205 protein-coding genes, 7 tRNA genes, 5 pseudogenes and 2 riboswitches (2 of these 219 only partly in view) are annotated in these 222,474 nt (G+C 68.3%); of the genes and pseudogenes, 80 read left to right on the top strand and 137 right to left on the bottom strand.

Features of this window, described 5'->3' with window-relative positions; all coding sequences use genetic code 11:
• Positions 1–523 carry the 3' portion of an NAD(P)/FAD-dependent oxidoreductase gene (locus ACQY9S_RS03985; RefSeq protein ID WP_428423268.1) on the top strand. 1,232 nt of this gene lie to the left of the window's left edge, so 523 of the gene's 1,755 nt are visible here — the last part of the coding sequence; its start codon lies off the left edge, out of view; the stop codon is at positions 521–523.
• Positions 524–542: 19 nt separating this feature from the next.
• On the opposite strand, the gene ACQY9S_RS03980 is transcribed toward ACQY9S_RS03985, so the two are convergent.
• From ACQY9S_RS03980 to ACQY9S_RS03970, 3 genes are all read right to left on the bottom strand, one after another.
• Entirely contained in the window at positions 543–1,349 is an 807-nt protein-coding gene (locus tag ACQY9S_RS03980; protein WP_428423267.1) for an enoyl-CoA hydratase, read from the bottom strand.
• 16 nt (positions 1,350–1,365) lie between these two features.
• Entirely contained in the window at positions 1,366–3,015 is a 1,650-nt protein-coding gene (locus tag ACQY9S_RS03975; protein WP_428423266.1) for an acyl-CoA synthetase, read from the bottom strand.
• Positions 3,016–3,131: 116 nt separating this feature from the next.
• Positions 3,132–5,345 carry a putative bifunctional diguanylate cyclase/phosphodiesterase gene (locus ACQY9S_RS03970; protein WP_428423265.1) on the bottom strand — a complete coding sequence of 738 codons (2,214 nt, stop codon included), beginning with the start codon at positions 5,343–5,345 and terminating at the stop codon, positions 3,132–3,134.
• Positions 5,346–5,446: 101 nt separating this feature from the next.
• A riboswitch (glycine riboswitch) is annotated at positions 5,447–5,549 on the top strand.
• A 9-nt stretch (positions 5,550–5,558) separates the two neighbouring features.
• Positions 5,559–5,672, top strand: a riboswitch (glycine riboswitch).
• A gap of 45 nt (positions 5,673–5,717) precedes the next feature.
• Between ACQY9S_RS03970 and gcvT the strand changes: the two genes are divergently transcribed.
• From gcvT to ACQY9S_RS03935, 7 genes are all read left to right on the top strand, one after another.
• A complete protein-coding gene (gcvT, locus tag ACQY9S_RS03965; RefSeq protein WP_428423264.1) occupies positions 5,718–6,860 on the top strand; it encodes a glycine cleavage system aminomethyltransferase GcvT in 1,143 nt (380 codons plus the stop codon).
• Between the two features lie 76 nt (positions 6,861–6,936).
• Positions 6,937–7,311 (top strand): glycine cleavage system protein GcvH, encoded by a 375-nt coding sequence (gene gcvH, locus ACQY9S_RS03960; protein WP_428423263.1) that lies wholly within the window; start codon positions 6,937–6,939, stop codon positions 7,309–7,311.
• Between the two features lie 59 nt (positions 7,312–7,370).
• Complete coding sequence (gene gcvP / locus ACQY9S_RS03955; RefSeq protein WP_428423262.1) at positions 7,371–10,361, top strand: aminomethyl-transferring glycine dehydrogenase; 2,991 nt, start codon at positions 7,371–7,373, stop codon at positions 10,359–10,361.
• The gene (locus ACQY9S_RS03950; RefSeq protein WP_428423261.1) at positions 10,358–11,410 is read left to right on the top strand and encodes a threonine aldolase family protein; all 1,053 of its coding nucleotides are present in this window, start codon (positions 10,358–10,360) and stop codon (positions 11,408–11,410) included. Before gcvP ends, ACQY9S_RS03950 begins: the two co-directional genes overlap by 4 nt.
• A 17-nt stretch (positions 11,411–11,427) precedes the next feature.
• Positions 11,428–12,897, top strand: coding sequence for an L-serine ammonia-lyase (locus tag ACQY9S_RS03945; RefSeq protein WP_428423260.1), 1,470 nt, complete (start codon positions 11,428–11,430; stop codon positions 12,895–12,897).
• Between the two features lie 61 nt (positions 12,898–12,958).
• Positions 12,959–14,425 (top strand): TldD/PmbA family protein, encoded by a 1,467-nt coding sequence (locus ACQY9S_RS03940; RefSeq protein ID WP_428423259.1) that lies wholly within the window; start codon positions 12,959–12,961, stop codon positions 14,423–14,425.
• Positions 14,425–15,759, top strand: a complete 1,335-nt coding sequence (locus ACQY9S_RS03935; RefSeq protein ID WP_428423258.1) for a metallopeptidase TldD-related protein — start codon at positions 14,425–14,427, stop codon at positions 15,757–15,759. The genes ACQY9S_RS03940 and ACQY9S_RS03935 overlap by 1 nt, the downstream gene beginning before the upstream one ends.
• A gap of 7 nt (positions 15,760–15,766) precedes the next feature.
• Here the strand turns inward: ACQY9S_RS03935 and ACQY9S_RS03930 are convergent, their stop codons facing one another.
• The 5 genes from ACQY9S_RS03930 to ACQY9S_RS03910 all read right to left on the bottom strand — a co-directional run bounded on the left by ACQY9S_RS03930 (position 15,767) and on the right by ACQY9S_RS03910 (position 19,816).
• Positions 15,767–16,165 (bottom strand): cupin domain-containing protein, encoded by a 399-nt coding sequence (locus ACQY9S_RS03930; RefSeq protein ID WP_428423257.1) that lies wholly within the window; start codon positions 16,163–16,165, stop codon positions 15,767–15,769.
• A gap of 19 nt (positions 16,166–16,184) precedes the next feature.
• The gene (gene aroC / locus ACQY9S_RS03925) at positions 16,185–17,291 is read right to left on the bottom strand and encodes a chorismate synthase (protein WP_428423256.1); all 1,107 of its coding nucleotides are present in this window, start codon (positions 17,289–17,291) and stop codon (positions 16,185–16,187) included.
• Positions 17,292–17,393: 102 nt separating this feature from the next.
• A complete protein-coding gene (locus ACQY9S_RS03920; RefSeq protein WP_428423255.1) occupies positions 17,394–17,840 on the bottom strand; it encodes a hypothetical protein in 447 nt (148 codons plus the stop codon).
• Positions 17,841–17,992: 152 nt separating this feature from the next.
• Positions 17,993–18,472, bottom strand: coding sequence for a CBS domain-containing protein (locus ACQY9S_RS03915; RefSeq protein WP_428423254.1), 480 nt, complete (start codon positions 18,470–18,472; stop codon positions 17,993–17,995).
• 114 nt (positions 18,473–18,586) lie between these two features.
• The gene (locus tag ACQY9S_RS03910) at positions 18,587–19,816 is read right to left on the bottom strand and encodes a YihY family inner membrane protein (RefSeq protein WP_428423253.1); all 1,230 of its coding nucleotides are present in this window, start codon (positions 19,814–19,816) and stop codon (positions 18,587–18,589) included.
• A gap of 19 nt (positions 19,817–19,835) precedes the next feature.
• Between ACQY9S_RS03910 and ACQY9S_RS03905 the strand changes: the two genes are divergently transcribed.
• Positions 19,836–20,201, top strand: a complete 366-nt coding sequence (locus tag ACQY9S_RS03905) for a DUF2069 domain-containing protein (RefSeq protein ID WP_428423252.1) — start codon at positions 19,836–19,838, stop codon at positions 20,199–20,201.
• A gap of 147 nt (positions 20,202–20,348) precedes the next feature.
• Positions 20,349–21,752: an FAD-binding oxidoreductase gene (locus ACQY9S_RS03900; protein ID WP_428423251.1), complete on the top strand. Its 1,404-nt coding sequence runs from the start codon at positions 20,349–20,351 to the stop codon at positions 21,750–21,752.
• 42 nt (positions 21,753–21,794) lie between these two features.
• Here ACQY9S_RS03900 and ACQY9S_RS03895 read toward each other — a convergent pair whose 3' ends face one another.
• From ACQY9S_RS03895 to ACQY9S_RS03780, 24 genes are all read right to left on the bottom strand, one after another.
• Positions 21,795–22,235: a DUF1178 family protein gene (locus ACQY9S_RS03895; RefSeq protein WP_428423250.1), complete on the bottom strand. Its 441-nt coding sequence runs from the start codon at positions 22,233–22,235 to the stop codon at positions 21,795–21,797.
• A gap of 7 nt (positions 22,236–22,242) precedes the next feature.
• Complete coding sequence (locus ACQY9S_RS03890; RefSeq protein ID WP_428423249.1) at positions 22,243–22,863, bottom strand: NUDIX domain-containing protein; 621 nt, start codon at positions 22,861–22,863, stop codon at positions 22,243–22,245.
• A gap of 12 nt (positions 22,864–22,875) precedes the next feature.
• Positions 22,876–23,184, bottom strand: a complete 309-nt coding sequence (locus tag ACQY9S_RS03885; protein ID WP_428423248.1) for a DUF2818 family protein — start codon at positions 23,182–23,184, stop codon at positions 22,876–22,878.
• A 7-nt stretch (positions 23,185–23,191) separates the two neighbouring features.
• Complete coding sequence (nuoN, locus tag ACQY9S_RS03880; RefSeq protein ID WP_428423247.1) at positions 23,192–24,676, bottom strand: NADH-quinone oxidoreductase subunit NuoN; 1,485 nt, start codon at positions 24,674–24,676, stop codon at positions 23,192–23,194.
• A gap of 16 nt (positions 24,677–24,692) precedes the next feature.
• Positions 24,693–26,168, bottom strand: coding sequence for an NADH-quinone oxidoreductase subunit M (locus ACQY9S_RS03875; protein WP_428423246.1), 1,476 nt, complete (start codon positions 26,166–26,168; stop codon positions 24,693–24,695).
• Positions 26,169–26,183: 15 nt separating this feature from the next.
• The gene (gene nuoL / locus ACQY9S_RS03870) at positions 26,184–28,187 is read right to left on the bottom strand and encodes an NADH-quinone oxidoreductase subunit L (protein WP_428423245.1); all 2,004 of its coding nucleotides are present in this window, start codon (positions 28,185–28,187) and stop codon (positions 26,184–26,186) included.
• Between the two features lie 64 nt (positions 28,188–28,251).
• Positions 28,252–28,560: an NADH-quinone oxidoreductase subunit NuoK gene (gene nuoK / locus ACQY9S_RS03865; protein ID WP_428423244.1), complete on the bottom strand. Its 309-nt coding sequence runs from the start codon at positions 28,558–28,560 to the stop codon at positions 28,252–28,254.
• Entirely contained in the window at positions 28,560–29,204 is a 645-nt protein-coding gene (locus ACQY9S_RS03860) for an NADH-quinone oxidoreductase subunit J (RefSeq protein WP_428423243.1), read from the bottom strand. Before ACQY9S_RS03860 ends, nuoK begins: the two co-directional genes overlap by 1 nt.
• A gap of 40 nt (positions 29,205–29,244) precedes the next feature.
• The gene (gene nuoI, locus ACQY9S_RS03855; RefSeq protein WP_056321853.1) at positions 29,245–29,742 is read right to left on the bottom strand and encodes an NADH-quinone oxidoreductase subunit NuoI; all 498 of its coding nucleotides are present in this window, start codon (positions 29,740–29,742) and stop codon (positions 29,245–29,247) included.
• Positions 29,743–29,757: 15 nt separating this feature from the next.
• Positions 29,758–30,822 carry an NADH-quinone oxidoreductase subunit NuoH gene (nuoH, locus tag ACQY9S_RS03850; RefSeq protein ID WP_428423242.1) on the bottom strand — a complete coding sequence of 355 codons (1,065 nt, stop codon included), beginning with the start codon at positions 30,820–30,822 and terminating at the stop codon, positions 29,758–29,760.
• Between the two features lie 2 nt (positions 30,823–30,824).
• Positions 30,825–33,155 carry an NADH-quinone oxidoreductase subunit NuoG gene (gene nuoG / locus ACQY9S_RS03845; RefSeq protein WP_428423241.1) on the bottom strand — a complete coding sequence of 777 codons (2,331 nt, stop codon included), beginning with the start codon at positions 33,153–33,155 and terminating at the stop codon, positions 30,825–30,827.
• Between the two features lie 89 nt (positions 33,156–33,244).
• Positions 33,245–34,606: an NADH-quinone oxidoreductase subunit NuoF gene (gene nuoF / locus ACQY9S_RS03840; protein ID WP_428423240.1), complete on the bottom strand. Its 1,362-nt coding sequence runs from the start codon at positions 34,604–34,606 to the stop codon at positions 33,245–33,247.
• Between the two features lie 43 nt (positions 34,607–34,649).
• Positions 34,650–35,135 carry an NADH-quinone oxidoreductase subunit NuoE gene (nuoE, locus tag ACQY9S_RS03835; RefSeq protein WP_428423239.1) on the bottom strand — a complete coding sequence of 162 codons (486 nt, stop codon included), beginning with the start codon at positions 35,133–35,135 and terminating at the stop codon, positions 34,650–34,652.
• A complete protein-coding gene (locus ACQY9S_RS03830) occupies positions 35,132–36,385 on the bottom strand; it encodes an NADH-quinone oxidoreductase subunit D (RefSeq protein WP_428423238.1) in 1,254 nt (417 codons plus the stop codon). Before ACQY9S_RS03830 ends, nuoE begins: the two co-directional genes overlap by 4 nt.
• A 26-nt stretch (positions 36,386–36,411) precedes the next feature.
• The gene (locus tag ACQY9S_RS03825) at positions 36,412–37,023 is read right to left on the bottom strand and encodes an NADH-quinone oxidoreductase subunit C (protein WP_428423237.1); all 612 of its coding nucleotides are present in this window, start codon (positions 37,021–37,023) and stop codon (positions 36,412–36,414) included.
• Between the two features lie 18 nt (positions 37,024–37,041).
• A complete protein-coding gene (locus ACQY9S_RS03820; protein WP_011829003.1) occupies positions 37,042–37,518 on the bottom strand; it encodes a NuoB/complex I 20 kDa subunit family protein in 477 nt (158 codons plus the stop codon).
• Positions 37,519–37,542: 24 nt separating this feature from the next.
• Entirely contained in the window at positions 37,543–37,902 is a 360-nt protein-coding gene (locus ACQY9S_RS03815; RefSeq protein ID WP_428423236.1) for an NADH-quinone oxidoreductase subunit A, read from the bottom strand.
• Positions 37,903–38,093: 191 nt separating this feature from the next.
• Positions 38,094–38,178: transfer RNA gene (locus ACQY9S_RS03810), tRNA-Leu, on the bottom strand.
• 177 nt (positions 38,179–38,355) lie between these two features.
• Positions 38,356–38,763, bottom strand: a complete 408-nt coding sequence (gene secG, locus ACQY9S_RS03805; RefSeq protein WP_428423235.1) for a preprotein translocase subunit SecG — start codon at positions 38,761–38,763, stop codon at positions 38,356–38,358.
• 33 nt (positions 38,764–38,796) lie between these two features.
• Positions 38,797–39,552, bottom strand: coding sequence for a triose-phosphate isomerase (gene tpiA / locus ACQY9S_RS03800; protein WP_428423234.1), 756 nt, complete (start codon positions 39,550–39,552; stop codon positions 38,797–38,799).
• A 13-nt stretch (positions 39,553–39,565) separates the two neighbouring features.
• Positions 39,566–40,552 carry an NAD(P)H-quinone oxidoreductase gene (locus tag ACQY9S_RS03795; RefSeq protein WP_428423233.1) on the bottom strand — a complete coding sequence of 329 codons (987 nt, stop codon included), beginning with the start codon at positions 40,550–40,552 and terminating at the stop codon, positions 39,566–39,568.
• 50 nt (positions 40,553–40,602) lie between these two features.
• Positions 40,603–42,870 carry a polyribonucleotide nucleotidyltransferase gene (gene pnp, locus ACQY9S_RS03790; RefSeq protein WP_428423232.1) on the bottom strand — a complete coding sequence of 756 codons (2,268 nt, stop codon included), beginning with the start codon at positions 42,868–42,870 and terminating at the stop codon, positions 40,603–40,605.
• A gap of 223 nt (positions 42,871–43,093) precedes the next feature.
• A complete protein-coding gene (gene rpsO, locus ACQY9S_RS03785) occupies positions 43,094–43,363 on the bottom strand; it encodes a 30S ribosomal protein S15 (RefSeq protein WP_428423231.1) in 270 nt (89 codons plus the stop codon).
• Positions 43,364–43,505: 142 nt separating this feature from the next.
• Positions 43,506–44,678: a pyridoxal phosphate-dependent aminotransferase gene (locus tag ACQY9S_RS03780; RefSeq protein WP_428425577.1), complete on the bottom strand. Its 1,173-nt coding sequence runs from the start codon at positions 44,676–44,678 to the stop codon at positions 43,506–43,508.
• Between the two features lie 154 nt (positions 44,679–44,832).
• On the opposite strand from ACQY9S_RS03780, the gene ACQY9S_RS03775 reads away from it, so the two are divergent.
• The gene (locus ACQY9S_RS03775) at positions 44,833–45,288 is read left to right on the top strand and encodes an Hsp20/alpha crystallin family protein (protein ID WP_428423230.1); all 456 of its coding nucleotides are present in this window, start codon (positions 44,833–44,835) and stop codon (positions 45,286–45,288) included.
• Between the two features lie 85 nt (positions 45,289–45,373).
• Here the strand turns inward: ACQY9S_RS03775 and tsaD are convergent, their stop codons facing one another.
• On the bottom strand, positions 45,374–46,420 hold the full coding sequence (tsaD, locus tag ACQY9S_RS03770; protein ID WP_428425575.1) for a tRNA (adenosine(37)-N6)-threonylcarbamoyltransferase complex transferase subunit TsaD: 1,047 nt from the start codon (positions 46,418–46,420) through the stop codon (positions 45,374–45,376).
• Between the two features lie 193 nt (positions 46,421–46,613).
• Between tsaD and ACQY9S_RS03765 the strand changes: the two genes are divergently transcribed.
• The 5 genes from ACQY9S_RS03765 to ACQY9S_RS03745 all read left to right on the top strand — a co-directional run bounded on the left by ACQY9S_RS03765 (position 46,614) and on the right by ACQY9S_RS03745 (position 50,827).
• Positions 46,614–46,895, top strand: a complete 282-nt coding sequence (locus ACQY9S_RS03765) for a helix-turn-helix domain-containing protein (RefSeq protein WP_428423229.1) — start codon at positions 46,614–46,616, stop codon at positions 46,893–46,895.
• Between the two features lie 116 nt (positions 46,896–47,011).
• On the top strand, positions 47,012–47,644 hold the full coding sequence (locus tag ACQY9S_RS03760) for an ANTAR domain-containing response regulator (RefSeq protein ID WP_428423228.1): 633 nt from the start codon (positions 47,012–47,014) through the stop codon (positions 47,642–47,644).
• A gap of 191 nt (positions 47,645–47,835) precedes the next feature.
• Complete coding sequence (locus ACQY9S_RS03755; RefSeq protein ID WP_428423227.1) at positions 47,836–49,089, top strand: CmpA/NrtA family ABC transporter substrate-binding protein; 1,254 nt, start codon at positions 47,836–47,838, stop codon at positions 49,087–49,089.
• A 15-nt stretch (positions 49,090–49,104) separates the two neighbouring features.
• Positions 49,105–50,016: a nitrate ABC transporter permease gene (gene ntrB, locus ACQY9S_RS03750; RefSeq protein ID WP_428423226.1), complete on the top strand. Its 912-nt coding sequence runs from the start codon at positions 49,105–49,107 to the stop codon at positions 50,014–50,016.
• 10 nt (positions 50,017–50,026) lie between these two features.
• Positions 50,027–50,827 carry an ABC transporter ATP-binding protein gene (locus tag ACQY9S_RS03745; RefSeq protein ID WP_428423225.1) on the top strand — a complete coding sequence of 267 codons (801 nt, stop codon included), beginning with the start codon at positions 50,027–50,029 and terminating at the stop codon, positions 50,825–50,827.
• A 198-nt stretch (positions 50,828–51,025) separates the two neighbouring features.
• On the opposite strand, the gene lgt is transcribed toward ACQY9S_RS03745, so the two are convergent.
• Both lgt and ACQY9S_RS03735 read right to left on the bottom strand, forming a co-directional pair.
• Positions 51,026–51,820: a prolipoprotein diacylglyceryl transferase gene (lgt, locus tag ACQY9S_RS03740; RefSeq protein WP_428423224.1), complete on the bottom strand. Its 795-nt coding sequence runs from the start codon at positions 51,818–51,820 to the stop codon at positions 51,026–51,028.
• Between the two features lie 71 nt (positions 51,821–51,891).
• The gene (locus ACQY9S_RS03735; protein WP_428423223.1) at positions 51,892–52,848 is read right to left on the bottom strand and encodes a LysR family transcriptional regulator; all 957 of its coding nucleotides are present in this window, start codon (positions 52,846–52,848) and stop codon (positions 51,892–51,894) included.
• Between the two features lie 106 nt (positions 52,849–52,954).
• Here ACQY9S_RS03735 and ilvD point away from each other — a divergent pair, with 106 nt between their 5' ends.
• On the top strand, positions 52,955–54,637 hold the full coding sequence (gene ilvD, locus ACQY9S_RS03730) for a dihydroxy-acid dehydratase (RefSeq protein WP_428423222.1): 1,683 nt from the start codon (positions 52,955–52,957) through the stop codon (positions 54,635–54,637).
• Between the two features lie 223 nt (positions 54,638–54,860).
• Here the strand turns inward: ilvD and ACQY9S_RS03725 are convergent, their stop codons facing one another.
• The 4 genes and pseudogenes from ACQY9S_RS03725 to ACQY9S_RS03710 all read right to left on the bottom strand — a co-directional run.
• On the bottom strand, positions 54,861–55,436 hold the full coding sequence (locus ACQY9S_RS03725; RefSeq protein WP_428423221.1) for a hypothetical protein: 576 nt from the start codon (positions 55,434–55,436) through the stop codon (positions 54,861–54,863).
• A gap of 2 nt (positions 55,437–55,438) precedes the next feature.
• Positions 55,439–59,887: an AAA domain-containing protein gene (locus tag ACQY9S_RS03720; RefSeq protein ID WP_428423220.1), complete on the bottom strand. Its 4,449-nt coding sequence runs from the start codon at positions 59,885–59,887 to the stop codon at positions 55,439–55,441.
• A gap of 38 nt (positions 59,888–59,925) precedes the next feature.
• A complete protein-coding gene (locus tag ACQY9S_RS03715) occupies positions 59,926–60,285 on the bottom strand; it encodes an HAD domain-containing protein (RefSeq protein ID WP_428423219.1) in 360 nt (119 codons plus the stop codon).
• Positions 60,286–60,573: 288 nt separating this feature from the next.
• Positions 60,574–60,804 (bottom strand): annotated as a pseudogene (locus ACQY9S_RS03710) (TIGR04438 family Trp-rich protein); the annotation flags it as partial.
• A gap of 111 nt (positions 60,805–60,915) precedes the next feature.
• On the opposite strand from ACQY9S_RS03710, the gene ACQY9S_RS03705 reads away from it, so the two are divergent.
• Positions 60,916–61,224 carry a c-type cytochrome gene (locus tag ACQY9S_RS03705; protein WP_428423218.1) on the top strand — a complete coding sequence of 103 codons (309 nt, stop codon included), beginning with the start codon at positions 60,916–60,918 and terminating at the stop codon, positions 61,222–61,224.
• A gap of 205 nt (positions 61,225–61,429) precedes the next feature.
• Here the strand turns inward: ACQY9S_RS03705 and acs are convergent, their stop codons facing one another.
• Positions 61,430–63,400, bottom strand: a complete 1,971-nt coding sequence (acs, locus tag ACQY9S_RS03700; protein WP_428423217.1) for an acetate--CoA ligase — start codon at positions 63,398–63,400, stop codon at positions 61,430–61,432.
• A 211-nt stretch (positions 63,401–63,611) separates the two neighbouring features.
• Between acs and ACQY9S_RS03695 the strand changes: the two genes are divergently transcribed.
• Entirely contained in the window at positions 63,612–64,211 is a 600-nt protein-coding gene (locus tag ACQY9S_RS03695) for a YqhA family protein (RefSeq protein ID WP_428423216.1), read from the top strand.
• A 74-nt stretch (positions 64,212–64,285) separates the two neighbouring features.
• Here the strand turns inward: ACQY9S_RS03695 and nhaA are convergent, their stop codons facing one another.
• Positions 64,286–65,452, bottom strand: a complete 1,167-nt coding sequence (gene nhaA / locus ACQY9S_RS03690) for a Na+/H+ antiporter NhaA (RefSeq protein ID WP_428423215.1) — start codon at positions 65,450–65,452, stop codon at positions 64,286–64,288.
• A 118-nt stretch (positions 65,453–65,570) separates the two neighbouring features.
• Between nhaA and ACQY9S_RS03685 the strand changes: the two genes are divergently transcribed.
• The 3 genes from ACQY9S_RS03685 to ACQY9S_RS03675 are packed head-to-tail and all read left to right on the top strand — an operon-like array spanning position 65,571 to position 68,229.
• A complete protein-coding gene (locus ACQY9S_RS03685) occupies positions 65,571–67,094 on the top strand; it encodes a fumarate hydratase (protein ID WP_428423214.1) in 1,524 nt (507 codons plus the stop codon).
• Positions 67,052–67,324: a cysteine-rich CWC family protein gene (locus ACQY9S_RS03680; RefSeq protein WP_428423213.1), complete on the top strand. Its 273-nt coding sequence runs from the start codon at positions 67,052–67,054 to the stop codon at positions 67,322–67,324. The genes ACQY9S_RS03685 and ACQY9S_RS03680 overlap by 43 nt, the downstream gene beginning before the upstream one ends.
• Positions 67,321–68,229, top strand: coding sequence for a c-type cytochrome (locus ACQY9S_RS03675; RefSeq protein WP_428423212.1), 909 nt, complete (start codon positions 67,321–67,323; stop codon positions 68,227–68,229). Before ACQY9S_RS03680 ends, ACQY9S_RS03675 begins: the two co-directional genes overlap by 4 nt.
• A gap of 13 nt (positions 68,230–68,242) precedes the next feature.
• On the opposite strand, the gene ACQY9S_RS03670 is transcribed toward ACQY9S_RS03675, so the two are convergent.
• From ACQY9S_RS03670 to ACQY9S_RS03635, 8 genes are all read right to left on the bottom strand, one after another.
• On the bottom strand, positions 68,243–68,521 hold the full coding sequence (locus ACQY9S_RS03670) for a DUF427 domain-containing protein (protein ID WP_428423211.1): 279 nt from the start codon (positions 68,519–68,521) through the stop codon (positions 68,243–68,245).
• Between the two features lie 13 nt (positions 68,522–68,534).
• A complete protein-coding gene (gene egtD / locus ACQY9S_RS03665; RefSeq protein WP_428425573.1) occupies positions 68,535–69,500 on the bottom strand; it encodes an L-histidine N(alpha)-methyltransferase in 966 nt (321 codons plus the stop codon).
• Positions 69,501–69,535: 35 nt separating this feature from the next.
• Positions 69,536–70,816 carry an ergothioneine biosynthesis protein EgtB gene (gene egtB, locus ACQY9S_RS03660; RefSeq protein WP_428423210.1) on the bottom strand — a complete coding sequence of 427 codons (1,281 nt, stop codon included), beginning with the start codon at positions 70,814–70,816 and terminating at the stop codon, positions 69,536–69,538.
• A 76-nt stretch (positions 70,817–70,892) separates the two neighbouring features.
• Positions 70,893–70,969 (bottom strand) — tRNA-Arg (locus ACQY9S_RS03655).
• A 111-nt stretch (positions 70,970–71,080) separates the two neighbouring features.
• Entirely contained in the window at positions 71,081–72,682 is a 1,602-nt protein-coding gene (locus tag ACQY9S_RS03650) for a DHA2 family efflux MFS transporter permease subunit (RefSeq protein WP_428423209.1), read from the bottom strand.
• Between the two features lie 39 nt (positions 72,683–72,721).
• A complete protein-coding gene (locus ACQY9S_RS03645; protein WP_428423208.1) occupies positions 72,722–74,023 on the bottom strand; it encodes an HlyD family efflux transporter periplasmic adaptor subunit in 1,302 nt (433 codons plus the stop codon).
• A gap of 25 nt (positions 74,024–74,048) precedes the next feature.
• Positions 74,049–75,518, bottom strand: coding sequence for an efflux transporter outer membrane subunit (locus ACQY9S_RS03640; protein WP_428423207.1), 1,470 nt, complete (start codon positions 75,516–75,518; stop codon positions 74,049–74,051).
• 39 nt (positions 75,519–75,557) lie between these two features.
• Positions 75,558–76,046 (bottom strand): MarR family winged helix-turn-helix transcriptional regulator, encoded by a 489-nt coding sequence (locus ACQY9S_RS03635; RefSeq protein ID WP_428423206.1) that lies wholly within the window; start codon positions 76,044–76,046, stop codon positions 75,558–75,560.
• 383 nt (positions 76,047–76,429) lie between these two features.
• Here ACQY9S_RS03635 and ACQY9S_RS03630 point away from each other — a divergent pair, with 383 nt between their 5' ends.
• The 7 genes from ACQY9S_RS03630 to ACQY9S_RS03600 all read left to right on the top strand — a co-directional run bounded on the left by ACQY9S_RS03630 (position 76,430) and on the right by ACQY9S_RS03600 (position 81,642).
• Positions 76,430–77,620, top strand: coding sequence for a cytochrome-c peroxidase (locus ACQY9S_RS03630; protein ID WP_428423205.1), 1,191 nt, complete (start codon positions 76,430–76,432; stop codon positions 77,618–77,620).
• 44 nt (positions 77,621–77,664) lie between these two features.
• Entirely contained in the window at positions 77,665–78,987 is a 1,323-nt protein-coding gene (locus ACQY9S_RS03625) for a hypothetical protein (RefSeq protein WP_428423204.1), read from the top strand.
• A 1-nt stretch (position 78,988) separates the two neighbouring features.
• On the top strand, positions 78,989–79,531 hold the full coding sequence (locus ACQY9S_RS03620) for an FMN-binding protein (protein ID WP_428423203.1): 543 nt from the start codon (positions 78,989–78,991) through the stop codon (positions 79,529–79,531).
• A 2-nt stretch (positions 79,532–79,533) separates the two neighbouring features.
• Entirely contained in the window at positions 79,534–80,271 is a 738-nt protein-coding gene (locus ACQY9S_RS03615) for an FAD:protein FMN transferase (protein WP_428423202.1), read from the top strand.
• Complete coding sequence (locus ACQY9S_RS03610; RefSeq protein WP_428423201.1) at positions 80,259–80,726, top strand: DUF4405 domain-containing protein; 468 nt, start codon at positions 80,259–80,261, stop codon at positions 80,724–80,726. Before ACQY9S_RS03615 ends, ACQY9S_RS03610 begins: the two co-directional genes overlap by 13 nt.
• An 81-nt stretch (positions 80,727–80,807) precedes the next feature.
• The gene (locus tag ACQY9S_RS03605) at positions 80,808–81,188 is read left to right on the top strand and encodes a VOC family protein (protein WP_428423200.1); all 381 of its coding nucleotides are present in this window, start codon (positions 80,808–80,810) and stop codon (positions 81,186–81,188) included.
• 46 nt (positions 81,189–81,234) lie between these two features.
• A complete protein-coding gene (locus ACQY9S_RS03600; RefSeq protein WP_428423199.1) occupies positions 81,235–81,642 on the top strand; it encodes a hypothetical protein in 408 nt (135 codons plus the stop codon).
• Between the two features lie 48 nt (positions 81,643–81,690).
• Here ACQY9S_RS03600 and ACQY9S_RS03595 read toward each other — a convergent pair whose 3' ends face one another.
• From ACQY9S_RS03595 to ACQY9S_RS03580, 4 genes are all read right to left on the bottom strand, one after another.
• On the bottom strand, positions 81,691–81,963 hold the full coding sequence (locus tag ACQY9S_RS03595; protein WP_428423198.1) for a hypothetical protein: 273 nt from the start codon (positions 81,961–81,963) through the stop codon (positions 81,691–81,693).
• Positions 81,964–82,360: 397 nt separating this feature from the next.
• Positions 82,361–82,437 (bottom strand) — tRNA-Pro (locus ACQY9S_RS03590).
• A 46-nt stretch (positions 82,438–82,483) separates the two neighbouring features.
• On the bottom strand, positions 82,484–86,497 hold the full coding sequence (gene hrpA, locus ACQY9S_RS03585; RefSeq protein ID WP_428423197.1) for an ATP-dependent RNA helicase HrpA: 4,014 nt from the start codon (positions 86,495–86,497) through the stop codon (positions 82,484–82,486).
• A gap of 92 nt (positions 86,498–86,589) precedes the next feature.
• Entirely contained in the window at positions 86,590–86,979 is a 390-nt protein-coding gene (locus tag ACQY9S_RS03580; protein ID WP_428423196.1) for a VOC family protein, read from the bottom strand.
• A gap of 133 nt (positions 86,980–87,112) precedes the next feature.
• Between ACQY9S_RS03580 and argA the strand changes: the two genes are divergently transcribed.
• From argA to ACQY9S_RS03560, 4 genes are all read left to right on the top strand, one after another.
• Positions 87,113–88,453 carry an amino-acid N-acetyltransferase gene (argA, locus tag ACQY9S_RS03575; protein ID WP_428423195.1) on the top strand — a complete coding sequence of 447 codons (1,341 nt, stop codon included), beginning with the start codon at positions 87,113–87,115 and terminating at the stop codon, positions 88,451–88,453.
• Between the two features lie 31 nt (positions 88,454–88,484).
• Complete coding sequence (locus tag ACQY9S_RS03570) at positions 88,485–88,760, top strand: oxidative damage protection protein (RefSeq protein WP_428423194.1); 276 nt, start codon at positions 88,485–88,487, stop codon at positions 88,758–88,760.
• A 106-nt stretch (positions 88,761–88,866) separates the two neighbouring features.
• Complete coding sequence (locus ACQY9S_RS03565; protein WP_428423193.1) at positions 88,867–89,913, top strand: extracellular solute-binding protein; 1,047 nt, start codon at positions 88,867–88,869, stop codon at positions 89,911–89,913.
• 131 nt (positions 89,914–90,044) lie between these two features.
• Positions 90,045–90,410: an H-NS family nucleoid-associated regulatory protein gene (locus ACQY9S_RS03560; protein WP_428423192.1), complete on the top strand. Its 366-nt coding sequence runs from the start codon at positions 90,045–90,047 to the stop codon at positions 90,408–90,410.
• Positions 90,411–90,587: 177 nt separating this feature from the next.
• On the opposite strand, the gene ACQY9S_RS03555 is transcribed toward ACQY9S_RS03560, so the two are convergent.
• On the bottom strand, positions 90,588–91,559 hold the full coding sequence (locus ACQY9S_RS03555; RefSeq protein WP_428423191.1) for a DUF808 domain-containing protein: 972 nt from the start codon (positions 91,557–91,559) through the stop codon (positions 90,588–90,590).
• Between the two features lie 216 nt (positions 91,560–91,775).
• Here ACQY9S_RS03555 and ACQY9S_RS03550 point away from each other — a divergent pair, with 216 nt between their 5' ends.
• From ACQY9S_RS03550 to acnB, 6 genes are all read left to right on the top strand, one after another.
• A complete protein-coding gene (locus ACQY9S_RS03550; RefSeq protein WP_428423190.1) occupies positions 91,776–92,417 on the top strand; it encodes a DUF938 domain-containing protein in 642 nt (213 codons plus the stop codon).
• On the top strand, positions 92,414–92,737 hold the full coding sequence (locus tag ACQY9S_RS03545; protein WP_428423189.1) for a 2Fe-2S iron-sulfur cluster-binding protein: 324 nt from the start codon (positions 92,414–92,416) through the stop codon (positions 92,735–92,737). Before ACQY9S_RS03550 ends, ACQY9S_RS03545 begins: the two co-directional genes overlap by 4 nt.
• A 401-nt stretch (positions 92,738–93,138) precedes the next feature.
• The gene (locus ACQY9S_RS03540; protein ID WP_428423188.1) at positions 93,139–93,669 is read left to right on the top strand and encodes a hypothetical protein; all 531 of its coding nucleotides are present in this window, start codon (positions 93,139–93,141) and stop codon (positions 93,667–93,669) included.
• 169 nt (positions 93,670–93,838) lie between these two features.
• Entirely contained in the window at positions 93,839–94,084 is a 246-nt protein-coding gene (locus ACQY9S_RS03535; RefSeq protein ID WP_056321981.1) for an AbrB/MazE/SpoVT family DNA-binding domain-containing protein, read from the top strand.
• Positions 94,085–94,097: 13 nt separating this feature from the next.
• Entirely contained in the window at positions 94,098–94,502 is a 405-nt protein-coding gene (locus ACQY9S_RS03530; RefSeq protein WP_428423187.1) for a type II toxin-antitoxin system VapC family toxin, read from the top strand.
• 66 nt (positions 94,503–94,568) lie between these two features.
• A complete protein-coding gene (gene acnB / locus ACQY9S_RS03525) occupies positions 94,569–97,160 on the top strand; it encodes a bifunctional aconitate hydratase 2/2-methylisocitrate dehydratase (RefSeq protein ID WP_428423186.1) in 2,592 nt (863 codons plus the stop codon).
• Between the two features lie 111 nt (positions 97,161–97,271).
• Here acnB and ACQY9S_RS03520 read toward each other — a convergent pair whose 3' ends face one another.
• Genes ACQY9S_RS03520 through ACQY9S_RS03505 form a run of 4 tightly spaced genes read right to left on the bottom strand, consistent with a single transcriptional unit; the run spans position 97,272 to position 102,792 of the window.
• Positions 97,272–99,476: an FUSC family protein gene (locus tag ACQY9S_RS03520; protein WP_428423185.1), complete on the bottom strand. Its 2,205-nt coding sequence runs from the start codon at positions 99,474–99,476 to the stop codon at positions 97,272–97,274.
• A gap of 5 nt (positions 99,477–99,481) precedes the next feature.
• On the bottom strand, positions 99,482–100,405 hold the full coding sequence (locus ACQY9S_RS03515; protein ID WP_428423184.1) for a ketopantoate reductase family protein: 924 nt from the start codon (positions 100,403–100,405) through the stop codon (positions 99,482–99,484).
• Positions 100,406–100,424: 19 nt separating this feature from the next.
• Complete coding sequence (gene sbcB, locus ACQY9S_RS03510) at positions 100,425–101,864, bottom strand: exodeoxyribonuclease I (RefSeq protein ID WP_428423183.1); 1,440 nt, start codon at positions 101,862–101,864, stop codon at positions 100,425–100,427.
• A 46-nt stretch (positions 101,865–101,910) separates the two neighbouring features.
• A complete protein-coding gene (locus ACQY9S_RS03505) occupies positions 101,911–102,792 on the bottom strand; it encodes a DNA ligase (RefSeq protein WP_428423182.1) in 882 nt (293 codons plus the stop codon).
• Between the two features lie 201 nt (positions 102,793–102,993).
• On the opposite strand from ACQY9S_RS03505, the gene acnA reads away from it, so the two are divergent.
• On the top strand, positions 102,994–105,735 hold the full coding sequence (gene acnA, locus ACQY9S_RS03500; protein ID WP_428423181.1) for an aconitate hydratase AcnA: 2,742 nt from the start codon (positions 102,994–102,996) through the stop codon (positions 105,733–105,735).
• Between the two features lie 8 nt (positions 105,736–105,743).
• Here the strand turns inward: acnA and ACQY9S_RS03495 are convergent, their stop codons facing one another.
• From ACQY9S_RS03495 to ACQY9S_RS03450, 10 genes are all read right to left on the bottom strand, one after another.
• The gene (locus tag ACQY9S_RS03495; protein WP_428425571.1) at positions 105,744–106,094 is read right to left on the bottom strand and encodes an arsenate reductase; all 351 of its coding nucleotides are present in this window, start codon (positions 106,092–106,094) and stop codon (positions 105,744–105,746) included.
• A gap of 63 nt (positions 106,095–106,157) precedes the next feature.
• The gene (locus ACQY9S_RS03490; protein ID WP_428423180.1) at positions 106,158–106,676 is read right to left on the bottom strand and encodes a hypothetical protein; all 519 of its coding nucleotides are present in this window, start codon (positions 106,674–106,676) and stop codon (positions 106,158–106,160) included.
• Positions 106,677–106,795: 119 nt separating this feature from the next.
• Entirely contained in the window at positions 106,796–107,455 is a 660-nt protein-coding gene (locus ACQY9S_RS03485) for a hemerythrin domain-containing protein (RefSeq protein WP_428423179.1), read from the bottom strand.
• A 247-nt stretch (positions 107,456–107,702) separates the two neighbouring features.
• Positions 107,703–107,778: transfer RNA gene (locus tag ACQY9S_RS03480), tRNA-Lys, on the bottom strand.
• A 40-nt stretch (positions 107,779–107,818) separates the two neighbouring features.
• A tRNA-Lys gene (locus ACQY9S_RS03475) sits at positions 107,819–107,894 on the bottom strand.
• A 41-nt stretch (positions 107,895–107,935) separates the two neighbouring features.
• Positions 107,936–108,712, bottom strand: a complete 777-nt coding sequence (locus ACQY9S_RS03470; RefSeq protein ID WP_428423178.1) for a tRNA threonylcarbamoyladenosine dehydratase — start codon at positions 108,710–108,712, stop codon at positions 107,936–107,938.
• On the bottom strand, positions 108,709–109,497 hold the full coding sequence (gene ybgF / locus ACQY9S_RS03465; protein ID WP_428423177.1) for a tol-pal system protein YbgF: 789 nt from the start codon (positions 109,495–109,497) through the stop codon (positions 108,709–108,711). Before ybgF ends, ACQY9S_RS03470 begins: the two co-directional genes overlap by 4 nt.
• 1 nt (position 109,498) lies before the next feature.
• Positions 109,499–110,038, bottom strand: a complete 540-nt coding sequence (pal, locus tag ACQY9S_RS03460) for a peptidoglycan-associated lipoprotein Pal (protein ID WP_428423176.1) — start codon at positions 110,036–110,038, stop codon at positions 109,499–109,501.
• A gap of 59 nt (positions 110,039–110,097) precedes the next feature.
• Complete coding sequence (gene tolB, locus ACQY9S_RS03455; RefSeq protein WP_428425569.1) at positions 110,098–111,363, bottom strand: Tol-Pal system beta propeller repeat protein TolB; 1,266 nt, start codon at positions 111,361–111,363, stop codon at positions 110,098–110,100.
• Positions 111,364–111,392: 29 nt separating this feature from the next.
• Complete coding sequence (locus tag ACQY9S_RS03450) at positions 111,393–112,169, bottom strand: glycosyltransferase family 2 protein (RefSeq protein ID WP_428423175.1); 777 nt, start codon at positions 112,167–112,169, stop codon at positions 111,393–111,395.
• Between the two features lie 113 nt (positions 112,170–112,282).
• On the opposite strand from ACQY9S_RS03450, the gene msbA reads away from it, so the two are divergent.
• The 3 genes from msbA to ACQY9S_RS03435 are packed head-to-tail and all read left to right on the top strand — an operon-like array spanning position 112,283 to position 115,673.
• The gene (msbA, locus tag ACQY9S_RS03445; protein ID WP_428423174.1) at positions 112,283–114,031 is read left to right on the top strand and encodes a lipid A export permease/ATP-binding protein MsbA; all 1,749 of its coding nucleotides are present in this window, start codon (positions 112,283–112,285) and stop codon (positions 114,029–114,031) included.
• Positions 114,032–114,079: 48 nt separating this feature from the next.
• The gene (locus ACQY9S_RS03440; RefSeq protein WP_428423173.1) at positions 114,080–114,697 is read left to right on the top strand and encodes a hypothetical protein; all 618 of its coding nucleotides are present in this window, start codon (positions 114,080–114,082) and stop codon (positions 114,695–114,697) included.
• A 13-nt stretch (positions 114,698–114,710) separates the two neighbouring features.
• Positions 114,711–115,673, top strand: a complete 963-nt coding sequence (locus tag ACQY9S_RS03435; RefSeq protein WP_428423172.1) for a glycosyltransferase family 2 protein — start codon at positions 114,711–114,713, stop codon at positions 115,671–115,673.
• Here ACQY9S_RS03435 and ACQY9S_RS03430 read toward each other — a convergent pair.
• Positions 115,670–116,791 carry a glycosyltransferase family 9 protein gene (locus tag ACQY9S_RS03430; RefSeq protein WP_428423171.1) on the bottom strand — a complete coding sequence of 374 codons (1,122 nt, stop codon included), beginning with the start codon at positions 116,789–116,791 and terminating at the stop codon, positions 115,670–115,672. The two genes, ACQY9S_RS03435 and ACQY9S_RS03430, sit on opposite strands and share 4 nt — an antisense overlap.
• An 84-nt stretch (positions 116,792–116,875) precedes the next feature.
• Between ACQY9S_RS03430 and ACQY9S_RS03425 the strand changes: the two genes are divergently transcribed.
• Positions 116,876–117,763 (top strand): glycosyltransferase family 2 protein, encoded by an 888-nt coding sequence (locus ACQY9S_RS03425; RefSeq protein ID WP_428423170.1) that lies wholly within the window; start codon positions 116,876–116,878, stop codon positions 117,761–117,763.
• A gap of 541 nt (positions 117,764–118,304) precedes the next feature.
• On the opposite strand, the gene ACQY9S_RS03420 is transcribed toward ACQY9S_RS03425, so the two are convergent.
• The 9 genes from ACQY9S_RS03420 to ACQY9S_RS03380 are packed head-to-tail and all read right to left on the bottom strand — an operon-like array spanning position 118,305 to position 126,181.
• A complete protein-coding gene (locus ACQY9S_RS03420) occupies positions 118,305–119,237 on the bottom strand; it encodes a hypothetical protein (RefSeq protein WP_428423169.1) in 933 nt (310 codons plus the stop codon).
• A 40-nt stretch (positions 119,238–119,277) separates the two neighbouring features.
• Positions 119,278–120,747: a ribonuclease G gene (gene rng, locus ACQY9S_RS03415; protein ID WP_428423168.1), complete on the bottom strand. Its 1,470-nt coding sequence runs from the start codon at positions 120,745–120,747 to the stop codon at positions 119,278–119,280.
• 26 nt (positions 120,748–120,773) lie between these two features.
• The gene (locus tag ACQY9S_RS03410; RefSeq protein WP_428423167.1) at positions 120,774–121,388 is read right to left on the bottom strand and encodes a Maf family protein; all 615 of its coding nucleotides are present in this window, start codon (positions 121,386–121,388) and stop codon (positions 120,774–120,776) included.
• Between the two features lie 5 nt (positions 121,389–121,393).
• The gene (gene rlmH, locus ACQY9S_RS03405; protein ID WP_428423166.1) at positions 121,394–121,864 is read right to left on the bottom strand and encodes a 23S rRNA (pseudouridine(1915)-N(3))-methyltransferase RlmH; all 471 of its coding nucleotides are present in this window, start codon (positions 121,862–121,864) and stop codon (positions 121,394–121,396) included.
• Complete coding sequence (gene rsfS / locus ACQY9S_RS03400; RefSeq protein WP_428423165.1) at positions 121,861–122,574, bottom strand: ribosome silencing factor; 714 nt, start codon at positions 122,572–122,574, stop codon at positions 121,861–121,863. The genes rlmH and rsfS overlap by 4 nt, the downstream gene beginning before the upstream one ends.
• 24 nt (positions 122,575–122,598) lie before the next feature.
• A complete protein-coding gene (nadD, locus tag ACQY9S_RS03395) occupies positions 122,599–123,177 on the bottom strand; it encodes a nicotinate (nicotinamide) nucleotide adenylyltransferase (RefSeq protein WP_428423164.1) in 579 nt (192 codons plus the stop codon).
• Between the two features lie 56 nt (positions 123,178–123,233).
• Complete coding sequence (gene hemF, locus ACQY9S_RS03390) at positions 123,234–124,154, bottom strand: oxygen-dependent coproporphyrinogen oxidase (RefSeq protein ID WP_428423163.1); 921 nt, start codon at positions 124,152–124,154, stop codon at positions 123,234–123,236.
• 13 nt (positions 124,155–124,167) lie between these two features.
• Positions 124,168–125,448 carry a phosphoribosylamine--glycine ligase gene (gene purD / locus ACQY9S_RS03385; protein ID WP_428423162.1) on the bottom strand — a complete coding sequence of 427 codons (1,281 nt, stop codon included), beginning with the start codon at positions 125,446–125,448 and terminating at the stop codon, positions 124,168–124,170.
• A 7-nt stretch (positions 125,449–125,455) separates the two neighbouring features.
• Positions 125,456–126,181, bottom strand: a complete 726-nt coding sequence (locus tag ACQY9S_RS03380) for a YebC/PmpR family DNA-binding transcriptional regulator (RefSeq protein ID WP_428423161.1) — start codon at positions 126,179–126,181, stop codon at positions 125,456–125,458.
• 99 nt (positions 126,182–126,280) lie between these two features.
• Between ACQY9S_RS03380 and ACQY9S_RS03375 the strand changes: the two genes are divergently transcribed.
• Complete coding sequence (locus ACQY9S_RS03375) at positions 126,281–127,891, top strand: helicase HerA-like domain-containing protein (protein ID WP_428423160.1); 1,611 nt, start codon at positions 126,281–126,283, stop codon at positions 127,889–127,891.
• Positions 127,892–127,908: 17 nt separating this feature from the next.
• Here ACQY9S_RS03375 and ACQY9S_RS03370 read toward each other — a convergent pair whose 3' ends face one another.
• Positions 127,909–130,995: an efflux RND transporter permease subunit gene (locus ACQY9S_RS03370; protein WP_428423159.1), complete on the bottom strand. Its 3,087-nt coding sequence runs from the start codon at positions 130,993–130,995 to the stop codon at positions 127,909–127,911.
• Complete coding sequence (locus ACQY9S_RS03365) at positions 130,992–132,185, bottom strand: efflux RND transporter periplasmic adaptor subunit (protein ID WP_428423158.1); 1,194 nt, start codon at positions 132,183–132,185, stop codon at positions 130,992–130,994. Before ACQY9S_RS03365 ends, ACQY9S_RS03370 begins: the two co-directional genes overlap by 4 nt.
• 191 nt (positions 132,186–132,376) lie before the next feature.
• Between ACQY9S_RS03365 and ACQY9S_RS03360 the strand changes: the two genes are divergently transcribed.
• The 7 genes from ACQY9S_RS03360 to ACQY9S_RS03330 all read left to right on the top strand — a co-directional run bounded on the left by ACQY9S_RS03360 (position 132,377) and on the right by ACQY9S_RS03330 (position 138,895).
• Positions 132,377–133,147: a class I SAM-dependent methyltransferase gene (locus tag ACQY9S_RS03360; protein ID WP_428423157.1), complete on the top strand. Its 771-nt coding sequence runs from the start codon at positions 132,377–132,379 to the stop codon at positions 133,145–133,147.
• A 10-nt stretch (positions 133,148–133,157) separates the two neighbouring features.
• Positions 133,158–134,504, top strand: a complete 1,347-nt coding sequence (locus tag ACQY9S_RS03355; protein WP_428423156.1) for an NAD(P)/FAD-dependent oxidoreductase — start codon at positions 133,158–133,160, stop codon at positions 134,502–134,504.
• Entirely contained in the window at positions 134,501–135,529 is a 1,029-nt protein-coding gene (locus tag ACQY9S_RS03350; protein WP_428423155.1) for a hypothetical protein, read from the top strand. The genes ACQY9S_RS03355 and ACQY9S_RS03350 overlap by 4 nt, the downstream gene beginning before the upstream one ends.
• The gene (locus tag ACQY9S_RS03345; RefSeq protein WP_428423154.1) at positions 135,526–136,359 is read left to right on the top strand and encodes a MipA/OmpV family protein; all 834 of its coding nucleotides are present in this window, start codon (positions 135,526–135,528) and stop codon (positions 136,357–136,359) included. The genes ACQY9S_RS03350 and ACQY9S_RS03345 overlap by 4 nt, the downstream gene beginning before the upstream one ends.
• Positions 136,356–137,117 carry a lysophospholipid acyltransferase family protein gene (locus tag ACQY9S_RS03340; RefSeq protein WP_428423153.1) on the top strand — a complete coding sequence of 254 codons (762 nt, stop codon included), beginning with the start codon at positions 136,356–136,358 and terminating at the stop codon, positions 137,115–137,117. The genes ACQY9S_RS03345 and ACQY9S_RS03340 overlap by 4 nt, the downstream gene beginning before the upstream one ends.
• Positions 137,114–137,887, top strand: a complete 774-nt coding sequence (locus ACQY9S_RS03335) for a glycosyltransferase family 2 protein (RefSeq protein WP_428423152.1) — start codon at positions 137,114–137,116, stop codon at positions 137,885–137,887. The genes ACQY9S_RS03340 and ACQY9S_RS03335 overlap by 4 nt, the downstream gene beginning before the upstream one ends.
• A 111-nt stretch (positions 137,888–137,998) precedes the next feature.
• The gene (locus ACQY9S_RS03330; RefSeq protein ID WP_428423151.1) at positions 137,999–138,895 is read left to right on the top strand and encodes a hypothetical protein; all 897 of its coding nucleotides are present in this window, start codon (positions 137,999–138,001) and stop codon (positions 138,893–138,895) included.
• 506 nt (positions 138,896–139,401) lie between these two features.
• Here the strand turns inward: ACQY9S_RS03330 and ACQY9S_RS03325 are convergent.
• From ACQY9S_RS03325 to ACQY9S_RS03255, 15 genes and pseudogenes are all read right to left on the bottom strand, one after another.
• A complete protein-coding gene (locus ACQY9S_RS03325) occupies positions 139,402–140,343 on the bottom strand; it encodes a cation:proton antiporter (protein ID WP_428423150.1) in 942 nt (313 codons plus the stop codon).
• Between the two features lie 64 nt (positions 140,344–140,407).
• A pseudogene (locus ACQY9S_RS03320) lies at positions 140,408–140,581 on the bottom strand (cation:proton antiporter); the annotation flags it as partial.
• A 131-nt stretch (positions 140,582–140,712) separates the two neighbouring features.
• On the bottom strand, positions 140,713–141,444 hold the full coding sequence (gene fabG, locus ACQY9S_RS03315) for a 3-oxoacyl-ACP reductase FabG (RefSeq protein ID WP_428423149.1): 732 nt from the start codon (positions 141,442–141,444) through the stop codon (positions 140,713–140,715).
• A gap of 22 nt (positions 141,445–141,466) precedes the next feature.
• A complete protein-coding gene (locus ACQY9S_RS03310) occupies positions 141,467–141,946 on the bottom strand; it encodes a hydroxymyristoyl-ACP dehydratase (protein ID WP_428423148.1) in 480 nt (159 codons plus the stop codon).
• A gap of 8 nt (positions 141,947–141,954) precedes the next feature.
• Positions 141,955–142,752 carry a beta-ketoacyl synthase chain length factor gene (locus ACQY9S_RS03305; protein WP_428423147.1) on the bottom strand — a complete coding sequence of 266 codons (798 nt, stop codon included), beginning with the start codon at positions 142,750–142,752 and terminating at the stop codon, positions 141,955–141,957.
• Positions 142,753–142,822: 70 nt separating this feature from the next.
• On the bottom strand, positions 142,823–144,007 hold the full coding sequence (locus tag ACQY9S_RS03300) for a beta-ketoacyl-[acyl-carrier-protein] synthase family protein (protein WP_428423146.1): 1,185 nt from the start codon (positions 144,005–144,007) through the stop codon (positions 142,823–142,825).
• A complete protein-coding gene (locus ACQY9S_RS03295) occupies positions 144,004–144,852 on the bottom strand; it encodes a polysaccharide deacetylase family protein (protein WP_428423145.1) in 849 nt (282 codons plus the stop codon). Before ACQY9S_RS03295 ends, ACQY9S_RS03300 begins: the two co-directional genes overlap by 4 nt.
• 221 nt (positions 144,853–145,073) lie before the next feature.
• Positions 145,074–147,503, bottom strand: a complete 2,430-nt coding sequence (locus ACQY9S_RS03290; RefSeq protein ID WP_428423144.1) for an MMPL family transporter — start codon at positions 147,501–147,503, stop codon at positions 145,074–145,076.
• Positions 147,500–148,132, bottom strand: a complete 633-nt coding sequence (locus tag ACQY9S_RS03285) for a LolA-related protein (RefSeq protein WP_428423143.1) — start codon at positions 148,130–148,132, stop codon at positions 147,500–147,502. Before ACQY9S_RS03285 ends, ACQY9S_RS03290 begins: the two co-directional genes overlap by 4 nt.
• Complete coding sequence (locus ACQY9S_RS03280; RefSeq protein ID WP_428423142.1) at positions 148,104–149,057, bottom strand: acyl-CoA synthetase; 954 nt, start codon at positions 149,055–149,057, stop codon at positions 148,104–148,106. The genes ACQY9S_RS03285 and ACQY9S_RS03280 overlap by 29 nt, the downstream gene beginning before the upstream one ends.
• Positions 149,054–149,377 carry a 3-hydroxyacyl-ACP dehydratase FabZ family protein gene (locus ACQY9S_RS03275; RefSeq protein WP_428423141.1) on the bottom strand — a complete coding sequence of 108 codons (324 nt, stop codon included), beginning with the start codon at positions 149,375–149,377 and terminating at the stop codon, positions 149,054–149,056. The genes ACQY9S_RS03280 and ACQY9S_RS03275 overlap by 4 nt, the downstream gene beginning before the upstream one ends.
• On the bottom strand, positions 149,374–150,900 hold the full coding sequence (locus ACQY9S_RS03270; RefSeq protein WP_428423140.1) for an AMP-binding protein: 1,527 nt from the start codon (positions 150,898–150,900) through the stop codon (positions 149,374–149,376). Before ACQY9S_RS03270 ends, ACQY9S_RS03275 begins: the two co-directional genes overlap by 4 nt.
• Entirely contained in the window at positions 150,897–151,541 is a 645-nt protein-coding gene (locus ACQY9S_RS03265) for a hypothetical protein (protein WP_428423139.1), read from the bottom strand. Before ACQY9S_RS03265 ends, ACQY9S_RS03270 begins: the two co-directional genes overlap by 4 nt.
• Positions 151,542–151,549: 8 nt before the next feature.
• Positions 151,550–151,855 carry a phosphopantetheine-binding protein gene (locus ACQY9S_RS03260; protein WP_428423138.1) on the bottom strand — a complete coding sequence of 102 codons (306 nt, stop codon included), beginning with the start codon at positions 151,853–151,855 and terminating at the stop codon, positions 151,550–151,552.
• A gap of 266 nt (positions 151,856–152,121) precedes the next feature.
• The gene (locus ACQY9S_RS03255; protein WP_428423137.1) at positions 152,122–152,544 is read right to left on the bottom strand and encodes a hypothetical protein; all 423 of its coding nucleotides are present in this window, start codon (positions 152,542–152,544) and stop codon (positions 152,122–152,124) included.
• 196 nt (positions 152,545–152,740) lie between these two features.
• Here ACQY9S_RS03255 and ACQY9S_RS03250 point away from each other — a divergent pair, with 196 nt between their 5' ends.
• Entirely contained in the window at positions 152,741–154,588 is a 1,848-nt protein-coding gene (locus ACQY9S_RS03250) for a glutamine--tRNA ligase/YqeY domain fusion protein (RefSeq protein WP_428423136.1), read from the top strand.
• Positions 154,589–154,649: 61 nt separating this feature from the next.
• On the opposite strand, the gene ACQY9S_RS03245 is transcribed toward ACQY9S_RS03250, so the two are convergent.
• Positions 154,650–157,160, bottom strand: a complete 2,511-nt coding sequence (locus ACQY9S_RS03245; RefSeq protein WP_428423135.1) for a response regulator — start codon at positions 157,158–157,160, stop codon at positions 154,650–154,652.
• 198 nt (positions 157,161–157,358) lie between these two features.
• Complete coding sequence (locus ACQY9S_RS03240) at positions 157,359–158,012, bottom strand: glutathione S-transferase family protein (RefSeq protein ID WP_428423134.1); 654 nt, start codon at positions 158,010–158,012, stop codon at positions 157,359–157,361.
• 230 nt (positions 158,013–158,242) lie between these two features.
• Between ACQY9S_RS03240 and ACQY9S_RS03235 the strand changes: the two genes are divergently transcribed.
• Complete coding sequence (locus ACQY9S_RS03235; protein WP_428423133.1) at positions 158,243–158,551, top strand: hypothetical protein; 309 nt, start codon at positions 158,243–158,245, stop codon at positions 158,549–158,551.
• Positions 158,552–158,595: 44 nt separating this feature from the next.
• Here the strand turns inward: ACQY9S_RS03235 and ACQY9S_RS03230 are convergent, their stop codons facing one another.
• The 10 genes from ACQY9S_RS03230 to ACQY9S_RS03185 all read right to left on the bottom strand — a co-directional run bounded on the left by ACQY9S_RS03230 (position 158,596) and on the right by ACQY9S_RS03185 (position 167,627).
• Positions 158,596–158,928 (bottom strand): hypothetical protein, encoded by a 333-nt coding sequence (locus ACQY9S_RS03230; RefSeq protein WP_428423132.1) that lies wholly within the window; start codon positions 158,926–158,928, stop codon positions 158,596–158,598.
• Positions 158,929–159,001: 73 nt separating this feature from the next.
• Entirely contained in the window at positions 159,002–160,474 is a 1,473-nt protein-coding gene (locus ACQY9S_RS03225) for a M48 family metalloprotease (protein WP_428423131.1), read from the bottom strand.
• A 134-nt stretch (positions 160,475–160,608) separates the two neighbouring features.
• Complete coding sequence (locus ACQY9S_RS03220; protein WP_428423130.1) at positions 160,609–160,944, bottom strand: hypothetical protein; 336 nt, start codon at positions 160,942–160,944, stop codon at positions 160,609–160,611.
• Positions 160,945–160,988: 44 nt separating this feature from the next.
• Complete coding sequence (locus ACQY9S_RS03215; protein ID WP_428423129.1) at positions 160,989–161,195, bottom strand: dodecin; 207 nt, start codon at positions 161,193–161,195, stop codon at positions 160,989–160,991.
• A gap of 55 nt (positions 161,196–161,250) precedes the next feature.
• Positions 161,251–161,949, bottom strand: a complete 699-nt coding sequence (locus ACQY9S_RS03210) for a DUF6781 family protein (protein WP_428423128.1) — start codon at positions 161,947–161,949, stop codon at positions 161,251–161,253.
• Between the two features lie 98 nt (positions 161,950–162,047).
• Entirely contained in the window at positions 162,048–162,662 is a 615-nt protein-coding gene (locus tag ACQY9S_RS03205) for a LysE family transporter (RefSeq protein WP_428423127.1), read from the bottom strand.
• A 50-nt stretch (positions 162,663–162,712) separates the two neighbouring features.
• The gene (locus tag ACQY9S_RS03200; protein ID WP_428423126.1) at positions 162,713–163,810 is read right to left on the bottom strand and encodes a beta-propeller fold lactonase family protein; all 1,098 of its coding nucleotides are present in this window, start codon (positions 163,808–163,810) and stop codon (positions 162,713–162,715) included.
• A 649-nt stretch (positions 163,811–164,459) separates the two neighbouring features.
• Positions 164,460–164,678 (bottom strand): hypothetical protein, encoded by a 219-nt coding sequence (locus ACQY9S_RS03195; protein ID WP_428423125.1) that lies wholly within the window; start codon positions 164,676–164,678, stop codon positions 164,460–164,462.
• A gap of 192 nt (positions 164,679–164,870) precedes the next feature.
• Positions 164,871–165,233, bottom strand: coding sequence for a hypothetical protein (locus ACQY9S_RS03190; RefSeq protein WP_428423124.1), 363 nt, complete (start codon positions 165,231–165,233; stop codon positions 164,871–164,873).
• A gap of 9 nt (positions 165,234–165,242) precedes the next feature.
• On the bottom strand, positions 165,243–167,627 hold the full coding sequence (locus ACQY9S_RS03185; protein WP_428423123.1) for an alkaline phosphatase D family protein: 2,385 nt from the start codon (positions 167,625–167,627) through the stop codon (positions 165,243–165,245).
• A 187-nt stretch (positions 167,628–167,814) separates the two neighbouring features.
• Here ACQY9S_RS03185 and ACQY9S_RS03180 point away from each other — a divergent pair, with 187 nt between their 5' ends.
• Positions 167,815–168,273 (top strand): FKBP-type peptidyl-prolyl cis-trans isomerase, encoded by a 459-nt coding sequence (locus tag ACQY9S_RS03180; RefSeq protein WP_428423122.1) that lies wholly within the window; start codon positions 167,815–167,817, stop codon positions 168,271–168,273.
• Between the two features lie 98 nt (positions 168,274–168,371).
• Here the strand turns inward: ACQY9S_RS03180 and ACQY9S_RS03175 are convergent, their stop codons facing one another.
• The 3 genes and pseudogenes from ACQY9S_RS03175 to alaS form a co-directional block, all read right to left on the bottom strand.
• Positions 168,372–169,010 carry an NMCC_0638 family (lipo)protein gene (locus tag ACQY9S_RS03175; protein WP_428423121.1) on the bottom strand — a complete coding sequence of 213 codons (639 nt, stop codon included), beginning with the start codon at positions 169,008–169,010 and terminating at the stop codon, positions 168,372–168,374.
• Between the two features lie 35 nt (positions 169,011–169,045).
• A pseudogene (locus ACQY9S_RS03170) lies at positions 169,046–170,524 on the bottom strand (alanine--tRNA ligase-related protein); the annotation flags it as partial.
• Positions 170,525–170,820: 296 nt separating this feature from the next.
• Positions 170,821–171,958, bottom strand: a pseudogene (gene alaS / locus ACQY9S_RS03165) (alanine--tRNA ligase); the annotation flags it as partial.
• A 167-nt stretch (positions 171,959–172,125) separates the two neighbouring features.
• Here alaS and ACQY9S_RS03160 point away from each other — a divergent pair.
• Both ACQY9S_RS03160 and ACQY9S_RS03155 read left to right on the top strand, forming a co-directional pair.
• Positions 172,126–173,604 carry an NAD-dependent succinate-semialdehyde dehydrogenase gene (locus ACQY9S_RS03160; protein WP_428423120.1) on the top strand — a complete coding sequence of 493 codons (1,479 nt, stop codon included), beginning with the start codon at positions 172,126–172,128 and terminating at the stop codon, positions 173,602–173,604.
• Positions 173,601–174,515, top strand: coding sequence for an aspartyl/asparaginyl beta-hydroxylase domain-containing protein (locus ACQY9S_RS03155; protein WP_428423119.1), 915 nt, complete (start codon positions 173,601–173,603; stop codon positions 174,513–174,515). The genes ACQY9S_RS03160 and ACQY9S_RS03155 overlap by 4 nt, the downstream gene beginning before the upstream one ends.
• A gap of 23 nt (positions 174,516–174,538) precedes the next feature.
• On the opposite strand, the gene ACQY9S_RS03150 is transcribed toward ACQY9S_RS03155, so the two are convergent.
• From ACQY9S_RS03150 to ACQY9S_RS03130, 5 genes are all read right to left on the bottom strand, one after another.
• Positions 174,539–175,459: a diguanylate cyclase domain-containing protein gene (locus ACQY9S_RS03150; protein ID WP_428423118.1), complete on the bottom strand. Its 921-nt coding sequence runs from the start codon at positions 175,457–175,459 to the stop codon at positions 174,539–174,541.
• A 242-nt stretch (positions 175,460–175,701) separates the two neighbouring features.
• The gene (ltrA, locus tag ACQY9S_RS03145) at positions 175,702–177,330 is read right to left on the bottom strand and encodes a group II intron reverse transcriptase/maturase (protein ID WP_428423117.1); all 1,629 of its coding nucleotides are present in this window, start codon (positions 177,328–177,330) and stop codon (positions 175,702–175,704) included.
• 17 nt (positions 177,331–177,347) lie between these two features.
• A tRNA-Gly gene (locus tag ACQY9S_RS03140) sits at positions 177,348–177,421 on the bottom strand.
• Positions 177,422–178,798: 1,377 nt separating this feature from the next.
• Entirely contained in the window at positions 178,799–180,094 is a 1,296-nt protein-coding gene (locus ACQY9S_RS03135; RefSeq protein ID WP_428423116.1) for a hypothetical protein, read from the bottom strand.
• On the bottom strand, positions 180,091–180,582 hold the full coding sequence (locus ACQY9S_RS03130; RefSeq protein WP_428423115.1) for a hypothetical protein: 492 nt from the start codon (positions 180,580–180,582) through the stop codon (positions 180,091–180,093). Before ACQY9S_RS03130 ends, ACQY9S_RS03135 begins: the two co-directional genes overlap by 4 nt.
• A 432-nt stretch (positions 180,583–181,014) precedes the next feature.
• On the opposite strand from ACQY9S_RS03130, the gene ACQY9S_RS03125 reads away from it, so the two are divergent.
• The 4 genes from ACQY9S_RS03125 to ACQY9S_RS03110 all read left to right on the top strand — a co-directional run bounded on the left by ACQY9S_RS03125 (position 181,015) and on the right by ACQY9S_RS03110 (position 185,537).
• Positions 181,015–182,148, top strand: a complete 1,134-nt coding sequence (locus tag ACQY9S_RS03125) for a helix-turn-helix transcriptional regulator (RefSeq protein WP_428423114.1) — start codon at positions 181,015–181,017, stop codon at positions 182,146–182,148.
• Positions 182,149–182,816: 668 nt separating this feature from the next.
• Positions 182,817–183,902: a hypothetical protein gene (locus ACQY9S_RS03120; RefSeq protein ID WP_428423113.1), complete on the top strand. Its 1,086-nt coding sequence runs from the start codon at positions 182,817–182,819 to the stop codon at positions 183,900–183,902.
• A 101-nt stretch (positions 183,903–184,003) separates the two neighbouring features.
• Positions 184,004–184,960: a tetratricopeptide repeat protein gene (locus tag ACQY9S_RS03115; RefSeq protein ID WP_428423112.1), complete on the top strand. Its 957-nt coding sequence runs from the start codon at positions 184,004–184,006 to the stop codon at positions 184,958–184,960.
• A 403-nt stretch (positions 184,961–185,363) separates the two neighbouring features.
• Positions 185,364–185,537: a hypothetical protein gene (locus ACQY9S_RS03110; RefSeq protein ID WP_428425846.1), complete on the top strand. Its 174-nt coding sequence runs from the start codon at positions 185,364–185,366 to the stop codon at positions 185,535–185,537.
• A 187-nt stretch (positions 185,538–185,724) separates the two neighbouring features.
• Here the strand turns inward: ACQY9S_RS03110 and ACQY9S_RS03105 are convergent, their stop codons facing one another.
• Positions 185,725–186,705, bottom strand: coding sequence for a helix-turn-helix domain-containing protein (locus tag ACQY9S_RS03105; RefSeq protein ID WP_428423111.1), 981 nt, complete (start codon positions 186,703–186,705; stop codon positions 185,725–185,727).
• A 96-nt stretch (positions 186,706–186,801) separates the two neighbouring features.
• Between ACQY9S_RS03105 and eat the strand changes: the two genes are divergently transcribed.
• Genes eat through eutC form a run of 3 tightly spaced genes read left to right on the top strand, consistent with a single transcriptional unit; the run spans position 186,802 to position 190,388 of the window.
• On the top strand, positions 186,802–188,166 hold the full coding sequence (eat, locus tag ACQY9S_RS03100) for an ethanolamine permease (RefSeq protein ID WP_428423110.1): 1,365 nt from the start codon (positions 186,802–186,804) through the stop codon (positions 188,164–188,166).
• A gap of 7 nt (positions 188,167–188,173) precedes the next feature.
• On the top strand, positions 188,174–189,580 hold the full coding sequence (locus ACQY9S_RS03095; protein WP_428423109.1) for an ethanolamine ammonia-lyase subunit EutB: 1,407 nt from the start codon (positions 188,174–188,176) through the stop codon (positions 189,578–189,580).
• Between the two features lie 16 nt (positions 189,581–189,596).
• A complete protein-coding gene (gene eutC, locus ACQY9S_RS03090) occupies positions 189,597–190,388 on the top strand; it encodes an ethanolamine ammonia-lyase subunit EutC (protein ID WP_428423108.1) in 792 nt (263 codons plus the stop codon).
• A 70-nt stretch (positions 190,389–190,458) separates the two neighbouring features.
• On the opposite strand, the gene ACQY9S_RS03085 is transcribed toward eutC, so the two are convergent.
• Complete coding sequence (locus ACQY9S_RS03085) at positions 190,459–190,965, bottom strand: SRPBCC family protein (protein WP_428423107.1); 507 nt, start codon at positions 190,963–190,965, stop codon at positions 190,459–190,461.
• Between the two features lie 351 nt (positions 190,966–191,316).
• On the opposite strand from ACQY9S_RS03085, the gene ACQY9S_RS03080 reads away from it, so the two are divergent.
• The 3 genes from ACQY9S_RS03080 to ACQY9S_RS03070 all read left to right on the top strand — a co-directional run bounded on the left by ACQY9S_RS03080 (position 191,317) and on the right by ACQY9S_RS03070 (position 194,484).
• Positions 191,317–191,976, top strand: coding sequence for a peroxiredoxin (locus ACQY9S_RS03080; RefSeq protein WP_428423106.1), 660 nt, complete (start codon positions 191,317–191,319; stop codon positions 191,974–191,976).
• Positions 191,977–192,152: 176 nt separating this feature from the next.
• Positions 192,153–192,977 (top strand): MipA/OmpV family protein, encoded by an 825-nt coding sequence (locus ACQY9S_RS03075; RefSeq protein WP_428423105.1) that lies wholly within the window; start codon positions 192,153–192,155, stop codon positions 192,975–192,977.
• Between the two features lie 136 nt (positions 192,978–193,113).
• A complete protein-coding gene (locus tag ACQY9S_RS03070; protein ID WP_428423104.1) occupies positions 193,114–194,484 on the top strand; it encodes an aspartate aminotransferase family protein in 1,371 nt (456 codons plus the stop codon).
• 321 nt (positions 194,485–194,805) lie between these two features.
• Here ACQY9S_RS03070 and ACQY9S_RS03065 read toward each other — a convergent pair whose 3' ends face one another.
• The 4 genes from ACQY9S_RS03065 to ACQY9S_RS03050 all read right to left on the bottom strand — a co-directional run bounded on the left by ACQY9S_RS03065 (position 194,806) and on the right by ACQY9S_RS03050 (position 197,988).
• Entirely contained in the window at positions 194,806–195,690 is an 885-nt protein-coding gene (locus tag ACQY9S_RS03065; RefSeq protein WP_428423103.1) for an alpha/beta hydrolase, read from the bottom strand.
• Positions 195,687–196,427: an MtnX-like HAD-IB family phosphatase gene (locus ACQY9S_RS03060; protein ID WP_428423102.1), complete on the bottom strand. Its 741-nt coding sequence runs from the start codon at positions 196,425–196,427 to the stop codon at positions 195,687–195,689. Before ACQY9S_RS03060 ends, ACQY9S_RS03065 begins: the two co-directional genes overlap by 4 nt.
• Positions 196,428–196,508: 81 nt before the next feature.
• A complete protein-coding gene (locus ACQY9S_RS03055; protein ID WP_428423101.1) occupies positions 196,509–197,726 on the bottom strand; it encodes a beta-ketoacyl-[acyl-carrier-protein] synthase family protein in 1,218 nt (405 codons plus the stop codon).
• 1 nt (position 197,727) lies between these two features.
• Positions 197,728–197,988 carry an acyl carrier protein gene (locus tag ACQY9S_RS03050; protein WP_428423100.1) on the bottom strand — a complete coding sequence of 87 codons (261 nt, stop codon included), beginning with the start codon at positions 197,986–197,988 and terminating at the stop codon, positions 197,728–197,730.
• 351 nt (positions 197,989–198,339) lie between these two features.
• On the opposite strand from ACQY9S_RS03050, the gene ACQY9S_RS03045 reads away from it, so the two are divergent.
• Genes ACQY9S_RS03045 through ACQY9S_RS03035 form a run of 3 tightly spaced genes read left to right on the top strand, consistent with a single transcriptional unit; the run spans position 198,340 to position 200,304 of the window.
• A complete protein-coding gene (locus tag ACQY9S_RS03045; RefSeq protein WP_428423099.1) occupies positions 198,340–198,768 on the top strand; it encodes an EamA family transporter in 429 nt (142 codons plus the stop codon).
• A 37-nt stretch (positions 198,769–198,805) separates the two neighbouring features.
• Positions 198,806–199,138 (top strand): SMR family transporter, encoded by a 333-nt coding sequence (locus ACQY9S_RS03040; RefSeq protein WP_428423098.1) that lies wholly within the window; start codon positions 198,806–198,808, stop codon positions 199,136–199,138.
• Entirely contained in the window at positions 199,135–200,304 is a 1,170-nt protein-coding gene (locus tag ACQY9S_RS03035; protein ID WP_428423097.1) for a GNAT family N-acetyltransferase, read from the top strand. Before ACQY9S_RS03040 ends, ACQY9S_RS03035 begins: the two co-directional genes overlap by 4 nt.
• 64 nt (positions 200,305–200,368) lie before the next feature.
• On the opposite strand, the gene ACQY9S_RS03030 is transcribed toward ACQY9S_RS03035, so the two are convergent.
• From ACQY9S_RS03030 to cysS, 10 genes are all read right to left on the bottom strand, one after another.
• Complete coding sequence (locus ACQY9S_RS03030; protein ID WP_428423096.1) at positions 200,369–201,139, bottom strand: metal ABC transporter permease; 771 nt, start codon at positions 201,137–201,139, stop codon at positions 200,369–200,371.
• Complete coding sequence (locus ACQY9S_RS03025) at positions 201,136–202,053, bottom strand: metal ABC transporter substrate-binding protein (RefSeq protein ID WP_428423095.1); 918 nt, start codon at positions 202,051–202,053, stop codon at positions 201,136–201,138. The genes ACQY9S_RS03030 and ACQY9S_RS03025 overlap by 4 nt, the downstream gene beginning before the upstream one ends.
• A 30-nt stretch (positions 202,054–202,083) precedes the next feature.
• Positions 202,084–203,505, bottom strand: coding sequence for a hypothetical protein (locus tag ACQY9S_RS03020; RefSeq protein WP_428423094.1), 1,422 nt, complete (start codon positions 203,503–203,505; stop codon positions 202,084–202,086).
• Positions 203,506–203,581: 76 nt separating this feature from the next.
• Positions 203,582–203,929 carry a hypothetical protein gene (locus ACQY9S_RS03015; protein ID WP_428423093.1) on the bottom strand — a complete coding sequence of 116 codons (348 nt, stop codon included), beginning with the start codon at positions 203,927–203,929 and terminating at the stop codon, positions 203,582–203,584.
• A 403-nt stretch (positions 203,930–204,332) separates the two neighbouring features.
• A tRNA-Ser gene (locus ACQY9S_RS03010) sits at positions 204,333–204,426 on the bottom strand.
• A 13-nt stretch (positions 204,427–204,439) separates the two neighbouring features.
• Positions 204,440–205,720: an aspartate kinase gene (locus ACQY9S_RS03005; RefSeq protein ID WP_428423092.1), complete on the bottom strand. Its 1,281-nt coding sequence runs from the start codon at positions 205,718–205,720 to the stop codon at positions 204,440–204,442.
• 104 nt (positions 205,721–205,824) lie between these two features.
• Complete coding sequence (tilS, locus tag ACQY9S_RS03000) at positions 205,825–207,105, bottom strand: tRNA lysidine(34) synthetase TilS (RefSeq protein WP_428423091.1); 1,281 nt, start codon at positions 207,103–207,105, stop codon at positions 205,825–205,827.
• 43 nt (positions 207,106–207,148) lie between these two features.
• Entirely contained in the window at positions 207,149–208,120 is a 972-nt protein-coding gene (locus tag ACQY9S_RS02995; protein WP_428423090.1) for an acetyl-CoA carboxylase carboxyltransferase subunit alpha, read from the bottom strand.
• 73 nt (positions 208,121–208,193) lie between these two features.
• A complete protein-coding gene (locus tag ACQY9S_RS02990; protein ID WP_428423089.1) occupies positions 208,194–208,847 on the bottom strand; it encodes a DNA-3-methyladenine glycosylase family protein in 654 nt (217 codons plus the stop codon).
• Between the two features lie 28 nt (positions 208,848–208,875).
• Positions 208,876–210,261, bottom strand: coding sequence for a cysteine--tRNA ligase (cysS, locus tag ACQY9S_RS02985; protein WP_428423088.1), 1,386 nt, complete (start codon positions 210,259–210,261; stop codon positions 208,876–208,878).
• A gap of 161 nt (positions 210,262–210,422) precedes the next feature.
• Between cysS and ACQY9S_RS02980 the strand changes: the two genes are divergently transcribed.
• From ACQY9S_RS02980 to ACQY9S_RS02965, 4 genes are read left to right on the top strand one after another with little or no spacing between them, the layout of a single operon-like run.
• Entirely contained in the window at positions 210,423–210,989 is a 567-nt protein-coding gene (locus tag ACQY9S_RS02980; protein ID WP_428423087.1) for a peptidylprolyl isomerase, read from the top strand.
• A gap of 1 nt (position 210,990) precedes the next feature.
• Positions 210,991–211,494, top strand: a complete 504-nt coding sequence (locus ACQY9S_RS02975) for a peptidylprolyl isomerase (RefSeq protein ID WP_428423086.1) — start codon at positions 210,991–210,993, stop codon at positions 211,492–211,494.
• Positions 211,495–211,508: 14 nt separating this feature from the next.
• Positions 211,509–212,333: a UDP-2,3-diacylglucosamine diphosphatase gene (locus ACQY9S_RS02970; RefSeq protein ID WP_428423085.1), complete on the top strand. Its 825-nt coding sequence runs from the start codon at positions 211,509–211,511 to the stop codon at positions 212,331–212,333.
• Entirely contained in the window at positions 212,330–213,103 is a 774-nt protein-coding gene (locus ACQY9S_RS02965) for a zinc-dependent peptidase (RefSeq protein ID WP_428423084.1), read from the top strand. Before ACQY9S_RS02970 ends, ACQY9S_RS02965 begins: the two co-directional genes overlap by 4 nt.
• Positions 213,104–213,167: 64 nt before the next feature.
• On the opposite strand, the gene clpA is transcribed toward ACQY9S_RS02965, so the two are convergent.
• Entirely contained in the window at positions 213,168–215,474 is a 2,307-nt protein-coding gene (clpA, locus tag ACQY9S_RS02960; protein WP_428423083.1) for an ATP-dependent Clp protease ATP-binding subunit ClpA, read from the bottom strand.
• A complete protein-coding gene (gene clpS, locus ACQY9S_RS02955) occupies positions 215,471–215,827 on the bottom strand; it encodes an ATP-dependent Clp protease adapter ClpS (protein ID WP_428423082.1) in 357 nt (118 codons plus the stop codon). The genes clpA and clpS overlap by 4 nt, the downstream gene beginning before the upstream one ends.
• Positions 215,828–216,021: 194 nt before the next feature.
• On the opposite strand from clpS, the gene ACQY9S_RS02950 reads away from it, so the two are divergent.
• Complete coding sequence (locus ACQY9S_RS02950) at positions 216,022–216,276, top strand: cold-shock protein (protein WP_428423081.1); 255 nt, start codon at positions 216,022–216,024, stop codon at positions 216,274–216,276.
• A gap of 146 nt (positions 216,277–216,422) precedes the next feature.
• Here ACQY9S_RS02950 and ACQY9S_RS02945 read toward each other — a convergent pair whose 3' ends face one another.
• Complete coding sequence (locus tag ACQY9S_RS02945) at positions 216,423–216,674, bottom strand: hypothetical protein (protein ID WP_428423080.1); 252 nt, start codon at positions 216,672–216,674, stop codon at positions 216,423–216,425.
• Positions 216,675–216,999: 325 nt separating this feature from the next.
• Between ACQY9S_RS02945 and ACQY9S_RS02940 the strand changes: the two genes are divergently transcribed.
• Positions 217,000–217,245 (top strand): hypothetical protein, encoded by a 246-nt coding sequence (locus tag ACQY9S_RS02940; RefSeq protein WP_428423079.1) that lies wholly within the window; start codon positions 217,000–217,002, stop codon positions 217,243–217,245.
• 20 nt (positions 217,246–217,265) lie between these two features.
• Here ACQY9S_RS02940 and ACQY9S_RS02935 read toward each other — a convergent pair whose 3' ends face one another.
• Complete coding sequence (locus ACQY9S_RS02935) at positions 217,266–218,810, bottom strand: methyl-accepting chemotaxis protein (protein ID WP_428425567.1); 1,545 nt, start codon at positions 218,808–218,810, stop codon at positions 217,266–217,268.
• 243 nt (positions 218,811–219,053) lie between these two features.
• Here ACQY9S_RS02935 and ACQY9S_RS02930 point away from each other — a divergent pair, with 243 nt between their 5' ends.
• Positions 219,054–219,272 carry a DUF3606 domain-containing protein gene (locus ACQY9S_RS02930; protein ID WP_428423078.1) on the top strand — a complete coding sequence of 73 codons (219 nt, stop codon included), beginning with the start codon at positions 219,054–219,056 and terminating at the stop codon, positions 219,270–219,272.
• A 65-nt stretch (positions 219,273–219,337) separates the two neighbouring features.
• On the opposite strand, the gene ACQY9S_RS02925 is transcribed toward ACQY9S_RS02930, so the two are convergent.
• Entirely contained in the window at positions 219,338–220,297 is a 960-nt protein-coding gene (locus tag ACQY9S_RS02925; protein WP_428425565.1) for an MBL fold metallo-hydrolase, read from the bottom strand.
• A gap of 217 nt (positions 220,298–220,514) precedes the next feature.
• Here ACQY9S_RS02925 and ACQY9S_RS02920 point away from each other — a divergent pair, with 217 nt between their 5' ends.
• Positions 220,515–221,048 (top strand): hypothetical protein, encoded by a 534-nt coding sequence (locus ACQY9S_RS02920; protein WP_428423077.1) that lies wholly within the window; start codon positions 220,515–220,517, stop codon positions 221,046–221,048.
• A 48-nt stretch (positions 221,049–221,096) separates the two neighbouring features.
• Positions 221,097–221,561, top strand: a complete 465-nt coding sequence (locus tag ACQY9S_RS02915) for a DUF3761 domain-containing protein (protein WP_428423076.1) — start codon at positions 221,097–221,099, stop codon at positions 221,559–221,561.
• Positions 221,562–221,902: 341 nt separating this feature from the next.
• Here the strand turns inward: ACQY9S_RS02915 and ACQY9S_RS02910 are convergent.
• A pseudogene (locus ACQY9S_RS02910) lies at positions 221,903–222,250 on the bottom strand (transposase); the annotation flags it as partial.
• A gap of 90 nt (positions 222,251–222,340) precedes the next feature.
• On the opposite strand from ACQY9S_RS02910, the gene ACQY9S_RS02905 reads away from it, so the two are divergent.
• On the top strand, positions 222,341–222,474 hold the 5' portion of the coding sequence (locus ACQY9S_RS02905) for a glycosyltransferase family 2 protein (protein WP_428423075.1). 718 nt of this gene lie beyond the right edge of the window; 134 of the gene's 852 nt are visible here — the first part of the coding sequence; its start codon is at positions 222,341–222,343; its stop codon lies off the right edge, out of view.

Below are 222,474 nucleotides of genomic sequence, written 5' to 3'. Positions count from 1 at the left end.
GCCGCAGGACTACCGGCAGGACGGCGGGACCGAGGGTCCGGTGAACCCGCTCGACGGCATCGCCTTCCAGCGCTTCTGGGAATCACGCGCCTACGCGCTGGGCGGCGGCGACTACCAGGCGCCGGGCCAGCTGATCGGCGATTTCATCGCGGGGCGGCGCAGCAGCACGCTCGGCAGCGTGCTGCCCTCGTACCAGCCCGGCGTGCGCCTGACCGACCTGGCCGAACCCGGCAACGCCAGCCTGCCGGACTACGCGATCGCCGCGATCCGCGAGGCCCTGCCGGCCTTCGAGAAGCAGATCCGGGGCTTCTCGATGCCCGACGCGGTGCTCACCGGCGTGGAAACGCGCACCTCGTCGCCGCTGCGCATCACGCGCGGCAAGGACTTCCAGAGCCTGAACGTCGCCGGCCTCTACCCGGCCGGCGAGGGCGCAGGCTATGCGGGCGGCATCATGTCGGCCGGGGTCGACGGCATCGAGGTGGCCGAGGCGCTGGGCGCGCGGATGCTGGGGCTCGCCGCCTGACGAGCCGGGGGCGGCGGCGCTAGGCCTGCGGGCCCGGCTCGGCCGCCCACGCCGGGTTGCGCTTGTCGATGAAGGCCTGCACGCCTTCCAGCGCCGCCTCGTCCATCATGTTGCAGGCCATCGCCTGCCCGGCGATTTCGTAGGCGGACTCGACACCCGCCTCGACCTGCCGGTAGAACTGCGCCTTGCCGATCGCGATCGCGACACGCGGCTTGGCGACGATGCGCTGCACCAGCTGCTCCATCGCGGCGTCGAGCCCATCGGCCTCGGCCACGCGGTTGACGAGGCCGCGCGAGCGCGCTTCCTCGGCGTCGATGAAGTCTCCCGTGAGCAGCATTTCCATCGCCTGCTTGCGCGGCACGTTGCGCGACAGCGCCACGCTCGGCGTCGAGCAGAACAGCCCGAGATTGACGCCACTGACCGCGAAGCGCGCATCGCTGGCGGCCACCGCCAGGTCGCACATCGCCACCAGCTGGCAACCGGCTGCCGTGGCGATGCCCTGCACGCGCGCGATCACCGGCACCGGCAGGCGCTGCAGGCTCAGCATGACGCTGGTGCATTGCGCGAACAGCGCTTCGTAGTAGCCGAGCGAGGGCTCGGCGCGCATCTGCTTGAGGTCGTGGCCGGCGCAGAAGGCCTTGCCGGTGGCGGCCAGAACGACCACGCGCGCCGACCCGTCCTTCGCCACATCATCGAGCTCGACCTGCAGCGCGGCGAGCATGCCTTCGGACAACGCGTTGAAGGCCTGCGGGCGGTTCAGCGTCAGCGTGACGACGCCACGCGCGTCCTGCGCCTTCAGCACGAAGGGGGTATCGGTCTCTGCCATGAGGGCCCTCGCGCGCTCAGTCGATTGCGTCAGCGGACTTGGCCCGCTCGCGCAGCTGGAACTTCTGGATCTTGCCGGTCGACGTCTTGGGGATGGGCTCGAAGCGCACCGCCTTCGGCGCCTTGTAGCCGGCCAGCAACGACTTGCAGTGGGCGATCAGCTCCGCTGCGCTCACCTCGGCCCCGGGTTTGAGCTCCACGTAGGCGACCGGTGTCTCGCCCCACTTCGGGTCGGGCTTGGCGACCACCGCGCAGGCCATCACCGCCGGATGCCGGTAGAGCGCGTCCTCGACCTCGATCGAGCTGATGTTCTCGCCGCCGGAGATGATGATGTCCTTGCTGCGGTCCTTGATCTTCGCGTAGCGGTCCGGCTCCATCACCGCCAGGTCGCCGGTGTGGAACCAGCCGCCCGCGAAGGCGACCTCGCTGGCCTTGGGGTTCTTCAGGTAGCCCTTCATGACGATATTGCCGCGGAACATGATCTCGCCCATGGTCTCGCCGTCGGCCGGGGTTTCCCTCAGCGTCTCGGGGTCGAGCACCGTCATGCCCTCCTGCAGCGCATAGCGCGCGCCCTGGCGGCCGTTGAGCCGTGTCTGCTCGGACAGGGATTCGCCGGCCCAGCTGGCGCGCTTCACCGCGACCGACGCCGGGCCGTAGACCTCGGTCAGACCATAGACGTGGGTGATGTCGAAGCCGAGCTGGGCCATGCCCTCGATCATGGCCGCCGGCGGCGCCGCCCCGGCGACCATGCCGCGCACTTTCTGGGTGATGCCGGCGCGCAGCGCCTGCGGCGCAGCGATCAGCAGGTTGTGCACGATGGGTGCGGCGCAGTAGTGGTCGACGCCATGCTCGCGCATCGCGCCCAGGATGCTCGGTGCATCGACACGGCGCAGGCACACATGCGTGCCGCCCAGCATCGCCACGGTCCACGGGAAGCACCAGCCGTTGCAATGGAACATCGGCAGCGTCCAGAGGTAGGTCGGGAAGTGCGGCATGGTCCAGGTGACCGCATTGCTCACCGCGTTCAGGTAGGCGCCGCGGTGGTGGGTCACCACGCCCTTGGGGTCGCCGGTGGTGCCCGAGGTGTAGCTGACGGCGATCGCGTCCCATTCGTCCTGCGGGCCCGCCAGCCGCGCCAGTGGTGCGTGCGCGGCGAGCAGCGCCTCGTACTCGTGCGCACCGAGCCGCTCGCCCGGGCCGCTGTACTCGCTGTCGCAGACATCGATCACGACCGGCGCACGGCCGTGCTCGGTGCGCAGCAGCCGCAGCGCCTCGGCGAGGGTCGGCGCGAACTCGCGGTCGGTGATCAGCACCTGCGCTTCGCAGTGGTTCATCTGCCACGCCAGCAGCGGCGCGTCGAGTCGCGTGTTCAGCGTGTTCAGCACCGCATTGAGCGCCGGCACCGCGTAGTGCGCCTCCACCATCTCCGGGGTGTTGGGCAGCATCACGCTGACCGTGCTGCCGCGCGTCACCCCCAGCGAGCGCAGGGCCGCGGCGAGGCGGGCCGCACGCTCGCGGGTCTGTGCCCAGGTGTAGCGGCGCGCACCGTGCACCACCGCCGGCAGGTCGCCGAAGATCTCGGCGCTGCGTTCGACGAAGCTCACCGGCGAGAGGGCAACGAAGTTCGCCCCGTTCTTGTCCAGGTCCTGTTCGTAGATGCTGCTCATCGCTGTCTCCTCGTGCCGGCCGCCGGGCACCGTGGCAGCCCGGGATCCGCTCGTGTCGGCGGTCACTGCAGACTATCCCACAGCGCCGCCGGCATCGCAGCCGCGGCCCGGGCGGATCAGCCCGGCAGCGTGTCGGCCAGCGTCGAGTCCGAGAACGGCACGGTGCGCTCGGCATCGCGCCCCTGGGCCCAGTGCGTGATGTCCGCGGCCGGCATCGGCTTGGCGTACAGGAAGCCCTGCAGCTGGTCACAGCCCATGTCGACCAGCAGATCGCGTTGCGCGGTGTCCTCGACTCCTTCGGCCACCACGTTCATGCCCAGCGCGTGAGCCAGGCGGATCACCGCATCGACCACCGCGCGGGCATCGCTGCTCGTGGCGAGGTCGCGAATGAAACTGCGATCGATCTTCAGCTGGCGTGCCCGCAGCTGGCGCAGGTAGCTGAGGCTCGAGTAGCCGGTACCGAAGTCGTCGATCGACAGCTGCACCCCGATCGCCAGCAGGCCGTCGATCGCGCGCTGCGTGACGCGCGTGTCCTCCATCGCCACCGATTCGGTGATCTCGCAGATGAGCTGCACGGCCTCGATCTGGTACAGCGCCAGGGTGTCGGCGACCCGCTCGGCCAGATCGCTCTGCCTGAGCTGGTGCGATGACAGATTGATGGCCACCCGCATGTGCAGGCCCTCGTCGGCCCAGGCGCTCAGCTGGCGGCAGGACTCGTCGATCACCCAGGCGCCGAGGGTGTTGATCAGGCCGAAGCGCTCGGCCACCGGGATGAAGGCCACCGGGCTCACCATGCCGCGCGTCGGATGCCACCAGCGCGCCAGGGCTTCCACGCCGCGGATGCGGCCGGTGTGGGGATCGACCTTGGGCTGGTAGTGCAGTTGCAGCTCGCCGCGCTCCATCGCTCCGACCAGGTCGTTGTAGAGCGCCACCTGCTGGTCGGCCCCCTGGTTCATCGCCGACTCGTAGACCACGTAGGTGGAGCCGCCGCTGCGCTTGGCCTCGTACATCGCCGCGTCCGCATGGGCGATGAGCCGGTCGGCGGCGCCGGCGTCGGGGTAGATCGCCACGCCGATCGAGCACGACAGGTGGATCTGCTGGCCCGAGACGAGCAGCGGCTCGCCCATGCTCGCCAGCGCACGCTTCACCACCTGGATGCAATCGGCCGCGCCGGCGACGTCTTCGACCAGCACGATGAACTCGTCGCCGCCCAGCCGCGCGAGCGTGTCGGCGGCCCGCAGCGCGTCACGCAGGCGCACGGCGACCGCCTTCAGCACGAGATCGCCCTGCGCGTGGCCGTAGGAGTCGTTGATCGGCTTGAAGCCGTCGAGATCGATGAAGAGCACGGCCAGCGAGGCCGCCGGCTGGCCGCGCAGCCGCTCGATGCGCGCAACGGCCTGGTTCAGCCGCGTCTCGAAATAGCTGCGGTTGGGCAGGCCGGTCAACGCATCGCGGTAGGCAAGACGGCTCAGCTCGTCGTTGGCGGACTGCAGGCGTTCGTTCGCGCGCTGCAGCGACTGCGCCAGACCTGTGGTGGTGGCCTGCATGCGCGTGTCGAACACCGAGGTCACCAGCGTGATCGTCAGCATCAGCACCGTGGCGACACTGACGATCATCACCAGGTAGCCGCCGCTGACGCCGTCGACGCTGAGACAGACACTGCCGGCCGCAAAGCCCGCTGCAGCCATGCCGCTGTAGTGCATGCCGCTGATGGCCAGCCCCATGACCACCGCCGCGCCGAACTGGTAGGCCCGCGCGGACCATCCGGTGTGGCGCCGCGTCCAGAAGAAGAGCTGCAGCGCTGCAGCCGAGGCGCCGACGGCGATCACGCCGGAGGCAGCGACCCAGCGCCCGTCCCACTGGATGCCCGGCGCCATCTCCAGCGCCGCCATGCCGACGTAGTGCATCGCCATGATGCCGCCACCCATGACCACGGCGCCGCAGACGTGCAGACCGGGCGACAGGCGCTCGCGCCCGGCGATCCACAGCGCGAGCATCGACACGAGCAGCGCGACACACCACGACAGCAGCGTGGTCGAGACGCGATAGCCGAGCGGGATCGGCAGGCTGAAGGCCTGCATGCCGACGAAGTGCATCGACCAGATGCCGGTGCCCATGACCACGCCGCCACCGATGCACCAGCACATGGCCAGCAGGCGGTCGGTGCCGCGCACGCGCCGGGCCAGCTCGAGCGTGACGAACGAGGCCAGGACCGCGACGGTGATGGACAGCACGACCACGCGGGGGTCGTACACGGAATCGAGCAAGGGCACGCTGAGCTTTCTCTCGGGCCGTGTGCCGGCCCCCTGCAATGCACGATCGGTGTGCATCCGCAAGGCTATCGGCCGTGCAACGCAAAGCTTGAATGGGAGGCATCGTTCCTCCCGTCTCGGCGAGGACTCCGCCGCAATAGGAGATCGTGTGCATATAATTCCGATCGTCAGGAGAGAGCCGCCGTCAGACCATCGACGGCAGCCGCCGAAGGCGCAGAGGAAACCCCTCGAACGCTCAGGCAAAAGGACTGACGAGCGCCTCCCAGCGGAGGCGTCCTCACTGGAGAGAGGCTGCACCCGGTGCAGTCCACCGAAGGGGCAAGCAGGCCGAGGTAGACACCGACGCCCGCCAATCTCTCAGGTAAAGCGGACAGCGAGGGCAGGCCATCACCGGTGACGGTGGTTTCCTTCATGCCCTTGGAGTCGACGATGTCCGCACTTGCCAACAGTACCCCGCCCCTGCTCACCACCCCGCTGCACGCGCTGCACCGCGAACTCGGCGCCAAGATGGTGCCCTTCGCCGGCCATGACATGCCGGTGAACTACCGGCACGGCATCCTGGCCGAACACCGGCAGTGCCGCGACTCGGCCGCGCTGTTCGACGTGTCGCACATGGGCCAGGTGCGCCTCGTCGCCGACGACCTGCAGCAGGCGGCCCGGGCGCTCGAGACGCTGGTGCCGGTCGACGTGCTCGGCCTCGCCGTCGGCCAGCAGCGCTACGCCTTCTTCACCAATGCCAATGGCGGCCTGCTCGACGACCTGATGATCACGCGGCGCGAGACCGACCTGCTGCTGATCGTCAACGCCGCCTGCAAGGACGCCGACATCCGCCACCTGCAGACCCACATCGGCCACCGCTGCACGGTGCAGCCCTTGCCCGAGCGCGCGCTGCTGGCCCTGCAAGGGCCGAAGGCGGTCACGGCCCTGGCGCGATTGAACCCTGGCGTGAGCGCCCTCACCTTCATGACCGGCGGCGCCTTCGCCCTGGTCGGCGCCGACTGCTACCTCACCCGCTCCGGCTACACCGGCGAGGACGGCTTCGAGATCTCGGTGCCGGCCACCCACGCCGAAACGCTGGCACGCGAACTGCTCGCGCAGCCCGAGGTCGCGCCGGCCGGGCTGGGTGCGCGTGACACGCTGCGTCTCGAAGCCGGGCTGTGTCTCTACGGTCATGACATCCACACCACCACGACCCCGATCGAGGCCGGCCTGGCCTGGGCGATCCAGAAGGTCCGCCGCGCCGGCGGCGCACGGGCGGGCGGCTACCCTGGCGCGAACGTGGTCGATGCGCAGTTCGCCGGCGGCGCCAGCAACAAGCGCGTGGGCCTGGTCGGCTTGGAGCGCGTGCCGGTGCGCGAGGGCACCGAGCTCGTCGACGGCCACGGCCGCCGGCTCGGCCACGTGACCAGCGGCACGATCGGTCCCACCGTGAACAAGCCGATCGCGATGGCCTATGTGGCGAGCAACCACGCCAGCGCTTCGCACGAGGTGTTCGCACTGGTGCGCGGCAAGAAGCTGCCGATGCGTGTGACGACAATGCCGTTCGCGCCGCACCATTACGTGCGCGCCTGACGCTGCGCTTTCTTCCCCTTCTTTCTCAACCTGCCGGTCGGCCCCGGGGCAGACCATCCATCCTTCAGGAGTCTCCATGACGACCAAGTTCACGACCGAACACGAGTGGATCAACATCGAGGACCACGACGCCGCCGTCGTCGGCATCACGCTGCATGCGCAGGATGCGCTGGGCGACGTGGTGTTCGTCGACCTGCCGGCCGTCGGCACCAGTTACAAGAAGGGCGAGGTCGCCGGCGTCGTCGAGTCCGTCAAGGCCGCGGCCGACCTGTACATGCCGGTCAGCGGCGAGGTGGTCGAGGTCAACGAGGCGCTGCGAGGCGACCCGGCACTGGCCAACAGCGACCCGCTGGGCGAAGGCTGGTTCTTCAAGGTCAGGATCGCCGACATGACCGAGTTCGACCAGCTGATGGACGCGCCCGGCTACGACGCGCTGCTGAAGACGCTCTGATCCTCGTCCCCCACCCTCCCGCACTTCCGGTTCACCGACCCCTTTCGACGGAGCACACCATGCTCAGGCCCACCGCCCTGCCCCTCGCCGAGCTCGAGAACGCCACCGAGTTCACCGCCCGCCACCTCGGCATCGAGGCCGACGACGAACGCCACATGCTGTCGGTGATCGGTGCCGCCTCGCGGCGCGCGATGATCGAGGCCATCGTGCCGCGCAGCATCGCCCGCTCGCGCCCGATGGCGCTGCCGCCGGCGGCGAGCGAGGCGAGTGCGCTGGCGGAGCTGAAGGCGATCGCGGCGAAGAACCGGGTCTGCAAGAGCTTCCTCGGCCAGGGCTATCACGGCACGCACACGCCGGGCGTCATCCTGCGCAACATCCTCGAGAACCCGGCCTGGTACACCGCCTACACGCCCTACCAGGCCGAGATCTCCCAGGGCCGCCTGGAAGCGCTGGTGAACTTCCAGACCATGGTCTGCGACCTGACCGGCATGGCAATCGCCAACGCCTCGATGCTCGACGAAGCCACCGCCGCCGCCGAGGCCATGACGCTGGCCAGGCGCAGCGTCAAGAACAAGAGCCCCACCGTCATCGTCGCCGGCGACTGCCACCCGCAGACCATCGAGGTGGTCCGCACGCGCGCGCGGCCGCTGGGCATCGACGTGGTGGTCGGCTTCGTGCCGCAGCTGATGGAGCAGCACGAGTACTTCGCGGTGATCGCGCAGTACCCGTCGACCGGCGGCACGGTCCACGACATGAAGCCCTTTGTCGACGCGGCCCACGCTCGCGGCGCGGCCTTCGTCGTCGCCGCCGACCTGCTGGCGCTGACGCTGCTGTCGCCCCCCGGCGAATGGGGTGCCGACATCGCCATCGGCAGCACGCAGCGCTTCGGCATGCCGATGGGCGCCGGCGGCCCCCACGCCGCCTTCCTGGCCTGCCGCGACGAGTTCAAGCGCTCGATGCCGGGGCGCCTGGTCGGCGTCAGCGTCGACGCGCATGGCCGGCCGGCCTACCGGCTGGCGCTGCAGACGCGCGAGCAGCACATCCGCCGCGAGAAGGCCACGTCGAACATCTGCACGGCCCAGGTGCTGCCGGCGGTGGTGGCGAGCATGTACGCGGTCTACCACGGGCCGCAGGGGCTCAAGCGCATCGCGCAGCGCGTCGCCTCCTACACCGCCATCCTGGCGCACGGTCTGCGCGCGATGGGCTTCGAGCTCGCCGGCGAGAGCGCCTTCGACACGCTGTGCGTCGAGACCGGCGTCGAGACCGACGCCATCGCGCGCCGCGCTCGCGAGGCCGGTGCCAACCTGCGCCGCCTGTCGGCCACGCAGCTGGGCATCACGCTGGACGAGACCACCGCCCGCGAGGACCTGACCGCGCTGTGGTCGTGGTTCGCGCGCTCGCAGGCCATGGTGCCGAACGTCGATGCCTTCGCGCACGGCGCCGACCCGCTGATCCCCAGCGAGCTGCGCCGCACCAGTGCCTACCTGACGCACCCGGTCTTCAACAGCCACCACAGCGAGACCGAGATGCTGCGCTACCTGCGCGGCCTGGCCGACAAGGACCTGGCGCTCGACCGCACGATGATCCCGCTGGGCTCCTGCACGATGAAGCTCAACGCGACCAGCGAGATGATCCCGATCACCTGGCCCGAGTTCGCGAACATCCACCCGTTCGCACCCGCCGAGCAGTTGGCCGGCTATGCCGAGCTCGACGCGCAACTGCGCCGCTGGCTGTGCGAGGCCACCGGCTACGCCGGCATCAGCCTGCAGCCCAACGCCGGCTCGCAGGGCGAATACGCCGGTCTGCTGGCGATCCAGGCCTGGCATGCCTCGCGTGGCGAGGGCCAGCGCCACATCTGCCTGATCCCCGAATCGGCGCACGGCACCAACCCGGCGAGCGCGCAGATGGCCGGCATGAGCGTGGTGGTGACGAAGTGCGACGCCGAAGGCAATGTTGACCTCGACGATCTGCGCGCCAAGTGCGAGCAGCACAGCGCGCAGCTGGCCGCGGTGATGGTCACCTACCCGTCGACCTACGGCGTGTTCGATCCGCACATCAAGGAACTGTGCGCGCTCGTGCACCAGCACGGCGGGCGCGTCTACGTGGACGGCGCGAACATGAACGCGCTGGTCGGCGTGGCCGCGCCGGGCGAATTCGGCGGCGACGTGAGCCACCTCAACCTGCACAAGACCTTCTGCATCCCGCACGGCGGTGGCGGCCCGGGCGTCGGGCCGGTGTGCGTGGTGGAGGACCTCGTCCCCTTCCTGCCCGGCTATGCCACAGCGAACTCCGTGGGCGCCTACGTTGGCAGCGCGGTCGAGCCGACGCCGGGCCGCCCCAAGGCGGCGAGCGCCCCCTCGGGGGGCAGCGAAGTGCCCGCAGGGCCGAGCGTGGGGGCCGTCAGTGCTTCGCCGCTGGGCAATGCCGCGGTGTTGCCGATCAGCTGGATGTACGTGCGCATGATGGGCGCCGACGGCCTGACCGCCGCGACCGAGACCGCGATCCTCAGCGCCAACTACATCGCCGCCCGGCTGGCCGACCACTACGACATCCACTTCAGCGGCGAGATCGACGGCCTCAAGGGCGGCGGCGTGGCCCACGAGTGCATCCTCGACCTGCGCCCGCTGAAGGACAGCTCCGGCGTCAGCGCCGAGGACGTGGCCAAGCGCCTGATCGACTACGGCTTCCATGCGCCGACGCTGAGCTTCCCGGTGCCCGGCACGCTGATGGTCGAGCCGACCGAGAGCGAGTCGCTGCAGGAGCTCGATCGCTTCTGCGACGCGCTGATCGCGATCCGCGCCGAGATCGCCCGGGTCGAGCAAGGCCACTGGCCGCAGGACGACAACCCGCTCAAGCACGCGCCGCACACCGCCGAGGCGCTGCTGAAGGCCGACTGGCCGCACCCCTACACCCGCGAGGAGGCCGCCTATCCGGTGAGCAGCCTGCGGCGCCAGAAGTACTGGGCGCCGGTCGGCCGCGTCGACAACGTGCACGGCGACCGCAACCTGTTCTGCAGCTGCGTGCCGCTGAGCGCCTACGCCGACGCATGAAGCACCAGTTCGCCAGCGACAACTGGGCTGGCCTCGCGCCCGAGGCTCTGGCCGCCCTGCTGGAGGCGAACGGCCGCGGCCATGCGGCGGCCTATGGCGACGATGCCTGGACGCAGCGCGCCTGCGATGCGGTACGCCGGGTGTTCGACGCCGACTGCGAGGTCTATTTCGTCTTCAACGGCACCGCCGCCAACGCGCTGTCGCTGGCGGCGCTGTGCCGGCCCTACGAGGCGGTGGTGTGCACGCCGCTGGCCCACATCGCGGCCGACGAGTGCAACGCGGTGGGCTTCATGGGCCAGGGCGTCTCGCTGCTGCCCGGCGACGACGGCTCCGACGCCGCCCGGCGCGCCAAGCTCACGCCCGCGGCGCTGGACGCCGCCGCCCGCAAGCGCCGCGACCTGCACGCGCCGCGCGCCCGCGCGGTGAGCTTGACGCAGGCCACCGAGCTGGGCACGGTCTACGCGGTCGACGAGTTGCACGCACTGACAGCCGCCGCGCGCGAACTGAAGCTCAAGGTCCACATGGACGGCGCCCGCTTCGCCAATGCCGTCGCCTCGCTCGGCTGCGCCCCGGCCGACGCGAGCTGGCGCGCCGGCGTCGACGTGCTGTCCTTCGGCGCCACGAAGAACGGCGCGCCGGTCGGCGAGGCGGTGGTGTTCTTCGACCGCGCGCTGGCCGACGGCTTCGAGTGGCGCGCCAAGCAGGCCGGCCAGCTGGCCTCGAAGATGCGCGTGCTGACCGCACCCTGGGTCGGCCTGCTCGAGGGCGGCGCCTGGCTCGCACACGCGGGCCACGCCAACGCGATGGCCCGGCGGCTCGCGGCGGCCCTCGAGGCGCTGCCCGGCGCGCGTCTGCTGCACGCGCCGCAGGCCAACGGCGTGTTCGCCGAGCTGCCGCGGCCGGCGATCGAGGCCCTGCGGGCGCGCGGCTGGCGCTTCCATGAGATGCTGCCGAACGGCGGCTGCCGGCTGATGTGCGCCTGGGACACCCAGCCCGAGACCGTCGACGCCTTCGCGGCCGACCTGGCCGCGGCCTGCACGACCCCCTAGCCCACCAGGACACTGCGATGGCCGTTTCCGTCTTCGACCTGTTCAAGATCGGCATCGGCCCCTCGAGTTCGCACACCGTGGGGCCGATGCGCGCGGCCAAGCTGTTCGCGCAGCGGCTCGCGCACGAGGGCCTGCTCGAGCGCACCGCGCGGGTGATGTCGGAGCTCTACGGCTCGCTGGGCGCCACCGGCAAGGGGCACGGCTCGGACAAGGCCGTGCTGCTCGGCCTGGCCGGCGAGGAGCCGGACACGGTGGACGTCGATGCGATCCCCGGACGGTTGGCGACCCTGCGCGAACACCGGCGGCTCGCGCTGCTGGGCCGGCACGAGATCGCGTTCGACGAAGCCCGCGACCTGCTGTTCCGGCGCCGCCAGAGCTTGCCCTTCCACCCCAACGGCCTGCGCTTCACCGCTTTCGATGCCGACGGCAGCGAACTCGCCAACCGCTGCTACTACTCGGTCGGCGGCGGCTTCGTGCTCAGCGACGAGGTCGCGGCCGATGGCAGCCGCCAGCAGAAGATCGCACCGGACACCACCGTGCTGCCGCATCCCTTCCACAGCGGCGGCGACCTGCTGCAGCTGACACGCGAGCTCGACTGCTCGATCGCCGCACTGATGCGCCACAACGAGCACCACTGGCGCAGCGACGCCGAGATCGACGCCGGCCTGCTGCGCATCTGGCGCGTGATGCAGGACTGCGTGGAGCGCGGCGTGCGCACCGAGGGCGTGCTGCCCGGTGGCTACCAGGTCAAGCGGCGCGCCGCCAAGCTCTACCGCGACCTGACCGCCGACCCCAGCGCCGCGCAGGCCGACCCGCTGCAGGTGCTGGACTGGGTCAACCTCTATGCGCTGGCCGTCAACGAGGAGAACGCCGCGGGCGGCCGCGTCGTCACCGCGCCGACCAACGGTGCGGCCGGCATCGTGCCGGCGGTGCTGCACTACTACGTGCGCTTCGTCATGCGCAACGGCCTCGGGCCGCTGCGCGGCAGCTTCCCCGGGGGGCCCACGCCCGGCTTGGGGCGGCCCGGCGCCGGGCTCGGCGCGACCGAGATCGGGGTCATCGACTTCCTGCTGACCGCTGCCGCGATCGGCATGCTGTACAAGGAAAATGCCTCGATCTCCGGCGCCGAAGTCGGCTGCCAGGGCGAGGTCGGCGTGGCCTGCTCGATGGCGGCCGGCGCACTGTGCGCGGTGCTCGGCGGCACGCCGGCGCAGGTCGAGAACGCCGCCGAGATCGGCATGGAGCACCACCTGGGCCTCACCTGCGACCCGGTGGGCGGGCTGGTGCAGATTCCATGCATCGAGCGCAACGCGATCGCCTCGGTCAAGGCCATCAACGCCGCGCGCATGGCGCTGCGCGGCGACGGCACCCACCACGTGAGCCTCGACCAGGTCATCAAGACCATGCGCGAGACCGGCGCCGACATGCAGACCAAGTACAAGGAAACCGCACGCGGCGGCCTCGCGGTGAACATCGTCGAGTGCTGAACTGGGGGCGCGCGAGCGCGCCGGCCTTTGTAGACTGGACCCGGACTCTCCCGCTGCCCCGATGCTCGACACGCTCGAATCCACCCTTCGCCGCGCCGCGACCGCGCTGCCGAGTTCGGTCTCGTGCTGGACCGCCCGCGGCGTCAGCGAGCGCTCGGAGCAACTCAGCGTGCGCCACGGTGTCGCCGAAGCGCCGCGGCGCCTGCACGACGAGGGCGTGATGCTCACCGTCGTCGACGGCGGGCTCGGCCACGCGGCCACCGCCGATGGTTCCGAAGACGGGCTGCGTGCTGCCTTCCTTCAAGCCCACGCACTGGCCCGGGCCGGCGCCGGCAAGACCGTGTTCGACCCCGAGGCTGCGCCTCGGCCGCGCGACAGCGGCCACTACGCCAGCCGCGTCGAGCAGCCGGGCCGCGCGAGCTCGGTGGCCGACAAGCTCGACCTGCTGGTGCGTGTGAACGCCGCCAGTCGCATCGACGCGCGCATCGTCGATGCACTGACCAGCCTGTGGAGCGTCGAGACCGAGCAGCTCTTCCTGGGCAGCGAAGGCGCACGTGTCGAGCAGCGCTTCGCCTTCCTCACGCCGGCGATCCAGGTCACCGCGTGCGACGCCGGCGTGACGCAGGTGCGCTCCAGCGCCGGCCAGTACAACGGCTTTTGCCAGCAGGGCGGGCTGGAGGTGCTGGAGCGCGCGCACTTCGAGGCGGACGGCCCGCGCGTCGCCCGCGAGGCGCTGGAGCTGGTGCGGGCGCCGCGCTGCCCGAGCGGCCGCATGGACCTGGTGCTGATGCCGGACCAGATGATGCTGCAGATCCACGAGAGCATCGGCCACCCGCTGGAGCTCGACCGCATCCTCGGCGACGAGCGCAACTTCGCCGGCACGAGCTTCGTCACGCTCGACATGTTCGGCCGCTACCGCTACGGCAGCGAGCTGCTCGACGTGAGTTTCGACCCGGCGCGCGAGCACGAATTCGCCGGCTTCGCCTTCGACGACGAAGGCATGCCGGCGCGGCGCGAGATGCTGATCGAGCGCGGCATCCTGAAACGCCCGCTCGGCGGAGCCTTGTCGCAGGCCCGCGCACGCGCTGCGGGCCATGAGCTCGGCGCGGTGGCCACCACGCGCGCCTGCAGCTGGAACCGCGCACCGATCGACCGCATGAGCAACCTCAATGTCGAGGCGGGCGACGCACCGCTGGCGCAGATCATCGGCAGCATCGAGCACGGCGTCGTGATGCACACCAACTGCTCGTGGAGCATCGACGACTCGCGCAACAAGTTCCAGTTCGGCTGCGAGTACGGCCGCATGATCCGCCACGGCCGGCTCGCCGAGGTGGTGCGCAACCCGAACTATCGCGGCGTCAGCGCGACCTTCTGGCGCTCGCTGGCGATGGTCGGCGACGCCTCGACCTGCGAGGTGATGGGCACGCCGTTTTGCGGCAAGGGCGAACCCGCCCAGGTGATCCGCGTCGGGCACGCGTCGCCGGCCTGCAAGTTCACGGCGGTCGATGTGTTCGGCGGGACCGACTGATGGCCTCGGTGACCGAGCGTGCCCACTTCGAGGCACTGGCCGAGCAGGTGTGCCGCGCCGAGGGTGTGGACCGCGTCAGCCTCGCGCTCCATGCCGAAGCCAGCGACTTCCTGCGCTTCAACCGCTCGGCGCTGCGCCAGGCCACGCACGTGCTGCAGGCCCAGGCCACGCTGAGCGTGGTGCGCGGCGCGCGGCGCGCCGAAAGCAGCCTCACGCTGAGTGGCGACATCGGGCACGACGCACGGCGCCTGATGGCCGAGCGCCTTCAGCTCGCCCGCGACCTGGCGTTGATCCCCGACGACCCCTGGCTGCTGCTGCCCGACGCAGCGAGCAGCAGCCACCGCCAGGACCGCGGCGCCCTGCCCGCGCCGGCCACCGTGATCGACGCCGTGCGCGAGCACGCCGAAGGCCTGGACTTCGTCGGTTTCTACGCCGGCGGACCGGTGGTGCGTGCCTACGCCGACAGCCTGGGTTCGCGCCACTGGCATCGCGTGGAGAGCTTCGACTTCGAATGGTGCCTCTACCAGGCCGCCGACAAGGCGGTGAAGACGCGCTACGGCGGCACGGCCTGGGCGCCGACCGAGTTCGCCGCGCGCATGCGCGAGGCTGCGGCGCGGGCCGCGCTGCTGCGGCGTGCGTCGCGCGTGCTGCCGCCCGGCGCCTACCGCGCGGCCTTCAGCCCGGCGGCGATGAACGAGCTGCTCGGCACGCTGGGCTGGAGCGGTTTCGGCCTGAAGGCACGGCGCACCGGCGTGTCCTCGCTGATGAAGCTCGCGTGCGGCGACGCACGCCTGCACCCCGCCGTGCGGCTGACCGAGGCGCCCGGGCGCGGCATCACGCCGTGCTTCACGACCGACGGCTTCGTGCGACCGGCCGAGGTCGTGCTGGCGAGCGATGGCAATGCCGGCGACACGCTGAACGCCCCCCGATCCGCCCGCGAGTACGGCCTGCCGGCCAATGGTGCCAACGCCACCGAAACGCCGGAAGCCCTGTGCCTCGCGCCCGGCACGCTGCCGCACGACGGCCTGCTGGGCGCACTGGGTTCGGGCCTGTACGTGAGCAATCTCTGGTACCTGAACTACAGCGACCGGCAGGCCTGCCGCATGACCGGCATGACGCGCTTTGCCTGCTTTTGGGTCGAAGACGGTGAAGTCGTCGCCCCGCTCGATGTGATGCGCTTCGACGACAGCTTCCTGCGCATGTTCGGCGAAGGCCTGGTCGGCCTGGGCGACCGCTGCGAACTCATCCCCGACGGCAGCACCTACCAGCTGCGCCAGCTCGCGTCGGTCACGACGCCTGCAGCGGTGGTCGAAGGCTGGCGGCTGACGCTGTGAGTCCGCGCTACTTCACGTAGTCGTACAGCGGTTTGCCCTTGTCGACGACGTGCACCGTGAACAGCTTCAGCGACGTGTCGCCGACCACCTTGAAGCCGCCGTGGCGCACCTCGCGCAGGTTCAGGAGCGACGCGCCGGTCGGCAGCATCATGGGCTCCTTGCCGGTCGGCTGGATCATCGTGCCCTGCACGACGTAGACCGACTCGATGCCATGATGGAAATGCAGATCGAGGGACTCGCCGGGTTTGTATTCGGCGACCGAGCTGACCACCTCCATGCCGGGCGCGCCGCTCAGCTCGCTGCGCTTGAGCTCGACTCGCTGCGGCGAGTCCTGCGCGAACGCCATGGCCCCGAGCGCGACACCCAGGCCCACGCAGACCCGCGCTGCCAGTGAATGAAGTGACATGGCTCAACCTCCCCGGGACTCAGTGGTTCGGCGCGCGCGCGGCAATCGGCGGCACCGGCAGGCGGACATCGCCGCACTGCGCACGGTGGCGCAGTGCATGGTCCATCAGCACCAGCGCCAGCAGCGCTTCGGCGATCGGCGTCGCGCGGATGCCGACGCAGGGGTCGTGGCGGCCGAAGGTCTCGACCGTCACCGGCTTGCCTTCAAGGTCGATCGACTGACGGGGTGTGCGGATCGAACTGGTCGGCTTGATCGCAATCGACACCGTGACGTCCTGGCCGGTGCTGATGCCACCGAGCACGCCGCCGGCGTGGTTGCTGCGAAAGCCCTCGGGGGTCAGCTCATCGCCGTGCATCGAGCCGCGGTGCGCGACGCTGGCGAAGCCGGCACCGATCTCGACGCCTTTGACGGCATTGAGCCCCATCATCGCGTGAGCGATGTCGGCGTCGAGCTTGTCGAACAGCGGCTCGCCCCAGCCGACCGGCACGCTGGTGGCCTCGACGACGATGCGCGCACCGACCGAGTCGCCCTGCTTGCGCAGCGCGTCCATGAAGTCTTCCAGCTGCGCGATCTGGCTCGCATTGGGCGCGAAGAAGGGGTTGTTCGGTACATGCTCCCAGCCTTCGAACGCGATGTCGATCTCGCCCAGCGCGGCCATGCCGCCGCGAAAGCCGACGCCGTGCTGCTCGCGCAGCCATTTGCGCGCCACGGCCGCGGCGCCGACCATCGGTGCGGTCAGCCGCGCCGAGCTGCGCCCGCCGCCGCGCGGGTCGCGCAGGCCGTACTTGTGCCAGTAGGTGTAGTCGGCGTGGCCGGGGCGGAAGGTCTGAATGATGTCGCCGTAGTCCTTGCTGCGCTGGTCGGTGTTGCGGATCAGCAGACAGATCGGCGTGCCGGTGGTCTTGCCCTCGTACACGCCCGACAGGATCTCCACCGCGTCGGGCTCCTGGCGCTGCGTCACGTGGCGCGAGGTGCCGGGGCGGCGGCGGTCGAGATCGGGCTGGATGTCGGCTTCGCTCAGCGCCATGCCGGGTGGGCAGCCGTCGATCACGCAGCCGATCGCCGGGCCGTGAGATTCACCGAAATTGGTGACGCGAAACAAGTGGCCGAGGGTGCTGCCGGACATGGTGCGAGGAGTTCGAGACGCTGCCTGCATTGTGACAGCGGCCCGAGCGGCCTGCGCCGCAGACCCTGGACGCGGCCGAGGCCGCCAACCGCATCGGACGCGTCAAAAACGGCAGGCCAGACCGATCTGCGCTCGCACGTCGATGCTGGTGCCGTCGGTGTCCTGGCGCAGCTTGGTCGGCAGGCGAAAGCGCGTCGCGCAATCGCTGGCCTCGATGCCGATGGAGCGGAGCATGCGCTGCGGTGCTTCGGAGCGCACGCTCAGCGCATGATGTGCCCGCTGGGGCCCGGCGGTACCTGGCATCACCTCGCGCGGTAATTCGATGATGGTCACGTTCGAAGCGGTTTCGCGCGAGGCGCTTTGCACCTCGGCCGCCGCGCGCGAGGTCCAGGCCTGGGACAGCGGCGATGCGCCCAGCGCGAGCGGTGTCGGCGCGACGGCCGGCTCCCGGGACTCGGCCGGCTCGACCGCACCGGCACTGAAGCACAGCAGCGCCGTCAAACCCAGGCAACCCGCGCGATGGCCCACCGGCCCGAGGTGAATGCTCATGATGGCCCTCCTGCATCCCATGCAGTGAGCATCTGCCTTTCCGCTTAAGCGCGGATGATGCGGTAACACCCCGAGACCTCGAGTCCCGGGACACCGCCAACTGCGTCACACCGTGTGGCCGGCCTTGTAACGCCGCTGTTGCAGCTGCGGCCTCACTGGGGCTGGGTCTGGGGTGCCTGCGCCTGCGCAGGATCTTCCTCGACCGGCCAATCGCGGATGTAGGCCTTGAGCATGCGGTTCTCGAAATCCTGGCCATCGACCACGGCCTTGGCGACGTCGTAGAAGGAAATCACGCCCATCAGGGTGCGCTGCGTCAGCACCGGCATGTAGCGGGCGTGGCGGCCGAGCATCATGCGGCGCACCTCGTCGAGCTCGGTGTCGGGCGTGCAGGTCAGCGGATGGTCTTCCATCACCGTGCGCACGATGGTGTCGCCCACACTGCCGCCATTGCCGACGATGGCCCGGATCACCTCGCGGAAGGTCAGCAGGCCGCACACGTCGCCGTGATCCATCACGACCAGGGAGCCGATATCGCGCTCCGCCATGGTGCGCAGCACCTCGGCCAAGGGCTGATCGGGCGTGACGGTGTAGAGGGTGCCGCCCTTGACCCGCAGGATGTCACTGACTTTCATGATGGGCTCCTCGAAGATGCCGTTCGGGTCAATATACCCACAATCTCCGAGCGGGGCCACAGCAGGAACTAGCAGCGTGACAGCGGGTGCAGTTCGACCACCGTGCGGCCGTCCCTAAAGGAGCTCCTGCAGCGTCATTTCGCCGAACCGGGCGCACTGCCAGAAGTTGCGCAGCGTGGGCGTCGGATCGAGCAGCAGCGCCGCGAGCAGCGGCTGCGCCGGTGTGGTGCGCGGTTCGCACAGCAGCACGTAGCGCTTTTCGCCCGCTTCGTCGAGCCGACCGACCCAGTCGAGCTCGACCAGCATCTCCAGCGAGGGCTCGATCTGCAGCGGATCGGTGCGCAGCGTCGCCGCCAGCGGGGTGATGCCCAGGCCCCGGTCGCCGTGCGAGCGCGCTCTGGCAAGTTCACGCAACAGCAGCACCGCGGCCTGGAAGCGGTGCCCGGGCGTGTTGGGCTGGCGCACGATGTGCATCGACAGGCTCGGCGCGTAGGCCGCGATCACCGCGCCGAGCAGCACGATCACCCAGCCGAGGTAGAGCCAGACGAGGAAGATCGGCACCGTGGCGAAGGCACCGTAGATCGTCGAGTAGGTCGGCACCTGGGCCAGATACCAGGCCAGGCCCTTCTTCGCCAGCTCGAAGCCGGCCGACACGAACACGCCACCCGCCAGCGCGTGGCGCCAACGCACCTCGGTATTCGGCACGTAGTGGAACAGCCCGGCCATCGCCACGGCCAGCAAGGCGAACTCCAGCACGCTCAACAGCAGGCTGACGCTGCCGGGCATCGCCCCGACCAGCCCGCGCGAGGCCGAGATCGCGTAGGACGTCAGCGTCAGGCTGACGCCGAGCAGCAGCGGCCCCAGGGTGGCCGCTGCCCAGTACACAAGCACGCGCTGCGCGATCGGCCGCGGCTTGCGCACGCGCCAGATCGCGTTCAGCGTGCGATCGATGGTGAGCATCAGTGCCAGCGCCGTGAGCACCAGCAGCACCAGGCCGACCGTTCCGAGCCGGTTCGCTTTCGCGGCGAACTGCGTCAGGGCACCCAGCACCGGCTTGGCGATGCCGTCTGGCACGAGCGACTGGATGAAGTACTTCTCGAGCGCGCCCTGGAACTGGCTGAACATCGGGAAGGCGCTGAAGATCGCCAGCGTCACGGTGGCCAGCGGCACGAGCGCGATCGTCGTCGTGAAGGTCAGGCTGCTGGCGGTGAGCCCCAGGCGGTCCTCGCGGAAGCGCTGGCGCAGGGTCTTCAGGGTGTCGAGCCAAGGCCAGGTCTGCAGCGTCTCGGCCAGCAAGGCCAGACGTTCACGCCAGCCGGCCTTCAGGAGATCGGGAACGGTCATGCTCGATATGATGCCAGCCATGTTTCGATGCAATGCGGTGGACGGCACCCGGGCCGTTGCGGTGGCCAGCCTGCTGGGCCTGATCGTTCTGGGCCTGCTGTGGGAGCTGTGGCTCGCCCCCACCGGCCGCGGCATGCTGGCCTTCAAGGTGCTGCCGCTCGCGCTGCCGCTCGCCGGCCTGCTGAAGCGGCGCCTGTACACCTACCGGTGGGTGAGCCTGCTGGTGTGGCTCTATTTCATCGAGGGCGTCGTGCGGGCCAGCGGCGACCGTGGCCTGAGCGCCTGGCTCGCCGGCATCGAGATCGTGCTGTGCCTGTTGCTGTTCGCCGCCTGCGCGCTGCACGTGCGCTGGCGGTTCAAGCACGCCGCCGCCGCGGCGGCGTGATGAGCACGCAGGGCCGCCCCAAGTGCGAATGCTCCCGCTTGGCGGGACCGCACGAAGTGCGCAGGGTGCACCAATGAGCACGCAGGGCCGCCCCACGTGCGAAGGCTCCCGCCCGGCGGGACCGCACGAAGTGCGCAGGGTGTACCAATGAGCGCGCTGGTCGACGCGCTGCGCGCGGCCGTGGGGGCGCCTCACGTGTTGACCGACGGCGACCTGTCGGCCTGGGAAGTCGATTGGCGCCGGCGTTACCGCGGCAAAGCGCTGGCGGTCGTGCGCCCGGCCCGCGCCGGCGAGGTGGCGGCCGTGCTGCGCACCTGTGCGGCGCATGGCGCGAGCGTCGTGCCGCAAGGCGGCAACACCGGCCTCGTCGGCGGCGGCGTGCCCGATGCCAGCGGCAGACAGGTGCTGCTGAGCCTCACGCGCATGAACCGCGTGCGCGGCGTCGATGCCGCCAACCTGGCGATGACGGTCGAGGCAGGCTGCGTGCTGCAGGCGGTCCAGGAGGCTGCCGCCGCGCACGGCCTGCTGTTTGCGCTGAGCCTGGCCGCTGAAGGCAGTTGCACGATCGGCGGCAATCTGGCGACGAATGCCGGTGGCACCCAGGTGCTGCGCTACGGCAACGCGCGCGAGCTGTGCCTGGGGCTCGAGGTCGTCACCGCGGCCGGCGAAGTCTGGGACGGCCTGAGCGGCCTGCGCAAGGACAACACCGGCTACGACCTGCGCGACCTCTACATCGGCAGCGAAGGCACGCTGGGCGTGATCACCGCGGCGACGCTGAAGCTGCACCCGCAGCCGGCGGCGCGCTGCACGGCGCTCGCAAGCTGCGCCACGCCCGAGGCCTGCGTGGCCCTGCTGCAGCTCGCTCGCGCGCGGCTCGGCGCCGGGCTCACCGGCTTCGAGGTGATGGGGCGCTTCGCGCTGTCGCTGGTGGAGAAGCACTTCCCCGCCCTGCCGCGCCCGCTCGCCGCCAGCCCGTGGGCGGTGCTGCTCGAACAGTCCGACACCGAAAGCGAGGCCCATGCGCGTGCGCTGTTCCAAGGCCTGCTCGAGGCGGCCCTCGAGGCCGGCACGATCAGCGACGCCGCGGTGGCCGAGAGCGTGCAGCAGTCTCGGCAGCTCTGGCACCTGCGCGAAAGCATCCCGCTGGCGCAGGCCGAAGAGGGGCTGAACATCAAGCACGACATCGCCCTGCCGGTCTCGCGCATTCCCGAGTTCGTGGCGCGCACGGACGCGCAGCTGCTGGCCGCCTTCCCGGGCGTGCGCCTGGTCAATTTCGGCCACCTCGGCGACGGCAACCTGCACTACAACGTGCAGGCACCGCAGGGGGTGGCCGCCGCCGACTTCCTGCGCGAGCACGAGGCTGCGGTGAACACGATCGTCTACGAGGCGGTCCATGCGCACGGCGGCTCGATCTCGGCCGAGCACGGCATCGGCGCGCTCAAGCGCCAGGAGTTGGCGCGCTTCAAGTCGCCCGTGGCGCTCGGGCTGATGCGCTCGATCAAGCAGGCGCTGGACCCGCAGGCGGTGATGAATCCGGCGCGCCTGCTCTGACACTGCCCGTCGCAGCGCGGACGGCCATCCTGCCGTGCCAGGCTACTGCAACGGCCCCTTCATGGCCTTGGGCAGCGGCAGTGCGTGCACCTCGATGCCCTCCTCGCGCAAGGCCTGGGTCTGCTCGGCGCTCGCCTGGCCGCGGATGCCGCGCTCCGGCGTCTCGCCGTAGTGGATGCGGCGCGCCTCATCGCTGAACCGCTCGCCGACATCCTCGGTGTGGGCTATCACGTGGTGCACGGCGCGCAGCCACAGGGCCTCGACACTCTGCTGCTCCGGCGTCGGCCGGGGGGCGGCCACCTCGACCTCGCGCGACGGCGACAGGTTCAGGCGCGGCGCCGTCGGCAGACGGCTGACCTGGCCGCTGCCGCACAGCGGACATTCGACCAGGCCACGCTCGCACTGCGAGCGGTAGTCGTCCTCGGAACCGAACCAGCCCTCGAAGCCGTGCCCATGCTCGCAGCGAAGACTGAGTACTTTCATGCCGCCATCATGCGTCAACCATGCCGTCCGGGGCCGCCTGCCACGGCAAAACCCAACGCCCGGCACGCCAATGCGTGAGCCACAGCATGCCGATCAGCGTTTTCGCATCGGTCAGCTCGCCGCTCGCGGCCATCGACTCCAGTTCTTCGAGCGTGATCGTGAAGACGTCGAGGAACTCGCCCGCATCGAGATGGCGCTGCCCGGCCACGAGCCCGCGCGCGAACCAGACTTCGATGCCCTCGTCCGAATAGGCGATGGCGTTGTGCAGCACGCCGGCACGCGCCCATTCGCGGGCGCGGTAGCCGGTCTCCTCGGCCAGCTCGCGCACCGCACAGGCCAGCACCGACTCGCCCGCATCGAGCTTGCCGGCCGGGAATTCGACGAAGGCGCGCCGCAGCGGGTAGCGGAACTGGCGCTCGACCACCAGCCGGCCGTCGTCGAGCAGCGGCACGATCATCACCGCGCCGGGGTGGACGATGTATTCGCGGGCTGCCTCGCTGCCGTCGGGCAGGCGCACCGTGTCACGGCGCACGTCGAGGAAGTGCCCGCGGTAGACCTGGGTGCTGGTGACCCGGTCCTCGCGCAGGTGACGGTCGTCGATCGGGTCGCTGACGGGCTCGGAGCTCATCGCGGCTTCGGCTCAGCGGGGGTGGTGGCGCCGCAGGTAGCGCCACACGAAGCCCGGGAAGGCGAAGGTGAAGAACAGGCACACCATCACCGCGTAGAACTCCCAGCCTTGCGGGTGGCGCTGGCCGATGCGGGCCTCCAGCGTCATGCCGATCAGCACCACGAGCGCGCCCAGACTCAGCAGCTCGAGCAGACGCCAGCCCAAGGCCTTGGACGGCCGGCGCAGCGGCCCCACGACGAACAGACGCTCATTGACGAACGGCAGGTTCGCCGCGACCAGCGCGAGGGCCAGCACCAGCCAGACTGCCGCCGCCGCCGACATGCCCGACTCAGGTCGCCAGAGCGAGACGGATGGCGTCGGCGCACAGCGCCATCAGGCCGCCGGGCAACAGGCCGAACAGCAGCACCGCAGCCCCGTTGAGCGAGAGCAGCAAGCGCACTTCGGCAGGTGCTGCCACCAGGGCGGGACCGGCGACCGCGTCATCGAAGTACATGGTCTTGACGATCCGCAGGTAGTAGTAGGCACCGACCAGCGACAACATCACCGCCACGATGGCGAGCACGATGTAGCCCGTGACATTGGTCGACACCAGCGCCTGCAGCACGGCGAGCTTGGCGTAGAAGCCCACGGTGGGCGGGATGCCGGCCAGCGAGAACATGCACACGCCCATGATGGCCGCCAGCAGCGGGTTGCGCTGGTTGAGCCCGCGCAGGTCGCCGATCTCCTCGGCCTCGAAGCCCTGGCGCGACAGCACCATCACGACGCCGAAGGTGCACAGCGTGGTCAGCAGGTAGGTGACCAGGTAGAACATCGCCGAGCTGTAGCCGTTGGCTGCCGAGAAGGTGTTGCCCGAAATCACGGTCGGCGTGAGCCCCAGCAGCATGAAGCCGAGCTGGGCGATCGCCGAATAGGCCAGCATGCGCTTGAGGTTGGTCTGCACGATCGCGGCCAGATTGCCGAGCACCATCGACGCCACCGACAGCACGATGAGCATCTGCTGCCAATCGAGCGCCAGGCCGATCATGCCCTCGACCAGCAGGCGGATCGTGATCGCGAAAGCTGCCAGCTTCGGCGCACCGGCGATCATCAGGGTGACTGCCGTCGGGGCGCCCTGGTAGACGTCGGGCACCCACATGTGGAAGGGCACGACACCGAGCTTGAAGCCCAGGCCAGCCACGACGAAGACCACGCCGAACACCAGCACCTGCTTGTTGATCTGGCCGGTGCCGATGGCCTTGAACACCTCGCCCAGATCGAGCGAGCCGGTCGCGCCGTACATCATCGACAGGCCGTAGAGCAGGAAGCCGCTGGCGAGCGCGCCCAGCACGAAATACTTCATCGCGGCCTCGGTCGACACCGCATGATCGCGACGCAGGGCGACCAGGGCGTACAGGCTCAGCGACATCAACTCGAGGCCGAGGTAGACGACCAGGAAATTGTTCGCCGAGGTCATGATCGAGATGCCCAGCAGCGAGAACAGCGCCAGCGTGAACAGCTCGCCCTTCAGGAGCTCGCGGTCGGCCGCGTAGGGACGTGCATAGACCAGCGTGACGAAGGTCGCGACGGTGGCGAAGAAGGCCAGCAGGTGGCCCATCGGATCGGCCACCATCATGCCCTGCATCGCGTAGAGCGTGAAGCCGCCTCGGAAGTAGCTGAGGTGCATCATCGCCACGGCGACGAGTGTCGCCAGCGACAGCACGTAGGTCAGCGTGCGCTTGGGCGACTGCGAGAACAGATCGACCAGCGCGATCACGCAGGTCATCGAGAGCAGCACGATCTCGGGGTAGACGGCGAGCCAGTTCATGTCGTTCATAGGGGTGGCCTCGCGATCAGTTCAGCTTCGAGACGGCCACGTGCTTCAGGAGCTCGGTCACCGAAACCTGCATCACGTCGGTGAAAGGCTTCGGGTAGACGCCCATCCAGAGCACCGCGGCGGCCAACAGCGACAGCATGAAGAACTCGCGGCCGTTGATGTCGGTGAGTTCGTGCACGTGGTCGTTCGCCACGGCACCGAAGTACACCCGCTTGACCATCCACAGCGTGTACGCCGCGCCGAAGATGAGCGTGGTGGCGGCCAGCAGGCCGATCCAGAAGTTGAACTTCACGGCCCCCAGGATCACCATCCATTCGCCGACGAAGCCGGCCGTGCCGGGCAGGCCGCAGTTGGCCATCGCGAAGAACACCGCCAGCGCGGTGAACTTCGGCATGGTGTTCACCACGCCGCCGTAGGACGCGATCTCGCGCGAGTGCACGCGGTCGTAGAGCACGCCGATGCACAGGAACATCGCGCCCGAGACGAAGCCGTGGCTGATCATCTGCACGATGCCGCCCGACACACCCAGTTCGTTGAAGATGAAGAAGCCCAGCGTCACGAAGCCCATGTGGGCGATCGACGAATAGGCCACCAGCTTCTTCATGTCCTGCTGCACCAGCGCCACCAGGCCGATGTAGAGCACCGCGATCAGCGAGATCGTGATGATGAAGAAGGCCCACTCGTGGCTGGCGTCGGGAGCGACGGGCAGCGAGAAGCGCAGGAAGCCGTAGGCGCCGAGCTTCAGCATGATTGCGGCCAGCACCACCGAGCCACCGGTGGGCGCCTCGACGTGGGCGTCGGGCAGCCAGGTGTGCACCGGCCACATCGGCACCTTGACCGCGAAGGCGGCGAAGAAGGCGAAGAACAGCAGCGTCTGCGCCGCCATCGGCAGCGGCAGCTTGTGCCACTCCAGGATCTCGAAGCTGCCCCCCGACTTGTAGTACAGGTAGATCAGCGCGATCAGCATCAGCAGCGAACCGAGCAGCGTGTACAGGAAGAACTTGAACGCCGCGTAGACGCGCTTGGGGCCGCCCCAGATGCCGATGATGATGTACATCGGGATCAGCGTCGCCTCGAAGAACACGTAGAAGAGCAATCCGTCCAGCGCCGAGAACACGCCGACCATCAGCCCGGACAGGATCAGGAAGGCGCCCATGTACTGGTTGACGCGCTCGGTGACGACTTCCCAGGCGGAGATCACGACGATGATCGTGATGAAGGCCGTGAGCAGCACGAACCACACCGAGATGCCGTCGACACCCAGGTGGTAGCGCACGTTGAAGCGGTCGATCCAGGCGAGGTTCTCGCTGAACTGCATCGCGGCGGTGGCGGTGTCGAAGCCGGTGACGAGCGGCAGCGTGACGGCGAAACTGACCACCGCACCGAGCAGCGCGATCCAGCGCACCATGCCGGCGTGTTCGTCACGGCCGACCGAGAGCAGCACCACGCCGAACACGATCGGCATCCAGATGGCGAGCGAAAGCAGACCCATGTCAGATGCCTCCGCTCACTTGGCCAGCCACACGAACCAGGTCATCAGCGCGAAGACGCCGAGGATCATGACCAGTGCGTAGTGGTAGATGTAGCCGGACTGGAAGGGTCTCGTCAGCGTCGCGATCCAGCCGACCACGCGGGCCGAGCCGTTGACCAGCACCCCATCGATCAGGGCGACATCGCCGCCCTTCCACAGGCCACGACCCAGGCCGCGGGCGGCCGGCGCCAGCAGGTTCTCGTTGATCCAGTCCATGTAGTACTTGTTCTCGAGAAGACGCACGATCGGTAAGAAGTTGCGCGCGATCGCAGTGGGAATGCCGGGCTTGAGCATGTAGAACACGTAGGCCGTCACGACACCGGCCAGCGCGAGCCAGAACGGCAGCGCCGTCAGACCGTGCAAGGCCATGGCTGCGGCGCCGTGGAACTCGTGCGCGAGCTCCTCCATGGCGGGATGCAACTCGGCATTGACGGCGATCGAGTCCTTGAAGAAGTCGCCGAACAGCATCGGCTGGATCGTCATGTAGCCGATCACCACCGACGGGATCGCCAGCAAGACCAGCGGCAACGTCACCACCCAGCGCGACTCGTGCGGATCATGGTGGGCGTGCCCGTGATCGTCGTGGTGGTCATGCTCGCCCGGGAAGGGTTTGTGGTGGAAGCGCTCCTTGCCGTGGAAGACCAGGAAGTACATGCGGAACGAGTAGAAGGCGGTGACGAACACGCCGGCCACGACCGCGAAGTACGCGAAACCCGAGCCCCACAGGTGGCTGGCGTGCACCGCCTCGATGATCGAGTCCTTGCTGTAGAAGCCGGCGAACAGCGGCGTGCCGATCAGTGCCAGCGAGCCCAGCAGCGCGGTGATCCAGGTGACGGGCATGTACTTGCGCAGGCCGCCCATGTTGCGAATGTCCTGGTCATGGTGCATACCGATGATCACCGAGCCGGCCGCCAGGAACAGCAGCGCCTTGAAGAAGGCGTGGGTCATCAGGTGGAAGACAGCGACCGAGTAGGCCGAGGCGCCGAGCGCCACCGTCATGTAGCCCAGTTGGGACAGCGTGGAATAAGCCACCACGCGCTTGATGTCGTTCTGGATGATGCCCAGGAAGCCCATGAACAGCGCCGTGATCGCGCCGATCACCATCACGAAGGACAGCGCCGTGTCGCTCAGCTCGAACAGCGGCGACATGCGCGCGACCATGAAGATACCGGCCGTGACCATGGTCGCGGCGTGGATCAGCGCCGAGATCGGCGTCGGGCCTTCCATCGAATCCGGCAGCCACACGTGCAAGGGAAACTGCGCGCTCTTGCCCATCGCACCGATGAAGAGGCAGATGCAGGCCACCGTGATCAGCCGCCAGTCCATGCCGGGAAAGCCGATCTGCGCGAGTTCCGGGCCCTTGGCGAACAACTCGCCGTAATTCAGTGTGCCGCCGTAGGCCAGCAACAGGCCGATGCCCAGGATGAAGCCGAAGTCGCCGACCCGGTTGACCAGGAAGGCCTTCATGTTGGCGAAGATCGCCGTCGGCCGCGTGTACCAGAAGCCGATCAGCAGGTAGCTCACCAGGCCCACCGCCTCCCAGCCGAAGAACAGCTGCAGCATGTTGTTGCTCATCACGAGCATCAGCATCGAGAAGGTGAACAGCGAGATGTAGCTGAAGAAGCGCTGGTAGCCGGGATCTTCCTCCATGTAGCCGATGGTGTAGACGTGCACCATCAGCGACACGAAGCTCACCACGCACATCATCATCGCGGTGAGACCGTCGACCAGGAAGCCGACCTCCATCTTCAGGCCACCGATGACCAGCCATTCGTAGACGGTGGCGTTGAAGCGCGCGCCATCGATCGCCACGGCCTTGAGCGTGATCGCCGACAGGACGAAGGCGATCAGCACACCGAGGATGGTGATGGTGTGCGCGCCGCGCCGTCCGACGGTCTTGCCGAACAGACCGGCCACCACCGCACCCACCAGGGGTGCGAGCGGCACGGCGAGCAGCATCGATTGTGAAAGTCCAGCCATCTTGTTGTTCTCTGCTCTATCGAACGAACGGGCCCTGCGGCCCGTGCGTACATTGGGTAGCGGGTCAGCCCTTCAGTGCGTCGAGTTCGTCGACGTTGATCGTCGAGCGGTTGCGGAACAGCACCACCAGGATCGCCAGGCCGATCGCCGATTCGGCGGCAGCGACGGTCAGGATGAAGAACACGAACACCTGCCCCGCCATGTCGCCGAGGTAATGCGAGAAGGCGATGAAATTGAGGTTGACCGCCAGCAGCATCAGTTCGATCGCCATCAGCAGCACGATGAGGTTCTTGCGGTTCAGGAAGATGCCGATCACCGACAGCGCGAACAGCATCGCGCCGAGCGAGAGGTAATGTCCCAGCGTGATGCTCATCATTGCCCTCCGGTCGCAGTGGGTTCGGCGGGGGCCGGTGGCGCCGGCGCACGCTCGGGCTGCATCTGCACGATGCGCACGCGGTCGGCCTTGCGCACCTTCACCTGCGCGGACGCATCGATGTGCTTGCTGTCCTTGCGCTTGCGCATCGTCAACGCGATCGCCGCGATGATGGCGACCAGCAGCACCACGGCCGCGATCTGCAGCGGATACAGGTACTGCGTGTAGATCTCGATGCCGAGCAGCTTGGTGTTGCCGAGCTTGACGGCCACCGCGTCGGCCTGTGGCGCCTCGGGCAGGTCGAAGCCACGGCGCAGCACCCAGATCATCTCGGCCGCGATGACCGCACCGATCGTGCCCGCCACCGGAAACAGCTGCCAGAAACCCTTGCGCACCGTGTCGGCGTTGGCGTCGAGCATCATGACCACGAACAGGAACAGCACCATCACGGCGCCCACGTACACGAGCACCAGCGAGATCGCCAGGAACTCGGCCTTCAGCAGCATCCACACGCAGGCTGCGGTGAAGAAGGCCAGCACGAGATAGAGCGCCGCGTAGACCGCGCTGCGCGCGGTGATGACGCGAAAGGAGGCGAACAGGAGGATCGCCGAGAAGACGTAGAAGAGCGCGGATTCTGTGTTCATTGGTGTCGTTCGCAGCCGGTGGAAGAGCCGGCAAGGCCGTTCATCGGTAGGCTGCGTCGGCCTCCCGGTTGGCGGCGATCTCTTTTTCGTAGCGGTCGCCCACGGCCAGCAGCATGTCCTTCGTGAAGTACAGGTCACCGCGCTTTTCGCCGTGGTATTCGAAGATGTGCGTCTCGACGATCGAGTCGACCGGGCAGCTCTCCTCGCAGAAGCCGCAGAAGATGCACTTGGTCAGGTCGATGTCGTAGCGCGTCGTGCGGCGGCTGCCGTCGTCTCGCACTTCGCTCTCGATCGTGATCGCCAGCGCCGGGCAGACCGCCTCGCACAGCTTGCAGGCGATGCAGCGCTCCTCGCCGTTCTCGTAGCGGCGCAGCGCGTGCAGGCCGCGAAAACGCGGCGACAGCGGTGTCTTTTCTTCCGGGAACTGCACCGTGATGGCCGGCGACAGGAAGTGACGGCCGGTCAGCTTCATGCCCTTCAGCAATTCGAGCAGGAAGAAGGTGTTGAAGAACTCCTTGATGGAGGCCACAGCGGACATGGTCAGGCCCTCCTTTTATTTCCAGATGTTCCAGGGCGACTGGATCCACAGGCCCACGACGACCAGCCAGATCAGCGTGATCGGGATGAAGATCTTCCAGCCCAGCCGCATGATCTGGTCGTAGCGGAAGCGCGGGAAGGTCGCACGCACCCACAGGAACAGGGTCACGACCACGAAGGTCTTCAGGCCGAGCCAGATCCAGCCGGGGATCCAGTTGAAGATGGCGCTGTCGATCGGCGGCAGCCAGCCGCCGAGGAACATCGTGACCGCCAGCGCGGAGATCAGGAGCATGTTCGCGTACTCGGCGAGGAAGAACATCGCGAACGACATGCCCGAGTACTCGATCATGTGGCCGGCCACGATCTCGGACTCGCCCTCCACCACGTCGAAGGGGTGGCGGTTGGTCTCGGCCAGGCCGGAGATGAAATAGACGATGAAGATCGGGAACAGCGGCAGCCAGTTCCAGCTCAGGAAATTGAGGCCCATGTCGGCGAAGCGGCCCTTGTCCTGGCCGAGCACGATCTCGGTCATGTTCAGCGTGCCCGAGACCATCAGCACCACCACCAGCGCGAAACCCATCGCGATCTCGTAGCTGACCATCTGCGCCGACGCGCGCAGCGCGCCGAGGAAGGCGTACTTCGAGTTCGAGGCCCAGCCGGCGATGATGACGCCGTAGACCTCCATCGACGTGATCGCCATCAGGAACAACAGGCCGGCGTTGATGTTGGCGAGCGCCACTTCCGGGCCAAAGGGCATGACCACCCAGGCGGCGAGCGCCGGCATGATGGTCATCACCGGGCCGAGCAGGAACAGGCCCTTGTTGGCCGCGGTCGGGAGGATGATTTCCTTGAAGATCAGCTTCACCGCATCGGCGATCGGGGTCAGCAGGCCCCAGGGGCCGACGCGGTTCGGGCCGGGCCGGATCTGCGTCCAGCCGATGGCCTTGCGCTCCCACAGCGTGAGGTAGGCGACGCAGCCCATCAGCGGCAGGATCAGCGCCACGATCTTGATCAGGTTCCACACGACGGGCCAGAAGCCGCCGAGCAGGCCGCTGCCGAACTGGTTGAAGCTTTCGATCATGCTCAGGCCTTCTCGACGGCGATCTCGCCGAACATCGCGCCGAGTGCCGCGGTCGCGGCGTGCCCGGCAGGCACGCGCACGGCAGTGGGCGCCAGGCTCGCATCGTGGTAAGCCCCGAGCCGCACCGATGCACGGCCCTGCTGCACATGGACATGGGCGCCATCACTCAGGCCCAGGCGCTGCCACACGGCCGTCGGCAGGCCCGCCCGCGGCGTGCGCGCATCGGTGGTGGCCTGCAGCGACGGCGCGCGGCGCGCGATGGCGTCGGTGGCGTAGATCGGCACGTCGGCCACGCGCTCCAGCGCCGTGCCGTTTGCCGACGCGGCGACCGCGGCCTGCGTTGCGTTGCGCAGCCGCGAGGCCAATGCACCGATGTCACCCAAGGCTCGGGCCTTGACCTCTTCCGAGGTTTCGAAGTCGAAGCCCTGCAGGCCCAGCATCGAGCCGAGCACGCGCAGCAGCTTCCAGGCCGGGCGTGCATCGCCGCGCGGCTTGACGACGCCATGGAAACTCTGCACGCGGCCCTCGGCGTTGATGAAGCTGCCGGAGGTCTCGGTGAACGGCGTGATCGGCAGCAGCACGTCGGCATGCTCGAGGTTGGCGCTCTTGAAGGCGCTCAAGGACACCACCATGCCGGCTGCTGCCAGGGTCGCCGCGGCCTGTTGCGGATCGGCCGCATCCAACACCGGCTCGGCGTTGAGGAGCAGATAGGCCTTGAGCGGCTGGGCCAGCATCTGGCCGGCATTCAGTCCGCCCCGCAGCGGCTGGGCGCCGACCAGTTGGGCACCGACGCTGTTGGCCGCCTCACCGATCACGCCGCAGGTGGCGCCGGTGTGCTCGGCGATGAAACTGGCCAGCGCGAGCAGTTGCTCGGCCTGCGGGTGCTGGACAGCGGCATTGCCGAGCAGCACGGCCTTGCGCTGTCCGCTCAGCAAGGAGGCGGCAACGGCCTTGGCCTGCTCGCTCGCTTCGGCCGCGACCGGTGCGGCCACGCCCTTGTGTGCCGCCACCTCTGCTGCCACGCCGGCCAGTGCCGCCACCCAGGCGCTCGGCGCCGCGATGAGCTGCGCAGACACCGGCAGCAGCCAGTCGTCGGCCAGCGCATGAAGGCTGCTGATCTGCGCACCATGCTTGGCCGCCTGACGCAGCCGCTGCGCGAACAGCGGGTGGTCCTTGCGCAGGAAGGAGCCGATCACGAGAGCGCGATCCAGCGTCGACAGCGACGCGATGCTGGTCCCGAGCCAGCGCGCCGAAGGCGAATCCGCCGCCTGCCCGCTCGCACCGAACGAGGCATGGCGCAGTCGGTGGTCGATGTTGTCGGAGCCCAGGCCGCGCACCAATTGGCCGAGCAGGTACAACTCCTCGACCGTGCTGTGCGCGGTCGCCAACGCGCCGATGCTGGCAGCGCCGTGATCGGCCTTGATGGACTTGAGTCCGTTGGCCACGTACTCGAGCGCGACGTTCCAGTCGACGCTGCGCCACTGTCCGCCCTGCTTGATCATCGGCGTGGTCAGGCGCTCGTCGGTGTTCAGCGCTTCGTACGAGAAACGATCGCGATCCGCCAGCCAGCATTCGTTGACTGCTTCGTTCTCGAGCGGCACGACACGCATCACCTGGTTGCCCTTGACCTGGACAATCAGGTTCGCACCCGTCGAGTCGTGCGGACTGACCGACTTGCGTCGTGACAACTCCCAGGTGCGAGCGCTGTAGCGGAAGGGCTTGCTGGTCAGCGCACCGACCGGGCAGATGTCGATCATGTTGCCCGACAGCTCGGAGTCGACCGTCTCACCGGCCACCGTCGTGATCTCGGCATGCTCGCCGCGGTGGATCATGCCGAGTTCCATCACGCCGGCGACTTCCTGGCCGAAGCGCACGCAGCGGGTGCAGTGGATGCAGCGCGTCATCTCTTCCATCGAGATCAGCGGGCCCACGTCCTTGTGCAGCACCACGCGCTTTTCTTCCTCGTAGCGCGAGGCGGACTTGCCGTAGCCGACCGCCAGATCCTGCAACTGGCATTCGCCGCCCTGGTCGCAGATGGGGCAGTCCAGCGGGTGATTGATGAGCAGGAACTCCATCACCGACTGCTGCGCCTTCAGCGCCTTGTCGCTCTTGGTGCGCACGATCATGCCCTGCGTCACCGGCGTGGCGCAGGCCGGCATGGGCTTGGGCGCCTTCTCGACGTCGACCAGGCACATGCGGCAGTTGGCCGCGATGCTGAGCTTTTTGTGATAACAGAAGTGCGGGATGTAGGTGCCGGCCTTGTCGGCAGCATGCATGACCATGCTGCCTTCGGGCACCTCGACCTTGCGGCCGTCGAGTTCGATTTCAACCATGGTGGGTTCCGTCAGACCGGCCTTGCGCCGGGCCGTCGCAAGGAAAGCCCGCCCCCTCAGGCGCCAGCGAGGTGATCCAGGCGTGGGGGCTAGACATACGCCGGGACCACGCAGGTCTTGTGTTCGATGTGGTGCACGAACTCCTCGCGGAAGTGCTTGATCATGGCCCGCACCGGCATCGCGGCCGCGTCGCCCAGCGCGCAGATCGTGCGGCCCTGGATGTTGTCGGCCACCGAATTCAGCAGTTCGATGTCTTCCATGCGGCCCTTGCCGTTCTCGATGCGGTCGACCATGCGCCACAGCCAGCCGGTGCCTTCACGGCAGGGCGTGCACTGCCCGCAGCTTTCGTGCTGGTAAAAATAGGAGAGGCGCAGCAGGCTCTTGACCATGCAGCGGGTGTCGTCCATCACGATCACGGCGCCGGAGCCGAGCATCGAGCCGGCCTTGGCGATCGCGTCGTAGTCCATCGTCGTGTCCATCATGATGGCCGCCGGCAGCACCGGCGCCGACGAACCGCCGGGGATCACGGCCTTGAGCTTGCGACCGCCCTTCACGCCGCCGGCCAGCTCGAGCAGTTTCGCGAACGGTGTGCCCAGCGGCACCTCGTAGTTGCCGGGGCGCTCGACATCGCCGACCATCGAGAACAGCTTGGTGCCGCCGTTGTTCGGTTTGCCGATCGCGAGGTAGGCCTCACCGCCGTTGCAGATGATCCACGGCACCGCAGCGAAGGTCTCGGTGTTGTTGATGGTCGTCGGCCTGCCATACAGACCGAAGCTGGCCGGGAACGGCGGCTTGAACCGCGGCTGGCCCTTCTTGCCCTCGAGCGACTCGAGCAGCGCCGTCTCCTCGCCGCAGATGTAGGCGCCGAAGCCGTGGAAGGCATGCAGCTGGAAACTGTGGCCGGAGCCGAGGATGGCATTGCCCAGGTAGCCGGCGGCACGGGCCTCTTCCAGCGCCTCTTCGAAGCGCTCGTAGATCTCGAAGATTTCGCCGTGGATGTAGTTGTAGCCGACCGAGATGCCCATCGCGTAGGCCGCGATGATCATGCCCTCGATGACGATGTGCGGGTTGTAGGCAAGGATGTCGCGGTCCTTGCAGGTGCCGGGCTCGCCCTCGTCGGAATTGCAGACCAGGTACTTCTGGCCCGGGAACTGGCGCGGCATGAAGCTCCACTTCAGCCCGGTCGGGAAGCCGGCCCCGCCGCGACCGCGCAGGCCCGAGGCCTTGACTTCGGCGATCACCTGGTCGGGCGTCATCAGCTCTGCCTTTTCGCCACCGGCGCCCTCGCCGTTCAGGATCTTCCTCAGCGCCCGGTAGCCACCGCGCGCTTCGTAGTCCTTCAGGCGCCAGTTCTTGCCGTCGAGGCCGGCGACGATCTGCGCGCCGATATGGCGGTCGTGGAAGCAGGTTTCGCGACCCGTCGCCTGGAACTTCGACAGATCGAGTGTCATGACCGTCCCCCGTTCGCGGCGTGCCGGGCTCGAATACGGAACATCATTTCTGTGCCTTCAGCAGTTCGAGCAGCTCGTCGAGGCGCTCGGCGTTCATGTAGCTCAGCATCTGACGGTCGTTGACCAGCATCACCGGCGCGTCGGCACAAGCACCGAGGCATTCGCTGGGCTGCACCGTGAACACGCCGTCGGCCGTGGAGCCATAGGGCTCGACACCGAGCTTCTTGCACACGTGCTGGAGCGCGGTCTCGCCGTCGCGCAGCTGGCACGGCAGGTTGGTGCAGACGTTCAGCTTGAAACGGCCGACCGGCTGCTGGTTGTACATGTTGTAGAAGGTCGTGACCTCGTGCACCGCGATCGGCGCCATGCCGAGGTGTGCTGCGATCGCCTTCTCGGCCTCGGCCGACACATGGCCCTGCTCGTGCTGCACGATGGCCAGGCAGGCCATCACCGCCGACTGCTGCTGGTCTGCAGGGTACTTGGCGACCTCGCGGTCGAAGCGCGCCTTGGTGGCTTGCGAAAGTGTCATCGATCAATCTCGCCGAAAACGATGTCCATCGTGCCGATCACTGCCACCGCGTCGGCGATCATGTGGCCGCGCGACATCTCGTCCATCGCAGCGAGATGGGCAAAACCCGGCGCGCGGATCTTCAGCCGGTAGGGCTTGTTGGCACCGTCGCTGACGATGTAGATGCCGAACTCGCCCTTCGGGTGCTCGACCGCTGCATAGGCCTCACCCTCGGGCACGTGGAATCCTTCGGTGAAGAGCTTGAAGTGGTGGATCAGCTCTTCCATGTTGGACTTCATGTCCACGCGACCCGGTGCGGCCACCTTGTGGTTGTCGGTGATCACGGGTCCGGGATTGGCACGCAACCAGGCCGAACACTGTTGAATGATGCGGTTGCTCTGGCGCATTTCTTCGACGCGCACCAGATAGCGGTCATAGCAGTCGCCGCCGGTGCCGACGGGCACGTCGAAGTCGACACGGTCATAGACGTCGTAGGGCTGCTTCTTGCGCAGATCCCACTCGACGCCCGAGCCGCGCAGCATCGGACCGGTGAAGCCGAGATTGAGCGCGCGCTCCGGTGTCACGACGCCGATGCCCACGGTGCGCTGCTTCCAGATGCGGTTGTCGGTCAGCAGCGTCTCGTAATCGTCGACGTTCTTCGGGAAGCGGCGGCAGAAGTCGTCGACGAAGTCGAGCATCGAACCCTGCCGGTTCTCGTTCATCTTCGCCAGCGCCTTGGCGTTGCGGATCTTCGAGACCTTGTACTGCGGCATCGCGTCCGGCAGGTCCCGGTAGACGCCGCCCGGACGGAAATAGGCCGCGTGCATGCGCGCGCCCGAGACCGCCTCGTACAGGTCGAACAGGTCCTCGCGTTCACGGAAGGCGTAGATGAGGATGTTCATCGCACCGCAGTCGAGGCCGTGCGCGCCGATCCACAGCAAGTGGTTCAGGATGCGCGTGATCTCGGAAAACATCACGCGGATGTACTGCGCACGGACCGGCACGTCGACACCGAGCAGCTTCTCGATCGCGAGGCAGTAGGCGTGCTCGTTGCACATCATGGACACGTAGTCGAGACGGTCCATGTAGGGCAGCGACTGGATGTAGGTCTTGCTCTCCGCGAGCTTCTCCGTCGCGCGGTGCAGCAGGCCGATGTGCGGGTCGGCGCGCTGGATCACTTCGCCGTCGAGCTCGAGGATCAGGCGCAGCACGCCATGCGCCGCCGGGTGCTGCGGCCCGAAGTTGAGGGTGTAGTTCTTGATCTCGGCCATGGGGGACTCGGGTTCGCGCAACGCGCTCAGTGCAGACCGCCGTAGTTGTCCTCGCGGATGATCCGCGGCGTGATCTCGCGCGGCTCGATCGTGACCGGCTGGTAGATCACGCGGCGTTGCTCGGCGTCGTAGCGCATCTCGACGTGACCCGTGGTCGGGAAGTCCTTGCGGAACGGGTGCCCGATGAAACCGTAGTCGGTGAGGATGCGGCGCAGGTCGGCGTGGCCCTCGAACACGATGCCGTAGAGGTCGAAGGCCTCGCGCTCGAACCAGTTCGCAGCGGCCCACACCTCGTTGACCGAGGCCACCACCGGCAGGTCGTCGTCCGGACAGAAGACCTTCAGACGCAAGCGCCAGTTCTTGCTCACCGACAGCAGGTGCAGCACGACGCAATAGCGCGGGCCTTCCGTGTAAGGCGAACCGGCGCCATCCTTGTAGGACGAGTAGTCGAGACCGCACAGGTCGATCAGTTGCTCGAGCTGGAGGTCGGCGTGATCGCGCAGGGTGGCGCACACGCCCAGGTAGTCGGTGGCCTTGACGGTCAAGGTCAGTTCGCCGCGGTCGCGTACCAGCAACTGGATCTTGCCGGCCAGCACGGCTTCGATCGCCGGCTGCAGGATGTCGATTTTGTGGTCCATGGGCGAAGGGCTGCAGGCTTATCGGGCGATCGTGTTTTCGCGGCGGATCTTGGCCTGCAACTGCAGGATGCCGTACAGCAGTGCCTCGGCCGTGGGCGGACAGCCCGGCACGTAGACGTCGACCGGCACGATGCGGTCGCAGCCGCGCACGACCGAGTAGCTGTAGTGGTAGTAGCCGCCGCCATTGGCACAGGAGCCCATCGACAGCACCCAGCGCGGCTCGGCCATCTGGTCGTAGACCCGGCGCAGCGCCGGCGCCATCTTGTTGCACAGCGTGCCGGCGACGATCATCAGGTCGCTCTGGCGCGGGCTGGGGCGGAACAGCATGCCGAAGCGGTCGATGTCGTAGCGCGCCGCGCCGGCGTGCATCATTTCGACAGCGCAGCAGGCCAGGCCAAAAGTCATCGGCCACAGCGAACCGGTCTTCGACCAGTTGATCAGCTTGTCGGCCGAGGTGGTGATGAACCCCTCTTTGAGAACGCCTTCGATGCCCATCTCAGCAGCTCCTGGTCATTGTGGTCATTCCCAATCCAAAGCGCCTTTTTTCCACTCGTAGGCAAAACCAACGACGAGGATGCCGAGGAAGACCATCATGGCCCAGAAGCCCGCCGCGCCGATTTCCTTCAACGCCACACCCCACGGGAAGAGGAAGGCGATCTCGAGGTCGAACAGGATGAACAGGATGGCCACGAGGTAGTAGCGCACATCGAACTTCATGCGAGCGTCCTCGAAGGCCTCGAAGCCGCACTCGTAGGGCGAGTTCTTGTCCGCATCGGGCCGGTGCGGCCCGAAGACGAAGCCGATCAGCTGCGGCGCGATGCCGACCGCAGCGCCCACGAGGATGAACAGGATCACCGGCAGGTAGGACTCGAGGTTCATCGTGGTGCGTGGCTCGGTGCGTAAATCGGTTGGCTGCGCTCACCCGGCAAAACAAAGCGCGCTGCGGTGACACGGCCTGCTTCCAGACCCGTCCACACGCTCAGCGCGCCCGGTCCCCTGTGCATTGCTGTCAGGGCGCTTTGGGCTGTTGCCGGATGCTGCTCCAGCCCGAAACGAACATTCACAACTCTTGGTGCCGTCGGCGAGACTCGAACTCGCACAGCTTTCGCCACTACCCCCTCAAGATAGCGTGTCTACCAATTTCACCACGACGGCCCGCTGTCATTGCGCATCTGCATGCACGGCGGCTTTGCTGCCCGACTCGCCTGAGGAATTGCTCGCCGGACAGCCAGTTATTCTATCGTCAAACAGGCCCGACTTTGTGCGTTTGGCAGCCTGACAACAGCGGCGTCGCGCGCTGCGCGACGCAGTCTCCGCCGCCCACCGTTCCCGTCACTTGGTAGGTATCTGCGCGGCGCCCGACGCGGCCGCTGCGGGCGCCTGCGACGCCACCGGCACCGCAGTGGATGTAGCACCGGGGATCTGCTGCGCAGACGTCGGGGTTGCAGCCGAATTCGCTGGCGCCGCACGCTCGAGGATGGAGGCACCGCCCACGCTGGTGCGCAAGTTGCCGAAGTAGGCCAGCGCCAGCGTGCAGGCGAAGAAGATCGCTGCGCACACGCCCGTCGAGCGCGACAGAAAGTTCGCGCTGCCGGTCGCACCGAACAGGCTGCCCGACGCTCCGCTGCCGAACGAGGCCCCCATGTCGGCCCCCTTGCCATGCTGGATCAGCACCAGTCCGATCATCGCCAGCGCGGCAAGCATCTGCACCACCACGATCACTGTCAACAACATCTGCATTTCATCGACTCCAGAATTCGAAATTTTCTGTGCTCAGCGCACGCCGGCAGCGCGGCAGATCGCAAGGAAATCCGCTGCCTTCAGCGACGCGCCACCGATCAATCCACCATCGATATCGGCTTGCGCAAACAGCGTGGTGGCGTTGTCGGACTTGACGCTGCCGCCATAGAGCAGCTTCATCTGCGCGGCACGCGGCGTCGCTGCAGCAAGCTGCGCCCGCAGCAAGGCGTGCACCGCCTGCGCCTGTTCGGGGCTCGCGGTGCGCCCGGTCCCGATCGCCCACACCGGCTCGTAGGCCACCACCATCTCGCCAGCACAGTGCCCGAGCGTATGGATCACGGCCGAGAGCTGACGCTTGACGACGTCCTCGGTCTCGCCCGCATCGCGCTGCGCCAGCGTCTCGCCGACGCAGACGATCGGCGTGATGCCCTTTGCAAGCGCCGCCTGCGCCTTGTCGGCCACCAGCTGGTCGCTTTCGCCGTGCAAGGCGCGCCGCTCCGAATGCCCGACGATCACGTAGCGGCAACCGAAATCGGCCAGCATCGCCGCCGACACCTCGCCGGTGTAGGCACCCTGCTCGTGCACCGAACAGTCCTGCGCGCCCCAGGCGATGGCGCTGCGGGCCAGGCGCTCGGCGGCCTGGGCGAGGTAGGGAAACGGTGCGCACACGGCGACGTCGCAAGGCAGCGGGCCGGCGGACTTCAGGCCCTCGAGCAAAGCCTCGTTCGCGGCATGCGTGCCGTGCATCTTCCAGTTGCCGACCACCAGTTTGCGGCGGGTCTCGCTCATTCGGTTCTCCTTGTCACCAACTCAGCACGAGCTTGCCGACGTGCTGGCCGGACTCCATCAGCGCGTGGGCCTGCGCGGCCTGTGCAGCGGGAAAAATCTTGTGGATCATGGGCTTGAATCGCCCGGCCTCGAGCAGCGGCCAGACCTTGGCGCGCAGCGCGGCGGCGATGCCGGTCTTGTATTCGGTCGTGCGCGGACGCAAGGTCGAGCCGGTGACCGTGAGGCGGCGGCGCAGGACCGCACCCGCATCGAGTTCGCCCTTCGTGCCGCCCTGCACCGCGATGATCGACAAGCGACCATCGTCGGCCAAGCACTGGAGTTCACGCGCCAGGTAGCTGCCTGCCACCATGTCGAGAATCACGTCGACGCCGCGGCCGCCGGTCACGCGCTTGACCTCGACGACGAAGTCCTGTGTCTTGTAGTTGATCGCATGGTCGGCACCGAGCGCACGGCAGGCGTGCGCCTTCGCGTCGTCACCCACCGTCACGATCACGTTGCAGCCCCAGGCCTTCGCAAGCTGGATCGCCGTCACGCCGATGCCGCTCGCGCCGCCTTGCACCAGCAGCGTTTCGCCGGGCTGCAGCCGGGCGCGCTCGAAGACATTGATCCAGACCGTGAACAGGGTCTCCGGCAGGCTGGCCGCCTCGATGTCGCTCCAGCCCGCCGGCACCGGCAGGCACTGGCCGATCGGTGCCACGCAGCGCTGCGCATAGCCGCCGCCATGGGTGAGCGCGCAGACGCGGTCGCCGAGCCGAAACCCGGCTGCCGACAGCGCCGCCGCGTCGCCGCCGACGATGCGGCCCGCCACCTCCAGACCCGGAAGGTCCGACGCGCCGGGCGGCGGCGGGTAGGCGCCCGCGCGTTGCAGCACGTCGGGCCGGTTGACGCCCGATGCCGCAACCTCGATGAGCAGTTCACCCGGCCCCGGCACGGGCTCGGGCCGCTCGACAAGACGCAGCACCTCGGGTCCGCCGGGATGGGAGATTTCGACCGCTTGCATGAGCAGGAAGACAGGAGGCCGCGTCACAGTCGCTTCGCGGCAGCACCGCCTTACTCGGCCTTCGACGGCTCGTCGGATGCAACGGGCGCCGGTGCGTCGCCGGACTCCGGACGGTCGCTGCGCTCGCGGCGCGGCGGTCGATCACCGCGGTCACCACGGTCGCCGTGTTCGCGGCGCGGCCGGTCGCTGTACTCGCGGCGCGGGCGCTCTTCCGGCATGCCTTCAGGCCGCTCGAGCAGCGCCTTCATCGACAGCTTGATGCGGCCCTTCTCGTCGGTCTCGAGCACCTTGACCTTGACAACCTGACCTTCGCTGAGGAAGTCGGTCACGTTCTCGACCCGCTCGTGAGCGATCTGGCTGATGTGCAGCAGGCCGTCCTTGCCGGGCAGGATGTTGACCAGCGCGCCGAAGTCCAGGATCTTCGTGATCGGGCCTTCGTAGACCTTGCCGATCTCGGCTTCGGCCGTGATCTCCTCGATGCGCTTCATGGCCGCCTGGGCCTTGTCGCCGTCGGTCGAGGCGATGGTGATGGTGCCGTCTTCCTCGATGTTGATCTGCGTGCCGGTCTCCTCGGTCAGCGCACGGATCGTGGCGCCGCCCTTGCCGATCACGTCGCGGATCTTCTCGGGGTTGATCTTCATCACGTAGAGGCGCGGCGCGAACACCGACAGCTCTTCCTTCGCGCCGCCGAGCGCCTCGACCATCTTGCCGAGGATGTGCAGGCGCGCTTCCTTGGCCTGCGCCAGCGCCACCTGCATGATCTCCTTGGTGATGCCCTGGATCTTGATGTCCATCTGCAGCGCCGTCACGCCGGCGGTCGTGCCGGCCACCTTGAAGTCCATGTCGCCGAGGTGGTCCTCGTCGCCGAGGATGTCGGTCAGCACCGCGAAGCGGTTGCCGTCCTTGATCAGGCCCATCGCGATGCCGGCCACGTGCGCCTTCAGCGGCACGCCGGCGTCCATCATCGCCAGGCAGCCGCCGCAGACCGAGGCCATCGACGAGGAGCCGTTCGATTCGGTGATCTCCGAGACGACGCGGATCGCGTAGGCGAACTCGTCCTTCTTCGGCAGCACCGGGATCAGTGCGCGCTTGGCGAGGCGGCCGTGGCCGATCTCGCGGCGCTTGGGCGAGCCCACGCGGCCCGTCTCGCCGGTAGCGAACGGAGGCATGTTGTAGTGGAACATGAAGCGGTCCTCGAACTCGCCGGCCAGCGCGTCGATGCGCTGCGTGTCGCGTTCGGTGCCGAGCGTGGTGATGACCAGCGCCTGCGTCTCGCCGCGCGTGAACAGCGCCGAGCCGTGGGTGCGCGGCAGCACGCTCGAGCGGATCTCGATCGGGCGCACGGTGCGGGTGTCGCGACCGTCGATGCGCGGCTCGCCGGCCAGGATCTGGCTGCGCACGATCTTGGCCTCGATGTCGAACAGCAGGTTCTCGACCTTGACCTTGTCGACCGCGGCGCCATCGGCCGCCAGTGCGGCCAGCACCTCGGCGTAGGCGGCGCGGGTGGCCTGCGTGCGGTCTTGCTTGGAGCGGATCTGGTAGGCCGCGCGCAGCTTGGCTTCGCCCAGGCCGTTGACCTTGGCGATGAAGTCCTCGTCCTTGGCGGGCGGGGTCCATTGCCACTCGGGCTTGCCGGCCTCGCGCACCAGTTCGTTGATCACGCGCACGGCGATGTTGCCCTGCTCGTGGCCGAACACCACGCCACCAAGCATGATGTCTTCGGGCAGTTGGTCCGCCTCGGACTCCACCATCAGCACGGCCGCCTCGGTGCCGGCGACGATCAGGTCGAGCTTGGACTCGGCCAGTTGTGTCGGGCCCGGGTTGAGCACGTACTCGCCGTTGATGTAGCCCACGCGCGCGGCGCCGATCGGGCCGTTGAACGGGATGCCGCTGATCGCCAGCGCGGCGCTGGAGCCGATCAGCGCGGCGATGTCGGCCGACGCCTCCGGATTCAGCGACAGCACGTGCACGACGACCTGCACCTCGTTGTAGAAGCCTTCCGGGAACAGCGGGCGCAGCGGCCGGTCGATCAGGCGCGAGGTCAGCGTCTCCAGCTCGCTCGGGCGGCCTTCACGCTTGAAGAAGCTGCCGGGAATCTTGCCGGCGGCATAGGTCTTCTCGATGTAGTCGACGGTCAGCGGAAAGAAGTCCTGGCCCGGCTTCGGGTTCTTGGCCGCGACGACCGTGGCCAGCACCACGGTGCCGTCCATGTCGACGACGACCGCACCGCCCGACTGGCGGGCGATCTCGCCGGTTTCCAGCGTGACGGTGTGCTGGCCCCATTGGAAGGTCTTGGTGATCTTGTTGAACAGGCTCATGCTTGTCTCCAGGTTTTGGTTCTCGAAATTCTTCGAGAGAACACGCGGCGCGATCGGTGGCGCCCGTCACCCGAAGCCCGGCACTCGAGCGAGATGCCATTCCAGCGCGCCTGCGGCCTCAGCCGCGTTGGAATGACACATCGACGCTCTCTCGTGCTCGGCTCCAAAACGCGAAGAGCCTGCGCTGGTGGTTCCAGACAGGCTCTTCGTCATGCGATACGGCTTACTTGCGCAGGCCCAGCTTCTGGATCAGCGCGGTGTAGCGGTCAGCGTCCTTGCCCTTGAGGTAGTCGAGCAGCTTGCGCCGGCGGCTCACCATCTTCAGCAGCCCGCGGCGGCCGTGGTGGTCCTTGGCGTGGGTCTTGAAGTGCGGGGTCAGGTCGTTGATGCGCGCAGTGAGGAGGGCCACTTGCACCTCGGGCGAGCCGGTGTCGGCGGGGCTACGCGCGTTGGACTTGACGATTTCGGAGAAATTGAGGTCGGCGACTGCCATGCTTGTTTCCTGATTGCGATGAAACCGCTGGCGCTCGCAGGAACGGCGTGCCGCGGTTTCGAGTTTCCACTTGCGGTCACGGGTGAAACCGACCCATGCCGTGCTGTTGCTTTACGGGTGAAAGAACCGCAAAGCCCGGCGATTATAGCCGCAGAGCATCACGCAGTCGTTCCACCCCCTGCGTGAGCCGGACCGGGTCGCGCGAGGCGTAGCACCACCGCAGCCAGCCTTCGGCCTCCGGCCCGAAAGCGACACCCGGCGCCAGACCCAAGCCTGCCTGCGTCACCAGCCGTTTGGCGAATGCCAGCGAATCGGCCTCGCCGGCAACGCGGAAAAAGGCGTACATGCCAGCGGCGGGCAGTGCCACTTCGACCCCGTGCAGCGCCTGCAGCGCCGGCAGCAAGGTGTCGCGGCAGCGGCGCAAGTGCTCCACCAGGCCTGGCACCAGGGTGTCCGCACCCCGCACGGCCGCCAGCCCGGCGCGCTGCACGAACACCGGCGCACAGGAGGTGTTGAACTCGATCAGCTTGCCCACCGCGTCGAGCAGCGCAGCCGGCAGCACCAGCCAGCCGAGCCGCCAGCCGGTCATCAGGAAGCTCTTCGAAAAACTGTGAGCGACGAGCACGCGGTCGTCGGGCTTGGCAAGATCGAGGAAAGACGGCGCACACGATCGGCCCGGCATGTCGCCACGGTCTGCAGCTCCGAAATAGAGCCGCTCGTAGACCTCGTCGGCAACGATCCAGGTGCCTGTGCACCGGCAGTGCGCAAGGATCGCGGCCTGCTCGCCGCGATCCAGCGTCCAACCGGTCGGGTTGTTCGGCGCATTGATCAACAACACGCGGGTGCGCGGCGTGACCGCCGCGAGCAGTTCGTCCAGGTCCAGCCGCCAGACACCAGCCTGCGGCCGCAGCGACACGCGCTTCACCTCGGCCCCCAGGATGGCCGGCTGCGCCGTCAGATTCGGCCAGACCGGGACAACGGCGACCACCTCGTCCCCCGCGCCGGTGAGCGCCTGCATCGCGATCATCAGCGCGTTCACGCCCGACGACGTGACGGCGATCCGGTCGAACCCGACCGGCCTGTGCAGCGCGCCGACGTAAGCGGCGAGCGCCTCGCGCAGTTCCGGCAGGCCGAGGTTGTGCGAGTAGAAGGTCTCGCCGCGCGCGAGCGAGGCGACGGCCGCCTCGCGAATGAAGTCGGGCGTGGCCTCGTCGCCCTCGCCGAACCAGAAGGCCAGCACATCACTGCGGCCCAGTCCGGCATTGGCCACCTCGCGGATCTTGGAGCCAGGCAATTGCCGGATCACGTCGCGCATCTCGTTGGTTCTCCGTAGGTGCCGCACACCGAACGCGAGGCCGCGCTGCGGGCGACGCCCCGGAATACAACGGCCTTGAAAACAAAAATGCCGCACTCAACTCGGCGGCATGGGCAGCCGAAAGCTGCCTCCACCTCGATTGTAGGAGTACCCCATGTTCGTCATGCCCATCACCCGCACCGCCCACCGCCATGCATACAACGGCCAGGCCCGCGACCTGAGCCGCGCCTTCGACCGCCTGTTCGACGACACCGTGGAGCGCGTGTTCACCACCACCAAGACCGCCACCCGCCAGCCCGCGCTGGACCTGCGCGAAACCGACCAAAGCTACAGCGTGCAGCTCGACCTGCCCGGTGTCGCGAAGGAAGACGTCAAGGTCACGATCGACGGCAAGCGCGTCAGCATCGAGGCCGCAGCGCGCAGCACGGTCCAGACCATCGAAGGCGAACGCCTGCTGGTGCGCGAGCGCAGTGCCACGGCCTACGCGCGCAGTTTCACGCTGCCGGTCGAGGTCGACGAGTCGGCCTCTCAGGCCAGGCTCGAGAACGGCGTGCTGAGCCTGACGCTCACCAAGAAAGTCAGGCCCGCCACCCAGCTCACGATCGGCTGAGTGAAGCGGCCGGCTGCGGCATACCGCAGTCACCCGCGCGGCGACCCAGCCCGCTTGGGGCGGCCCGGCGCTGGCTGAAGCGCGCTCAGGCCGCCGCGACGTCCAGCGCCGCGAGCGGCCAGCGCGGCTGCACATCGAAGGCATGGTCGCGCCGCGCCGTCGCGCGGCCGGCCTGCAGCCGCATCGCGGCGGCCAGCGCGATCATGGCGCCGTTGTCAGTGCACAGCTGCAGCTCGGGATAGTGCACCCGCACGCCACGTCTCGCGCAGGCCACGTCGAGCTGCTCGCGCAGGCGGCGGTTGGCGCCCACACCACCGGCAACCACCAGGCGATCGAGCCCCGTCGCCTCCAGCGCGGCAAGCGACTTCTTCACCAGCACCTCCACGATCGCCGCCTGGGTCGATGCCGCCAGGTCGGCGCGCGGCTGCTCGCAGGGGCCGTCGCCCAGCTTCATGACCTGGGTGCGCACGGCGGTCTTCAGGCCGGCGAAGGAAAAGTCCAGCGTGTCCCGGTGCAGCAGAGGCCGCGGCAGCGCATAGGCCGCCGGGTCGCCAAATTCGGCCAGCCGCGCCAGTGCCGGCCCGCCGGGGTAGCCCAGACCGAGCAGCTTGGCCGATTTGTCGAAGGCTTCGCCGGCCGCGTCGTCGATCGTTTCACCGAGCAGTTCGTAATCACCGACGCCGTTGACCCGCATCAGCTGGGTGTGCCCGCCGGACACCAGCAAGGCCACGAACGGGAACTGCGGCGGATCGGCCGACAGGAAAGGTGACAGCAGATGCCCTTCGAGATGGTGAACACCCAGCACGGGCCTGTCGAGGGCAGCCGCCAGCGCGCAGGCCACGGCGCTGCCGACCAGCAGGGCCCCGGCGAGACCCGGGCCACGCGTGTAAGCGACAACGTCGATATCGGGCAACAGCCTGTGCGCTTCGGCCAGCACCTGTCGCGTCAGAGGCAGAACGCGACGGATGTGGTCGCGTGAAGCGAGCTCCGGCACCACGCCGCCGTAAGCCTCGTGCATGGCCACCTGGCTGTGCAGGGCATGGGCGAGCAGCCGCGGCGTCGCATCACCTCTGGTCTCCACGAGCGCCACACCCGTCTCGTCGCAGGAAGACTCGAACGCCAGGATCAACATCGCGACAGTGTAGTAAGCCAGGAAACGGGTGCATGACGGCATCCGCCACAAAGCATGCCAGTAGTTTCCTTTGGTCACATGGGCGGCGTGACGTAGCGCACGAATCCCGGAGGTGCCGCCCTATCGCTTGTCGTCCGCGCTGGTTACCCTGCATTCCCAGCGGCGTGCAGCCGTGCTTCCGGCCGACAGGATCATGAAACAGTACAAGCTCGCCGCTTGGCCGGATCTGCCGGCGCCCTTTCACCGCACGGCCTACCGACGCATGCTGCACCAGATGTCCCACCGTCATGTGTCCGTCCGGCAATTGATGCAGGAAAGTGGCCTGGCCCGTTCGGCGGTGGTCCAGTTCCTCGACACCCTCACTGAGCGGGAGTTGCTCAGCGAGCGCGAACATGCCGCGCCGCTGTCGATGCTCGGCAGGCTGCGTCCGGTCGCGTGGTGGCGCCGCACCTTCGCCGCCGCAGGTCACGTCTGAGCCGGGGGCGTTCACTCCTTCGGTGACAGGGCCCGCGCTGCGCGGGCCCTGTCATTTTGAGACACCGTGGCATGGACAGTGCTGCACGCTGGCGCGCTCCTTGCAGCGCACCATGCATGACCTCCCTCCAGGCGCTGCGCATCGTCATCGTTGCACCGGAATCGCTCACCCCGGCGCCGGACGACGACGACGCGCTTGTCGAGGCAGAGCGCTCGCGCAGCCTGCGCATCGGCCTGCTGGCCAACGGCTACAACATCGTTGCGGTGCTGCCGGTCGATGCCTTCCTGCCCGACCGCATTGCGCAGATCCAGCCCGACATGATCATCGTCGACGCCCAGAGCCAGGCGCGCGACACGCTCGAGCACGTGGTGATGTCCACCCGCGACGAGCGCCGCCCGATCGTGCTGTTCACCGACGACGCCGACACCAGCCACGTGGGCGCCGCGATCGCCGCGGGGGTCACGGCCTACGTCGTCGCCGGTCTGGCGCCCGAGCGCATCAAACCGGTGCTCGACGTCGCGCTCGCACGCTTTCAGCACGAAGAGGCGCTGCGGCGCGAGCTCGCCGACGCGCGCACCCAGCTGAGCGAACGCAAGCTGATCGACCGCGCCAAGGGCCTGCTGATGAGCCGCCAGAAACTCACCGAAGACGAGGCCTACGCCCGGCTGCGCAAAACCGCAATGGACCGCGGCCTGCGCGTTGCCGAGGTTGCACAGCGTCTGATCGACGTGGCCGACATGCTCGGTTGACCCCTCCAACCATCGACTGGCACGAGGTTTGCTGCAGTGCACCCAAGGATCAATGGCGATCCCCTTTCCGGTGCGGCCACGGTCGGCAGCACCGCAGCAGACGACGGCGTCTCACCCTGCGCAGCCTTTCGGCCGCGCGGTCGTGATGACGCCGTTTTTCTTTTGAGCCCGATTTTTGGAGTCCGAATGCCATGCCGAACGACATCGCCAACCGCGCCCTGCTGGGCCGTCGCACCATGCTGAAAGCCGCCGCAGCCGCCACCGCCGTGGGCAGTGTCCCCGGACTGCAATCCGCCGTGTGGGCGGCCGGGTCCGACAAGCCCGAGAAGGAAGAAGTGCGCATCGGCTTCATCCCCCTGACCGACTGCGCGTCCGTCGTGATGGCCTCGGTGCTGGGCTTCGACAAGAAGTACGGCGTGAAGATCGTGCCCACCAAGGAAGCGTCCTGGGCCGGCGTGCGCGACAAGCTGGTCAACGGCGAGCTCGACATGGCACACGTGCTCTACGGGCTGATCTACGGCGTGCAACTCGGCATCGGCGGCCCGAAGAAGGACATGGCCGTGCTGATGAGCTTGAACAACAACGGGCAAGCCATCACGCTGTCGAAGGCGCTTGCCGACAAAGGCGCCGTCGACGGCGCGTCGCTGGCAAAGCTGATGGCGGCAGAAAAGAGGGAGTACACCTTCGCCGGCACCTTCCCGACCGGCACGCACGCCATGTGGATGCACTACTGGCTAGCGGCCGCAGGAATCAATCCGCTGTCGGGGGCCAAGCTGATCACGGTGCCGCCGCCGCAGATGGTTGCGAACATGCGGGTCGGCAACATGGACGGCTTCTGCGTCGGCGAGCCCTGGAATCATCGCGCCATCATGGATGGCATCGGCATCACCGCGAACACGACACAGGACATCTGGAAGGATCACCCCGAGAAGGTGCTCGGCACGACCGGGGACTTCGTCAAGAAGTATCCCAATACAACGCGCGCCGTGATGATGGCAGTCCTGGAGGCCAGCCAGTGGATCGATGCCGGCCTGCAGAACAAGATGAAGATGGCCGAGACGGTCGCCCAGAAGGCCTACATCAACACGTCGGTCGACGCGATCAATCAGCGCATCCTGGGCCGCTACCAGAACGGCCTCGGCAAGACCTGGGACGACCCCAACCACATGAAGTTCTTCAACGACGGCGCGGTGAACTTCCCCTACCTCAGCGATGGCATGTGGTTCCTCACGCAGCACAAGCGCTGGGGCCTGCTGAAGGAGCACCCCGACTACCTGGCCGTGGCGCAGCAGGTCAACCAGATCGCGCTCTACAAGGATGTTGCCGGTGCAATGAAGATCAACGTCCCGAAGGACCCGATGCGCAGCAGCAAGCTGATCGACGGTGTGGTCTGGGACGGCAAGAACCCGAAGGCCTACGCCGACGGTTTCAAGATCAAGGCCTGAAGCAAGGAGAACAGCATGGTCAGTGCCGTGTTCCACAACCCCTCGGGGGCCCGCGTCGCCGAAACGACGCCAGCCGCCCCTGCCGTCACCGTCAGCAAACCCGCCGCGGGGATGCCGGCGTCGACGCCTGCCGCCCGCACGCCGAAGGAGCCTTACGACTGGAGCGGGCTGGCCTTGCGAGTGCTTCCACCGCTGTTCGGCATTGGTTTGCTGATCGGCATCTGGGCACTGCTGACGATGAACGGTGGGGCCTTCCCGACGCCCGCCGTCACCTGGACCGAGATCGTCAAGCTGTTCAGCGACCCGTTCTACAGCAACGGCCCGAACGATCAGGGCATCGGCTGGAACGTGCTGTTCTCGCTCGAGCGTGTCGCCATGGGTTTCGGCCTCGCGGCGCTGGTCGGCATCCCGGCCGGGTTCATCCTGGGCCGCTTCAGCTTCATCAACCACATGGTCTCGCCGCTGATCAGCCTGCTGCGACCGGTGTCGCCGCTGGCCTGGCTGCCGATCGGGCTGCTGGTGTTCAAGTCGGCCAACCCGGCGGCCATCTGGACGATCTTCATCTGCTCGATCTGGCCGATGATCATCAACACCGCGGTCGGCGTGCAGCGCGTGCCGCAGGACTACCTGAACGTCGCACGGGTGCTGAACCTGAGCGAATGGAAGGTCATGACACGCATCCTGTTCCCCGCGGTACTGCCCTACATGCTGACCGGCGTGCGCCTGTCGGTGGGCACGGCGTGGCTGGTGATCGTGGCGGCCGAGATGCTGACTGGCGGCGTCGGCATCGGCTTCTGGGTCTGGGACGAGTGGAACAACCTGAACGTGGCCCACATCCTGATCGCGATCTTCGTCATCGGCATCGTCGGCCTGCTGCTCGAGCAGGCGCTGATGCTGGTCGCACGCCGCTTCAGCTTCGACGATTGAGGAGACTCCCATGACCAGCTTCATCGAAGTACAGAACGCCGAGATGGTGTTCACCACGCGCAAGGGCCGCTTCCATGCGCTGCGCGAGATCGACCTGCAGATCGAACGCGGCGAGTTCATCACGCTGATCGGCCATTCGGGCTGCGGCAAATCGACCTTGCTCAACCTGATCGCCGGCCTGCTGACGCCCAGCAGCGGCGTCTTGCTGTGCGACAACCGCGAGATTGCCGCGCCGGGTCCGGAGCGCGCGGTGGTGTTCCAGAACCATTCGCTGCTGCCGTGGCTGACGTGCTATGAGAACGTGCACCTCGGCGTCGAGCGCGTGTTCGGCGACAACGAGAGCAAGGCCCGGCTGAAGGAGCGCACCGAGGCCGCGCTGGCACTGGTGGGCATGGCGCACGCCACCGCCAAGCGCCCGCACGAGATCTCGGGCGGCATGAAGCAGCGTGTCGGCATCGCCCGCGCGCTGGCGATGGAGCCCAAGGTGCTGCTGATGGACGAGCCCTTCGGCGCGCTCGACGCACTCACGCGGGCCCACCTGCAGGACGAGTTGCTGAAGATCGTCGCGCGCACGCAGAGCACCGTGGTGATGGTGACGCATGATGTCGACGAGGCCGTGCTGCTCAGCGACCGGGTCGTGATGATGACCAACGGACCGGCCGCGACGATCGGCGAGATCCTGAAGATCGAGCTGCCGCGTCCGCGCCTGCGCGTCGAGCTCGCGGAAGACCCGGCCTACGTGCACTACCGCAAGGAAGTGCTCGACTTCCTGTACACGCGCCACGGCCACGTCGAACGCGAAGCCGCATGAGTCCGCAAGCGAAGGAGAAACGGGAGCCCCACCTAGCACACCGGTTGCTGATGTCCAGGTGACTGGCGTCTGGAGCGGCGCAGTCGCTATCTCCTCAGCAGGGCCCCGCCCTTTCGTCCCCGCCCGGCCTCGCGGCCGGGCGGTTTTTCTTGGCCGGGCGCACTGCCACGGTGCAGGACCGGCGGCAACGTGGATCGATCAGGTGCGTCGACTCGCCCAGACCCACAGCGTCACGCCCCCGGCCACCATCGGCACGCACAGCCACTGCCCCATGCTCATGCCGAGCGCGAGCAGGCCGAGAAAGCCATCCGGCTCGCGGAAGTATTCGGCGACGAAGCGCAACACGCCGTAGCCCACCAGGAAAGCGCCAGATACCTGCCCGGTCGCGCGCGGCTTGCGCGCATAGAGCCACAACAGCACGAATAGCAGCAGGCCTTCGAGCGCGAACTGGTACAGCGGCGATGGGTGGCGCGGGATGTCGCTGCCCGACTGCGGATAGATCATCGCCCACGGCAGCGAAGGGTCGGCCGCGCGACCCCACAACTCGCCGTTGATGAAGTTGCCGATGCGACCGCTCGCCAGGCCCGTCGGCACGCAGGGTGCGATCAGATCGGTCACCTCGAGCCAACGGCGCTGGCGAAGGCGGGCGAACCATGCCATCGCGACGATCACGCCCAGCAAGCCGCCGTGGAAGGCCATGCCGCCCTTCCACACCTCGAAGATCTCGATCGGGTGCGACGCGTAGTAGCCCGGCTTGTAGAACAGCACGTAGCCGAGCCGCCCCCCGACGATCACGCCGAGCACACCGTAGAACAGCAGGTCCTCGACATCGCGACGTGTCCAGCCGACCTCCCTGAAAGGTGAGTGCTTGACGCGCAGCGAGGCCAGCCACAGGAACAGACCGAAGGCGACGAGGTAGGTCAGGCCGTACCAGTGGATCGCCAGCGGCCCGAGCTTCAAGGCGATGGGGTCGAACTGCGGGTGTATCAGCATGGGCGGCTCGACGAGAACGCGAGTGGGAAGGAGCGGAACAGGCCGGCACGATACCGCAGCACCGTGGTGCTTCAACCGCTGCGCGTGCGCGGGCTGCGCCGCCGCGGCGGCTGTGCGGCGCGGATGAACTCGACGAAGCGCTCGACCACGGCCGAAGGCTCGCGGCGCCACACCAGGCTGGTCTCGCAGCGCGGCGCCCCCGTGGCCAGCGACGGTGGCAGCGCGCGGTACACCACGCCGCTGCGCTGCAGCTTCGTCACCACCTCGGGCACCCAGGCCACTCCCAGGCCGGCCGAGACCAGGTTGACGATGGTCTGCATCTGGATCGCCTCCTGCGCGATCCGCGGCGCAGCGCCGTGGCGGTGGTAGCAGGCGAGCACCGCGTCGAACAGTGACGGCGCGATCGCCCTCGGAAAGATCACCAGCGGCTGAGCCAACAGTGCCGCCAGCGACAGCCGCGCGGCCGTTGCCAGCGGGTGCGCCTCGGGCAGCGCCAGCACCAGCGGCTCCTCGACGACGCGCAGCGCCTCCAGCCCTGCATCCTCCAGGCCGGGACCGATGGCACTGGCGTGCAGCATGAACCCGGCATCGAGCTCGCCCTGCGCGAAGGCTTCCAGCTGCACGTCGGTGGTGACCTCGCGCAGTTCGACCTCGATGCGCGGGTGACGCTCGCGAAAACCGCGCAGCCAGTCGGGCAAGGGCCCGAAGCCCAGCGTCGATACGAAGCCCAGGCGCAGCCGCCCCACATCGCCCTGCCCGGCGGCACGCGCCAGCGACGACAGGGCCTCACCCTGGGCCAGCCACTGCCGCACCGGCAGCACCAGCGCCGCACCGGCCGGCGTGAGCGCCACCGCACGGCGGCTGCGCACGAACAGCGGCAGTCCGAAACGCCGCTCGAGCTGCTGGATCGCCATCGTCAGCGGCGGCTGCGTCATGTGCAGCCGCTGCGCTGCGCGGCCGAAGTGCAGCAGTTCCGCCACCGCCAGGAACTGGCGCCAGACCCGCACGTCGATGATGTCGTCACTCATCTATACAGCATATCAATCATGCATCCAACATATATTGGACGCGTCGATGGGGCAAGGTCGATACTCGGCGCCGCACCCCATCCGCCAGCCCGAGGAGCCAGCCGTCATGAGCATCAACCGCCGTTCGAAGAACATCACCGAAGGCGTGGCGCGAGCGCCCAACCGCTCGATGTACTACGCGATGGGCTACCAGGAAGCCGACTTCAAGAAGCCGATGATCGGCGTGGCCAACGGCCACTCGACGATCACGCCCTGCAACTCCGGCCTGCAAAAGCTCGCCGACGCGGCCGTCGCCGGCATCGAAGCCGCCGGCGGCAACGCGCAGATCTTCGGCACGCCGACCATCAGCGACGGCATGGCGATGGGCACCGAGGGCATGAAGTACTCGCTGGTCTCGCGCGAGGTCATCGCCGACTGCGTCGAGACCTGCGTCGGCGGCCAATGGATGGACGGCGTGCTGGTCGTCGGCGGCTGCGACAAGAACATGCCCGGCGGCATGATGGGCATGCTGCGCGCCAACGTGCCGGCGATCTACGTCTACGGAGGCACCATCCTGCCGGGCAAGTACAAGGGCCAGGACCTCAACATCGTCAGCGTGTTCGAGGCCGTCGGCCAGTTCACCGCGGGCAACATGAGCGAGGAGGACTTCTGCCAGATCGAACGCCGCGCCATTCCCGGCAGCGGCTCCTGCGGTGGCATGTACACGGCGAACACCATGAGCTCGGCCTTCGAGGCGCTGGGCATGAGCCTGCCGTTCGCGTCGACGATGGCCAACGTCGAGGACCCGATCGTCGAGCACACCCGGGAAGCCGCACGCGTGCTGGTGGACGCCGTGAAGGCCAACCTGAAGCCGCGCGACATCGTCACGCGCAAGAGCATCGAGAACGCGGTCGCGGTGATCATGGCCACCGGCGGCTCGACCAACGCGGTGCTGCACTTCCTGGCCATTGCGCACGCCGCCGGCGTCGACTGGACGATCGACGACTTCGAGCGTGTGCGCCGCAAGGTGCCGGTGCTGTGCGACCTCAAGCCCAGCGGGCGCTACCTCGCGATCGACCTGCACCGCGCCGGCGGCATTCCGCAGGTGATGAAGGTCCTGCTGAACGCCGGCCTGATCCACGGCGACTGCATCACGATCACCGGCAAGACCGTGACCGAGAACCTGGCTGCAATTCCCGACGTGCCGCGGGCCGACCAGGACGTGATCCGCCCGATCGCGAACCCGATGTACCAGCAAGGTCATCTCGCGATCCTGAAAGGCAACCTGTCGCCCGAGGGCGCGGTCGCCAAGATCACCGGCCTGAAGAACCCCAGCATGACCGGCCCGGCACGTGTCTTCGACGACGAGCAGTCGGCGCTCGCCGCTATCATGGCCAAGCAGATCCACGCCGGCGACGTGATGGTGCTGCGCTACCTCGGCCCGATGGGCGGCCCGGGCATGCCGGAGATGCTGGCACCGACCGGTGCACTGATCGGCCAGGGCCTGGGCGAGTCGGTCGGCCTGATCACCGACGGCCGCTTCTCCGGCGGCACCTGGGGCATGGTGGTCGGCCACGTCGCGCCCGAGGCTGCGGCCGGCGGCACCATCGCGCTGGTGCAGGAAGGCGACTCGATCACGATCGACGCCCACACGCTGACGCTGCAGCTGAACGTCGGCGCCGAGGAGCTCGCGAAGCGCCGCGCAGCCTGGAAGACGCCGGCGCCGCGCTGCACGCGCGGCGTGCTGGCCAAGTTCGCGAAGAACGCGTCGAGCGCCAGCAGCGGTGCGGTATTGGACCGCTTCGAGTAAACCGGCCTCGCTTGCGCGTTCGGCGAATCGAAAAGGGCGACCCTCAGGTCGCCCTTTTCGATGGCGTCGGGTGTTATTCCCCTGTTGGCACACAAATCGCCGGAGAGCAAGCATTGGCGCGGGTTTTCAGGGGGGTGACCGTTTCAAACGGACGGGGTGAGACCCCCTCACCGCGCACGTAGCGCTGACGCCACGCGCTCATACGTGCAATGCACGTGAGCGGCTAGCGTCCGCCGCAGCGAGCCTGCGACAGCGCGGCATACGCCGCATTAACCCGCTTGGCCTCCGCCAACGCCTGCGCACACTTCTCTGTGCTCAGCGTCTTCCACCGCGAGGGATGAGACTGCTGCACGAGCGTGCGTCGCGTTTGCTCAAGGGACTCCCATGTGGCGCCTAGCGATGCCTTCAGGATCTTGTAGGCGTCGCCCAGCGGCACGGCCGGGGTCGAGCTTGCCGGCTTGGTCGCCGGCGGGGACTCCGGCGGTTTGACAGCGGGAGCGACCGTTCGTACCGAGGTAGGCGCAGAGACGACGGGCTGGGTGGCAGAGCGCCCCCACAGGTCGGGCTGCTGCGAAACAGGTGCTGGCGCTCGAGGCGGCGTCGGCACGGCGGCGGGTGGCGCAGCTGAGGTGCTCCCGTACATCGCCGCTTGCACTTCCGCCAGCAGTGCGACCGCCCTGGGGACCTGGCGGTACTGGAGCTCGTGCTCAAGTTGCTTGAGCACCTTCAGGTCGGACTTCCCTTTGGCGCACATCTCCTCAAGCTGTCCAACCCCATGCTGCATCAAAGGACGAGGCATGGTTACGCGGCCTCCTGCTCTTCGTCGGCTTCCACGTCGTAGGGGTCAACTTCCTTGTAGTGAACCCACACGGTGTTGTCGACTGACTCCGCGCCAAGGGGTTCGATACCCAACTTCTGCAGCGTTTGCATGAGGTCGGCCAACACAGCCTCACGCCGACGGACAAAGCTCGACGCGAAGCAACGCCAAAACGTCCAGCCCGCCCGTTCAAGCACTCGCTGGCGCACCATGTCGTCCTGCCATTGACCTGGGCCGTGGAAGCGGTCGCCGTCGCACTCAATGGCGAGACGGCGGCCCTCGTTGCCTTCAACGACGAAGTCGATGCGGTAGCCGCCGCAGGGAACTTGCGGCTCCACGCGGAAGCCGCGCTTGACCAACTCGTCGAACATTTCGAACTCGAAGCCCGACTCGCACCTCTCGCGCAGGGCATGCACCTTCTTGGCGTCTTGACGGAACGGCTGCTTGAAGTGGCTGATGACCTTGCCGTTGAGCGAGTCCTCTTTGAACTCAGTCTCGCCAACCGAGCGGAACAGGTACATGCGGTCCCGGGCACGGGACAGCGCGACGTTGAAACGTTGGTGCATGTCGGCACGGTTAGCAGCCGAGCGGTCGCCAGGCCCGAGGACCATCGACACCAGCATGATGTCGCGCTCGCGGCCCTGGAAAACCGGCGGCGGGCCAATCGCAATCTTGCGTGCCACGATGTCGATGGGTGAAATCCGCTCGCTCACCATCTCGTGGATGAGCGCCGCTTGGGAAGTCCCGAGCAGGGTCACAACGCCGATGCTCCGCCCCTCGAACAGCGGGTCAGCCAGGATGCTCTCGATTTCGTCGACGATGGCCTTGGCCTCAGGGTCGTTCACATCACCCTTGCGGTACCCGCCTTTGACGAACACATCGACCAACGGCGGGTCTAGGCGCTCGTTGGCCTTGGGCACACGCAGGGGTCGGATGTCCCCTTGGTAGAACTCGCGATTCGAGAACTCAATGATAGCTGGCACGCAGCGGAAATGCTCCTTGAGCATCACCGAGTTGCCGGCAAAGACAACGCGTGCCAAGTCGTAGATGGACTTGTCAGGCGTCATCTCGGAGCCGTGCGGCTGGTTAGTCAGGAACCGGCCGACGAGCTCCTTGATTTTTTCCTCGGCAGTGCCCACAGCCGATGGGGACACCTGCTTGTGGTCGCCGACTACCAGGACCTTCTTGCCACGCAACAAGGCCGGAAGCGCCCAGATGTCGGACTGCGATGCCTCGTCGATGACTACAAGGTCGAACAACCCAACGTCGGGCGGGATGGTCTCGGAGACGCGCCACTGGGGCAGCACCCAACAGGGCACGGCCTGGTACGCCCGCACCATCGCGTCGCGTGCGCTCTTGCGGTGACGGACGGCACGTACGCCAGTACCAGCGCCCATCGCTTGTACAGCGTTCAGGTAGGCCTGTAGTGCCTGACGCACAGAGTCCGGGGAGTTGTGAAACACGCCCAGCCACGTTTTCTCTGCGACGAGCTCCTGATAGGTGCGAGCCAGCGCCGTCGTCAATGCCTTGCGTTCCTCGAACAGCTCGCGCACCTTGTGGTGGCCGTCGATGGCATCCAGGAACATGACGGCCTGCCGCCAGTTCCACGCATCCAGCCAGTTCGCCGGCGTGATGGAGTCCGTGTCGGCAGAGGCTGCCTGGGTGCGCAGACGCTTGGCCCACTTCGAAGCCCCAGCCGCTTCGATTGCGGCGGTCACACGGTAGATTTCCTGGAGCGAAGGGAGCAATGCCGTGAGCCGTGACAGTTCGGCTTGCAGGGCCAGCCACTTTGCCTGCAGCTCGGCCTCGTCCGCCGCGGGCCGACCGAGCGACTCGGTCAGGAACGTGCGCAACTGGTCGACGATGCCGCCCCTATGGCCTTCGAGTTTTCGGACCAGTTCCTGGACCCGCTTCATCGCGTAGGCCAGGCGACCCTTGTCGACATGCGCCTGCAGGCTTGAGTACGCGGTGGCCACGAACGTCTCGCCGCCGTCCCACATCCGGTCGGCGGTGCGCTTGCCGAAGACCTCCTCGAGGCGGGAATGAAGCTTCGCGTCAAAGTCGAAAGTCAGCAGCCGGACGTCCTCGATGCCGGATTGCCACAGCGCGACCTTCTTGACGCCGGCTTCAACGCCGGGGTCCGGTGCGGCCAGACCGAACTCGGCCGACAGCGAGTTCCAGCGAGCCAGGACCTTTCGGGCCTCGGTGCGCCAGCCGAGGGTCTCTTGCACGAGCCCCCAGTCGCCCTTGGTCGAAGGTGCGGCACCCGTGACGGTTGCCGCAGCGATGAGCTTGCGGGCATCGCCCTTGCCGAACGGGAGCGCGAATGCACTCTTGCCTCCGACCAGGCGGGTCAGCGCGTCAGTGAGGTCCTCGTTGAGCTCGGCGTCAGCCGGGACATTCACGGCCTTGGCCACGAGCTCCCGTCGTTGGCGCTCCAGCTTGCGCACGTCGGCGACAACGGCCAACAGCGCCTGCAGCACGGGGTCGCCAGGCTGCATGTCGGCGAACCGTTTGGCCAGTGTGTCCAGCCCGGGCTGACGCATACCCGCCAGCTTGGCCTTCAACGCCATGCGGCCCCCCAGGAACTGCACCAGCGCCTGAGCCTTCTCGAAGGTCTCCAGTCTGGAGTCCACGAGCGCGAGGATGTCGCCTTGGGTGACACTGGCCTCGATGGACTTCGCTTTGACGAGGTCGCGGTGCAAGCCCAGCAGGTCCGCCCACACCGGGAAGGCGTCTACCGCCGGCAGCGAGCAGCCCAGGTATCCCAGGTCCGCACCCACCACCATGCGGGCGTGCCTGAGCGAGGCAATGGCCGCATCGTCGAAAGGGAGCACGCCGCCCTTAGTAGCAGGCGGCTCGTCATCGAACCACTCGTGGGCCTGTGCGTCCTGGAGCACAAGCTTCGCCATCTCCTCGGGCAGCACTTCGCGGTCCTGGAACTGGCACTTCTGCATGTGCTTGCTCGCGTAGGCCGAGACCGTTCGGTCGACGTGCGAAATTTTGGCGTGGAGCTGGTTGAGCTTCTCCTCCGCTGCAGCGATGTTGGCAGTGGCCCGCGTTGGGTTGATGGACGCAACGCTGGACGCAATTGTTTGTATGGCGTGCTCGAACTGCTTCATGCCGTCGCGCTCATCGGACAGCAACGCAACGCTCAGCGGGCGAACGCCTTCAGGCAGTTTCTCCTGGAGTACCGCCAGGGCGGACTCGCCCTTGGCAGTGACCAGCACGCGCTTGCCTTGGGCCAGGTAGTGGCAGATGACATTGGCAATCGTGTGGGTCTTACCGGTGCCCGGTGGCCCCTGTACGACCACACCGTCGTTGGCGTGCAGCTTCTGGACGATGGAGACCTGCTCGTCGTTGTAGGCCATCGGGAAGAACAGCTCCATGGCATTCGACCCGCCATCGCTGGTCGACAGGCCTCGGAACGGCTGCTCCGGCCGGACGCGGACTGTCGAGTCACCGTGCTCGACGAAGCTGCGGATGACGCTCGGCAGCGAAGTCGCTTCCTCGACCTTCTTTTTGAGGCGCCTGATGTCCTCCAGGAAGATGTCGCCCGAGCGCTTGCGCCCGAAGAGCACCCAGGTGTTCGTAATCTTGAGTTTGTCGCTCGGCACCGGTGGCGTCACGTCGTCGGTGCGCACCTCATATGCGCCTGAAGGGTCCAGGTGCCCGACGGCGGACTTCAACGTGCCATCAAAGGTCGATGACTCGAATGGGTTGACTCGATTTGCGCCGGTGGCCAGTGCGCTGCGCCAGAACGCTTCCAGCTGGCGCACGCCGGGCAGTTCCATCTCGGCGTAGCAGTCAGCCTCCAGCCGAGGCTCGACGTCGCGCGGGCGAACCTCGAGGTCGAAGGTCTTTTCGTTGAGCGTGACCTCGCAGGGCTGGACCAGCAGCGGGTACTTGACCGGAGTGGCGAAGCCTTCCTTTTTCCAAGACGCATAGCCAATGCCCCAAGCCAATTCAAGCGGCGTTTCGGCGCCCTCTGACGAAATGGCCTGCTGCAGGGAGAAGAGCTGGCTGTAGCGGGCAATGGTCTTGCGGCGCGGCCACTCCGCCGCGGCCCAAGGCTCCCACTGGTACTCCACGTACCAGTCGAAGAACTCGCGGACTTCGGGGTAGTCTTCGATGCGCTCGCGCGCGACTTCGCGCTTGCCTTCGAGGATGATGATTTCGCTCTTGAGTTCAGGTGTCTTCTCGGGGCTCTTCGGGACCGTCACCCAAGGTCTTAGGACTTCATCCGGCTCCGGCGCGGCAATCTCTTGCAGCCGGGGAAGGCGCAGCCAGACGTCGTCGCCCTCGACCTGCAAGTTGAACTGCAACTCCGGCAGGCCCTTGAGTTCGTGCTGATAAGCCACGAAGAACTCGCTCGGGACCGAGAAGGCCGGCTTGGTTTTCAACTTCTCGACTTGCTCGATGTAGTTGAGCAAATCGAGTACCTGTGGTGCTCCCGCTGCGAGTCCTTCCGTCACTTCTTGGCTCCCTTGCCTCGGCTCACCTTGGCCGGCGGAACCGAGAGTCCGTGCTGCTCGCAGTGCGCGAAGACCAGAGGACGGCCACCAAGTGCGCGACCCCGAGGTGTGACGGGTGTGGCACCAATAACTCGCTGGGCTATCCGGGGTGGCAGCAGCCGCTGAATGCCGACCAGATTGCGGCCGTCTCGATGGGTGGAGGCGACAACCAGCGCGAGCTGCGGAAGCTCGTCAAGCAATGCTTGGAGCTCATCGCAGAGCGCCATCTCTCGCCAGTCATCGAGAGCGGGAGCCTGGAGCACGCCATCAAAGTCCAGGAACAAGACAAGGGACGGCAGGGGCAGACAGTAGGACATCCATGCTCCTGTGTAGCGCGCTGGCGCTGTCAGAATTTAGCCTCCTGAACCCCTGGAACCAGCTTTTCAGAGAGGGTGCCATCAGGGGGATACACCCATGGCGTCATTCAGCGGCTAACGCTTGGTATCCGGTTCGCCGTCGACACGACTGGTGCTCTGGCTGTCGAAACGGCTGTTGAGGATGGAGTCGCGCGCCTTCTTGCGCTGAGCCTCGCGCCGGCCTTCGATCTTGTCCGTCTGCCTCAACTGCGAAGCCTTGAAGGCGGCCGCCTTCTTCTTCTCGAATGCACGGGGATCGATCCCCAGCGCCGCCATGTTCTTGCGACGGCGAGCGACCTTGCGCTCGTCCATCTTTTCCATTTCCTTGCGCTTGGTGTAGCCCGACATGTCGGCCCAGGCCCACCAGACCGCGGCCAGCGGAAACGGCGCCAGCACCACCCACCACGACCACACCCCGACGGCACCGATGTCGAGCAGTTTCAGCGCTGTCAGCAGAACTCCCAGAACCACGAACCACATCGCACCCTCCCCCACCCGGCCGATACCGGCGCAGCGCACGCGGGTCAACCTTGCCCCCGTACAATGCGTTTTGCACTTTACCCCAGCCATGACATAGCAAGGAGACCCGCGATGAACCGGAAAGTGATGATGTGTGTGGTCGTTGGCGCCCTGAGCGCCGCGCCCGCCTTCGCCAATGCCGATCTGGCACAAAAGAAGAACTGCATGGCCTGCCATTCGATCGACCAGAAGGTGCTCGGCCCGGCCTTCAAGTCAGTCGCTGCCAAGTACGCCGGGGACAAGGACGCCGTGGCCAAGCTGACCACCAAGGTCCTCAAGGGCGGCTCGGGCTCCTTCGGTCAGATCCCGATGCCGGCCAATACCCAGGTCAGCGAGGCCGAAGCCAAGGAACTGGTGACCTGGGTTCTCGGATTGAAGTGATTCCGGCGCGTCGCGCCAGCAACCACGAGAAAAAAGGGCCCCGCATGCGGGGCCCTTTTTCATTGCCTGGCCGACAGACTCAGTTGGTCTGCGACAACTGCTCGAGGATGGCCGGATTCTGGTGACCACCCCACGTCGCTGCGCGACATGAGTGTTCCCCGATCCGGCCACGACGCTGACGCGCCGCGCCCTTCGGGCCCTCGATTCAGTTGGTCTGCGCCAACTGCTCGAGGATGGCCGGATTCTCCAACGTCGAGGTGTCCTGCGTGATGGCTTCGCCCTTGGCGATCGAGCGCAGCAGCCGCCGCATGATCTTGCCGGAGCGGGTCTTGGGCAGGTTGTCGCCGAAGCGGATGTCCTTGGGCTTGGCGATCGGGCCGATCTCCTTGCCCACCCAGTTGCGCAGCTCGGCGGCGATCTTCTTCGCCTCCTCGCCGGTGGGGCGGGCACGCTTCAAGACCACGAAGGCGCAAATCGCCTCGCCGGTGGTGTCGTCCGGACGGCCGACCACCGCCGCCTCGGCCACCAGCTCGGTGTGCGACACCAGGGCCGATTCGATCTCCATCGTGCCCATGCGATGGCCCGATACGTTGAGCACGTCGTCGATGCGGCCGGTGATCGTGAAGTAGCCGGTTTTCTCGTCGCGGATCGCGCCGTCGCCCGCGAGGTAGTACTTGCCCTGGAAGTCTTCCGGGTAGTAGCTCTTCTTGTAGCGCTCGGGGTCACCCCAGATCGTGCGGATCATGCTCGGCCACGGCTTCTTGACGACCAGGATGCCGCCCTGGCCGTTCGGCACGTCCTTGCCGGTCTCGTCGACGATCGCGGCCATGATGCCGGGGAACGGCAGCGTGCACGAACCCGGCACCAGCGGCGTGGCGCCCGGCAGCGGCGTGATCATGTGGCCGCCGGTCTCGGTCTGCCAGAAGGTGTCGACGATCGGGCAGCGCCCGCCGCCGATGTGCAAGTGGTACCACTCCCAGGCGGCCGGGTTGATCGGCTCACCCACCGAGCCGAGGATGCGCAGGCTCGTGAGGTCGTAGTTCCTCGGGTGCGCCGCGGCCGTGCCTTCGGCGGCCTTGATCAGCGAACGAATCGCCGTCGGCGCGGTGTAGAAAATGCTGACTTTGTGGTCCTGGATCATCTTCCAGAAGCGACCGGCGTCCGGATAGGTCGGCACGCCCTCGAACACGATCTCGGTGCCGCCCAGCGCCAGCGGACCGTAGGTGATGTAGGTGTGGCCGGTGACCCAGCCGATATCGGCCGTGCACCAGAACACGTCGTCGGGCTTCAGGTCGAAGGTCCACTTGGTGGTCAGCGCCGCGTGCAGCAGGTAGCCGCCGGTCGAGTGCTGCACGCCCTTGGGCTTGCCGGTCGAACCCGAGGTGTAGAGCAGGAACAGCGGATGCTCGGCACCCACCCACTCCGGCTCGCAGCTCGTGGGCTGGCCCTGGACGAAGTCGCTCATCCACACGTCGCGCGGCGCGCTGAAGGCCACGTTGCCACCAGTGCGCTTGGTCACCACGACGTGCCTGACGCTTTCGCAGCCGCCGAGCGCCAGCGCCTCGTCGACGATGGCCTTGAGCGGCAGGTGCTTGCCGCCGCGCACCTGCTGATCGGCCGTCAGCACCAGCACCGCGCCGGTGTCCTGGATGCGGTCGCGCAGGCTTTGCGCCGAGAAGCCGCCGAACACGACCGAGTGCGTCGCGCCGATGCGGGCGCAGGCCTGCATCGCCACCACGCCGTCGATCGACATCGACATGTAGATGACGACGCGATCGCCCTTCTTCACGCCCTGGGCGCGCAGCGCGTTGGCGAGCTGGCAGGTCTGTGCGAGCAGTTGGCTGTAGCTGGCTCGCGTGACCTCGCCACCGTCGGCCTCGAAGATGATCGCCGTCTTGTCGCCCAAGCCGCGCTCGATGTTGCGGTCGAGGCAGTTGTAAGAAACGTTCAGCGTGCCGTCTTCGAACCACTTGAAGAACGGTGCGTCGCTGTCGTTCAGCACCTTGGTGAACGGCGTCTTCCAGCTCACCAGTTCGCGCGCGAGACGGGCCCAAAAGCCCTCGTAGTCAGCCTGCGCCTCGGCCACCAGCCTGTCGTAGGCGGCCATGCCCGACACATGGGCCGCAGCGGCCAGCGCGGCCGGCGGGGCGTAGATAGGGGATTCCTGCGTGCTCATGTTTGTCTCCTGAAGGCGTAGTTGTCGGTCGGCACCATAGGCACAGGCTCTTACGATGCCCTTACTCGCGATCCTGGCAATGTAGCGCGGACCGGCAGGCCTTGACCATTGCGGCTAGCCCCGAGCGATTGCTTCATGCGGGCACGCTCCCACGGAGCGATGCGCAGCGCTGTTCAATAGAATCGGGACCGTCTTTCTTCGTTCCCACCCCATGTCCGCCCCCGACCCGATAAAAACCAAGCTCCCCGCCCTGCCCAACCTGATCTTTGCCAGCCGCTGGCTGCAACTGCCGCTCTATCTGGGGCTGATCCTGGCGCAGGTCGTCTACGTTTACCACTTCTGGGTCGAGCTGGTGCACCTGATCGAGGCGGCGTTCGGCCATGCCGACGCACTGCAGAAGCTCGTGACCAGCATCGGCTACAGGACCGACGCGCCGATCACGACCCTCAACGAGACGGTGATCATGCTCGTCGTGCTGGCGCTGATCGACGTGGTGATGATCAGCAACCTGCTGATCATGGTGATCGTCGGGGGCTACGAGACCTTCGTGTCCCGCATGAACCTCGAGGGCCATCCCGACCAGCCGGAGTGGCTCAGCCACGTGAATGCCTCGGTGCTCAAGGTCAAGCTCGCCACGGCGATCATCGGCATCAGTTCGATCCACTTGCTGAAAACCTTCATCAATGCGGACAACTACACCGACCGCGTGCTGATCGCGCAAACGGCGATCCACATCACCTTCCTGCTGTCGGCCATGGCCATTGCGTTCACCGACCGGCTGATGACCCCCGCGGCGCACGCCGATCACTGAAACCCGATGAACGGCGGGCCGTGCCCGCGCGAAGCACCGGGCGCCTGCGCTCGAAAGGGTCGGCGGCGGTCGACTCAGGACCGGGCGCAAGCCCTCAGCAGCACCAGCGTGCCGAGCACGCCGGCGACCAGCGAGCCGGCCAGCACGCCGATCTTGAGCTGCGTTTCGTACGACGCACCCTGGCCGTCGAACGCCAGCGCGCCAATGAACAGGCTCATCGTGAAGCCCACGCCGCACAGCAGGCACACGCCGAAAAACTGGGCGCGGCTGGCACCCCCCGGCAACTCGGCACCCGCCAGCTTCACCAGCAGCCACGAGGTGCCGAACACACCGATCGCCTTGCCCAGCACCAGGCCGGCGGCGATGCCCAGCGGCACCGTCTGCGTCAGCGTCGCGAACGTCACGCCGTCGAGCGCCACGCCCGCGTTGACGAAGGCGAACACCGGCAGGACCATGAACGCGACCCAGGGGTGCAAGGCGTGCTCGGCGCTCTCCAGCGGCGAGCCGCCACCGGGGCGGCGCAGCGGGATCGCGAAAGCGGTCGCCACGCCGGCCAGCGTGGCGTGCACACCCGACTTCAGCACGCAGACCCAGACGATCAGACCGACGATCGCATACGGCCCGATGCTCATCACGCGGCAACGGTTCAGCACGAACAGCAGCGCGATGCCGGCCAGCGCGGCAGCCAGCATCGGCAGCGACAGGCTGGCGGTGTAGAACAGCGCGATCACGACGATCGCGCCGAGGTCGTCGATGATCGCCACCGCGGTCAGGAACACCTTCAGCGAGGTCGGCACGCGCGAGCCCAGCAGCATCAGGATGCCGAGCGCGAACGCGATGTCGGTGGCAGCGGGGATGGCCCAGCCGCGCAGCGCGACCGGGTCGCCGAGGTTGATGGCGGCGTAGATCAGCGCCGGCGCGACCATGCCGCCGAGTGCGGCACCAGCCGGCAGCAAGGCCCGGCGCATCGTCGCCAGTTCACCCGCCAGCAGCTCGCGCTTGATCTCCAGGCCGACCAGGAAGAAGAACACCGCCATCCACAGGTCGTTGACCCACAGCAGCAGCGGCTTGGCGAGCACCAGCGACTCGCCGACGCGCAGCTCGCCGGGCAACTGCACGAAGCGCTGGTAGGCCGCAGCCCACGGCGAGTTGCTGACCCCCAGCGCCAGCAGCGCCGCGACCGCCAGCACCACGCCGCCGGCCGACTCGGACTTGATGAAATGGCGGATGCTGCCGAGCACGTGACCCTCCCCTGGTTCAGTAAACTCGAGCACTTGCCTTGCCGCTGCAGCCTCGAGGCGCAGGCCCGGCGCCTGCATGCATTGTTCCGCAGCACCGCCCCTTTCACGGGATAACCCCATGACCACGATCCGACACGCCGATCTCGTTGACAGCATCGCCGCCGCGCTGCAGTACATCAGCTACTACCACCCGGCCGACTACATCTCCCACCTCGCGCGCGCCTACGAGCAGGAGCGGAGCCCGGCGGCGAAGGATGCAATCGCACAGATCCTGACCAACTCGAAGATGTGCGCCGAGGGCCACCGCCCGATCTGCCAGGACACCGGCATCGTCAACGTGTTCCTGAAGATCGGCATGGATGTGCGCTTCGAGGGCTTCAGCGGCTCGATCGAGGACGCCGTCAACGAAGGCGTGCGCCGTGGCTACCTGAACCCGGACAACGTGTTGCGCGCCAGCATCGTGGCCGACCCGCATTTCGAGCGCAAGAACACCAAGGACAACACCCCGGCGGTCGTGCACATGACCGTGGTGCCGGGCAACACGGTCGACGTGCAGGTGGCCGCCAAGGGGGGCGGTTCCGAGAACAAGAGCAAGTTCGTCATGCTCAACCCCAGCGACAGCCTGGTCGACTGGGTGCTGAAGACGGTGCCGACCATGGGCGCCGGCTGGTGCCCGCCGGGCATGCTGGGCATCGGCATCGGCGGCTCGGCCGAGAAGGCGATGCTGATGGCCAAGGAGTCGCTGATGGGCGACATCGACATGTACGAGTTGAAGGCCCGCGGCCCGCAGAGCAAGCTCGAGGAACTGCGCATCGAGCTGTGCGACAAGATCAACGCGCTGGGCATCGGGGCCCAGGGCCTGGGCGGCCTGACCACTGTGCTGGACGTCAAGATCTCGATGTTCCCCACGCACGCGGCGAGCAAGCCGGTCGCGATGATCCCGAACTGCGCCGCGACGCGCCATGGGCACTTCGTGCTCGACGGCTCGGGCCCGGCCTACCTCGAGCCGCCCAGCCTCGACCTGTGGCCCGACGTGAAATGGGCGCCCGACTACAACAAGAGCAAGTCGGTGAACCTCGATACCCTGACGCGCGAAGAGGTCGCGAGCTGGAAGCCGGGCGACACCCTGCTGCTGAACGGCAAGATGCTCACCGGCCGCGACGCCGCGCACAAGCGCATCCAGGACATGCTGGCCAAGGGCGAGAAGCTGCCGGTGGATTTCACCGACCGCGTCATCTACTACGTCGGCCCGGTCGACCCGGTGCGCGACGAGGTGGTCGGCCCCGCCGGCCCGACCACCGCCACGCGGATGGACAAGTTCACCGAGATGATGCTGGCGCAGACCGGTCTGATCGGCATGATCGGCAAGGCCGAGCGCGGACCGGCCGGCATCGAGGCGATCAGGAAGCACCGGAGCGCCTACCTGATGGCGGTGGGTGGCGCCGCCTACCTGGTCGCGAAGGCCATCAAGCAGGCCAAGGTGGTCGGCTTCGCCGACCTCGGGATGGAGGCGATCTACGAGTTCGACGTCAAGGACATGCCGGTGACCGTGGCCGTCGACGCGACCGGCACCTCGGTGCACCAGACCGGACCTGCCGAATGGCAAGCGAAGATCGGCAAGATCCCCGTCGCGGCGGCCTGAGCACGGCGCCGCTGCGGACCGTGGACTGCCCCGTCTGTGGCGGCCCGAACGCCTGCGCGGTCGCCGCGGTCGGCAGTTTCGACGTGGACTGCTGGTGCCGCCGGGTCCGGATCGATCCCGCGACGCTGGCATCGCTGCCGCCGGCCCAGCGCGGCACGGCCTGCCTGTGCCGCGGCTGCGCCGAAGCACCTGAATCTGCAGTGACAACCGCCCCGGGGAGGCAACGATGAAGCGATGGATTCGACGCACTGCCCTCGGCGCCGCCGTGCTGCTGGGTCTGGCCGCCGTGGCGGCGTGGGCCGGCACCTGGTACGCCGACCGCAAGGCCCAGCGCCGCATCGACCTGCCGCCTTACCCGCTGGCCGCGAAGAACGATCCGGCGGCCATCGAGCGAGGCCACTACCTGTACGCCTCGCGCGGCTGTGCCGATTGCCATGGCGACAACGCCGGCGGCCGCGTCGTCATCGACGACGCGAAGACCGGCTTCTTCGTCAGGGGCGCCGACATCAGCCCGGGCGGCGCTCACGTGGTCGCCGCCTACAGCCCCGCCGACTGGGAACGCAGCATCCGCCATGGCGTGCGGCCCGACGGCAGGCCGCTGCTGGTGATGCCCAGCGAGGACTACAACCGCCTGACCGACGATGATGTCGCGGCCCTGATGGCCTACCTGCAGCAGTTGCCGCCGGCCGCGGGCGAGCCGGCGCTCGTGCGGATGCCGATCCTCGTCAAGCTGCTGTACGCAGCCGGCGTGATCCAGGACGCGGCCGAGAAGATCGACCACCTGCGGGCACCGTCGCAGCCGGTGCCCGAGGACGTGAGCGTGGCGCACGGCAGCTATGTCGCCAACATGTGCCTCGGCTGCCACGGCAGCCAGCTCTCCGGCGGGAAGATCCCCGGCGCGCCGCCGGACTGGCCGGCGGCGGCCAACCTCACGCCCGGCGACGGCAGCGCGCTGACTCGCTATGCCGATGCGCCGCAGTTCGCGCTGATGATGCGCAGCGGTCGCCGCCCGGATGGCAGCGCCGTGAGTCCGGTGATGCCCTTCGCATCGCTCGCCCGCATGAACGACACCGACCTCGCCGCGCTCTACCTCTACCTGAAGACCGTACCGCCGCGACCGGCGGGCGGGCGCTGAACGCGGCGCGGCACTACGAGACCCGCACACCCTTCCAGAACGCGACCCGGCCCTTGATCTCGGCCGCAGCCTCCTTCGGGTCGGCGTAGTACCAGACGGCGTCCGGGTTCAGGTCGCCGTCGACCAGCAGCGAGTAGTAGCTCGCCTCGCCCTTCCACGAGCACATGGTGTGGTGGTTGCTGCCCACCACGTACTCGCGCTTGAGCGCGCTCTCGGGAAAGTAGTGGTTGCCCTCGATCACCACGGTGTCGTCGCTCTCGGCGACGACCACGCCGTTCCACTCTGCCTTCATCGGGTCTCCTGGTTCAGGCCGGCAGCGCCAGCCAATGGATGCTGAACAGCCGCTGCGGATCGCACCATACCGCCCGCGGCAGGTAGCCGGCGCGCTCGGCCAGTTCGCGAAAGCCCGCGACGCTGAACTTGTGCGAATTCTCGGTGTGCAGCGTGTCGCCCTCGGCGAACTCGAACCCATGGCCGCAGACCCGCACCTGCTGCACGCGCCGGCTCACCAGGTGCATCTCGATGCGCTGCAGCGTCGGCTGGTAGAAGGCGTGGTGCGCGAACTGCGCGAGGTCGAAGTTCGCACCGAGTTCGCGGTTGGCACGCGCCAGCAGGTTGAGGTTGAAGGCCGCGGTCACGCCGGCCGCGTCGTTGTAGGCGGCGTGCAGCAGCGCCGGATCCTTGACGAGGTCGACGCCGATCAGCAGGCCGCCGCCGCGCAGCAGGGCGGCCGTGCGGCGCAGGAAGTCCAGCGCCTCGTCGGGGGTGAAATTGCCGATCGACGAGCCCGGGAAGAAGCCCACGCGCCGCCCGCCCGTGGCCGAGCGCGCCGGCAGCTCGAAGGCGCGCGTGAAGTCGGCGGCGATCGGCCGCACGTCCAGCCCCGGATGATCGGCGCGCAGCGCGTCGGCCGCGGCATGCAAGTGCTCGGCCGAGATGTCGATCGGCACGAAGCGGCGCGGCCGCTGCAGGGCGTCGAGCAGCACACGGATCTTGCGGCTCGAGCCGGCGCCGAACTCCACGATCTCGGCGTCCGGGCCGATGCACTCGGCCATCTCGCCGGCCCGCTCGCGCATCAGGGCCAGCTCGGTGCGCGTCGGGTAGTACTCGGGCAGTTCGCAGATGCGGTCGAACAGCGCCGAGCCCGCGCGGTCGTAGAAGAACTTGGGCGCGATGCTGCGCGGCCGGCGCGCCAGCCCGGCCAGCAGCTCGCGGGCGAAATCGCCGTCGACCACCGGCGGCGGCAGGCCAGCGTCGGCAGCCTGCGGCAGCTGGGCGTCGGGCGTGGTGCGCAGCGGTTGCATCGTCATTCGATGTCCTTCGCCAGTCGCAGGCCCGAGAACTGCCAGCGCGCCCCCGGCGCGAAGAAGTTGCGGTAGCTCGGCCGCGCGTGCCCGCTCGGCGTGGCGCAGCTGCCGCCACGCAGCACCAGCTGACCGACCATGAACTTGCCGTTGTACTCGGCCACCGCGCCGGCCAGCGGCCGGAAGCCCGGGTAGGGGTCGTAGGACGAGCGGGTCCACTCCCACACCTCGCCGACGCCGCCCAGCACGCCCTCGGCCGCCGCGGCCTCCCACTCGAACTCGGTCGGCAAGCGTGCCCCGGCCCAGGCGGCGTAGGCCGCCGCTTCGTAGAAGCTCAGGTGACACACCGGTTCGTCCAGCGCCAGCGGCTGCGGCCCGTGCAGCGTGAACACCTGCGGCAGCGGCGCACCGCTCTCGATCCAGTACAGCGGTGCGTCCCAGCCCTGCTGCTGCACGGCGGCCCAGCCGTCGCTCAGCCAGAGTTCGGGCCGGCGGTAGCCGCCGTCACGGACGAAGTCGAGGAACTCGCCACCGCTCACCGGCCGGCTGGCCAGTTGGTGGGCCCGCAACAGCACGCGATGGCGCGGCGTTTCGTTGTCGAAGGCAAACGGCTGCTCGGCCGTGGCGCCGATCTGCACGACGCCGTCGGGCCGCTCCAGCCAGCGCAGCGGCGCGGCACACACCGCCCGCGGGTGCGGGCGGCGCGCTGCGAACGCGGCCCCCTCGTCTTGCTGCGGCGCGCGCCGATAGACAGGCCGCAAGGGGTTGAGCGACAGCAGGTGCTTCACGTCGGTCAGCATCAGCTCCTGATGCTGTTGCTCGTGCTGCAGGCCGAGCGCGATCAGCGGCAGCGCGGTCGACCACGCGGCCGGCTCGGCGGACCGCATGAAGCCGATCATCGCCTCGTCGACGTGTCGCCGGTACTGCAGCACCTCCTCGGACGACGGCCTGGTGAGCAGACCGCGCTGCGCGCGCGGGTGGCGCGGGCCGAGCGACTCGTAGTAGGAGTTGAACAGGAACGCGTAGCCTTCATCGTGCACGTGGTAGCCGGGCTGGTGCGCCTGCAGCACGACGGTCTCGAAGAACCAGCTGGTGTGCGCGAGGTGCCACTTCGTCGGACTGGCGTCGGGCATCGACTGCACGCACTGGTCCTCGGCCGACAGCGGCGCGGCCAGCTGCACCGAGCTGCCGCGCACCGCCTGGAATCTGCGGCGCCATGCCGTGCGCAGAGCGAAGTCCGCCGCGGCGGCAGAGGGCTGGAGCGCTGTGGCATGCAAGCTCATGCGTCACTCCTCGGTGACGGCGAACAGGGTGGGTGCAGGTGCATGCCCTTGGTCGCCGTGGTGATCGATTCCTTACTGGCCTGCCCGACAGGAATCGAACCTGTAACCCCCAGCTTAGAAGGCTGGTGCTCTATCCAGTTGAGCTACGGGCAGGTAGGCGCGCGAAGTGTACGCGGCGGGTCGTGGCGTCGCGACCCTGTGGGCATGCCGGCACGCCCCCTGCTCGGCACCAGGTGCACGGCGGCGGAGCGGCATCGGCGACAGTCAGTGCGCACCGCTCGCATCGGCCGCGGCACCGCCCCTGACGGGCCGCGCGAGCCACACCACGCCGATCAGCAGCACGAAGACCAGCGCCGAGGCGAGGAACACGTCGTTGGCGCTCAGCATGAAGGCCTGCTGGTCGATCAGGCGGTTGATGTAGGCGAGACCCTGCTCCGGGCTCAGGCCGGCGACTCCCAGCTTCGCCAGCGCGTCGGTAGTGGCGTCGCTGCCGGTCGAAATCTGCTCGGCCAGGTGCGCATGGTGCATTGCCGCGCGGTCTTCCCACAGCGTGGTCGCGATCGAGGTGCCGAACGAGCCGGCGGTGATGCGCACGAAGTTGCTCAGCCCCGAGGCGGCCGGCATGCGCTCCGGCGGCAGGCCCGACAGCGTGAGCGACACCAGCGGGATGAAGAAACAGGCCATCGCCACCCCCTGCACGATGGTGGGCACGATGATCGTGAACGCGTCGGCCTGGGTGTTGAAGTGCCCGCGCATCCACAGCACGAGCGCGAACACCAGGAAGGACACGGTCGCGAAGAGGCGCGGGTCGATGCGGCCGACGTTCTTGCCGACCAGCGGCGACAGCAGGATCGCCAGCACGCCCACCGGCGCGAGCACCCAGCCGGCGGCAGTCGCCGTGTAGCCCATGTACTGCTGCAGCCACAGCGGCAGCAGCACGACGTTGCCGAAGAACAGCCCGTAGCCCAGGCTCAGCGCCAGCGCGCCGGTCCAGAAGTTGCGCCGCTTGAAGAGCGTGAGGTCGACGATCGGGTGCTCTTCGGTCAGCTCCCAGGCAATGAAGAAGGCCAGGCCGATCACCGCCGCCGCCGCCAGCGCCACGACCTGCCCACTGGCAAACCAGTCGAGCTCCTTGCCCTTGTCGAGCATCACCTGCAGCGAGCCGACCCACAGCAGCAGCAGGCCCAGGCCCACGGCATCGATCGGCAGCTTGCGCGTCGTCGACTCGCGCTTCGCGTACAGCGCCCAGGTGGCCGCCGCCGTCGCCAGGCCGACCGGGATGTTGATGTAGAAGATCCACGGCCAGCTGAAGTTGTCGGTGATCCAGCCGCCGAGCAGCGGCCCCATGACCGGCGCCACGAGCGTGGTGACCGACCACATGGCGAGCGCCATGCCGGCCTTGGCCTTCGGGTAGCTGCCCAGCAGCAGCGTCTGCGACAGCGGAATCATCGGGCCCGCCACGGCGCCCTGCAACACGCGACAGGCGATCAGCGCCTCGATGCTCGGTGCCAGGCCACACAGCCACGACGCCAGCACGAACAGCAACACGCTCGCGGTGAACAGGCGCACCTGGCCGAAGCGCTGCGTCAGCCAACCGGTCAGCGGCACCGAAACCGCGTTCGCGACGCCGAAGCTCGTGATGACCCAGGTGCCCTGGCTCGGGCTCACGCCCAGGTCACCGGCGATGGCCGGAATGGACACGTTGGCGATCGACGTGTCGAGCACGTTCATGAAGGTCGCGAGCGACAGCGCGATGGTGCCGAGCACCAGGGCGCCACCGCTCAGCGGCAGGTGTTCGGCCGCTGGCGCGGGCCGGGCCGCCGGCGCATCCGCGCCGAGGGAACGCGGGCCTGCTACGGAAGACATTTCAGCTCCAGGTGAAAGGCCGGCCGCGCTTCGGCAGCATCAGTTCAGCGGCAAGGCCGGCCGCGCTGCGACGAGTGCCGCGTGCACCGGGGGCATGCCACCGGTCTTCGGTCCGGCCGGTGGCTGCGCCGTGCGGATACCGCGGCCGAGGTTGGCGTCGATGATCCGCCGCACATCCGCGCCGGCATCGTCGTCGGTCACGTCGAACACCTGCGTGCTGGTCACGGTGTCCTGTCGCGGCGCGTCGGCCAGCGTCTTGCCGCCCTGCTCACGCACGTCGACCTCGGCCTGCATCGACAGGCCGACGCGCAAGGGATGGGCCTTCAGCTCGGCCACGTCGAGCGCAACCCGCACCGGCACGCGCTGCACGACCTTGATCCAGTTGCCGGTCGCGTTCTGCGCGGGCAGCAGGCTGAAGGCCGCGCCGGTGCCGGCGCCCAGGCCGGCGATCTTGCCGTGGTATTCGATGTCCTTGCCGTACAGGTCGGCATGCAGCGTGACCGGCTGGCCGATGCGCATGCGCTGCAGCTGCACTTCCTTGAAGTTCGCGTCGACCCACACCTGGTCCAGCGGCACCACCGACATCAGCGGCGAGCCGGCCTGCACCCGCTGTCCGACCTGGACGCTGCGCTTGGCGACGTAGCCGTCGACCGGTGCCGGCAGGTCGGCGCGCCGCAGCGACAGGTGGACCTCGCGCACGCGCGCCGCGGCGCGCTGCACGCTCGGGTGCTGCTCGACGCTGGTGCCTTCGGTCAGCGACTGGTTCGACGCCAGTTGCTCACGCGCCGACAGCGCGGCCGACCTGGCCGCCGCCAGCACGCTCTGCGCTGCCTTCAATGCAGTGGTGCTGTGCTCGAATTCTTCCTTGCCGACCGCCCCGGTGGCGACCAGCGGCGCGCGCCGGTTCACGTCGTCCTGCGCCTTGGCGACATCGGCCTGGGCACGCAGCACGTCGGCCTCGCGCAGGGCGATCTGCGCACCGAAGGTGGCATTGTTGGCGAACAGCGTGCGCACTTCACGCACCGTCTGTGCCAGCTGCGCCTCGGCCTGGTCGAGCGCGACCTGCGCGTCGGCCGGGTCCAGCCGCACCAGCGGCTGGCCAGCCTTCACGAAGTCGGTGTCCTCGGCATTGATCGCGAGCACCGTGCCGCCGACCTGCGGCGTGATCTGCACCACGTTGCCCTGCACGTAGGCGTTGTCGGTCGACTCGAGATGACGGCCGTGCACGAACCAGTAGGCGCCGTAGCCGGCACCAGCGACGACGAAGATGCCGGCCAACGCCAGCATCAGCTTCTTGCGCTGCGGCTTCGCAGCAGTGGCAGGAACTTGGGTTTCGCTCATGGAAGACTCCGCAATCGGATGGGGTTCAGCGCGCGCTCGGTGCGGCGGCGGCCAGCGCGGCCACATCGCCGCGCGGCAAGGCGCCGGGCTGGTAGCCGCCGCCGAGCGCCCGGATCAGGGCGACCTGCGTTTCGAGGGCCCGGGCCTTCAGGTCGGTGGCCTGGCGTCGCTGGCTCAGCACCGAGGTCTCGGCCGTGAGGACGGTCAGGTAGCTGCCCAGCCCCGCCCTGTAGCGCTGCGTGGCCAGGTCGTAGGCCGACTCGGCCGCGTCCTGCGCTTCGCGCTGCTCGTGCGCCTGGCGCTCGACGGATTGCAGCGAGGCGATCCGGTCGGCCACCTCACGCACCGCGTCGAGCACACCGGCGTTGTAGGCCTCCACGGCCGCATCGACCTCGGCCGCGCGACCGCGCAGGTTCGACCGCAGGCGGCCGGCGTCGAAGATCGGCAGGCGGATCGCCGGGCCGATGCCGGCCTGAGCGCTGCCGGCTTCGAACAGGCGGTCCAGGCCGATCGCGGAGACGCCGGCAAAGGCGACGAGGTTGACGCTGGGATAGAACCCGGCCTTCGCGACATCGATCTCCTTGGCGGCGGCCTCGACGCGCCAGCGCGAGGCGGCGATGTCGGGGCGGCGGGCGAGCAGGTCGCCCGGGATGACCGCGGGCAAGGTCGTGAGCCGCCACGGCGACAACGCCGGCGCCAGCGCGTCGAGCGCGTCCGGCGCCTGCACGGTGAGCGCGGCCAGCGCGTGACGCGCCAGGGCGATCTGTTCGTTCAGTGATTCGATCTGCTGCCGCGTGTCGGGCACCGACCCTTCGGCCTGGCGCAGTTCGACCTGCGTGTCGATGCCGGCCTGGGTGCGCTGGCGCACCAGCGCCAGCGTGTCCTGCCGCTGCGCGAGTGCACGCTCGGCGACCGTCTTCTGCTCGACCAGCCGCGCCAGCTCCACATAGCCGCGCACCACGTTGGCAGCGAGCAGCGTGCGCGCGGCCTGCGCGTCGGCCTGGGCGGCGCGGGCGTTGCCGATGGCCGCGTCGAGCGCCGCACGTTGCTTGCCGAACAGGTCGAGCTCCCAGCTGGCTTCGAGCTGCAGCGTCGCACTGCTGCGCGTGGAGCCGGCCAGCGGCGGCGGGTAGAGGCCGTTTTCGGTGTAGCGCTGGCGTGTCGCGTCGGCACTGCCGTCGAGCCGCGGCAGGCGCGCGGCCTCGGCCAATCCGGTGGCCGCCTGCGCCTGTGCGATGCGCGCTTGCGCCAGCTTCAGGTCCGGGCTGTCGGCCAGCGCCCGGGCCACCAGGGCATCGAGGGCGGCGTCGCCATAGCCCAGCCACCAGTCGGGGGCAAGCGGCGCCGCGACCGCAGCGTCCTGCACGCCGAGCGAGGACGGCGCCAGCACCTGCGCCTGCGGCGCGATGCCCTGCGTGCTGGCACAGCCGGCCACGACCAGGGCTGCGGCCAGAAGACTCAAAGGACGGAGCAAACGGTTCGACATGACGAGCATCGATTCAAGAAAAAGGAAACGACCGGGGACTCCGCGACCTCACTGGCCACGCAGCAGGTCGGCGTTGTCGGCCATGCGGCGCAACAGTCCCTGCAGCGTCTTCCATTCCTCGCGCGTGAAACCGGCGAGGTGCGCATTGGCCACGCTGGCGAGCACGGCTGGCACTTCGGCCACCGACTCGCGGCCGGCAGCGGTGATCTCCAGATTGACCACGCGGCGGTCCTCATCGGACCGCACGCGCTTGATCAGGCCTTTGGCTTCGAGCCGGTCCAGCAGGCGCGTCATCGCGCCCGGGTCGCTGCCGCATTCGCGCGCCATCTCTGCCACGGTCGACGCCCGGCCCTGCGCCAGCATCAGCAGCGGCTTCCACTGCGCATCGCTCAGGCCGTGATCGGCCAGTTCGCGGTCGAGCATCTGCGTCAAGCTGAGCATCACGCGCTTGATCAGGTAGCCCACGCTGTCGGCCACCTTGTAGTCCTCGCCTCGATAGAAGTCGGCGGGCTTCGGTACTGGGGAATCTGGACTCATGTCATGCACAGGCAGTTGATACCTAGACATTAATTGTCTATGCATTAAATGTCAAGTCATTATCCAGCACGCGACGGGCTTCGCTGCCCTCATCTGCTCGCAATCCGGCATCCGAATCCGCACCGTCGACGACAAGGAGGCCGTGGGCCGTTCATGCTGACAGGCGGGTGCCGGGCCATGGATGGAACCGATCGGCCGCGCCGCGCCCCTCACACCGTCGCGCCGACGCATCGATTCAGGCGAGAAACCCTCCCCAAGCTGACGTTCTGCTGTCAATCCGGCATCTCAATCCGAATTGACCTGGCTCCCATCTACTATACGATTCGTTCTCATTTGCATTCGTAATCATTAATGCAGCCCGGCGGCTGCGAGAGGGAGTTGGCGTGCTTCGACGGAGGGGGTGGCCGCGCGTGTTCGCGGTCGGGGTGGTGTCGACGGTCCTCGCCGCGTGCGGTGGCGGCGGGTCGGGCGCAGACTCGGCTTCGGGCGCGCTGTCGCCCACCGCAGCGCTCGGGGAGAAGATCTTTCGCGATGTGTCGCTGTCCGCGTCCGGCCGCCAGGCCTGCGCGAGCTGCCATGACCCGCAGCATGCGCACACGCCGGCGAATGCGCTGGCCGTCCAGTTGGGCGGCCCGCTGATGGACCGGCAGGGCACGCGGCAGGCGCCGTCGATCCGCTACCTCGCGAGCAACACCAGCTTCTTCTTCGACGACGAGGGCACGCCCACCGGCGGCTTCTTCTGGGATGGCCGCGCGAGCTCGCTGCAGGACCAGGCGGCCCGCCCCTTCCTCGATGCCCGCGAAATGGCCAACGCCGACAAGGCCGAGGTGGTGTCCCGGCTTGCGCAGGCGAGCTACATCGCCGAGTTCAAGGCCGTGTTCGGCGCGAGCATCCTCGACGACAGCACCGCCGCCTTCGACCGCATGACGCTTGCGCTGCAGCGCTACGAGCAGGAAGACGGGGAGTTCCACGCCTACACCAGCAAGTACGATGCCTTCCTGCGCGGCGGCATCACGCTCACCGACCGGGAAATGCGCGGCCTCGCCCTGTTCAATTCACCCACCAAGGGCAATTGCGCGGGCTGCCATCCGTCGGCCCGCGGCTCGGATGGCTCGCTGCCGCTGTTCACCGACTTCACGTACGACAACCTCGGCGTGCCGCGCAACCCCGAGATCGCCGCCAACGCCGACCCGGCCTACTACGACCTCGGCCTGTGCGCGCGCGCGGGCGGCGACCTCGCGCAACGCACCGACCTGTGCGGCGCCTTCAAGGTGCCGTCGCTGCGCAACGTCGCGCAGCGGCAGGTGTACTTCCACAACGGCCGCTTCAAGACGCTGAAGGAGGCGCTGACCTTCTACGTGCAGCGCGACACCAACCCCGAGAAGTGGTATCCGCTCGACGGCACCGGCACACCCCGGAAGTTCGACGACCTGCCGGCGTCGATGCACGCGAACGTCAACACCACCGAGGTGCCCTACAACCGACACCCCGGCGACGCTCCCGCCCTGAGCGATGCCGAGATCGACGACGTGATCGTGTTCCTCGCAACGCTCGACGACGGCTACCCGCAGTGAGCCGGCAAGCCCCCTCATCCCCCTTCGATTCGGAGCCTTTCCCCATGCAAAGAACTTCCCGGGCAATCGCCTGCAGCCTGGTCCTGATGGCCGGAGCGCACACACCGGCACAGGCCCAAGGCGCCACGGCCAGCGAAGCGGAGTTGGCTCGCAAGGTCGACCAGCTGGCTGGCGAGCTCGCTGCCCTCAAAGCGCAGTTGCAGGAGTTGCAGGCGCAACGTGCGCAGGACAGAGCCAGCCCACCGGCGGCAGCTCCGGCCGTGTCCGCCGTCGCTGCGGCACCGGCCCCGGCGCCCGCGGCAGCCCCCGCGCCGGCCGAGCCGAGCACGGTGCTGTCGAGCTATGGCGAGATCAACTACAACCGGCCGACGAAGGCCGCCGAGGCAGCCCAGGCCGACATGCGCCGCTTCGTGCTGGGCTTCCAGCATCGCTTCGATGCGCGCACCAAGGTGGTCGCCGAGCTCGAAGTCGAGCACGCGATCGCTTCCAGCGACGACAGCGGCGAAGTCGAGGTCGAGCAGGCCTACGTGGAGCGCCAGTTCACGCCCACCTGGGCGGCGCGCGGCGGCCTCTTCCTCATACCCGCCGGCTTGCTGAACGAAAACCACGAGCCGACGGCTTACTACGGCGTCGAACGCAACTTCGTCGAGACTGCCATCATCCCCAGCACCTGGCGCGAGGGCGGCGTGCAGGTCGTCGGCAGCTTCGACAACGGCCTGACGCTGCAGACCGGCATCAGCACCGGCTTCGACCTGACCAAGTGGGACGCCGGCTCCACCGAGGGACAGGAAAGCCCGCTGGGCTCGGTGCACCAGGAACTGCAGCTCGCGAAGGCGCGCGACCCGGCGGTGTTCGGCGCGCTCAACTGGCGCGGCATCCCCGGCCTGCAGCTCGGCGGCTCGCTGTTCACCGGCGGCGCGACGCACAGCCAGGCCGGCTTTGCCGACGCGCGCATCACCCTGTGGGACCTGCATGCCCGCTGGACACCGGGGCGCTGGGACCTGTCCGCGCTCTACAGCCGCGGCGGCATCACGAACACCGCGGCGCTCAATGCGGCGCTCGTCGGCAATCCGACGCTGATCCCGAAACGCTTCGACGGCTGGTACACGCAGGCCGCGTACAAGGTCTGGTCGCATGAGGACTACGCCCTCACGCCCTTCGTTCGCTGGGAACAGTTCAACACCGGCCGGCAGTACGCCAGCCTGGGTGCGGGCCTGACGCCCGATGCGCTGCCGACAGAACGGGTGATCAGCGCCGGCGCGAACTTCCAGCTCACGCCGGGGGTCGTGCTGAAGGCCGACGTGCAGCGCTTCCGCGAGAACACGCTGAACAACCGCTTCGACCTCGGCCTGGGCTGGAGCTTCTGAGGTGCGGTTCGAGATCGCGGCCACCGCCGTCGCGTCGGCGCTCGCGCCGGCCGGCGCCTTCGCGGTCGACTATCTCAGCGCCGAACAGGCCCAGAAGCTGATGTTCCCGGCGGCCGACCGCTTCGAGACCCGCGAACTCGCGCTCAGCGCCGAGCAACTGCGCCAGCTCGAGGCCGGCGGCACGCGGGCGCGCTCGGCGCGCTGGTCCGTGCGCATTGCGCTGCAGGGGAGCGACACCCTGGGCTACGTGGTGGTCGACGACGTGGTCGGCAAGTTCGAGCTGATCAGCTATGCGGTCGGCATTGCGAAAGACGGTCGCGTGCAGCAGGTCGAGGTGCTGTCCTACCGCGAAAGCCACGGCCACGAGATCCGCCTGCCCGCCTGGCGACGGCAGTTCGTCGGCAAGACGGTCGCCGCGCCGATCCGGATCGGTGAAGACATCAACAACATCAGCGGCGCCACGCTCAGCTGCAGCCACGTCACCGAGGGCGTGCGCCGCATCGTCGCGGTCGTGGACCTCGCCGCGCGGCAGGGGCAGCTTTGAGCATGGACACCCCGCCCCGCTGGCTGCGCCGCGCGCGCCCCCTGCTCGGCACGCTGGTCGAGATCGGCGTGGCCGAAGGCACGCCGCCCGGCGTGATCGAGGCCGCCTTCGCCGCGATCACGCTGGTGCAGCGCCGCATGTCTCGCTTCGAGCCGGCCAGCGACATCGCGCTCTTCAATGCAGCCCGGAACGGAACCGTGCTGCCGGTGCACCGGCAAACGGCCGCGGTGCTCGCGCTTGCGCAGCAACTGCAGCACGAAAGCAAGGGGCTGTTCGATGCCAGCCAGGGCCGGCCGCACGCCTGGCGCATCGAGGGTCTGCGGCTTCGCAAGTCCGACCCGCGCGTGCAGCTCGACCTCGGCGGCATCGCGAAAGGCTACGCGGTCGACCGCGCGGTCGACACGCTGCGCGGCAGCGGTGTGGCGCACGGCTGGGTGAACGCCGGCGGCGACCTGCGCGCCTTCGGGTCGGCAAGCCTGCCGGTCGCCGTGCGCGACGAGGCTCACGGCGGTGCGCGCCCGTTCGGGCGCCTCGGCGACGGTGCGTTCGCGACCAGCCACTACGGCGCCGGCAGCCGCGCCCGCTTGCACACGCAGGACCGCAGCGAAGCGCTTGCGCACGTGAGCGTCGCCGCCCCCGAATGCGTGTGGGCCGACGCGCTCACCAAGGTGGTCGCGCTCGCGCACGACCCCTCGCACCCGCTGCTGGCGGCCCACGGAGGCATCGCATGGCTGCACTGAACGAACTCGAGGCCTGGCAGCGTCGCGGCCTGTACGGGACCGTCGCCGCGCTCACCGTCAGCGGGCTGGTCTGGCTGGCGATCCACTACGGGCTCGGCGCCGGCCGCGGCGAACTGCCGCACCCGCTGGAAGCCTGGCTGCTGAGGCTGCATGGCGCCGCGGCCTTCGCGTCGCTGTTCTTCGCCGGCGTGCTGGCCGCCAGGCACGTCCCGCGCGGCTGGCACATGACGCACGATCATCCGCGCCTGCGCTCGCGCCGCGGTTCGCAGCGGCGCACCGGCGTCGCGCTGTGTGCGCTGGGCGGAGCGCTCGCGGCGAGCGGCTACGTGCTCTATTACTTCACACCGGAAGACCTGCGCCCCGCACTCGGCATCGGCCATGCGGTCGTCGGGACCCTGCTGTCGCTGCTGCTCCCGCTGCACGCCCTGCGGCGCGGCGCCATGGCGGGCCGCTGAGGGGAAGCCGGCCCGCCAGCGCCCCTTCCGCACGGGACGGCCCGGGAGCAGAATTGTTGGCCGCCACTGCAGGGGATCCTCATGCTGACCGATGCGCCCGTGACCACCATGTTGCCCGTGAAGGATCTGGCCCGCGCCCGGCGGTTCTACGAAGGCAAGCTGGGCCTCAAGCCCGCGGGCCTGAAACCCGATGGCAAGTTCACCTACGACTGCGCAGGCGCCACACTGGCCTTGTTCCCGAAGGAGGGCGGCACCAAGGCTGACCACACGGCAGTGAGCTTCCGGGTCCAGGACATCGCGGCCAGCATCACCGCATTGAAGCAGGCCGGCGTGGTGTTCGAGGACTACGATTTTCCGGGCCTCAAGACCGTCGAGCACGTGTGTGTGCTCGGCGCCGAGAAGGCAGCATGGTTCCTCGACACCGAAGGCAACATCCTCTGTTTGCACGAGGATCTGGCTTAGAACCTGCAGCCGTTTGCACGAACCCGAGGACAAAGCGCCCGCGACCTTGATCGAGCGCAAGCACCGCCGACGCCGAAGTTCCCAGAATGCGGTATCGAGTGGCACGGGGGCGCCGATGGAAGCGGAGCGGCTCAGGATTCGCGTCAAGCAGGGATCGATGGTCTGGGGCTACTCCTGCCGGGACGGATCGCGCCGGCGCCTGTTGCCGGGGGTGTACATCGCCCGCTGGCTGATCAGCCTGCGCCCACGGCACGCGCAGGGCGAGCCCGCCATGCGCATGCACAGCGCAGAGCATGAAGGCTGGGATGTGGACGTGTTCAAGCCCGAGTACCTCGATCTGCAGGCCTTTCCTCGGCTACCGGACTGGAGCCGGTTCGAGTTGCTCGAGGGCGGCTCACAGGCCGACGGCGTCGCCGGGCTGGAGCAGGACCGCTGCGCGCACGCCGGCAACTAGAGCCTGTTCACGCCAACGGGGAAGGCTCATGCCCGGGTTGCACAGACCCTAGCTCTTGGAAGCCCGGCGGGGCTTGGGTTTGTCGCGTGCCACGCTCGCGCTGCCTGGCCGGTCCTGACGGGTTCTGCGAGCACCGACGTAGACCGCACCCGCCGCTGCGGCAATGGCGAGGAATCCGATGAGCTCCAGTGTTCCGTAGGAGGCCGGCGGACGCTCGTCGGGGGCCAAGGTCACCGCGTGGTGCTTCGGTGCGTCGGACGTGTAGCCGGTGGTCGTGGCTTGCGCCAGAACGGCCGGTGCATGCGGGGTGCTGTTGGGCATGGCGCGGAGTGTAGGAACGAGCCGGGCCGCCTTCGTGACGGCTTGGAATTGCCCCGCGACGCGTGCGAATTCCTACCGCTCTCGCCGCTTCTGTCGCCACCTCGCGCAACATGAACGCGGTTGTGACTTCTCGAGCGTGGGCCTTCGTCGGAGCGACGGCCGTGTTCGAGTGGATCGGCGGTGGCACGGTCGATATTGGTGACCGCCTCCTTGGCGCGCTCGATGCTTATCTCGCGCTGTGGCCGGTGTGGATACACACACGTGCCGCTCTGCCCTGAGGAGGCGGTGCGGCCACGGAACATGCACGCCCAGCACCTCAACACCTTGCCGCGTTAGAAGAATCCCTCGGCGTTAGAAAATCGCAGCGTCGAGAAATCACCTAACTACTTGATTCATATGGTCGGGGCGGCGGGATTCGAACTCGCGACCTACTGGTCCCAAACCAGTTGCGCTACCAGGCTGCGCTACGCCCCGACTGAGCGCCGATTGTAGCCAGCGCCCCTTGCACGCAAGGCACGGCTCAGGCGCTGAGCTGCGCCCAGGCCTTTTCCAGGCGCTTGGCGCTCACCGGCTGTGGCGTGCGCAGCTCCTGCGCGAACAGGCTCACGCGCAGCTCTTCGAGCAGCCAGCGGAACTCGTCGAGCCGCGCGTCGGCCGCGCCCTTGAGCTCGGCCAGCCGCCGCAGGTAGCGCTGCTCGATCGGGCGCAGCTCGGCCAGGCGTGCCGCGTCGCGCGCCGGGTCGGCGCGCCACTTGTCGAGCCGCAGTGTGATGCCCTTCAGGTAGCGCGGCAGGTGGTGCAGTTGCGCGTAGCCGGTGTCGGTGAGAAAGCGTTTGGGGCACAGGCGGGTGAGCTGGGCCGCCGCGTCGTCGGCCGCCTCCTTTGCCGGCCGCGTGTCCTTGAGCTTGCGCGCGGCGGCGGCGTGCTCGGCCAGCACGGTGGCCGCGAGGCGCGCGACCTCCTGCGCAATGAGGTTGAGCCGCGTGCGCCCTTCCTCGATGCGCTTCGCGAAGCGCGCTGCGTCGGCCGGCAGCGGGTCGGCCAGGAAGGCACGATCGAGCGCCACGTCGACGATCTGCGCACGCAGTTCGTCGGCACTGCCGCCGAGCGCCATGTACGCGACCGCCATGCGCGGCAGGTCGGGGATGTTCTTCTCCAGGTACTTGAGCGGCTCCTTGATCTGCAGCGCGATCAGGCGGCGCAGCCCGGCACGGTGCCGGGCTGCCGCGACATCGGGCTCGTCGAAGACCTCGATCTCGACGTGCGCGCCCTTGTCGATCAGCGCCGGGAAGCCGACCAGGCTTTGCGCGCCGCGGCGGATCTCCATCAGCTCGGGGAGCTCGCCGAAGGTCCAGGCGGTGTGGCGCTGCGGAGGTGAGGCGGGAGGTGGCGTGCCCTCACCCCGGCCCTCTCCCGCCAGCGGGAGAGGGAGAGAGTCCCTGCGGCCCCCTCTCCCGCTGGCGGGAGAGGGTTGGGGTGAGGGCGGGCTCGCCGCCTGCTCCACCCCCCCCAGCTTCAAGGCCGCCAGCGCCTGGAAGGCCGACCGCGCCTGCGCGCCCAGCTCGGCTTTCAACGTCGGCAGGTGGCGGCCCATGCCGAGCTGGCGGCCGTGCTCGTCGGCGACGCGGAAGTTCATGAACAGGTGCGGCTGCAGCGTCTCGAGCTTGAAGTCGTTGCGCTGCACCGCGATCTGGGTGCGCTCGCGCACCGCCTTCAGCAGGGCATCGAGCAGGCCGCCCTGCGCGAACGGCGTCAGTTCGCAGAACTCGGCCGCATACTCGGGCAGCGGCACCAGCCGTGAGCGCGGCCTCTGGTTCAGGCTCTTCAGCAGCGCCAGCACCTTGTCCTTCAGCAGGCCGGGCACCAGCCACTCGCAGCGCTCCTCGTTCACCTGGTTCAGCGCATAGATCGGCACGGTGACGGTCAGGCCGTCCTTGCTGTCGCCGGGCTCGTGCAGGTAGGCCGCCTCGCAGTCGATGCCGCCGAGGCGCAGGGTCTTCGGGAAGGCCGCGGTCGTGATGCCCGCGGCCTCGTGGCGCATCAGCTCGTCCTTCGTCAGCATCAGCAGCCTGGGCTGCTGCAGGCTCTCGGCGCGGTACCAGCGTTCCAGCGTCGTGCCGGAGCACACGTCCTTGGGCAGTTGCTGGTCGTAGAAGGCGAAGATGAGCTCGTCGTCGACCAGCACGTCCTGCCGGCGCGACTTGTGTTCCAGGTCTTCCACCTGCCGGATCAGCTTGCGGTTGTGGGCCAGGAAGGGCAAGCGGCTCTCCCACTCGCCGTTGACCAGCGCCTCGCGGATGAAGATCTCGCGCGCCGCCGCCGGGTCGACGTTGCCGAAGTTCACCCGTTTGTTGTTGTAGACCACCAGCCCGTACAGCGTGGCGCGTTCGAGCGCGACGACCTCGGCCGCCTTCTTCTCCCAGTGCGGCTCGAGCAGCTGCTTCTTCAGCAGGTGGCCGGCCACCTGCACGATCCACGGCGGCTCGATCGCCGCCAGCGCGCGGCCGAATAGCCGCGTGGTCTCCACCAGTTCGGCGGCGATCAGCCAGCGGCCCGGCTTCTTGCTCAGGTGTGCACCGGGGTGGCGCCAGAACTTGATGCCGCGCGCACCGAGGTACCAGTCCTCGTCGTCGCTCTTGCAGCCGACATTGCCCAGCAGGCCGGCCAGCATCGCCAGGTGAAGCTGCTCGTAGGTGGCGGGCGCGCCGTTGAGCCGCCAGCCGTGTTCGGCCACCACGGTGTGCAGTTGCGAGTGGATGTCGCGCCACTCGCGCACGCGGCGCGGGTTGATGAAGTGTTCGCGCAGCCGCTGCTCCTGCTGGCGGTTGCTGAGCTTGTGGCTCGGGCCGCCCTCGCCCCGGCCCTCTCCCGCGCGAGCGGGAGAGGGAGTGGCCCCGGCGGCCACCGCATGCCCTCGCCCTTCCTCGATCCAGAGCCACAGCTTCAGGTAGCCGACGAACTCGGAGCGCTCGTCGTCGAACAGCTTGTGCTTCTGGTCGGCGGCCTGCTGCTGCTCCAGCGGGCGGTCGCGCACGTCCTGCACCGACAGGGCGCTGGCGATCACCAGCACCTCGGCCAGCGCCTGCCGGTCGCGCGCCGCGAGGATCATGCGGCCGATGCGCGGGTCCAGCGGCAGCTTCGCGAGCTCCTTGCCGATGGCCGTCAGCTCGTTGGCGTCGTCGGTCGCGCCCAGTTCGTTGAGCAGCGCGTAGCCGTCGGCGACGGCCTTCTTCGGTGGCGGCTCGAGAAAGGGGAAGGCCTCGACGTCCCCCAACCCCAGCGCCTTCATGCGCAGGATCACGCCGGCCAGCGAGCTGCGCAGGATCTCGGGGTCGGTGAAGCGGGGCCGGCCGGCGTAGTCCTTCTCGTCGTAGAGCCGGATGCAGATGCCGTCGGCCACGCGGCCGCAGCGGCCGGCGCGCTGGTTGGCCGCCGCCTGGCTCACAGGTTCGACCTGCAGTTGCTCGACCTTGTTGCGGTAGCTGTAGCGCTTGACGCGCGCGGTGCCGGCGTCGACCACGTAGCGGATGCCGGGCACCGTGAGCGAGGTCTCGGCCACGTTGGTGGCCAGCACGATGCGCCGCCCATTGCCGGCCTGGAACACGCGGTCCTGCTCCGGCTGCGACAGCCGCGCGAACAGCGGCAGGATCTCGGGCTGCGGGCCGCCGCGGTGCTGCTGGAGCAGGTGCTTGCGCAGGTGGTCGGCGGCCTCGCGGATCTCGCGCTCGCCGGGCAGGAACACCAGCACGTCGCCGCTGCCTTCGCGCCAGAGTTCGTCGACGGCGTCGGCGATCGCGTCGTTCAGGTCGTGCTCGCGAGACTCGTCGAACGGCCGCCAGCGCTGCTCGACCGGGAACAGCCGGCCACTCACCTGGATCACCGGCGCCGGAATCAAGTCCGACCCCCACGCCCCACGCTCCGCGCCGTCACTGCCCCCCAGGGGGGCGCCGCCCGGCTTGGGGCGGCCCGGCGCCGGGTGGGGCGCAGCGAAATGCTTCGCGAAGCGGTCGGCGTCGATGGTCGCCGAGGTCACGATGATCTTCAAGTCGGGCCGCCGCGGCAGGATCTGGCGCAGGTAGCCGAGCAGGAAGTCGATGTTGAGCGAGCGCTCGTGCGCTTCGTCGATGATCAGCGTGTCGTAGGCCAGCAGCAGCGGGTCGATCTGCGTCTCGGCGAGCAGGATGCCGTCGGTCATCAGCTTGACCGAGGCGTTCGGCGTGAGGCGGTCCTGGAAGCGCACCTTGTAGCCGACCACCTCGCCGAGCGGCGTGTCCAGCTCCTCGGCGATGCGCTTGGCGACCGAACTCGCGGCGATGCGGCGCGGCTGCGTGTGGCCGATCAGCCGGCCGCGCTCGCCAGGCTGGGCATTGGCCTTGCCGCGCCCCAGCGCGAGCATCAGCTTGGGCAACTGCGTGGTCTTGCCGGAGCCGGTTTCGCCGCAGACGATGACGACCTGGTGCGCCTGCACCGCGCGCGCGATCTCGTCGCGCCGCGCCGAGACCGGCAGCGCTTCGGGAAAGGTGATCGGGGGCAATGCGCGCGCCGTGGGAGCGGAGCGCGTCGCGGGAACAACGGAGGGCGAATTCACTGGGGCGCATTATCCGGCGCCCCGCGGCAGAGCACGGTTCAGCCGGGGCGCGGCGCGTAGGTGATGAGGTTGAGTATTGCGCCCTGCGGATCGCCGATCACGGTGAAGCGGCCGACGCCCGGGATGTCCATCGGCGGCACCAGCACGCGGCCACCGAGTGCACCGACGCGGGCCGCCGTCGCGTCCACGTCGCTCACGGTGACATAGCAGCCCCAGGCCGGCGGCATCGGCGGCGCGTCGGGCGCCGGGCCCATGATGCCGCCCACCGGGGTGTCGCCGACCTTGATCACGTGGTACGCGCCATGCGGCATGTTCATCGTGTCGAAGGTCCATCCGAGCAGCGGGCCGTAGAACTGGGTCGCCGCGGCGGCGTCCTTCGTCATCAGCTCGGACCAGCTGAATGCGCCGTGGGTGGTGTAGGCATCCATGAGCCGTCTCCAATGCGGTGGGTGGTGCCGCATCGTCCGCTCGCACAGCCTTCGCGTCAATGCGCCGGCTCGCCCTGCCGCAGTCTGCGCCGCCCCCTGTGCGGCACAATCCGCGCAGCCTCCTGAAGCCCGCATGGACCTCGTCTTTCCCCACACCTTCGTTCCCTGGTTCCGCTCGGTCGCGCCCTACATCCACGCGTACCGCGGCAAGACCTTCGTGGTCGCAATGGCCGGCGAAGGCATCGCCGCGGGCAGGCTGAACGCCTTCGTGCAGGACGTGGCGATCCTGCACGCGATGGGCATCAAGCTGGTGCTGGTGCACGGCTTTCGCCCGCAGGTCAGCGAGCAGTTGCGCGCCAAGGGCCACCCGGAACACTTCAGTCACGGCCTGCGCATCACCGACGCGGTGGCGCTGGACTGCGCGCAGGAGGCCGCCGGCCAGCTGCGCTTCGAGATCGAGGCCGCGTTCTCGCAGGGCCTGCCGAACACGCCGATGGCCAACGCGACGGTGCGCGTGGTGTCAGGCAACTTCCTGACGGCGAGGCCGGTGGGCATCGTCGACGGCGTGAACTTCCTGCACAGCGGCATCGTGCGGCGCGTCGATGCCGCCGCGATCCGCCGCGCGATCGATATCGGCGCGATCGTGCTGCTGTCGCCGTTCGGCTTCTCGCCGACCGGCGAAGCCTTCAACCTGACGATGGAAGACGTGGCGACCAGCACCGCGATCGCGCTGCAGGCCGACAAGCTGATGTTCCTGTCCGAGATCCCGGGCGTGCGCGAAGACCCCGCCGACGCCGAAAGCGCGATCGATACCGAACTCGCGCTGGCCGACGCCAAGCGCCTGCTCGCCGCACTGCCCGACCCGGCGCAGCCGACCGACACCGCGTTCTACCTGCGCCACTGCATCAAGGCCTGCGAGGGGGGCGTCGAGCGCTCGCACATCCTGCCGTTCAACGCCGACGGCGCACTGCTGACCGAGGTCTACACCCACGACGGCATCGGCACGATGGTGGTCGACGAAAAGCTCGAGAGCCTGCGCGAAGCGACATCCGACGACATCGGCGGCATCCTGCAGCTCATCGAACCGTTCGAGCGCGACGGCACGCTGGTCAAGCGCGACCGCACCGAGATCGAGCGCGACATCGGCCACTACACCGTGATCGAGCACGACGGCGTGATCTTCGGCTGCGCGGCGCTCTACCCCTACCCCGAGGCCCACACCGGCGAGATGGCGGCGCTGACGGTGAGCAACAGCGTGCAGGGCCAGGGCGACGGCGAGCGCATCCTCAAGCGCGTGGAGCAGCGCGCCCGGGCCGCCGGGCTCACGAGCATCTTCGTGCTGACCACGCGCACGATGCACTGGTTCATCAAGCGCGGCTTCGCGCAGGTCGATGCCGACTGGCTGCCCGAAGCACGCAAACGCAAATACAACTGGGACCGGCGTTCGCTGGTGCTGGTGAAGAAGCTCGCCTGAGCTTCACCGACCCGACAAGAAGGAGTTCCTCATGGCCCGCACCGTGCACTGCATCCTGCTGAAGAAGGACGCCGACGGACTCGACTTCGCGCCCTACCCCGGCGAACTCGGCAAGCGCATCTACGACAGCGTCAGCAAGGAAGCCTGGGCGCAGTGGCTCAAGCACCAGACGATGCTGGTCAACGAGAACCGCCTGAACCTGGCCGATGCGCGCGCCCGCCAGTACCTTGCGCGCCAGATGGAGAACTTCTTCTTCGGGGCAGGCGCCGAGCAGCCGGCCGGCTACGTGCCGCCGCCGGCAAGCTGAGTCGCGCGTACCGGAGCGGGCCCATCGGCCCGGAGCAGCGGCACCGCAGACGCGAATCATTCTCGTTGGCTCTTATACTGACAGCTTCTTGACACAAGGAGCCTGTATGTCCGTTCGTTCGATCTTCGCCAACACGGCTTTGGCTTGCGCCGCACTCGCCACCGCCTTCACGGCCTCGGCGCAGACACCGGTGCTCAACCTCTACTCGGCTCGCCACTACCAGACGGACGAGGCGCTGTATGCCAACTTCACCCAGGCGACCGGTATCAGGATCAACCGCGTCGACACCGATGACGCCGGGCTGCTGGCGCGGCTGCGCAGCGAAGGCGCATCGAGCCCGGCCGACGTCGTCCTGCTAGTCGATGCGGCGCGCCTGACCGCCGCCGAGGCCGAGGGCCTGTTCCAGCCCGTCAAGTCGAGCGTGCTCGAAGCGCGCATTCCCGCGCAACTGCGCGGCAAGGACGACGGCAAGGGCTCGCAGTGGTTCGGCTTCTCGACCCGCGCCCGCGTCATCGTGTTCAACAAGGCCGGCGTCAAGCGCGAGGACGTGGACACCTACGAGGAACTCGCCGACCCCAAGAACAAGGGCAGGGTCTGCACACGCTCCGGCTCGCACCCCTACAACCTCTCGCTGTTCGGCTCGATGTACGAGCACCTCGGCGCCGAGAAGACCGAGGCCTGGCTCAAGGGCGTCGCCGACAACATGGCACGCGCACCCAAGGGCGGCGATACCGACCAGATCAAGGCCGTGGCCAGTGGTGAATGCGCCGTCGCGCTGACCAACACCTACTACCTCGCACGCCTGCTCAGGTCCGACAAACCCGAGGACAAGGCCGTGGTCGAGAAGATCGAAGTCGTGTTTCCGAACCAGCAGAGCTGGGGCGCCCACGTGAACATTGCCGGCGGCGCGCTCGCCAGGCATGCCAAGAATCGCGAAGCGGGTATCAAATTCCTGGAGTATCTGGCGACCGATTCGGCCCAAGCCTACTTCGCGAACGGCAACAACGAGTATCCGGTCGTGCCGGGCGTCAAGATCGCCAACCCGGCGCTCGACTCGATGGGGGCGTTCAAGGCCGAGCTGATTCCCATCTCGGTGGTCGGCCTGAATTCAACGCGTGTCCAGCAGATCCTCGACCGCGTCGGTTACAAGTAATTATTGGCATACCCCGACCAAAAACCGGGCCGTGACCGGGTTTCCTCTCGGTAGTCGCATTGCCGGGATTCGAAAACCAGGCCTAGAATATGTTTCTAACAGGTGGAGGACACCTGTTCCGATTCATTCCTATGGAGCTGGTTGTCGAAATGACCACTTATCAAGACCTGATTTCCCAGAAGGCGGCGCTCGAAAAACAGGCCGCGGCCCTCACCGAGCAAATCGAGGCCGCGCGCCGCGAAGAACATGCCGCGGTCGTCGCCAAGATCAAGGCGCTGATGAACGAACATGGCATCACCTTGGCGGATCTCGGGCGCGGCAAATCGGCGGCCAAGCCATCAAAATCACCCAAGGCCAACGGCACGGTGGGCCGCAAGGTGGCAGCCAAGTATCGCAACACGGCCACCGGCGATACCTGGAGCGGGCGCGGCCTGCAACCCAACTGGTTGAAGGCTGCTCTGGCTTCGGGCCGCAAGATCGAGGATTTCGCCATCTGACCAGCGCTCACGTGCCGGCCCGCCCGGTGCGTGCTGCTCCAGCAAGCCGCCTGCGGGCGGCTTTTGCATGCCCGGGATTCCCATTTGCCCGCGGCCGGGTATCCGGCGTGGAACGGAGGGCGTCGGCAAACGCGGCACATTCCCTCCAGGCCGTATGCCGGACGAATCCGCTACCGATTAACCGGACGGCTTCGTCGCCCCGCCCTTCGCGCTGCCGGCGATGCGCCGCACCAGGCTAACGCCGGCCAGCACCAGCGCCCCGGCCACGACGCCGGCCAAGCCGCTCAGCAAGGCCGGCACGACCGACTGCAAGGCGCCGCCTATCCCGGGCAGCATCGCGACCCGCGCGGCCAGACCCTCGATGACAGGGTGCAGCGATGGGAGGCCATGCGTCAGGATGCCGCCGCCGACCAGGAACATCGCCGCGGTGCCGGCGATCGACAGCCCCTTCATCAGCCACGGCGCCGCCGTCAGGACGCCGGCCCCCAGGCTGCGCTGCAGGCGGGCCCAGGCACCGCTGCCCGTCTGGCGGCACAGGTAGAGGCCACCGTCGTCGAGCTTGACGATGCCCGCGACGAAGCCATAGACGCCCACCGTCATCAGCACAGCGATGCCCACCAGCACCGACACCTGGGTGACGAACGGTGCCTCGGCCACGGTGCCCAACGTGATCGCGATGATCTCGGCCGACAGGATGAAATCGGTGCGCACCGCCCCCCGGACCTTGTCCTTCTCGAAGGCCACCAGATCCACCGCCGGATCGGCCACCGCCTTCGCCAGCTCGGCGTGATGGGCGTCGACTTGCGCCTTCGAGTGGAGGAACTTGTGCGCCAGCTTCTCGAAGCCTTCGTAGCAGAGGAAGGCGCCGCCCACCATCAGCAGCGGCGTCACGGCCCAGGGCACGACGGCACTGATGGCCAAGGCCAGAGGCACCAGGATCGCCTTGTTCTTCAACGAGCCCTTGGCCACGGCCCACACGACCGGCAACTCGCGGTCGGCCGCGACACCGGTCACCTGCTGCGCATTGAGTGCCAGGTCGTCGCCGAGCACGCCGGCGGTCTTCTTGGTGGCGAGCTTCGTGAGCAGCGCCACGTCGTCGAGCACGCTCGCGATGTCGTCGATCAGGGCGAGCAAGCTGGAAGCGGCCATGCGGATGTCCTGTGAGGGCTAGGGGTTGCGGAGGCCTGCGCCGGCCCCATACGCAAGCGCTGCCGTTTCATGGCGACGCGCTGCGACTCGCCGCCGCATTCTCCAATGACGGGCCAGATGCCGGGCCGGCCGCCCTTTCGCGACAGTCCGGCTAGAGTCGCCACATCGATGGCGCCGGCCGCGCCACGGCCCGCAACACCACCCACCGTCGGCAGCATGCCCCAAGACGACCTCCGCCAGCACAGCCCCGCCGCTGACCGCAACAAGCAGCACATCCTCGAACTGCTGCTGCGCACTCTGCCGGCGCAGGGCGTGGCGCTGGAGATCGCCAGCGGCACCGGCCAGCACGCGGTGCACTTCGCGGCCGGCCTGCCTGGCTGGACCTGGCAGCCGACCGATGCGGACGACGCGTCCCTGGCCTCGATCAGCGCGTACGCGAGCGACGCTTGCCCGCCCGGGCTGCGCGCGCCCTTGCGCCTGGACGTGACCGCGGCCGACTGGCCGGGCGCGCCGCGGCCGGTCGATGCCCTCTACTGCGCCAACCTGCTGCACATCGCTCCCTGGGCGGCCTGCCTCGGCCTGATGCGCGGTGCCGCGCGGCATCTGTCGCCGCAGGGCCTGCTGATCACCTACGGGCCCTACCTGGTCGACGGCGAACGCACGGCCCCCTCCAACCTCGCGTTCGATGCCGACCTGCGCCGGCGCGACCCGGCCTGGGGCCTGCGTCGGCTGGAGGACGTGGCCGCCGCGGCAGATGCCGCAGGCCTGCGCCTGCGCGAGCGGGTGTCCATGCCGGCCAACAACCTCGTGCTGCTGTTCGAGCGGTGCAACACGGCCGCCGCCGGCGTACCGCCATGAGCGGCGACGACGCGGTCTTCACGGTGCGCGTCGAGCCGGCGGGCTGGGAGTTCGAGGCCCCGGCTTCGCTGCCCGTGCTGATCGCCGCGCAGCGAGCCGGGATCAGGCTGCCCAGTTCCTGCCGCAACGGCACCTGCCGCACCTGCCTGTGCGAGTCTCGCAGCGGCGATGTCGCGTACCGCATCGAATGGCCGGGCCTCAGTGCGGAAGAAAAGGCGGCGAAAAACATCCTGCCCTGCGTGGCACACGCGGCGTCCGATCTCGTCATCGAGCAGCCCGGCGCCACGCGGCTGGTGGTCGGCGGCACGGCGGCGGCGTGAGTGCACGGCCGACCGCTGATCCGGCGCCTGGCGAGCAGCATTTGTCGCGACGGACCAACAGCCTGCAACCAGTCGAACATTGCTGCCATCGCGACGCCTATCGACGCGGCGGGCCGCCGCCCACTGCGCGACCCGGATCGCGTCGCCAGACTTAGCACAGCTTCGCCGGATCGAACACATCGGCGACCCTCGGCTTCGTGATGTCGCACACGAGCGGCGGCGCTCCCCTGCCGCTGCTTCGGCGGCCCGCAGCCCAGCCGGGCGAGCCGCGAGGCGCCGGCAGCGGCGCCGGATGCGCGGCATCGACGCAGCCGGCCTGACACGGCAGTGATGCAACTTGCAACGAAGCTGACCGCCCCGGGTCCGACAATCGATACTTTCATACCCGCTTGGAGACTTCGATGAGCCGCATCACCCCCCTGGCCCTGCCCCTGTTGTTTGCCGGCCTGCTCACCACCGGGAGCATCGCGCTGGCGCAGACGCAGACCGCTGCCGCGCCGGCCGCGACCAAGTCGACGCCCGCCAAGAAGCCGGCTTCGCAATCGCGCAAGGAATTGAAGTCCGAAGCCAAGGGCCTGGCGCTGGCCACCGAGGTGACCGAGACCATCAGCGACAACCAGTTGACGATCTCCAACCGCGTGCTGACCGGCACCGCGCAGTGCGAGTTCAACCAGACCGTCAGCGTGACCCCGGTGCAGGACAAGCCCGGCCACTTCACCGTGGCGTTCAACAAGGTGGCGTACACGATGACGCCGCAGGAAACGACCACCGGTGCCGTGCGGCTCGAGGACAAGCGCAGCGGCATCGTGTGGCTGCAGATCCCGGTCAAGTCGATGATGATGAACCAGAAGATCGGCCAGCGCATGGTCGACGGCTGCACCCTCGCGGAACAGCGTGCGGCCGTGGCCGCCGTCACCGCCGCAGCGCGCTGACCCACCCGATGCTGCGGCGTCGACCTTTCGGGGCGACGCCGCACTCCACCCGCAGCCCCGATGCACCGGGGCTGCCGCAAGAGGCTCCGACGGACCGAGCCGTTGAATACGCAGTCTTCGGTATGTATACTTCATGCATACCGACCGACGCAGATTCACCGGAGCCCGCATGGAAGCCACCGTTGCAGAGCGCGGGCAGATCACGCTGCCCAAGGCCGTGCGTGACGCCCTCGGGCTGGTCAAGGGCACGCAGCTGAAGGTCGAACTCGACGGCGGGCGCATCATCCTGCGCAAGAACGTCGACGACGCCATTTCGCGCGCCCGCGGCAAGTTCAAGCTCGACGGTTTCGCCTCGGTCGACGAGGCCCTGCGCGCGGTGCGCGGCCGCGCCCCCGGCGACCCGGTCGACCGCTGAACAGCGCCGCCCGATGATCGCGATCGATTCCTCCGTCCTGATCGAGCTGCTCAGCGAGAGCCCCGAGGCCGACACGGCCGAAGCCGCCCTGCGCGACGCGCTGTCGCACGGCCCGGTGGTCGTCTGCGACGTGGTCGTGGCCGAGGTCTGCAGCTCGCTCCACGAAGGTGACCGCGCCGTGCAGGTGCTCGAAGACATCGGCATCGCCTACAGCGCCGTCGAACAGAAATCCGCGGTGCGCGCCGGCGAGATGCAGCGCCGCTACCGCTCGCGCGGCGGCACCCGCCAGCGCAACGTGCCCGATTTCATCGTCGGGGCCCACGCCTTGCTTCAGTGCAACGGCCTGATCACCCGCGACGCCGAGTTCTTCCGCCTCTACTTCAAGGGCCTCAAGGTCATCGTGCCGCGCGCCGCATGACCTGACCCCGCTGCCCGCCTCTTTCCCGTCCCTGCCCCTCCTCCCCCAGTCCTCCGGAGTCCCCTCATGCTGCAAGCCTATCGCCAACATGCCGCCGAACGCGCCGCGCTCGGCATTCCACCGCTGCCGCTCGAAGCCAAGCAGGTGGCCGAGCTGATCGAGCTGATCAAGAGCCCGCCGGCCGGCGAAGAGGCCTTCCTGCTCGACCTGCTGACGCACCGCGTGCCCCCGGGCGTGGACGACGCCGCCAAGGTCAAGGCCTCGTTCCTGGCCGCCGTGGCGCACGGCGACTTCGCGGTCGGCCTGATCTCCAAGGCCAAGGCCACCGGACTGCTGGGCACGATGGTCGGCGGCTACAACGTCAAGCCGCTGATCGATCTGCTCGACGATGCCGAGGTGGCCGGAGTCGCCGCCGAGGGGCTGAAGAAGACGCTGCTGATGTTCGACTTCTTCCACGACGTGGCCGAGAAGGCGACGGCGGGCAACGCCAAGGCGAAGGAAGTGATCCAGAGCTGGGCCGACGCCGAGTGGTTCACCTCGCGCCCGGAAGTGCCGAAGTCGATCACCGTCACCGTCTTCAAGGTGCCGGGCGAGACCAACACCGACGACCTGTCGCCGGCGCCCGACGCCTGGAGCCGACCGGACATCCCGCTGCACTACCTGGCGATGCTGAAGAACACCCGCGAAGGCGCGGCGTTCAAGCCCGAGGAAGACGGCAAGCGCGGCCCGATGCAGTTCATCGACGACCTGAAGAAGAAGGGCCATCTGGTCGCCTACGTCGGCGACGTGGTCGGCACCGGCTCGTCGCGCAAGAGCGCGACCAACAGCGTGATCTGGGCCACCGGCCAGGACATCCCCTTCGTGCCGAACAAGCGCTTCGGCGGCGTCACGCTGGGCGGCAAGATCGCGCCGATCTTCTTCAACACCCAGGAAGACTCGGGCTCGCTGCCGATCGAGGTCGACGTGAGCAAGCTCGAGATGGGCGACGTGGTCGACATCCTCCCCTACGACGGCAAGATCCTGAGGAACGGCGAAAGCGTCGTCGAGTTCAAGCTCAAGAACGAGGTGCTGTTCGACGAGGTGCGCGCCGGCGGCCGCATCAACCTGATCATCGGCCGCTCGCTCACGGGCAAGGCCCGTGAGTTCCTGGGGCTGCCGGCGTCCGCGCTGTTCCGCCTGCCCAAGGCGCCGGCCGCGTCGAAGGCCGGCTACACGCTGGCCCAGAAGATGGTGGGCCGCGCCGTCGGCCTGCCCGAGGGCCTGGGGGTGCGCCCGGGCACCTACTGCGAGCCGAAGATGACGACCGTGGGCTCGCAGGACACCACCGGCCCGATGACCCGCGACGAGCTGAAGGACCTGGCCTGCCTGGGCTTCAGCGCCGACCTGGTGATGCAGAGCTTCTGCCACACCGCCGCCTACCCGAAGCCGGTGGACGTGAAGACCCACCGCGAGCTACCCGCCTTCATCAGCAACCGCGGCGGCGTGGCGCTGCGCCCGGGCGACGGCGTGATCCACAGCTGGCTCAACCGCCTGTTGCTGCCCGACACCGTGGGCACCGGCGGCGACTCGCACACCCGCTTCCCGATCGGCATCTCCTTCCCCGCAGGCTCGGGCCTGGTGGCGTTCGGCGCCGCCACCGGCGTGATGCCGCTGGACATGCCCGAGTCGGTGCTGGTGCGCTTCAAGGGCCAGATGCAACCCGGCATCACGCTGCGCGACCTGGTGCATGCGATCCCGATGTACGCGATCAAGGCCGGCCTGCTGACGGTCGCCAAGGCCGGCAAGAAGAACGTGTTCTCCGGCCGCATCCTCGAAATCGAAGGCCTGCCCGACCTGAAGGTGGAACAGGCCTTCGAACTGAGCGACGCCTCGGCCGAGCGTTCGGCCGCCGGCTGCACCGTCAAGCTGAACCCGGCGCCGATCAAGGAATACCTCACCAGCAACGTCGTGCTGATGAAGAACATGATCGCCGACGGCTACGCCGACAAGCGCACGCTGGAGCGCCGCATCAAGTCGGTCGAGGCCTGGCTCGCGAATCCGCAATTGCTGCAAGCCGACAAGGACGCCGAGTACGCCGCCGTGATCGAGATCGACCTGGCCGACCTGAAGGAGCCGGTGCTGTGCTGCCCGAACGACCCGGACGACGCGCGCCTGCTGAGCGAGGTGGCCGGCGCGAAGATCGACGAGGTCTTCATCGGCTCGTGCATGACCAACATCGGCCACTTCCGCGCCGCCAGCAAGCTGCTCGAAGGCAAGCGCGACATCCCGGTCAAGCTGTGGGTCGCGCCGCCGACCAAGATGGATGCCCAGGAGCTGACCAAGGAAGGCCACTACGGCACCTTCGGCGCGGCCGGCGCCCGCATGGAGATGCCCGGCTGCAGCCTGTGCATGGGCAACCAGGCCCAGGTCAAGGAAGGTGCCACGGTGGTGTCCACCAGCACCCGCAACTTCCCGAACCGGCTGGGCAAGAACTCCAACGTCTACCTGGCCTCGGCGGAGCTGGCCGCGATCGCCTCCAAGCTCGGCCGCATCCCGAGCGTGGCGGAGTACCACGCCGACATGGGCGTGATCAACCAGGACGGCGACAAGGTCTACCGCTACATGAACTTCGACCAGATCGACGAGTACGCGAGCGTGGCGAAGGAAGTCACCGTCTGATCACGCCCGGCTTCATCTGATTCACGGCCCGCCGCGCGCGGGCCGTTTTTGTTGGCGTGCGCGGTGTCCGGCCCCGGTCGTGTCGGCGGCCGGCGCGCCGCCCCGGCCGACTCAGACCGCGGCGCGGCGTTCCCGGGTGTGCGCGCGCAGCACCCGGACCGCGTCGGCCACGCCGCGCGCGGCACGCACCGTCATCTGCGAGCGCCGCTCGAACCATGGCAGCAACGCCACCAGCGCGGAACGGCTCGGCAGGTCGAGCGGGCCGGCGTCCGGCGGCGTGTCGATGGCGCGTTCGCCACTGTCCGATGCCGATGCCCGTGCAAGGCAATGCCCCACTGCGTCGGCGGCGCGGCGCAGCACCGCTTCGGCCGGCCCACGGTCGAGCTCGTCGACGCGGCGCGTGAGCATCTGGCGCATCGCCGCCAGGTGGCCGAGCATTTCCTGTCCGTAGGTCAGCACGTCGGTGATGGCCTGCAACGGCACGCGCACCCGTTCCGGCTCGACGCTGCTGCGCTGGGCCACCGCCGCCAGCGCCGCCAGCGACTCGTAGGCCTCGCGGCGTGCCAGACCCAGCTTCGTGCGGCTGCGCCCGGGCTCGGGCCATGCCAGCACCTCGCCGGCCAGGACATTCAGGCTGTTCAGCAAGCGGTCGAGTGCGCGCGCGAGGCTGCTGCGCTCCCAGGACGGCAGCACGTAGCAGAACGCCCAGGCCAGCACGGCACCGAGGGCCGTGTCGGCGAGCCGCTCGGTCACGGCAAAGCCCGCCGCGGGGTCGGCCAGGTGAGCCTGCAGCAAGGCCATCACGGTGGCCGCCACGGCAGTGACGAGGTAGCGCACGTTGACGAAGGCATGCGCCGTGCCGACCGCCACCAGGAACACCACCGCGGCCACACCGCCCCAGTGCAGTTGCGCCAGCCCGAGCACCAGCAGGCAGCCGAGCACCGTGCCGCCGAGCCGGGCATTGCGCCGCGCCAGCGTTTGCTCGAGGTTGCCGCGCAGCACCACCGCGACGCTCAGCACCAGCCAGTGCGGGTGCGAGGCCCAGGGCAGAGCTTCACCGATGAAATAGGCGGCACCGAGCGCCACCGCCGAACGCGCCGCGTGGCGCAGCACCGGCGAGCGCCCGCTGGTGTGCGGCTTCAGCGCGGCAAGCGGCCAGCCCTCGACCGAGACGAACAGGCTCAGTTCCCCGCGCGTCAGGCGCAGCGGCATCAGTTCGCCGCGCATCAGCGCGCGCATCTGCCGCAGGTCGTCGACCATGTGCTGCGCGCGGTCCGCCAGCGCGGGCAGCAGGCGCTCGCGCAGGTCGCCGGCCAGCAGCGCCAGCCCGGCCACCCAGGCGTGCAAGGGCCGGTCGTCGCTGTCGTGCGTGGACGCCACCGAATCGTCGTAGCGCAGTGCGCCCTGCATCTCGTCGAGCGCGCCGGCCTGCGCCTCCAGGTTGGCGGCGAGCCGCTGGCGCACCGACGTCGCGAGTGCGTCGTCGCCGAGCAGGCCGAGATCGAGCTCGCTGGCCAGCAGGGTGTCGCGCAGGTCGATCGCGAGCATCAGCAGGCCGGCCAGGCGGCGCGTCTCGGCATCGCGGTCGGGCCGCTCGAAGATCAGGTCGCGCGCGGCCTGCACGCGGTCGTTGAGCGCGGTCTCGTCGCGGATCCAGGCGCGCAGCCGCTCGGCGGCCGGATCGCTGCCGCGTGCCGGCGCGCGGCGCCCCCAGACCTTGCGACGGTGCGGCACCTGCGGCGGTGGCGGCACGAGCAACGCGACACGTGCACGCAGCAGCGCCGACACCCCGTCCAGCGCGCCGGCCAACGCCAGCGCACGGTAGCGGCGCTGCAGCATCACCGAGCTGAACATCGCCCACGCAACATAGAGCGCCGCGCCGAGCGCCGTCCACGCGGTGTGCGAGAACACCGCCGCCCAGCCGGACACCGGCGGCACCGCCATCGCGAACACGATCGCGAGGATGCCGACGAAGGACACCGGCCCGGCACGCAGCCCCCAGGCCAGCGTCATCGCCGAGGCGAAGGCCACCAGCGTGACCACACCCCCCAGCGCCACCGGGTGCGCGCGCAGCGCGACGACGAGCGCCGTCACGACGCAGGTGCTCAAAGCCGCCAGCGACACGCGCCGCCAGCTTCGGCGCGGCACCACCGGCAGGTCGGCCAGGCTGACACAGACCGCGCCGCTGACCGCCCACAGCGCGGGCTGCGTGCCGGCCAGCGCCGACACCAACGCCTGGATCAGGCAGACGCCCAGCGCGACGCCCGTGCCATTGACGACATGCAACGGCAGCGCATGCAAGGGGCGCCAGGGCATGCGCTTCAAGCGAGCACCAGGCCGCCTTCCAGCGCCTTGACCAGGGCATGCAGGCAGCGGTTCACCGGCGTCGGCGTGCCGGTCGCCTCGCCCTGCCGCACGACGTAGCCGTTGAGATGGTCGATCTCGCTGGGACGCCCGCGGCGCAGGTCCTGCGCGGTGGACGAGAACTGGTCCGGCATGGTCTGCGCGATGCGGCGCACCGCGGCCGGCACGTCGCCCGGGATGCTCACCCCGCTGGCCGCCGCCACCGCGAGACACTCGGCGACCAGGTCGTCCATCACGCGCGCAACGCCCTCGCGCGCCACCAGCGGGCCGTAGGGCAGCCGTGTCAGCGCCGACAGCGCGTTGTAGGCGCAGTTCAGCACCAGCTTGGCCCACAGCGCCCCGGCGACGTTGTCACTGGTCTCGGCCGGCACGCCGGCGGCCGACAGCAAGGCCACCAGCGACGCGGCATCCAGCGTGCCCGGTGTCCCGCGCGCCGCGGTCGGGCCGATCACCAGTTCGCCGCGGCCGTTGTGCTTCACATGGCCGGGCCCGGCCATCTCGGTCGCGACGTAGACCACCGCCGGCCACACCGCAGCGCCGACCAGCGCCTGCAGCCGCTCGGCGTTGTCGACACCGTTCTGCAGGCTGAGCACCAGTGCGCCGGATGCCAGGTGCTCGCGCATCTCCAGGCCGGCCAGCTCGGTGTCCGTCGACTTGACGCAAAAGAGCAGCAGCGCGGCCTCCTGCAGCGCGGCGGCCTCGGTGCTGGCCTGCACCGGCAGCTCGATGTCGAAGGCCGCCGTCTGCAGGCGCAGTCCGCGGCGCTGCAGCGCCTCGACGTGGAGGGCGCGCCCGACCAGCACCACCTCGTGCCCGGCCCGCGCGAGCATGCCGCCGTAGTAGCAGCCCACCGCGCCCGCCCCCATCACGCCGATCTTCATCGTCCCCGCTCCTGGCGCGTCACGGCGCCGGTGGTGCGATCTGCCCGGCGTAGTCGTAGAGCGCGCCGAGGATGTCGTGGCCGCGCTCGTCGACCGTCTCGCTCAGTGTGTCGATGCGCTCGAAGAAGGCCGCCAGCGTCGGCCCACCACCCACGCCCTGGTGCAGGCGCTCGATGCGATGCTGCTCCCAGCGCGCCAGCTCGTCACCGACCAGCGTCTGCGGGAAATTGCGGGCGCGATAGCGGAACAGCAGTTCCTCGAGCCGGCTGTCCTCGAAATGCGGGCGCTGCGCCGCCAGCCCGTCGGGCGGCAAGCTGCGCAGCCGCTCCAGCGTGCGCCGGTCGGTGTTGGCGACAAAGCCGCCATACAGGTCCTCGTCCACGTCGGGCGCCTGCTCCGGCGCGGGTCGGGCGAACACCTCGGCCCACAGCTCGCGCGGCAGCGCGTCATGCGCGGCGGCGGTCTGCGCATGGCGCAGGGCCTGCGCCAGGTCGAAGCCCCAGCGCTCGGCCATCGCCGGGCTCAGCGTCTTGAGGTTGCCGATCACGATCGGCGACTTGTTGATGTGGATGCTCTTGATCGGCAGACGCGTCACGCCTTCGGGCAGTTCGTCGGCCTTGGTGAACAGGCGCTGGCGGATCGCGGCGGCGTCGAGCCCGTAGAGCTCGCTCGGGTCGGCCGCGAGGTCCCAGACGATCAGCTCGTTCTTGTTGCTGGGGTGAGAACCCAGCGGCCACACCGCCGCGAGGCAGCCGCGCTCGGCCGGGTACATGCCCGAGATGTGCAGGAAGGGGCGTTGCGTTCCAGCAGCGATCTCCGCCAGCACCGCGTCCTTGCGGTGCAGCTTGAAGCAGAAGTCCCACAGCTTCGGCTGGTGCCGGCGGATCAACCGGGCCAGGCCGATGGTCGCGCGCACGTCGGACAGCGCGTCGTGCGCCGCCTCGTGCACCAGGCCGTTGGCCGCGGTCAGGTGCTCGAGCTTGAAGGAGGCGCGACCATCGTCATGCCGCGGCCACGTGATGCCGTCCGGTCGCAGCGCATAAGTGCAGCGCACCACGTCGAGCAGATCCCAGCGGCCGCAGCCGTTCTGCCATTCACGGGCATAGGGATCGATCAGGTTGCGCCAGAACAGATGGCGCGTCACCTCGTCGTCGAAGCGGATCGTGTTGTAGCCCACGCCCACCGTGCCCGGCGTCGCCAGCTCGCGCTCGATGGCCGCCGCGAAGGAATGCTCCGGCAGGCCCTGCTCGAGGCAGGCCTGCGGCAGGATGCCGGTCAGCAGGCAGGACTCGGGATCGGGCAGGAAATCGGGCGCGGGCTGGCAGTAGTGCATCAGCGGCGGGCCGATCTCGTTCAGTGCCGCGTCGGTGCGCACGCCGGCGAACTGCGCCGGCCGGTCGCGCCGGGGCCAGCGGCCGAAGGTTTCGTAGTCGTGCCAGTAGAAGCTGTGTTCGCTCATCGCCCGCAACATACCTCAAGCCGCGCACGACGCGCGGGCAACATCGTCAGGGAGCGCCGACGCGCAGGAAGCTGGCAAAGCGCGGCAGGCCGCGCGCGGTCGTGCCACGGTAGGTGTAAGTGACGGTCGCGCCCAGCGGCGGCGGCGATGTGCGCTGTGTGTCGCTGAGCCCGGTCCCGAGGGCGAAGACGAGACCCTCCGGCGTGCGCACCTGCAGCGCCCCCAGCCGCCCGGCGTGGCGGCCCTTCCCGGCCAGGTGAGCGACGACCACCGCATCCGCGTCCTGCACCGGCTTGAGCTTGAGCAGCACCTCGCTGCGGCCGGTGACGTAGGCCGCGTCGGCCCGGTGCAGCACCAGCCCTTCGCCGCCCTGCTGCACGACCGCAGCGAATCGCTCCTGCAATGCCGCCCGGTCGGCCAGCTCGACCTGTTCGACCGCCACCAGAGCCGGCCAGCCCACACCCGCCGCCAGCCGCGCAATGTGCGCGGCCCGCTCCGCGAAGCTGCCCGGCGCGCCGGGCAATTCGAAGACGCGGTACTGGACCTTGCGCCACGCCGCGTCGTCGGGTTGCCGGTCGCGCACGATCGCCGCCAGCGCCTCGAAACGGCCGCGACCGAGCCAGAGCTCGCCGTCCAGCGCCTCGGACGGCAGGCGGGCCGTGAACCAGCCCGGCGCCGGCACGCTGGCGCCGCCGCGAAAGCGCAGTTGCCGGCCGTCCCACTGCGCGCGGATGCCGTCGAACTTCTCGCTGACCAGGTAGCCGGCAGGACCGATGCCCACGGTGGCCTCCCGTGCCAGCAGCATCGCGGGCGCGACTGCACCGCTACCGGGCGCATGCACCGTTCCCGCTCCCGCCGGGCGAACGCGGGCGCCACCCGCCCACGCCACGGCCCAGCCCATCAGTTCGCGTCTCGACAGCTTGTGCACGGCCTGCTCCTTTCGAATGCCGGGGTCAGCAGCGATTGTTCGGTCGAGGCGAGCGCCCTGTCCCCGCCCGATGGAGCGAAATGCGGGGGCCGTACGCGGGCCCTCCAAATGGGCGCGGCGTCACGGCGTGCGGGCTGTCATTCCGAACTGGCATGCAAACCGCATAATCGTTTGCAACGCCAACACACCGAGGTCGACACCATGCCAGCCACCCGCCAGCACGCCTTCCCCAAGACCCTGAAGAGCTTCAAGACGGCCTCCGGCAAGGAAGGCAAGTTCTACTCGCTGCCCGAGCTGGCGAAAAGCTTCCCCAACGTGGCGCGGCTGCCGGTCTCGGTGCGCATCGTGCTGGAGAGCGTGCTGCGCAACTGCGACGGCAAGAAGGTCACCTCGGCCCACGTCGAGCAGCTCGCGAACTGGCAGCCCACCGCCGAGCGCAGCGAAGAGATCCCCTTCGTCGTCGCCCGCGTGGTGCTGCAGGACTTCACCGGCGTGCCGCTGCTGGCCGACCTGGCCGCGATGCGCAACGTGGCGGCGAAGATGGGCAAGAACCCCAAGGCGATCGAGCCGCTGGTGCCGGTGGACCTGGTGGTCGACCACTCGGTGATGATCGATCACTTCGGCTCGGCCAAGGCGCTGGACCTGAACATGAAGCTGGAGTTCAGCCGCAACCAGGAGCGCTACCAGTTCATGAAGTGGGGCATGGACGCCTTCGACACCTTCGGCGTCGTGCCGCCCGGCTTTGGCATCGTGCACCAAGTCAATCTGGAGTACCTGGCGCGCGGCGTGCACAAGACCCAGGGCGGCGCGCTTGGCTCTGTTTACTACCCCGACACGCTGGTCGGCACCGACAGCCACACGACGATGATCAACGGCATCGGCGTGGTCGGCTGGGGCGTGGGTGGCATCGAGGCCGAGGCCGGCATGCTGGGCCAGCCGGTCTACTTCCTGACGCCCGACGTCGTGGGCTTCGAGCTCACCGGCCAGCTGCGCGAGGGCGTGACGGCCACCGACCTGGTGCTGACGGTGACCGAGATCCTGCGCAAGGCCAAGGTGGTGGGCAAGTTCGTCGAGTTCTTCGGCGAAGGCACCCGCACCCTCGCCCTGCCCGACCGCGCCACGATCGGCAACATGGCGCCCGAGTATGGCGCCACCATGGGCTTCTTCCCGGTCGACGAGAAGACCATCGACTACTTCCAGGGCACCGGCCGCAGCAAGGCCGAGATCGAGGCCTTCGAGGCCTACTTCAAGGCGCAGAAACTGTTCGGCATACCGAAGGCCGGCGACATCGACTACAGCGCGGTCGTGAAGCTCGACCTGGGCACGGTGGCGCCCTCGCTGTCGGGCCCGAAGCGGCCGCAGGACCGCATCGAGCTCGGCAACGTGAAGTCGCAGTTCGGCTCGCTGTTCAGCAAGCCGCCGGCGGAGAACGGCTTCAACCAGCCGGCCGAGAAGCTGGGCCAGGCCTTCACCACCAGCGATGGCCTGGAAATCAGGAACGGCGACGTGCTGATCGCCGCCATCACCTCCTGCACCAACACCAGCAACCCGGGCGTGCTGCTGGCCGCCGGCCTGCTGGCGAAGAAGGCGGTCGAGGCCGGGCTGAAGGTGAAGAAGCACGTGAAGACCTCGCTCGCGCCGGGCTCGCGCATCGTCACCGAGTACCTGGAGAAGGCGGGCCTGCTGCCCTACCTGGAAAAGCTGGGCTTCTTCGTCGCCGGCTACGGCTGCACCACCTGCATCGGCAATGCCGGCGACCTGACGCCCGAGATCAACGAGGCGATCACGAAGAACGACCTGGTGTGCGCCGCGGTGCTGTCGGGCAACCGCAACTTCGAGGCCCGCATCCACCCGAACCTGAAGGCCAACTTCCTGGCCAGCCCGCCGCTGGTGGTGGCCTATGCGATCGCCGGCACCGTGAGCCGGGACCTGATGACGGAGCCGGTGGGCACCGGCAAGGGGGGCAAGCCGGTCTACCTGGGCGACATCTGGCCCACCAGCGACGAGATCTACAAGCTGATGAAGTTCGCGATGGACGGCAAGGCCTTCAAGAAGAACTACGACAAGGTCAAGAGCGACCCCGGCAAGCTGTGGGAGCAGATCAGGGGCGTGAAGGGCAACGTCTACACCTGGCCCAAGAGCACCTACATCGCCGAGCCGCCGTTCTTCCAGGACTTCACCATGGAGCCGGCCGTGGCCGACGCCGGCGTGAAGGGCGCACGCATCATGGGCCTGTTCGGCGACTCGATCACCACCGACCACATCTCGCCAGCCGGCTCCTTCAAGGAGACCACGCCGGCCGGCAAGTACCTGCTCGCGCACGGCGTGCTGAAGGCCGACTTCAACAGCTACGGCTCGCGCCGCGGCAACCACGAGGTGATGATGCGCGGCACCTTCGCCAACGTGCGCATCAAGAACCTGATGCTGCCGCCCAAGGACGACGGCTCGCGCGAGGAAGGCGGCTACACGCTCTACCAGCTCGACGGCGCGGACAAGGGCAAGAAGCTCGCGATCTACGACGCCGCGATGCAGTACGTCGCCGCCGGCGTGCCGACGGTGATCTTCGGCGGCGAGGAGTACGGCACCGGCTCGTCACGCGACTGGGCCGCCAAGGGCACGCAGCTGCTGGGCATCAAGGCGGTGGTGGCGAAGAGCTTCGAGCGCATCCACCGCAGCAACCTGGTCGGCATGGGCGTGCTGCCGCTGCAGTTCAAGGGCGGCGACTCATGGACCTCGCTCGGGCTGATCGGCGACGAGGTGGTCGACGTGGTGGTCGACGCCGACATGAAGCCGCAGTCGGACGCCACGCTGGTGATCACCTCGCCGACCGGCGAGAAGAAGACCGTGACCGTCACGCTGCGCATCGACACGCCGATCGAGGTCGACTACTACCAGCACGGCGGCATCCTGCCCTTCGTACTGCGGCAACTGCTCGCAGCCTGATTCCTCTCTCAGCGCCGCAGCCGGGCGCTGAACGCTGCCTCGTCGAAGCCGACGGTCACCCCCCCGGGCCATTCGACCACCGGCCGCTTGACCAGCGAAGGATGGGCCCTGAGCGCTTCGCTGGCGCTGGCGGCGTCGACAACGCCGTCGCGCACGGCTGCATCGAGCTGGCGCCAGGTGGTTCCCTTGCGATTGACCAGCGTTTCCCAGCCGACATCGGCCACCCAGGCGGCCAGCGCGGCGGGCGGCACGCCCTGCTTCTTGAAATCGTGGAAGGCGTAGCCGACGTCGTGGGCGTCGAGCCAGGCACGGGCCCGCTTGACGGTGTCGCAGTTCGGGATGCCATACAGGGTGATCATGCTCATGGGGTGGGGCTTCGTACTTCGCACTCCGGCGTTCGCTCTTGGAACGGCCCGGCAAGTTCACATGTGACCGTCGAAAAGGTCGTCGCACTGGGGGTCGACGTTGTGGCCCAGCTCGGCCACCTTGTTCGACGTGTCGAGGCTGACCTGGAACCACACGCAGAACGGCGTCTCGTAGCGGTAGGACCAGAGCTGGTGCTGCTGGCGTGACAGAAACTGCACGTGCGACGGATGGCCGATGCGTTGCAGCACCTCGTCGCGGCTCATGCCGATCTTCAGGTCGAGAAAGTTCTGCTCGGTCAGCACCTGGTCCGACCGGAGCAGCCGGTCGCCGGCATCGAAGTCGAGCATGTAGGTGTGGCGCCCCATCGGCCCGCGCGCGAACTCGAGCCGCTCACCGCCATCGGGCTGCGGGTAGCGTGCCGTCGGCGCCCCCATCCGCTCGATCACCTGGGCCTCGCCCACCCCGGGTGCCAGCCCTCCAGGGCCATAGCCCGCACACCCGCTCGACAGCAGGCCGACCACCAACGCCAACGAAGCGACCACACCACTCCGTCCGCAGCCATACACCCAGCTCATTGCGTTCACCTCGTCGAGAGTCCCCTGCTCGGCGGAAATTCTGCCCCCGTACGGAATCCGACCTCGTTGTGGGGCCAGCACGCCCCGTTTGCAGCGCATCTCGGCGTTCAGACCGGCACCTAGAGAACGAGCACATGCCCCTGCTGCGCGGGCCGTGCGGTGGCGCGCCCCGCCAGCGCCTCCAGCGCAGAGCCCAGACCCGACAGCAGCGGTTGGGCCTCGGTGATCCGCTTGAAGACGGCGGCGTACACCTCCTCGTCTTCGCCGCCCGCGAGCGGATCGCGGTTCTGCAGGAAGGCCGCATCCAGCTCGCTCCAGTCGGCATCGCTGAGCACGCGCTCTGCCATCGGCAGCACCATCGTCTCTTCCGTCCGCATGTGGTTCAGGTAGAAATGCATGTAGGCCTTCATCGACTGCTCGAAGCGGCCCCGCCGGTCTTCGCCTTGCGGCGTCTCGGCCATCACCTCGAAGGCCAGCAGCTCGTGCTCGAGCTTGCGGATGAACTGCTCGCCCTGTGCATGATCCTGGTCGAGCCGGTTCAGAATGGCCGTGCGCTCGCCACTGCGCGCGCGCAGCATCGGGAACAGCAACTTGCTTTCCTTGGCGTGGTGCAGGCGCTCGGGAAACTCGTCGACGTAGAACAGCATCGCGCGCAGCATGCCGAAGTCGGGCAAGGTCCCGCGCCGGCGGTGCTCCGCCAGCAACAGATTGATGGCGCGCAGCATCGCGGACAGGGCGCGGTGCTCTCGGCGGATGATGGTCAAGCTGACGCGCGTCATGGCGGGCCTCTGCTGCGGATGGAGCTTGGGCGACGGGGTATCTTGCTGCGACCTGTAGCCTCGGCCCGGTGGGCAGCGCCTGCTTTGAGCCAGATCAAGCGAACCGGTCTGAACCTGCCGCTGCTTTTACAGATCCCAAAATGGACAGTGGTCTCAAACCAAGTGGCGCTTTACAGCGCAATAAAGGTTTTTGTCACGGCCAGAAATGACAAAGGCCTCGCACTGTCGTGCGAGGCCTTGTCTTTCTTGGTGGGCCCTGAGTGACTCGAACACTCGACCTACGGATTAAGAGTCCGCTGCTCTACCAACTGAGCTAAGAGCCCGTGAACTGGCCACGGTGTGGGCGCTGGGTGAAGCGCACCTTGGTGGGTTGTGCGTGACTCGAACACGCGACCAACGGATTAAAAGTCCGCTGCTCTACCGACTGAGCTAACAACCCGCCGTAGAGCCGCTCATTATAGCCAGACTTTTTACGTCGATTCAAGTCTGCGCGTCGCGGATCACGAGGCCCTCGATGATCTCACCTGCCGCCACAAAACCAAAGGTCGCGGTGACGCTGACGGCCGATCCGTAGCCGTGGCAGTTGAGGCTGCCATCGACTTCGCAGGCGCCGTCGGGCCCGCGCACCGGCTCGCGCGAGAACACGCAGCGCAGGCCCACGGCGCCCTGGCGGGCCGCGCCATGGTGCTGACGCAGGCGCTGGCGCAGCGAGGCGAGCAAGGGGTCGTGCGTGACCGCAGCCAGGTCGTCCACCTCGACCGCCTGAGCGCGGCGCTTGCCGCCTGCGGCACCGACCGACACGAACGGCAGCGCGCCGGCCAGGGCCCAGGCCGCCAGCACCGCCTTCGCACGCACCTGGTCGCAGGCGTCGACGAGCGCATCGACCGGCTCCGGCAGCAGGCCCGGCCAGTTGTCGGGTTCGACGAATTCCTCGACCGTGTGCACCCGGCAGCCAGGGTGAATCTGCGCGATGCGCTCGCGCAGCGCCTGCACCTTGGCCTGGCCGAGCGTGCCGCCCAGCGCCTGCACCTGGCGGTTGATGTTGGACTCGCTCACCTGGTCGAGGTCGATCAGGGTCAGCGCGGCCACGCCGCTGCGCGCCAGCGCTTCCGCCACCCAGGAACCGACGCCGCCGACGCCGATCACCGCCACGCGCGCCGCCCTCAGCCGGGCATAGCCGGCGTCGCCGTAGAGCCGCCGGAGGCCGCCGAAGCGGCGCTCCGGATCGGCCTCGTCCGGTGCCGGCAGCGCACTCACTTCAGCGAAGCGAGGCGTTCACGGCCGGCCTGCGCAGCCTCGCTTTTCGGGTAGGCCTTGAGCAGCTCGTCGAGCGTGCGGCGCGCTGCCTTGGTGTCCTTGAGTTCGATCTGGCAGTTGGCGATCGACAGCAGGGCCTCGGGCGCACGCGGGTGGTCCGGCGCCGCCGCGACCAGCGCTCGGAACGAGGGTATGGCGTCCTTGTAGTCGCGCTTGCCGTACTGCGCGTTGGCCAGCCAGTACAGCGCCGCAGTCGAGTAGCCGCTGCTCGGGTAGCGACGCTGGAAGGCGCTGAAGGCATTCACGGCCCCCGTGAAATCGCCTTGCCGCAGCACGTTGACGGCGTCGCCGTAGAGCCGCGTCTCTTCGGGTTCCGCGAGGAACTCCTTGCCGTCGAGCGTGACCTTCTGCGGCTCCATCTTGCGCAGGCGCTCGTCGATGCCCTGCTGCACGTCCTTTTGCCTGCGCTGCAGGTCGGCCACATCGCGCTGCAGCTGCTCGTCGCTGCCGCGCAACTTGGCGAGGTCGGCACGCAACTGCTCGATGGTCGAGTTGAGATCGAGCAGGCTGCGCCGCAACTGGTTGACCTGCTCGGTCAGCTCGGCTTCGCGTGCCTTGGAGCCCTGCTCGACCTGGTCGATGCGGGCGCGTGCGTCCAGGATCGCCCGGCGCGCCTCGTCATCGTCGAACAGGCCCGCCTGCGCGGCCCCGGCGCCGAGCAGCGCCGCGGTCAGGACCAGCGTGCGCCAGCCGGCGCGCTTTGCCGTGACGGTGCCCGAAGACATGTCAGCGGTCGCGCAGTTCGGCACGGCGGTTCTTGGCCCAGGCGGCTTCGTCGCTGCCGGTGACGGCCGGGCGCTCCTTGCCGTAGCTGACCGACTCGATCTGCGCGTCCTGCACGCCCAGCAGCGTGAGCGACTTGGCCACCGCCTCGGCGCGCTTCTGGCCGAGCGCGAGGTTGTACTCGCGGCCGCCGCGCTCGTCGGTGTGGCCTTCGATCACGACGCGCTTCTTGCGGTCGCCGTTCAGCGCCTTGGAGTAGTTGTCGACGATCGGGCGGAACTCGTCCTTCACCACGAAGCTGTCGAAGTCGAAGTAGACGACCTTGCCGAGCGCGCCGGCCTGCTGGGCCGACAGATCCACATTGGCCACCTGCGACTGGCTGGTGCCGCTGGCCGAGCCACCGGCGCCCGCACCACCCACCGGCGTGGCGGTGCGGCTTTCCACCGGCGGCTCGTCCAGCTTCACCGGCGAGCTGCAACCGGCCAGGGCCAGTGCGGCCAGCAAGGCCAGTGCGGGGGTCGTGCGGTGGATCATCGAAATCATGGTTCTCTCCTTGTGGAATGGTTCATCTATCGAGCAAAAAGGGGCGTCGGCCGTCTGGCTCAGCGTCCGTAAGGACCCCAGACCGGCTCCCGAACGTCGGCCTGGGTCGACACGAGGCGTGCCTTGATCTTGCCGTCGGCGGTGGTGGTCATCAGCACGTCGCGGCCACCATCGCGGGTGGCGTAGATGATCAGCCGGCCGTTCGGCGCGAAGCTGGGGCTTTCGTCGTCCTTGGTGTCGCTCACCGCGCGGCTGGTTCCGCTCGCGAGGTCCATCACCTGCAGCCGGAAGGCTCCGCCGTCGCGTGCAATGTAGGCCATCGAACGACCGTCCGGGCTGAGGGCCGGGCTGATGTTGTAGCTGCCGCCAAAGCTCACCCGCTCGGCATTGCCGCCGCCCGCCGGCACCCGGTAGATCTGCGGGCTGCCGCCGCGGTCGCTGACGAAGTAGATCGACTTGCCGTCGGGCGACCAGGTGGCTTCGGTGTCGATCGCGCCGCTATTGGTCAGGCGCTTCACGCCCTCGCCGTCGCGGCCCATCACGAACAGCTGCGAGCCGCCGTCGCGGCTCAGGGTCAGCGCGATCTGGTGCCCGTCGGGCGACCAGGCCGGCGCACTGTTCGAGCCACGGAAGCTCGCCAGCGTGCGGCGCTTGCCGCTGGCGACCTCCTGCACGTAGACGACCGCCTTGCGGCTCTCGAAGGACACATAGGCCAATTCCCGGCCGTCGGGCGACCAGGCCGGAGAAATGATGGGCTCGGGGCTGGCAAGCGCCGACTGCCCACCCTCGCCGTCGGCATCGGTCACCCACAGCGTGTAGCGGCCACCGGCCTTGGTGACGTAGGCGATGCGCGTCGAGAACACGCCCTTCTCGCCGGTCAGCTTTTCATAGACCGCATCGGCGATCCGGTGGGCGGCGAGCCGCAGGTCGGCCGCCGCCACCGCATAGCTCTGGCCGCCGAGGTCGCGGCCCTTGACCACGTCCCACAACCGGTAGCGCACGTCGAAGCGGCCGTCGGCCAGGCGCGTCACCGAGCCGCCCACCAGCGCGTCGGCGCTGCGAGCGCGCCAGTCGCTCATGGCCGGCTGCGAACCCTCGTCGAGGGCGACGCCGGCCGTGTCGAGGTTGCGGAACACACCGCTGCGCTCGAGGTCCGCGCGCAGGATGGCGCCCACCGGCTGTGCCGCCTTTTCCTCGTCGCGAAACTTCACGATGGCGATCGGCACCTGGGTGGCGCCCACGCCCGAGATCTCGACGCGAAACTGCGCCATCGCGCGAGGCAGCGCGGCCGCCAGCGGCAGCGCCACCAAGCTGCGGCGCAGCATCGATGGAGGAAAAGCAGGTCGAATGTGATTCATGCAGCAGGGGGTGCAGCCGCTTCGACCGCAGCGCGATCGAGCAGCCACATTTTCAGGTAGCGGTAATAGGTGCCTTCGGCGACGCTGACGGCGACCACGAAACCCATGCGGCCGTCCAGGAAACCGCGCCGGAGCACATAGGAGCGCAGGAATGCCCACACGCCGTGGGTCAGGGCGGCGCCCAGCCCACCGGTCTTGCCGGCACGGTGGCGGTCGAGCGCGCGCCCGCTCGAATAGCGGTTCATCTTGTCGAGACAGGACTCGAGACTGGGCATGCTTTCGTGGAGGAGGTGGCCGTCGAGGTGGCCGACCGGGCCGCTCGCGGCCACGTGCTCGTGGACCAGGTCGTCGGTGAAGCGCGCCTGGCCGCGGCGGAACAGGCGCAACACATGGTCAGGATACCAGTCGCCATGGCGCATCCAGACGCCGCAGAACGAGGAAAGTCGTGACACGGTGTAGGCCGCCGGGCCGGCGGGGGCCGCCATCGCGGCACGGATCTGATGCGCGAGTTCCGGCGTCACGCGCTCGTCGGCGTCGATGCTGAAGACCCACTCGCCGGTGGCGGCCTCGAGCGCGCGGTTCTTCTGCGGACCGAAACCCGGCCAGTCGCTCGTCGTGACGACCCTGGCGCCCCGGGCCGCGGCGATGTCGCGCGTGCCGTCGGTGCTGCCCGAGTCGAGCACCACCCATTCGTCGGCGAAGGCCAGCGACGCCAGGCAGGCGTCGATGTGCCGGGCTTCGTTGCGGGTGATGACGATGACGGACAGCGACATGCGGCGGGTGGTTTCTCGGCCCGCATTGTAGGCAGCCCCTCCTCGGCCACAACGCGGTCGCTCCCAGGGCGCCGCGTATCATCGCCGACGCTTTCCGCACCGCCGCGCGCCGCATGCCCGACCCCCAGCAACAGAACCTCGCCCGGCTCAAGGCCGTATGGCCCTATTTCTCCGACGCGCGGCGCGGCCTCGTCGTCGCCGGACTCGGTGGCGCCGTCGGTGCCGCCACCGAGCCGCTGCTGGCCGCGATGATGAAGCCCCTGCTCGACAGCGGCTTCACCCGCGGCGCCTTGCCGCTGTGGGTGATCCCGGTCGCGATCATCGGGCTGTTCCTCACGCGCGGCATCGCGGGCTTCGTCGTCAACTACGCGCTGGCCTGGACGGCCAACCGCGGCACGCTGCGCATGCGCAATGCGATGTTCGAGCGCGTGCTCGACGCCAGGCCGAGCCTGTTCACCGAACAGTCGGCCAGCAAGCTGATCAACTCGGTGGTCTACGAGGTGCAGAACGGCTGCAACCTGCTGGTGAACGCCGTGCAGACGCTGATCAAGGACTCGCTGACCGCGGTGGCGCTGCTCGGCTACCTGATCTGGATCAACTGGCAGCTCACGCTGTTCATCGCGGCCTTGTTCCCCGCGGTGGCGACCGTGATGCGCGTGTTCGGCAAGCGCATGCACCGCATCGCGGTGGACGGGCAACAGGCCACCGACAAGCTGGCCTACGTCGTCGAGGAGAACGTGCTGGCCTGGCGCATCGTGCGGCTGCACGGTGCCACCGGGGCACAGGGCGAGCGCTTCCGGCGCACCAGCGACAACCTGCGCCAGCTGATGCTCAAGGCCACGGTGGCCGCCTCGACGGTCACGCCAGTGACGCAGCTGCTGTCGGCCTGCGCGCTGTCGGCGGTGATCGTCGCCGCGCTGTGGCAGGCCGGCGACGGCAGCGGCACGGTCGGCAGCTTCGTCTCTTTCGTCACCGCGATGCTGATGCTCATCACGCCGCTGAAGCACCTGTCGGAAGTGGCTGGACCGGTCACGCGCGGCCTCGCCGCCGTGCAGCGCGGCGTGTCGCTCGTGCAGGACGCGCCGGCCGAAAGCGGCGGCACGCACGCCGTGCCGCGGGCCCGTGGTGAACTCCGGCTCGAAGGCGTGCGCCTGCGCTACGCCGCCGACCAGGCACCGGCCCTGGCCGGCGTCGACCTCGCCGTCGCAGCCGGAGAGACCGTGGCCCTGGTCGGCCCGTCGGGCTCGGGCAAGACCACGCTGGTGAACCTGCTGCCGCGCTTCATCGAGCCCAGCGCCGGCCGCGTGCTGCTCGACGGCGTGGCGCTGCCCGACTGGGAGCTGACGGCTCTGCGCCGCCAGTTCGCGCTGGTGAGCCAGGACGTCGTGCTGTTCAACGACAGCGTGGCCGCCAACGTCACGCTCGGTGCATCGCACAACACGCAGAAGGTGTGCGACGCGCTGGCCGGCGCCAACCTGCTCGACTTCGTGCAGACCCTGCCCGAAGGCATCGACAGCCTGATCGGCCACAACGGCAGCCAGCTCTCCGGCGGCCAGCGGCAGCGGCTCGCGATCGCGCGCGCGATCTACAAGGACGCCCCGGTGCTGATCCTCGACGAAGCGACCTCGGCGCTGGACTCGGAAAGCGAGCGGCTGGTGCAGTCGGCACTCGACCGGCTGATGGTCGGCCGCACGTCGATCGTCATCGCCCACCGCCTCTCCACCATCGAGGCGGCCGACCGCGTGGTCGTGCTCGAGGCGGGGCATGTGGTCGAGCAAGGCACGCACGCGGAACTCCTGGCGCGCGGGGGACTGTTCGCGCGGCTGCATGCGCTGCAATTCAAGACGGAGTTGCTCGACTGACCGAAATGCCGAGCTCCTCTCAACTCGACTGGAATGGCACCTCCGACTATGCAATCGATACCCGACTTTCATCTTGATCTCGGATGCGGAAAGCGACCACGCAATCCCTATGGGCGCAGCCGCCTGGCTGGCGTCGATATCCGGGCGCTGTCCTCCGACAGTGGCTTTGAGTTCCGCGCTGCCAACCTGAGTTTGGAGCCGATCCCCTACGCCGACAACACCTTCGGTTCGTTGTCGGGTTTCGATTTCATCGAGCATGTGCCAAGACTGCTCGCGACGGCCGATGGCACCGAGACTTTCTTTCCTTTTGTCCGCTTGATGAACGAGGCATGGCGAGTACTTGCACCCGGAGGCCTTTTCTACGCTGTCACTCCGAGCTATCCCAATGCTGCGGTCTTTCAGGATCCGACGCATGTGAACTTCATCACCGACCGAACGCATGAGTACTTCTGCGGCGAACGACCGCTCGGACGCATGTACGGGTTCGGTGGCGAATTCATTGCCCGGCGGGCTGAATGGGTGCTGCTCGACGACTCCTTCAGCGCAGCGGCACTGAGCCGCAAGCAACTGTTCCGCCGCTGGCGCAAGAGGATGAAGGGACAGCTGGCGTACTTTCTGTGGGAGTTGGAAGCGGTCAAGCGTGGCCAACGAGACGGCGGGCACTGATCCGCCGCGACAAATGAGCCAACGTGTCAGCCTGGTGCTGCTGGCCTACAACCAGCAATCGGTCGTCCACCTTGCGGCCCAGAGTTGTCTTGCACAGGAGTGCGAGCCGTTGGAGATCGTCCTGTCGGACGATGGTTCGAGTGACGACACCCTCGCGGTCCTGCAGGCTGTCGCTGCCGCATACCGTGGCGCACACCAGGTACGCGTGCGCCGGAACTCCGTGAACGTGGGCATCGGCGAGCACTACAACCAAGTGGTGCGTGACACGACCGGCGACTTGATCGTGACAGCCGCCGGCGACGATATCTCGGAGCCGACGCGCGTTCAGCAATTGCTGGCAGCGTGGGAGCGGACCCATTGTCGCGCCGACCTGATCGCGAGCCATGTCACTGACATGGACCATGACGGGGCACTGCACAAAACGCTTCATGTGGATGACCTCGCGGCATGGACCAGCGTCAGCCAGTGGGCCGCGCATCGACCTTACGTGATTGGCGCCAGCCACGCGTTCACGCGTCGTTTGATGGGGCGTTTTGGTCCACTGAACCCACGAGTCTTCTACGAAGATCAGATCATGGCCTTCCGGGCAATCGCCTTGGGCGGTGCTGTCACAGTGGACGCACCGCTGGTCCGGTACCGACGTGGCGGCACTTCGGCAATGGATGCATGGAGTACTGCCGAACGCTTCGTGCGTTGGACGCGCAGGCAGAACGATCGCCTGCTGGCCGAGATGGAGCAGCTACTGCACGACGCAGCGCTGGTCGGCTGCTACGAAGATGTACTCGGCTCCTTGGTCCGGCCCTTGGCTCGCGAACGCTATCTGCGATCGCTGCTCGACGCTGCCGACAATTCGCAGCGTTGGCGGCTGTTCCGCTCAGCCACTGAGATCCCGTTTTGGTGGCGCTTGCGCAAATGCCTGCATCACTGCCATCCCAATACCGTCGTTGCACTGAAGCGTGCACAGGGCAAGCGCTAAGCAGCGAGCACCTCGTCGAGCACCGCATTGACGCGCGAAGCGGCCAGCCCGTCCAGACAGGCGGAGTGGCTGTCGACGTGCCGGTCGCAGCCCTCCTGCAGGCAGGGCACGCAGGCGCCCTCGCCTTGCACGAGCCAGACGTTCTCCACGTGCTGCAGCGGCAACTTCAATCGCCAGGGGCTGACCCCGGCCTGCGCGTAGCCGTTCGGCCAGGGTCCCCAGGCCACCGGATGGGACGGCCCGAACAGCGCCACGCTCGGCGTGCCGCAGGCTGCCGCGAGATGCGTGACCGACGTGTCCGGACCGAGGTAGAGCCGCGCGACCCGCAACACCGCTGCCAGTTCGGCGAACGTCCAGCGGCCCGCCGCATTGACGGTGCGGCTTGCAGCGGCCGGCGTCAGGCCCTTGACGAGCGCTTCGACGCTGCGCCGCTCGGCATCGCCCGGGCCGCCACTGAGCACGACGCGCAGCCCGCGCTGCACGGTCAGGTGCTCGATCACGCCCCGCCAGCCGTCGGCCGTCCAGCCCTTGTAGCGGTACATCGCCGTGGGGTGCAGCACGGCCAGCGGCGTGCGCTGCCAGTCGCCGCCGAGCACCGCCTCGACCGCGGTCGTGTCGGCGGTCGAGGGTGCCACCACCTCGCTCACGCGCACAAGGCCCAGCACATCGGCCAGCACCAGGTACTGGTCGACCGCATGGCGCGCACCGAGTTCCAGCACCGCCCAGCCGCTGGAGAAAAAACGCTTCCAGCGCGCGCCCGGGCCGTGCGGCTCCGGCACGACGTTGACGCGGCACCGACCCGCAATCAAGGCGTAGAGGTGCGGGCGGTCGTTGTACAGCGTGCTGATCGCCAGGTCGTAGCGCCGGCACAGGCGCACCACCAGCCGCCACTTGCCGAGCGCGCCGCCCTGCGCCGGCTCCGTGATCACGCCATCGATGTCCGGATTGCCGGCCAGCACCGGCGCCGACGCGGCGGGCACCAGCACGTCGATGCGGCAGCCGGGCCACGCGCTGCGCAGGCTGCGGATGAGCGCGGTGCTCAGCAGCGTGTCCCCCAGTCGGCGCAGGCAGATCACCAGCACGCGACGCGGCGGCTCGGTGGGGTGGAACGGCTTCATCGGCGGCGCGCGGGGATCGGCAGGCACAGGGGCATCAACGGCGCCGCAGTGTAAGCTGCCGCGCGCACTGAACCACCCCGCCCGATGAGCCCTGCCGCCGCTTCGATCACCGTCGTGCTCGTGACCTACAACAGCCGCCACATCCTGCCGGCCGCGCTGGCGCCGTTGGCCGGCCTGCCGCACGTGATCGTGGTCGACAACGGCAGCAGCGACGGCAGCGCGGCCCTCGCCCGCGAGTTGCTGCCGCAAGCGCTGGTGATCGAGCCTCATGCCAACCTCGGCTTCGGCCGCGCCAACAACCTGGCACTGGAGCGCGTGAGCACCGCGTTTGCGCTGCTGCTGAACCCGGACTGCGTGCTGCAGCCCGGCGCGCTCGATGCGCTGCTGGCCGCCACCCGCCGTTATCCGGAGGCGGCGATCTGGGGGCCGAAGATCTACGACGCCCCCGGCCTGCTCGGCCTGTGCTATCGCCCACCCTACTACGCACCGCAACCCAGGACGCTGATCGATCCCGAGGGCGACGTCTGCACCGAGTTCCTGACCGGTGCGGCCATGCTGCTCAACCTGCGGGTGATGCGCGAGGTCGGTTTCTTCGATCCGTGGTTCTTCCTGTACTTCGAGGACGACGACCTGTGCCTGCGCGCGCGCCGCGCCGGCCACCCGCTGCTGCTCGTCAACGAAGCGCACGTGCTGCACCGGGTGCGGCAGTCGAGCGCGCCGTCCTGGCGCCTGAGCTACCGCCGCTCGCTGTGCATGACGCTGTCGAAGTTCTACATCCAGCGCAAGTACTTCGGCGCCGCGCGGAGCAATCTCACCATGCTGCGCATCGGACTCGGCAGTCTGCTGGCATTGCCGCTGCAGGCCCTGGGCTTCAATCGCGAGCGCATGACGCGGGGCGCCGGCCGGCTGGTTGCCGCACTGATCGCGCCGTGGCGCCTGCGGGCCGACCGGTGCCTGCCGCCGCTGCGTTGAGCCGTCGTCGCCCCACCGGAAGTTGCGGCCGTTCGGTGTCTTTGTCCGAAACGCTGACTGCCCAACGTCGGCGGTGGCGCCGCGCCGGGTCGCTGTGTTGCGTTCATGCCCTGCCGCTTGTATCGCGGCTGGGCGTTCAGCAGCCGAGAGGCGCCTTCCGGCGCCTCTCGCGCGGCTTCACTCCCACGTGCCGGGCTGGCGCCCGGCCCTCCTCCTTAACTTCACTCCACACAGCAACCCGTCCCAGCGCTGCCACCACCGCGGCCTGCCAGGGCTCGAATACCTTCGCAGGCGGCGATGGTGAGTGCTGGCGAGGGCGTCGGGTGAATGGCGAAGTGAGGTTAAGGAGGAGGGGACGGCCGTGAGGCCGGCGCCCGGGGGACACGAACGGAGCCGTTTACCCGGCGGCCTCGCCAGCAACGCGCGGTACCGGCAGGAAGCCGGCCGGGGGCCGTTTCGAACGCCGGCGCCCCCGCACACGAACGGCGGCAACGAGCCGAAGCACGCCGGATGATTTGACAGGGTTGAACGCAAGTTGGTATCAGCGGGACGGGGTGGCTGGAGCTGGCTCGCGGTCCGGCTCGACCGCATCGCCCCGAATCTCCGGCCACGTCAGGCCTTGCGCGAAGGATTGCGCCAAGCGCTCGCAGAGCTCCGACTTCGAACGGAAGTTGTCGTTGTAGCTGATGCCTCCGATGTGCAGCCAGCGATCGTCGATCACCTGAATGCGTGGCGGCGGCTCCAGTGCCGGGTCCCGGATCGCCACCATGTCGCTCGTGGCAAAGCGAAGCGCATCGCGCGGATGCTGCCGATACAGGCTGTGCCAGTTCCGCCCGCCCGTGTCCAGGCCCTGCGAAAAATCGTAGAGAAAATTCATCGGCAGTCGGCCGACCTGCGCAAAGTCGAACAGGCAGTAACCCGCCCAGAGCTGCCAGGCCCACGGGCTGAGCACCGGCAACCCGAAGAACGCCTGGCTCCCGAGCCGCTCCGACAAGGACACCGGCTCGATCGGGATCAAGTCATGATCGATGAAAGCGAACCGGCGCGGTGCGATGGCGCGGACCACGTTCGCGTACACCCACGACATCGCCATCCCGTGCGAACGGTTGACGTGCCGGGTTCGATTGACGGGCAGCCCCAGGTAGGCGACACCCCGGGCATCGCAAACCCGCTCGATGTCCCGGCGCAGCGCGAGTTGCCGGGAATTGTCGAAGACCAGGACCGTGGCGTCCTGCAGATGCCGCGCCGCCATGTCCAGCAGCCAGCCCAGCACCCACGGTTGTTCGAAGGCGATGACCAGCACGACGTTGCGATCGCGCAGTCCGGCATTGCGAGCCGTGAAGGCGTCGAAATCCTTCGGTCGCCGTCGCTGATAGGCCGCCAGCCACACATCGTTGCGCAGTTGCTTGAGCGCATGCTGCAGCGGCAGCAGGCGAAGCCACTCGCGCACCGTGAAATTGCCGAGCGCTCTCATGCTTCGGGAGGCAACAGGCGCCCGTTCGTTCCGAGGCCGCTCATATCAGGACAATGTCGTACGCCTCCGGCGACAAGCCCGGCTCCGTCTGCAGCGACACCGGCTTGCCGATGAAGTCCGACAGGCCGGCAAGGTGCTGACTCTCCTCGTCGAGCAGCATCTCGACCACCGCCGCGCTGGCGACGACGCGGAACTCCTTCGGATTGAACTGGCGCGCCTCGCGCAGGATCTCGCGCAGGATGTCGTAGCACACGCTGCGCGGCGTCTTCACCTGGCCCTTGCCCTGGCAGATGGGGCAGGGCTCGCACAGCAGGTGGGCGAGCGACTCGCGGGTGCGCTTGCGCGTCATCTCCACCAGCCCGAGCTGGGTGAAGCCGCTGACCGTGATCTTGGTGCGGTCGCGCGCGAGCTGCTTGCGCAGCTCGGCGAGCACCGCGCTCTGGTGCTCCTCGCGCACCATGTCGATGAAGTCGATGATGATGATGCCGCCGAGGTTGCGCAGGCGCAGCTGGCGCGCGATCGCGAGCGCCGCCTCGAGGTTGGTCTTGAAGATCGTCTCGTCGAAATTGCGCGCCCCGACATAACCGCCGGTGTTGACGTCGATCGTCGTCAGCGCCTCGGTCTGGTCGATGATGAGGTAGCCGCCGCTCTTGAGGTCGACGCGCCGCGCCAGCGCCCGCTCGATCTCCTGGTCGATGCCGAACAGATCGAAGATCGGCCGCTCGCCGTGGTAGTGCTCGAGCTTGGCCACCGAGCTCGGCGTGTACTGCTCGCCGAACGCCTTCAGCAGCTCGTACTGCATGCGCGAATCGATGCGCACCGCTTGCGTCTGGTCGTTGGTCAGGTCGCGCAGCACGCGCTGCACCAGGCTCAGGTCCAGGTGCAGCAAGGTGCCCGCAGGCGCCTTGAACGCGCGCTCGCGGATGGCGGTCCAGGTCTTGCGCAGGTAGGTGATGTCTTCGGCCAGCTCGGCGTCCGTGGCCTCCTCGGCGTTGGTACGCAGGATGAAGCCGCCGCTGTTGCCGCCGTTCGGCGGGACGATCAGCGCCTGCATGCGCGTGCGCAACTGCTCGCGCAGCTCGTGCGAACCGATCTTCTGGCTGATGCCGATGCGGTCGTCCTGCGGCAGGAACACCAGCAGCCGGCCGGCGATGCTGATCTGCGTCGACAGCCGCGCACCCTTGGTGCCGATCGAGTCCTTGATGACCTGCACCAGCAGCGCCTGGCCCTCGAACACCTGCCGCTCGATCGGCGCTGGCGCGCCGGCGTCGCGTCCCGGCACCTCGTCGCGGTGCAGGTCGGCCACGTGCAGGAAGGCGGCGCGCTCCAGCCCGATGTCGATGAAGGCGCTCTGCATGCCCGGCAGCACCCTCGCCACGCGCCCGGCGTAGATGTTGCCGACCAGGCCGCGCTCGAGCGTGCGCTCGAGGTGCAGTTCCTGCACCGCGCCGTTCTCGATGACGGCAACGCGCGTCTCTTGAGGGGACCAGTTGATCAGGATGTCTTGCATGCGGGTGATGTTAAGGGTGGGCGGGCTCAGAACTGCCACCCCAAGGGCCGGAGCAACTGCGCCGTCTCGAACAAGGGCAGGCCCATGATCCCCGTGTAGCTGCCCTCGACGTGCTCGATCCAGGCCGCCGCCTGGCTCTGGATCGCATACGCCCCCGCCTTGCCGTGGGACTCGCCGCTGGCGACGTAGCGCACGATCTCGTCGGAAGCCAGCGCACGCAGACGCACGCTCGAGACCTGCAGCCGCAGCTGCGGCTCGAAGGCCGCATGCGGGGCCTCGACCACGGCCACGGCCGTCAGCACGCGGTGGGTCTGGCCCGACAGGGCCTCCAGCATGTGGGCCGCCGCTTCGTCATCGACCGGCTTGCCGAAGATGCGCTCGCCCAGCACCACCGTGGTGTCGGCGCACAGGATCGGCGCGGGCGGCAGTTCCCGCTGCAGCAGCCGGACACGGGCGGCGGCGAGTTTGGCCAGCGTCACGCGCTGCACGTAGTCGGCGGCGGCCTCGCCGGGCAGCACGACCTCGAGCGCCTCGCTGTCCTCGTCGGCGCCGGGCAGCAGCAGCTCGTGGCGCACACCGATCTGCAGCAGCAGCTGGCGGCGGCGCGGGCTCTGCGAAGCGAGATAGAGGAACTCAGGCACGGTCGCTACTCACGGTGATAGGGATGCCCGGCATTGACCGACCAGGCCCGGTACAGCGCTTCGGCGAGCAAGACCCGTGCGAATGCGTGCGGCAGCGTCAGGTCCGACAGGCGCAGCGTCTCGTCGGCACCGTCCTTCAGCGTATCGGCCAGGCCGTCGGGGCCGCCGACCAGCAACGCCACGTCGCGGCCGTCAAGCTGCCAGGCCAGCAGCCGCTGCGCGAGCTGGGGCGTCGTGAGCCGGGCCCCGCGCTCGTCGAGCACGACGCGGCGTGCGCCCTTCGGGCAGGCCGCGTCGATGCGCTGCGCCTCCGCGGCTTTCATCGCCTCCACCGTCTTGCCCTGGTTGCGCGGCTCGGCCTTCACGGCCTTGAGCTCGACGCGCCAGTCGGGCGGAAAGCGCTTGAGGTAGTCCTCGCAGGCCGCCTGGGCCCAGCCCGGCAGGCGCTGGCCGACGGCGACCAGCGCCAGCTTCATGTCCGGGACGTCTTGCGGGCCGGTGCGGTCTTCGTGGCGGCTGGCTTCTTGGCAGGTGCCCGCCGGGCGGCCGGCGCCTTGGCGGGGGACGTCTTGGCAGGAGCGCTCCTGGCGGGCGCCCGGGTGGGCGCAGCCTTGCGGGCCGGCGCCTTTTTCGCCGCCGCCGGGGTCGCAGCCGCCTTGCGGGCCGGCGGCGTCTTCACCGCCGCTCGCTTGGCCGCCGCCTTGCGGGGCCGGGGCGGGTCAGCGGGTGTCGCCGGCGCCGAACGCGACGAATACTTCGCCGTCGGCTGCTTAGCCGCAGCGCGCTTCGTCGCGACCGGCTCGTCATCGGGAACCGAGGCCTTGACCAAGCCCCTGCTCACCTCGCCGAACTTCATCTTCACCGACTTGCCACCCCAGATCTCTTCGAGGTGGTAGTAGCGGCGGATGTCGGGCTGCATGATGTGCGCCACGGCGGCGCCGCAGTCGACGATGATCCACTCGCCGTTCTCCTCGCCCTCGGTGCGCAAGACCGGAAAACCCTGCGACTTGACGGCGTCGCGCACGCTGGCAGCCAGGGCCTTGGTTTGACGGTTGCTCAGACCCGAAGCCATGATCACCCGCTCGAACAGTGGCGACAGGTGCTCGGTGTTGAAGACCTGGATGTCCTGGGCCTTCACGTCCTCGAGGCCATCGACGATGGCGCGTTGCAGTTTGCGGATGTCCATGCAGCTCCGGGCAAGGTGCCGCCCTCAGGCGGCGGGCGCGCCGCCCCGCGGCGGCGCGTAAAGTCGATAACGGTCAATATAGCGCGCCACCACGGTGGGCACCATGTCGGGAACCAAAGCCTGCGCGGCGCCCCCGGCGGCGAGGTGCGCGCGAATGGCCGTCGAGGACACGTTCATCGGCGGCATCGGCAGCGGCTCGATCCGGTGCCACACGGCCAGCAATTCCGAGGGCAGCGTGGGCGAACGACCGTCCCGGCCCGCCACGGCGAGCGTGACCCGCGTGATCAGTTCGCGCCATTCCTGCCATGTGGTCAGGCGCTCGTACTGGTCCTGCCCGATCACCAGGAACCATTTCGCATTCGGCTCGGCGAGTTGCGACTCGCGCACCGTGTCGATGGTGTAGCTGGGTCCGGGGCGTTCGATCTCGCGGCGATCGAGCTTGAAGCCGCGGTGCCCGGTGATGGCCGCCTTGATCATCCCGGCGCGGTGGGCGCCACTGACCAGCGTGCGGTCCTTCTGCCACGGTGCGCCGGCAGGCACCCAGCGCAGCTCGTCGAGCTTGAGGTGCCGCATCGCGGTCATCGCGAGCACCAGGTGGCCCATGTGCGGTGGATCGAAACTGCCGCCGTACAGGCCGATGCGCCGTTCGCGGATCGTATTCAAACGGCAGCCACCCAGTCGCGCGGGCGCAGGAAGTCGCTGTACAGCAGGGCCTCGGGCGTGCCGGGCTCGGGCTTCCAGTCATAGCGCCAGGTCACGACGGGCGGCATCGACATCAGGATCGCCTCCGCCCGCCCGCCCGACTGCAGCCCGAACAGGGTGCCGCGGTCCCACACCAGATTGAACTCGACGTAGCGTCCGCGCCGGTAGCTCTGGAATTCGCGTTCGCGCTCGCCGTAAGGCGTGGCCTGGCGGCGCTGCGCGATCGGCAGGTAGGCGCCCAGGAAGGCGTCGCCGACGGCGCGCGTCATCGCGAAGCTGCCTTCGAAGGCGAGCTCGGAGAAGTCGTCGTAGAACACGCCGCCGATGCCGCGCGGCTCGTTGCGGTGCTTCAGGAAGAAGTACTCGTCGCACCACTGTTTGAAGCGCGGGTACTTGTCCGTGCCGAACGGTGCCAGCGCGTCGCGGCAGGTCGCGTGGAAATGCGCCGCGTCTTCCTCGAAGCCGTAGTACGGCGTCAGGTCCATGCCGCCACCGAACCAGGTGACGGTTTCACCATCGGCGCGCCGCGCAGCCAGCATGCGCACGTTCATGTGCACCGTCGGCACATAGGGGTTGCGCGGATGGAAGACGAGCGACACGCCCATCGCCTCGAACGGCGCCCCGACCAGCTCGGGCCGGTGCTGGGTGGCCGACGGCGGCAAGGCCTGGCCACGCACGTGGCTGAAACTGCAGCCCCCGCGCTCGAGCAGGCGCCCACCCTCGATCAGCCGCGACAGGCCTTCGCCCTCGAGCTTGCCGCCGGGCTCGCGCGTCCAGCGGTCGCTCAGGAAGCGGCCGCCATCCTGCGCTTCGAGCGCGGTAACGATGCGGTCTTGCAGACCCAGCAGGTAGTCGCGAACGGCGAGCGTGTCGGTCATCGCGGGGCGGCGATCAGCGCTTGATCGCACGGTGGCCGATGTCGTGGCGGAACTGCATGCCGTCGAAGGCAATGCCGGCCAGCGCCTCGTAGGCGCGCGCCTGCGCCACCTTGGCCGAGTCGCCGAGCGCGGTGACGCACAGCACGCGGCCGCCGCTGGTCACGAGGTCCTTGCTCAGGCGCGTGGTGCCGGCGTGGAACACCACCGCGTCCGGCGCCTCGGCCGGCAGGCCGGTGATCACGTCGGCCTTGCGCGGCTGCTCCGGATAGCCGTGGGCCGCCATCACGATGCCGAGCGCGAAGCGGCGGTCCCACTGCAACTCGACCTGGTCGAGCGTGCCGTCGGCCGCGTGCGTCATCACGTCCAGCAGATCGCTCTTGAGGCGCATCATGATCGGTTGGGTTTCCGGGTCGCCCATGCGGCAGTTGAACTCCAGCGTCTTCGGGTTGCCTTGGGCATCGATCATCAGGCCGGCGTACAGGAAACCGGTATAGGGAATGCCATCACGCGCCATGCCGTCCAGCGTCGGCTGGATGATCTCGTGCATCACCTTCGCGTGGATGTTGGGCGTGACCACCGGCGCCGGCGAGTAGGCCCCCATGCCGCCGGTGTTGGGGCCGGCGTCGCCGTCCTTCAGCCGCTTGTGGTCCTGGCTCGTGGCGAGCGGCAGCACGTGCTTGCCGTCGGCCAGCACGATGAAGCTGGCCTCCTCGCCGACCAGGAACTCCTCGATCACGACGCGGGCGCCACCGGCGTTGTGGGTCACGCCGAGCTTGTTGTCGAGCAGCATCCAGTCGACCGCCTGGTGGGCCTCGTCGAGCGTGGCCGCGACGACCACGCCCTTGCCGGCCGCCAGGCCGTCGGCCTTGACGACGATCGGCGCGCCCATCCGGTCGACATAAGCGTGCGCAGCGGCGGCATCGGAGAAGGTCTCGTAGGCCGCGGTCGGAATGCCGTGGCGCTTCATGAAGTCCTTCGAGAAGGCCTTCGAGCTCTCCAGCTGGGCGGCGGCCCGGGTCGGACCGAAGACCCGCAGGCCGCGCGCGCGGAACACGTCCACCACGCCGCCCGCCAATGGCGCCTCGGGGCCGACCACGGTCAGGCCGATCTTCTCGGCCTGCGCGAAGTCGGCCAATGCATCGACCTCGGTGATCGCGACGTTCTTGAGCCGCATGTCGCTCGCCGTACCGCCATTGCCCGGTGCCACATAGACCATCTGCACCTTGGGCGACTGCGCCAGTTTCCAGGCCAGCGCGTGCTCGCGGCCACCACCGCCGATGACGAGAACCTTCATGCTTCGCTCACTCGTCCAGTTCGGCGTTGTGGAACACGGCCTGCGTGTCGTCCAGGTCTTCCAGCACGTCGAGCAGCTTCTGCATGCGCTGCGCGTCCTCGCCGGCCAGGGCCACGGTGTTCTCGGCGCGCATCGTCACTTCGGCAAGTTCAGGCACGAGCCCGGCAGATTTCAGCGCCTCCTGCACCGCCTCGAAGTCGGGCGGCGCGCACAGCACCTCGATAGCGCCGTCGTCGCCGGTGACCACGTCCTCGGCGCCGGCGTCGAGCGCGACTTCCATGATCTTGTCCTCGCTGCTGCCCGGCGCGAACACGAACTGGCCGCAGTGCTTGAACTGGAAGCTCACCGAGCCGTCGGTGCCCAGGTTGCCGCCGTGCTTGCTGAAGGCATGCCGCACCTCGGCGACCGTGCGCACGCGGTTGTCGGTCATCGTGTCGATGATGATCGCGGCGCCGCCGATGCCATAGCCCTCGTAGCGGATTTCCTCGTAGCTGACGCCTTCCTGGTTGCCGGTGGCCTTGTCGACGTTGTACTTGATGCGATCGGCCGGCATGTTGGCGGCCTTGGCCTTCTCGATCGCCAGGCGCAGCCGCGGGTTCATCGCGGTGTCGCCGCCGCCGGCGCGGGCTGCCACGACGATCTCGCGGATGAGGCGGGTCCAGATCTTGCCGCGCTTCTCGTCCTGGCGACCCTTGCGGTGCTGGATGTTGGCCCATTTGGAATGGCCGGCCATGTTGTTCTCGTTTCGGAAAGCTTAGGATTGCAGCGATTTTAGGGGACGCCCTCGCTGGCACCCCAGCCGCCCGCCGACCACCCACCCACCGAGGACTCCATGGCCGAACCGCTCCTGTTAGCCAAGCACGGCGAGATCGAATGCGCGCTGCTGCCGGCGCTGGCCAACCGCCATGGCCTGATCACGGGCGCGACCGGCACCGGCAAGACCATCACGCTGCAGGCGCTGGCCGAGCAGTTCTCGAAGATCGGCGTGCCGGTCTTCCTGGCTGACGTGAAAGGCGACCTGACCGGCATCGCCCAGGCCGGCTCGGTGAGCGACAAGCTGGCCAAGGTGCTGAAGGACCGCGGGCTCGACGCGCCGGCTGCCATCGCCTGCCCGGCCACGCTGTGGGACGTGTTCGGCACCCAGGGCCATCCGGTGCGCGCCACGGTGTCCGACATGGGCCCGCTGCTACTGGGCCGCATGCTGGCGCTCAACGAGACCCAGCAGGGCGTGCTGTCGCTGGTGTTCAAGATCGCCGACGACAACGGCATGCTGCTGCTGGACCTGAAGGACCTGCGCGCGATGCTGCAGCACGTGGGCGACAACGCCAAGGACTTCACCACCGAGTACGGCAACATCAGCGCCGCCAGCGTCGGCGCGATCCAGCGCGGCCTGATGCAGATCGAGGAACAGGGCGGCGACCAGTTCTTCGGCGAGCCGATGCTCGACATCGGCGACTTCATGCAGACCGTCGACGTGACCCTGGCCCCCACGTCGCCTTCGGCTCCTGCCCCCCACGGGGGCGCATCGGCGTCTCGGGGCGGCCCGTCGACACCGATGGGCGTGATCAACATCCTCGCGGCCGACAAGCTGATGAACTCGCCGCGGCTCTACGCCACCTTCCTGCTGTGGATGCTCAGCGAGTTGTTCGAGCTGCTGCCCGAGGTGGGGGACCTCGAAAAACCCAAGCTGGTGTTCTTCTTCGACGAGGCCCACCTGTTGTTCACCGATGCGCCCAAGGCCCTGATCGAACGCATCGAGCTCGTGGTGCGTCTGGTGCGCTCCAAGGGCGTCGGCGTGTATTTCGTGACGCAGAACCCGCTGGACATCCCCGACAGCGTGCTCGGTCAGCTCGGCAACCGGGTGCAGCACGCGTTGCGCGCGTTCACGCCGCGCGACCAGAAGGCGGTCAAGTCGGCCGCCGACACCATGCGCCCCAATCCCGGCCTCGACATCGGGGCCGCGATCACCGAGCTGGCGGTCGGCGAGGCCCTGGTGAGCCTGCTCGACGAGAAGGGCCGCCCCGGCGTGACGCAGCGCGTGTTCGTGATCCCGCCCGGCAGCCAGATCGGCCCCATCACGCCCGAACAGCGCAAGGCCTTGATCGCCGGCTCGCTGGTGGCCGGCGTGTACGAGAAGACGGTCGACCGCGAGTCGGCCTACGAAAAGCTCAAGGGGCGCGGTGCCGCGACCGCCGACGCGGCCGACAAGCTGCAGGCCGACCGCTCGGCCGGCGGCGGTGCGCCGGCACCGCAGGGCGGCGGCGGCCTGTTCGGCGGTCTGAGCGACGTCCTGTTCGGCTCGACCGGCCCGCGCGGCGGCAAGCGCGAAGGCCTGGCCGAATCGATGGCGAAGTCCGCGGTGCGCACGATGGGCACCACGGTCGGCCGCGAGATCATCCGCGGCGTGCTCGGCAGCCTGCTCGGCGGCAGCAAGCGGCGCTGAGACTCGGCCGCCGCACCTCAGCGAGCCTCCACCGCCTCCGGCGTCTGGATCGGCCCACGGCCGCTGTAGCGGTCGAGGTAAAGGTAGATCACCGGCGTCAGGTAGAGCGTGATGGCCTGCGAGAACAGCAGGCCGCCGACCACCGCCAGGCCCAGCGGCTGGCGCAGCTCGGCGCCGGCGCCCAGGCCCAGCGCGATGGGGATCGCCCCCATCAGCGCGGCCAGCGTGGTCATCGTGATCGGGCGGAAGCGCCGAATGCAGGCTTCGCGGATCGCCGCCGCGGGCTCCATGCCGTGATTGCGCTGCGCGTCGAGCGCGAAGTCGATCATCATGATCGCGTTCTTCTTCACGATGCCGATCAGCAGCAGGATGCCGATGGTCGCGATCAAGGTCAGGTCCTGGCCGAACAACCTGAGCATCAACAGCGCGCCGACCGCCGCCGACGGCAGGCCCACGAGGATGGTCAACGGATGGATGTAGCTCTCGTAGAGCACGCCCAGCAGCACGTAGATGACCAGCAGCGCCGCGACGATCAGGATCGCCTGGCTGCCCTGCGAGCTCTTGAACACCGCCGCGTCGCCGCCGTAGCTCGTGATCACCGAGGCCGGCAGGCGGATCTCGCGGCCGTAGGCCTCGAGCCGCTGGGTCGCCGTGCCCAGCGGCACGCCCGGCGCGAGATTGAAGGACACCGTCACCGCCTGCAGCTGCCCGACGTGGTTGACCGCGGTCGGCCCGAGCGTGCGCTCCACGGTCGCAAAACTGTTCAGCGGCACCAGCGCGCCGCTGCTGCTGCGCAGGTAGATGCCGTCGAAGGCACGCTCGTCGCGCTTGGCATCGGGCGCCACTTCCATGATGACCTGGTAGCTGTCGGCGCTGGTGTAGATGGTGGCGATCTGGCGCTCGCCGAAGGCGCTGAACAGCGCATTGCGCAAGGAGTCGATCGACACGCCCAGGGTGTTGGCCTTGTCGCGGTCGATCCTGAGCGACGCCTGCAGGCCCTTGAGCTGCGAGTCGGACGTCACGTCGCGGAACCCGGTGTCGGCGCGCAGCTTCTCCTGCAGCTTGGTGGCCCAGTCGTTGAGCTCGTCGGCCTTCACGCTCTGCAGGATGTACTGGTACTGGCTCTTGCTGGGCCGCCCGCCGAGCTGCAGGTTCTGCACCGGCTGCAGGTAGACGGTGATGCCGGCCACGCTGCGCAGCTTCTTGCGCAGGCCCTCGACCACCTGCTTCATCGGCAGCCGCTCGGCGCGAGCTTTCAGGTTGAGGAACATGCGCCCGGTGTTCTGCGTGCCGCTGCCGCCGTTCACGGAGTTGACGCTCAGCACGTTCGGGTCGGCCAGCATCAGCTGCACCACTTGGTCCTGCAGTTTGACCATCGCGTCGAACGAGGTGTCCTCGGACGCCTCGGTCGACACGCGGATCTGGCCGATGTCCTCTTCGGGGAAGAAGCCCTTCGGGCTGGTCGCGAACAGCAGCGCCGTCAGCGCGAAGGTCAGCAGGCCCACCCCCAGCACCAGCCGCCGGTGGCGCAAGGCGACGTCGAGCGTGCGCACATAGGCACGGGTCGTCGCCGCGAAGGCGCGCTCGAAGCCGCGCACCAGCGCGCCGGGCCGGCGCTGCGTGGCCTCGGGCTTCAGGTAGCGCCCGGCCAGCATCGGCACCAGGGTCAGCGAGACGAAGGCCGACACCAGGATGGCCAGCGAGACGATCACCGCGAATTCGTGGAACAGCAGGCCGATCACGCCCGGCATGAAGAAGATCGGGATGAACACCGCGACCAGCGAGGTCGAGATCGAGATGATGGTGAAGCCGACCTCGCGCGAGCCCTTCAGCGCCGCCTCGAACGGCGCCATGCCCTGCTCGACGTGGTGCATGATGTTCTCGAGCATCACGATCGCGTCGTCCACCACCAGGCCGACCGCCAGCGTCAGGCCCAGCAGCGAGATGTTGTCGAGGCTGTAGCCGCCGGCCCACAGCAGCGCCACCGCGCCGATCAGCGACACCGGCAGCGACAAGGTCGGGATCACGGTCGCGACCGCGCGGCGCAGGAACAGGAAGATCACCAGCACCACCAGCGCGATCGTGCCCAGCAGCGTCAGGTTCACGTCGTGCAGCGCGTCGCGGATGGACGTCGAGCGGTCGTTCAGCAGGCTCAGCCGGATCGACTGCGGCAGCTGCGCGGTGAAGCCCGGCAGCGCGGCCTTCACCGCGTCCACCACCGCCACCGTGTTGGCGTCGGGCTGGCGCTGCACGGCCAGCGTGATCGATGCCTCGCCATTGAAGTTGGCCGAGGTCTTCACGCTCTCGTAGCTGTCTTCGACGGTGGCCACGTCGCGCAGCCGCACCGTGTTGCCGTTCTTGCTGCTGACGATCAGGTCGGAGAACTCGGCCGCGTTGCGCAGTTGCCGGTTGGCCTGCACCGTCAGCGTCTGCCGGTCGCCATCGAGCGTGCCGACCGGCGTGTTGGCGTTGGCGGTGGCCAGCGCCGCGCTCAGCTCCTCGAGCGCGATGTCGCGGGCCACCAGGGCCTGCGGATGCACCCGCACGCGCACCGCGTAGCGGCGCTGGCCGAAGATGTTGACCTGCGCAACGCCGGGCAGCGTGGAGAGCGTCGGCGAGATCAGGTGCTCGGCATAGTCGTTCAGGTCCGACAGGTTCAGCGACGGCGAGGTCATCGCCATCAGCAGCACCGGCGCATCGGCCGGGTTGACCTTGCGGTAGGACGGCGGCGCGGTCATGTCCTGCGGCAGCGAGCGCTGCGCACGCAGCAGGGCCGCCTGCACGTCGACCGACGCGGCGTCGATGTCGCGGCCCTCGTCGAACTCCAGCGTCAGCGAGGTGCTGCCCAGCGTGCTGGTCGAGCTGATGAGGCTCAGCGACGGGATGGTCGAGAACTGCTTCTCGAGCTGCAGCGCCACCGACGTGGCCATGGTCTCCGGGCTGGCCCCGGGCAGCGCGGCCGAGACATTGATGACCGGCGTGTTGTAGCTCGGCAGCGCGGCGATCGGGATCTGCCGGTAGGCGATCACGCCGCCCACCACCATCGCCAGGTTCAGCAGCACCGTCATCACCGGACGGCGGATGAACAGCTCCGACAGGTTCATGGCTGCGGCCCCGAGGCGGCCGCGGCCCGCCTGCCGGGCCGGCTCGCCGCGCCGGAGGGCGCCGCCGCCTGCTCGACCACCGGCGAGCCGGGCCGCAGGTTCTGCTTGCCGTCGACGATGACGCGCTCCGCGGCCTGCACGCCGGTGACGACCGCCACGTCGCCGGCCGAAGCCACGACGTCCACCGTGCGCAACTGCGCCTTGCCGTCGGCGCCGACCACGTAGACCGACTTGGCCTGCGCACCCTGGATGATCGCGGCCTGCGGCACCAGGATCGCGCCGGGCAAGCTGCCGACGGCGAGCTTCACGTCCACGTAGGCGCCCGGCCACAGCTGCTGCTTCGGGTTGGCGAACTGCGCCTTGACCTGCACCGTGCCCGCATTGGCGTCGACCGCGCTGTCCACGAACTGCAGCGTGCCGGTGAGCGTGCCCCGGGCGTCCGGCAGCTGCGCCGTCACGCGGCCGGAGCCCGACTTCAGGCTGGCCAGCAGCGCGCCGATGTGGCGCTGCGGCACCGGGAAGCTGACCGCGATCGGGTCGAGCTGCGTGACCGTCGCCAGCGCCGGCGAGGCCGGCGTGACGTAGCTGCCGGCATAGACCGCGATCGCACCGACGCGGCCGGTGCTCGGCGCAACGATGCGGGCATAGCCCAGGTCCACGCGCGCCGCCTGGATGGCTGCACGATCGGCCGCGACCACGGCCGCCTGGGCCTCGACCTGGCTCAGGTTGGTGTCGACCGCGCTCTGCGAAACGAAGTCCTGGCGCAGCAGGTCGCGGCTGCGCGCCAGCTGGCGCTCGGCATCGGCCAGCGTCGCCAGGTCCTTCTGCAGCTGGGCCTGGGCCTGGGTCACGCGCACCTCGGCGGCCCGGCTGTCGAGCGTGAAGAGCGGCTGGCCGGCCTGGACCGTCTGGCCTTCGCGGATGTGCACCCGGGTGATGGCCGCACTGACCTGCGGGTGGATCTCCACGCGGTTCAGCGCGCTGACGGTGCCGGTGGCGCCCAGCTCCAGCGCGAAGTCCTCGCGTCGGGCTGCCACCGTCGTCACCGTGACGGCCGGCCCGGCCCCGGGCGCCGACGCCGCGGTGGCACTCGCGCCCGATGCCGCCAGGCGCGGCGCCAGGGTCCAGGCGAGCGCCGCCACCGCTGCGACCAGCAGCACGGCGATCCCCAACAGGGTTGTTCTTTTCATTTCGAAGCGAATCTCGGGCAAAGGCGAACGGTGCCATGCGAGCTCAAGCCACGCATGAAGGAGTGTGAACTTGCGTAAAGCGGTCGGCGGTGGCCCGGGGCCGCCCGGAGTGTCGCCGCCCTCCCCGGGCCGTGCACGGGATCGGTCATGTGGCGTGGGTCGGTCTGCCGGGGGCTTGCGATAATCACCGAATGCATGTCGACCCGCCCCCCACCAGCCCGCTCCGGGAGGCGCTGCCACCGCATGCACCGCTCAGCGCCTACTACGGCGACGAGGCCGATCACCAGCGCTTCCTGCGCCGCATTTTCGACGACACTGCGCCCGACTACGAGCGCATCGAACGCATTCTGGCGCTCGGCTCCGGCCCCTGGTACCGGCGCAGCGCACTGGCGCGCGCCGGCCTCGGCCCCGGTGCTCAGGTGCTCGACGTGGGCATCGGCACCGGCATGGTCGCGCGCGAGGCGCTGCGACTGATCGGCCCGCAGGGCCGCCTGGTCGGCGTCGACCCCAGCCCGGGCATGATGGGCGAAGTGCACCTGCCCGGCGTCGAGCTGCGGCGGGGCCGTGCCGAAGCCCTGCCCTGCGACGACGCCAGTGCCGATTTCCTGAGCCTGGGCTACGCGCTGCGCCACATCGCCGACGTGTCGGCCGCCTTCGCCGAATTCCACCGCACGCTGCGCCCCGGCGGCCGGGTGCTGCTGCTCGAGATCACGCGCCCCGTCGGCCGCCTGTCCACATCGCTGCTGCGAGGCTACATGCGCGCGGTGGTGCCGCTGATCGCGCGCGCGGTGGGGCGCCGCAGCGACACCGCCGAGCTGTGGCGCTACTACTGGGACACCATCGAGGCCTGCATCTCGCCGCAGGTCGTGATGGGCGCGCTGCGCACCGCGGGCTTCACCGAGGTGCACCGCCACCTCGAACTCGGCATCTTCTCCGAGTACACCGCCGTCAAACCTGCCTGAGCCCGCCCGCATGGACACCCCCTCCCCCACCGACCTGCCGGCCGCGTCCTGTGACGTGCTCGTGATCGGCGGCGGCCCCGCCGGATCGACGGTGGCCGCTCTGCTGGCGCAGCAGGGCCGCAGCGTGGTCCTGCTCGAGAAGGCGCACCACCCGCGCTTCCACATCGGCGAGTCGCTGCTGCCGGCCAACGTGGCGCTGTTCGAGCGGCTCGGCGTGCGCGAGCAGGTCGAGAAGATCGGCATGCCCAAGTGGGGCATCGAGTTCGTGTCGCCCGAGCACACGCACCGCAGCTACCTCGAATTCGCGGACCAGTGGGACAAGAGCCAGCCTTACGCCTGGCAGGTGCGGCGCTCGGAGCTCGACGAGCTGCTGTTCCGCCACGCCGCCACCTGCGGTGCCCGGGCGATCGAGGGCTGCCGCGTTCGCGACGTCAGCTTCGATGCCGACGGCGCCACCGTGCAGGCCTCTCAGGACGACGGCGCCAGGCGCAGCTGGCGCGCCCGCTTCGTCGTGGATGCGTCGGGACGCGACACCTTCATCGCCAACAAGCTGCGCTGCAAGCAGAAGAACCCCGCGCACAACAGCTCGGCGCTGTTCGGCCACTACACCGGTGCGCGCCGGCTGCCGGGCGTGAAGGAAGGCAACATCAGCATCATGTGGTTCGCCCACGGCTGGTTCTGGTTCATCCCGCTGGCCGACGGCAGCACCAGCGTCGGCGCCGTGTGCTGGCCCTACTACCTGAAGTCGCGCGACAAGCCCTTGAGGGAGTTCTTCGACGACACCATCGCGCTGTGCCCCGAGCTCGCCGACCGCCTGAAGGACGCCACGCTGGTCGGCGGCGACGTGCACGCCACCGGCAACTTCTCGTACTGCGCCAGCCACTGCAGTGGCGAGCGCTACCTGCTGCTCGGCGACGCCTTCACCTTCATCGACCCGATGTTCTCGTCGGGGGTCTACCTGGCGATGCACAGCGCCTTCGACGGCGCCGAGGTGGTGGCGACCTGCCTGGACCGCCCCGCCGAGGCCGCCGCTGCGCGCAAGCGCTTCGAGGCGACGATGCGCAAGGGCCCGCGCGAGTATTCATGGTTCATCTTCCGCGTCACCAACCCCACCATCCGCGAGATGTTCATGCACCCGGCAAACCCGCTGCGCGTGAAGGAGGCGCTGCTGTCGCTGCTGGCCGGCGACATCTACGGCCGCACGCCGATCTGGCCGTCGCTGTGGGCGATGAAGGGCATCTACTACATGATCTCGCTGCGCAGCCTGCGACGCACCATCGACGGCTGGCGCCGGCACCGCCGCAACATCCGGGACATGGGTCCGCTGCGCGGCGAGAACATCCTCGAGGCGCCGTGACGGTGCAGGCTGCCGTCTCGCCTCGCCTGAGCGTCCAGCGGCTCACGCGGTCGGAGTGGTCGATCCTCGCCGCCGGCGCGACGCCCCCGCTGGGGGCGCTCGGCTACGGCACGGGTGCCGCCCCCGGCCTGGCTTCGGTGGCCGCGCGCCCCCTGAGCGCGGCCGGCCCGCGCGTCGATGCCTGGTGCAGCCCGGCCCCGCTGGTCGATGCCGGCCGCTGTGGCAGCGTCCACTGGCGATACGACGGGCACTGGCTGTTCGGCTCGCTCGAGTTCGATGAAGCGCGCGAAGCCGAAGGCATGCAGGCGCTGGCCCAGCGCGCCTACCGCGACGTGTTCGACACGCTGGCGCGCACCGGCTGCGAGCACCTGCTGCGGCTGTGGAACTACCTGCCCGACATCAACGCCGACGGCGGCGGGCTGGAACGCTACCGGCAGTTCAACCTCGGCCGCCAGCAGGCCTTCTTCGACGCACAGCACCCGGCCTTCGAAGGCGCGCCGGCGGCCTGCGCGCTGGGCACGCAAGGCGGTCCGTTCTGCGTGCACTTCCTGGCCGGCCACACCCGGCCGCTGCAGGTGGAGAACCCGCGCCAGGTGTCGGCCTACCACTACCCGAGCGAGTACGGCCCGCGCAGTCCGAGCTTCTCGCGCGCCGCGGTGTTCGATGCCGGCGCGGGCCGGGTCGCGCTGCTGATCTCGGGCACCGCCAGCATCGTCGGCCACGCCAGCCTGCACGCCGGCGACGTGCAGGCGCAAACGCGCGAGACGCTGACCAACCTCGACGCGGTGCTGAGTGCGGCGCGCGCACGCAGCACCGCGCGCTTCGAGCTCGACCGGCTGGCGCTCACGGTCTACGTGCGCCGCGCCGGGGACGCGCCGGCGGTGCTGGCGCTGCTGGCTGCCGCGCTCGGCGAGAACGCCGCCGCGCTGCGCGACGCCGTGGTGCTGCAGGGCGACGTGTGCCGCAGCGAGCTGCTGGTCGAGATCGAGGCCCACGCCTTCGCGCCCGGCGAGGTGCGCGAGTGAGGCACCGGGCCCGCACCGCCTGCGCTGCCCTGCTGACCTGCACGTTCGCTGTGCCGGCCGCTGCACAGGCCGAGCGCCCTCTGTGGGAACTGGGGATCGGCGTTGCCGGCTTGCGCCTGCCGCACTACCGCGGCGCCGACCAGTCGCACAACTGGCTGCTGCCGCTGCCCTACGTCGTGTACCGCGGCGAGATCTTCAAGGCCGACCGCGAAGGAGCGCGGGCGGTGTTGTTCGAATCGGACCGGCTCGACTTCGACCTCAGCGCCGCCGCCAGCGCACCGACGCGCAGCGACGACAACGACGCGCGCCGCGGCATGAGCGACCTCGCACCGACGCTGGAACTGGGGCCCAACCTGAACTGGACCGCCGCACGCGGCCCCGGCTGGAAGCTGCAGCTGCGCACACCGGTGCGCGCCGCGCTGACGCTGGAGTCGCACCCGACGTCGATCGGCTGGACCGCCACACCCAACATCAGCGTCGATTTCGCCAACCTGCGCGGCTCGGGCTGGAACCTCGGCCTGATGAGCGGCCCGGTGTTCGGCAGCCGGCGCTTCAACGGCTACTTCTACGACGTGCCGCTGGCCAATGCGACAGCCGGCCGGCCGGCCTACCGCGCGGGTGGCGGCTACGCCGGCGCGCAGTTCACCACCGCGCTGTCGCGGCGCTTCGACACCACCTGGGTCGGCCTGTTCGCCCGCTACGACACACTGCAGGGCGCGCGCTTCGCCGCCAGCCCGCTGGTGCGCCAGCGCGACAACCTCTCGTTCGGGGTTGCCTTCAGCTGGGTGTTCGCGACCTCGTCGCAGAACGTCACCACCCCCGATCGATGAAGCGCCTGTTCACGCTGCCGCTGAGTCTGCTGCTGATCGCGCTGCTGCTGCTGCTCGGCGTGATGTCGCTGATCTGGAATTTCATCGCACTGGGGCTCTATCCGCTGCTGCCGCGCGAGCACGGCCTGGCGCTCGGGCGCGCCGGCATCACCTACGGCTACCGCCTGTTCTGGGCCATCGCTTCGGCCTGTGGCGTGCTCAAGCTCGATGCCCGCGCGCTCGACGCCCTGCGCGACGAGCCGGGGCTGATCTTCGTCGCCAACCACCCGAGCCTGCTCGATGCACTGATGCTGGTGGCGCGCCTGCCGAAGAGCGCCTGCATCATGAAGGCCGGGCTGATGCACAACCCCTTCCTCGGTGCCGGTGCGCGCCTCGCGCGTTACATCCGCAACGATTCGCCGCACGGCATGATCCGCCTCGCGGTGCAAGACCTGCAGCGCGGCGGCCAACTGGTGCTGTTCCCCGAAGGCACCCGCACCACGCACCGGCCGGTCAACCCCTTTCGCCCCGGCGTGACGTTGATCGCCAAGCTGGCTGCAGCGCCGATCCAGACCGTGTTCATCGACACCGAGTCGCCCTACCTCGGCAAGGGCTGGCCGATCTGGCGGCTGCCGCCGCTGCCGATCCGCTTCTCGGTGCGCCTGGGCGAACGCTTCGCGCCGCAGGACGACACCCACGCGCTGCTGGCCCGGCTCGAGGCCTGCTTCGCCGCCGGGGCCCGGCCTTCTCCCTCGGCCTCGCCCACCGCCTCGGCATGACGCCGTCCGCCAGCCACCTGGTGCTGATCCCGAGCTACGACACCGGGGCCAAGCTCTGCGACACGGTGCGCGAGGCGCGCGCGCAGTGGAGCCCGGTGTGGGTGGTCATCGACGGCAGCACCGACGGCAGCACCGAGGCCGTGCAGCGGCTGGCGGCGCAGGACGACGGCCTGCGCGTGTGGTTGCTGCCTCACAACCAGGGCAAGGGCGCCGCGGTGCTGCACGGCCTGCGCGCCGCGCAGGCGGCCGGCTACACCCACGCGCTGACGATGGACGCCGACGGCCAGCACCCGGCCGACCTGATTCCTGCATTCATGCAGGCCTCGCTCGCGCGGCCCGAGGCGATGATCCTCGGGCGCCCGGTGTTCGACGCCAGCGCGCCGCTGCTGCGCGTGCGCGGGCGCCGCATCTCCAACGCCTGGACCGACCTCGAAACGCTGGGGGCCGGCGTGGCCGACTCGCTGTACGGCTTTCGCGTCTACCCGATCGCCGAGCTGGCGGCGGTGATGGCGCGCCAGCGCTGGATGCGGCGCTTCGACTTCGACACCGAGGCCGTCGTGCGGCTCGCCTGGCGCGGCGTCAAGCCGATCAACCGCGACGCGCCCGTCAAGTACCTGCGCCCCGAGGAAGGCGGCGTCTCGCACTTCCGCTACGGCCGCGACAACCTGCTGCTGACCTGGATGCACACGCGGCTGATGCTCGAGTTCATGCTGCGGCTGCCGGCGCTGCTGCTGCGCAGGCTGCGGCGGCAGCCGCCGTTTCAGGCCTGAGCGAGAACCCTGGCGCAGGGGGCCCGCGCCGGCCGCGCCTGTTCAGTCGCCCTGCACTGCGTTACCGTCGCAGCGGCGTTTCCACCCCTCGATGGACAGGCACCTGCCACGATGAACCGACGACGACTGCTTCATGCCGGCCTCGCTGCGTTGCCCGTGCTGTCGGCCTGCACGGCCCCGCTGCCGCTGATGCTGGGGCCGCGCTCCAGTCCGGCCGCAGCCGCCTTGTTCCGTGACGCCTGCGAGGCCCACGGCCTCGCCGCGTTTCGCGCACTGCGCGACATCAACGTCAGCTACGCCGGCGAGTGGCGCGCACTGGTCGGGCGCCTGCAGCCGGCGCTGGTCGATGCCGGCTTTCGCGGCAGCTCGCAGGAGCGCCTGCTGCCGCCGCAGCGGCTGATCGCCCAGGCGCACAGCGGACCGAGCGGCCGCAAGCAGGTGCTGCGCCGCGCCGGCCGCGCGGCCGACCCGTCGCCGGGCGAGGTGCAGGTGTGGTTCAACGGCGAAGAGGCGCGCGATGCCGAGCGGCGCGACGCCGCGGCGCTGGTGGCCGACGGCTATGCGCTGTTCCTGTGCGGGCCACTGTGGCTCGCGGGACGTGATCTGGTGATGGACCGCGGCGGCACCGACGTGGTCGACGAGCGCCTGTGCGACCTGCTGTACGTCGAGCTGAAGCCGGGCCTGGGCTTCTCGGTGCTGGACCGGCTGGCGCTGTTCATCGACCGCGAGGACAGGTTGATGCGGCGTGTGCGCTTCAGCCTCGACGGTCTGGCGGCGACCCGGGGGGCAATTGCCGAGGTCGACACCTTCGACTTCATCCAGCGCCACGGCGTCCTGTGGCCCACGCGCTTCTACGAGCGGCTGCAGCGCCCGATCCCGCGCCTGCCGGTGCACGACTGGCGACTCACCGGGCTGGACGTGAACCGCGGCTACGGGGCCGAGGCCCTGTCGGGACCGGCGTTCAGCGGTGCTGCGCTGGCACCGGCGGCGGCGCTGCCCGCCGCCTGATACGGCATTGCAATCGAACGCATCAGATTGAAGCTTGCGCCAGGGCTTGTTGCGGTGTTCGGTGTCTTGTGCAGCAAGCTGACCGTCAAACGATGGCGCGGGCGCCGCGCCGGGTCGCTGTGTTGCGTTCATGTCCCCCGTGCCGGGCCTGTGGCCCAGCCCTCCTCCTTAACTTCACTCCACACAGCAACCCGTCCCAGCGCTGCCACCACCGCGGCCCGTCGGCGTTTGACGGCCTGTGCACGTGGCGATGCTGAGTGCTGGCGAGGGCGCCGGGTGAGCGGCGCAGCGAAGTAGAGGAGGAGGGGTCGGCCTCCAGGCCGGCACCGGGGGACATGAGCGGAGTCGCTCGCCCGGCGGCCTCGCCAGCACCGCGCGGTATCTGCACGCGGCCGGCCGGTGGACGCATCAAACCTCAGCCACCCACCCACGCGAACGGCTGCAACGAGCCGAACGGCACCGGATGATTTGATGCGGGTGAACGCGATCCGGCATCAGGCCGGGCTTCAGCGCTCGCTCGCGGACGCCAGCCCCTGCCGCAGGACGCTGGCCTGCGGCAGCCAGCGCCGCAGCAGCGGCGTCGTGATGACGGTGCTGAAGATCGCCATCAGCACCAGCATCGTGAACATCTCGCGGCCGATCACGCCGAGGTCGTAGCCGACGTTGACGATGATCAGCTCCATCAGCCCGCGCGTGTTCATCAGCACACCGACGATGCGCGCCTCGGCGGGCGCCAAGCCGGCGCGCCGCGCCGCCAGCCAGCACGCGCCGAACTTGCCGAGCGTGGCCAGCACGATCAGCAGCACACACCAGCCCCAGTCCGATGCGCTGCCGAGCGAACCGACATCGGTGCGCAGGCCGGTGTAGGTGAAGAAGATCGGCAGGAAGAACACGTTGACGAAGCTGCCGACCTTGTCGTTCCACGCACGCACGAAGCGCTGCTCCTGGTGCAGCAGCACACCCACCATGAAGCCGCCGAAGACGGCGAAGATGCCGAGCTGGTAGGTGGTCATGCCAGCCACGAAGATCGCCGCGATGACGCCGCCCATCAGCGTGGCCGGCAGCTGTTCGGCGCCGGCGTGCGCCAGCTGAGCGCGCGCGAAACGCGTCAGCAGCGGCCGCACACCCCACCAGCACAGCGCACCGAACAGCAGCACGCCGAGCGCGCGCAGTGCGAAGTTCCACGGCACGAGACCCGAGGTGCTGAGCGCGGTGACGACCGCCAGCAGCATCCAGCCGCACACGTCGCTGACCGCTGCCGCGCTGATCGCGATGACGCCCACCGGTCGGCGCGTGAGCTCGAACTCCATCATGATCCGCCCGAGCACCGGCATCGCCGTGATCGAGAAGGCGGTCGCCACGAACAGCGCGAAATTCAGGGGGCTCGACGCGCCGACCAGCGCCTGCGGCACCAGGGCGGCAAACAGCAGCCCTGGTGCAAAGGGCAAAGGGCGCCACCAACCCGGCCACCGACACCGCCACGACCGCGCGATGGTTGCGCCGCTCGCGCAGGTGCGCGAAGTCGAACTCGAGGTCGATCTGGAACATCAGCAGCAGCAACCCCACCTGCGACAGGATGTTCAGCGGTTGCGGCGGCACGGACCGGAACACCAGGTCGAACAGCCCGGGCGCCAGCAGGCCGAACAGCGACGGGCCGAGCAGGATGCCGACGAGGATCTCGCCCACCACCAGCGCCTGGCCGCAGCGCCGCGCCAGCGCCCCGCCGGCGCGCGCGGCCAGCACGATGAGGGCGAGCTACAGCAGCGTGAAGAACAGCAGCTGCTCGGTGGCGTGCATGCCCGGCGCCGGACCGCTCGTCACGCCATGCCTCCGTTGATGGAAATGATCTGCCCGGTGATGTAGCCGGCCGCCGGGCTGGCGAGGAAACCCGCCAGGTCCGCCACTTCCTGCGGTGTGCCGGCGCGCTGGCACGGCACCAGCTGCGCGATCGCCGCCGCATCGAAGGCGGCGTCGGCCATCGGCGACGCGATGATGCCCGGCGCGATCGCATTGACCGTGACGCCGCGGCTCGCGACCTCGAGCGACAAGGCCTTGGTGGCACTGTTGAGCGCCCCCTTGGCAGCGGCGTAGTTCACCTGGCCGCGGTTGCCGGTCAGCGCCGCGACCGAGGAGATGTTGATCACCCGGCCCCAGCGCGTGCGCAGCATCGGCAGCAGCAGCGGCTGGGTCACGTGGAAGAAGCCGTGCAGCGACACGTCGATCACGCGGTGCCACTGCTCGGCGCGCATGCCGGGGAACACCGCATCGTCGTGCACGCCGGCGTTGTTGACGATCACCTGCACCGGGCCGGCCTCGAGCAGGCGTTCGCAGGCGGCGCGCGAGGCCTCGGCGTCGGTCAGGTCGAACACGCAGCACTCGGCCCGGCCGCCGTCGGCGCGGATCGCCGCGGCGAGCTGCTCCACGGCCTGCGGCCGCGAGTTCGCCTGCAGCAGCAGCGAGGCGCCGTCGCGCGCGAGACGCCGGGCGATCGCGGTACCCAGTGCGCCGCTGGCGCCGGTCACGAGGGCGCGCTTGTGGTCGAGGCTCATGGCGTCCATCTCCGGTGGCGGATCACGACGCCGGGTGCCGCCCGGTCGGTGCGAGCGGCGTGTCGAGCACGACCGTCGCGCGCCCGTCGACCAGCAGCACGCCGCGCTCGTCGCTGACCTCGAAGCGGTAGAGCAGCTGCTTCGCCTCGCCGGCCAGCCGTTCGGCCCGGACCTGCAGCGCGCCGGCGATATGGTCGAGCCGTGGCACGGCCAGCCGCACGCTGCGCACGCTGGCCAGGTAGCCGGGCTCGGGCCCGGCCTCGGCGGGCGCGAGCAGCGCACCGTGCAGCGCCATCGCCTGCGCGGCGTACTCGATCGCACAGGGCGACAGCAGGCCGCCGGCGCTGCGCAGCGGGTTGTCGGCCTGCGTGTGGCTCACGGCCATGCAATGGATCTGCTGCGGCGACCATGACACCAGCCGCTCCAGCAGGCACATGCGGCCCTGGTGCGGGATGCGCCGGGCGATGCCGGCGTGGTCCAGGGTCGCCGGCGCTGTGCCCATGTGCCCCCTCATGGCCGGACCTCGACGGTGAACCCGTCCAGGCCCTCGATGCGCAGCGACGCCGGCGCGTGCCGCGCCAGCGCCTGCAGCAGCGGCAGGCTGCGTGCCGCGGGCACACCGAGGCGCAAGGCGTCGAGTGCGGCGTCGCCGCAGGCGCTCGGAGCCGTGCCGACATCGGCCGCGCGCAGCGTCAACTGCGCCAGCGACGCCGCCGCCGGCGCCACGTCGAGCAGCAAGGCCACACCGAAGGCGGCGCACAACGGCCGCACCGCGTGCAGCGGCTCCGGATACGGCACGTCGCCCGCCACCAGCAGCACCGGCCGGCGCGCGCTCACGCATTGCGCGACGGCCTCCAGCAGACCGGCGCCGAAGCTCGCATCGTGCGCGCACAGGCTGGTCGACGGGGCGCGGCTGGTGGTCGCGATGTGCCAGTAGCCGGCCACCGCGTTGTGCACCGAGTTCGTGAAGCGCGTCGGCGAGACCGCCCGCTCGGGCGCGGCCAGGGCCTCGCACAGCGCGCTGCAGTTGGCGGCGTCGCCGCTCGACGCGGTGAACACGGTCGCCAGCGTCTGCGTGTCGACGCCGGCCTGGGCGCAGGCCTGGTCGGCCACCGCCATCGACAGCCTGACGATGTCGCCGGCACGGCGGCGCTCGGCCGGCGGCAATCGGGCGGGCGCCACCAGCACCGTGGGCCGCGAGATCCAGGCGGCGAGGTCGCGCAACACGGCCTGTCCCGTGGTCCAGTCGGCCAGGCCGGGGCCCAGCAGGCCGATGCCGTGCACGCAGACGTTCAAGGCGGCCGTCATGCGAGCCTCCCGGCGCTGCGCGCGCACGCCGAGTGCACGAGGGCACGCGGCCACAGACGACACCCGGCGTTCATGCCGCCGCTCCGAACACCAGGCAGGCGTTCGAGCCGCCGAAGCCGAAGGAATTGCTCGCCACCAGCTTCAGCCGCGCCTCGCGCGTGGCGTCGAGGTAGTGGCTGCGCAGTGCCGGGTCGGGCGTGCGGCGATTCAAGCCACCGGGCATGAAGCCATGCTGCAGGGCCAGCAGGGCGATCGCCGCTTCGACGCCGCCGGCCGCGCCGAGCGTGTGGCCGGTCGCGCCCTTGGTCGAGCTGCAGGGCAACTGCTCGCCGAACACCGCGCGCACCGCCAGGTCCTCGGCGCTGTCGTTGTTCGGCGTCGCGGTGCCGTGCAGGTTCAGGTAGTCGATCTCGCCGGGGGCCACGCCGGCCTGCGCGAGCGCCGCCCGCATCGCGTCGGCGGCACCGGCGCCTTCGGGGTGCGGGCTGCTCATGTGGTGGCCGTCGCTGCTCTCGCCCACGCCGCGCAGCCAGGCCCGCGGCGCGCCGGCGTCGCGCTCCAGCAGCGCGAAGGCCGCCGCCTCGCCCAGCGACAGCCCGTGGCGCTGCGCGTCCCAGGGCCGGCAGATGTCGCCGGACAGCAGCTCCAGGGAATTGAAGCCGTACAGCGTGGTGAGGCACAGGCTGTCGACGCCGCCGACCACGGCCGCGTCGATCACGCCGAGCTCGATCAGCCGCGCGGCATTGCCGAACACCTTGGCGCTCGACGAGCAGGCGGTCGACACGGCGAAGAACGGCCCCTGCAGGCCGAGCGCGCGGCGTGCGAAGTCGACCACCGAGCAGGTGTTGTGTGTCTGCGCGTAGTGGAAATCGGCCGGCAGCGCGCCGCCGGCCGGCTCGCGGCGGCGGTAGGCCAGTTCGGTCTGCAGGATGCCCGAGGTGCTGGTGCCCAGGAAGACGCCGACGCGCTGCGGCCCGAAGCGCGCCCGCGCCCGCGCCACGCTCGCGGCAAAGCCGTCGGCCTGCAGCCCCAGCCACGCGAGCCGGTTGTTGCGGCAGTCGAAGTCGGCCAGCGCTGCGGGGAGGACCTGCGCATCGACGCCGTCGACCTCGCCGATCCAGGTGTCGAGCGTCACCGTCTCGAAGCGCTTGCGCGCCAGGCCGCTGCGGCCCGCGCGCAAGGCCGCCAGCGTCGCCGCGCGGCCGACGCCCAGTGCGCTGGCGAGCGTGTAGTCGGTGACGGCCAGGGGCTTCATGCCGCAGCCCCCGCCAGGGGGTCACGCGCCGGCAAGGCGTCGGCGAGCGTCACGCAGCGCAGCCCGGCCGCGCGGCATTGCGCCAGCAGCGCCGGCAGCACCTCCAGCAGCACCGGCTGCTCGGAGCGGGTCCGCGCCGCGTGGCCGTCGTGCAGCAGCAGGATGTCGCCGGCAGCCAGGCCACGGCTCAGACGCGCCAGCACGCGCTGCGGCGCGCGCTCGCGGGTGTCGAAACCACGCCGCGTCCAGCTCACCAGGTGCAGGCCGAGCCGGTGCAGCACCGGGTCGAGGAAAGGGTTGCGCAGGCCGGCCGGAGCCCGGAAGCAATGCGGCAGTCGGCCGGTGATATCGCCCAGCACCTGCTGGGCGCGCTCGATCTCCGCGGCATAGCCGCGCGGACCGAGCAGCGCGAAGTTGTGGCGGTGGACATGGCTGTGGTTCTGCACGCAGTGGCCGCGCGCGACGATCTCGCGCAGGAGTGCCGGCTGCGCGGCGGCGCGCGTCGCAATGCAAAAGAAGCTCGCCTTCGCACCGTGCCGCTCCAGCAGATCGAGCACGGCTGGCGTCACCTCGGGGTCCGGGCCGTCGTCGAGCGTCAGCGCGATCTCGCCCCGCGCGGCATTGGCGCCCGCCAAGCGCGTGACGTTGGGGCCGAGCAGGCTGCTGCGCGGCCACAGGCCGGCGGCGGTGAGCGCCACCTGGTTGGCCAGCACGCTGCCGAAAGCCCAGGGTGCAGCGCCGGGAATGGCGATCGCCGCACCAGCCGCCACCGCATGCAGGCCGAGGCTGGCACGCAGCAGCGGCGGCATCGGCCAGGCAGCGCTGGAAGAGGAGGCGTGGGACATCGGGGAAGCCGCCGCGGTGGCGGGGGCGCTGGCGGGTGACTGCAAGTGCAAATTTTCCCACAGCGCCGACGGGGCAGCGCCTGCCCTCGCCCCGGCCCTCTCCCGCCTTGCGGGAGAGAGAGAAGGAAACACGCATGCATTGGCTGCAGTCGGCCTCCCTCGCGCCTACCCCTGCGGCCTGCGCGGCACGGGCGCGAGCCCTCCGGTAGCGTTAACGGGCCCTAGCCGCGGCGTGCCACGCGCAGCGGCCGGGAGCACGCCGCCGCCAGCAGCAGTGCCAGCAGCGCTCCGGGCGCCACCACCCGGCCGATCGCCGACAGGGCCGGGATGTCCGACAAGGCGATCAGCCCGAACGAGGCCACCGTGGTCAGGTTCGCGAGCAGCAGCGAGGCCAGTGTGTCGTCGCTCAGCGGCGCGGGCGCAGCGGTCCGGCCGCCCCCGGTCACGCCGTCGTTGCGGAGCTGGTCGAAGAACAGGGCGTAGTTCGAGCCGACCGCCACCACCAACAGCAGCCCGACCAGGTGCAGGATGCCCAGCGCCACGTCGAACACCGCCAGGCCGGCGAGCGTGAACAGCATGGCCAGCGCGAGTGGCAGGCACACCGTGAACAGCCGCTGCGCCGAGCGCAGGTAGAAGGCCAGCAGCACGACCACCGCCAGCGCCCCCAGCAGCGCCTGCAGGAAGGCTTCATGCAGGTAGCTGTCGTAGAGGCTGCCCAGCTCGAGGCCGATGTCGACCACGTCGATGCCGGCAAGCCCCTGCAGCGCGCCGCGCAGGCGCTGCGGCTCCAGCTCGGTCGGCCCGGGCTGCAGCGCGATCAGCGCCGACCAGCCGCCGCCGCGGCGCTGCAGCATCAATGCGTCGACCACCGATGCCAGTGGTGTGCCGGCCAGCGCAGCGCGTTCGATCGGCGAGCTCCCACGCGCCACCTGCACCTCGGCGATGAAGGCTTCGAGCCGCATGGCCTTCAGCGGCCCGCCCGCCGTGGCCTCCTGCAGCCGCTCGCGCAGCAGCGCTGCCTCGGGCAGGCTGGCGAGCCGCGCGCGCTGCGTCGCCACGCTGGGCAGCAGCCGTGTCGGCGTCTCGTAGCCGGCCAGCAGGCCCTGCTCGACCAGCGCGTCCAGCCGCAGGCCGGCGGCCTCGGCAGCGCGCAGCGCGGCCTGCGGGTCGGCGCCGGTGGCGACGACCAGCGTGCGCGCGTCGCTCGCGCCGAGGTCGGCACGCAGCTGCTCGTCGAGTGCGAGCGCCTCTTGCGGCACCGGGCTCAGCGAGCCCAGGCTGCCGCGCCACAGCGGCTCGCTGCGCGTGAGCAGCACGCCGAGCGCCAGCGCGCCCAGCAGGAAGATCGCGATGCGCAGCCGCGGCAGCAGGCGCAGCGCGGCGGCGGCCCAGCGCCCCATCGACTGCCGCAGGCCCTGCCCCGCCGCGCCGTCGGGCACCAGCACCGGCAGCACGAAGCGCGTCGCGAGCGCCGCGCCGGCCAGCCCGGCCATCGAGAACACACCGAGCTGCGCCAGGCCGGGGAAGCCCGAGAACGCCAGCGCCGCGAAGCCGCAGACCGAGGTCAGCAGGCCGAGCCGCACGGTCGGCCAGTTGTCGTGCCGCCAGCGCTGCCAGCCGGTGCCGGGCACGGCCGCGCCGCGGGCCTGGATGAGGTAGTAGATCGCGTAGTCGACCGCCTCGCCGATCAGTGTGCTGCCGAAGGCGAGCGTGAGGCCGTGCACATTGCCGAAGCCGAGGCCGACCACCGCGATGCCGGCGACGATGCCGGTCGCCACCGGCAGCAGCGCGACCGCCAGCGCGCGCAGCGACGCGAAGGCCAGCAGCAGCAGGCCGCCCATCACGAGGCTGCCGACGATCGCGAGCTGCCTCGCCTCGTGCTCGATCCGGGCGCGGCTCTGCACCGCGAACAGCGGCGGGCCGCTGAGCTGGAGCTGCAGTCCTTGCGCGGCCAGCGGCGCGAAGGCGCCGCGCACGCGCTCGAGCGCCGCCGCCTGCGCATCGAGGTCGGCGCCCGCCGCCCGCGTGGTGAGCAGCAGCAGCGCGCGCGCTGCCGTGCGGGCGACCCACACGCCCTCCTCGCTGCGCGGCGCGCTGGCCGGGATCAGAGACTCGGCGATGCGCTGCATCTCGCCGGTCGGGTCGCGCTCGAGCAGCGGCTTGACCGCGTTGCCGGCCGGCGTGCCGAGCAGCGACAGCGTCTCGTCGATCGCGTCGCGCAGCCCCGCCACCGTGAAGCGCTCGGGCGTCACCGCCGGGCTGAGCTGGTAGCGGTGCTCGACCAGCCAGCGGCCCGCGGCCTGCCAGTCGCCGGACTCCGCGCCTTGCTCGTCGCCGCGGTCGCCGTTCTGCACCTGCTCGAACAGGGTGCTGCCGCGCAGCGCGGCCGCGAGCGTGCGCGAGGCCCGGGCACGTTGCACCGCGTCACCGCCGTCGATGCCGATCAGCAGCGTGCGCGCCGCCACGCCGTTCTGCAGCTGCTCGATGAGCACGCGCTGCCGCGCGTCGGGGCTGGCCGGCAGGAAGGCGGACAGGTCGGTGCTGAAGGCCGTGCGCGCGATCAGCGCGCCACCGAGCAGCATGCCGGCCAGCCACGCCAGCAGCGCGAGCCGCCCGCGCGTGCGCTGCGACAGCGCGGCCAGCCGCCTCACGGCGCCGCCGGCGCCGAGGCGGCCGCGGCGGCGCGCACCGGCTCGATGCTCATGACCGAGCGGTCGCCCCCGGCGAGCTGCATCTGGATGCTGTTCAGCTCGCCCTGGCGCCCGGCGATGCGCACGCTGCGCACCTGCCCGGCCAGCCGGCTTTCGATCGGGGTCAGGTCGAGCGTCCAATGGGCGGCATCACCGGCCAGCGCGGTGCGGAAGTAGCGCGTCAGCGTCTGGGCATTGCCGGTCAGGGTGCCGCGCACAGCCTCGACCAGCGCCACCATCTCCGGCGTGGCGTCGAGCGCGAAGCGGCGGCTGCGGCCGCTGCGCGTGAGCGTCAGCGTGTTGCCGTCCACCACCATCGATTCGGCGCGCGGCGTGAGCGTGTGCCGCGTGAAGCGGTCGGGTGCCGCGAAGCTGAGCGTGCCGCTGGCCTCGAGCGGCGCGTCCAGCCCCTGCACGAAACGCTGCTCGGTGAAGTGGGCCTCGCCGCTGCGCTGCTGCGCCAGCAAGGCCATCAGCTCGGGCAGCTCGAACGCGGCGGCCGGCCAGGCGGCGCAGCCCAGGGCCAGCGCCGCCAGGGCACGCCGCAGCCCGCGCCAGCCTTCACCGGGCATCTTCGCGCCAGAAATCATGAAAGTTGAACCAGTTGTAGGGGTGCTCGCGGCACAAGGCTTCGAGCCGCTCGACATAGGCCTGCACCGCGGCGCGGATCAGGCGCTCGCGCTCGGCAGGGTCGGCCGCGCGCTCGCTGAAGTCGGCCAGCGGCGCGAAGCGCACCTCGTAGCGGTTGCCGCCGAGGTACAGGCCGGCCATGAAGACGACGCGCCGGCGCAGCAGCGCGGCAAGGCGGAACGGGCCGTCGCTGAAGTCCATGGCCTGCCCCAGGAAAGGCAGGCTCATGCTGCTGGCGCGGGCCGAGCTGCCGTCGGGCAGCGAGCGGTCGGCCAGGATGCCGGCCAGGCCGCCGGCGTCGAGCCAGTCGCGGATCGCCAGCATCGATTCCGCGCGGCCCAGCGCGATGATCTCGGGCCGGTGGTCGGGCGCCACCGCCGCCAGCGCGTCGTTGATCAGGCGCGCGTTGTCGGGGTACATGACCATCGCGATGCGCAGCGCCGGGCGGGTGCGGCCCACCACGTGCAGCGCCTCGAAGCTGCCGAGGTGCGCCCCCACCAGGAAGGCGCCGCGGCCTTCGGCCAGCGTCGCATCGACCAGCGACTCGCCGTGCACGCTGACGTCGAACAGGTCCATGCGCCCGCTGAGGAAGTAGACGCGGTCGAGGATGGTGGCCGCGAAGCTGTGCACCTGGCGGTAGGCGTCGGCGAGCCGCGCCGGGCGGCCGAGCACGCGACCGAGGTAGCGGCGCGACTGCCGCCGCGGCCCGGCTGCGAACAGCAGGAAGTACAGCGTGATCGGGTGCAGCACCCAGCGCGCCACGCGCCGGCCGCAGCGCAGCGCGATCCACGTCATCACCCGCAGCGCGACGGCATTGCTGCGCTCGGGCTCGCGCGTCCAGTCGGTGCCGGCAGCGCGTTCGGTGGCGTGCACGTCGGTGCTCATTGAACGGCAAGCTCCGGCAGCAACCGGCCGCTGGCCGCCAGCACCCCGCCGCGCCGCACCTCGAAGCGCAGGCCGTGGGCTTCGTCATGCACCGTGATGCCCAGCTCGTCGCCGGGACCGATCGGCGCCAGGAACTTCGCATGGGCTATCGTCGGCCGCTCGCCGATGCGGGCCGACAGCGGCGGCGATGTGCGCAACGCCTCCATCACCTCGGCCAGCAGCAGCGCGCCGGGCAGCAGCGGCCGGCCCGGGAAGTGGCCCGCGAACGCCGGGTGATCGGCGGCGATGCAGCGCGTGAGTTGCAGCGCGGGCTCGCTCATCGCTTCGCCCTGCCGAGCTGCGCTTGCGCAAAACGCGCCAGCGCCTGCGTGGTCAGCTTGCCGGTCGCCTCGCGCGGCAGCGCGTCGACGTGCAGCACGCGGCGCGGCACGAACACCGGCTCGAGCCGCTCGCGCAGCGCCGCGCTGATCTGCGCCGTGCTCAGGCCCGGCGCCACCACGAAGGCGACCGGCCGCACCACGCCGTCGGCCACGTCCGCGGGCAGCCAGAAGGCGCCATCGACCACGCCCTCGATGCTGTTGAGGTGGTAGTTCAGATGGGACAGCGAGCTGCGCTTGCCGGCCACGTGGATCAGGTCGTTGGCGCGGCCGAGCAGCCGGAAGCGCTGCGCGCTGTCGAGCTGCAGCACGTCGGCCAGCGGCGTGGGCTGCTGCACGTGGCCGCCCTCGACGATGAAGCGCTCGTGCTCGCCCCCGCCGTCGCGCCGGATGCGCAGCGCGCCGAAGGTCTGCCAGACCTCGCCGTGCACCGTGCGGCGCGTCGCCACCTGCCCGGCCTCGGTGCAGCCGTAGATCTCGACCAGCGGACCGCCGAAGGCCCGCTCGGCCTGCAGCGCGAGCTGCGGCGACAACGGCGCCGTCGCACACAGCAGCAGGTCGGTGGGCGGCAGCGCCACGCCGGCGAGCAGCAGCGTCTTCAGGTGGAACGGCGTGGTCACCAGCGCCCGTGGGCGCGGCAGGCGCTCGAGCGCCTGCACGATGTCGGCCGGGTAGAACGGCCGGCCGCTGTCGAAGGCCGCACCACCCAGCAGCGCCAGCAGCACGCTCGACTCGAAACCGTAGCTGTGCTGCGCCGGCACCGTGGCGACCAGGTTCAGCCCGGCCAGCGAGGGCCGCTCCAGCACCTCGGCCAGCCGCTGCGCTTCGGCACGGATGTTCGTCACCAGCGCGCCCCAGGACTTGGCGTGCGGCTGCGGCGCGCCGGTGGAGCCCGAGGTCAGCAGGCAGGCGGCTTCCAGCCTGGCGTCGATCCGTGGCACCACCACCGCACCCGCCCCGACCGCGGCCGGCGAGCGCGGCGCCCGTAACAACGGCAGGCCCGCCACCGCCAGGCCGTCGTCGTCGGTCAGCGCATGGAGCGCCGGATACGGCCCGCGCAGCCGCGCCAGCGTGTCGGGCAGCGCGTTCGGCGGCAGCAGGCTGGTCTGGCCGCGCAGCAGCGCTGCGGCCAGCCCGACCGCGAAACGGTAGCGATCGCTGCACAGGTTGACCAGCGGGCCCGTCGCCGGCAGCTGCGCGGCCTGCTGCGCCGCATCGGCCAGGAACTGGCGTGCGCTGATGGCCTGGGAGCCGCGCCACGCGAGCGGCGCGTCGAAACGGTAGCGATCGCTGCACAGGTTGACCAGCGGGCCCGTCGCCGGCAGCTGCGCGGCCTGCTGCGCCGCATCGGCCAGGAACTGGCGTGCGCTGATGGCCTGGGAGCCGCGCCACGCGAGCGGCGCGTCGAGGTCGGCCGCCGCGAGCAGCGGCAGCGCGGGCGGATCGCAGGACAGCACTTCGCTCATCGCCCCGCCGCTTCGCCGCTCGCCGGCTTGTTGCAGTAGGCGCGCAGCGCGGCCGACAGCGTGGTGCGCTCGAACTCGGGGTGCAGGCGGTATCGCAGCAGGTATTCACCGACGAACAGCGTGGTGATCAGCACCGGCGTGACGAGATTGGCCAGCAACGACCACACGCTCCACGGCGCCAGCGCATAGACGCACAGCGAGGCGAGCACCATCGCGAGAAAGTAGCCGGCCCACATCCGCGTCACCTTGCCGGTGTAGACCACCATGTCCGGCGACAGGCGCCCGTGCACGCGCTGCGCCACGCCGCCGATCAGCGACAGCCGCCCCGGCCGCAGCGACGCCGCGAAGCTGATGAACAGCGCGAGGTGGATGCCGGCGTGCTGCAGCAGGTAGAGCCGGTTCAGGTCGCCGACGCCACCGCGCGCAACCAGGGCATACAGCCCGAGCAGCGCGAACACGAAGCCGGCGAGCGACGGGAGGTGGCCGCGCCGCAGTGCCACCCCCAGGCCGGCCAGCAGCAGCGGACCGAGCAGCGCTGCCACCGCCCAGGGCCGGTCGGCAGCATGCAGCATCAGCCAGTGCGAAAGGACGGCGTAGGCAGCTGCCGCCAGCAGCCCGAGACTGAGGCGCCAGTTCGGCATGAGGGCACCTACAGCGTACGGTGCCGAGCGACGTGCGCCGCGAGGCTGCGCAGCGACTGGAAGATCAGCTGGTTGTTCTCGTCATCGGAGCGCAGCTGGAAACCGTAGCGGCGCGAGACTTCGAGCGCGACTTCCAGGATGTCGATCGAATCCAGGCCGAGGCCTTCGCCATAGAGCGGCGCGCTGGGGTCGATCTGCGCGGGGGCGACCTCGAGGTTCAGTGCTTCGACCAGCAGAACGGCCAGTTCATGCTCCGGTGCGGACTGCTCCACCGGGGCACCGGCAGCGGGCTGGATGGCTTGGACGGACGGCACAAAACTCCCTGCTTCGTTCTCTGTGGACGGCCACAATTCTAAGGGCGCCGCCCCTCGGCCCGACGAGCGCGCCGCCGCAAGGAAAAGGCCCCGCGGGCGAGAGCGCCCCGGGGGGCCAGCCGTACCGGGCCGCCCACCGCACGGCACACATCGGGTTGCGCCACGAGCACACGGGCCCGCCTTTCGGGGAAACAAGGGCTCCCCGAGCTTCCCTGCCCCCTCCCCCTCCGGGGCGGGACCCGGCCGGACGCGCCCCCGGCGAGCACTCAGTAGCGGTAACGGTCCGGGCGGCCGTCGTGGTCGCGGTCGCGGTAACCGTCGCGGCGGTCATCGTTGCGATAGCCCCCGTGGCCATGCTCATGCCAGCGGCCACCGTTCCAGTAGCCGCGCGGGTAAGGCGCCGGGCCCGGCCGGTAGACGATGGGCGCGGGGCCGTAGTAGACCGGTGCCGGCGCATAGACCACCGGTGGCGCATAAACCACCGGCGGCGCCTCGTACACCACGGGCGGCGGTGCCTGGTACACCACCGGCGGCGGCGCATAAACAACCTGCGGGCCAGGGTAGAAGATGCCCGGCAGGTTGATGCCGATGTGCCAATTCACGCCGCCGGCATGTGCCGCGCCGGTGGCTGCCAGCCCGGCGACGCCGAGTGCGGCGAGGGCCAGGGTCTTGCGGATCACTTGCTTCATACGGTCTCCTGGTTGGAGCGGCTTGCGGAAGGAAGATTTTGCGCCCCGTGTCTCCAAGAACGGGTCAGCCCACCGACAGGTTCACAGCCATCTGTATCCAGATGCGAAAAACCGGGTGAAGTTTTGTGAATCCATCGCCCGGGACACAGTGGCGGAGCCGCTCCTTAGAATGGCCCGACCCCCTCTCCCGCCCGCGATGAACCATCCTCCGAAGAAGCCCGGCCCGGGCCCAGCCCCGGCCGAGACACCGAGACCCAGCAACTTCCTGCGCGGCATCATCGAGCGCGACCTGGAAGCCGGCACCTACGCCGGCCGCCGCTACGCCGGCTCGCCGGGCGACGCCGCCCACCATGCCGGCGCTCCGCCGGATGCGGCGAAGATCCGCACCCGCTTCCCGCCCGAGCCCAACGGTTACCTGCACGTGGGCCATGCCAAGAGCATCTGCCTGAACTTCGGCCTGGCGCGCGACTACGGTGGCGTGTGCCACCTGCGCTTCGACGACACCAACCCCGAGAAGGAAGAGCAGGAATACGTCGACGCCATCGTCGACGCGGTGAAGTGGCTGGGCTTCGACTGGCAGGGCCGCGACCCGGCGCACCCCGAGGCGATGGTGAACCACCTGTACTACGCCAGCGACTACTTCGACTTCATGTACCGCGCGGCCGAGGCGCTGATCGACGCCGGCCTGGCCTACGTGGACGAGCAGACGCCCGAGCAGATGCGCGCCAGCCGCGGCGACTTCAACACGCCCGGCAGCGCGAGCCCCTTTCGCGCCCGCACGCCGGCCGACAACCTGGCGCGCTTTCGCCAGATGCGCGACGGCCAGCTCGACGACGGCGCCGCGGTGCTGCGCGCCAAGATCGACATGGCCGCGCCGAACATCAACCTGCGCGACCCGGCGCTCTACCGCATCAAGCGCGCCACGCACCACAACACCGGCGACACCTGGTGCATCTACCCGATGTACACCTACGCGCACCCGATCGAAGACGCGCTGGAAGGCATCACCCACAGCATCTGCACGCTGGAGTTCGAGGACCAGCGCCCGTTCTACGACTGGCTGCTCGAGCGGCTGTGCGAGCTGGGCCTGCTGGCCCGGCCCCGGCCGCACCAGCACGAGTTCGCGCGGCTCAACCTCACCTACGTGATCACCAGCAAGCGCAAGCTCAAGCAACTGGTGGACGAAGGCCACGTGGACGGCTGGGACGACCCGCGCCTGCCCACCCTCGCCGGCCTGCGCCGGCGCGGCTACACGCCGGAAAGCATCCAGCTGTTCTGCGAGCGCATCGGCGTCAGCAAGGACTACAGCTGGATCGACTACAGCACCCTCGACGCGGCGCTGCGCGACGACCTCGAAGGCAAGGCACCGCGCGCGATGGCCGTGCTGGAGCCGCTGAAGCTCGAGCTCACGAACTGGGCCGAGGTGTTCGGTGCGGCCGACCACCTGGAGCCCTGCCAGGCCCCCGCCCACCCGCACCTGCCCGAGCTGGGCACGCGCCACTTCACGCTCGGCCCCGCGGCCTGGATCGAACGCGAGGACTTCGCCGAGCAGCCGCCCAAGGGCTTCTTCCGGCTGTTCCCGCCGAGCGCAGCGGGCCCAGGCAGCAAGGTGCGGCTGAAGTACGGCGTGGTGATCGAGTGCACCGGCTGCGAGAAGGACGCCGACGGCAACGTGAGCGCCGTGCTCGCCACCGTGCTGCCCGACACCAAGAGCGGCACGCCGGGCGCCGACGCGGTGAAGGTCAAGGGCACGATCACCTGGGTGGCCGTGCACGAGGCCGTGCCGGCCGAGGTGCGGCTGTACGACCGGCTGTTCACCGAGGCGCAGCCGGACGCCGGCGGGCGCGACTTCCTGTCGGTGCTGAATCCGCAGAGCAAGCGGGTCGTGACCGGCTACCTGGAGCCCTCGCTCGCGAACGTCGAACCCGATGCCAGGGTGCAGATCGAGCGGCACGGCTACTTCGTGGCGGACGCGAAGGCGCATCGGGCGGCACAGCCGGTGTTCAACCGGATCACGGGCTTGAAGGACTCCTGGGCCAAGTAGGCCGCTGGCCTGCGCAGGCGGCGACGGTGCGTGCCGGTGAGCGCGACTGGGTGATTGGATATCAGGGCGTGCTGGTCCCCGCCCCTGCCGCCTTCGGTGGCGGCACCCAGGCCAGCAGCGTGTGGATCAGCTGCTTGGAATCGATCGGCTTGGCGATGTGGGCGTTCATGCCCGCGGCAAGACATTCCTGCTTGTCTTCTTCCATGGCGGCAGCGGTCATGGCGATGATCGGCAAGTGCGCGGCATGCGGCAGGAGCCGAATCACGCGCGTCGCCTGCAGGCCGTCCATGTCGGGCATCTGCATGTCCATCAGTACGACGTCGAACGACGCCTTCTTGACCCAGTCCACCGCCTCGATGCCGTTTTCGGCCAGGGTCACTTCCAGGCCCGCCATCACGAGGAAGGCAGCCGCCACCTGCTGGTTGACGAGGTTGTCCTCCACCAGCAGCACGCGCGCGCCCCGGATCGGGTGCATCGCCTCGGCCAGGTCGGACTTCTGCTCCTGCGCGGGCATCGGCTGTGCCGCCTCGCCATGCTGCAACCGGACGATGGTGTCGAACATGCGCGAGGGAGTGACCGGCTTGAGCAGCACGGCCACGACCGGCAGATCGCGCACGGTCTGCATCACGCTCTCGCGGGCGTGGAGCGTTGTCATCACCACCACCGCCAGCGGCGCCGACGTGCGCTCTGCCGCGATCCGGCGCGCTTCGCGCACGAACTCGAGATCCGCCGTCTTCCAGTCGAGCAGCAGCAGTTCATAGGGTGCTTGCCGATCCGCGCGGCGCAGCTTGTGCAGGGCATCGTCGGCAAACGCGGCCGTGCCGACCTGGAAGCTCCAGCTCTGCAGCATCTGCTGCAGGATCAGCCGCGCCGTCGGCTGGCCGTCGACCACGAGCGTGCGCATGCCCCGGATGCGGTGCAGGTCGATGCGTTCGACGCCCTGCTTCGGCATGCCGAAGCAGGCGGTGAAGGCAAACGTGCTGCCCTCGCCCAGCGCGCTGCGCACGGAGATGCCGCCTCCCATCAACTCGACCAGGCGCCTGCAGATCGCGAGGCCCAGGCCGGTGCCGCCGTACCTGCGGGTGATGGACTTGTCGGCCTGCGCGAACACCTGGAACAGCCGGTCGGCCTGTTCCTTCGACAAGCCGATACCGCTGTCGCGCACGGCGAAACGAACCTGCACCTGATCGCCGCTCCGGGTCCCGGTCTCGGCACTGATCACGATCTCGCCGCGCGGCGTGAACTTGATCGCGTTGCCCACCAGGTTGTTGAGTACCTGGGTCAGGCGCAGCGAATCGCCGAGCAGGCGCTGCGGGATGTTCTCGTCGATCTCGAAGAACAGGTCCAACCCGGCCTCCTCGAGGGTGGCCGAGAACAGGTTGCCCACGTTCTCGACGGTCTCCTCGAGGTTGAACTCCTCGGCCTCCAGGGTGACCTTGCCGGCCTCGATCTTCGAGTAGTCGAGGATGTCGTTGAGCAGCGACAGCAAGGCCTTCGACGAGGTTTGTACTTTCGAGAGGTAGTCACGCTGCTTGTGGTCGAGCCCGGTTTCGAGCACGAGCTGTGTCAGGCCGATGATCGCGTTCATCGGCGTTCGGATCTCGTGACTCATGCTGGCGAGGAACAGACTCTTCGCTTCGTTCGCAGCTTGTGCCTGGTCGCGTGCGGCCATCAGGTCGAGGCCCTTGCGCCGTTCGCCCTCGTGCGCCCGCACCAGCCGTGCGTAGAGCGAACCGTTCTCGAGCAGCAGTTCCAGAAGCACCACGCTGCAGGCCACGAGCCCATAGATGCGGCCCGCGTAGAACCCCATGTCGAAACGGCCGGCGTTGAGCATGGCCGACAGGGCGATGTCGAACAGCCATGCGCTCAGCGCCACCGTGAGCCAGAGGTCGAGCACCGAATGCGGCCGCCGGCGCCACAGTGCCGCCAGCGCACCCAGGCTGAACAGCCAGACGCTGCCCACGGTGCCCAGCATCGCCGGCGCGTAGTGGTCGCCCGCCATGATGGCCGGCAACGCCGACTGCCCCACCGTGGCCAGCAGCACGAGCCCGGCGCTGAGCAGGACCGTCAGCGCCGGCCCAGCCGCTGCGCGGGCGCGGGCCAGCGCGGTCGCCGGCACCGGCGCGGGGCGCTCGTCACGCCTGAGCGCGGCATACGCCAGCACGAACAGCGCAAAGCCGCTGTGCCAGAACATGTAGATCCAGGCCGTGCTTTGCGGGCCGGCCCCCAGCAGGCCACCGGGTGCGAAGAGGCCCGGAAAGGTGAGCGCATGACCCACGGTCATCAGTGCCGTGAACAGGTAGCCGCAGCCGAGCATCAGCAATGCACGCGAGCGCAGGATGCGGTATTGGCCAAACAGCAGCGCGGCGGTGATCAGGTCGTTGAGCAGCAGCGCCGATTCGTAGACCGGGATGAAGGCCGCCACTGGCGGGAGCGGCAACTTCGCCAGCGGCGCCAGCACGCAGAAGACGACCGCCGATACCAGCAATACAGCCAGTGCACGGCGGCGCTCGTCGCGCCCGGCAGGCTGGTTCAGGAGAAATGCCGGACCGTTGTCGAGCGGTCCGCTCATCCGAGTGGTCCTCGCGCGCCCATGCCGCCCCCCGCGCGACTCAAGGACCGTTCCCCGGTTCTCCGATCCCCAACGGGGTTCGGCGACGGGACCAGCTGTACATGCTCGTCAATGCTGTTGTCCTCCCTTCGCGGCATTGGAACAGGCGACATTCATCAGGGCACCTGTCAGGTGTTACAGGCACGGGCGGGCGGGCGGTCAGTCGCGGTCAGGCGCACCCGGCGGAAAGAACTTGCGGAAGGGCCGCGCCTCGTCCACCGCCCGCGCGAACGAAGGCCGTGCCAGCAGCCGCTGGCGGTAGGCCCGCAACACGCGCTGGGCCTCGCCGATCGGATGCACCCAGTCGGCGTAGAACAGCGACGGCGCCGCCGCGCAGTCGGCCAGCCCGAAGGCTTCGCCGGCCGCCCAGGTGCGGCCGGCCAGTTGGCCGTCGAGCCAGGCATAGCTGGCGTCGAGCAAGCGGCGCGCCTCCGCCACGCCGCAGGGGTCGCGGTGCTCGGCCGGGCGGATCGCGTCGAACACGATCTTCTGCATCGGCGTCATCACGTAGTTGTCGAAGCAGCGGTCCAGGAAGCGCACCTCGAGCGCGTCGCGCGCGTCCTGCGGCAGCAGGCGCACCGGCCCCGGGTGGTGCAGGTCCAGGTACTCGACGATGAGGCTGGCCTCGATCACCGTGCGGCCGCGGTCGACGAGCACCGGCATGCGCCGCAGCGGCCACAGCGCCGCATGCTCGGCGAGCGTCGGTTCGTTCTCCGGCGAGAGCAGGCCCCACTCGAAAGGCGTGCCGTTCTCGTAGAGCGCGACCAGGGCCTTCTGGCAGTAGGACGAGAAAGGGTGGGCGTACAGCTTCATCGGCGTCTCCCTCGGCTGCCGGTCAGGCCCGGGTGCAGGCCCGCGTCAGCGTGGCGATGTCGAGCTTGACCAGCATGGAAAGCCCGTGCGGCCGACGCCCGGCAGCTGCAGTGTGCCGCGAAGGACAGCGTACATCGAGAGATTCCCCGATCCGATGGCCGGTACGGGCTGGCGCATGATCGGGGCGACGACCGGCCGTGCCGCCGGTACCGGATGAAGGAGGCCCGCCCATGAGCACAATCGACACGCCGCACGATGGCGACTTCGCCAAGCTGATCGACCAGCAACTCGAACTCGCCGCCGCCAAGCTGCCGGCGTTGGCCCCGGCCGCCGTGCACCCGTCGCCCGAGGATCACGAGGAGATCGCGGTGGCCCACCCCACGCTCGAAGACGTGCTGCTCGGCAACGCCGAGCCGACGCCGGAGATGCTGGAAGAACTGGCCGCGCTGGAATCGGCACCGGCGCTCAGCGACGAAGAGCTGGCCCGCCAGGCGTTGGCCGATGGCGGCGACGATGGCGATCCGTCGACGCCGGAGTAGCACGGCCACCCGACGGCGCTTCGGTGCGGCAGCGGCTTTGCCGCTCAGTCCGCTCGTGGCCGCTGGTCGGTGATCTCGCGCGCCTCCACGTCGACCACCTCGCCAGGTGACGGCGTGGGCGCCGGGCTCGGCGAGCGGCGTGTCGCGGCGGCGCGAAAGCGGCTCCAGTCGGCACCGGGCTGCCGGCCGAAGCGCACCGCGACGGGCCGCTTGCCCTGCAGCAGCGCCCAGATCACGAGCGTCACACCAACGGTCAGGCCCAGCACCACCACGCCGAGCATGAACACCAGCCCTGCGAGGGTCAGCGTCAGCTTCAGCACCAAGGTGACGGCCCAGCGCAGACTGCGGTTCAAGGCGTCGATCCAATCGTTCGTCATGGTCATCGGGGTCTGATGCGCGGGCGGGCCCGGGGTTCCCTGCGCTCGCGTGGCCGACGCGACCTGCTGGGCGCTACTCGACCACCTTCACCAGTTGGCCCGCCTTGGGCTCTTCGGTGCCGCCGTACAGACCATTGATCAGGCGCAGCTGTTGTTCGGCATTGCTGCTCAGCGGCGAGCGCTTCGCGAGTTCGGCGAAGCCGGCGCGTGGATAGGCCACGGTCTTCAGCACCCAGGGCCTGGCGGCGCTGCGGTCGGCGGCGCTCAGCGCGCGGAACGAGCCTTCGGCTTCGCGCAGCTGCGGGCGGGCGGTCTGCAATGCGGCGGCATTCTTGCCCGCATACAGCAGCGCGTAGTTCTTCGCTCCCGGGCCGGTCACCAGCGTGGCTTCGACGTTCTGCGTCTGGCCCTGCTGGTTCTGGCGCACGCCGACGAAATGGGTGGCGCTCAGGCCATTCAGGCTGAGCGGCTCGGTGCGGCCCTGGGTGGGCTTGAAGACGTTGCGGATGATGTCCTCGTGGCTCTTGCCGGCCTTGTCGGGCACGCTCTGCACGATGAGGCCGGCATCGCCCGCCGCGTTGACCACGGTCACGGCGTCCTGCGCGTTCTGCACCTTCCAGCCCTGCGGTGCGGTCAGCGCGATGCCCAGCGGCTCATGGTAGAAGTTGCGCCCGCGCGTCACGCCCTGCGCGCGGCTGTCGCCGAACGGCAAGCCGTTGACGGCCTGCAGGTAGCGGGCGCGCCCGTCGTCGACGTAGTCGGTGCCCTGGTAGCCGCCGGCGATCTGCGTGATCTGCTGCAGGCGCTGGTCGTTGCTGGGATGGGAAGCCAGCCAGTCGCCGCCCTGGCGCGGCGTGCGGCCTTCGGCGCGCGCGGTGTCGGCGGCGAACTGCTCCTGGCGCTTGAGCACCCGGATCACATCGACCATGTTCTGCGGGTCGTAGCGGTTGCGCGCCAGGTACTCGGCGCCCAGCTGGTCGGCCTGCAGTTCCTGCTCGCGGCTGTACGAGGCCACGTAACCGGCGGCCACGCTCTGCGAGAGCTGGCTCGCCACGTCGCCCACGCCGAGCACCGCACCGAGCACGCTGGCGGCCAGCACGCCGATGCCGGCAGTCTGCTGGCGCGTCGCGCGCTGCGCGCCGTGGCGCGCCGTCACGTGGCCGATCTCGTGGCCGATGACGCCGGCCAGGTCGGCCTCGCTCTCCATGTAGGCCATGATCCCGCGCGTGACGTAGACGTAACCGCCGGGCAACGCGAAGGCATTGATCTCGGGGCTGTCGAGCACCGTGAAGGTCCACTGCAGGTGGGCGCGGTGCGACTGCTTCGCCAGGCGCTGGCCCAGGTCGTTCACGTAGGCCTGGACCCGGGCGTCGTCGTAGGCGCCGTATTCGGCCAGCACCTGCTGGTGGGCCTTCTTGCCCTCGGCGATCTCGGCCTCCTCGCTCATCACGGTGCGCTCCTCGCGCCCGGTGACCGGATTCACGACGGTGGCACAGGAGGTCAGCAGGCTGGTCGCCAGCAGCAGGGGCAGAAAGAGGTGTCGCATCGAAGGTCTCGGTCGGTGACGATCGGCCGCCGCCGCCGGGGCGGTGGCGCCGTCGAGGCGGCATGTTGCCACCAGCCGGCGGGTGGCGCCGGCAGCGGACGGCGAGCCATGCGCCGCACTCGCGCGACGCCGGGTCAATGCGGCTTGCGCGGCTCGCGGAACGCGTTGGGGCGGATCACGTTGCCGTCGCGTTCGGCCGCCTTGCGCGCCGCACGGCGGATGACCTCGGCCGCCTCGCGCGCCGCGGCGTCACGTCGGGCGCGCCAGTGCCACAGGCTCAGCGCACGCTGCCGGGCGGCCAGCCAGGCACGGCGCACGGCGGCGTCGAAGCGCTGGCGCCGGTGGGCACCCACGAGCAGCCGAAGGAGCAGCCCCACGCACACCGTGAGGACGGCACCCGCCAGGAATTGATCGATCACCATGACCTGCGCTCGGCAACTGCCGATGTAGTCCTTCTTGCCGACGTCCACCCCGTTCAGTATGGCGCTTCGACTCGCCGCGCGCTGCGCGGCGTCTATTCGAGCGTGAAGCCGACCTTCAGCGACACCTGCCAGTGCGCCACCTTGCCCTTGACGACGTGGCCGCGGGTTTCGGTCACCTCGAACCACTGGATGTTGCGCACGGTCTCGTGGGCCTTGCCGATCGCGTTCTGCACCGCGGCCTCGATGCTCTTCTTCGAGGAGCCGGTCAGCTCGATGTGCTTGTAGACATGGTCGGTCATCGCTTCGCTCCTGGTGTGGCGCCGGGGCACCGGGATGCCCCCGGACGCCCGGGTTTCAACGCTTGCGCGACGGCGCCGCACGGCCCTCACCGGCGTCCTTGCCACCACGCTGCAGGCCTTCGGACATGCCGATCAGCACACCGCTCACCAGCGCCGCATAGCTGTCCATCAGCGCCGTGCCGGCGCGCAGGCCGACGGCCCGGCTGTCGCGCAAGGCGCTCTGCGCCTGGGCGAGCAGCTGCTCGACCGTCAGTGCTGCCTGTGCGCCGCTGTCGGTGCCCTTGAGCTTCATCGACTCCAGCACCTGCGCCCACGGCCCCTGCAGCGGCGCGCCGGCGCCCTGGGCAGCCTTGCTGACACTGCTGAAGAAGGTGTCTTCCAGCTTCTCCAGGTCGGTGAGGGCGCTCTTGATGCCGCCCTTCTGCAGGTCCGCGCCCTGGTCCAGGAACTGCTGCAGCGCTCGCCGGTTGGCCTCCACCGCCTGCAGCAGGGCGGCGTCCATGCCGTCGATCGCGGTGCTCAGCAGCGCCTCGACCTCCGCCGGCCGGCCGCCGTGCTGCGCGGCGCCGGTCGAAGCCGCCTCGGTCACTGTCTTCAGCACGCTGCGGATGTTCTTCAGCGTCAGCTCGCGACCCTGCAGCGCGTGCAAGGTGGCTTCGCTCACGGTCTGGCGCAGCGCTTCGCCTTGCTTGGCGGTCGCCTGCGAGAACATCGTGATCAGAGCGTCCTGGTCGATCCCGGTCTTGGTGGCCATGCAGTCTCCTCGGTGATTGTGAGAGACCGCAGTGATACTGCCGTTGCGGTGGCGAAGCAATAGGCTTCTTCGGCAGGGGCCGCCCGCCGGACCGCGGCCTACCTCGACAGCACGAGCTTGACGCCGAAGCCGATCAGCAGCATGCCCGCCATCCGCTCCAGCGCCTTGACCACGCGCGGGCTGGCGCGCAGCCGGTCGGCGAGGCGGCGCGTCAGCAGCACCACGAGGGCACCGTACAGGAAGGTCAGCACGGCGATGGTCGCCGCCATCAGCCCGAAGGTCGACAGCCCCTGGTGGTGCGCCGGGTCGACGAACAGGGGGAAGAAGGCCATGTAGAACACGATGGCCTTGGGATTGAGCAGCGTGATCGCGCAGGCCTGGCGGAAGTAGTGCCGCGGCAGGATCTGCACCACCGGCGCGTCGCCGGGCCGGCTGGTGATCAGCCGGTAGCCGATGTAGGCGAGGTAGGCGGCGCCCAGCCACTGCACCGCGCCGAAGACCAGCGGCGCGGCCTGCAGCAGCGCAGCGACGCCGGCCACCGCCAGCCACATGAGCACCTGGTCGCCGGCGATCACACCGAAGGTCGCGGCGAAGCCGCCGCGCAGCCCACCCTTGCCGGTGGAGGTGATGAGCGCCAGGTTGCCCGGGCCGGGGATGGCCAGGAACACGATCACCGTGACGACGAACGCGCCGTAGTCGGCCACTCCGAGCATGATCACCTCCGTGGTTCAGGTCGCAGCCGGCGACCCGAACCGACCGCCGTTCACTCCGGCCAGTCGAGACTGCCGACCGACTTGGGATAGGTGACTATGCCCCAAGGCAGCTTCTTGTCGGCGATGTGCTTGATCGGCTCGAGCGTGGCCGCGTCGATCACCACCACCTCGTTCGAGCGGCCACAGGCAAGCAGGATCTGCTTGTCGTCGGGCGTGAAGCTGAAGTGCCAGCAGCGCTCGCCGGTCGGCACGGTCTTGAGGGTCTCGTAGGTCTTGGCGTCGTAGACCTGCAGCGTCTTGCTCTTGGCGTTGGCGACGAACAGGCGCTCGCCGCCGCGGTCGAAGGCCAGGCCGTAGGGCGTGTCGCCGGTCGGCACTTCCTTGACGATCTTGTAGCTGCTGTCGATCACGACGATCTTGTTGCCGTGCTCGATGGTCGCGACGTAGGACTTGCCGTCCGGCGCGCGCTTGATGCCGCGCGGGCGGTCGCCATAGGGCTTGACGTCGATCGTCTTCACCAGCTTGCCCGTGGCGATGCTGTGCACGGTGACGTTGTCATCGGCCTCGTTGGTCACGAGGATGTGCTTGCCGTCGGCCGAGAACTCGATGCCTTCGGTTTCCAGACCGCCCTTGATCCTGCGCAGCACCTTGCCCTGCTTCAGGTCGACCACGGCAACGTAGGCGGGCTCCTTGTTGTCGTCGTCGTCCTTGGCTTTCTCGGCCGCCATCGCTTCCGGCGAACCCGGCTTCGGCGGCGGTTTGCCGTCGGACGAGGGTTCGAAGGACACGAAGGCCAACTGGCCGCGGGTGCGAACGAACTCCGGGTTCTTGCCGATCGCGATGCTGCGCAGCAATTTGCCGGTGACCCGGTCGATCACCGAGATGTTGCCGTCGGCGCGATTGGCGGTCACGAGCAGCTTGCCGTCGGCCGTGACGCCGAGGCCACGCGGCTCCTTGCCCGGGCTGCTGAATTCGCCGGTGACCTCCATCGTCGCGAGGTCGATCACCGACAGCTCGCCGTTCTGGTTGCTGACATAGGCCAGGCCTTGGCCATCGGCGGCCTGCGACGGCAGCGCGTGAAGCCCGACGACCAGCGAGATCGCGAAGGCCGGCAACAGGGTGGTGCCGCGCGGGCGATGGAATTTCATGCGGAAGGTCTCCTCGGTTGTCGTTCGGAACGCACGCCTGCAGCAGGCCCGCGCCTGCATGGGATGCGTGACGAGCCGGAGAGTTTCCCTCAAGCCGCAAATTGACCGGCCGGGAAAACTTCCCGACCTTGACCCGACCGGGCTTCGGATTGTCACGAGCGCCGGCCTTTGTGATAGGGCCCGGAGGGCGCCGCGCCGGGTCGCTGTGTTGCGTTCATGTCCCCCGGTCCGGGCTACCGCCCGGCCCTCCTCCTTTACTTCACTCCACACAACGACCCGTCACAGCGCTGCTACCACCGAGACCTGCCGCGACTTGACGGCCTGCGCATGCGGCAATGGTGAGTGCTGGTGAGGGCGCCGGGTGAGCGGCGCAGCGAAGTAGCGGAGGAGGCGTCGGCCCCCAGGCCGACCCGGGGGAGTGAAGCCGCGCGAGAGGCGCCGGAAGGCGCCTCTCGGCTGCTGAACGCCCAGCCGCGATACCAGCGGCTGGGCATGAGCGGAGCCGCTCGCCCGGCGGCCTCGCCAGCAACGCGCGGTACCTGCCGGCGGCCGACCGGTGGACCCTTTGAACCTCAGCCCCCCGCACACGATCGGCTGCAAGGAGCCGAAGGACGCCCGCTGATTTGATGCGCTTGAACGCGACTTGGCATCAATGCATCGCGCGGCAGCAAACGGCCGGCGTCAGGAACTCACGACCGACGACGGCCCGCGCGTACAGGTAGTTGTGGCGCGCGCGTTCGCTGAGGTGGTCGAGGTTGACACGTCCCGTGGCGTCGCAGGGGAAGGACAGGCCGCGTCCAGTGACGAACATGGAATCGAAGCGCAGCTCGTAGCTGGCGTCGGCGGCAAGGAACAGGGCGGTACTCATGGTGCTGACTCCCATCGACGGCTGCGATCTGCAGTGGCGATGGGAATAGCTTAGGCGGCGTACCGCGCAAGCGCCGTAGCCCACCACCCAAGCCGGGGGTCGGCAGTCGTCTGCTCGACTTGTAGGAAACGCGCCGACGTGAATTCCTGCCGGAGGAGCCCGGCGCTCCGGCAGGCATGGCACATCGAACGGTCACCGCGTGACGAGCGTGCTCAGCAGCGTGCCGCCCACCACGGTGCCGCCGGTCGGCTGCGGCGGGTCCTTGGTGATCCAGACGCGGACGATGATGCCCTTGGTCTTGCCGGCGTCGATCTGGTGATCGAAGCCGACGCGCCAGCCGTGGTTGAAGGCGTCGCGCAGCAGGTCGAGCATGCCCTGGCGCACCGGCTGACTGCCGTCGGTGCGCAGCTTGAAGCCCGAGGCGGCGCCGGCGATATGGGTGTCGAGCTGCACCACCACCTCGACCTGCATGTTGTCGTTGGCCGGGCCGAACACGTCGCCGACCTCGTTGACGCGCAGCAGCACGATCTTGCCGCTCTTCTGTTCGAGTCCCATGCCGTTCTCCTAGTGCGTGAATGCGCTGGCGCGGATCAGCGTGCCGTTGTGCTGGCCCGTGCGCAGGTAGTCGATGGCGACCGTGCGGTCGTGGTTGAAGGCGTCGCGCAGCAGGCCGAGCAGGCGCTGGCGCACCGCGAGGTTGGTGTCTCGCCTCAGCTGGAAGCCGAAGGCGCGGCCGGGCTCGGTGTCGAGCGTGATGATCACCTCGCCGTCGATGCGGTCGGTCGCCGGCCCGTAGCCGCCGCCGACCTCGTGCACACGCAGCAGCGTGATGCGGCCGCGCGCGGCCAGCAACTCGCCGACCAGATTGCGCATCGTCACCGGCCGCGCGTCGAGGTCGATCTCGAACAGCTCGGCCAGCGCATCGCTGTCGCCCTCCACATACAGCTGCATGCGGTAGCGCCGGCCCGGGCCGCTGCGCTCGTAGGCCACGCGGCCGAAGTTGCGCTGCATCAGCCGGCCGACGAACTTGGCGCGGTAGTGGTCGCCGTCGAGCGGGAACTCGCCACCCGATTCGACGGCGCGGATGATGGTCTCGAACTCGGGCATGTTCACCGCGTCTTTCGAGATCGACGAACTGGTGATCTGCACCATCGCCGGGTTGTTGCGGTGGTCGTGCGCGCCCGACGTGCGCGTCGAGCGCACCAGATGGATCGCGCCGAAGTGGTAGTCGCCGCTGAGGATGAACACGCCCTTGGGCCGCGGGCCGGGCCGGCCCTGCGCATCGATGTCGTTGGCGACGTCGAACAGCAGGTCGAGCAGGCGCACGAGGTCGGGCAGGTTCTTGTCGTAGGTCCAGGCGTCGCGCACGTCGGGGTCCTGGATGGTGTCCTCGAGGTGCTCGTAATACGCGCTGGCGCCGACCGCGCCAACCACGGCGCCGGTGCCCGCGCCGATCTCGGCCCCCAGCGCCGCACCGGCCGCGGCGCCGGCCGGCCCGCCGACGATGAAGCCGCCGATGCCGCCCAGGATGCCGCCGGCGATGGCCCCGGCCAGCGAGCCGCCGGCCGCGCCGACCACCGGCGCGGCCAGGCTGGCCCATTTCTCGATCTCGGCGATCGGCAGGATGGCCGGCGGCACCGGCACGACGACGAACACCAGGTCGGCCTCGCGCACCTCGGCCGAGCGCGACCACGCGCGCATGCGGTTGAGCTGCGCCGAGCCCATCACCGGGTAGGCAGCGCTGCGTCCGCGCGCGCTGCGGCTGTCGGTGAAGTAGAAGGCCGCCGGACCGCGGCGGTAGTGGTAGTCGAAGCGGGGCGCGCCGTAGCCGCCCGGGTTGTGGGCCTGCTGGAAGATGCGGTAGGCCTCGACGCCGTCGCGCTCGCGCGCCTCGAACTCGCTCTTCGCGGGTTCGCTCTTCGGCCGGTCGGTGCCCCAGTCGTCGACCACCTCGTGGTCGTCGAGGCTCATGTAGGTGGGCCGGCTGCGCATCGCGTCGCGCATCGGCTGGTAGGCCCAGAGCTGGTTGTAGCGGCGGATGTAGCGCTCCAGCCAGCTGTCGGTGTCGGCGAACTGCTTCTCGATGCCGTCGCCGTAGATCTGGTCGCCGATCAGGAGCAGCAGGTCGTGGTCGTCGCGGCGCGACAGCGTCTGCCAGCGCCCGAGCGCCGCCGGCCCGCTGGGCAGATGACAGGAGCCGAAGACCAGGCTCAGCCGCTGCGGATCGGCCGGCAGCGTGCGCAGGCGCCCCTGCGTCAGCACGTGTTCGCTGTGGTCGGCACGCACGGCGATCAGCAGGTAGCCATAGCGCGTGGCCGGCTGCAGGCCGAGGAAGACGGTGGTGGCGGTCTGCGCCCGTGCGGCATCGAAGCCCAGCGCGAGGCGCCGCGCCGGCTGGCTGGCACCGACCGTTCGCAGTTCACAGACGTGACGGTCACCCACCGCCGGCGCGCCGTGCAGCTGGAACCACAGCGTGGTGTGGACCGCCGAGGTGTCACCGACGATGGACTTGGCCACGTCGATCACCAGCGTGCGGGCTATCGTCGCGTCCGGGCCGAGCCCGACCGCCTGCACCCGCGGACTCCAGGGCAGCGAGACCCCGAAGGCGTCGGCGCTCAGCGACTGGTCGAAGGCCAGCGACACCGGTGGTTTGCCGCCCTTGCGTTGCCGCCCGACCGTGGCGACGGCGGCATCGAGTGAAAGTTCGATGAGCGCGCGGCCGTCCGGCCCGGTCGCGCCGCTGCCCTCCACCGTGACCGCGTGGGAGAAGTCAGGCCGGAGCTCTTCTTCGAACTCGGGCGGGCCGTGCGGATGCGGCTCGCCTTCGACCGGCGGCACGGGAACGCGGACCAGCCACTGCCCCGCCACCCTCACCCGCAGCCGTGCCTGGCTGCCGCCGAGCGGCAGGGCGTCGAGAAACTCGAACAGTTGCACGCGGGCCGTCAGCATGGCGGAACCTCGTTCGCGGCGTGAGCACCGGGCGCGAGTGTGCGCGCTGTGCGCCCCGCCGCGAAGGCCCGCGGCGGTGAACGTCCCTAGAGTGAAGTGGTGAAGTGCCAGGGGCAGCCTGTTTGCGCAGGCAACGGGGCCCGGGCATGATGCGCCGCTCCACCACCCTGCCTACCGGAGCCCGCCCGTGACGACGACGACCGCGAAGATCGCTCCCCTGCTGTGCACCGCCCTGTTGTCGCTGTCGGCCCTGGCCGCGCAGGCGCAGCCGGACGTGCTGGCCAACGCGGCGAAGGAGCCGGGCGCGGTGGTGACGCCCAGCGGCCTGGTCTACCAGTCGCTGAAAGACGGCAGCGGCGGCAGCCCGCGCCCGAGCGACGTGGTGAAGGTGCACTACAGCGGCAAGCTGACCGATGGCCGGGAGTTCGACAGCTCCTACAAGCGCGGCCAGCCGATCGAGTTCCCGCTCAACCGCGTGATCCCCTGCTGGACCGAAGGCGTGCAGCGCATGAAGGTCGGCGGCCGCGCCAAGCTCACCTGCCCGCCGGACATCGCCTACGGCCCCAGCGGCGCCGGTGGCGGCCTGATCCCACCGAATGCGACGCTGGTGTTCGAGATCGAGTTGCTGGGACTGACCGCGCGCTGAGCACCGCAGCGGCCGATACCAAGTCGCGTTCACCCGCATCGAATCAGCCGGCGTTCCCCGGCTCCTTGCCTCCGCACTCGAAACGGATCAGGCGTCTGTCAGCGGGCGGTCGTCGGCTCGACGGCCGCGGTTCTCAGCAGCTGCACGCCGGGCCGGTTGCCGACCAGCGTGATGGCATCGAAGGCGCGGCGGGCAGGTTCGTCGCCGAGGTCGAAGCCGGTCTGCTGGCGCCAGCCGCCGGCGACCTGCACGACGCGCTCGCGGGTCGGTCGCAGCGAGGTCCCCGGCCCGTACACGTCGTCGACCACGCGCAGAAAGCCGGCCCGCACGCGCGGCCCGTCGGCCTGCTGCACCCACACGACGCAGCGGCCATCGTCGGCGATGGCCAGCTGCAGCAGCGTGGCGCGACCCGGCGCGGCATAGGCCTGGCCGGGCGCACCGCCGAGCAGGCTGCTGCGCTGTGCCGCGTCGCCGTCCAGCGGTGCCAGGCCGGCGGCCAGCGCCAGGTCCACCCGCGCCGCCGCGTCAGCGGCCGGGGCGGCGCAGGTGCGGCTGTACAGATCGACCGCCTCCTGCGCGAGCTGCTGCGGATCGGCGCGTTCGGCAGGCACCGCATCGGTTCTTGCCGACCCCGCCGGCGCGACGAACTCCGGTGCCTCGGATTGGGCCCCGGCCGGCACGGCGCCGCCGGCACAGGCCGCGACGGCAGCGCAGCAGAGGGTGCGGCGCAGCGTCATCGTTCGGCCCCGCCATCCCGCCGCGGCCGCGGCCCTCAGGCCCGCTCGCCGACCCAGCCCGCCACCGAGGCCAGTGCCGCGCCGAGCTTGGCCGGCTCGGTGCCGCCGGCCATCGCGAGGTCGGGCTTGCCGCCGCCCTTGCCCCCGACCTGCTGGGCCACGAAGTTGACCAGCTCGCCGGCCTTGATCGTGCCCATGCGATCGGCGGTCACGCCAGCGGCGAGCTGCACCTTGGCGCCGTCGATCGCCGCCAGCACGATCACCGCACTCTTGAGCTTGTTCTTCAGCTGGTCCATCGTGTCGCGCAGCGCCTTCGCGTCGGCGCCGTCGAGCCGGGCCGCCAGCACCCGGATCGACCCGCCCCGGCCCTGCACGTCGACCGCCTGCGCGAGCAGCTCGTCGCCCTGCGAGGACGCGAGCTTGCCCTTCAGCGCCGCGAGCTCCTTCTCGAGCGCACGCAGCTGGTCCAGCACCGCGCTGATGCGCCCCGGCACCTCGGCCGGCGCGGCCTTCAGCGTGCCGGCGATGCCGTTGACCGTGCCTTCCAGCGACTGCAGGTAGGCCAGCGCGTTGTCGCCGGTGATCGCCTCGACGCGGCGGATGCCGGCCGCCACACCGCTCTCGGCGACGATCTTGAACAGCCCGATGTCGCCGGTGCGCTGCACATGCGTGCCGCCGCACAGTTCGCGGCTCGTGCCGATGTCGAGCACGCGCACCTCGTCGCCGTACTTCTCGCCGAACAGCATCATCGCGCCGGACTTCTGGGCTTCCTCGATCGGCAGCACGCGCGCCTGCGTCGCGGCATTGGCCAGGATCTCGGCGTTGACCTTGGCCTCCACCTCGCGGACCTGCGCCTCGCTCATCGGCGCGTTGTGCGCGAAATCGAAGCGGGTGCGCTCGGCGTTGACCAGCGAGCCCTTCTGCTGCACGTGCGTGCCCAGCACTTCGCGCAGCGCCTTGTGCATCAGGTGGGTCACGCTGTGGTTGCGCACGATCCTGGCGCGCTGCTCGCCGTCGACGCGGGCGTTGAGCACATCACCGACCCGGATCTCGCCCTCGACAACACGGCCGTGGTGGCCGAACACGTCGGCCTGGATCTTCTGCGTGTCCTCCACGATCACACGGCTCGTGCCGTTGCGCAGCTCGCCGCCGTCGCCGACCTGGCCGCCGCTTTCGGCGTAGAACGGCGTGTGGTCGAGCACGATCACGGCGTCGTCACCGGCCTTGGCGCTGGCCACTAGAGAGCCATCGACATAGACCGCGGTGACCTTGGCGCCTTCGTGCACCAGCTGCTCGTAGCCGTGGAAGGTGGTGGCCGCGCCGCTGTAATCGAGGCCGGCGGCCATCTTGAACTTGCCGGCCGCGCGAGCTTGATCTCGCTGGCGCTGCATCGCGACGTCGAAACCTACTTGATCAACAACGACGCCTCGTTCTCGACAAACGTCGGCCGTCAAGTCGATCGGAAAGCCGAACGTATCGTGAAGCTTGAAAACAATGTCTCCATCAAGTGGTGCTAGCGATTGGTCAACATCTTGGAGACCGCTGGCAGCAATTGATGCAGATGGTCTTAGCGAGCCCACAACGAAGAAGTTCTCATCGGCAGCTACCTCGACCACCTCACTATCCAAGATCGTTTGATTGACTGGCGCATCAAACACGGCAATCCGACGCCTGGCGCCCTGCGACGTCTTAACGTCAGCAACAACTCGTTGACTACCCGAGCCCAGTTGAGAGTGAGTCCGCTCGATCGACCAAGAACGCTCCTTGATCAGCTTCAAGAGACAGCGACGAACGGCAGTGGTCTCGTCATCGAGGATCTGCATGCCGTTCGCAATCGTTTGGAAGAAGCCTTCCTCCTCCTGCTTCAGCACGTCGATCGCGCGCTGCTGGTGCTGGCGCAGCTCGGGGTAGGCGTCGCCCATCTCGGCCACCAGCGCCGGCACCAGCGCATAGAAGAAGGGCTTGCGCGCGCCGAGCTTGTAGCCGTGGCGGATCGCGCGGCGCGCGATGCGGCGAAGCACATAGCCGCGGCCAGCGTTGCTCGGGATCACGCCATCGACCACCGTGAAGGTGCAGGCGCGGATGTGATCGGCGATCACCTTCAGCGAAGGCGAGTCCTTGCCGCAGTCACCGCCACCGGCCTCGTCGACCGCCTTCTTCGCCGCCGCCAACAGCGCCACGAACAGGTCGATCTCGTAGTTCGAGTGCACGTGCTGCAGCACCGCGGTGATGCGCTCCAGGCCCATGCCGGTGTCCACGCTCGGCTTGGGCAGCTTGTGCATCACGCCCGCCTCGTCGCGGTTGAACTGCATGAACACGTTGTTCCAGATCTCGATGTAGCGGTCGCCGTCCTCGTCGGGCGAGCCGGGCGGGCCGCCGGGGATCTCGGGGCCGTGGTCGTAGAAGATCTCGGTGCACGGGCCGCAGGGCCCCGTGTCGCCCATCATCCAGAAGTTGTCCGACGCATAGCGCGCGCCCTTGTTGTCGCCGATGCGCACGATGCGCTCGGCCGGCACGCCGACCTGCCTGTTCCAGATCTCGTAGGCCTCGTCGTCCTCGGCATACACGGTGACCCACAGCTTGTCCTTGGGCAGCTTGTAGACCTCGGTCAGCAGTTCCCAGGCGTAGGCAATCGCGTCCTGCTTGAAATAGTCGCCGAAGCTGAAGTTGCCCAGCATCTCGAAAAACGTGTGGTGGCGCGCCGTGTAGCCCACGTTCTCCAGGTCGTTGTGCTTGCCGCCGGCGCGGATGCACTTCTGCGCCGTGGTGGCGCGCGAGTACGGGCGCTTGTCGAAGCCGAGGAACACGTCCTTGAACTGGTTCATCCCTGCATTGGTGAACAGCAGCGTCGGGTCGTCGCCGGGCACCACCGGGCTCGAGGCCACGATCTGGTGGCCTTTGGACTCGAAGAACTTCAGGAAGGTGGAGCGGATCTCGGAGGCTTTCATGCGGGGGCTCGGTCGGGTCGGCGGGCGCTGCGCGGGCCGGCGAAGGCGCGCAAATGCTGGCGCAAGTGCTTGATTCAGCAAACTTTTTCATTATAGGTTTGCGGCCCTTATGGCCTGTGCGGAACAGGGTCGGCGCGTATCATCGAAGCTGCTTTCGCAAACGCTGGATGGACATGGAAAACTCGCCGCTGGCCACGCTGGCCGACCCCACCTTGCTCAAGACCGCGGCACTGATCGGCGGCGAGTGGGTCGACCGCGGCGAGCGCTTCGCCGTCACCGATCCGGCCACCGGGCTGGCGCTGGCGCAGGTGGCGAACCTGGGCGCAGCCGACGCCGAAACCGCGCTCGCCGCGGCCGAGCGCGCGTGGCCGGCCTGGCGCGGCAAGACCGCCAAGGAACGCGCCCAGGTCCTGATGAAGTGGTTCCACCTGCTGCACCAGCACGCCGACGACTTGGCCCGCATCATGACGGCCGAGCAGGGCAAGCCGCTGGCCGAGGCCAAGGGCGAAGTGGGCTACGGTGCGAGCTTCGTGGAATGGTTCGCCGAGGAGGCCAAGCGCGTCTACGGCGAAACGGTGCCGACCACCGACAACAGCAAGCGCTACCTCGTCATCAAGCAGGCGATGGGCGTGTGCGCGGCGATCACGCCCTGGAATTTCCCGATCGCGATGATCACCCGCAAGGTCGCGCCGGCGCTGGCCGCCGGCTGCCCGGTGGTCATCAAGCCGGCCGAGCAGACGCCGCTGTCGGCGCTGGCCGTCGCCGAGCTGGCGCAGCGCGCCGGCATGCCGGCCGGCGTGCTGAACGTACTGACGGCGGACGCTGAACGCTCGGTAGCGATCGGCAAGGTGCTGTGCGCCAGCGACACCGTGCGGCACCTGAGCTTCACCGGCTCGACCGAGGTCGGCCGCATCCTGATGAAACAGTGCGCACCGACCATCAAGAAGCTCTCGCTCGAGCTCGGCGGCAACGCGCCCTTCATCGTGTTCGACGACGCCGACCTCGACAGCGCGGTCGAGGGGGCAATGATCAGCAAATACCGCAACGCCGGCCAGACCTGCGTGTGCGCCAACCGGCTCTATGTGCAGGCCGGCGTCTACGACGCCTTCGTCGAGAAACTCGCGGCGAAGGTGAAGGCCATCAAGGTCGGCAACGGCTTCGAGGGCGGCGTGACGCAGGGGCCGCTGATCGACGAGGCGGCGCTGGAGAAGGTCGAGGCCCACGTGGCCGATGCGCTCGCCAAGGGTGCGAAGCTGCTGACCGGAGGCCAGCGCATCGGCGAGCGTTTCTACGCGCCCACGGTACTGGCCAACGCGACGAGCGAGATGCGTTGCGCGCGCGAGGAAACCTTCGGCCCGGTGGCGCCGGTGTTCCGCTTCCAGACCGAGGAAGAGGTCATCCGGCTCGCGAACGCCACCGAGTTCGGACTCGCCAGCTATTTCTACAGCCGCGACGTGGGCCGCATCTTCCGCGTCGGCGAGGCGCTGGAGTACGGCATGGTCGGCGTCAACACCGGCCTGATCTCGACCGCCGAGGTGCCGTTCGGCGGCGTCAAGCAGTCGGGGCTGGGCCGCGAGGGCTCGCACCACGGCATCGACGACTACGTCGAGGTCAAGTACCTGTGCCTGGGCGACATCAACCAATGAACTTCACTCTCGAAACACGCCACTGGGTGCTGATCGTCTTCCTGGCCTCGGCGCTCTTCATCCATTTCCGCGGCAAGGTGCGCTTTCCGCTGAAGCGGGCGCTCGACTTCACCATCGTGCTGGCGCCGGTGAACGCGCTGATGTACCTGTTCTCGCGCGTGCCGGCCAGGGCCTACCTCGACCCGACCGGGTTTCCCGAACTGGCACCGCTGCAGGCGAACTGGCGGACGATCCGCGACGAGGCGCTCAGGCTCAACGACGACGGCCAGATCCGCGCCGCCGCGGCCTACAACGACATCGGCTTCAACTCCTTCTTCCGCACCGGCTGGAAGCGCTTCTACCTCACCTGGTACGGCAAGGACCTGAGCAGTGCCAACGTGCTGTGCCCGCAGACGGTGGCGCTGCTCAAGAGCATCCCCAGCATCAAGGCGGCGATGTTCGCTTCGCTGCCGCCCGGAGCCACGCTGGTGCGCCACCGCGACCCGTATGCCGGCTCGCTGCGCTACCACCTCGGCCTCACCACGCCCAACGACCCGGGCTGCTTCATCGAGGTCGACGGCCAGCGCTACCACTGGAAGGACGGCGAGGTCGTGATGTTCGACGAGACCTTCATCCACCACGCCGCCAACGAGACGCAGCAGCAGCGCGTGGTGCTGTTCTGCGACGTCGAACGGCCGCTGCACACGGCGCCGGTGCGCTGGTTCAATCGCTTCTTCGCGACCCACGTGATGGCCGCCGCGTCGTCACAGAACGAAGCCGGCGACGAGCCGGTGGGCGGCATCAACCGCTTCTTCCACTACGCCTACCTGCTGCGCCTGCAGGCCAAGGCGCTGAAGGCCAGCCACCGGCAGGTCTACTACGCCGGCAAGTGGTTGCTGATCGGCGGCCTGCTCTGGCTGCTGTTCTACTGAACGTGCAGCGGCGGCCCCGGACCCTAGGTCTCGTCGTTGGCCGCGCTCGCCGGACCGCGTTCGACGCGGTTCGAGAAACCCGCCCGTCCCAGCGGCACCGCCCCCGCGGCCTCGGCGAAGGCCTGGCGCAGCAGGGTCTGCGCGTCCTTGCCGTGCTCCGGGTAGCGGCCGATGCCGGCGCTGACCGCCACCGCAACCTCCTGCCCACCCAAGCGCACCGGCCGGCTCATGCTGCGCACCAGCTTGGCAGCCACGCGATCGGCCGCCGTGGGCGTATCGATCCACGCCAGCAGCGCCGCGAACGCATCGGCACCGACCGATGCCACCACGTCGCTGGCCCGCAGCGCCGCGCGCAGACGCACCGCGAGCTTGCGGCGCAGTGCGCCGGCCGCGGCGACGCCGAGCGCGGCCTCGGCGGTCGTCAGGCCCTCGATGCGGATCACCAGCAGGGCCATCGGCGCCGGCTCGCGCTCGCGCAGCGCCAGCAGGTGGTTCACGTGCTCCAGCAACTGCATCTGGTTGGGCAGCCCGGTGGCCAGGTCGGTCGCGTAGGCCTTGCGCGCCGCGCGCTCGATGCGCTGGCGGCCGATGGCCAGGTGCACGGCCAGCGCGAGCCGCTCGGCGCTGGCCTCGGCCTGCGGCAGCACGTCCTGCACACCGCGCTCGATCAGCCGCTGCACCAGCGGCGCACCCGGCGCGGCCGTCACCAGCAGCACAGCGGCCTCGGCGCAGGCTTGCGACAGCGCCGGCCAGACCGGCAGGCGCTCCGCGGCCGCTACGTCGGCCAGTTGGATCAGCACGGCATCGTAGGTCGCGTCGCGCAGTCGGGCGGCCGCCTCTTCCAGCGAGTCGCAACGCTCGATGGCGAACGGCCCCCAGGCCGACGCGGCCAGCCCGCCGGGCACCGGTCCCACCACGAGCAGGCGGATCTCAGCAGCGTTCATGCGGGGCGGCCCCAGACGCAACAAAGGCCACCGCAGTGGCCTCGAGGAAAGATGGAGCGGGTGAAGGGAATCGAACCCTCGTATGAAGTCGGGTAGGAAGGGCACCTCGCGGTGGCCCCTCCCCCCTAAGAACCGGACGTGCAAGTTTCCTCGCATCCGGCTCAAGCAGCCTGAAGTCACGCGCCATTTGTGGCAATGGTAACCGCTGCAAAGTTTTCGGGGCCTTCGGTCGTGCCCCTGACTCACTCGTTGGCGTGGTGTTGCCGATGACAGTTCGGATGGAGCAGTTGAAGATTGCTCATCTGTTCCGACCCGCCTTCCGATCGCTTGACGACGTGGTGGATGTGCCACCCCGTCTCCTTCGTGATCTTCTGGTTGCAGCACGGACACAGTCCTTCCTGCCAGTACCACAACCACGCCAGCTTCCGGCGGCCCTTCAAGTCCGACTCCATCTTGCGCGCGAGGCGCGCGTCGAAGTAGTCCTCGTCTTCCGGGCTGTACGGATTTCGGCTGCCGTCGATTTTGGTGTGGGGCTTCTTGCGGAAGCTCACCAGCGTCAACAGCGCCTTGTCCTTCTCCGCGAACCGCCAATCGCGACCCTTGATGCGCCGGAAATACCGGACCTTGGTCCACCGCTCCCCTTTGTTGGGGTGACGGCGGCGAGCCCAGCGCCACAGCGCCTGCCAGATCAAATGGTCGGTCTTCGCGAACGTGCGCGTCGCCATCTGGCTTCGGTGATAGTTGGCCCAGCCCCGTATGACCGGGTTGAGCTTGTCGATCACGTCTTCCTGTCTGGCTGTGCGCATTTGCCGCAGTGTTCCGCGAATCTTCTCCAAGAAGTTCTTGACGTTCTTCCTGGCTGGTTTCGTCAACAACATGCCGCCTTGCCAGCGGGCCGTCCATCCCAGAAAGTCGAAGCCGTCGTCCACGTGGGTGATCAACGTCTTCTTCTCTGAAAGTTCGAGCCCGCGCTCGCGCATGAACTCCTGCACGAGCGGCTTGATCTTCTCTTCCAACAGCTCTCGCGAACTGCTGGTGATGATGAAGTCATCGGCGTAGCGCACGAAGTTGATCTTGGCCGCCCTCGCATCGCGCACCGTGCGGAAGAGTCCCGCCAGTTTGCTTTGCAGACCGTCCAGTGCCAAGTTCGCTAAGACGGGCGAGATGATCCCGCCCTGCGGTGTCCCGCTCTCTGTCGGGAAGAGGGCATTGCCCTCGAAGTACCCGGCTTTCAGCCACTTGCGCAACACGCCTTTGTCCATGGGGACGTGGGCGAGCAGCCACTCGTGACTGATGTTGTCGAAACACCCTTTGATGTCTCCCTCCAGCACCCATTTCGGCGAGTGCTTTCGTCCAAGCGCGTTGCGCACCTGTTCGATTGCATCTGCCGTCGAGCGCCCACGGCGGAAGCCGTAGGAGTGAGTGTCGCCGGTCGTCTCGGCTGTCGGGTCGAGCGCCAACAGGTGCAGCGCTTGCATGGCCCGGTCGCGCATGGTCGGGATGCCCAGTGGGCGTCGGTCACCATTTGCTTTCGGGATGTAGACCCGTCTCATCGGCTTCGGCTTGTAGCCCTTGTGTTGCAAGGTGCCGACCGCCTGCCACTTGTCGTCCGGAGTACTCCATGTCTGCCGGTCGATCCCCGGGGTCTTGCGACCCTGGTTCTCGGTTACCCGTTTGACCGCCAACGCTTTCGCGCTGATGGAGCGGGTGAGGAGTCTCTGCAGGCGTTTGACATTGCGCCATTCGCCTGCCTTTGCTGCTTTCGCGATTCTTGCCTGCAGCCTCCCGACCACCTGATGCGCGTCCTGCCACGGTATGCCGTGCCAATGCGTCCAGTTGGTGGAGGCAACATCGCAATTGCTTGCGTCCATATCAACCTCCGTTGACGTGGAGCGGGCGATGGGAATCGAACCCACGCTATCTGCTTGGGAAGCAGAAGTTCTGCCATTGAACTACGCCCGCCCGGTCCCGAAGGATGGACAACTGCCCCGAAGGGCATGTCCCCCTCCGGGATGGGTTGAAGCAGACCTGTCTCGCGACAGGCCACCACACGGAAGTCAGCGCTCTTTCGAGCCGGGGCGATCGTTGCATCCCCTATCCAGACCGTTACAGCCCGGCGTTCGCTTTCTCCGCGATCCTCTACCCGCAACAGATGCGCCTGATTTTACAACCAGACTTGTCACGCCTCGCGGCGCGACTCTGCTTCGGGCTTACCCTGTTCCGTGCGACGAGCACGAGTCAGGAGGACCCCACCTTTCTGCCGGTGATCGTTTTGCCAGCGTGTCCCCACCAAGCAGGGAGACATCCGATCACATACCGTTTTGGTCAGAGCCTGTCAGTCGATTTGGCTCGCTCAAGCTTGACGGCATTTACCAGTGGTTCACTTACGTTGGTCCTTTGACCCAGCCTTGCGCCTCATCCGGATTTCGACTTCCAGAATCACGCGATGACCCTCACGGGCACCACGTACCCGTTGAGGGTGGCTACGTTGTCAGTGCGCTCGGCACAGGGTCGTTGCCAACCCCGCACTGCACCTAGGCTACTGGCGGCTGAACGCCAGGTTGCATGCAGGCTTGCGCCCGAGCAACAACTCATCACACGGCTTGCGCCGCGTTCACAACCCGACCTCGGTTTAGCCGAGGCCCACGACCCGAAGGCCGTACTCGATCAGGCTCTCACCTGACCATGCGATCCGAGGATCGCAACTCTAGGGCTGCATCTCCCACACTTCGAAGCAGTGTGGCCAGTCACAGCTGACTGGGCGACTCTCAGGTCGCACGCTTGGGAAGCTGCCGTTCTACCATTGAACTACACCCGCGATGGCTATGGATTCTAGCGTCACAGCACTTCATCACCTCATCCGCACTGAAGGTTGCGAGTGGCTGCTTCTCGCACACTCGGCCGTGGTGACTCACGCAACAGCTTCGTGTGGTCAGCGTTATTACCGGAGAATAGCCTATCTCAAGAACTGGACCAGCTATTCGAAAGCTCGTTGACATCCGGCAGCACGGGAGGGGTTTGTGGTGTCGTAAAACATCGAATAACACCCTTAGCGAGGGCTATCAACCTAGCCACAGCAGGAGGTTTCACCATCAGACGCGTCGGCAACGCGGGGCGCCCGGTGGTGGGAATTAACTGCGAGCTCCATTCGTCGGCGAAGGTTTACCAGTCAATCAATTCGGCGAGCTTGACCAACTTGTGGCGGTGGTCGATCAGGTTGACCAGCTCGGTGCGGAAGAGATCGTAATCGGATCGCTCGTCGACTGGTTTCGGACCCACCAACACCTCGATGCAGTTTGCAAGGAACTGATATCGATTACCCAGTCAGTTTCCCCGTAGTTACTCTTGCGTCACGGCCAATTCCGACGTTACTGGGTCTTTTGCCACTCTTACCTTAAAGACCGTCGAAGATGAATCACCAGTCGCGGCCCCTAGCGTGCGTGACACCGCATCGTAAGTTCTCGACAACGTGCTCAACTGCAGGGTTGCAGTGCGGCCGTCAGCTCGCGAATAGTTGGCAATACCCACGGTGTACACACCCTCTTGCATTCTCGCTGCAGCGCAAGATGCAGTGTAGTGTTCTGGGCCGTCCGCCACGGTATTGTCTGTATCGAGGTCGCCGCTGGCTCCCGTTCTGCTCCCATAGTAAACGTGGGTGCTGTTTGGCTCGAAAACGTGCAAATCGACATCACCCGATCCGTTCCATCTCAACGTGATCGTGAACAGACCCGTTCCGGCGGCGCCGGGTTCGCTCGTCATTGCGTCCATGGCAGAGTCAAGGTGGCCATAGACGCGGTCCGCGGCGTCTGGCCCGGAGCGAAGATAAGTTTCGACAAAGAAGTGCCCCGTGGGGTCGTGCAAGGGTATGTAGGGTAACTCGACGTTTGGTGCCACGACGCTCGTTAATTGCCGAAGGCGCCCAATGATGAGGTCATTGCTTGATAGCGTATACGGCCCGACAACTTGCGCAGTAGCCGGCGCCACATGAACTGGTCGGAGTGAATCTGACGACAAGGTCGGCTTTATTTCCGCGTAGACGCTGTTCGCGAAGAGATTGCCCTGGCTGTGCGCAACCAAAACCACCTTCCATCGCTCAGTAAGTAGATTTTTTATCTTGCCAACCATTTCAGTCGTGACTGGCAGGGGTGCATTTATAGAGTCCCGTATTTTCTCACTGACCCTCTTTATGATACGCGCCCTCAGATCATCAATTGCAGGCTGAATTAGCGGGTTCGCCACAAGGAATTCTGCCAACACACTCGTGGCTCCATTCATGAGAGCCCAGAAGATCTCAAACTTCCCATCGAATCGCGGGTCTTCGAGTGCCTTTTGTTTGAAGACCTCCAAGGTGTCTAAGAAGATGTTGACAGATGGATTTTGAATCCTCCGGAAGTTCAGCTGCTGATTTTTGTACTTGTTGCTGTACTTAGCGTTCAACGCAATGATGACTTCACCAGAAGCGCTGAGCGGAGAATTGATGCCATTTATGTAGGCAATCATGTATCCAGCTGGCTGACAAATGTCAGTCGACCCAGTTTGACCAAATGCAGAGAACAGGGACTGCCAAACAATAAAAGCAATCAGCAGCGTCGCTCTTACAGTCTTTTGAAAATTGAAAAAGTATCTGGTGCTCATTTGCAGATACCTCCCTGTGGAGTCGGAAACACTTGCCCGGCAATTGCTGTTTCAAAGGCAATCCAAGCTTTGATCCTTGGCTCCGTGTTCAAAGTCTTGGCCTCGATATCTCGGGAGTAGGTGGTGTACCCCGAGATCAACGAATTCATACACAGCTGCGCGCGATGCATCTCCTGTGCGTTTGCGTATGCCGGGTCAAGCGTTCCTGAGGTCAACAGCGCAGTCTGGATTGCACTCGCCAGTTGCGAAGATGCTTTTTTCTGGGGTGCACTGAGCGGGTAAGAGTCGACGAGACTATCGATGTCATCCCGAATGCCGTTGTTGTTGGAGTCTGTGCCCGACACCGTTTGAGATCGATCTAGCACCACCGTAGCAGCGCTCGCTGGAGTTGCGGGCGTAATAGCGACCGGCGGTGCCGTGTCGTTGCTGCCACCGCAGGCCGACAATGCCGCAGCAACCAAACAGCAGAAGTAGTGTCTCGTGCGCATGATGCTTTCTTTCGATTTCTGATATAGAGAGCCCGAACGCCTGACCCAGTATTCGAGCAGACTCAGGCGTTCACCAGCCCTAAACATGTGATGTCAAGCGCGAAATTCCTTTCGGTGTTTCACTTACCCTCCAAATGATTTGTGTCGCCGCACGACATCGATGCATAAGAAGTCATCCCTCCCAAACATGCCATGGCAATGCACACTGCTGCTGACTGACGCCTTTTCATCACTACTATCGATTCACACCCAGCCCTCGTCATCGTCCGAATGCAGAAGGCTTCTTCGGACTGCGCGCTAGCTTCCTCATCCAAATGGACGAGGGCGCCCGACGGCGCATGCGCTATACACCTTACAGGCCCACGAGGCGGCATGCGGATTGCAGCGAGAAGAGGTGCGGCTACAACAACGCGCACCAGGGAGGTGAGATCGATGCGTTGGAACGAAGAGACCTTCGCGCGAATCGTGGCGCTGGCCAACGAGGCTGCTCTGCAGCCGGACCGATGGGACACGCTGGTGAGCACGATCAGTTTGGCGCTGGGCGCCAATGGCGGCGCGGTATTCACGCCCGAACTCGATCCCGCAGGCCTCAATCTATGCGCGACAGCCGGAACCGGGACTACCTCTATTCCTGAGTTCGCAACCCATTGGGCGACCGAAGATCCCTGGTTTCAGGCGGTCAATCGCTCTGGCCGGGTCTGGCGGGGCGGGGAGATTCATCTTGCTGATGAATTGGTGCCAGCTCCTGAAGTGCTTCGTACTGCGTACTACAACGAGTTCATCAAGCACCACGGGATAGAGAACGTCATCAGCCTGAAAGTCATAGGCGACCATGACCCAGCTGCGCCGGCCACCCATCTTTCGTTTTTTCAAACACGCCGTGCCGAGTCGTTGTTTGGCGAACAGCAGCGGCAAGCACTCAACGTTCTCTGGCCGCACTTGCAGCGCGCCATTCACACCTACTGGACACTGCGCAAGGCGCGCGACTTCGACCGCATCGCCGAAGGCGCGCTCGACGCGCTGCCTCAACCTACCTGGGTGCTCCGAGAGGAACTGACCATCGAGCACGCAAATCGCTGCGCCCGCGAACTGATGGTGTCGGCACCATGGCTGCGTGCCGGTGCACGCCGACTGATGAGAATCGGTGACCTCGACAGCGGCACGTTGCATCAAGCCGTGCGCGCAGCTGATGCCGGTGGTGGCCGGCTGTTGGTTGCCGCCCTTCCCATGGCTGGACGCCTGCGCCGTGCAGTGCTCCGCATTGCCCCACTTGCCGGTGCGGCACCGTACGCTACGGCTTGGCCGCTCGCACACGCCCTGTTAACGATTGAACTACCGCCGCCCGACGATGTCACCACGCTTTGGCAAGCTCGATTGGCCAAGCACTACGGGCTCACTCCTGCCGAGACCCGTGTACTGGAGCGCCTGTGTACAGGCCTGAGCCCGCGCGATGTTGCCGATGAGATGCGGGTTACCTACGCCACGGTGCGCACCCATCTGCGCGCGCTCTTCGACAAGACTGGTTGCCACAAGCAATCAGACCTCATGCGACTCATGCAGCCTTAAATCTCAATAGAGATGGCACAAGAACGCGGATCACAGCCTAGATCGAATCCCCAGGGTGCGGCGCACCGTCAGCTTGTGCCACGGCGCAAAGGCCCCCGTACCGACCAAGAGCGGCTAATAGTGTTCATGCACAGCGCCAGATGCGACAAAAACCACCGCCGTGGTGTCCTCGAAATATTGAGAAGGTGAAGGGAATCGAACCCTCGTATGAAGTATGAAGCTTGGGAAGCTGTCTTTCTACCATTGCAATACACCCGCAGTTTCGCCTAGATTCTAGCGTAGCCACCCTTTCGTGATCCAAACGGGGATAGTGCTTGTAAATTCCTGGCATCACTGGGCCTAGGCGCAATAGTCTGACTGATAGTAAATTTTCGACCATTCAAAACATTTACAAAGTCACTTTAATTTATAAATGCCGGTGGGCGCCGTCGTTCAAAAATTGCCGATCTATTTAGATGACCTCATCAAAGTTAACCCAATCTCAGATCAAGAGGAAATGGCGAAGGACACCATAGGTCCGAAAGCTTAGGTCACAGCCCCTAGGATCAAGCGGTACCTCCCAAAGTCATTGACACGCCCCACCAACTGCATAGACTGACTTGTCAACGCGCAAGAGCACATTGCGGATAGCCAGATTTAATATCTTGCTAACTCCCGGATCAATAACCATGAACAGAACATTTTACGTTGCCGTAATAGCAATATTTATGCCGCCTCAATGTTTGGCTCAAACATTTCAAAGCGCCGCCGATTGCAAAAATCAATACGACAAACTCCGAGCCGAGGAAAATCGGTATGACTTAGCGTTTATGGATTGTTCAGCCTATACATCGAAAGGTTTAATTCTTAATTGCAGAGATATTTCGACGCAACGCCGAATTTCACTAATGCAGGAAATGGTCCGAAAAAGAGATGCCGCTCATGAACAAGGCGAACAAATTCGGTCGATTTGTATTCAGATGAACTCCAATGAAAGAGACCGCATCAGAGAAGCCGCGCTTGCGCGTGAGCAAAACGAACGTTATGAAGAACAGCAGGCCAATCGCCGACAACAGATAACAATTCAACAAGGCAACACCTCTAGACAAACCGAAACAATGGTTGCAGCAGAAGCTCAACGCCGTAACGAGGCCTTACGGTATCAACAAGAGCAACTGCGGGCTGCGGCGATATCCCAAGACCAAGCTAACCGACGTGCTACTGTCGTGGGGAAGCTATTTGGTGCGCTTCTCGGTTTAGCAACGAACCGCAACCCCGACAACGAAGAAGCTTCAACGAATTCACAGAGATCATACGAAACCATTCAAAATGCTACTGAGAAAATTCATGAAAAAATTCAAGGGAACCAATCAAGTATTGTAAATGAAATACAGAATAATGCATGGTTAAATATTCGAGAGCGGCACATTGCATCACTACAGCAAATTGATCAACTTAGCGAAAACATTTCTACTTTCGAGGCGGGGCACACATCTGACATAGAAATTAAAACCGCAAGAGGTGAGCCACTCCCGATTGAAGGCCCTTGGTTACCCAGTCGAAACCCCAACACACCGAACTCGACCAACAACCTCTTAGCATCGCCACTTCAACTTGAAGACAACCCATGGGATAAAAAAAATAAAAAACCACGCCCAAAATTTATTTCAAATCAAGATGAACAATCACATAATCAGCAACAGACTGAGATCGAGATAAACGCAAACCTAATTTCAAAATTTAACCCATGGAGCCCGAAGGCAGATCGGCACTAAGTTGTTCGGTCTTATACAGTAAATATCCTCAATACAATCCCAACTCAATACAAATATTTAAGATCGACCGATATTGATTAAAATATTGCAAGGTACATCGAATGAAGAATTTTATTATTCGGCTTGCGCTACACTTGATCGGTATTTTAATTGCAACAAGCATTTCATTTGCGGAGCCGACGAGAAGTGCACGAATGGCGATCGCACGTGATTTATTTCGCCAAGGTTTTGATTCCTATAAAAATAAAAACTACACCGATTCCATTCGACTCTTCAAAGAAGGATTAATAATAGATCCAAGCGACGCAACAGCCTGGATTTACTACGGCCATGGATTGCTAGCCTTATCTCAAAGAATATCAGCCCGTAACGCCTATCGAAAAGCGGAATCGCTACTTCCAGCGAGCAACGTTAAGGCGGCTTTGCGTGCACGAATAGAGAGCATTAAACCAAGTATTGCCCCGGGAGACAATTGCCGCGATCAAGTCGAACGCTTAGATCCAACGTTCGTCGCTAATTTGGTCAGCAAATTACAAGACATCCCTGTCATAAAAAATATCACCCTTCGATATATAAATCCGACCACCAACACCAACTGGGACGTCACCAGGGAAACTTGTGGGGATTTTTACCTACTGGAAATAGCCAATTTTCCCGATGGAACCACCCGCAAGAATGTTTACTTGATTGGCTACCCTCACATAGGCCCTATTTATGCCTACAACCAAGAAAAATCAATGTATGGTCGACTAACCGCAACAGATGCATACCCAATAGAATACAAACCCACAAAAACATCCTGGAATACAGAACTCCAATACGGGAATCAAACAACATACAGCACTTGCAATGTAACCCCGGCAACCAATATCTCTCAAAATTCTATATCCTCAAAAGAACCGAAGTATTTTTCCAACTGCTCAGTTGAAACGTACTACCCGGGCGTGGGTCGACTAGAAGAAAATCCTACTTCTATGGCTATATATCCAGAAATGCAGCTTGGAATATTAACAAATGACGAAACAAGAAAAATTACCTCAATAGATAACGCCGATTAGATTTAAATATATCTATTTATAAGATATTTTCCATGAGCCAGGTTTTGATAATTATTATTAATAATATATTATTCATTGATCGGCCACCGGTTTCGAGGCGGCCTTGTTAAGGTGCGAAAAGAAACTAGAGACAAAGTATGCAAACGAGGCGGCAATCCAGCCTATATTTCAAGCTTGAGGCCGTGTGGTTCGTTAAGGAAAAGAGGCATAGCAGTGGGCCACGCGGGGCCTTGACGCACAGGAGAACGTATGCGCAACTTGATGCGCGAGCAGGGCCAGGAAAAGACTGCTGGGTTCCCGGAGATCCACCGTTACCCGCGTTCAAGGGCGGCAGCCTAGGCTTCACGAAGATGGAAGGCACGATCTCGTCAACGTCAAGGACAAGCCCGCCTACCCGGGGATCATGAGCAACTTCCAACAGCTCGGTGACTGGGAGCTGAAAAAGAACGCTGCCGGGAACGTATTCGGCAGACGTGCACCCCACGTCTACCAGACGCTGGACCCACTGGAGTTCGCCAACTACAACGGCAAGTTCAACTCCGTGGTGGGCTTCATGACGATTGAAGGCTGCTACTAAGGTCGCGACAAAGCCTAAAGCACGTCCCGCCACCACCAATCCGCCCGGCCCTATCAACGGCGTCCGCGAGGTGGTGTCGTGCTCGGGGCTGGCGATGTCAATCAGACAAAATCAAACAACACTCGCATCGAGCGCGAAGTCCAGCGTGGCAGTCTTGGGCCGGGACTGACAGCCGTACCCAGCCGCCTCACATCGAGTGGCTCGCAGCACCGCGTGCCAGCGTGTCCGAAGCCCGCTCGCCGAACTGGCGCCGGTAGTCGCTCGCGAACGCGCTCTGGTTCCAGAAACCCCAGCGGGCGGCCGCGTGTTGCACCGTGAGCCCGGGAGCGCCTTCGCGCAGCAGGCGGCGCACGCCGTTGAGCCGCACGCTGCGCAGGTAGGCGAGCGGGTTGACGCCCACCTCGTCCTCGAACGCGTACTGCAGCGTGCGCCGGCTCACGTGCAGCGCCGTGCACAGCTCGGGCACGCTGGGCGCGCGCTCGGGAGAGGCCTCGACCCGCTCGCGCACCTGGGCCACCAGCCGCCGCCGCGCGCTGGCGTTGCCGCGCTCGGGCCGGCTGGGCCCGCGTGTGGCCAGCAGGCCGGCCACCACGTCGAGCATCGCGGTGCGCAGGTCGCAGGCCACGCCGGCCGCCGCGAGCACCAGGATGGCGCGCGCGTGCACCAGGGCGGCCTGGCGCTGGACCGGGTCCACCGGCCACCAGGCGGCACCGCCCGAGAGCGGGAGCGCGAGTTGGGGTGCGTGCAGCGCGAGCGCATCGCGCGCGACGACGAAGCCGACGATGTCGTGCCCGGCCGGACTCACCAGCTCGAAGCTGCCGTCGCTGCCGCTGGCCATGATGCCCGCGGCGCCGACCTGCCGGCCATCGAGGCGAGAACCGTCGTCGGCCGCAGTGATGCCGCACCAGACCGCGTCCCGCCACACCTCGCAGCGCTGGCGCAGCCGGTGGCTGGTGCGTTCGCGAAAGAGCTGCACGCCGTCGCTCACGGCCTCGTCGAGCCGGCCGGTGAAGCCGCCGCCGCCGAGCTGGTCGTATTCCTGGCGCCAGCCGCTCAGGTGCGAGGCGTGTTCGTCCACGTCGGCCGATTGCAGCGACCGGGCGTGCCAGGTCGCGTCCGCCTGCGGTGCAGGCGGCACCCCGTTCGTGCTGTCCGTGCTCGCCAACATTGCCGATTTCCGCTAACGCTCCAGGGGCCCTGCCACTACGCTGATGCAAACACCGCGCCATCCGCGGGACTTTCACATCATCCGGAGGGATTTCGCATGAGTACAAGTACGGGACCGGGGCTCAACAAGACGCTGACGACCCTGCAGCTGTGGGGCATCGCGGTCGGCCTGGTGATATCGGGGGAATATTTCGGCTGGAGCTATGGCTGGGCCGGCGCCGGCACGCTGGGCTTCCTGGTCACGTCGGCGTTCATCGCGCTGATGTACACGACCTTCATCTTCAGCTTCACCGAGCTGACAACCTCGATCCCGCATGCCGGCGGGCCTTTCGAGTATGGCCGGCGCGCCTTCGGCCCCACCGGCGGCTACATCGCGGGCTTCGCGACGCTGATCGAGTTCGTGTTCGCGCCGCCGGCGATCTCGCTGGCGATCGGCTCCTACCTGAACGTGCAGTTCCCGGCGCTCGACCCGAAGACGGCCGCGGTGGGCGCCTACCTGATCTTCATGACGCTCAACATCCTGGGCGTGCAGATCGCGGCGACCTTCGAACTCTGCGTCACGCTGCTCGCCATCTTCGAGCTGCTGGTCTTCATGGGCGTCGTCTCGCCGGGCTTCTCGGTGGCCAACTTCGTGAAGGGCGGCTGGTCGGGGCAGGACGTGTTCAGCAGCGCGGCCATCCCCGGCATGTTCGCGGCGATCCCGTTCGCGATCTGGTTCTTCCTCGCGATCGAGGGCGTGGCGATGGCGGCCGAGGAGGCCAAGGACCCGAAACGCTCGATCCCGATCGCCTACATCGCCGGCATCCTGACGCTGCTGGTGCTGGCCGCCGGCGTGATGCTGTTCGCCGGCGCCGCAGGCGACTGGAGCAAGCTCGCCAACATCAACGATCCGCTGCCGCAGGCCATGAAGATGATCGTCGGCGAGTCTAGCGGCTGGTTGCACATGCTGGTGTGGCTGGGGCTGTTCGGGTTGATCGCCTCCTTCCACGGCATCATCCTCGGCTACTCGCGGCAGATCTTCGCGCTCTCTCGCGCCGGCTACTTGCCGGAACTGCTGGGCAAGGTGCATCCGCGCTTCCACACGCCGCACATCGCCATCATCGCCGGCGGCGTGGTGGGCATCCTCGCGATCTTCAGCGACGAGTGGTTCTCGTTCGGCGGCCAGACGCTCACGGCCAACATCGTGACGATGAGCGTGTTCGGCGCGATCGTGATGTACATCGTCAGCATGGCGAGCCTCTTCAAGCTGCGCCGCACCGAGCCGTCGCTGGCGCGGCCGTTCCGCGCGCCCCTCTTCCCCTGGTTCCCCGGCTTCGCGCTGCTGGCCGCGGTGGTCTGCCTCTTCACGATGGTCTACTACAACCTGCTGATCGCGGTGCTGTTCGTCGTGCTCGGCGCGCTCGGCTACGGCTACTTCATGCTGACGCACAAGCGTCGCGAGCGGGTGCTCGCTGCGGCATGATGGCGACATGAGTTTTGCGCACGCTGTCGGCCTGCGGCGCTACGTCTTTGCCGACCTGCGCACGCTGATGGCCCGGGCCTCGCCCGCGCGCTCCGGCGACGAACTCGCCGGGGTCGCGGCGCGCAGCAGCGAGGAGCGCGCCGCGGCGCAGATGGCGCTCGCGGCGCTGCCGCTCAAGACCTTCCTGAGCGAAGCGCTCGTGCCCTACGAGGACGACGAGGTCACGCGCCTCATCATCGACGGGCACGACGCCGGCGCGTTCGCACCGGTGGCGCACCTGACGGTGGGCGACCTGCGCGACTGGCTGCTGTGCGACGCCGTCGACGGCGAGGTGCTGGCGGCCGTCAGCCGCGGCCTGATGCCGGAGATGGCCGCCGCGGTGAGCAAGATCATGCGCAACCAGGACCTGATCCTGGTCGCGCGCAAGTGCCGCGTGAAGACGCGCTTTCGCGGCACGATCGGCCTGCCCGGACGCCTGTCGACGCGGCTGCAGCCCAACCATCCCACCGACGACGCCGCCGGCATCGCCGCCAGCGTGCTCGACGGCCTGCTCTACGGCAGCGGCGACGCGGTGATCGGCATCAACCCGGCGACCGACAACGTGGCCCAGGTCACGCGGCTGCTGCAGATGCTCGACGCGGTGATCCAGCGCTACGAGATCCCCACGCAGAGTTGCGTGCTGACCCACGTCACCAACACGCTGCAGTGCATCGAGCGCGGTGCGCCGGTCGATCTGGTGTTCCAGTCGATCGGCGGCACCGAGGCCACCAACCGCAGCTTCGGCATCGACCTGGCATTGCTCGCCGAGGCCCGCGCCGCGGCGCTCGCGCTGCAGCGCGGCGCCATGTTCGACGACGGCCGGCGCGGCACCCACGTGATGTACTTCGAGACCGGCCAGGGCAGCGCGCTGTCGGCTCAGGCGCACCACGACTGCGACCAGCAGACGATCGAGGCACGCGCCTACGCGGTGGCGCGGCATTACGAGCCGCTGCTGGTCAACAGCGTGGTCGGCTTCATCGGCCCGGAGTACCTGTACGACGGCAAGCAGATCATCCGCGCCGGGCTCGAGGACCACTTCTGCGCCAAGCTGCTGGGCCTGCCGATGGGTTGCGACATCTGCTACACCAACCACGCCGAGGCCGACCAGAACGACATGGACGTGCTGCTGACGCTGCTCGGCGTCGCAGGCTGCAGCTTCATCATGGGCATCCCGGGCTCCGACGACGTGATGCTCAACTACCAGACCACCTCGTTCCACGACGCGCTCTACGCCCGCCGCGTGCTGGGGCTCAAACCCGCGCCGGAGTTCGAACGCTGGCTGGAGGCCATGCAGATCACGCAGCCCGGCGCGCCCGACCGGCTGGCCGAGCTGATGCCGCCGGCATTCGGCCGCCTGCTGGAGCGCCGTACATGAGCACGAAGGCACTCCGATGAGCGATGCCGTCACCGCCAACCCCTGGAGCGTGCTGCGACGCCATACGCCCGCGCGCATCGGGCTCGGGCGCAGCGGCATCAGCCAGCCGACCGCACCGCAGCTCGCCTTCCAGCTCGCGCACGCGCAGGCGCGCGATGCCGTGCACCGGGCGCTCGATCACGCCGCCGTCGACGCGGCGATCCGCGCGCTGGGCCTGCCGACGCTGGCGCTGCACAGCGCCGCCGCCGATCGCCACATCTACCTGCAGCGCCCCGATCTCGGACGCCGGCTCGATGAGACATCGATCGCGCAGCTGGCCTCGCACACGGCCGACGAGCGCGCCGATATCGCGCTGGTGGTGGCCGACGGCCTGTCGGCGCTGGCGATCGAGCGCCACGCAGCCCCCTTCATCGCGGAGCTGCGCCGCGTGCTGACGCGGGACTGGCGCTGGGCCCCGGTCGCGATCGTGCGGCAGGGGCGCGTGGCCATCGGCGACCCGATCGGCGAGGCGCTCGGGGCCAGGCTCGCCGTCGTACTGATCGGCGAGCGGCCGGGCCTCAGCTCGCCCGACAGCATGGGCATCTACGTCACCTGGTCGCCGCGGACCGGGCGGCTCGATGCCGAGCGCAACTGCATCTCCAACGTGAGGCCCGAAGGGCTGCCGCCGGCGGCGGCGGCCGGGCGCCTCGCCTGGCTGCTGGGCGAGGCGCGCGCGCGCCGGCTCACCGGCGTCGAGCTGAAGGACGACAGCGTGCCCGCCATCGCGGCCGCCGAGCCCGCGACGAACTTCCTGCTCGGCACGCCCTGACCGGCCGCATGGCGGGCGAAGCCTGCGCCACCGAACCGCCGGCGCAGGGCGCGACGACCGGCCGCGCGGCTTACTTCAGCGTGGCCGCCAGGTTGTCCAGCCCGGCCCGGTAGATACCGGAGACGACCTTCTTCGCGTCGGCGTCCGGCGTGCCTTCCTTCGCCTTGAAGCTGGACGTCCAGACCACGGTGGAGCCGCCCTTCGCCTTCGCGACCTTGAGGGTCGAGACGTAGCCCGTGACCGGCAGCGGCGAATCCGTGATGCGGTACTTGTAGCTCATCGACGAGCTGCTGTAGGACAGCAGTTCCTCGGTGATCTTGGCGCCGTCCTTCGTGGTCAGCACGCGCACCGTGCCCTTGGCGTTGCCCTTGCCCTTGGTGATCTCGGTGCTCGCGACGGCCGGATGCCAGCCCTGCCAGCCATCGAAGTCCTTGATCGTGTCGAAGGCCTTGGCCGGGGCGACGGGCAGGTCGACCTTCTCGGTGACCGACAGGGTCTTGCCGGCGGCCAGGGCGCCGCCGGTGGCGAAGGCCAGCGCGAGAAGAATGCCGAGCGAACGATTGCCTGCTGCTGTCATGTTGTCTCCAGTGTGTTTGACGGAACGCACGAACGCCGGGCATCGGCAGACGCACGGCGGGGGGCGCCTGCGCGCATCGGCAACCGCCGTGCAGGCCTCCCGTCCAATGCTATGCCCGGCGGGCAATTCCGTGTCTTCGCCGGCTCCGGGCATCTTGCCCGCCGCGTTCGCCATCGGCGTCGTGTCAGCCGGTCAGGGCGATCCGTGCCGGAGAGTCCATCCTTGCCGTGCGCCGACCGCGACCGGTAATATCGACCATCGATTTCGGCTCTGCGGCGGCGGCGGCGGCCATCGCAGCGAACGCGGCTTCATCCGCGCGGGAGGCCTGACAGCGCCGCACGAGGAGCGAACATGTCTTTGCGCATCAACGATCTGGCCCCCGATTTCAAGGCCCAGACGACCCAGGGGCCGATCGACTTCCACCAGTGGATCGGCGACAGCTGGGCGATCCTGTTCTCCCACCCGAAGGATTTCACGCCGGTGTGCACCACCGAGCTGGGCTACATGGCGGGCATCGAACCCGAGTTCACGCGCCGCAACGCCAAGCTCATCGGCCTGAGCATCGACTCCGTCGACCAGCACGCGCGCTGGAGCGACGACATCGAGCAGACCCAGGGACACCGGCCGCGCTACCCGATGATCGGCGACACCGATCTCGCCGTGGCCAAGCTCTACAACATGCTCCCGGCCGACGAGCCGGGCAGCTCCGAAGGCCGCACCGCCGCCACCAACGCGACCGTGCGCACGGTGTTCGTCATCGGTCCGGACAAGCGCATCAAGCTGATGCTCAGCTACCCCATGACCACGGGCCGCAACTTCGACGAGGTCCTGCGGGTGCTCGATTCGATGCAGCTGACCGCCAAGCACAAGGTGGCAACACCGGCCAACTGGAAGCCGGGCGACGACGTGATCATCGCCGGCTCGGTGTCCGACGACGACGCGAAGAAGCTGTTCCCCGACGGCTGGCAGGCGCCCCGACCCTATCTGCGCATCGTGCGGCAGCCCCGCTAAGGCCGCGGCTCCGACCGCCGCGCGTCGGCGGCGGGTGCCGCCCGGGCGCCTCCGTGGCGGTGGGCACGGCGTTCGCTACACTGAAACGCGATGGCTTTCACCCCCACGCCGGCGCTCGTCACGGCCCTTTGCGCCGTCGATCCGGTGCCGGATGCGACCGGGCAAGCGCCGTCGTCATGAGCCCGCCCGCCCTGCTCCTGGTGGCCGCGGGCGTCGGTGGTCTGCTCTGCACGCCCGCTGTCGCCGAGGATTCGCGCGCCGACCGGCCGCTGAGCTTCGAGGCCGGGGCCGGCGTGGCCCGCCTGCCCGACTACAGCGGCAGCGGCACCTCGAGCGCACGTGCCCGGATCTGGGTCGACGCCGACTACCGGACCGAGCGTTTCGGCACCGTCTCGCTCGACAGCGGCTCCCTGACACTCCCTCCCGCGCTGCGCTGGGCCTTCATCGACGACCAGCGCGCCGGCATGAGCGTGCTGCTCGGCTACCGCTCCGGGCGTGGCAGCAGCAGGCCGAGCTTCGGCAGCACGGCGGACGGCAGCGAGCGCCTGCAGGGGCTGCCCGACGTGCCCGGCGCCGTCGATGCCGGCGTCGAGGGGCATGTCGCGGTGTTCGGCGTGCCGGTGTTCGCGCAACTGCGATCCGCGCTGCGCGGCCCGCAAGGCAGCACCCTCAACGTCGGCATCTATGCGCCGCTGCAGCTCACCACCGATGTCGAGCTGACGCTGCTGCCGACGCTGACCTGGAACAACGCGCGCCAGGCCCGGGCCTTCTACGGCGTCGAGGCCGCAGGTGCTGCAGCGAGCGGCTACGCCGAGTTCAGACCCGGCGCGAGCTGGCAGAACGCTGCCGTGGAGATTGCACTGGACTGGCGCCTCGCGTCCCACTGGCACCTGCTCGCGTCCGTCGCCTGGCTGCGCCTGATGGGCGACGCCGCCCGCAGCCCGCTGGTGCAGGAAAAGCAGCAGAACACGGCCCTCGTCGGACTCGCGTGGAAGTACTGATTTCCCGCGCTGCGCCGACGGGCAAATCGTCAGGAAAGCCGGGCTTTGCAGCATGGCGCGTGGCATACGATCCTGCGCTGCACCCGGACCGAGGGTGGCACTTGCACTCGGTGATCTCCCGTTGAAGGCTGAACAAATGACTGTCGATCTGCTCGCCGACGAGGCGAAGTACTGCTCCTTTGGTGACACCGTCCACTATGTCGACCCGCCCAAGATTTTCGAGCGCTGCGAAGGCAGCTACATGTTCGACGCGCAGGGCATCCCTTATCTCGATCTGCAGATGTGGTACTCGGCGGTCAATTTCGGTTACGCGAATCCGCGCTTCAACAATGCGCTGAAGCGGCAGCTCGACATCCTGCCGCAGGTCGCCAGCCAGTACCTGCATCCGACCAAGATCGAGCTCGCCAAGCTCATCGCGCAAGACGCCGAACGCAAGTTCGGCCTGCCCGGGCGGGTGCACTTCAATGTCGGCGGCTCGCAGTCGATCGAGGACTCCCTCAAGCTGGTCCGCAATGCGTCGAACGGCAAGAGCCTGATGTTCGCGTTCGAGGGCGGCTACCACGGGCGCACGCTCGGCGCTTCGGCCATCACCTCGAGCTACCGCTACCGGCGCCGCTTCGGCCACTTCAGTGACCGCGCGCAGTTCATCCCCTTCCCCTACCCCTTCCGTCGCCCGCCGGGCATGACGGCCGAGGAGTACGGCGAACACTGCGTGGCGGAGTTCGCGCGCCTGTTCGAGACCGAATACCACGGTGTCTGGGACCCCAAGGTCGGCCAGTCGGAGTACGCGGCCTTCTACGCCGAGGCGATCCAGGGAACCGGCGGCTACGTGATACCGCCGCGCAACTTCTTCATCGGCCTCAAGAAGGTGCTGGACGAGCACGGCATCCTGTTCGTTGCCGACGAGATCCAGATGGGCTTCTACCGCACCGGCAAGCTGTGGGCGATCGAGCACTTCGGCGTCAAGCCCGATATCGTCGTGTTCGGCAAGTCGCTGACCAACGGGCTCAATCCGCTGGCCGGGCTCTGGGCCCGCGAGGAGCTGATCAACCCGACGATCTTCCCGCCGGGATCGACGCATTCGTCGTTCGCCTCCAATCCGCTCGGCACCGCCCTGGGCCTGGAGACGATGAAGATGCTGGCCGAGGGCGGCTACGAAGCCAGCGTGGCCGAGAAAGGCGCCTATTTCCTGGAGGGCCTCAAAGACTTGCAGCGCCGGCACAAGGAGGTGGCGGACGTCGACGGCCTCGGCCTGGCGCTGCGGGCCGAGATCTGCACCGGCGACGGTTTCACGCCGAACAAGGCCTTGCTGGACCGCATGGTCGACATCGGCCTGAGCGGCACGCTCGAGCACCAGGGTCGCCAGATGGGCCTGGTGCTCGATGTCGGGGGCTACTACAAGAACGTCATCACCTTCGCGCCGTCGCTGCACATCACGCACGCGGAAATCGATCAGGCGATGGTGCTGCTCGACCAGTTGCTGCTGCGCGCCAAGAAAGCCGGCTGATACGGCATTGCATTCGAACGCATCCGAATTGAAGCTAGGGCCAGGGCTGGTGGCGGTGTTCGGAGTCTTGTGCAGAAAGCTGAAGTCAAACGTCAGCGGGGGCGCTGCGCCGGGTCGCTGTGTTGCGTTCATGTCCCCCGGTCCGGGCTGACGCCCGGTCCTCCTCCTTTACTTCACTCCACACAGCAACCCACCGCAGCGCTGGCCACCACCGCGGCCTTCGCGGACGTGAATACCGTCGCATGCGGCGGTGGTGAGAGCTGGCGAGGGCGTCGGGTGATTTGATACGGGCGAACGCGACCTGGTATGAGCCGACGCGGCTCAGCCGGGCTGCAGCGCGCCGGACGGCAGAGCGGCTGCCGCGCCGGCTGCCGGCGGGTCGGCCTGCATCGACACGGCGGCGACGCGCTTCATGAAGGCCGCGGTGCGCTCGATCACGACCGCGCGCTCGCGGTCGATCGTCACCATGTGGTAGCTGTCGTGCAACAGCACCAGCTCGACGGGTCCGCGCACGCGCTCGACGATGAGATGGGCGTTCTTGACGCTCGCCACGTCGTCTTCGCTCGCATGAATCACCAGGCAAGGGGCCGTCACGTGGGGCAACTGCCGCTGGACGACGGCCGACAACGCATACATGTCGGCCAGCGAGTGCCACGGATTGCCGCGCAGGCCGGCCAGCGTGCTGTCGCCGCTGCTCATGAGCGAGACCACGACCTCGCGCAGCCGCTCGTCACGGATGCCGTAGGGTGGTTGCTCCATGAAGCAGCGATGGCGCCCGATGCGCAGCGGGCGCGCCAGCGGCAGCAGGCGCGACAGCAGGCGCGAGCTCCAGGGGATGCTCCAACCGTCGTAGCGGAAACTCGCGCCGTAGACGATCACCCCATCGACGGCCTGCGGCCGCTCGGCGGCGAGCTTGAGCGCCAGGATCCCGCCCATCGACAGGCCGGCCACGAACAGGTGGTCGACCCGCTCGCGCAGCTTGTCCGCGGCTTCGCAGACGCTGCGGTACCAATCGGGCCAGCGCGTGTTCAGCAAGTCCTCTTCGCTGCCGCAATGGCCGGCGAGCTGCATCGCGGAGACGGTGAAGCCCGCGCGGTGGAGACCCACCGCGACCGAGCGCATTTCGTTGGGCGTACCGGTCAGCCCGTGGATCAGCAGGATGCCCGTGCGGCCCGCGTCGAGCTGGAAAGCGATGTCCTTGATCACGCCAGCCCACCGTCGACGCGGGTCATCTGACTGCGGCTCCTGCTGCCGAGCTGGATCAAGGTCGAAAGCGCCTCTTCGAAATCCCTGATCGGCTTGTGCTCGATGCCGTTGCTTGCGCAGTACTCGATCAGGCTGTCCTTGGCGAGCACGAAATCGACGCGGTGCGCCACGCAGAAGTCGGACGCGCCGTCGCCGATGTAGAGGACCCGCGCGTCCTGGCGACGCTGTTGCGCCAGCGCGCACTTGCAGTTGCCGCTGGCGCGGCGGCAGTCGGCGTGGGCGTTCGGAAACTCCAGACGCCAGGCTCGTTCGCCGACCTGCAGCAGCCGATTCGCGACCACGGCAACGCCGTCGATGGCGTGGTGCGCGAGAACGCTGCGGATGACGTGATCCAGGCCGTCGCTGACGATGCTCAGGGGCATGCCGAGCGCTCGCGCGATCTCGACGAAGCGCACGAACGCCGGATCGATCTCGATCTCCAGGAGCGCGGCGTCGAGCTCGGCGCGGCTCATGTCGAGCAGTTCGATCTGCCCGGCCATGCACTCGCGCGAGCCGATCTCGCCCCGCAGCCAGCCGGCTTCGAGCGCTGCCCAGCCCGGACGCCCGAAGGCGCTCAGCAGCGCATCGGTCACGTCGGTCGTGCTGATCGTGCCGTCGAAATCACACAGGATCTTCCAGTCGAGGGGAGCGCGATGGCGTGCAGGTGAAGCAGGGGAATTGACGGCAGACACGTTCATCCTTGAATCTCGATCCGGGCAGGCGCTGCGATCGGAGCGCCGCCCCGCAACCGCCTGGGGCGTGGCGCCGGTTCGCCGGGCTCACAGTGCACGAACCACCAGCGAGACATTGCAGCCGCCGAACGCAAACGAGTTCGACAGCACCGCATCGGCGCCCGAAGGCCATGCGGCGGCACCGGGCAAGGCCAGCCGCGCGCCCGCGATGGGCTGCTCGGTGTGCCACTGCGGCGGGATCTCGCGGTGCTGCAGCGCCAGCACGCCGGCGACCAACTCGAGCGCCCCCGATGCGCCCATGGTGTGGCCGTGCAGCGCCTTGGTCGAACTGGTCCACGGCACGGCACCGCCGAACACCTCCTGCAACGACGCCACCTCGACCGGATCGCCGGTGGCGGTGGCGGTGCCATGCGCATTGACATAGCCGATGGCATCGGGCCGCAGCCCGCCGTCGCCGAGCGCGGCCTGCATCGCGCGCACCTGACCGCCGAGGTCGGGCTTGGAGAGATGCTGCGCATCGGCATTGACGCCGTAGCCCACCAGCTCGGCCAGCGGCCGGGCGCCCCTGCGGCGGGCGTGCTGTTCGGTCTCCAACACCAGCGCTGCCGCCGCTTCGCCAAGCACCAGCCCGGCTCGCCGGGCGTCGAAGGGCTTGCAGGCGTGCGCGACCTCGCCGTCGGGTGGGGCCAGCACGCCGAGCGCCTGCCAGGCACGCACCCAGCCCGGATAGAGGATCGCGTCGGCACCGCCCGCGACGAGCAGATCGGCGCGCCCGGCGCGCAGCGCGAACAAGGCCTCGCCGATCGCCTGACCGGCCGAAGCACAGGCATTCGAGAAGGCGAGCAGCGGTCCGCGCAGCGCGTGCTCGATGGAGATCTGCCCCGCCGCGGCATTGACCATGCTCATCACGACCGTCAGCGGCGGTATGCGCGGCGCGGCCGCGCCGTAGTATTCGCGATAGGCCGATTCGGTGGAGCCGGCCCCCCCTGCCCCGGTGCCCCAATACACCCCGCTGCGCTCGGGCACCCGGCCCTCGGGCGACGATTCGGCCTGCCGCAAGGCTTGCCCGACGGCCAGCAGCGAGAGCTGGGTCACACGGTCGGTGCGGTTGGCAAGCAGCTTCGACGGCATCTCCGCCGGATCGAGGTCTGCCGCCGCTGCGGCATAGGGCTGCAGCCCACGGCCCGCATCGCCCTCGAAGCGGCCCACCCCCGAGCGCCCGCCCATCAAGGAACGCCAGAAGGCATCCAGCCCGTTGCCGACGGCGCTGCGCACGCCCATGCCGGTGATGAACACCCGCTCCACGTCACGTTCCCGGCATCGACGCGGCGGGCTTCTTCCTGAGTTCGGCGTCGACCTTGTCGGCAAAGTCGGCCAGGGTCAGATTCGGGGCGAGCTGCTGCATCTCGATCACCACATGGAAGTGGTCTTCGACCTTGAAGATGAAATCCGCCAGCGAGAGCGAATCGACCCCCAACTCGGTCAGGGGTGTCGTCGGATCGAGCGCGTTGACATCGACGTCCAGTTCACGTTCGGCGAGTGTGCGCAGAGCTTCTAGCGTTGTCATTTGAAGAGGCCTATTCAAGGATAACCCAACGGCGGCGGCAGTTTGCCAGACCGAGCACCACGCATCGCTCACACTCTATCGCTCTGTCATTATGGTTGGCTGTCGTCTGTCACGAGCCTGTCGCGGAGGAGGGAAACCACGGGTCGGATCGGGTGGGCCTTTCGAAGTTTTCGAGGCCCACTGCACAGCGGTGCCCGTTGCCGGCCTTCGACGAATGCGCGAGACATGGCGTCGCCGATAATCGGCGCCGTCGCCGAAGGGGCCGCAACTCGCGCCACCGGCAGGCAGATCGAAAGGCATGCATTTGAATGGGCCAATCAAGGTGCGGCGGGCTCGTCCGTCGTCGCCGCCATGACCGTGCCGAAGGCCTCGTTCAGTGCACCCCACGCCGCGAACAGCCGGCGGCTGCTCGTCGCCGGGCTGGTGCTCGCCATCGCGCTCGACACCGCCGGCCAGCTGCTGTGGAAGCTGGCCGCGACACGCCTGCCGGCGAGCCTGTCGCCGACCGTGCTGCTCGATGCCGTCGTGCACGACCCGCTGCCCCTGCTCGTGCTCGGCGTGTTCCTGGTCCAGCTCGTCAACTGGCTGCTCGTGCTCGAACGCGCGGACCTCAGCTATGCCCAGCCGCTCACCTCGCTGAGCTATGTGTCGGTCTGCCTGCTCTCGGTTGGGCTGTTCGGCGAACGGCTCGACGCCGCCAAGCTGGCCGGTGTGCTGCTGGTGCTGATCGGGGTGGCGCTGGTTTGCGCCGGCCCGCCGAGTCGCGAGGGTCGGACGTGAGCTCGGCGGGACCGCACGAAGTGCGCAGGGTGCACCCGTGAGCACGACACTGCTCGGCATGCTGCTGGTGCTGGTTTGTGCCGGTGTCGAGGCGCTGGCCCAGATCTGCCTGAAGCTGTCGACGCAGCAGCCGCGGCGGCGCCCGCCGTGGATCGCCGGGGGCGTTGCGCTGTTCGCGGTCGAGGCAGTGCTCTACACCGCGGCGCTGCAGCGGCTCGACGTGAGCATCGCCTACCCGCTCGGCGCCCTGAGCTTCGTGGCGGCGGCGCTGGGCTCGGCCTGGCTGCTCGGAGAATCGCTGCCGCTCGCGCGTTGGCTGGGCATCATGTCCATCGTGGCCGGCTGTGCCTTGCTGGCCTCCCGGGGATGAGCGACCTGCCGCTGGAGGCCGTCTGGGTCGCGCGCGCCGACGAGGTGCCGCCCTCGCTGTGGGCGCAGTGCTTTGCGCCGCCGCTCGAGGGCTGCTGGTGGTATCGCGCGCTCGAGCGCAGCGGCCTGGAGGATCAGTTCAGCTTTCGCTACCTGCTGCTGCGGCAGGGCGGCTCGGTGGTTGCCATGGCGCCCACCTTCGTGATGGACGTGCCCATGCGGCTGGTCGTGCCGCCCGCGCTCCTGCCCTGGGTGGACGCACTCGGCCACGTGCTCCCCTGGCTGCGCGCGCAGCGCACGCTGTTCGTCGGCTCGCCCTGCACGGACGAGGGCCACATCGGCCTGCTGCCGGGGGTCGACAGCGCCCTGGCGCTGCGCCGCATCGATGCCGCCCTGCGCGGCGAGATGCGCCGCACCGGCGCCGCCTTGCGGGTATGGAAGGACTTCCCGGTCGACTGCGACGCGGCGCTCGGGGCGCTGGCGCGCGAGTCCGGGCTGTTCCGGCTGGTCAGTTTTCCCGGCACGGTGGTCGACCTGCCGGCGGGCGGGAAGGACAAGTACCTGCAGTCGCTGCGCACGAAGCAGCGCCACCTGTTCAAGAAGAAGCTGCGCCGCAGTGAAGAGCAGGTGGCGCTCGACGTCGAGTTGCTGCGCCAGCCCGATGCCGCGACCCTGGACGCCCTGTTCGCGCTGTTCTGGCAGACCTACGAGAAGGCGACGACGCGCTTCGAGCGCCTGAACCGGCGCTTCTTCGAGCTCGTCGCCGCCGAGCCGGCGGCGAGCTTCATCGTCCTGCGCGAACACGCCACCGGGGACGCGGTGGCCTTCATGCTGTGCTTCGAGTTCGCCGGCCGGTTCATCAACAAGTTCATCGGCATCGACTACCGACGGCCGCGCGAGTGGCTGCTGTATTTCCGCCTGTGGGACGCCGCCGTGGACCGCGCCGTGACCATCGGCGCGCGCGCCCTCCAGAGCGGGCAGACCGGCTACGGCCCCAAGATCGACCTGGGCCACCGGCTGGTTCCGCTCACCAACTACTGCGCCCACCGCAATCCGCTGGTGCACCGGCTCTACGCCGCCGTGGCGCGTGGCGTCGACTGGTCCACCCTCGATCCGGCACTCGCCGCGGCCCTGGCGGCGCATCCGGAATTGCGCCGGGCCGACTGAGCGCGGGCGAAACTTTGGCCTGCACGCTGCGGTGTCGGCCGCGCCGGAGCGTCGACGACAAGGCTCACGGCGCTGCGGCCCCTTGGCGCCCGAGCATCGCGAACAGCGCCGCACAGGCCGCCAGCGCCCACACGATCACCGCGCCGGACGGCAGGTCGAACAGCGCCGACAGCGCGAGCCCGAGCGCATAACCCAGCACCCCGATGCCGTAGGCGGCACCATGGCGTCGCGGCCCGCGCAGCGCACGGGTGCCGAGCGCCGGGATGATGAGGCTGGAGAACACCAGGTACACCCCCACCACCTGCACCGACGCCGTGACCGCGAGCGCAAAGGCACTATAGAAGCCGAAGCGTCCCAGGCGCTCGACCCAGCCCAGCCACAGCGCGCTCAGCAGCAGCGCGGAGACCCCGGCCAGCCACAGCAGCTGCGTCGTGTTGACCCACAGGATCTGGCCGACCAGCAGGTCCTTCAGGTGCTCGCCGCCATGCGGGTTGCCGGCCAGCAGCAGGATGCCGGCACAGGCCGCGAGGATGAACATCACGCCGATCAGCGCCTCCTGCTGCTGCGGCGCGCGCCGCTCGGTCCAGGTCAGCAGCAGCGCACCGAGCAGGGCCGCGCACACCGCGGCCGCCTGCACCGCGACGCCGCCTTCGGACAGGCCCAACGCGTCGGCGGCGATCACGCCCAGCCCGGCGATCTGCGCGATCGCGAGGTCGATGAAGACGATGCCGCGGTCCAGCACCTGCGTGCCCAGCGGCACGTGGGTCGCGAGCACCAGCAGCCCGGCGACGAGCGCCGGGCCGAGAATGCCCCAGTCGAGCGCGCTCCAGTTCATTGCCTGGCTCCGGCGGCGAGCAGGCGGGCCAGCGTGTCGTCGAACAGGCCGAACAAGTCCTTCGCCCCGTCGGTGCCGCCGACGGTGAAGGGCAGCTTCACCACCGGGATGCCGGCGTTCTTGCTGAGCCACTCCGAGGGGCGCGGGTCCTGGTAGGCCGAATACAGCACCATGCGCGCCGGCGCGCCTTTCAGCGTGGCGAGCACCGCCTGCAGGTGCGACGCCGTGGGTTCGACGCCGGGCTTGGGTTCGAGCACCGCGACCTCCTTCAGGCCGAGCCAGTCGTACAGGTAGACGAAGGCCTTGTGCTGCGACACCACCGCAGCGCCCTTCAGCGGCGCGGCCTGCGCGGTCCAGCGTGCCACCGCCTGCTGCCAGCGCTGCGAGAAGTCGGCCAGCCGGCGCGCGTACTCGCCGGCATGCGGCGGATCGACCTGCTGCAGCCGCGCGCCCAGCGCCGCGGCCACCTGGGCGATGTTGCGCGGATCGGTCTGGATGTGCGGGTTGCCGGCCGCGTGCACGTCGCCCTGCGCGCGGTCGAGCTGGCCCGGCACGTCGAGCTTGCGCACGACATCGGCGGCCGCGAAGTTGCCCGGCTGGCCGGTCTGCAGCTTCGCGTTGCCCGACTGCTGCAGCAGCACCGGCAGCCAGCCGATCTCGAGCTCGGCACCGGTGCAGACGACCAGGTCGGCGTTGCGCGCGCGGGCGATCAGGCTCGGCTTGGCCTGGATCTGGTGTGGGTCCTGCAGGGCACTGGTGGCCACCGACACGTCGACCAGGTCGCCGCCGAGCTCCTGGGCCAGCGCGCCCCACTCGGGCTCGCAGGCGAGGACGCGCAGCGCGGCATGGGCCGGCGCGGCGAGCAGCAGCAACGGCGCGGCCAGCAGGGCCAGCAAGGTGTTTCGATTCATCATGGGGTGTGCTCCGGGGTGGAGAAGCTTGAATCAGTAGCTGTGCGCACCATGCGCGCCCAGGCTCATCTGGTACTGGAGGAATACCTGCTTGTCGCTGACGCCCTCGCGCGAGCGGTCCTGCGCCAGCTGCAGGCGCACGCGCGAGAACTCGCTCGGGCTGAAGTCGAGCATCAGCGAGTTCTTTCGGGGGTGGAAACCGGTGCTGGCGAACGACGCCGAGTTCAGCCCGTAGTCGGGTGTGCCGGGGTCCAGCCGCTCGGTGCGCAGGCCGACACGCCAGCTCGGCATGAACTGGTAGACGCCCTGCACGTACCAGCCCGACTGCACGACCCGGTAGAGCCCGGTGCTGTCGGCATTGCCCACGTCGTAGACCAGGCTGCCGCTGCGCGTGCTGCGCAGGTATTCACCCTGCAGCTTGAAGCTGGTGCGCGTGGCGTTGCCGTTGGGCGCCCACTTCCAGACCGCATCGGCGACCCACACGCGCGTGCTGCCGCTGAAGGCGTTGGTCACCGTCTGGCCGGCGGCGTTGGTCGCGACGAGGCTCTGGTCGCTGGCCTTCGCGTTCAGAATCGACAGGCCCGCGCGCCAGCTGTGGCTGACGCCTACGTCGCCGCCGGTGTGGGCGGTGAGCGCCGTCATCCCGGCGCCGTTGCGGGCGCTGTCGCTGCCGGGGAAGCTGCGGCCGCGGCCGATCTCGGCGCCCAGCTCGACGTACTGGTCGATCGGCGCGAGCCAGGCCAGCTGCACCCCGTCATCGCCGTACTGCGTGCCGAGCAAGGCCTGGTAGGCGAGCGGGTTGTCGACGAAGTCCCAGGTGTGGGCATGCTGCGGGTTGAGATAGCCCACACCGGAGAAGAAGCGTCCGGCCTTCAGCGACAGGCCGTTGCCGAGCGAGGTGGTCTGGATGTAGGCCTCCTCGACCGAGACGGTGTCGTCCGGGTGCAGCGCAATGTTGGCTGCGCCGCGCAGCCAGGGGTCGATGCTGGCGGCGAAGCCGAGTTCCGACTCGGCGAGGCTGAGCCCGCGCGTGCCGGGGCCGGCCTCGGCACCGGTGGGCAGCTGGAAGCCGGTGATCGCGTAGGACGCCGGGTCCTGCGACGTGCGGGTGTACAGGCCCGAGAGGATCAGCGACATCGACGGGTTGAAGGCATTGGCGCCTCCCGGCGCGGTGGCCGCAACGGCCGGCGGTGCGGCCGGCTCGGGCGCCTGCAACGGCGGTGCACCCGCCTGCGCTGCGGCCGAGGCCGGGACCGAAGCCGTGGAGGGCGACGCAGCGGCGGCGGCTTCGGCCGCCTCCAGCCGCTGTTCGAGCGACTGAAGGCGGGCCTCGTAGGCGGCGCGCATCGCGTCGATCTCCTGCCGCAGGGCACGGATGTCGGAAGGCGTGTCGGCCAGCGCGCTCAATGGCGCGGCCAAGGCGAGCACGAGGCCCGCCGGCAAAAGCTTGTGCATGGAATCTCGCTCCGGGCAAGGACGTCGAACGGCGCCCACCCGCAGCTGGCCGCGAGGCGGGCACCAGGGGCAACGATCAGTGCGAACCGGAGGGAGGCGCGCGGCTGCGATAGGCCGGTGTGAGGAACGCGAACCAGACGTGGCTGACCACCGCCCGGGGCAGTGCATGGCCCAAGGCCAGGGGCAGTGCGAGCGGCGCCCCGCCGGGCAGCACACCGCCGCCCACCGTGGCCGCAGCCAGGCACAGCTGGCAATAGCCCTCGTGCGGGGCCTGCTGGTCGCCGTGTTGAGCGGCCGCAGCCCGAGCCACATGCGACAAGCCGTGGCTCACGGCCGCGGACTGCATCACCGGCAGCAGGAGCGCCAGCCAGAGCAGCCACGCGAGACCGCGCGGCAAGGGAGGGCGAAGCAGGGTCGGACGCATGGTGGAGGCATTGATCTTACGTCGCGTCGCGTTGACGCGGCGGTGAGGAGCGCTGCTCGCTTGTCCCTCTCGCCCTATCGCTTTGGACCTTGCTGCCTGAGAAGAGGCATAGACTGATGCCGTCATCTCGACACGCAAGGCCGCGGGGTCTTCACCAGCCAACAGAGGCCCATCAGCGCCTCGTGCGCTGCCGCAGCATGACCACAGCCCGCTATCGGTTCAGCCGTAGGCGGGCTGTTCGCTTGTGTGAAGGGCAACGCACCCCGTGAATGCGTCGTGGTGTGCCCTCGCTCGGATCCGGCTGCAAAGTGCAACGGCGAATGCCCGGCTACGAAAAAGCCCCGGTAGCACTGGGCTAGCGGGGCTTTCTGCGGCGTTTGGCGAACTATGCCGAACATATCTCTGGCGGAGTCGGAGGGATTCGAACCCTCGATGCAAGTTTTAGCTCACATACTCCCTTAGCAGGGGAGCACCTTCGGCCTCTCGGTCACGACTCCAGTCCGGGGTGGATTATGCCGCAGGCGGTGCGCCGTTCGCGTCCAGATCGAAGGCCTTGTGCAGCGCGCGCACCGCGAGTTCCATGTACTTCTCGTCGATCACGACGCTGGTCTTGATCTCGGAGGTGGAGATCATCTGGATGTTGATGCCCTCCTCCGACAGCACGCGGAACATGCGGCTGGCCACGCCCACGTGGCTGCGCATGCCGATGCCGACGATGCTGACCTTGCAGATCTTCGGGTCGCCCAGCACCTGCGCGGCGTTGATCACCGGCTGCACCGAGCCCTTCAGCAACTCCATCGTGCGCGCGTAGTCGTTGCGGTGCACGGTGAACGAGAAGTCGGTTCGGCCGTCGTGCGAGACATTCTGGATGATCACATCGACGTCAATGTTCGCCTCGGCCACCGGCCCCAGGATCTGGAAGGCGATGCCCGGCTTGTCGGGCACGCCCATCACGGTGATCTTCGCCTCGTCGCGGTTGAAGGCGATGCCCGACACGACAGCTTGTTCCATGTTCTCGTCTTCCTCAAAGGTGATCAGGGTGCCGGACTTCGCTTCCTCGTCGAGCGGGATGTCCCAGGGCGTGAAGCTCGACAGCACGCGCAGCGGCACGCGGTACTTGCCTGCGAACTCAACCGAGCGGATCTGCAGCACCTTGGAGCCCAGGCTTGCCATCTCGAGCATTTCCTCGAAGCTGATCGCCAGCAGCCGCCGCGCCTCGGGCACGACGCGCGGGTCGGTGGTGTAGACGCCGTCGACGTCGGTGTAGATCAGGCACTCGGCCGCCTTCATGGCCGCCGCCACCGCCACCGCCGACGTGTCCGAGCCGCCGCGGCCGAGCGTGGTGACGTGGCCCTCGCCGTCGATGCCCTGGAAGCCGGTGATCACCACCACCTTGCCGGCCGCGAGGTCGGCGCGCACGCGCGCGTCGTCGATGCTTTCGATGCGCGCCTTGGTGTAAGCGCTGTCGGTGCGCACCGGCACCTGCCAGCCGGTGTAGCTGACGGCTTGCAGGCCCTCGGCCTGCAGCGCGATGGCCAGCAGCCCGACGGACACCTGCTCGCCGGTGGCGGCGATCATGTCGAGTTCGCGCGCCAGCGACGCGGAATGCGCCTCGGGCGACAGCTCCTTGGCCAGCCCGAGCAGGCGGTTGGTCTCGCCGCTCATCGCCGAGGGCACGACCACCATCTGGTGGCCGGCGCGGGCCCATTTGGCGACGCGCTTGGCGACATTGCGGATGCGCTCGGTCGAGCCCATCGACGTGCCGCCGTACTTGTGAACGATCAGTGCCATGAGAGGAAGTCGCGGCGGGAAAGTCGGTAGGCGGGGTGCCCTGCGCCGCGAACCGGGCATTTTAGCCGGCCGGCGCCCTGTCCTCGCTGCTGCTGCCTGCGCCGTCAGCCCGGGGACAAGGGCTCCCACGCGAGCCGCAGCTGCGGCTCGCCGCGCGGCGCGAGCGCCCTGGCGTCGATGCCCAGCCCCGGCACGAACACCAGCCGCCCGTCGCTGTACAGCAGTGGCCCGCCGCGCGCCCAAGCCGGCACGGCGGCGGCCTGGTACTGCTTCTTGAGGCTGCGCGCCGGCCGGCCGGGCTCGCCCTGGAACTGCTCGCCGCCGCTGCGCGGCAGCAGGGTCAGGCCGCGCAGCTGGGCGAGCGCAACGCCGCCTTCGCGCACCCGCTCGGCCACCAGCATGCCGCCCCAGCCGACCAGCCGGTAGCGCCCGCCCCGGCGGACCGAGAGCGTGGTCTCGCGCGGGGCCCCGGCCGGCAGCGGTGCCGGCGTCACCACGAAACGCAGCTCGCCCCGGTAGCGCCGCAGCTCGCCGCTGCGCAGCGGCCAGCGCGCCGGGGCCGCGCGGCCAAGCTCGACCATCAGGCGGTCGAGCTCGGCCGCGCCGACGCCGTTGGCACCGGCCCGCCGCAGCCACAGCCGCAAGACCTGCACGGCACGGTGCGGCGCCAGCTGCTGCCACGGCGCGAGATGCAGGACGCCGCCTTCCACACACCCGGCGAGATCCAGCGCCGCGAGATCGGCGACACAGGCGCTGGCCTGCTGCGCCCAGCGGGCGGCATCGGCCAGCGTGCTCTCGGCCTGCGCAAAGGCCGCCTGCAACGCCGGCCACACCTGCAGGCGCAAGCGGTTGCGCGCGAAGCGCGGGGCGGCGTTGCTGTCGTCCTCGACATGCGTCAGGCGGTGGCGCTGCACATAGGCCTCGATGGCCTCGCGCGGCTGCGCGAGCCAGGGGCGCGCCCAGGTGATGCCGTCGCGCTCGACCACGGCCGGCATGCCGGCCAGCCCGGCCACGCCGGCACCGCGCAGCGCCTGCAGCAACAGGGTCTCGGCCTGGTCGCGGCGGTGGTGGGCCAGCAGCACCAGGTCGGCCCCTTGCTGCAAGGCCAGCCGCCGCAGCGCGGCGTAGCGCGCCGTGCGCGCAACGGCCTCGATGCTGTCGCCGGGTGCCGGCGTCAGCTGCAGACGGATCGCATGGAAAACGACCGGCAGCCCACGCCGCGCCCAGCGCCGGCACTGCGCTTCGCAGCGTGCCAGCCAGTCGTCGGCGAAGGCGCTGAGGCCGTGGTGCACGTGCAGCGCGTGCACCACGATACCCGTGCCGTGGGCGGCGACGAGGGTCGCGTGCAGCAGCGCGGTCGAGTCGCGTCCGCCGCTGTAGGCCACGGCGAGGGCGCGCGAACTCGCCTTCGGGGCGCTGGCGGGCGGCCTAGCGCTCCTTGGTGTCGGTGAAGCGGCCGTAGCTCTTGAGCCGCTCATAGCGCTGGTTCAGCAGCTCGCGGGGCTTCAGGTCGGCGACCTGGCGCAGTGCGTCGCCCAGCGCGCGCTTGAGGTAGACCGCCATCTGCGCCGGGTCGCGGTGCGCGCCCCCGACCGGCTCGCTGACGATCTTGTCGATCAGGCCCAGCGCCTTGAGGCGGTGCGCCGTGATGCCCATCGCCTCGGCCGCATCGGCCGCGCGCTCCGCGGTCTTCCACAGGATGGACGCGCAACCCTCGGGCGAGATCACGGAGTAGACCGAGTACTGCAGCATCAGCACCTGATCGCCCACGCCGATGGCGAGCGCGCCGCCGGACCCTCCTTCGCCGATGATGGTGGCGATGATGGGCACCTCGAGTTGGGCCATCGCGAAGATGTTGTGACCGATGGCTTCGGACTGGCCGCGCTCCTCGGCGCCGATGCCCGGGTAGGCCCCCGGGGTGTCGACGAAGGTGAACAGCGGCAGGCCGAACTTCTGCGCCAGCGTCATCAGGCGCAAGGCCTTGCGGTAGCCCTCGGGCCGGCTCATGCCGAAGTTGCGCAGCGCGCGCTCCTTGGTGTCACGGCCTTTCTGGTGGCCCAGCACCATGCAGGCCTGGCCGTTGAAGCGCGCGAGGCCGCCGATGATGCTCTGATCGTCGGCGAAGGCGCGGTCGCCGTGCAGCTCCTGGAAGTCGGTGAAGACGTGGTTCACGTAGTCGAGCGTGTAGGGCCGCTGCGGATGGCGCGCGATCTGCGTCACCTGCCACGGCGTGAGGCTCGAGTAGATGTCCTTGGTGAGCTGCAGGCTCTTCTTCGAGAGGCGGTCGATCTCCTCGGAGATGTCGACCGCCGACTCGCTCTGCACGTAGCGCAGCTCGTCGATCTTGGTTTCGAGGTCGGCGATCGGCTGCTCGAACTCGAGGAAATGTTTCTTGCTCATCCCAAACGATCCTTTCTCGGGAAAGGTGGGCGCATTGTCGCGGAATTCTTCGCTGCCGGAATGCTCCGCTGCTTCAGTACGCTACCCGCGGGTTCAGGCTGCGCCACAGGTACCAGGTGGCGACCGAGCGGTACGGCGCCCAGGCATCGCCGACTTCGCGCGCCTCGTTGCGCGATACCGGCTCGCCGCTGAAGTAATGCTGGCTGATGCCCTTGAGCAGCCCGAGGTCGTCGAGCGGCAGTACGTTCGGTCGCATCAGGTGGAAGATCAGGAACATCTCGGCCGTCCAACGGCCGATGCCGCGGATGGCCACCAATTCGTCGATGATGGACTCATCGTCCATCGTGGTCCAGTCCCTGACGTGCACCGTGCCGGCATCGAAGTGCCCGGCGAGATCGCGCAGGTACTCGATCTTGCGCGCCGACAGGCCAGCGCCGCGCAATGCACCGCCCTCGGCCGCCAGCACGGCGGCCGGACGCACGTGCACCGGGGAGCCACTCTCGAGCAGCGCGGCGAAGCGCTCCCACACCGCCTGCGCCGCCGCCACCGAGATCTGCTGACCGACGATGGAGCGCGCCAGCGTCGTGAACGCGTCTCCGCGGCTCTGCAGCCTGGCCTCGCCGAGCTGCGGAATCAGCTTGCGCATCACGCGGTCGCGCTTTGCAAGGTGCTTGCAGGCGTCGTCCCAGTAGTCGGGCGTGACGAGGCCGGGGCCGCGGGGCGACATGGTGCGTGCGCTGGTGGGTGGGGAAGGCTCAGGCCTTCACCCAGGTGGTGCCGGCCGGCGTGTCTTTCAGCACGATGCCCTGCGCCGCGAGCGTGTCGCGGATGCGGTCGGACTCGGCGAAATTGCGGGCCGCCTTGGCCGTGGCGCGCGCCGCGATCTGCGCGTCGATGTACGCCTCGTCGACACCGCTGCCGCCCTGCAGGTACTGGGCGGCCCGCTGCTGCAGCAGGCCCAGCGTGCCGGCCAGCGCGCGCAGCAGGCCGGCGCTGTGGGTCGAGCGGCTGCGGTTCACCTCGCCGGCCAGGTCGAACAGCACGGCCACGGCGATCGGCGTGTTGAAGTCGTCGTCCATCGCCGCCTTGAAGCGCGCCGCGTGCGGGTCGGTCCAGTCGATCTCGAACGGCGCCGCCGCCGCGCCCTCGAGCGCCGTGTAGAGACGGCGCAAGCCGCCGCGCGCATCGTCGAGCCCGGCGTCGCTGAAATTGAAGGGGCTGCGGTAGTGCACCCGCAGCATGAAGAAGCGCACCGTCTCGCCGTCGTAGCGCTCGAGCACGTCGCGGATGGTGAAGAAGTTGCCCAGCGACTTGGACATCTTCTCGTTGTCGACGTTGAGGAAGCCGTTGTGCATCCAGACGTTGACGAACGAGGTGCCGGTGCCGAGATGGAAGGCGCCATCGCTCTGCGCGATCTCGTTCTCGTGGTGCGGGAACTGCAGGTCCATGCCGCCGCCATGGATGTCGAAGTGCTCGCCGAGCAGCGCGTGCGCCATCGCCGAGCACTCGATGTGCCAGCCCGGCCGGCCGGCGCCGAACGGCGCGTCGTACTTCGCGTCGGCCGGCTCCTCGGGCTTGGCGGCCTTCCACAGCACGAAGTCCAGCGGATCGTCCTTGCCTTCGAGCACGGCCACGCGCTCGCCGGCGCGCAGCGCATCGATCGACTTGCCGGACAGCCGCCCGTAGCCGGGGAACTTGCGCACCGAGAAGTTCACGTCGCCGCCGGAGGCGCGGTAGGCCAGGCCGTTGCGCTCGAGCAGCTCGATCAGGCCGACCATCGCGCCGACGTATTCGGTCGCGCGGGGCTCGTGCGTCGGCGGCTCGATGCCGAGCGCACCGATGTCCTGGTGCATCGCCGCGGCCATCTCGTCGGTGAGCTGCCGGATCGCGATGCCGCGCTCCACGGCGCGCTTGATGATCTTGTCATCGATGTCGGTGATGTTGCGCACGTAGGTGACGCGGTAGCCCGACACCTTGAGCCAGCGCTGCACCACGTCGAAGGCCATCATCATGCGCGCGTGGCCGACATGGCAGAGGTCGTAGATCGTCATGCCGCACACGTACATGCGCACGCGACCGGGTTCGATCGGCATGAACGCTTCGGTCGAGCGGGTGAGGGTGTTGTGGATGCGCAGGCTCATCGGAACGGATCGATCGGGCCCGCTACGTGCTGGCCTCATGCCGACGATCGAAGCGCCGCAGTATAGCGATCACCCCCGTGCCGGCGGCATGGCTTTCGATCGGTGGACAATACGCGCCGGCGCGGGTTCCGGACCCGCCTTTTCCATTCGGGAGACCACGCATGATTTCGAGAACCTGGGCCACCGCCACGCTGCTGGCGGCCGCGCTCGCCGCCCCACTCGGTGCGGCCGCGCAGAAGGTCAGACTCGGCACGAGCGAAGGCGACATCGTGCTGCAGCTCGACCACGACAAGGCGCCCAAGACCGTCGACAACTTCATCGCCTACGTCAAGAGTGGCCACTACAACGGCACCGTCTTCCACCGCGTGATCGACGGCTTCATGATCCAGGGCGGCGGCTTCGACAAGGACATGAAGGAGAAGAAGACGGGCGCGCCGATCGCGCTGGAGAACCGCGGCGGCCTGCGCAACGAGCGCGGCACGGTCGCGATGGCGCGCACCTCGGACCCGAACTCGGCCACGGCGCAGTTCTTCATCAACCTGGGCAACAACGCCTTCCTCGACCCGGCGAACGCGCCCGACGGCAATGGCTACGCGGTGTTCGGCAAGGTCGTCGAGGGCATGGCCGTCGTCGACCGGATCAAGGGCATGCCCACCACCACCAAGGGTCCCCACCAGAACGTGCCGGCGACGCCGGTGCTCATCAGACAAGCCACGCTGGAGCCATGACATGACCAAGACCATCGAACTGCACACCAACCACGGCGTGATCCGCGCCGAACTCGACGAGGCGAAGGCGCCGAACACCGTCGCCAACTTCCTGGGCTACGTGAAGGCCGGCCACTACGACGGCACGGTGTTTCACCGCGTCATCAAGGGCTTCATGCTGCAGTGCGGCGGCTTCGAGCCGGGGCTGAAGCAGAAGGCCACGCAGGCGCCGATCGCCAACGAAGCCAACAACGGGCTGAAGAACGACAAGTACACGCTGGCGATGGCGCGCACCAACGCGCCGCACTCGGCCACGGCGCAGTTCTTCATCAACGCGACCGACAATGACTTCCTGAACTTCAAGTCGGAGAGCCCGCAGGGCTGGGGCTATGCCGTGTTCGGCAAGGTGGTGACCGGCACCGAAGTGGTCGATGCGATCGAACGCGTCAAGACCGGCCGCCAGGGCGGCCATGACGACGTGCCGCTCGAGGACATCGTCATCACGCGCGCGGTCGAGATCGCCTGAAGCCTGCCGAGGCGATGGCGATGCCGCAGTCCGCTGCGCCGCTGCCGCACTTCGGGGCGTTCGAGGCACCCGCCGGGTGGCGCGCGATCGACTTCATCTCCGACCTGCACCTGCAGCCCAGCCACCCGCGCACCTTCGAAGCGTTCGCGCAGCACCTGCGCCACACGCCCGCGGACGCGGTGTTCATCCTCGGTGACCTGTTCGAGGTGTGGGTCGGCGACGACGCGCGACACGAAGGCTTCGAGCACCGGGTCGTCGAGGTGTTGAAGGACGCGGCCGGCCGGCGCAGCCTGGCCTTCATGGCGGGCAACCGCGACTTCCTGGTCGGCGCGGCGCTGCTGCAGGAATGCGGCGTGACGGCCCTGCCCGACCCGACCGTGCTGCGCGCCTTCGGTGAACAGATCTTGTTGACGCACGGCGATGCGCTGTGCCTCGAGGATGTCGAATACCAGCGCTTCCGGGCGGTCGTGCGCACCGAACAGGCCCGCAGCGACTTCCTGGCGCGGCCACTGGCCGAGCGCCGCGCGCTGGCGGCCCACATCCGCGCGGCGAGCCTGCAGCACCAGCAGCGCGACGGCCGGCCCGAGACCTGGGCCGATCTCGATGCCGGCGCCACGGTGCAGTGGATGCGCGCAGCCGGCACGCCGCTGCTCGTGCACGGACACACCCACCGGCCGGCCACACAGGAGCTGGCGCCCGGCTTCACGCGGCACGTGCTGAGCGACTGGGAGCTCGACGATGGCGGCAGCCCGGTGCGCGCCGGCGTGCTGCGGTTCAGCGCCCACGGTCTGCAGCGGATGGCGCCGTCCTGCGGCCCCGCCCTCGACTCCACACCGTGATCGCGCGCTGGTGGCGCCGCCAGCGCGAGGCCCGCACGCTGCGCACGCGCGCCATTCCTGCCGGCCTGTGGCAGCTGACGCTGCAGCGCTATCCCTTTCTCGCGGCGCTGGACGGCGCCGGGGGGGAACGCCTGCATTCGATGGCAACGCTTTTCCTCGCGCGCAAGGAGTTCACCACGGTCGGCGGCCTGGCGCTGAGCGACGAGATCGCGGTGGCGATCGCCGCCCAGGCCTGCCTGCCGGTGCTCGAGCTCGGCCTGGCGGCCTACGACGGCTTCGTCGGCATCGTGGTGCATCCCGACGAGGTGGTCGCGCAGCGCGAACACACCGACGAGCACGGCGTGGTGCACCGCTACGAGGAAGTGCTGACGGGCGAGGCCATGGAGGGTGGGCCGGTGATGCTGTCGTGGCGCGACGTGGCCGAGGCCGGCGTCACCGCCGAGCGCGGCTACAACGTCGTGATCCACGAGTTCGTGCACGTGCTCGACATGGCCGACGGGCTGGCCGATGGCGTGCCGCCGCTGCCCGACCGCAAGGCGCGCGCCCACTGGCTGCAGGTGCTGGAAGCCGCCTACCAGCGCCTGTGCCAGGCACTCGACGCCGGCCGCGAGCCCTTCCTCGACCCCTATGGTGCCGAGGCGATCGAGGAGTTCTTTCCGGTGGCCGCCGAGGCCTTCTTCGTCGCGCCGCACGAACTGCGCGAGGAGCACCCGGCGCTGTACGAGTTGTTCTGCGGCTATTTCCGGCAGGACCCGGCCGCCCGCGCCTGACGCCGGTCGCAAAAAACAAACGGGGAGCCGAAGCTCCCCGTATGCCGCAGCGGCGTGAACCCCGTCAGTCGGCGGTTGCCGGCTCGGCCTTGGGCTTGTCGCTCTTCTTCCACGGCGTGATGTCGAGCACCGGCTGACCGTCGGCATCGATGTCGACCGACAGGCGCCCGCCATCGACCAGCTGACCGAACAGCAGCTCGTCGGCGAGGGCCCGACGGATGGTGTCCTGGATGAGCCGCTGCATCGGCCGCGCGCCCATCAGCGGATCGAAGCCCTTCTTCGCCAGGTGCTTGCGCAACGCGTCGCTGAAGGTCACGTCGACCTTCTTCTCGGCCAGCTGGCTCTCGAGCTGCAGCAGGAACTTGTCGACCACCCGCAGGATGATCTCCTCGTCCAGCGCCTTGAAGCTCACGATCGCGTCGAGCCGGTTGCGGAACTCCGGCGTGAACAGGCGCTTGATGTCGGCCATCTCGTCGCCCGCCTCGCGCGAGTTCGTGAAGCCGATGGTCGACTTGTTCATCGTCTCGGCGCCCGCGTTGGTGGTCATGATGATGATCACGTTGCGGAAGTCGGCCTTGCGCCCGTTGTTGTCGGTCAACGTACCGTGGTCCATGACCTGCAGCAGCACGTTGAAGACATCCGGGTGCGCCTTCTCGATCTCGTCGAGCAGCAGCACGCAGTGCGGTTTCTTCGTGATCGCCTCGGTCAGCAGGCCGCCCTGGTCGAAACCGACATAGCCCGGCGGCGCGCCGATCAGGCGGCTCACCGTGTGGCGCTCCATGTACTCGGACATGTCGAAGCGCACCAGCTCGATGCCGAGGATGAAGGCCAGCTGCTTCGCCGCCTCGGTCTTGCCGACGCCGGTGGGGCCGCTGAACAGGAAGGAGCCGATCGGCTTGTCCGGCTTGCCCAGGCCCGAGCGCGCCATCTTGATGGCCGACGCCAGCGCTTCGAGCGCCGGGTCCTGGCCGAACACCACGCTCTTGAGGTCGCGGTCGAGGTTCTTCAGCTTGCCGCGGTCGTCGTTGCTGACGCTCTGCGGCGGAATGCGCGCGATCTTCGCGACGATGTCCTCGACCTCGGCGCGGGTGATGGTCTTCTTCTGCTTGCTCTTGGGCAGGATGCGCTGCGCTGCGCCGGCCTCGTCGATCACGTCGATCGCCTTGTCGGGCAGGTGGCGGTCGTTGATGAACTTGGCCGACAGCTCGGCCGCGGCCTGCAGGGCACCGAGCGCGTACTTCACGCTGTGGTGCTCCTCGAAGCGCGACTTCAGGCCCTTGAGGATCTCGATCGTCTGCTCCACCGACGGCTCGACCACGTCGACCTTCTGGAAGCGCCTCGAGAGCGCCGCGTCCTTCTCGAAGATGCCGCGGTACTCGGTGAAGGTGGTCGCGCCGATGCACTTGAGCTGGCCCGAGCCGAGCGCCGGCTTCAGCAGGTTGCTTGCATCCAGCGTGCCACCCGATGCCGCACCGGCACCGATCAGGGTGTGGATCTCGTCGATGAACAACACCGCGTGCGGCTGGTCCTTGAGCGCCTTCAGCACACCTTTCAGCCGCTGCTCGAAGTCGCCGCGGTACTTGGTGCCGGCCAGCAGCGCGCCCATGTCCAGCGAGTACACGGTGGCGTCGGCCAGGATCTCGGGCACGTCGTTCTCCGTGATGCGCCAAGCCAGGCCCTCGGCGATCGCGGTCTTGCCGACACCCGCCTCGCCGACCAGCAATGGGTTGTTCTTGCGCCGGCGGCACAGCACCTGGATCACGCGCTCGACCTCGTGCTCGCGACCGATCAGCGGATCGATCTTGCCGTCGCGCGCGAGCTGGTTGAGGTTCTGCGTGAACTGATCCAGCGGTGAGCCCTTGCCCTCGCCGGCCTCTTCCTTCTCGCCTTCACCGCTGCTGCCCTCGCTGCCCTTCGCGGGCTCGGGCGGTTCGGACTTCTTGATGCCGTGGGCGATGAAGTTCACCACGTCCAGACGGGTGACGCCCTGCTGGTGCAGGTAGTAGACCGCGTGCGAGTCCTTCTCGCCGAAGATCGCGACCAGCACGTTCGCACCGGTCACTTCCTTCTTGCCGGAGCCGGTGGACTGCACGTGCATGATCGCGCGCTGGATCACGCGCTGGAATCCCAGCGTCGGCTGCGTGTCGACCTCGTCGGAGCCACCCACGGTCGGCGTGTTCTCCTTGATGAACTGCGTCAGGCTCTTGCGCAGGTCGTCGACGTTGGCCGAGCAGGCGCGCAGCACCTCCGCCGCAGAGGGGTTGTCGAGCAAGGCGAGCAGCAGGTGCTCGACGGTGATGAATTCGTGACGCTGCTGGCGCGCTTCGACGAACGCCATGTGCAGGCTGACTTCCAGTTCTTGCGCAATCATGCGGCCTCCATAGTGCATTGCAACGGGTGCCCCGACCGCTTCGCGGCAGCGAGCACCGACTCGACCTTGGTCGAGGCGACATCTTTCGTGTAGACGCCGCACACGCCCCGACCCTCATGGTGGATTCTGAGCATGATTTGCGTCGCCGTCTCGAGATCCCGCAAGAAGAATTCCTGCAGGACCATCACGACGAACTCCATCGGCGTGTAGTCGTCGTTGAGCAGCACCACCTGGTACATCCGGGGCGGCTCGACGCGTGCCGTCTGCCTCTCGACGACGACCGCGCCCTGCCCGTCGTCCGGCTTCGCAGCCGGCGGCTTCGGGGTCGGTGACAGAGGTTTGTCGTCAGGCATGGAAATGATTCTATCGAGAGGACGCGGGCGACTCTCATGCGGGTCAATATGACACCACAGAGACTGAAGACAAGTCCCCTTGCGCAGGTCGGCGCCCATTCTTTGTCGATCCCCGTTCCTCCGTCACGGCCGGCGCTGTCTTGACAGCCCCCCTAGCGCTGCTCAAAATCGATCGTCCAGGTTGGGGGCGGTCCATGGTCAATGGCACGGTCAAGTGGTTCAACGATGCCAAGGGTTTCGGCTTCATCGAGCCCGAAGGTGGTGGAGAAGACGTGTTTGCGCACTTTTCGGCCATTCTGATGGACGGCTTCCGGACCCTGAAACAGGGTGCACGGGTCAGCTTCGATCTGGTCGATGGCCCGAAGGGCAAGCTGGCGCACAACATCGCGCCGCTGGATGGTTCGGTTGCCGTCCTGGTGGCCGCGCAGCCAGCCACCGCCGAACGCTGAACCCGTCGGGCGAAGCGCCGGCCGACCCCGGGGCGAGCGGCTTCCCCGATGCCGGCGGTCCGCGCCGCAGCCTCCCGCGCTGCACCGGTCGAATCGAAATCAAGCATTTCCGTGCACCGCGGAGGAGCCCTTCGCACCGCTGCGGTTCAGCCCGGGCGCCGATGGCCGCTGCGGAGATGCGCCGCCTCCTGGAGTTCGGCCAGCAAGTCTCCGGACAGGGCATCGAGCGGACTCTCCGACACCTCCAGCCCCTGCCGCAGATCGAATGAGGACGCCAGCCAGTTGCTTGCCTGCGCCGCCTCCGTGCCGCCGTCCCGGGGATCGATTGCGGCGTGCTCGGCCTCCTGCACCGGGACCGGAGCCGGGGTCGAGCGGTGTTTGGGCCTGAAGAATGCCATTCGTCTCTCCTTCCATCGCGGTGCCACTTGTGGGCGTCCCCACTGCGTAAGCATTGCAGATGCCAGCCTTCCGGGTGCCCCCTGCACCGAGGGGCAAGGCGTGCGAACGGCGCCGGGGTGTGACTTGCGGCCGCCGGTCTCCCCGAGGCGGGCCGACCCGGTCGCAGGTCGAGGGCGAATGGAGGCGCGGCCGACGAGGCGACGGTGAGCGCTCGGGTCTCGTCCTTCGGCCGGTGCAGTTGGAGCCCGGCCGCTTCCCCCGGCTTGACGTGGACGCTGCCGCCGCGACCGGCGAGCGGCGTCACGGGCAGGCACACTGCGCCCCATGGACACGCTTTCCTCGCTGCAGTCGCTCGGCCTCGAGCTGCCCGGCCCGGCCTACCTCTTCGGCGCCATCGTGTTCGGCCTGATCGGCCTCGCCGCTTTCCGCAGCGGCCGCAAGAGCGGGCACCGCACGAGGCTCTGGTTGGGCGTCGCGCTGATGGCCTATCCGTACGCCGTCTCGGCCACCTGGCTGCTCTACATCGTGGGTCTGGCGCTTTGCGCCGGGATCTACTTCGACCGCAGCTGACCCGCCGCGGCACCCGCGCCCTAGCGGAACACGCTCACGGCCTCGACCAGCCGCTGGGCCTGCTGCTGCAGGCTCAGCGACGCTGCAGCGCTCTGCTCGACCAGCGCCGCGTTCTGCTGCGTGATCTGATCGAGGTGACCGATGGCGGTACCGACCTGAGCGATGCCGCTGCTCTGCTCATTGGTGGCCGAGCTGATCTCGCCGATGAGGTCCGACACGCGCCGCACCTGCGCCACGATGTCGTCCATCGTCTTGCCGGCATCGTCGACGAGCTTGGCGCCCGTTTCCACCTTCTCGACGCTGGCGCCGATCAGCATCTTGATTTCCTTGGCCGCTTCGGCGCTGCGCTGGGCCAGGCTGCGCACCTCGCTGGCAACCACGGCAAATCCCCGGCCTTGTTCGCCGGCACGGGCCGCTTCCACCGCCGCGTTGAGCGCCAGGATGTTCGTCTGGAAGGCCAGCCCGTCAATGACGCCGATGATGTCGGCAATCTTCTTCGAGCTGCTGGTGATATCGCCCATGGTCGAGACCACGTCCGCCACCGCACTGCCGCCGCGCGTCGCGGCTGCGCTGGCGGAGCTGGAGAGCTGGTTCGCCTGCATCGCGGTGTCGGCATTGTTCTTCACTGTCGCGGTCATCTGCTCCATCGACGAGGCGGTTTCCTGAACGCTCGACGCTGCCTGCTCGGTGCGCGAGCTGAGGTCGTGATTGCCCTGGGCGATCTCGGTCACGGCCGTTTGCACCGTCATCACCTGCTGGCTCACGTCATCGATGAGCCAGCGAAACATCAGGCCGAGCTGACTGATCGTTCGCAGCGTCATACCGATCTCGTCGACCCGGTTCATGTGGACGGCCTTCTGGCTTTCGCCGGAGGCCACACGCAGCGCCTGCTGCAGCAGTTGCTCGAGCGGACGCGAGATCTGCGATTCCAGCCACCACGCCGCCAGCAGCGACAGCGCGGCGGCAACCGCGGAAAAAGTGCCGAGCGCAGCGCCCGTCAGGCCGAGCGCCCAGGCGCCGGCGACCATCGCCGGCGCCAGCGTCAGCAGCGTCAGGCGCAGACGCCAGCGGACCGACATCGTCTGCAACGCCGAGGTCCAGCCGGCCAGTCCGGTGCGCAGGATCAGCCCCTTGTGGAACTTGCGGTTGCCGGCCTTGCCTTCGCGGAAGTCGCGGTACAGGGCTTCGGTGGCAGCGATCTCCTCGCGCGAGGCCTTGGTTCGCACCGACATGTAGCCCGCGGGCTGGCCGTTGCGGACCACCGGTGTCGCGTTCGCGCGCACCCAGTAGTGGTCGCCGTTCTTGCGACGGTTCTTCACCAGCGCGGTCCAGGGCTCGCCACCCTTGAGCGTGTTCCACATGTCGGCGAACGCTTCCTTGGGCATGTCGGGATGGCGCACCAGATTGTGCGGCTGCCCTTGCACCTCCTCCCGACTGAAGCCGCTGACGTCGATGAAGGCGGCGTTGGCGTAGGTGACGTGGCTCTGGGTGTCGGTGGTCGACATCAGCGTCGCGTCGTCGGGGAATTCGTACCCGCGCTGGGTCACGGGCTGGTTGTCGCGCATGGTCGGGACTTTCTTCGAGAGTTTGTTCCGGCAGGCACAGCGCACTGCCTGGGGATATGGTCTGCCGAAAAATAAAGGGTAAACCCTTGGAATAGCGACCGTTTCCAGCCGCACATCCGCCGGCCGGCCGCGGGCGTCGAACGATCCCATGGCTGCAGCCGGACCGGCGTTGGCCGCCGGCGGGAATTCCACGCGGCGGATGACAGTCACATAATCAGCGTCATCGCTCCGAAGGAGACTGCAATGGCAGCCGAAGCAAACGCGTCTTCCATCGCGTCGTCCGCACGCATCGACCTGCTGCGTGACGTCGATGTTGCCTACTGGTGCAGGGTGCTGGATGTCGATCACACCCAGCTGCGACGGGCGGTCCAGCAGGTGGGGCCGCGGGCCGAGTCGGTGGTGCGCTACCTGCGGCGTCTGACGCCGGCCCCGGCGCCGGAATACGATGCGCCGGGCGGTTGACCCCGCCCGCCGCCCATCGAATACCCCCGCTCAGATCATGAAGGGGGATGCGTCAGGAAGCAGGCTCAGGGTTTGGTGCTGTAGTTGACCGGCACCCAGACGTAGCCTTTGCCGTCGGCGCGCAGCCGGCCGATGCCGGGAAACGCCACATGCGCGAGGGCGACGTAGTAGCCCTCCCTGGCCGCTTCGGCAAAAGCCTTGCGGCGCTGTGGCAACGCGAGCTTGGAGTCGACGTCGAACTTGATGACGACCGACGGGTCGGGAAACTGCACCGCGGCCACGTGCATCAGGTCACCCCAGACGACGAGCTTCTGAGCCTTGCTCTCGATGATGTAGAACGTGTGGCCCGGCGTGTGGCCGGGTGCGGCAAGCGCACGCACGCCGGGCGCCAGCTCCGTACTGCCTGAGAAAGGCTGCAGGCGGCCGGCGTCCCGATAGGGTTTGACGGCCTCCATCGCGCGCACGAAGAAGCCTTTCGTCTCGTCGGGCGCCTTGGCCATCTGTTCGTTGCTGAGCCAGTAATCGGCCTCACGCTGGTCGAAGCGAACCGTCGCGTTCGGGAACGCCGCCTCGCCCTGTGCGAGCAGGCCACCGACGTGATCGGGATGCAGGTGGGTGATACAGACCTCGTCGATCTGCTCGGGCTGGTAGCCGGCTGCTTTCAGATGGCCCAGCAGCTTGCCCAGCGTCGGGCCGAACAGGCCCGCGGCGCCCGTGTCGATGAGGATCAACCGGGACCCGGTATTGATCAGGTAGGCATTGACCGAGGTCTCGACCGGCACGCCGAGATAGGCGCGTTGCAACGCGCGCTGCACCTGGCCTGGTTTGGCGCCGCTCAGCAGCTTGTCGACGGGCAAGTCCACGGTGCCGTCGGACAAGGCGGTCACCTCGAAATCGCCCAGCATCATCCGGTAGTAGCCGGGCGCCTGGGTCTTCTGCTGCGGCGCGGCAGCATGGCCCGCGCTGACCAGGCCGCCGGCGGCCAGCGCAAAGACAAGACAGAGAGCGGCAATTCTTCGTGGCATCGTGCTTCCCCATGATCCGGTACCGACCAGGCAGAGTGTGCAGCTTCGGGGCGTTGCGCGAAGCCCCGCCGGGTCCAAACCCCCAACCGCACCAAGGAACAACAGAGCTGCCACAACAGCCTCCCGACATGCTCAGGCGATAAGCTGAGAACAGCGGGGCGGTCGGTTGCCTTTGCGTCAGCCCCGGGCTCGGCTTTCCCTCTTCAAGGAGCACACCATGGGTTTCGATCTCGGCAGCCTGCTGTCCCAGTTCGTCGGCGCAGGCACGGCCGCCAACGCGCCCGACCACTTTGCGCAGGTCGCGCAGAACGCCCCGCCCGACCTGTTGAGCCAGGGGCTGGCGGCCATGTTCCATTCCGACCAGACGCCCCCCTTTGCGCAGATGGCAGCGCAGTTGTTCGGCCAGTCCAATCCCAGCCAGCAGGCCGGCATGCTCAATCAGCTCCTGAGCAGCATGGGGCCGGCCGTGCTGGCCTCGCTGGCGAGCGGCGCCGGTGGCGGCGCGCTGAGCGGCCTCCTCGGTCAGTTGACGCAGGGCGGCGGCGCGCCGGCCGCCATCACGCCGGAACAGGCGTCCAGGCTCACGCCCGAACAGGTCCGGCAAATTGCCGACCATGCCGAACAGCACAGCCCGGGGATCATCGACAAGATGAGCGGCTTCTACGCCGAGCATCCCGGGCTGATCAAGACCCTGGGCAGCGCCGCGCTCACGATCGCCCTGGCCAAGATGGCGCAGAACCATCGGGGTTGAGCCCTGTCGGCGCGCCAGGATTCCTCACCCCCCACTGGAAAAAGAACGATGAAATTCGCTGTCGCTTCCCTCGCGCTGGCCGCCGGCCTCGTTGCGTCGATCTCCGCCCTGGCACAGGCACCTGCGGCGGCACAGGCCGGCTCGACCGGCCTGTGCAAGGATGGCTCCTACACCTCCCACGACACGAAGAAGGGCGCCTGCTCCGGCCACAAGGGAGTGAAAGACTGGTACGGCGGCGCACCAGCCTCCGCTACCGCCCCGGCCCCAGCCACCGCGCCTGTCGCAACGGCAGCTGCGAGCAAACCGCTCGCCCCTGCAGCCGCCCCCACGAAGACCGCGGCCGCTCCGGCGGCTGGCGGCGGTCCGGGCCAGGTCTGGGTCAACAGCGGCACGAAGGTCTATCACTGCCCGGGCGCCAAGTACTACGGCAAGACCAAGCAGGGCGAGTACATGACCGAAGCGGCGGCCAAGGCCGCCGGAAACCACGCCAACCACGGTAAAGCCTGTTCCTGATCCGCGTCGCGGGAACCGCGCAGACCGATCGGGACCTGGAGCCTGCGAGTCAGCGCAGGTTTGTCGACGACGGCAGACCATTTGATCAACCGGCGACGATGGGCAACAAGAAGCCCCAGGCAAATCAATGCACTGGGGCTGTTCAGACGGCTACCGGCGACTGCCGGCAACTACATCACATATGGTCGCAAATCGGGCTGCAACCCGCGCCAGACAACGCTTCCGAGATCCCGGCCTGATCCGAATCCTCCACTTTTCCCTCTATTCGGACGGGATGTAGTGAGAAACACCTGGTTGGCTTCGCTGACCATCGCTTTGTAGGCCCTGCGATCACTCTAGTGTCATGAGTTAAAAGTTCGCAGACAAAATCTCTCGATACTCCCGAGGATGTCGTCGGCGGTCTTGGACCAGACGAACGGTTTTAGGTCGTTGTTATTGACCTTGATGTAGTGCCGGATCGCCTGCTCCAGTTGTCGCGCAGAGCGATGGGTGCCTCGGCGGATGTACTTCTGAGTCAACGTGGCGAACCACCGCTCGACCTGGTTCAGCCACGACGCGGAAGTCGGTGTGAAGTGGACCTGGAAGCGGGGATGCCGGGCGAGCCAGTTCTTGATGCTCGGCGTCTTGTGCGTACCGTAGTCGTCCATCACCAAGTGAATGTCGAGCATGGCCGGTACATTGGCTTCGATGCCGCAAGGACTCCGCTGCACAGGCATTGATGAGGAAACGTTGAGACTTCCGTGATGTATTGAAAAGCTCGCTCGCGTCTACTGGCTGGCATGGCAATCTTCCATCACCCGGTGGCTTCGCGTGAGCCAGCCGACCCACCGCTTGCCAAGTCGCACAAGGCGCCACGCTTGCGTGTCAGTGCGATCATTCCGGCCCGCGACGAGGCCTTGTGCCTTGATGCGAT

This window comes from Methylibium sp. (assembly GCF_965279545.1).
GTDB lineage: Bacteria > Pseudomonadota > Gammaproteobacteria > Burkholderiales > Burkholderiaceae_C > Methylibium.
The sequence above is the reverse complement of the archived record's forward strand: the minus strand, read 5'-3'. Positions and strand labels throughout refer to the sequence as shown.

What these genes read in the sequence shown, in the direction of transcription:
- ACQY9S_RS03980 (WP_428423267.1), bottom strand. Translation starts at nt 1,349, where the DNA reads ATGGCAGAGACCGATACCCCCTTCGTGCTGAAGGCGCAGGACGCGCGT.
- ACQY9S_RS03975 (WP_428423266.1), bottom strand. Translation starts at nt 3,015, where the DNA reads ATGAGCAGCATCTACGAACAGGACCTGGACAAGAACGGGGCGAACTTC.
- ACQY9S_RS03970 (WP_428423265.1), bottom strand. Translation starts at nt 5,345, where the DNA reads ATGCACACCGATCGTGCATTGCAGGGGGCCGGCACACGGCCCGAGAGA.
- gcvT (WP_428423264.1), top strand. Translation starts at nt 5,718, where the DNA reads ATGTCCGCACTTGCCAACAGTACCCCGCCCCTGCTCACCACCCCGCTG.
- gcvH (WP_428423263.1), top strand. Translation starts at nt 6,937, where the DNA reads ATGACGACCAAGTTCACGACCGAACACGAGTGGATCAACATCGAGGAC.
- gcvP (WP_428423262.1), top strand. Translation starts at nt 7,371, where the DNA reads ATGCTCAGGCCCACCGCCCTGCCCCTCGCCGAGCTCGAGAACGCCACC.
- ACQY9S_RS03950 (WP_428423261.1), top strand. Translation starts at nt 10,358, where the DNA reads ATGAAGCACCAGTTCGCCAGCGACAACTGGGCTGGCCTCGCGCCCGAG.
- ACQY9S_RS03945 (WP_428423260.1), top strand. Translation starts at nt 11,428, where the DNA reads ATGGCCGTTTCCGTCTTCGACCTGTTCAAGATCGGCATCGGCCCCTCG.
- ACQY9S_RS03940 (WP_428423259.1), top strand. Translation starts at nt 12,959, where the DNA reads ATGCTCGACACGCTCGAATCCACCCTTCGCCGCGCCGCGACCGCGCTG.
- ACQY9S_RS03935 (WP_428423258.1), top strand. Translation starts at nt 14,425, where the DNA reads ATGGCCTCGGTGACCGAGCGTGCCCACTTCGAGGCACTGGCCGAGCAG.
- ACQY9S_RS03930 (WP_428423257.1), bottom strand. Translation starts at nt 16,165, where the DNA reads ATGTCACTTCATTCACTGGCAGCGCGGGTCTGCGTGGGCCTGGGTGTC.
- aroC (WP_428423256.1), bottom strand. Translation starts at nt 17,291, where the DNA reads ATGTCCGGCAGCACCCTCGGCCACTTGTTTCGCGTCACCAATTTCGGT.
- ACQY9S_RS03920 (WP_428423255.1), bottom strand. Translation starts at nt 17,840, where the DNA reads ATGAGCATTCACCTCGGGCCGGTGGGCCATCGCGCGGGTTGCCTGGGT.
- ACQY9S_RS03915 (WP_428423254.1), bottom strand. Translation starts at nt 18,472, where the DNA reads ATGAAAGTCAGTGACATCCTGCGGGTCAAGGGCGGCACCCTCTACACC.
- ACQY9S_RS03910 (WP_428423253.1), bottom strand. Translation starts at nt 19,816, where the DNA reads ATGACCGTTCCCGATCTCCTGAAGGCCGGCTGGCGTGAACGTCTGGCC.
- ACQY9S_RS03905 (WP_428423252.1), top strand. Translation starts at nt 19,836, where the DNA reads ATGTTTCGATGCAATGCGGTGGACGGCACCCGGGCCGTTGCGGTGGCC.
- ACQY9S_RS03900 (WP_428423251.1), top strand. Translation starts at nt 20,349, where the DNA reads ATGAGCGCGCTGGTCGACGCGCTGCGCGCGGCCGTGGGGGCGCCTCAC.
- ACQY9S_RS03895 (WP_428423250.1), bottom strand. Translation starts at nt 22,235, where the DNA reads ATGAAAGTACTCAGTCTTCGCTGCGAGCATGGGCACGGCTTCGAGGGC.
- ACQY9S_RS03890 (WP_428423249.1), bottom strand. Translation starts at nt 22,863, where the DNA reads ATGAGCTCCGAGCCCGTCAGCGACCCGATCGACGACCGTCACCTGCGC.
- ACQY9S_RS03885 (WP_428423248.1), bottom strand. Translation starts at nt 23,184, where the DNA reads ATGTCGGCGGCGGCGGCAGTCTGGCTGGTGCTGGCCCTCGCGCTGGTC.
- nuoN (WP_428423247.1), bottom strand. Translation starts at nt 24,676, where the DNA reads ATGAACGACATGAACTGGCTCGCCGTCTACCCCGAGATCGTGCTGCTC.
- ACQY9S_RS03875 (WP_428423246.1), bottom strand. Translation starts at nt 26,168, where the DNA reads ATGGGTCTGCTTTCGCTCGCCATCTGGATGCCGATCGTGTTCGGCGTG.
- nuoL (WP_428423245.1), bottom strand. Translation starts at nt 28,187, where the DNA reads ATGGCTGGACTTTCACAATCGATGCTGCTCGCCGTGCCGCTCGCACCC.
- nuoK (WP_428423244.1), bottom strand. Translation starts at nt 28,560, where the DNA reads ATGAGCATCACGCTGGGACATTACCTCTCGCTCGGCGCGATGCTGTTC.
- ACQY9S_RS03860 (WP_428423243.1), bottom strand. Translation starts at nt 29,204, where the DNA reads ATGAACACAGAATCCGCGCTCTTCTACGTCTTCTCGGCGATCCTCCTG.
- nuoI (WP_056321853.1), bottom strand. Translation starts at nt 29,742, where the DNA reads ATGTCCGCTGTGGCCTCCATCAAGGAGTTCTTCAACACCTTCTTCCTG.
- nuoH (WP_428423242.1), bottom strand. Translation starts at nt 30,822, where the DNA reads ATGATCGAAAGCTTCAACCAGTTCGGCAGCGGCCTGCTCGGCGGCTTC.
- nuoG (WP_428423241.1), bottom strand. Translation starts at nt 33,155, where the DNA reads ATGGTTGAAATCGAACTCGACGGCCGCAAGGTCGAGGTGCCCGAAGGC.
- nuoF (WP_428423240.1), bottom strand. Translation starts at nt 34,606, where the DNA reads ATGACACTCGATCTGTCGAAGTTCCAGGCGACGGGTCGCGAAACCTGC.
- nuoE (WP_428423239.1), bottom strand. Translation starts at nt 35,135, where the DNA reads ATGACACTTTCGCAAGCCACCAAGGCGCGCTTCGACCGCGAGGTCGCC.
- ACQY9S_RS03830 (WP_428423238.1), bottom strand. Translation starts at nt 36,385, where the DNA reads ATGGCCGAGATCAAGAACTACACCCTCAACTTCGGGCCGCAGCACCCG.
- ACQY9S_RS03825 (WP_428423237.1), bottom strand. Translation starts at nt 37,023, where the DNA reads ATGGACCACAAAATCGACATCCTGCAGCCGGCGATCGAAGCCGTGCTG.
- ACQY9S_RS03820 (WP_011829003.1), bottom strand. Translation starts at nt 37,518, where the DNA reads ATGGGCATCGAAGGCGTTCTCAAAGAGGGGTTCATCACCACCTCGGCC.
- ACQY9S_RS03815 (WP_428423236.1), bottom strand. Translation starts at nt 37,902, where the DNA reads ATGAACCTCGAGTCCTACCTGCCGGTGATCCTGTTCATCCTCGTGGGC.
- secG (WP_428423235.1), bottom strand. Translation starts at nt 38,763, where the DNA reads ATGCAGATGTTGTTGACAGTGATCGTGGTGGTGCAGATGCTTGCCGCG.
- tpiA (WP_428423234.1), bottom strand. Translation starts at nt 39,552, where the DNA reads ATGAGCGAGACCCGCCGCAAACTGGTGGTCGGCAACTGGAAGATGCAC.
- ACQY9S_RS03795 (WP_428423233.1), bottom strand. Translation starts at nt 40,552, where the DNA reads ATGCAAGCGGTCGAAATCTCCCATCCCGGCGGACCCGAGGTGCTGCGT.
- pnp (WP_428423232.1), bottom strand. Translation starts at nt 42,870, where the DNA reads ATGAGCCTGTTCAACAAGATCACCAAGACCTTCCAATGGGGCCAGCAC.
- rpsO (WP_428423231.1), bottom strand. Translation starts at nt 43,363, where the DNA reads ATGGCAGTCGCCGACCTCAATTTCTCCGAAATCGTCAAGTCCAACGCG.
- ACQY9S_RS03780 (WP_428425577.1), bottom strand. Translation starts at nt 44,678, where the DNA reads ATGCGCGACGTGATCCGGCAATTGCCTGGCTCCAAGATCCGCGAGGTG.
- ACQY9S_RS03775 (WP_428423230.1), top strand. Translation starts at nt 44,833, where the DNA reads ATGTTCGTCATGCCCATCACCCGCACCGCCCACCGCCATGCATACAAC.
- tsaD (WP_428425575.1), bottom strand. Translation starts at nt 46,420, where the DNA reads ATGTTGATCCTGGCGTTCGAGTCTTCCTGCGACGAGACGGGTGTGGCG.
- ACQY9S_RS03765 (WP_428423229.1), top strand. Translation starts at nt 46,614, where the DNA reads ATGAAACAGTACAAGCTCGCCGCTTGGCCGGATCTGCCGGCGCCCTTT.
- ACQY9S_RS03760 (WP_428423228.1), top strand. Translation starts at nt 47,012, where the DNA reads ATGACCTCCCTCCAGGCGCTGCGCATCGTCATCGTTGCACCGGAATCG.
- ACQY9S_RS03755 (WP_428423227.1), top strand. Translation starts at nt 47,836, where the DNA reads ATGCCGAACGACATCGCCAACCGCGCCCTGCTGGGCCGTCGCACCATG.
- ntrB (WP_428423226.1), top strand. Translation starts at nt 49,105, where the DNA reads ATGGTCAGTGCCGTGTTCCACAACCCCTCGGGGGCCCGCGTCGCCGAA.
- ACQY9S_RS03745 (WP_428423225.1), top strand. Translation starts at nt 50,027, where the DNA reads ATGACCAGCTTCATCGAAGTACAGAACGCCGAGATGGTGTTCACCACG.
- lgt (WP_428423224.1), bottom strand. Translation starts at nt 51,820, where the DNA reads ATGCTGATACACCCGCAGTTCGACCCCATCGCCTTGAAGCTCGGGCCG.
- ACQY9S_RS03735 (WP_428423223.1), bottom strand. Translation starts at nt 52,848, where the DNA reads ATGAGTGACGACATCATCGACGTGCGGGTCTGGCGCCAGTTCCTGGCG.
- ilvD (WP_428423222.1), top strand. Translation starts at nt 52,955, where the DNA reads ATGAGCATCAACCGCCGTTCGAAGAACATCACCGAAGGCGTGGCGCGA.
- ACQY9S_RS03725 (WP_428423221.1), bottom strand. Translation starts at nt 55,436, where the DNA reads ATGCCTCGTCCTTTGATGCAGCATGGGGTTGGACAGCTTGAGGAGATG.
- ACQY9S_RS03715 (WP_428423219.1), bottom strand. Translation starts at nt 60,285, where the DNA reads ATGTCCTACTGTCTGCCCCTGCCGTCCCTTGTCTTGTTCCTGGACTTT.
- ACQY9S_RS03705 (WP_428423218.1), top strand. Translation starts at nt 60,916, where the DNA reads ATGAACCGGAAAGTGATGATGTGTGTGGTCGTTGGCGCCCTGAGCGCC.
- acs (WP_428423217.1), bottom strand. Translation starts at nt 63,400, where the DNA reads ATGAGCACGCAGGAATCCCCTATCTACGCCCCGCCGGCCGCGCTGGCC.
- ACQY9S_RS03695 (WP_428423216.1), top strand. Translation starts at nt 63,612, where the DNA reads ATGTCCGCCCCCGACCCGATAAAAACCAAGCTCCCCGCCCTGCCCAAC.
- ACQY9S_RS03685 (WP_428423214.1), top strand. Translation starts at nt 65,571, where the DNA reads ATGACCACGATCCGACACGCCGATCTCGTTGACAGCATCGCCGCCGCG.
- ACQY9S_RS03680 (WP_428423213.1), top strand. Translation starts at nt 67,052, where the DNA reads ATGGCAAGCGAAGATCGGCAAGATCCCCGTCGCGGCGGCCTGAGCACG.
- ACQY9S_RS03675 (WP_428423212.1), top strand. Translation starts at nt 67,321, where the DNA reads ATGAAGCGATGGATTCGACGCACTGCCCTCGGCGCCGCCGTGCTGCTG.
- ACQY9S_RS03670 (WP_428423211.1), bottom strand. Translation starts at nt 68,521, where the DNA reads ATGAAGGCAGAGTGGAACGGCGTGGTCGTCGCCGAGAGCGACGACACC.
- egtB (WP_428423210.1), bottom strand. Translation starts at nt 70,816, where the DNA reads ATGAGCTTGCATGCCACAGCGCTCCAGCCCTCTGCCGCCGCGGCGGAC.
- ACQY9S_RS03650 (WP_428423209.1), bottom strand. Translation starts at nt 72,682, where the DNA reads ATGTCTTCCGTAGCAGGCCCGCGTTCCCTCGGCGCGGATGCGCCGGCG.
- ACQY9S_RS03645 (WP_428423208.1), bottom strand. Translation starts at nt 74,023, where the DNA reads ATGAGCGAAACCCAAGTTCCTGCCACTGCTGCGAAGCCGCAGCGCAAG.
- ACQY9S_RS03640 (WP_428423207.1), bottom strand. Translation starts at nt 75,518, where the DNA reads ATGCTCGTCATGTCGAACCGTTTGCTCCGTCCTTTGAGTCTTCTGGCC.
- ACQY9S_RS03635 (WP_428423206.1), bottom strand. Translation starts at nt 76,046, where the DNA reads ATGAGTCCAGATTCCCCAGTACCGAAGCCCGCCGACTTCTATCGAGGC.
- ACQY9S_RS03625 (WP_428423204.1), top strand. Translation starts at nt 77,665, where the DNA reads ATGCAAAGAACTTCCCGGGCAATCGCCTGCAGCCTGGTCCTGATGGCC.
- ACQY9S_RS03615 (WP_428423202.1), top strand. Translation starts at nt 79,534, where the DNA reads ATGGACACCCCGCCCCGCTGGCTGCGCCGCGCGCGCCCCCTGCTCGGC.
- ACQY9S_RS03610 (WP_428423201.1), top strand. Translation starts at nt 80,259, where the DNA reads ATGGCTGCACTGAACGAACTCGAGGCCTGGCAGCGTCGCGGCCTGTAC.
- ACQY9S_RS03605 (WP_428423200.1), top strand. Translation starts at nt 80,808, where the DNA reads ATGCTGACCGATGCGCCCGTGACCACCATGTTGCCCGTGAAGGATCTG.
- ACQY9S_RS03595 (WP_428423198.1), bottom strand. Translation starts at nt 81,963, where the DNA reads ATGCCCAACAGCACCCCGCATGCACCGGCCGTTCTGGCGCAAGCCACG.
- ACQY9S_RS03580 (WP_428423196.1), bottom strand. Translation starts at nt 86,979, where the DNA reads ATGGATGCCTACACCACCCACGGCGCATTCAGCTGGTCCGAGCTGATG.
- argA (WP_428423195.1), top strand. Translation starts at nt 87,113, where the DNA reads ATGGACCTCGTCTTTCCCCACACCTTCGTTCCCTGGTTCCGCTCGGTC.
- ACQY9S_RS03570 (WP_428423194.1), top strand. Translation starts at nt 88,485, where the DNA reads ATGGCCCGCACCGTGCACTGCATCCTGCTGAAGAAGGACGCCGACGGA.
- ACQY9S_RS03565 (WP_428423193.1), top strand. Translation starts at nt 88,867, where the DNA reads ATGTCCGTTCGTTCGATCTTCGCCAACACGGCTTTGGCTTGCGCCGCA.
- ACQY9S_RS03560 (WP_428423192.1), top strand. Translation starts at nt 90,045, where the DNA reads ATGGAGCTGGTTGTCGAAATGACCACTTATCAAGACCTGATTTCCCAG.
- ACQY9S_RS03555 (WP_428423191.1), bottom strand. Translation starts at nt 91,559, where the DNA reads ATGGCCGCTTCCAGCTTGCTCGCCCTGATCGACGACATCGCGAGCGTG.
- ACQY9S_RS03550 (WP_428423190.1), top strand. Translation starts at nt 91,776, where the DNA reads ATGCCCCAAGACGACCTCCGCCAGCACAGCCCCGCCGCTGACCGCAAC.
- ACQY9S_RS03545 (WP_428423189.1), top strand. Translation starts at nt 92,414, where the DNA reads ATGAGCGGCGACGACGCGGTCTTCACGGTGCGCGTCGAGCCGGCGGGC.
- ACQY9S_RS03540 (WP_428423188.1), top strand. Translation starts at nt 93,139, where the DNA reads ATGAGCCGCATCACCCCCCTGGCCCTGCCCCTGTTGTTTGCCGGCCTG.
- ACQY9S_RS03535 (WP_056321981.1), top strand. Translation starts at nt 93,839, where the DNA reads ATGGAAGCCACCGTTGCAGAGCGCGGGCAGATCACGCTGCCCAAGGCC.
- ACQY9S_RS03530 (WP_428423187.1), top strand. Translation starts at nt 94,098, where the DNA reads ATGATCGCGATCGATTCCTCCGTCCTGATCGAGCTGCTCAGCGAGAGC.
- acnB (WP_428423186.1), top strand. Translation starts at nt 94,569, where the DNA reads ATGCTGCAAGCCTATCGCCAACATGCCGCCGAACGCGCCGCGCTCGGC.
- ACQY9S_RS03520 (WP_428423185.1), bottom strand. Translation starts at nt 99,476, where the DNA reads ATGCCCTGGCGCCCCTTGCATGCGCTGCCGTTGCATGTCGTCAATGGC.
- ACQY9S_RS03515 (WP_428423184.1), bottom strand. Translation starts at nt 100,405, where the DNA reads ATGAAGATCGGCGTGATGGGGGCGGGCGCGGTGGGCTGCTACTACGGC.
- sbcB (WP_428423183.1), bottom strand. Translation starts at nt 101,864, where the DNA reads ATGAGCGAACACAGCTTCTACTGGCACGACTACGAAACCTTCGGCCGC.
- acnA (WP_428423181.1), top strand. Translation starts at nt 102,994, where the DNA reads ATGCCAGCCACCCGCCAGCACGCCTTCCCCAAGACCCTGAAGAGCTTC.
- ACQY9S_RS03495 (WP_428425571.1), bottom strand. Translation starts at nt 106,094, where the DNA reads ATGATCACCCTGTATGGCATCCCGAACTGCGACACCGTCAAGCGGGCC.
- ACQY9S_RS03490 (WP_428423180.1), bottom strand. Translation starts at nt 106,676, where the DNA reads ATGAGCTGGGTGTATGGCTGCGGACGGAGTGGTGTGGTCGCTTCGTTG.
- ACQY9S_RS03485 (WP_428423179.1), bottom strand. Translation starts at nt 107,455, where the DNA reads ATGACGCGCGTCAGCTTGACCATCATCCGCCGAGAGCACCGCGCCCTG.
- ybgF (WP_428423177.1), bottom strand. Translation starts at nt 109,497, where the DNA reads ATGTCTTCGGGCACCGTCACGGCAAAGCGCGCCGGCTGGCGCACGCTG.
- pal (WP_428423176.1), bottom strand. Translation starts at nt 110,038, where the DNA reads ATGATTTCGATGATCCACCGCACGACCCCCGCACTGGCCTTGCTGGCC.
- tolB (WP_428425569.1), bottom strand. Translation starts at nt 111,363, where the DNA reads ATGCTGCGCCGCAGCTTGGTGGCGCTGCCGCTGGCGGCCGCGCTGCCT.
- ACQY9S_RS03450 (WP_428423175.1), bottom strand. Translation starts at nt 112,169, where the DNA reads ATGTCGCTGTCCGTCATCGTCATCACCCGCAACGAAGCCCGGCACATC.
- msbA (WP_428423174.1), top strand. Translation starts at nt 112,283, where the DNA reads ATGCCCGACCCCCAGCAACAGAACCTCGCCCGGCTCAAGGCCGTATGG.
- ACQY9S_RS03440 (WP_428423173.1), top strand. Translation starts at nt 114,080, where the DNA reads ATGCAATCGATACCCGACTTTCATCTTGATCTCGGATGCGGAAAGCGA.
- ACQY9S_RS03435 (WP_428423172.1), top strand. Translation starts at nt 114,711, where the DNA reads ATGAGCCAACGTGTCAGCCTGGTGCTGCTGGCCTACAACCAGCAATCG.
- ACQY9S_RS03430 (WP_428423171.1), bottom strand. Translation starts at nt 116,791, where the DNA reads ATGAAGCCGTTCCACCCCACCGAGCCGCCGCGTCGCGTGCTGGTGATC.
- ACQY9S_RS03425 (WP_428423170.1), top strand. Translation starts at nt 116,876, where the DNA reads ATGAGCCCTGCCGCCGCTTCGATCACCGTCGTGCTCGTGACCTACAAC.
- ACQY9S_RS03420 (WP_428423169.1), bottom strand. Translation starts at nt 119,237, where the DNA reads ATGAGAGCGCTCGGCAATTTCACGGTGCGCGAGTGGCTTCGCCTGCTG.
- rng (WP_428423168.1), bottom strand. Translation starts at nt 120,747, where the DNA reads ATGCAAGACATCCTGATCAACTGGTCCCCTCAAGAGACGCGCGTTGCC.
- rlmH (WP_428423166.1), bottom strand. Translation starts at nt 121,864, where the DNA reads ATGAAGCTGGCGCTGGTCGCCGTCGGCCAGCGCCTGCCGGGCTGGGCC.
- rsfS (WP_428423165.1), bottom strand. Translation starts at nt 122,574, where the DNA reads ATGGACATCCGCAAACTGCAACGCGCCATCGTCGATGGCCTCGAGGAC.
- nadD (WP_428423164.1), bottom strand. Translation starts at nt 123,177, where the DNA reads ATGGGCCACCTGGTGCTCGCGATGACCGCGATGCGGCACCTCAAGCTC.
- hemF (WP_428423163.1), bottom strand. Translation starts at nt 124,154, where the DNA reads ATGACCGACACGCTCGCCGTTCGCGACTACCTGCTGGGTCTGCAAGAC.
- purD (WP_428423162.1), bottom strand. Translation starts at nt 125,448, where the DNA reads ATGAAGGTTCTCGTCATCGGCGGTGGTGGCCGCGAGCACGCGCTGGCC.
- ACQY9S_RS03380 (WP_428423161.1), bottom strand. Translation starts at nt 126,181, where the DNA reads ATGGCCGGCCATTCCAAATGGGCCAACATCCAGCACCGCAAGGGTCGC.
- ACQY9S_RS03375 (WP_428423160.1), top strand. Translation starts at nt 126,281, where the DNA reads ATGGCCGAACCGCTCCTGTTAGCCAAGCACGGCGAGATCGAATGCGCG.
- ACQY9S_RS03370 (WP_428423159.1), bottom strand. Translation starts at nt 130,995, where the DNA reads ATGAACCTGTCGGAGCTGTTCATCCGCCGTCCGGTGATGACGGTGCTG.
- ACQY9S_RS03365 (WP_428423158.1), bottom strand. Translation starts at nt 132,185, where the DNA reads ATGAAAAGAACAACCCTGTTGGGGATCGCCGTGCTGCTGGTCGCAGCG.
- ACQY9S_RS03360 (WP_428423157.1), top strand. Translation starts at nt 132,377, where the DNA reads ATGCATGTCGACCCGCCCCCCACCAGCCCGCTCCGGGAGGCGCTGCCA.
- ACQY9S_RS03355 (WP_428423156.1), top strand. Translation starts at nt 133,158, where the DNA reads ATGGACACCCCCTCCCCCACCGACCTGCCGGCCGCGTCCTGTGACGTG.
- ACQY9S_RS03340 (WP_428423153.1), top strand. Translation starts at nt 136,356, where the DNA reads ATGAAGCGCCTGTTCACGCTGCCGCTGAGTCTGCTGCTGATCGCGCTG.
- ACQY9S_RS03335 (WP_428423152.1), top strand. Translation starts at nt 137,114, where the DNA reads ATGACGCCGTCCGCCAGCCACCTGGTGCTGATCCCGAGCTACGACACC.
- ACQY9S_RS03330 (WP_428423151.1), top strand. Translation starts at nt 137,999, where the DNA reads ATGAACCGACGACGACTGCTTCATGCCGGCCTCGCTGCGTTGCCCGTG.
- fabG (WP_428423149.1), bottom strand. Translation starts at nt 141,444, where the DNA reads ATGAGCCTCGACCACAAGCGCGCCCTCGTGACCGGCGCCAGCGGCGCA.
- ACQY9S_RS03310 (WP_428423148.1), bottom strand. Translation starts at nt 141,946, where the DNA reads ATGGGCACAGCGCCGGCGACCCTGGACCACGCCGGCATCGCCCGGCGC.
- ACQY9S_RS03305 (WP_428423147.1), bottom strand. Translation starts at nt 142,752, where the DNA reads ATGACGGCCGCCTTGAACGTCTGCGTGCACGGCATCGGCCTGCTGGGC.
- ACQY9S_RS03300 (WP_428423146.1), bottom strand. Translation starts at nt 144,007, where the DNA reads ATGAAGCCCCTGGCCGTCACCGACTACACGCTCGCCAGCGCACTGGGC.
- ACQY9S_RS03295 (WP_428423145.1), bottom strand. Translation starts at nt 144,852, where the DNA reads ATGTCCCACGCCTCCTCTTCCAGCGCTGCCTGGCCGATGCCGCCGCTG.
- ACQY9S_RS03285 (WP_428423143.1), bottom strand. Translation starts at nt 148,132, where the DNA reads ATGATTTCTGGCGCGAAGATGCCCGGTGAAGGCTGGCGCGGGCTGCGG.
- ACQY9S_RS03280 (WP_428423142.1), bottom strand. Translation starts at nt 149,057, where the DNA reads ATGAGCACCGACGTGCACGCCACCGAACGCGCTGCCGGCACCGACTGG.
- ACQY9S_RS03275 (WP_428423141.1), bottom strand. Translation starts at nt 149,377, where the DNA reads ATGAGCGAGCCCGCGCTGCAACTCACGCGCTGCATCGCCGCCGATCAC.
- ACQY9S_RS03270 (WP_428423140.1), bottom strand. Translation starts at nt 150,900, where the DNA reads ATGAGCGAAGTGCTGTCCTGCGATCCGCCCGCGCTGCCGCTGCTCGCG.
- ACQY9S_RS03265 (WP_428423139.1), bottom strand. Translation starts at nt 151,541, where the DNA reads ATGCCGAACTGGCGCCTCAGTCTCGGGCTGCTGGCGGCAGCTGCCTAC.
- ACQY9S_RS03255 (WP_428423137.1), bottom strand. Translation starts at nt 152,544, where the DNA reads ATGAAGCAAGTGATCCGCAAGACCCTGGCCCTCGCCGCACTCGGCGTC.
- ACQY9S_RS03250 (WP_428423136.1), top strand. Translation starts at nt 152,741, where the DNA reads ATGAACCATCCTCCGAAGAAGCCCGGCCCGGGCCCAGCCCCGGCCGAG.
- ACQY9S_RS03245 (WP_428423135.1), bottom strand. Translation starts at nt 157,160, where the DNA reads ATGAGCGGACCGCTCGACAACGGTCCGGCATTTCTCCTGAACCAGCCT.
- ACQY9S_RS03240 (WP_428423134.1), bottom strand. Translation starts at nt 158,012, where the DNA reads ATGAAGCTGTACGCCCACCCTTTCTCGTCCTACTGCCAGAAGGCCCTG.
- ACQY9S_RS03235 (WP_428423133.1), top strand. Translation starts at nt 158,243, where the DNA reads ATGAGCACAATCGACACGCCGCACGATGGCGACTTCGCCAAGCTGATC.
- ACQY9S_RS03230 (WP_428423132.1), bottom strand. Translation starts at nt 158,928, where the DNA reads ATGACGAACGATTGGATCGACGCCTTGAACCGCAGTCTGCGCTGGGCC.
- ACQY9S_RS03225 (WP_428423131.1), bottom strand. Translation starts at nt 160,474, where the DNA reads ATGCGACACCTCTTTCTGCCCCTGCTGCTGGCGACCAGCCTGCTGACC.
- ACQY9S_RS03215 (WP_428423129.1), bottom strand. Translation starts at nt 161,195, where the DNA reads ATGACCGACCATGTCTACAAGCACATCGAGCTGACCGGCTCCTCGAAG.
- ACQY9S_RS03210 (WP_428423128.1), bottom strand. Translation starts at nt 161,949, where the DNA reads ATGGCCACCAAGACCGGGATCGACCAGGACGCTCTGATCACGATGTTC.
- ACQY9S_RS03205 (WP_428423127.1), bottom strand. Translation starts at nt 162,662, where the DNA reads ATGCTCGGAGTGGCCGACTACGGCGCGTTCGTCGTCACGGTGATCGTG.
- ACQY9S_RS03200 (WP_428423126.1), bottom strand. Translation starts at nt 163,810, where the DNA reads ATGAAATTCCATCGCCCGCGCGGCACCACCCTGTTGCCGGCCTTCGCG.
- ACQY9S_RS03195 (WP_428423125.1), bottom strand. Translation starts at nt 164,678, where the DNA reads ATGAGTACCGCCCTGTTCCTTGCCGCCGACGCCAGCTACGAGCTGCGC.
- ACQY9S_RS03190 (WP_428423124.1), bottom strand. Translation starts at nt 165,233, where the DNA reads ATGGGACTCGAACAGAAGAGCGGCAAGATCGTGCTGCTGCGCGTCAAC.
- ACQY9S_RS03185 (WP_428423123.1), bottom strand. Translation starts at nt 167,627, where the DNA reads ATGCTGACGGCCCGCGTGCAACTGTTCGAGTTTCTCGACGCCCTGCCG.
- ACQY9S_RS03175 (WP_428423121.1), bottom strand. Translation starts at nt 169,010, where the DNA reads ATGACGCTGCGCCGCACCCTCTGCTGCGCTGCCGTCGCGGCCTGTGCC.
- ACQY9S_RS03160 (WP_428423120.1), top strand. Translation starts at nt 172,126, where the DNA reads ATGGACATGGAAAACTCGCCGCTGGCCACGCTGGCCGACCCCACCTTG.
- ACQY9S_RS03155 (WP_428423119.1), top strand. Translation starts at nt 173,601, where the DNA reads ATGAACTTCACTCTCGAAACACGCCACTGGGTGCTGATCGTCTTCCTG.
- ACQY9S_RS03150 (WP_428423118.1), bottom strand. Translation starts at nt 175,459, where the DNA reads ATGAACGCTGCTGAGATCCGCCTGCTCGTGGTGGGACCGGTGCCCGGC.
- ltrA (WP_428423117.1), bottom strand. Translation starts at nt 177,330, where the DNA reads ATGGACGCAAGCAATTGCGATGTTGCCTCCACCAACTGGACGCATTGG.
- ACQY9S_RS03135 (WP_428423116.1), bottom strand. Translation starts at nt 180,094, where the DNA reads ATGAGCACCAGATACTTTTTCAATTTTCAAAAGACTGTAAGAGCGACG.
- ACQY9S_RS03130 (WP_428423115.1), bottom strand. Translation starts at nt 180,582, where the DNA reads ATGCGCACGAGACACTACTTCTGCTGTTTGGTTGCTGCGGCATTGTCG.
- ACQY9S_RS03125 (WP_428423114.1), top strand. Translation starts at nt 181,015, where the DNA reads ATGCGTTGGAACGAAGAGACCTTCGCGCGAATCGTGGCGCTGGCCAAC.
- ACQY9S_RS03120 (WP_428423113.1), top strand. Translation starts at nt 182,817, where the DNA reads ATGAACAGAACATTTTACGTTGCCGTAATAGCAATATTTATGCCGCCT.
- ACQY9S_RS03115 (WP_428423112.1), top strand. Translation starts at nt 184,004, where the DNA reads ATGAAGAATTTTATTATTCGGCTTGCGCTACACTTGATCGGTATTTTA.
- ACQY9S_RS03110 (WP_428425846.1), top strand. Translation starts at nt 185,364, where the DNA reads ATGAGCAACTTCCAACAGCTCGGTGACTGGGAGCTGAAAAAGAACGCT.
- ACQY9S_RS03105 (WP_428423111.1), bottom strand. Translation starts at nt 186,705, where the DNA reads ATGTTGGCGAGCACGGACAGCACGAACGGGGTGCCGCCTGCACCGCAG.
- eat (WP_428423110.1), top strand. Translation starts at nt 186,802, where the DNA reads ATGAGTACAAGTACGGGACCGGGGCTCAACAAGACGCTGACGACCCTG.
- ACQY9S_RS03095 (WP_428423109.1), top strand. Translation starts at nt 188,174, where the DNA reads ATGAGTTTTGCGCACGCTGTCGGCCTGCGGCGCTACGTCTTTGCCGAC.
- eutC (WP_428423108.1), top strand. Translation starts at nt 189,597, where the DNA reads ATGAGCGATGCCGTCACCGCCAACCCCTGGAGCGTGCTGCGACGCCAT.
- ACQY9S_RS03085 (WP_428423107.1), bottom strand. Translation starts at nt 190,965, where the DNA reads ATGACAGCAGCAGGCAATCGTTCGCTCGGCATTCTTCTCGCGCTGGCC.
- ACQY9S_RS03080 (WP_428423106.1), top strand. Translation starts at nt 191,317, where the DNA reads ATGTCTTTGCGCATCAACGATCTGGCCCCCGATTTCAAGGCCCAGACG.
- ACQY9S_RS03075 (WP_428423105.1), top strand. Translation starts at nt 192,153, where the DNA reads ATGAGCCCGCCCGCCCTGCTCCTGGTGGCCGCGGGCGTCGGTGGTCTG.
- ACQY9S_RS03070 (WP_428423104.1), top strand. Translation starts at nt 193,114, where the DNA reads ATGACTGTCGATCTGCTCGCCGACGAGGCGAAGTACTGCTCCTTTGGT.
- ACQY9S_RS03060 (WP_428423102.1), bottom strand. Translation starts at nt 196,427, where the DNA reads ATGAACGTGTCTGCCGTCAATTCCCCTGCTTCACCTGCACGCCATCGC.
- ACQY9S_RS03050 (WP_428423100.1), bottom strand. Translation starts at nt 197,988, where the DNA reads ATGACAACGCTAGAAGCTCTGCGCACACTCGCCGAACGTGAACTGGAC.
- ACQY9S_RS03045 (WP_428423099.1), top strand. Translation starts at nt 198,340, where the DNA reads ATGACCGTGCCGAAGGCCTCGTTCAGTGCACCCCACGCCGCGAACAGC.
- ACQY9S_RS03035 (WP_428423097.1), top strand. Translation starts at nt 199,135, where the DNA reads ATGAGCGACCTGCCGCTGGAGGCCGTCTGGGTCGCGCGCGCCGACGAG.
- ACQY9S_RS03030 (WP_428423096.1), bottom strand. Translation starts at nt 201,139, where the DNA reads ATGAACTGGAGCGCGCTCGACTGGGGCATTCTCGGCCCGGCGCTCGTC.
- ACQY9S_RS03025 (WP_428423095.1), bottom strand. Translation starts at nt 202,053, where the DNA reads ATGATGAATCGAAACACCTTGCTGGCCCTGCTGGCCGCGCCGTTGCTG.
- ACQY9S_RS03020 (WP_428423094.1), bottom strand. Translation starts at nt 203,505, where the DNA reads ATGCACAAGCTTTTGCCGGCGGGCCTCGTGCTCGCCTTGGCCGCGCCA.
- ACQY9S_RS03015 (WP_428423093.1), bottom strand. Translation starts at nt 203,929, where the DNA reads ATGCGTCCGACCCTGCTTCGCCCTCCCTTGCCGCGCGGTCTCGCGTGG.
- ACQY9S_RS03005 (WP_428423092.1), bottom strand. Translation starts at nt 205,720, where the DNA reads ATGGCACTGATCGTTCACAAGTACGGCGGCACGTCGATGGGCTCGACC.
- ACQY9S_RS02995 (WP_428423090.1), bottom strand. Translation starts at nt 208,120, where the DNA reads ATGAGCAAGAAACATTTCCTCGAGTTCGAGCAGCCGATCGCCGACCTC.
- ACQY9S_RS02990 (WP_428423089.1), bottom strand. Translation starts at nt 208,847, where the DNA reads ATGTCGCCCCGCGGCCCCGGCCTCGTCACGCCCGACTACTGGGACGAC.
- cysS (WP_428423088.1), bottom strand. Translation starts at nt 210,261, where the DNA reads ATGAGCCTGCGCATCCACAACACCCTCACCCGCTCGACCGAAGCGTTC.
- ACQY9S_RS02980 (WP_428423087.1), top strand. Translation starts at nt 210,423, where the DNA reads ATGATTTCGAGAACCTGGGCCACCGCCACGCTGCTGGCGGCCGCGCTC.
- ACQY9S_RS02975 (WP_428423086.1), top strand. Translation starts at nt 210,991, where the DNA reads ATGACCAAGACCATCGAACTGCACACCAACCACGGCGTGATCCGCGCC.
- ACQY9S_RS02970 (WP_428423085.1), top strand. Translation starts at nt 211,509, where the DNA reads ATGGCGATGCCGCAGTCCGCTGCGCCGCTGCCGCACTTCGGGGCGTTC.
- clpA (WP_428423083.1), bottom strand. Translation starts at nt 215,474, where the DNA reads ATGATTGCGCAAGAACTGGAAGTCAGCCTGCACATGGCGTTCGTCGAA.
- clpS (WP_428423082.1), bottom strand. Translation starts at nt 215,827, where the DNA reads ATGCCTGACGACAAACCTCTGTCACCGACCCCGAAGCCGCCGGCTGCG.
- ACQY9S_RS02950 (WP_428423081.1), top strand. Translation starts at nt 216,022, where the DNA reads ATGGTCAATGGCACGGTCAAGTGGTTCAACGATGCCAAGGGTTTCGGC.
- ACQY9S_RS02945 (WP_428423080.1), bottom strand. Translation starts at nt 216,674, where the DNA reads ATGGCATTCTTCAGGCCCAAACACCGCTCGACCCCGGCTCCGGTCCCG.
- ACQY9S_RS02940 (WP_428423079.1), top strand. Translation starts at nt 217,000, where the DNA reads ATGGACACGCTTTCCTCGCTGCAGTCGCTCGGCCTCGAGCTGCCCGGC.
- ACQY9S_RS02935 (WP_428425567.1), bottom strand. Translation starts at nt 218,810, where the DNA reads ATGCGCGACAACCAGCCCGTGACCCAGCGCGGGTACGAATTCCCCGAC.
- ACQY9S_RS02930 (WP_428423078.1), top strand. Translation starts at nt 219,054, where the DNA reads ATGGCAGCCGAAGCAAACGCGTCTTCCATCGCGTCGTCCGCACGCATC.
- ACQY9S_RS02925 (WP_428425565.1), bottom strand. Translation starts at nt 220,297, where the DNA reads ATGCCACGAAGAATTGCCGCTCTCTGTCTTGTCTTTGCGCTGGCCGCC.
- ACQY9S_RS02920 (WP_428423077.1), top strand. Translation starts at nt 220,515, where the DNA reads ATGGGTTTCGATCTCGGCAGCCTGCTGTCCCAGTTCGTCGGCGCAGGC.
- ACQY9S_RS02915 (WP_428423076.1), top strand. Translation starts at nt 221,097, where the DNA reads ATGAAATTCGCTGTCGCTTCCCTCGCGCTGGCCGCCGGCCTCGTTGCG.